Annotated in this window: 227 protein-coding genes, 1 tRNA gene and 1 pseudogene (1 of these 229 cut by a window edge); 87 read left to right on the top strand and 142 right to left on the bottom strand. The window is 64.6% G+C overall.

The features are described from left to right. Together pdxA and rsmA are read left to right on the top strand one after the other, a co-directional pair. Window positions 1-940: the 3' portion of a 4-hydroxythreonine-4-phosphate dehydrogenase PdxA gene (gene pdxA / locus J2Y63_RS05050; protein ID WP_435265203.1), read on the top strand. Its footprint begins 83 nt before the window's first position; only the last 940 of its 1,023 coding nucleotides appear in the window; its start codon lies off the left edge, out of view; the stop codon is at window positions 938-940. Then, entirely contained in the window at window positions 940-1,767 is an 828-nt protein-coding gene (gene rsmA, locus J2Y63_RS05045; protein ID WP_435265202.1) for a 16S rRNA (adenine(1518)-N(6)/adenine(1519)-N(6))-dimethyltransferase RsmA, read from the top strand. The genes pdxA and rsmA overlap by 1 nt, the downstream gene beginning before the upstream one ends. Before the next feature lie 173 nt (window positions 1,768-1,940). Here rsmA and gmk read toward each other — a convergent pair whose 3' ends face one another. From gmk to fabD, 7 genes are all read right to left on the bottom strand, one after another. Further along, window positions 1,941-2,600 (bottom strand): guanylate kinase, encoded by a 660-nt coding sequence (gene gmk, locus J2Y63_RS05040; RefSeq protein ID WP_256118848.1) that lies wholly within the window; start codon window positions 2,598-2,600, stop codon window positions 1,941-1,943. A 3-nt stretch (window positions 2,601-2,603) separates the two neighbouring features. Further along, entirely contained in the window at window positions 2,604-3,491 is an 888-nt protein-coding gene (locus J2Y63_RS05035) for a YicC/YloC family endoribonuclease (protein ID WP_435265201.1), read from the bottom strand. Window positions 3,492-3,772: 281 nt separating this feature from the next. Next, a complete protein-coding gene (gene mltG, locus J2Y63_RS05030) occupies window positions 3,773-4,954 on the bottom strand; it encodes an endolytic transglycosylase MltG (protein ID WP_435265200.1) in 1,182 nt (393 codons plus the stop codon). Window positions 4,955-5,174: 220 nt separating this feature from the next. Beyond that, window positions 5,175-6,434, bottom strand: coding sequence for a beta-ketoacyl-ACP synthase II (gene fabF / locus J2Y63_RS05025; RefSeq protein ID WP_435265199.1), 1,260 nt, complete (start codon window positions 6,432-6,434; stop codon window positions 5,175-5,177). 109 nt (window positions 6,435-6,543) lie between these two features. Next, entirely contained in the window at window positions 6,544-6,780 is a 237-nt protein-coding gene (locus J2Y63_RS05020; protein ID WP_018327362.1) for an acyl carrier protein, read from the bottom strand. A 282-nt stretch (window positions 6,781-7,062) separates the two neighbouring features. Next, window positions 7,063-7,800, bottom strand: a complete 738-nt coding sequence (gene fabG / locus J2Y63_RS05015; protein WP_435265198.1) for a 3-oxoacyl-[acyl-carrier-protein] reductase — start codon at window positions 7,798-7,800, stop codon at window positions 7,063-7,065. Window positions 7,801-7,823: 23 nt separating this feature from the next. Beyond that, window positions 7,824-8,768, bottom strand: coding sequence for an ACP S-malonyltransferase (gene fabD / locus J2Y63_RS05010; RefSeq protein ID WP_435265197.1), 945 nt, complete (start codon window positions 8,766-8,768; stop codon window positions 7,824-7,826). Between the two features lie 182 nt (window positions 8,769-8,950). Here fabD and J2Y63_RS05005 point away from each other — a divergent pair, with 182 nt between their 5' ends. Continuing rightward, window positions 8,951-9,994, top strand: a complete 1,044-nt coding sequence (locus J2Y63_RS05005; protein ID WP_435265196.1) for an aldo/keto reductase — start codon at window positions 8,951-8,953, stop codon at window positions 9,992-9,994. Window positions 9,995-10,032: 38 nt separating this feature from the next. Here the strand turns inward: J2Y63_RS05005 and J2Y63_RS05000 are convergent, their stop codons facing one another. Together J2Y63_RS05000 and J2Y63_RS04995 are read right to left on the bottom strand one after the other, a co-directional pair. After that, a complete protein-coding gene (locus J2Y63_RS05000) occupies window positions 10,033-11,421 on the bottom strand; it encodes a nucleobase:cation symporter-2 family protein (protein WP_256118841.1) in 1,389 nt (462 codons plus the stop codon). A gap of 288 nt (window positions 11,422-11,709) precedes the next feature. Next, window positions 11,710-12,024, bottom strand: a complete 315-nt coding sequence (locus J2Y63_RS04995; protein ID WP_256118840.1) for a hypothetical protein — start codon at window positions 12,022-12,024, stop codon at window positions 11,710-11,712. A 390-nt stretch (window positions 12,025-12,414) separates the two neighbouring features. On the opposite strand from J2Y63_RS04995, the gene rpsF reads away from it, so the two are divergent. The 6 genes from rpsF (at window position 12,415) to J2Y63_RS04965 (ending at window position 18,103) form a co-directional block, all read left to right on the top strand. Next, the gene (gene rpsF / locus J2Y63_RS04990; protein ID WP_256118839.1) at window positions 12,415-12,873 is read left to right on the top strand and encodes a 30S ribosomal protein S6; all 459 of its coding nucleotides are present in this window, start codon (window positions 12,415-12,417) and stop codon (window positions 12,871-12,873) included. Between the two features lie 25 nt (window positions 12,874-12,898). Beyond that, window positions 12,899-13,147 carry a 30S ribosomal protein S18 gene (gene rpsR, locus J2Y63_RS04985; protein ID WP_069059269.1) on the top strand — a complete coding sequence of 83 codons (249 nt, stop codon included), beginning with the start codon at window positions 12,899-12,901 and terminating at the stop codon, window positions 13,145-13,147. Window positions 13,148-13,358: 211 nt separating this feature from the next. Further along, on the top strand, window positions 13,359-14,333 hold the full coding sequence (locus tag J2Y63_RS04980; RefSeq protein ID WP_256118838.1) for a YybS family protein: 975 nt from the start codon (window positions 13,359-13,361) through the stop codon (window positions 14,331-14,333). A gap of 22 nt (window positions 14,334-14,355) precedes the next feature. Beyond that, on the top strand, window positions 14,356-14,931 hold the full coding sequence (gene rplI, locus J2Y63_RS04975; protein WP_256118837.1) for a 50S ribosomal protein L9: 576 nt from the start codon (window positions 14,356-14,358) through the stop codon (window positions 14,929-14,931). 198 nt (window positions 14,932-15,129) lie between these two features. After that, on the top strand, window positions 15,130-16,416 hold the full coding sequence (locus tag J2Y63_RS04970) for a class I SAM-dependent methyltransferase (protein ID WP_435265195.1): 1,287 nt from the start codon (window positions 15,130-15,132) through the stop codon (window positions 16,414-16,416). A 187-nt stretch (window positions 16,417-16,603) separates the two neighbouring features. Then, complete coding sequence (locus J2Y63_RS04965) at window positions 16,604-18,103, top strand: replicative DNA helicase (protein ID WP_256118835.1); 1,500 nt, start codon at window positions 16,604-16,606, stop codon at window positions 18,101-18,103. 155 nt (window positions 18,104-18,258) lie between these two features. Here J2Y63_RS04965 and J2Y63_RS04960 read toward each other — a convergent pair whose 3' ends face one another. Continuing rightward, a complete protein-coding gene (locus tag J2Y63_RS04960; protein ID WP_435265194.1) occupies window positions 18,259-18,861 on the bottom strand; it encodes a hypothetical protein in 603 nt (200 codons plus the stop codon). Window positions 18,862-18,978: 117 nt separating this feature from the next. Here J2Y63_RS04960 and alr point away from each other — a divergent pair, with 117 nt between their 5' ends. The 5 genes from alr (at window position 18,979) to J2Y63_RS04935 (ending at window position 24,859) form a co-directional block, all read left to right on the top strand. After that, window positions 18,979-20,148, top strand: coding sequence for an alanine racemase (alr, locus tag J2Y63_RS04955; protein ID WP_435265193.1), 1,170 nt, complete (start codon window positions 18,979-18,981; stop codon window positions 20,146-20,148). Window positions 20,149-20,216: 68 nt separating this feature from the next. Next, complete coding sequence (gene radA, locus J2Y63_RS04950) at window positions 20,217-21,620, top strand: DNA repair protein RadA (RefSeq protein ID WP_435265192.1); 1,404 nt, start codon at window positions 20,217-20,219, stop codon at window positions 21,618-21,620. Between the two features lie 145 nt (window positions 21,621-21,765). Further along, window positions 21,766-22,416 carry a CvpA family protein gene (locus tag J2Y63_RS04945; protein ID WP_435265191.1) on the top strand — a complete coding sequence of 217 codons (651 nt, stop codon included), beginning with the start codon at window positions 21,766-21,768 and terminating at the stop codon, window positions 22,414-22,416. A gap of 197 nt (window positions 22,417-22,613) precedes the next feature. Next, window positions 22,614-24,107 (top strand): amidophosphoribosyltransferase, encoded by a 1,494-nt coding sequence (gene purF / locus J2Y63_RS04940; RefSeq protein ID WP_256118830.1) that lies wholly within the window; start codon window positions 22,614-22,616, stop codon window positions 24,105-24,107. An 11-nt stretch (window positions 24,108-24,118) separates the two neighbouring features. Beyond that, window positions 24,119-24,859 (top strand): SDR family NAD(P)-dependent oxidoreductase, encoded by a 741-nt coding sequence (locus J2Y63_RS04935; protein WP_256118829.1) that lies wholly within the window; start codon window positions 24,119-24,121, stop codon window positions 24,857-24,859. A 280-nt stretch (window positions 24,860-25,139) separates the two neighbouring features. Here the strand turns inward: J2Y63_RS04935 and J2Y63_RS04930 are convergent, their stop codons facing one another. The 6 genes from J2Y63_RS04930 to J2Y63_RS04905 form a co-directional block, all read right to left on the bottom strand. After that, the gene (locus tag J2Y63_RS04930; RefSeq protein ID WP_256118828.1) at window positions 25,140-26,177 is read right to left on the bottom strand and encodes an HlyD family secretion protein; all 1,038 of its coding nucleotides are present in this window, start codon (window positions 26,175-26,177) and stop codon (window positions 25,140-25,142) included. A 5-nt stretch (window positions 26,178-26,182) separates the two neighbouring features. After that, window positions 26,183-27,757, bottom strand: coding sequence for an MFS transporter (locus J2Y63_RS04925; protein WP_435265514.1), 1,575 nt, complete (start codon window positions 27,755-27,757; stop codon window positions 26,183-26,185). A gap of 107 nt (window positions 27,758-27,864) precedes the next feature. Continuing rightward, window positions 27,865-28,320, bottom strand: a complete 456-nt coding sequence (locus J2Y63_RS04920; RefSeq protein ID WP_256118827.1) for a MarR family winged helix-turn-helix transcriptional regulator — start codon at window positions 28,318-28,320, stop codon at window positions 27,865-27,867. 134 nt (window positions 28,321-28,454) lie between these two features. Further along, window positions 28,455-29,306, bottom strand: coding sequence for a CDP-alcohol phosphatidyltransferase family protein (locus tag J2Y63_RS04915; protein WP_256118826.1), 852 nt, complete (start codon window positions 29,304-29,306; stop codon window positions 28,455-28,457). Between the two features lie 85 nt (window positions 29,307-29,391). After that, the gene (locus J2Y63_RS04910; RefSeq protein ID WP_435265190.1) at window positions 29,392-30,195 is read right to left on the bottom strand and encodes a phosphatidylserine decarboxylase; all 804 of its coding nucleotides are present in this window, start codon (window positions 30,193-30,195) and stop codon (window positions 29,392-29,394) included. Between the two features lies 1 nt (window position 30,196). Further along, complete coding sequence (locus J2Y63_RS04905) at window positions 30,197-30,706, bottom strand: hypothetical protein (RefSeq protein WP_435265189.1); 510 nt, start codon at window positions 30,704-30,706, stop codon at window positions 30,197-30,199. A gap of 154 nt (window positions 30,707-30,860) precedes the next feature. On the opposite strand from J2Y63_RS04905, the gene J2Y63_RS04900 reads away from it, so the two are divergent. Further along, window positions 30,861-31,508, top strand: coding sequence for a VOC family protein (locus J2Y63_RS04900; RefSeq protein WP_435265188.1), 648 nt, complete (start codon window positions 30,861-30,863; stop codon window positions 31,506-31,508). 4 nt (window positions 31,509-31,512) lie between these two features. On the opposite strand, the gene J2Y63_RS04895 is transcribed toward J2Y63_RS04900, so the two are convergent. Next, entirely contained in the window at window positions 31,513-33,405 is a 1,893-nt protein-coding gene (locus J2Y63_RS04895; protein ID WP_435265187.1) for an ABCB family ABC transporter ATP-binding protein/permease, read from the bottom strand. A 123-nt stretch (window positions 33,406-33,528) separates the two neighbouring features. Continuing rightward, the gene (locus tag J2Y63_RS04890; RefSeq protein WP_435265186.1) at window positions 33,529-35,943 is read right to left on the bottom strand and encodes a LysM peptidoglycan-binding domain-containing protein; all 2,415 of its coding nucleotides are present in this window, start codon (window positions 35,941-35,943) and stop codon (window positions 33,529-33,531) included. 160 nt (window positions 35,944-36,103) lie between these two features. On the opposite strand from J2Y63_RS04890, the gene J2Y63_RS04885 reads away from it, so the two are divergent. Next, complete coding sequence (locus J2Y63_RS04885) at window positions 36,104-36,724, top strand: TIGR00730 family Rossman fold protein (RefSeq protein ID WP_256118821.1); 621 nt, start codon at window positions 36,104-36,106, stop codon at window positions 36,722-36,724. A gap of 119 nt (window positions 36,725-36,843) precedes the next feature. Here the strand turns inward: J2Y63_RS04885 and rarD are convergent, their stop codons facing one another. The 9 genes from rarD to cysS form a co-directional block, all read right to left on the bottom strand. After that, window positions 36,844-37,788 carry an EamA family transporter RarD gene (gene rarD, locus J2Y63_RS04880; RefSeq protein WP_435265185.1) on the bottom strand — a complete coding sequence of 315 codons (945 nt, stop codon included), beginning with the start codon at window positions 37,786-37,788 and terminating at the stop codon, window positions 36,844-36,846. 109 nt (window positions 37,789-37,897) lie between these two features. Continuing rightward, window positions 37,898-39,514 carry a citramalate synthase gene (gene cimA, locus J2Y63_RS04875; RefSeq protein ID WP_435265184.1) on the bottom strand — a complete coding sequence of 539 codons (1,617 nt, stop codon included), beginning with the start codon at window positions 39,512-39,514 and terminating at the stop codon, window positions 37,898-37,900. A gap of 28 nt (window positions 39,515-39,542) precedes the next feature. Continuing rightward, complete coding sequence (gene pip, locus J2Y63_RS04870; RefSeq protein WP_256118818.1) at window positions 39,543-40,502, bottom strand: prolyl aminopeptidase; 960 nt, start codon at window positions 40,500-40,502, stop codon at window positions 39,543-39,545. After that, window positions 40,499-40,972, bottom strand: a complete 474-nt coding sequence (locus J2Y63_RS04865) for a GFA family protein (RefSeq protein ID WP_435265183.1) — start codon at window positions 40,970-40,972, stop codon at window positions 40,499-40,501. Before J2Y63_RS04865 ends, pip begins: the two co-directional genes overlap by 4 nt. Window positions 40,973-40,974: 2 nt before the next feature. Then, window positions 40,975-41,466 (bottom strand): GFA family protein, encoded by a 492-nt coding sequence (locus J2Y63_RS04860; protein ID WP_435265182.1) that lies wholly within the window; start codon window positions 41,464-41,466, stop codon window positions 40,975-40,977. Next, the gene (locus tag J2Y63_RS04855) at window positions 41,463-41,945 is read right to left on the bottom strand and encodes a GFA family protein (protein WP_435265181.1); all 483 of its coding nucleotides are present in this window, start codon (window positions 41,943-41,945) and stop codon (window positions 41,463-41,465) included. The genes J2Y63_RS04860 and J2Y63_RS04855 overlap by 4 nt, the downstream gene beginning before the upstream one ends. Beyond that, a complete protein-coding gene (locus tag J2Y63_RS04850; protein ID WP_256119078.1) occupies window positions 41,942-42,340 on the bottom strand; it encodes a type II toxin-antitoxin system VapC family toxin in 399 nt (132 codons plus the stop codon). Before J2Y63_RS04850 ends, J2Y63_RS04855 begins: the two co-directional genes overlap by 4 nt. Before the next feature lie 14 nt (window positions 42,341-42,354). Further along, a complete protein-coding gene (locus tag J2Y63_RS04845; protein WP_256118814.1) occupies window positions 42,355-42,627 on the bottom strand; it encodes an antitoxin in 273 nt (90 codons plus the stop codon). A 62-nt stretch (window positions 42,628-42,689) separates the two neighbouring features. Beyond that, a complete protein-coding gene (gene cysS / locus J2Y63_RS04840; protein ID WP_435265180.1) occupies window positions 42,690-44,123 on the bottom strand; it encodes a cysteine--tRNA ligase in 1,434 nt (477 codons plus the stop codon). Between the two features lie 295 nt (window positions 44,124-44,418). On the opposite strand from cysS, the gene J2Y63_RS04835 reads away from it, so the two are divergent. Both J2Y63_RS04835 and J2Y63_RS04830 read left to right on the top strand, forming a co-directional pair. Further along, on the top strand, window positions 44,419-44,562 hold the full coding sequence (locus tag J2Y63_RS04835) for a hypothetical protein (RefSeq protein ID WP_435265179.1): 144 nt from the start codon (window positions 44,419-44,421) through the stop codon (window positions 44,560-44,562). A gap of 176 nt (window positions 44,563-44,738) precedes the next feature. Further along, window positions 44,739-44,921 carry a hypothetical protein gene (locus J2Y63_RS04830; protein ID WP_256118811.1) on the top strand — a complete coding sequence of 61 codons (183 nt, stop codon included), beginning with the start codon at window positions 44,739-44,741 and terminating at the stop codon, window positions 44,919-44,921. A gap of 31 nt (window positions 44,922-44,952) precedes the next feature. Here the strand turns inward: J2Y63_RS04830 and J2Y63_RS04825 are convergent, their stop codons facing one another. Next, complete coding sequence (locus J2Y63_RS04825) at window positions 44,953-45,729, bottom strand: SOS response-associated peptidase (RefSeq protein ID WP_435265178.1); 777 nt, start codon at window positions 45,727-45,729, stop codon at window positions 44,953-44,955. 60 nt (window positions 45,730-45,789) lie between these two features. Between J2Y63_RS04825 and J2Y63_RS04820 the strand changes: the two genes are divergently transcribed. The 4 genes from J2Y63_RS04820 (at window position 45,790) to J2Y63_RS04805 (ending at window position 47,823) form a co-directional block, all read left to right on the top strand. Then, a complete protein-coding gene (locus J2Y63_RS04820; RefSeq protein WP_435265177.1) occupies window positions 45,790-46,224 on the top strand; it encodes an NUDIX hydrolase in 435 nt (144 codons plus the stop codon). Then, window positions 46,221-46,646: a TIGR02301 family protein gene (locus J2Y63_RS04815; protein ID WP_435265176.1), complete on the top strand. Its 426-nt coding sequence runs from the start codon at window positions 46,221-46,223 to the stop codon at window positions 46,644-46,646. Before J2Y63_RS04820 ends, J2Y63_RS04815 begins: the two co-directional genes overlap by 4 nt. Before the next feature lie 93 nt (window positions 46,647-46,739). Then, window positions 46,740-47,009, top strand: coding sequence for a hypothetical protein (locus J2Y63_RS04810; RefSeq protein ID WP_256118807.1), 270 nt, complete (start codon window positions 46,740-46,742; stop codon window positions 47,007-47,009). A gap of 16 nt (window positions 47,010-47,025) precedes the next feature. Further along, window positions 47,026-47,823 (top strand): hypothetical protein, encoded by a 798-nt coding sequence (locus J2Y63_RS04805; RefSeq protein ID WP_435265175.1) that lies wholly within the window; start codon window positions 47,026-47,028, stop codon window positions 47,821-47,823. Here J2Y63_RS04805 and J2Y63_RS04800 read toward each other — a convergent pair. Then, window positions 47,807-48,424: an amino acid transporter gene (locus J2Y63_RS04800; protein WP_435265174.1), complete on the bottom strand. Its 618-nt coding sequence runs from the start codon at window positions 48,422-48,424 to the stop codon at window positions 47,807-47,809. The two genes, J2Y63_RS04805 and J2Y63_RS04800, sit on opposite strands and share 17 nt — an antisense overlap. A gap of 168 nt (window positions 48,425-48,592) precedes the next feature. Between J2Y63_RS04800 and J2Y63_RS04795 the strand changes: the two genes are divergently transcribed. The 5 genes from J2Y63_RS04795 (at window position 48,593) to J2Y63_RS04775 (ending at window position 52,455) form a co-directional block, all read left to right on the top strand. Further along, complete coding sequence (locus tag J2Y63_RS04795; RefSeq protein WP_435265173.1) at window positions 48,593-49,438, top strand: YgfZ/GcvT domain-containing protein; 846 nt, start codon at window positions 48,593-48,595, stop codon at window positions 49,436-49,438. Beyond that, window positions 49,435-50,064 carry a YfbR-like 5'-deoxynucleotidase gene (locus J2Y63_RS04790; protein ID WP_435265172.1) on the top strand — a complete coding sequence of 210 codons (630 nt, stop codon included), beginning with the start codon at window positions 49,435-49,437 and terminating at the stop codon, window positions 50,062-50,064. Before J2Y63_RS04795 ends, J2Y63_RS04790 begins: the two co-directional genes overlap by 4 nt. Window positions 50,065-50,066: 2 nt before the next feature. After that, a complete protein-coding gene (locus J2Y63_RS04785) occupies window positions 50,067-50,600 on the top strand; it encodes a tyrosine phosphatase family protein (RefSeq protein WP_435265171.1) in 534 nt (177 codons plus the stop codon). Then, window positions 50,597-51,562, top strand: coding sequence for an NUDIX hydrolase (locus J2Y63_RS04780; RefSeq protein WP_256118801.1), 966 nt, complete (start codon window positions 50,597-50,599; stop codon window positions 51,560-51,562). Before J2Y63_RS04785 ends, J2Y63_RS04780 begins: the two co-directional genes overlap by 4 nt. A gap of 62 nt (window positions 51,563-51,624) precedes the next feature. Beyond that, window positions 51,625-52,455, top strand: a complete 831-nt coding sequence (locus tag J2Y63_RS04775; protein WP_435265170.1) for a mechanosensitive ion channel family protein — start codon at window positions 51,625-51,627, stop codon at window positions 52,453-52,455. 4 nt (window positions 52,456-52,459) lie between these two features. Here J2Y63_RS04775 and J2Y63_RS04770 read toward each other — a convergent pair whose 3' ends face one another. The 7 genes from J2Y63_RS04770 to J2Y63_RS04740 all read right to left on the bottom strand — a co-directional run bounded on the left by J2Y63_RS04770 (window position 52,460) and on the right by J2Y63_RS04740 (window position 58,792). Next, window positions 52,460-52,978, bottom strand: coding sequence for a superoxide dismutase family protein (locus J2Y63_RS04770; RefSeq protein ID WP_435265513.1), 519 nt, complete (start codon window positions 52,976-52,978; stop codon window positions 52,460-52,462). Window positions 52,979-53,046: 68 nt separating this feature from the next. Then, complete coding sequence (gene nadC / locus J2Y63_RS04765; RefSeq protein ID WP_435265169.1) at window positions 53,047-53,955, bottom strand: carboxylating nicotinate-nucleotide diphosphorylase; 909 nt, start codon at window positions 53,953-53,955, stop codon at window positions 53,047-53,049. Next, window positions 53,952-54,326: a type II toxin-antitoxin system RelE/ParE family toxin gene (locus J2Y63_RS04760; protein WP_435265168.1), complete on the bottom strand. Its 375-nt coding sequence runs from the start codon at window positions 54,324-54,326 to the stop codon at window positions 53,952-53,954. Before J2Y63_RS04760 ends, nadC begins: the two co-directional genes overlap by 4 nt. After that, window positions 54,323-54,580 (bottom strand): type II toxin-antitoxin system ParD family antitoxin, encoded by a 258-nt coding sequence (locus J2Y63_RS04755; protein WP_435265167.1) that lies wholly within the window; start codon window positions 54,578-54,580, stop codon window positions 54,323-54,325. Before J2Y63_RS04755 ends, J2Y63_RS04760 begins: the two co-directional genes overlap by 4 nt. 60 nt (window positions 54,581-54,640) lie before the next feature. Next, window positions 54,641-56,239 carry an L-aspartate oxidase gene (locus J2Y63_RS04750; RefSeq protein WP_435265166.1) on the bottom strand — a complete coding sequence of 533 codons (1,599 nt, stop codon included), beginning with the start codon at window positions 56,237-56,239 and terminating at the stop codon, window positions 54,641-54,643. Window positions 56,240-56,305: 66 nt separating this feature from the next. Next, on the bottom strand, window positions 56,306-57,385 hold the full coding sequence (gene nadA, locus J2Y63_RS04745) for a quinolinate synthase NadA (protein ID WP_435265165.1): 1,080 nt from the start codon (window positions 57,383-57,385) through the stop codon (window positions 56,306-56,308). 171 nt (window positions 57,386-57,556) lie between these two features. Further along, window positions 57,557-58,792 (bottom strand): MFS transporter, encoded by a 1,236-nt coding sequence (locus J2Y63_RS04740; RefSeq protein ID WP_435265164.1) that lies wholly within the window; start codon window positions 58,790-58,792, stop codon window positions 57,557-57,559. 299 nt (window positions 58,793-59,091) lie between these two features. On the opposite strand from J2Y63_RS04740, the gene J2Y63_RS04735 reads away from it, so the two are divergent. Beyond that, window positions 59,092-60,084, top strand: a complete 993-nt coding sequence (locus J2Y63_RS04735) for a magnesium transporter CorA family protein (protein WP_435265163.1) — start codon at window positions 59,092-59,094, stop codon at window positions 60,082-60,084. Between the two features lie 18 nt (window positions 60,085-60,102). On the opposite strand, the gene vapC (J2Y63_RS04730) is transcribed toward J2Y63_RS04735, so the two are convergent. The 7 genes from vapC (J2Y63_RS04730) to recO form a co-directional block, all read right to left on the bottom strand. Next, window positions 60,103-60,501: a type II toxin-antitoxin system tRNA(fMet)-specific endonuclease VapC gene (vapC, locus tag J2Y63_RS04730; RefSeq protein WP_435265162.1), complete on the bottom strand. Its 399-nt coding sequence runs from the start codon at window positions 60,499-60,501 to the stop codon at window positions 60,103-60,105. Next, a complete protein-coding gene (gene vapB / locus J2Y63_RS04725) occupies window positions 60,501-60,734 on the bottom strand; it encodes a type II toxin-antitoxin system VapB family antitoxin (protein ID WP_319311282.1) in 234 nt (77 codons plus the stop codon). The genes vapC (J2Y63_RS04730) and vapB overlap by 1 nt, the downstream gene beginning before the upstream one ends. 81 nt (window positions 60,735-60,815) lie before the next feature. Beyond that, a complete protein-coding gene (locus J2Y63_RS04720) occupies window positions 60,816-61,661 on the bottom strand; it encodes an MOSC domain-containing protein (RefSeq protein WP_435265161.1) in 846 nt (281 codons plus the stop codon). Window positions 61,662-61,740: 79 nt separating this feature from the next. Beyond that, a complete protein-coding gene (locus J2Y63_RS04715) occupies window positions 61,741-62,394 on the bottom strand; it encodes an HD domain-containing protein (protein ID WP_435265160.1) in 654 nt (217 codons plus the stop codon). Between the two features lie 36 nt (window positions 62,395-62,430). Then, window positions 62,431-65,271, bottom strand: a complete 2,841-nt coding sequence (locus tag J2Y63_RS04710) for a DUF2339 domain-containing protein (RefSeq protein ID WP_435265159.1) — start codon at window positions 65,269-65,271, stop codon at window positions 62,431-62,433. A gap of 97 nt (window positions 65,272-65,368) precedes the next feature. Continuing rightward, window positions 65,369-65,878 (bottom strand): PaaI family thioesterase, encoded by a 510-nt coding sequence (locus J2Y63_RS04705; protein ID WP_319311273.1) that lies wholly within the window; start codon window positions 65,876-65,878, stop codon window positions 65,369-65,371. Further along, window positions 65,875-66,636, bottom strand: a complete 762-nt coding sequence (gene recO, locus J2Y63_RS04700; RefSeq protein WP_435265158.1) for a DNA repair protein RecO — start codon at window positions 66,634-66,636, stop codon at window positions 65,875-65,877. The genes J2Y63_RS04705 and recO overlap by 4 nt, the downstream gene beginning before the upstream one ends. 353 nt (window positions 66,637-66,989) lie before the next feature. Between recO and J2Y63_RS04695 the strand changes: the two genes are divergently transcribed. Beyond that, on the top strand, window positions 66,990-67,703 hold the full coding sequence (locus J2Y63_RS04695) for a L,D-transpeptidase (RefSeq protein ID WP_435265157.1): 714 nt from the start codon (window positions 66,990-66,992) through the stop codon (window positions 67,701-67,703). A gap of 3 nt (window positions 67,704-67,706) precedes the next feature. Here J2Y63_RS04695 and J2Y63_RS04690 read toward each other — a convergent pair whose 3' ends face one another. Both J2Y63_RS04690 and J2Y63_RS04685 read right to left on the bottom strand, forming a co-directional pair. Next, entirely contained in the window at window positions 67,707-68,069 is a 363-nt protein-coding gene (locus J2Y63_RS04690; RefSeq protein WP_435265156.1) for a hypothetical protein, read from the bottom strand. 10 nt (window positions 68,070-68,079) lie between these two features. Continuing rightward, window positions 68,080-68,568: an SRPBCC domain-containing protein gene (locus J2Y63_RS04685; protein ID WP_435265155.1), complete on the bottom strand. Its 489-nt coding sequence runs from the start codon at window positions 68,566-68,568 to the stop codon at window positions 68,080-68,082. Between the two features lie 71 nt (window positions 68,569-68,639). On the opposite strand from J2Y63_RS04685, the gene J2Y63_RS04680 reads away from it, so the two are divergent. Beyond that, on the top strand, window positions 68,640-68,963 hold the full coding sequence (locus J2Y63_RS04680) for an ArsR/SmtB family transcription factor (protein WP_435265154.1): 324 nt from the start codon (window positions 68,640-68,642) through the stop codon (window positions 68,961-68,963). Between the two features lie 32 nt (window positions 68,964-68,995). On the opposite strand, the gene bla is transcribed toward J2Y63_RS04680, so the two are convergent. Beyond that, window positions 68,996-69,886: a BKC/GPC family carbapenem-hydrolyzing class A beta-lactamase gene (gene bla, locus J2Y63_RS04675; protein ID WP_435265153.1), complete on the bottom strand. Its 891-nt coding sequence runs from the start codon at window positions 69,884-69,886 to the stop codon at window positions 68,996-68,998. A 141-nt stretch (window positions 69,887-70,027) separates the two neighbouring features. Continuing rightward, window positions 70,028-72,337, bottom strand: coding sequence for a Tex family protein (locus J2Y63_RS04670; protein WP_435265152.1), 2,310 nt, complete (start codon window positions 72,335-72,337; stop codon window positions 70,028-70,030). Between the two features lie 229 nt (window positions 72,338-72,566). Between J2Y63_RS04670 and J2Y63_RS04665 the strand changes: the two genes are divergently transcribed. The 3 genes from J2Y63_RS04665 to J2Y63_RS04655 all read left to right on the top strand — a co-directional run bounded on the left by J2Y63_RS04665 (window position 72,567) and on the right by J2Y63_RS04655 (window position 77,005). After that, window positions 72,567-73,607 carry a polyamine ABC transporter substrate-binding protein gene (locus J2Y63_RS04665; RefSeq protein WP_256118780.1) on the top strand — a complete coding sequence of 347 codons (1,041 nt, stop codon included), beginning with the start codon at window positions 72,567-72,569 and terminating at the stop codon, window positions 73,605-73,607. Continuing rightward, window positions 73,604-75,967, top strand: a complete 2,364-nt coding sequence (locus tag J2Y63_RS04660) for a putative bifunctional diguanylate cyclase/phosphodiesterase (RefSeq protein ID WP_256118779.1) — start codon at window positions 73,604-73,606, stop codon at window positions 75,965-75,967. Before J2Y63_RS04665 ends, J2Y63_RS04660 begins: the two co-directional genes overlap by 4 nt. 69 nt (window positions 75,968-76,036) lie before the next feature. Further along, the gene (locus J2Y63_RS04655) at window positions 76,037-77,005 is read left to right on the top strand and encodes a glycerophosphodiester phosphodiesterase family protein (RefSeq protein WP_435265151.1); all 969 of its coding nucleotides are present in this window, start codon (window positions 76,037-76,039) and stop codon (window positions 77,003-77,005) included. A gap of 3 nt (window positions 77,006-77,008) precedes the next feature. Here the strand turns inward: J2Y63_RS04655 and era are convergent, their stop codons facing one another. The 8 genes from era to rpoZ all read right to left on the bottom strand — a co-directional run bounded on the left by era (window position 77,009) and on the right by rpoZ (window position 83,858). Beyond that, on the bottom strand, window positions 77,009-77,953 hold the full coding sequence (gene era, locus J2Y63_RS04650) for a GTPase Era (protein ID WP_435265150.1): 945 nt from the start codon (window positions 77,951-77,953) through the stop codon (window positions 77,009-77,011). A gap of 8 nt (window positions 77,954-77,961) precedes the next feature. Further along, window positions 77,962-78,681, bottom strand: coding sequence for a ribonuclease III (gene rnc, locus J2Y63_RS04645; protein ID WP_435265149.1), 720 nt, complete (start codon window positions 78,679-78,681; stop codon window positions 77,962-77,964). Beyond that, complete coding sequence (gene lepB, locus J2Y63_RS04640; RefSeq protein ID WP_256118775.1) at window positions 78,678-79,421, bottom strand: signal peptidase I; 744 nt, start codon at window positions 79,419-79,421, stop codon at window positions 78,678-78,680. The genes rnc and lepB overlap by 4 nt, the downstream gene beginning before the upstream one ends. A 252-nt stretch (window positions 79,422-79,673) precedes the next feature. Continuing rightward, on the bottom strand, window positions 79,674-80,084 hold the full coding sequence (gene acpS, locus J2Y63_RS04635) for a holo-ACP synthase (RefSeq protein ID WP_256118774.1): 411 nt from the start codon (window positions 80,082-80,084) through the stop codon (window positions 79,674-79,676). Next, window positions 80,081-80,674, bottom strand: a complete 594-nt coding sequence (locus J2Y63_RS04630; RefSeq protein WP_435265148.1) for a DUF2062 domain-containing protein — start codon at window positions 80,672-80,674, stop codon at window positions 80,081-80,083. The genes acpS and J2Y63_RS04630 overlap by 4 nt, the downstream gene beginning before the upstream one ends. A gap of 114 nt (window positions 80,675-80,788) precedes the next feature. Further along, the gene (locus J2Y63_RS04625; RefSeq protein WP_256118772.1) at window positions 80,789-80,941 is read right to left on the bottom strand and encodes a DUF3563 family protein; all 153 of its coding nucleotides are present in this window, start codon (window positions 80,939-80,941) and stop codon (window positions 80,789-80,791) included. A gap of 169 nt (window positions 80,942-81,110) precedes the next feature. Beyond that, window positions 81,111-83,342, bottom strand: a complete 2,232-nt coding sequence (locus J2Y63_RS04620) for a RelA/SpoT family protein (protein WP_435265147.1) — start codon at window positions 83,340-83,342, stop codon at window positions 81,111-81,113. A gap of 111 nt (window positions 83,343-83,453) precedes the next feature. After that, a complete protein-coding gene (rpoZ, locus tag J2Y63_RS04615; protein ID WP_256118770.1) occupies window positions 83,454-83,858 on the bottom strand; it encodes a DNA-directed RNA polymerase subunit omega in 405 nt (134 codons plus the stop codon). Between the two features lie 409 nt (window positions 83,859-84,267). On the opposite strand from rpoZ, the gene J2Y63_RS04610 reads away from it, so the two are divergent. After that, the gene (locus J2Y63_RS04610) at window positions 84,268-84,843 is read left to right on the top strand and encodes an NYN domain-containing protein (protein ID WP_256118769.1); all 576 of its coding nucleotides are present in this window, start codon (window positions 84,268-84,270) and stop codon (window positions 84,841-84,843) included. Window positions 84,844-85,047: 204 nt separating this feature from the next. Next, the gene (locus tag J2Y63_RS04605; protein WP_435265146.1) at window positions 85,048-85,497 is read left to right on the top strand and encodes a hypothetical protein; all 450 of its coding nucleotides are present in this window, start codon (window positions 85,048-85,050) and stop codon (window positions 85,495-85,497) included. A gap of 43 nt (window positions 85,498-85,540) precedes the next feature. Here the strand turns inward: J2Y63_RS04605 and smpB are convergent, their stop codons facing one another. The 3 genes from smpB to J2Y63_RS04590 are packed head-to-tail and all read right to left on the bottom strand — an operon-like array spanning window position 85,541 to window position 87,125. Then, on the bottom strand, window positions 85,541-86,050 hold the full coding sequence (gene smpB, locus J2Y63_RS04600; protein WP_256118767.1) for an SsrA-binding protein SmpB: 510 nt from the start codon (window positions 86,048-86,050) through the stop codon (window positions 85,541-85,543). A 1-nt stretch (window position 86,051) separates the two neighbouring features. Further along, the gene (dapA, locus tag J2Y63_RS04595; RefSeq protein WP_435265145.1) at window positions 86,052-86,936 is read right to left on the bottom strand and encodes a 4-hydroxy-tetrahydrodipicolinate synthase; all 885 of its coding nucleotides are present in this window, start codon (window positions 86,934-86,936) and stop codon (window positions 86,052-86,054) included. 33 nt (window positions 86,937-86,969) lie between these two features. After that, window positions 86,970-87,125 (bottom strand): hypothetical protein, encoded by a 156-nt coding sequence (locus tag J2Y63_RS04590; protein ID WP_256118765.1) that lies wholly within the window; start codon window positions 87,123-87,125, stop codon window positions 86,970-86,972. Window positions 87,126-87,258: 133 nt separating this feature from the next. Between J2Y63_RS04590 and J2Y63_RS04585 the strand changes: the two genes are divergently transcribed. Then, entirely contained in the window at window positions 87,259-89,328 is a 2,070-nt protein-coding gene (locus J2Y63_RS04585) for a transglycosylase SLT domain-containing protein (protein WP_435265144.1), read from the top strand. 105 nt (window positions 89,329-89,433) lie between these two features. Continuing rightward, window positions 89,434-90,306 carry an alpha/beta fold hydrolase gene (locus tag J2Y63_RS04580; RefSeq protein ID WP_435265143.1) on the top strand — a complete coding sequence of 291 codons (873 nt, stop codon included), beginning with the start codon at window positions 89,434-89,436 and terminating at the stop codon, window positions 90,304-90,306. A 150-nt stretch (window positions 90,307-90,456) separates the two neighbouring features. Here J2Y63_RS04580 and J2Y63_RS04575 read toward each other — a convergent pair whose 3' ends face one another. From J2Y63_RS04575 to J2Y63_RS04555, 5 genes are all read right to left on the bottom strand, one after another. Then, window positions 90,457-91,512, bottom strand: coding sequence for a porin (locus tag J2Y63_RS04575; protein WP_256118762.1), 1,056 nt, complete (start codon window positions 91,510-91,512; stop codon window positions 90,457-90,459). 720 nt (window positions 91,513-92,232) lie between these two features. Beyond that, window positions 92,233-92,565, bottom strand: coding sequence for a hypothetical protein (locus tag J2Y63_RS04570; RefSeq protein ID WP_435265142.1), 333 nt, complete (start codon window positions 92,563-92,565; stop codon window positions 92,233-92,235). Between the two features lie 185 nt (window positions 92,566-92,750). Further along, window positions 92,751-93,161 (bottom strand): hypothetical protein, encoded by a 411-nt coding sequence (locus tag J2Y63_RS04565; RefSeq protein ID WP_435265141.1) that lies wholly within the window; start codon window positions 93,159-93,161, stop codon window positions 92,751-92,753. 74 nt (window positions 93,162-93,235) lie between these two features. Next, a complete protein-coding gene (locus J2Y63_RS04560; protein WP_435265140.1) occupies window positions 93,236-93,559 on the bottom strand; it encodes a hypothetical protein in 324 nt (107 codons plus the stop codon). Between the two features lie 275 nt (window positions 93,560-93,834). Next, window positions 93,835-93,924: transfer RNA gene (locus J2Y63_RS04555), tRNA-Ser, on the bottom strand. Between the two features lie 258 nt (window positions 93,925-94,182). Between J2Y63_RS04555 and J2Y63_RS04550 the strand changes: the two genes are divergently transcribed. Continuing rightward, a complete protein-coding gene (locus tag J2Y63_RS04550; protein WP_435265139.1) occupies window positions 94,183-95,295 on the top strand; it encodes a calcium-binding protein in 1,113 nt (370 codons plus the stop codon). A gap of 85 nt (window positions 95,296-95,380) precedes the next feature. Here J2Y63_RS04550 and J2Y63_RS04545 read toward each other — a convergent pair whose 3' ends face one another. The 3 genes from J2Y63_RS04545 to J2Y63_RS04535 all read right to left on the bottom strand — a co-directional run bounded on the left by J2Y63_RS04545 (window position 95,381) and on the right by J2Y63_RS04535 (window position 101,008). Further along, a complete protein-coding gene (locus tag J2Y63_RS04545; RefSeq protein WP_435265138.1) occupies window positions 95,381-96,313 on the bottom strand; it encodes a MerR family transcriptional regulator in 933 nt (310 codons plus the stop codon). A 125-nt stretch (window positions 96,314-96,438) separates the two neighbouring features. Then, complete coding sequence (locus J2Y63_RS04540) at window positions 96,439-99,789, bottom strand: caspase family protein (RefSeq protein WP_435265137.1); 3,351 nt, start codon at window positions 99,787-99,789, stop codon at window positions 96,439-96,441. Window positions 99,790-99,886: 97 nt separating this feature from the next. Then, window positions 99,887-101,008: a Gfo/Idh/MocA family protein gene (locus J2Y63_RS04535; RefSeq protein ID WP_435265136.1), complete on the bottom strand. Its 1,122-nt coding sequence runs from the start codon at window positions 101,006-101,008 to the stop codon at window positions 99,887-99,889. A 133-nt stretch (window positions 101,009-101,141) separates the two neighbouring features. Here J2Y63_RS04535 and J2Y63_RS04530 point away from each other — a divergent pair, with 133 nt between their 5' ends. The 5 genes from J2Y63_RS04530 to iolB all read left to right on the top strand — a co-directional run bounded on the left by J2Y63_RS04530 (window position 101,142) and on the right by iolB (window position 107,797). After that, a complete protein-coding gene (locus tag J2Y63_RS04530; RefSeq protein ID WP_435265135.1) occupies window positions 101,142-102,047 on the top strand; it encodes a MurR/RpiR family transcriptional regulator in 906 nt (301 codons plus the stop codon). Between the two features lie 72 nt (window positions 102,048-102,119). Next, the gene (locus J2Y63_RS04525) at window positions 102,120-104,042 is read left to right on the top strand and encodes a bifunctional 5-dehydro-2-deoxygluconokinase/5-dehydro-2-deoxyphosphogluconate aldolase (RefSeq protein WP_435265134.1); all 1,923 of its coding nucleotides are present in this window, start codon (window positions 102,120-102,122) and stop codon (window positions 104,040-104,042) included. 23 nt (window positions 104,043-104,065) lie between these two features. Then, on the top strand, window positions 104,066-105,916 hold the full coding sequence (gene iolD / locus J2Y63_RS04520; RefSeq protein WP_435265133.1) for a 3D-(3,5/4)-trihydroxycyclohexane-1,2-dione acylhydrolase (decyclizing): 1,851 nt from the start codon (window positions 104,066-104,068) through the stop codon (window positions 105,914-105,916). 157 nt (window positions 105,917-106,073) lie between these two features. Next, window positions 106,074-106,991, top strand: coding sequence for a myo-inosose-2 dehydratase (iolE, locus tag J2Y63_RS04515; protein WP_435265132.1), 918 nt, complete (start codon window positions 106,074-106,076; stop codon window positions 106,989-106,991). Window positions 106,992-107,002: 11 nt separating this feature from the next. Beyond that, window positions 107,003-107,797 carry a 5-deoxy-glucuronate isomerase gene (iolB, locus tag J2Y63_RS04510; protein WP_435265131.1) on the top strand — a complete coding sequence of 265 codons (795 nt, stop codon included), beginning with the start codon at window positions 107,003-107,005 and terminating at the stop codon, window positions 107,795-107,797. A 7-nt stretch (window positions 107,798-107,804) separates the two neighbouring features. On the opposite strand, the gene J2Y63_RS04505 is transcribed toward iolB, so the two are convergent. After that, window positions 107,805-108,833, bottom strand: coding sequence for an extracellular catalytic domain type 1 short-chain-length polyhydroxyalkanoate depolymerase (locus J2Y63_RS04505; protein ID WP_435265130.1), 1,029 nt, complete (start codon window positions 108,831-108,833; stop codon window positions 107,805-107,807). Between the two features lie 229 nt (window positions 108,834-109,062). Here J2Y63_RS04505 and J2Y63_RS04500 point away from each other — a divergent pair, with 229 nt between their 5' ends. The 4 genes from J2Y63_RS04500 to J2Y63_RS04485 all read left to right on the top strand — a co-directional run bounded on the left by J2Y63_RS04500 (window position 109,063) and on the right by J2Y63_RS04485 (window position 112,691). Beyond that, entirely contained in the window at window positions 109,063-110,286 is a 1,224-nt protein-coding gene (locus J2Y63_RS04500) for an acyl-CoA dehydrogenase (protein ID WP_435265129.1), read from the top strand. Window positions 110,287-110,505: 219 nt separating this feature from the next. Next, window positions 110,506-110,862, top strand: a complete 357-nt coding sequence (locus J2Y63_RS04495; RefSeq protein WP_435265128.1) for a hypothetical protein — start codon at window positions 110,506-110,508, stop codon at window positions 110,860-110,862. Between the two features lie 132 nt (window positions 110,863-110,994). Continuing rightward, on the top strand, window positions 110,995-111,426 hold the full coding sequence (locus J2Y63_RS04490; protein WP_256120903.1) for a PilZ domain-containing protein: 432 nt from the start codon (window positions 110,995-110,997) through the stop codon (window positions 111,424-111,426). Between the two features lie 143 nt (window positions 111,427-111,569). Further along, on the top strand, window positions 111,570-112,691 hold the full coding sequence (locus J2Y63_RS04485; RefSeq protein ID WP_435265127.1) for a pyridoxal phosphate-dependent aminotransferase: 1,122 nt from the start codon (window positions 111,570-111,572) through the stop codon (window positions 112,689-112,691). Between the two features lie 82 nt (window positions 112,692-112,773). On the opposite strand, the gene J2Y63_RS04480 is transcribed toward J2Y63_RS04485, so the two are convergent. Next, window positions 112,774-113,043, bottom strand: coding sequence for an SEL1-like repeat protein (locus J2Y63_RS04480; protein ID WP_435265126.1), 270 nt, complete (start codon window positions 113,041-113,043; stop codon window positions 112,774-112,776). Window positions 113,044-113,499: 456 nt separating this feature from the next. Between J2Y63_RS04480 and J2Y63_RS04475 the strand changes: the two genes are divergently transcribed. The 7 genes from J2Y63_RS04475 to vapC (J2Y63_RS04445) all read left to right on the top strand — a co-directional run bounded on the left by J2Y63_RS04475 (window position 113,500) and on the right by vapC (J2Y63_RS04445) (window position 117,010). Further along, window positions 113,500-113,838: a DUF2147 domain-containing protein gene (locus J2Y63_RS04475; protein ID WP_435265125.1), complete on the top strand. Its 339-nt coding sequence runs from the start codon at window positions 113,500-113,502 to the stop codon at window positions 113,836-113,838. 170 nt (window positions 113,839-114,008) lie between these two features. Continuing rightward, on the top strand, window positions 114,009-114,173 hold the full coding sequence (locus tag J2Y63_RS04470) for a hypothetical protein (protein ID WP_256120899.1): 165 nt from the start codon (window positions 114,009-114,011) through the stop codon (window positions 114,171-114,173). Between the two features lie 31 nt (window positions 114,174-114,204). Then, complete coding sequence (locus tag J2Y63_RS04465; RefSeq protein ID WP_256120898.1) at window positions 114,205-114,381, top strand: hypothetical protein; 177 nt, start codon at window positions 114,205-114,207, stop codon at window positions 114,379-114,381. 69 nt (window positions 114,382-114,450) lie between these two features. Continuing rightward, window positions 114,451-114,771: a YnfA family protein gene (locus J2Y63_RS04460; protein ID WP_435265124.1), complete on the top strand. Its 321-nt coding sequence runs from the start codon at window positions 114,451-114,453 to the stop codon at window positions 114,769-114,771. A 60-nt stretch (window positions 114,772-114,831) separates the two neighbouring features. Further along, window positions 114,832-116,334 carry an AMP nucleosidase gene (locus tag J2Y63_RS04455; protein ID WP_435265123.1) on the top strand — a complete coding sequence of 501 codons (1,503 nt, stop codon included), beginning with the start codon at window positions 114,832-114,834 and terminating at the stop codon, window positions 116,332-116,334. 59 nt (window positions 116,335-116,393) lie between these two features. Further along, the gene (locus tag J2Y63_RS04450) at window positions 116,394-116,624 is read left to right on the top strand and encodes a type II toxin-antitoxin system VapB family antitoxin (RefSeq protein ID WP_256120895.1); all 231 of its coding nucleotides are present in this window, start codon (window positions 116,394-116,396) and stop codon (window positions 116,622-116,624) included. Further along, complete coding sequence (gene vapC, locus J2Y63_RS04445; protein WP_435265122.1) at window positions 116,621-117,010, top strand: type II toxin-antitoxin system VapC family toxin; 390 nt, start codon at window positions 116,621-116,623, stop codon at window positions 117,008-117,010. Before J2Y63_RS04450 ends, vapC (J2Y63_RS04445) begins: the two co-directional genes overlap by 4 nt. 7 nt (window positions 117,011-117,017) lie before the next feature. On the opposite strand, the gene J2Y63_RS04440 is transcribed toward vapC (J2Y63_RS04445), so the two are convergent. After that, the gene (locus tag J2Y63_RS04440; protein ID WP_435265121.1) at window positions 117,018-118,391 is read right to left on the bottom strand and encodes an aspartate aminotransferase family protein; all 1,374 of its coding nucleotides are present in this window, start codon (window positions 118,389-118,391) and stop codon (window positions 117,018-117,020) included. 148 nt (window positions 118,392-118,539) lie between these two features. Here J2Y63_RS04440 and J2Y63_RS04435 point away from each other — a divergent pair, with 148 nt between their 5' ends. Then, window positions 118,540-119,910, top strand: coding sequence for a glutamine synthetase family protein (locus tag J2Y63_RS04435; RefSeq protein ID WP_435265120.1), 1,371 nt, complete (start codon window positions 118,540-118,542; stop codon window positions 119,908-119,910). 207 nt (window positions 119,911-120,117) lie between these two features. Here the strand turns inward: J2Y63_RS04435 and J2Y63_RS04430 are convergent, their stop codons facing one another. Further along, window positions 120,118-121,056, bottom strand: coding sequence for a diacylglycerol/lipid kinase family protein (locus tag J2Y63_RS04430; protein WP_256120891.1), 939 nt, complete (start codon window positions 121,054-121,056; stop codon window positions 120,118-120,120). A gap of 352 nt (window positions 121,057-121,408) precedes the next feature. Between J2Y63_RS04430 and J2Y63_RS04425 the strand changes: the two genes are divergently transcribed. Beyond that, window positions 121,409-122,647 (top strand): MFS transporter, encoded by a 1,239-nt coding sequence (locus J2Y63_RS04425; RefSeq protein ID WP_435265119.1) that lies wholly within the window; start codon window positions 121,409-121,411, stop codon window positions 122,645-122,647. Between the two features lie 163 nt (window positions 122,648-122,810). Then, entirely contained in the window at window positions 122,811-123,227 is a 417-nt protein-coding gene (locus J2Y63_RS04420) for a DoxX family protein (RefSeq protein WP_327510496.1), read from the top strand. Between the two features lie 108 nt (window positions 123,228-123,335). Here the strand turns inward: J2Y63_RS04420 and J2Y63_RS04415 are convergent, their stop codons facing one another. Next, entirely contained in the window at window positions 123,336-123,806 is a 471-nt protein-coding gene (locus J2Y63_RS04415; RefSeq protein WP_023517247.1) for an Lrp/AsnC family transcriptional regulator, read from the bottom strand. Between the two features lie 140 nt (window positions 123,807-123,946). Here J2Y63_RS04415 and J2Y63_RS04410 point away from each other — a divergent pair, with 140 nt between their 5' ends. Then, window positions 123,947-124,855, top strand: coding sequence for a DMT family transporter (locus J2Y63_RS04410; protein ID WP_435265118.1), 909 nt, complete (start codon window positions 123,947-123,949; stop codon window positions 124,853-124,855). Between the two features lie 162 nt (window positions 124,856-125,017). Here J2Y63_RS04410 and J2Y63_RS04405 read toward each other — a convergent pair whose 3' ends face one another. The 5 genes from J2Y63_RS04405 to J2Y63_RS04385 all read right to left on the bottom strand — a co-directional run bounded on the left by J2Y63_RS04405 (window position 125,018) and on the right by J2Y63_RS04385 (window position 130,490). Next, on the bottom strand, window positions 125,018-125,905 hold the full coding sequence (locus J2Y63_RS04405) for an ABC transporter permease (protein WP_256120885.1): 888 nt from the start codon (window positions 125,903-125,905) through the stop codon (window positions 125,018-125,020). Between the two features lie 148 nt (window positions 125,906-126,053). Next, on the bottom strand, window positions 126,054-127,052 hold the full coding sequence (locus J2Y63_RS04400) for an ABC transporter substrate-binding protein (protein ID WP_435265117.1): 999 nt from the start codon (window positions 127,050-127,052) through the stop codon (window positions 126,054-126,056). A 348-nt stretch (window positions 127,053-127,400) separates the two neighbouring features. Next, window positions 127,401-128,030 carry a L,D-transpeptidase gene (locus J2Y63_RS04395; protein WP_435265116.1) on the bottom strand — a complete coding sequence of 210 codons (630 nt, stop codon included), beginning with the start codon at window positions 128,028-128,030 and terminating at the stop codon, window positions 127,401-127,403. Between the two features lie 145 nt (window positions 128,031-128,175). Then, window positions 128,176-128,739 carry a hypothetical protein gene (locus J2Y63_RS04390; RefSeq protein WP_435265115.1) on the bottom strand — a complete coding sequence of 188 codons (564 nt, stop codon included), beginning with the start codon at window positions 128,737-128,739 and terminating at the stop codon, window positions 128,176-128,178. Window positions 128,740-128,825: 86 nt separating this feature from the next. Continuing rightward, on the bottom strand, window positions 128,826-130,490 hold the full coding sequence (locus J2Y63_RS04385; RefSeq protein WP_435265114.1) for an electron transfer flavoprotein-ubiquinone oxidoreductase: 1,665 nt from the start codon (window positions 130,488-130,490) through the stop codon (window positions 128,826-128,828). A 278-nt stretch (window positions 130,491-130,768) separates the two neighbouring features. On the opposite strand from J2Y63_RS04385, the gene J2Y63_RS04380 reads away from it, so the two are divergent. The 7 genes from J2Y63_RS04380 to J2Y63_RS04350 all read left to right on the top strand — a co-directional run bounded on the left by J2Y63_RS04380 (window position 130,769) and on the right by J2Y63_RS04350 (window position 137,729). Next, complete coding sequence (locus tag J2Y63_RS04380; protein WP_435265113.1) at window positions 130,769-132,172, top strand: FAD-binding oxidoreductase; 1,404 nt, start codon at window positions 130,769-130,771, stop codon at window positions 132,170-132,172. 24 nt (window positions 132,173-132,196) lie between these two features. After that, on the top strand, window positions 132,197-132,985 hold the full coding sequence (locus J2Y63_RS04375) for an SDR family oxidoreductase (protein WP_435265112.1): 789 nt from the start codon (window positions 132,197-132,199) through the stop codon (window positions 132,983-132,985). 277 nt (window positions 132,986-133,262) lie between these two features. Further along, on the top strand, window positions 133,263-134,555 hold the full coding sequence (locus J2Y63_RS04370) for an Hsp70 family protein (RefSeq protein WP_435265111.1): 1,293 nt from the start codon (window positions 133,263-133,265) through the stop codon (window positions 134,553-134,555). 45 nt (window positions 134,556-134,600) lie between these two features. Next, entirely contained in the window at window positions 134,601-135,461 is an 861-nt protein-coding gene (locus J2Y63_RS04365) for a uracil-DNA glycosylase (protein WP_435265110.1), read from the top strand. Between the two features lie 210 nt (window positions 135,462-135,671). After that, window positions 135,672-135,851, top strand: a complete 180-nt coding sequence (locus tag J2Y63_RS04360) for a hypothetical protein (RefSeq protein ID WP_256120875.1) — start codon at window positions 135,672-135,674, stop codon at window positions 135,849-135,851. Window positions 135,852-135,909: 58 nt separating this feature from the next. Then, entirely contained in the window at window positions 135,910-136,053 is a 144-nt protein-coding gene (locus tag J2Y63_RS04355) for a hypothetical protein (RefSeq protein WP_256120874.1), read from the top strand. 389 nt (window positions 136,054-136,442) lie between these two features. Further along, entirely contained in the window at window positions 136,443-137,729 is a 1,287-nt protein-coding gene (locus J2Y63_RS04350) for an MFS transporter (RefSeq protein WP_435265109.1), read from the top strand. Here the strand turns inward: J2Y63_RS04350 and J2Y63_RS04345 are convergent. Continuing rightward, window positions 137,720-138,658: a DMT family transporter gene (locus J2Y63_RS04345; protein WP_435265108.1), complete on the bottom strand. Its 939-nt coding sequence runs from the start codon at window positions 138,656-138,658 to the stop codon at window positions 137,720-137,722. The genes J2Y63_RS04350 and J2Y63_RS04345 overlap by 10 nt on opposite strands. Window positions 138,659-138,990: 332 nt before the next feature. Here J2Y63_RS04345 and pepN point away from each other — a divergent pair, with 332 nt between their 5' ends. Beyond that, window positions 138,991-141,636, top strand: a complete 2,646-nt coding sequence (pepN, locus tag J2Y63_RS04340; RefSeq protein WP_435265107.1) for an aminopeptidase N — start codon at window positions 138,991-138,993, stop codon at window positions 141,634-141,636. 9 nt (window positions 141,637-141,645) lie between these two features. On the opposite strand, the gene J2Y63_RS04335 is transcribed toward pepN, so the two are convergent. After that, a complete protein-coding gene (locus tag J2Y63_RS04335) occupies window positions 141,646-142,014 on the bottom strand; it encodes a VOC family protein (RefSeq protein WP_256120870.1) in 369 nt (122 codons plus the stop codon). Between the two features lie 75 nt (window positions 142,015-142,089). Here J2Y63_RS04335 and J2Y63_RS04330 point away from each other — a divergent pair, with 75 nt between their 5' ends. Next, complete coding sequence (locus tag J2Y63_RS04330) at window positions 142,090-142,836, top strand: helix-turn-helix transcriptional regulator (RefSeq protein ID WP_435265106.1); 747 nt, start codon at window positions 142,090-142,092, stop codon at window positions 142,834-142,836. Window positions 142,837-142,953: 117 nt separating this feature from the next. Then, window positions 142,954-145,302: a PAS domain-containing sensor histidine kinase gene (locus tag J2Y63_RS04325; protein WP_435265105.1), complete on the top strand. Its 2,349-nt coding sequence runs from the start codon at window positions 142,954-142,956 to the stop codon at window positions 145,300-145,302. A 12-nt stretch (window positions 145,303-145,314) separates the two neighbouring features. On the opposite strand, the gene J2Y63_RS04320 is transcribed toward J2Y63_RS04325, so the two are convergent. The 33 genes from J2Y63_RS04320 to J2Y63_RS04160 form a co-directional block, all read right to left on the bottom strand. Further along, window positions 145,315-148,263 (bottom strand): bifunctional [glutamine synthetase] adenylyltransferase/[glutamine synthetase]-adenylyl-L-tyrosine phosphorylase, encoded by a 2,949-nt coding sequence (locus J2Y63_RS04320; RefSeq protein ID WP_435265104.1) that lies wholly within the window; start codon window positions 148,261-148,263, stop codon window positions 145,315-145,317. Between the two features lie 49 nt (window positions 148,264-148,312). Beyond that, window positions 148,313-149,728 (bottom strand): sensor histidine kinase, encoded by a 1,416-nt coding sequence (locus J2Y63_RS04315; protein WP_435265512.1) that lies wholly within the window; start codon window positions 149,726-149,728, stop codon window positions 148,313-148,315. Window positions 149,729-149,741: 13 nt separating this feature from the next. Beyond that, window positions 149,742-150,425, bottom strand: coding sequence for a response regulator transcription factor (locus tag J2Y63_RS04310; RefSeq protein WP_435265103.1), 684 nt, complete (start codon window positions 150,423-150,425; stop codon window positions 149,742-149,744). A gap of 116 nt (window positions 150,426-150,541) precedes the next feature. Further along, complete coding sequence (locus J2Y63_RS04305) at window positions 150,542-152,110, bottom strand: Do family serine endopeptidase (protein WP_256120865.1); 1,569 nt, start codon at window positions 152,108-152,110, stop codon at window positions 150,542-150,544. 226 nt (window positions 152,111-152,336) lie between these two features. Beyond that, window positions 152,337-152,795: a cytochrome c-type biogenesis protein gene (locus J2Y63_RS04300; RefSeq protein WP_435265102.1), complete on the bottom strand. Its 459-nt coding sequence runs from the start codon at window positions 152,793-152,795 to the stop codon at window positions 152,337-152,339. Beyond that, a complete protein-coding gene (locus J2Y63_RS04295; RefSeq protein WP_435265101.1) occupies window positions 152,792-154,777 on the bottom strand; it encodes a heme lyase CcmF/NrfE family subunit in 1,986 nt (661 codons plus the stop codon). The genes J2Y63_RS04300 and J2Y63_RS04295 overlap by 4 nt, the downstream gene beginning before the upstream one ends. After that, window positions 154,774-155,223 carry a cytochrome c maturation protein CcmE gene (ccmE, locus tag J2Y63_RS04290; protein ID WP_435265100.1) on the bottom strand — a complete coding sequence of 150 codons (450 nt, stop codon included), beginning with the start codon at window positions 155,221-155,223 and terminating at the stop codon, window positions 154,774-154,776. Before ccmE ends, J2Y63_RS04295 begins: the two co-directional genes overlap by 4 nt. Next, window positions 155,220-156,338 (bottom strand): c-type cytochrome biogenesis protein CcmI, encoded by a 1,119-nt coding sequence (gene ccmI / locus J2Y63_RS04285; RefSeq protein ID WP_435265099.1) that lies wholly within the window; start codon window positions 156,336-156,338, stop codon window positions 155,220-155,222. Before ccmI ends, ccmE begins: the two co-directional genes overlap by 4 nt. Before the next feature lie 94 nt (window positions 156,339-156,432). Continuing rightward, the gene (locus J2Y63_RS04280; protein ID WP_435265511.1) at window positions 156,433-156,858 is read right to left on the bottom strand and encodes a hypothetical protein; all 426 of its coding nucleotides are present in this window, start codon (window positions 156,856-156,858) and stop codon (window positions 156,433-156,435) included. 109 nt (window positions 156,859-156,967) lie between these two features. Next, window positions 156,968-158,386, bottom strand: coding sequence for an ATP-binding protein (locus tag J2Y63_RS04275; RefSeq protein ID WP_435265098.1), 1,419 nt, complete (start codon window positions 158,384-158,386; stop codon window positions 156,968-156,970). Continuing rightward, window positions 158,376-159,047 (bottom strand): response regulator transcription factor, encoded by a 672-nt coding sequence (locus J2Y63_RS04270; RefSeq protein WP_256120859.1) that lies wholly within the window; start codon window positions 159,045-159,047, stop codon window positions 158,376-158,378. The genes J2Y63_RS04275 and J2Y63_RS04270 overlap by 11 nt, the downstream gene beginning before the upstream one ends. A gap of 47 nt (window positions 159,048-159,094) precedes the next feature. Then, window positions 159,095-159,346 (bottom strand): hypothetical protein, encoded by a 252-nt coding sequence (locus J2Y63_RS04265; protein ID WP_256120858.1) that lies wholly within the window; start codon window positions 159,344-159,346, stop codon window positions 159,095-159,097. Between the two features lie 93 nt (window positions 159,347-159,439). Further along, window positions 159,440-159,649 carry a hypothetical protein gene (locus tag J2Y63_RS04260; RefSeq protein WP_435265097.1) on the bottom strand — a complete coding sequence of 70 codons (210 nt, stop codon included), beginning with the start codon at window positions 159,647-159,649 and terminating at the stop codon, window positions 159,440-159,442. Between the two features lie 16 nt (window positions 159,650-159,665). After that, window positions 159,666-163,505: a baseplate multidomain protein megatron gene (locus tag J2Y63_RS04255; RefSeq protein ID WP_435265096.1), complete on the bottom strand. Its 3,840-nt coding sequence runs from the start codon at window positions 163,503-163,505 to the stop codon at window positions 159,666-159,668. Window positions 163,506-163,508: 3 nt separating this feature from the next. Continuing rightward, window positions 163,509-163,949, bottom strand: coding sequence for an NlpC/P60 family protein (locus tag J2Y63_RS04250; RefSeq protein ID WP_435265095.1), 441 nt, complete (start codon window positions 163,947-163,949; stop codon window positions 163,509-163,511). After that, window positions 163,942-164,826, bottom strand: a complete 885-nt coding sequence (locus tag J2Y63_RS04245) for a DUF2163 domain-containing protein (protein ID WP_435265094.1) — start codon at window positions 164,824-164,826, stop codon at window positions 163,942-163,944. The genes J2Y63_RS04250 and J2Y63_RS04245 overlap by 8 nt, the downstream gene beginning before the upstream one ends. Next, the gene (locus tag J2Y63_RS04240; RefSeq protein ID WP_435265093.1) at window positions 164,823-165,458 is read right to left on the bottom strand and encodes a phage distal tail protein, Rcc01695 family; all 636 of its coding nucleotides are present in this window, start codon (window positions 165,456-165,458) and stop codon (window positions 164,823-164,825) included. Before J2Y63_RS04240 ends, J2Y63_RS04245 begins: the two co-directional genes overlap by 4 nt. 40 nt (window positions 165,459-165,498) lie before the next feature. Continuing rightward, on the bottom strand, window positions 165,499-166,029 hold the full coding sequence (locus tag J2Y63_RS04235; RefSeq protein ID WP_435265092.1) for a phage tail tape measure protein: 531 nt from the start codon (window positions 166,027-166,029) through the stop codon (window positions 165,499-165,501). A gap of 3 nt (window positions 166,030-166,032) precedes the next feature. Further along, window positions 166,033-166,236: a rcc01693 family protein gene (locus J2Y63_RS04230; protein ID WP_435265091.1), complete on the bottom strand. Its 204-nt coding sequence runs from the start codon at window positions 166,234-166,236 to the stop codon at window positions 166,033-166,035. Continuing rightward, on the bottom strand, window positions 166,233-166,583 hold the full coding sequence (locus J2Y63_RS04225; protein WP_435265090.1) for a gene transfer agent family protein: 351 nt from the start codon (window positions 166,581-166,583) through the stop codon (window positions 166,233-166,235). Before J2Y63_RS04225 ends, J2Y63_RS04230 begins: the two co-directional genes overlap by 4 nt. Next, entirely contained in the window at window positions 166,583-166,990 is a 408-nt protein-coding gene (locus tag J2Y63_RS04220) for a phage major tail protein, TP901-1 family (RefSeq protein WP_435265089.1), read from the bottom strand. The genes J2Y63_RS04225 and J2Y63_RS04220 overlap by 1 nt, the downstream gene beginning before the upstream one ends. Window positions 166,991-167,017: 27 nt before the next feature. Beyond that, window positions 167,018-167,425: a DUF3168 domain-containing protein gene (locus tag J2Y63_RS04215; RefSeq protein ID WP_435265088.1), complete on the bottom strand. Its 408-nt coding sequence runs from the start codon at window positions 167,423-167,425 to the stop codon at window positions 167,018-167,020. Continuing rightward, window positions 167,422-167,760 (bottom strand): phage head closure protein, encoded by a 339-nt coding sequence (locus J2Y63_RS04210; RefSeq protein ID WP_435265087.1) that lies wholly within the window; start codon window positions 167,758-167,760, stop codon window positions 167,422-167,424. The genes J2Y63_RS04215 and J2Y63_RS04210 overlap by 4 nt, the downstream gene beginning before the upstream one ends. Next, window positions 167,760-168,329, bottom strand: coding sequence for a head-tail connector protein (locus J2Y63_RS04205; RefSeq protein WP_435265086.1), 570 nt, complete (start codon window positions 168,327-168,329; stop codon window positions 167,760-167,762). The genes J2Y63_RS04210 and J2Y63_RS04205 overlap by 1 nt, the downstream gene beginning before the upstream one ends. A 251-nt stretch (window positions 168,330-168,580) precedes the next feature. Continuing rightward, entirely contained in the window at window positions 168,581-169,831 is a 1,251-nt protein-coding gene (locus tag J2Y63_RS04200; RefSeq protein WP_435265085.1) for a phage major capsid protein, read from the bottom strand. Between the two features lie 17 nt (window positions 169,832-169,848). After that, on the bottom strand, window positions 169,849-170,406 hold the full coding sequence (locus tag J2Y63_RS04195; protein WP_435265084.1) for an HK97 family phage prohead protease: 558 nt from the start codon (window positions 170,404-170,406) through the stop codon (window positions 169,849-169,851). Between the two features lie 120 nt (window positions 170,407-170,526). Then, the gene (locus tag J2Y63_RS04190; protein ID WP_435265083.1) at window positions 170,527-170,841 is read right to left on the bottom strand and encodes a DUF6107 family protein; all 315 of its coding nucleotides are present in this window, start codon (window positions 170,839-170,841) and stop codon (window positions 170,527-170,529) included. 414 nt (window positions 170,842-171,255) lie between these two features. Then, the gene (locus J2Y63_RS04185) at window positions 171,256-172,395 is read right to left on the bottom strand and encodes a phage portal protein (protein ID WP_435265082.1); all 1,140 of its coding nucleotides are present in this window, start codon (window positions 172,393-172,395) and stop codon (window positions 171,256-171,258) included. A 202-nt stretch (window positions 172,396-172,597) separates the two neighbouring features. Next, window positions 172,598-173,209: a glycoside hydrolase family 19 protein gene (locus J2Y63_RS04180; protein ID WP_435265081.1), complete on the bottom strand. Its 612-nt coding sequence runs from the start codon at window positions 173,207-173,209 to the stop codon at window positions 172,598-172,600. A gap of 1 nt (window position 173,210) precedes the next feature. After that, entirely contained in the window at window positions 173,211-174,464 is a 1,254-nt protein-coding gene (locus J2Y63_RS04175; protein WP_435265080.1) for a DNA-packaging protein, read from the bottom strand. A gap of 265 nt (window positions 174,465-174,729) precedes the next feature. Beyond that, complete coding sequence (locus J2Y63_RS04170; protein ID WP_435265079.1) at window positions 174,730-175,281, bottom strand: hypothetical protein; 552 nt, start codon at window positions 175,279-175,281, stop codon at window positions 174,730-174,732. Between the two features lie 211 nt (window positions 175,282-175,492). Beyond that, window positions 175,493-175,813 (bottom strand): BrnA antitoxin family protein, encoded by a 321-nt coding sequence (locus J2Y63_RS04165; protein WP_435265078.1) that lies wholly within the window; start codon window positions 175,811-175,813, stop codon window positions 175,493-175,495. Beyond that, on the bottom strand, window positions 175,785-176,054 hold the full coding sequence (locus J2Y63_RS04160; RefSeq protein ID WP_435265077.1) for a BrnT family toxin: 270 nt from the start codon (window positions 176,052-176,054) through the stop codon (window positions 175,785-175,787). Before J2Y63_RS04160 ends, J2Y63_RS04165 begins: the two co-directional genes overlap by 29 nt. A 110-nt stretch (window positions 176,055-176,164) precedes the next feature. Between J2Y63_RS04160 and J2Y63_RS04155 the strand changes: the two genes are divergently transcribed. Next, window positions 176,165-176,497 (top strand): MmcQ/YjbR family DNA-binding protein, encoded by a 333-nt coding sequence (locus J2Y63_RS04155; RefSeq protein WP_435265076.1) that lies wholly within the window; start codon window positions 176,165-176,167, stop codon window positions 176,495-176,497. Between the two features lie 4 nt (window positions 176,498-176,501). Here J2Y63_RS04155 and J2Y63_RS04150 read toward each other — a convergent pair whose 3' ends face one another. Beyond that, window positions 176,502-177,005, bottom strand: a complete 504-nt coding sequence (locus J2Y63_RS04150) for a YcgN family cysteine cluster protein (RefSeq protein WP_435265510.1) — start codon at window positions 177,003-177,005, stop codon at window positions 176,502-176,504. A gap of 190 nt (window positions 177,006-177,195) precedes the next feature. Here J2Y63_RS04150 and J2Y63_RS04145 point away from each other — a divergent pair, with 190 nt between their 5' ends. The 3 genes from J2Y63_RS04145 to J2Y63_RS04135 all read left to right on the top strand — a co-directional run bounded on the left by J2Y63_RS04145 (window position 177,196) and on the right by J2Y63_RS04135 (window position 180,594). Further along, window positions 177,196-179,367: a transglycosylase domain-containing protein gene (locus tag J2Y63_RS04145; protein ID WP_435265075.1), complete on the top strand. Its 2,172-nt coding sequence runs from the start codon at window positions 177,196-177,198 to the stop codon at window positions 179,365-179,367. Window positions 179,368-179,456: 89 nt separating this feature from the next. Then, entirely contained in the window at window positions 179,457-180,050 is a 594-nt protein-coding gene (locus tag J2Y63_RS04140) for a DUF1214 domain-containing protein (protein ID WP_256120836.1), read from the top strand. Then, window positions 180,043-180,594, top strand: a complete 552-nt coding sequence (locus J2Y63_RS04135; RefSeq protein ID WP_435265074.1) for a DUF1254 domain-containing protein — start codon at window positions 180,043-180,045, stop codon at window positions 180,592-180,594. Before J2Y63_RS04140 ends, J2Y63_RS04135 begins: the two co-directional genes overlap by 8 nt. Window positions 180,595-180,701: 107 nt before the next feature. Here the strand turns inward: J2Y63_RS04135 and J2Y63_RS04130 are convergent, their stop codons facing one another. The 3 genes from J2Y63_RS04130 to J2Y63_RS04120 all read right to left on the bottom strand — a co-directional run bounded on the left by J2Y63_RS04130 (window position 180,702) and on the right by J2Y63_RS04120 (window position 182,373). Beyond that, window positions 180,702-180,890, bottom strand: a complete 189-nt coding sequence (locus J2Y63_RS04130) for a hypothetical protein (protein ID WP_256120834.1) — start codon at window positions 180,888-180,890, stop codon at window positions 180,702-180,704. Between the two features lie 473 nt (window positions 180,891-181,363). Next, window positions 181,364-181,897 carry a hypothetical protein gene (locus J2Y63_RS04125; RefSeq protein ID WP_435265073.1) on the bottom strand — a complete coding sequence of 178 codons (534 nt, stop codon included), beginning with the start codon at window positions 181,895-181,897 and terminating at the stop codon, window positions 181,364-181,366. Window positions 181,898-181,968: 71 nt separating this feature from the next. After that, the gene (locus J2Y63_RS04120) at window positions 181,969-182,373 is read right to left on the bottom strand and encodes a YkgJ family cysteine cluster protein (protein ID WP_435265072.1); all 405 of its coding nucleotides are present in this window, start codon (window positions 182,371-182,373) and stop codon (window positions 181,969-181,971) included. A 284-nt stretch (window positions 182,374-182,657) separates the two neighbouring features. Here J2Y63_RS04120 and J2Y63_RS04115 point away from each other — a divergent pair, with 284 nt between their 5' ends. Continuing rightward, window positions 182,658-183,572 (top strand): DUF2336 domain-containing protein, encoded by a 915-nt coding sequence (locus J2Y63_RS04115; RefSeq protein ID WP_435265071.1) that lies wholly within the window; start codon window positions 182,658-182,660, stop codon window positions 183,570-183,572. A gap of 9 nt (window positions 183,573-183,581) precedes the next feature. Here J2Y63_RS04115 and J2Y63_RS04110 read toward each other — a convergent pair whose 3' ends face one another. The 6 genes from J2Y63_RS04110 to J2Y63_RS04085 form a co-directional block, all read right to left on the bottom strand. After that, window positions 183,582-183,713, bottom strand: a complete 132-nt coding sequence (locus J2Y63_RS04110; protein WP_435265070.1) for a hypothetical protein — start codon at window positions 183,711-183,713, stop codon at window positions 183,582-183,584. Between the two features lie 99 nt (window positions 183,714-183,812). Further along, the gene (locus tag J2Y63_RS04105; protein ID WP_435265069.1) at window positions 183,813-185,459 is read right to left on the bottom strand and encodes a hypothetical protein; all 1,647 of its coding nucleotides are present in this window, start codon (window positions 185,457-185,459) and stop codon (window positions 183,813-183,815) included. Window positions 185,460-185,560: 101 nt separating this feature from the next. Continuing rightward, window positions 185,561-185,932: a DUF1491 family protein gene (locus J2Y63_RS04100; RefSeq protein ID WP_435265068.1), complete on the bottom strand. Its 372-nt coding sequence runs from the start codon at window positions 185,930-185,932 to the stop codon at window positions 185,561-185,563. Window positions 185,933-185,976: 44 nt separating this feature from the next. Then, window positions 185,977-187,380, bottom strand: a complete 1,404-nt coding sequence (locus J2Y63_RS04095; protein ID WP_435265509.1) for a methyl-accepting chemotaxis protein — start codon at window positions 187,378-187,380, stop codon at window positions 185,977-185,979. Window positions 187,381-187,553: 173 nt separating this feature from the next. Continuing rightward, window positions 187,554-188,270: a peptidoglycan-binding domain-containing protein gene (locus J2Y63_RS04090; RefSeq protein WP_435265067.1), complete on the bottom strand. Its 717-nt coding sequence runs from the start codon at window positions 188,268-188,270 to the stop codon at window positions 187,554-187,556. After that, complete coding sequence (locus J2Y63_RS04085) at window positions 188,242-189,852, bottom strand: sensor histidine kinase (RefSeq protein ID WP_435265066.1); 1,611 nt, start codon at window positions 189,850-189,852, stop codon at window positions 188,242-188,244. The genes J2Y63_RS04090 and J2Y63_RS04085 overlap by 29 nt, the downstream gene beginning before the upstream one ends. A 430-nt stretch (window positions 189,853-190,282) precedes the next feature. Here J2Y63_RS04085 and J2Y63_RS04080 point away from each other — a divergent pair, with 430 nt between their 5' ends. Together J2Y63_RS04080 and J2Y63_RS04075 are read left to right on the top strand one after the other, a co-directional pair. Further along, entirely contained in the window at window positions 190,283-190,708 is a 426-nt protein-coding gene (locus J2Y63_RS04080; protein WP_256120825.1) for a DUF5330 domain-containing protein, read from the top strand. Window positions 190,709-190,924: 216 nt separating this feature from the next. Beyond that, window positions 190,925-191,344 (top strand): SufE family protein, encoded by a 420-nt coding sequence (locus J2Y63_RS04075; protein WP_435265065.1) that lies wholly within the window; start codon window positions 190,925-190,927, stop codon window positions 191,342-191,344. A 98-nt stretch (window positions 191,345-191,442) separates the two neighbouring features. Here the strand turns inward: J2Y63_RS04075 and J2Y63_RS04070 are convergent, their stop codons facing one another. From J2Y63_RS04070 to J2Y63_RS04015, 12 genes are all read right to left on the bottom strand, one after another. Beyond that, a complete protein-coding gene (locus J2Y63_RS04070) occupies window positions 191,443-192,240 on the bottom strand; it encodes a DUF6456 domain-containing protein (protein ID WP_435265064.1) in 798 nt (265 codons plus the stop codon). Further along, on the bottom strand, window positions 192,233-192,703 hold the full coding sequence (locus J2Y63_RS04065) for a helix-turn-helix domain-containing protein (RefSeq protein WP_435265063.1): 471 nt from the start codon (window positions 192,701-192,703) through the stop codon (window positions 192,233-192,235). Before J2Y63_RS04065 ends, J2Y63_RS04070 begins: the two co-directional genes overlap by 8 nt. Window positions 192,704-192,927: 224 nt before the next feature. Further along, window positions 192,928-193,362 carry a MucR family transcriptional regulator gene (locus J2Y63_RS04060; RefSeq protein ID WP_256120821.1) on the bottom strand — a complete coding sequence of 145 codons (435 nt, stop codon included), beginning with the start codon at window positions 193,360-193,362 and terminating at the stop codon, window positions 192,928-192,930. A gap of 414 nt (window positions 193,363-193,776) precedes the next feature. Further along, a complete protein-coding gene (mnhG, locus tag J2Y63_RS04055) occupies window positions 193,777-194,133 on the bottom strand; it encodes a monovalent cation/H(+) antiporter subunit G (protein ID WP_435265062.1) in 357 nt (118 codons plus the stop codon). Beyond that, a complete protein-coding gene (locus J2Y63_RS04050; RefSeq protein ID WP_435265061.1) occupies window positions 194,133-194,498 on the bottom strand; it encodes a cation:proton antiporter in 366 nt (121 codons plus the stop codon). The genes mnhG and J2Y63_RS04050 overlap by 1 nt, the downstream gene beginning before the upstream one ends. After that, complete coding sequence (locus tag J2Y63_RS04045; protein WP_256120818.1) at window positions 194,498-194,971, bottom strand: Na+/H+ antiporter subunit E; 474 nt, start codon at window positions 194,969-194,971, stop codon at window positions 194,498-194,500. The genes J2Y63_RS04050 and J2Y63_RS04045 overlap by 1 nt, the downstream gene beginning before the upstream one ends. After that, entirely contained in the window at window positions 194,972-196,513 is a 1,542-nt protein-coding gene (locus J2Y63_RS04040) for a Na+/H+ antiporter subunit D (RefSeq protein ID WP_435265060.1), read from the bottom strand. 17 nt (window positions 196,514-196,530) lie between these two features. Further along, window positions 196,531-196,908 (bottom strand): Na+/H+ antiporter subunit C, encoded by a 378-nt coding sequence (locus J2Y63_RS04035; protein WP_256120816.1) that lies wholly within the window; start codon window positions 196,906-196,908, stop codon window positions 196,531-196,533. Beyond that, on the bottom strand, window positions 196,908-197,327 hold the full coding sequence (locus tag J2Y63_RS04030) for a Na(+)/H(+) antiporter subunit B (protein ID WP_435265059.1): 420 nt from the start codon (window positions 197,325-197,327) through the stop codon (window positions 196,908-196,910). The genes J2Y63_RS04035 and J2Y63_RS04030 overlap by 1 nt, the downstream gene beginning before the upstream one ends. A 208-nt stretch (window positions 197,328-197,535) precedes the next feature. Further along, window positions 197,536-199,860, bottom strand: a complete 2,325-nt coding sequence (locus J2Y63_RS04025; RefSeq protein WP_435265058.1) for a putative monovalent cation/H+ antiporter subunit A — start codon at window positions 199,858-199,860, stop codon at window positions 197,536-197,538. A gap of 46 nt (window positions 199,861-199,906) precedes the next feature. Beyond that, window positions 199,907-200,302 carry a type II toxin-antitoxin system VapC family toxin gene (locus J2Y63_RS04020; protein ID WP_435265057.1) on the bottom strand — a complete coding sequence of 132 codons (396 nt, stop codon included), beginning with the start codon at window positions 200,300-200,302 and terminating at the stop codon, window positions 199,907-199,909. Further along, entirely contained in the window at window positions 200,299-200,550 is a 252-nt protein-coding gene (locus J2Y63_RS04015; protein ID WP_435265056.1) for a type II toxin-antitoxin system VapB family antitoxin, read from the bottom strand. Before J2Y63_RS04015 ends, J2Y63_RS04020 begins: the two co-directional genes overlap by 4 nt. Window positions 200,551-200,667: 117 nt before the next feature. Here J2Y63_RS04015 and msrB point away from each other — a divergent pair, with 117 nt between their 5' ends. Then, the gene (gene msrB / locus J2Y63_RS04010; protein WP_435265055.1) at window positions 200,668-201,075 is read left to right on the top strand and encodes a peptide-methionine (R)-S-oxide reductase MsrB; all 408 of its coding nucleotides are present in this window, start codon (window positions 200,668-200,670) and stop codon (window positions 201,073-201,075) included. Here msrB and J2Y63_RS04005 read toward each other — a convergent pair whose 3' ends face one another. After that, window positions 201,076-201,579 carry a GNAT family N-acetyltransferase gene (locus tag J2Y63_RS04005; protein ID WP_256120811.1) on the bottom strand — a complete coding sequence of 168 codons (504 nt, stop codon included), beginning with the start codon at window positions 201,577-201,579 and terminating at the stop codon, window positions 201,076-201,078. A 129-nt stretch (window positions 201,580-201,708) separates the two neighbouring features. Here J2Y63_RS04005 and J2Y63_RS04000 point away from each other — a divergent pair, with 129 nt between their 5' ends. Then, on the top strand, window positions 201,709-202,209 hold the full coding sequence (locus tag J2Y63_RS04000) for a hypothetical protein (RefSeq protein ID WP_435265054.1): 501 nt from the start codon (window positions 201,709-201,711) through the stop codon (window positions 202,207-202,209). Here the strand turns inward: J2Y63_RS04000 and trhA are convergent, their stop codons facing one another. Next, on the bottom strand, window positions 202,210-202,866 hold the full coding sequence (gene trhA, locus J2Y63_RS03995; protein WP_435265053.1) for a PAQR family membrane homeostasis protein TrhA: 657 nt from the start codon (window positions 202,864-202,866) through the stop codon (window positions 202,210-202,212). 117 nt (window positions 202,867-202,983) lie between these two features. Next, a complete protein-coding gene (locus J2Y63_RS03990; RefSeq protein ID WP_256120912.1) occupies window positions 202,984-203,304 on the bottom strand; it encodes a TraR/DksA family transcriptional regulator in 321 nt (106 codons plus the stop codon). A 305-nt stretch (window positions 203,305-203,609) separates the two neighbouring features. Here J2Y63_RS03990 and J2Y63_RS03985 point away from each other — a divergent pair, with 305 nt between their 5' ends. Continuing rightward, a complete protein-coding gene (locus tag J2Y63_RS03985) occupies window positions 203,610-204,479 on the top strand; it encodes a VOC family protein (protein WP_435265508.1) in 870 nt (289 codons plus the stop codon). A gap of 103 nt (window positions 204,480-204,582) precedes the next feature. Then, window positions 204,583-205,227 (top strand): glutathione S-transferase family protein, encoded by a 645-nt coding sequence (locus tag J2Y63_RS03980; protein ID WP_435265052.1) that lies wholly within the window; start codon window positions 204,583-204,585, stop codon window positions 205,225-205,227. On the opposite strand, the gene J2Y63_RS03975 is transcribed toward J2Y63_RS03980, so the two are convergent. After that, window positions 205,218-205,571: a DUF930 domain-containing protein gene (locus J2Y63_RS03975; protein ID WP_435265507.1), complete on the bottom strand. Its 354-nt coding sequence runs from the start codon at window positions 205,569-205,571 to the stop codon at window positions 205,218-205,220. The genes J2Y63_RS03980 and J2Y63_RS03975 overlap by 10 nt on opposite strands. Before the next feature lie 221 nt (window positions 205,572-205,792). Between J2Y63_RS03975 and J2Y63_RS03970 the strand changes: the two genes are divergently transcribed. Next, window positions 205,793-206,923, top strand: a complete 1,131-nt coding sequence (locus J2Y63_RS03970) for an AI-2E family transporter (protein ID WP_435265051.1) — start codon at window positions 205,793-205,795, stop codon at window positions 206,921-206,923. An 86-nt stretch (window positions 206,924-207,009) separates the two neighbouring features. Beyond that, a complete protein-coding gene (locus tag J2Y63_RS03965) occupies window positions 207,010-209,103 on the top strand; it encodes a S9 family peptidase (RefSeq protein ID WP_435265050.1) in 2,094 nt (697 codons plus the stop codon). Window positions 209,104-209,144: 41 nt separating this feature from the next. On the opposite strand, the gene J2Y63_RS03960 is transcribed toward J2Y63_RS03965, so the two are convergent. From J2Y63_RS03960 to J2Y63_RS03945, 4 genes are all read right to left on the bottom strand, one after another. Next, complete coding sequence (locus J2Y63_RS03960) at window positions 209,145-209,504, bottom strand: type II toxin-antitoxin system PemK/MazF family toxin (protein WP_435265049.1); 360 nt, start codon at window positions 209,502-209,504, stop codon at window positions 209,145-209,147. Next, on the bottom strand, window positions 209,504-209,767 hold the full coding sequence (locus J2Y63_RS03955; protein ID WP_435265048.1) for an AbrB/MazE/SpoVT family DNA-binding domain-containing protein: 264 nt from the start codon (window positions 209,765-209,767) through the stop codon (window positions 209,504-209,506). Before J2Y63_RS03955 ends, J2Y63_RS03960 begins: the two co-directional genes overlap by 1 nt. A 68-nt stretch (window positions 209,768-209,835) precedes the next feature. Then, the gene (locus J2Y63_RS03950) at window positions 209,836-211,905 is read right to left on the bottom strand and encodes a caspase family protein (RefSeq protein ID WP_435265047.1); all 2,070 of its coding nucleotides are present in this window, start codon (window positions 211,903-211,905) and stop codon (window positions 209,836-209,838) included. Between the two features lie 176 nt (window positions 211,906-212,081). Beyond that, a complete protein-coding gene (locus tag J2Y63_RS03945; RefSeq protein ID WP_435265046.1) occupies window positions 212,082-212,558 on the bottom strand; it encodes a hypothetical protein in 477 nt (158 codons plus the stop codon). Window positions 212,559-212,705: 147 nt separating this feature from the next. On the opposite strand from J2Y63_RS03945, the gene J2Y63_RS03940 reads away from it, so the two are divergent. The 6 genes from J2Y63_RS03940 to J2Y63_RS03915 all read left to right on the top strand — a co-directional run bounded on the left by J2Y63_RS03940 (window position 212,706) and on the right by J2Y63_RS03915 (window position 220,316). Then, window positions 212,706-214,211: a protein adenylyltransferase SelO gene (locus tag J2Y63_RS03940; protein WP_435265045.1), complete on the top strand. Its 1,506-nt coding sequence runs from the start codon at window positions 212,706-212,708 to the stop codon at window positions 214,209-214,211. 151 nt (window positions 214,212-214,362) lie between these two features. Then, complete coding sequence (locus J2Y63_RS03935) at window positions 214,363-216,696, top strand: glucose/quinate/shikimate family membrane-bound PQQ-dependent dehydrogenase (protein WP_435265044.1); 2,334 nt, start codon at window positions 214,363-214,365, stop codon at window positions 216,694-216,696. Window positions 216,697-216,773: 77 nt separating this feature from the next. Next, window positions 216,774-218,450 (top strand): ABC transporter ATP-binding protein, encoded by a 1,677-nt coding sequence (locus tag J2Y63_RS03930; RefSeq protein WP_435265043.1) that lies wholly within the window; start codon window positions 216,774-216,776, stop codon window positions 218,448-218,450. 68 nt (window positions 218,451-218,518) lie between these two features. After that, window positions 218,519-218,974, top strand: a complete 456-nt coding sequence (locus J2Y63_RS03925; RefSeq protein WP_435265042.1) for a hypothetical protein — start codon at window positions 218,519-218,521, stop codon at window positions 218,972-218,974. A 231-nt stretch (window positions 218,975-219,205) separates the two neighbouring features. After that, window positions 219,206-219,706 (top strand): GNAT family N-acetyltransferase, encoded by a 501-nt coding sequence (locus J2Y63_RS03920; RefSeq protein WP_256120799.1) that lies wholly within the window; start codon window positions 219,206-219,208, stop codon window positions 219,704-219,706. Window positions 219,707-219,731: 25 nt separating this feature from the next. After that, a complete protein-coding gene (locus J2Y63_RS03915) occupies window positions 219,732-220,316 on the top strand; it encodes a DJ-1/PfpI family protein (RefSeq protein WP_435265041.1) in 585 nt (194 codons plus the stop codon). 149 nt (window positions 220,317-220,465) lie between these two features. Here the strand turns inward: J2Y63_RS03915 and J2Y63_RS03910 are convergent. Continuing rightward, window positions 220,466-220,540 (bottom strand): annotated as a pseudogene (locus tag J2Y63_RS03910) (transposase); the annotation flags it as partial.

Here is a 220,540-nt window from a genome sequence, read left to right as displayed (position 1 = left end):
GTCGGCCCGCAAGACGCTTTCCCTGCCGCCCTTCCTGTTCATCGGCGATGCCCGCGTTCTGTGCGAGCGCGCCGCCTTGCTCGGCCTCGACGTCGCTATTGCTGCGGCGGAGCCGGAGACGGCAGCCGCCCTCTTCCCCGATGCCCTTCCGGTTCTTGCCTGTGACTGCGCCGCCGCCGTCGCGCCCGGTGCGCCCAGCTCACAGAATGCCGCCGCCATCACCGGCGCGATCGAGACGGCGGTCGCGCTCACATTTGCCGGGCGCACATCGGCCGTCGTGACGAACCCGATCGCCAAGGCCGTGCTCTACGATGCCGGCTTCGGTTTCCCCGGCCATACGGAATTCCTCGCCGACATCGCGGCCAAGGCCACCGGCAGGCCCGCCCTGCCCGTCATGCTGCTTGCCGGACCGAAGCTGCGCAGCGTGCCTGTGACGATCCACATTCCCCTGAAGGATGTTCCCGCCGCGCTGACGGAAGAGCTGATCGTCGAGACCGCCGTCATCACCGAACGGGACCTGCGCCAGCGTTTCGGCATTGCGCGCCCGCGCCTTGCCATTGCCGGCCTCAACCCGCATGCGGGCGAAGGCGGAGCGCTCGGCCTGGAGGACGACGCGATCGTGCGCCCGGCCGTGGAGCGGCTGAAGGCCGCCGGTATCGACGCCCTCGGGCCGCTGCCGGCTGACACGATGTTCCACGATGCCGCGCGGGCCACCTATGACGTGGCGCTCTGCATGTATCACGACCAGGCGCTCATCCCCGCCAAGGCGCTCGGCTTCGACGATTCCGTCAATGCGACGCTAGGCCTGCCCTTCATCCGCACCTCGCCGGACCATGGCACGGCCTTCGCCATCGCCGGCAAGGGCATCGCCAGGCCGGACAGCCTGCTGGCAGCGCTGCGGCTCGCCTACGACCTCGCCATGCACGAAAGGACCGCGTGATGGCGGCACTCGACGGACTGCCGCCGCTGCGCGACGTCATCCAGCGCCATGGGCTCGACGCCAAGAAGGCGCTCGGCCAGAATTTTCTGCTCGACCTCAATCTCACCCAGAAGATCGCCCGCACCGCCGGCCCCATCGAGGATCATACCGTGATCGAGGTCGGCCCGGGACCTGGCGGCCTGACGCGCGCCATCCTCGCGCTCGGCGCCAAGCGGGTGATCGCCATCGAGCGCGATGCGCGCTGCCTGCCGGCGTTGGCGGAAGTGTCCGATCATTATCCGGGCCGTCTGACGGTCATCGAAGGCGATGCGCTGAAGACGGATTTCGAGGCGCTGGCGCCCGGCGAGCCGGTGCGCATCATCGCCAACCTGCCCTACAATGTCGGCACGCAGCTGCTCGTCAACTGGCTCCTGCCGAAGGCCTGGCCGCCGTTTTGGGATTCGCTGACGCTGATGTTCCAGCGCGAGGTGGGCCTGCGCATCGTGGCGGATGAAAACGACGACCACTATGGCCGGCTCGGCGTGCTCTGCGGCTGGCGCACCGACGCCCGCATGGCCTTCGACGTGCCGCCCCAGGCCTTCACGCCGCCGCCGAAAGTGACCTCCACCGTCGTGCACCTGGAGCCCATCGCCAACCCGCTGCCCTGCGACGTCGCCAAGCTGGAACGCGTCACCCACGCCGCCTTCGGCCAGCGCCGCAAGATGCTGCGCCAGAGCGTCAAATCGCTCGGCGGCGAGGCGCTGCTGGCCCGCGCCGAGATCGACCCGCAACGGCGGGCGGAGACGTTGAGCGTGGAAGAGTTTGTGCGGCTGGCGAACGCGCTCTGAGTTGCCCCTCATCCGGCCTGCCGGCCACCTTCTCCCCGCAAGCGGGGCGAAGGGGATATGCCGCATCGGTTTCCCATACCCTCACCATCCCCTTGGGGCACGTCCCCTCTCCCCGCTTGCGGGGAGAGGGTTAGGGTGAGGGGCAATCTTGCCAAGACGGTATGGACGAGCGCCTAAAGAACCGGCTTCTCCGTCACCAGCTTCGTCACGAACTCGAACAGCCCATGCCGCCGGTCGCGGCGCAGGCGTTCGGCCTTCACGATGCTCTGCACCGCGTCGAAGGCGACGGAGAGGTCGTCGTTGAGGATGACGTAGTCGTATTCGCGCCAGTGCTCGATTTCCGCGCAGGAATTGGCAAGCCGCGTCTGGATGACCTCTTCGGTATCCTCGGCGCGGCGGTGCAGGCGCGATTGCAGTTCGGTCATCGAGGGCGGCAGGATGAAGATCGAGACGACGTCGGCCGGCATCTTTTCCTGGAGCTGCTGGGCGCCCTGCCAATCGATGTCGAACAGCATGTCGCGGCCGACGGACATCGCCTCTTCCACCGGCTCGCGCGGCGTGCCGTAGAAATTGCCGTGCACCTCGGCCCATTCGAGCAGCGCGTCGCTGTCGCGCAGGCGCTCGAATTCCTTGTGGTTGATGAAATGATAGTGCCGGCCGGCGATCTCGCTCGCGCGGCGCTGGCGCGTGGTGACGCTGACCGACAGGCTGAGACCCGGATCGGCCTCCAGCAGGTTGCGCGCAATCGTCGACTTGCCGGCGCCCGATGGCGAGGAGATGACGAGCATGAGCCCGCGGCGTTCGATTTGGATATGTTTCGACGGCTCGGCCATGGCCTACTCCAGATTCTGGACCTGTTCCCTGAACTGATCGATGACGACCTTTAGCTCGATACCTGCAGCCGTTACAGCAGCGGCGTTCGACTTGGAACAGATCGTATTCGATTCCCGGTTAAATTCCTGTGCGAGAAAATCGAGCTTGCGGCCGACCGGCCCGCCTTGCGCCAGAAGTTCGCGTGCCGCCGCGACATGCGCCTTCAGCCGATCGATCTCTTCGCGCAAATCCGCCTTGGTGGCGATGAGGGCGGCTTCCTGGTGCAGCCGGTCGCGATCGAGCGCCGTCGTGCCCTGCATGAGCAGCGCCACCTGCCCTGAAAGCCGCTCGGCAATCGCCGCGACGCTGCGCGACGGATCGGCCTCGACCACGGCAGTCAGCGCCTCGATGCGGGCGACCTGGCCGAGCAGCACGCCGGCAAGCGCCGTGCCCTCGCTAGCGCGCATGTCGGCAAGACAGCGGATCGCCTCGGCAAAGCCCGCGCGGATATCGCCGTCGCGCACCGTGCGCTCCGTCTCGCTCTCCTCGGCCTCGCGGAAATCGACGATGCCGCGCACTGCCAGCAGCGTGTCGAGCTTGAGGGGGGCGGGATCGACCATGCCGGCAAGCTGGTCGCGCAACGCGAGCACGGCGGAGAGCGCGCCCTGGTTCACCACCGCCTCGATCTGCGGCTCGCTGACGCTGACGGCAAGGCCGATCTGGAGATTGCCGCGCGAAAACGCCTCGCCGGCCACACGCCGCACATCGGCCTCCATGGCCTCGAAACCGGGCGGCATGCGGAGCCGGAGGTCGAGGCCCTTGCCGTTGACCGAGCGCAGCTCCCACGCCCAGCGGGTGCGCCCGCTGGTTCCCTCGACCCGCGCAAAGCCGGTCATCGATTGCAATGTCATGTCGTCCTCCCAGAGCGTTTCCGCTCTTCTTCGAAGTGCGAAAACGCTCTACCTCTTTATTTTTTCGCAATTCCGGACGCAAAACCGCGTGCCGCACTTTTGCTGGAATTGCTTTAGCGCCCGCCGGGGTTCGCCAACAGCTGCGCCGAAACCGCGCGAGGGGCCTCGCACGGAATCACGCGCTCAAAGTGAAGCAGTTTGCCGGGGTTGGAAACGGCCAAGCCGGCGGATCGCGCGGCGATCCACATCAAAGGCATCGCCCGGTCGCCCACCGGCCCCTTTTACTGGGAGCCGGCCGCTTCCGCCTCGTTCGCGGCCTCTGCCGCCTTCTCCGCTTCCAGCTTGCGCCAGCGGCGGACGTTCTGGTTATGCTCGTCGAGCGTCTCGGCGAAAACGTGGCCGCCGGTGCCGTCCGCGACGAAGTAGAGATCCGGGGTGCGCGACGGGTTTGCCACCGCTTCAAGCGCCGCGCGGCCGGGATTGGCGATCGGCGTCGGCGGCAGGCCCTTGATGATATAGGTGTTGAACGGCGTCTGCTTTTCGAGGTCCGACTGGAAGATTGGGCGGTCGGCCGGCTTACCGTCGCCGCCGAAGATGCCGTAGATGATCGTCGGGTCGGATTGCAGGCGCATGCCCTTTTCCAGCCGGTTCAGGAAGACCGAGGCGACGCGCGGGCGCTCGTCGGCCCTGCCCGTCTCCTTCTCGACGATCGAGGCGAGCGTGACGAATTCCTCGCGGGTGGCGACCGGCAGGTCGTCGTCGCGGCGCTCCCAGATCTGGTCGATCAAAGCCTTCTGCGCGTCCTGCATCTGGTGCAGGATATCGGCGCGCTTGGTGCCGCGCGAAAACTTGTAGGTATCGGGCATCAGCGAGCCTTCGGCCGGAAGCTCGGCCGGCAGATCGCCTTCGAGCACCGGATCGTCGGTCAGGCGCTTGAACACCTGCTTGACCGTAAGCCCCTCCGGCACGGAGACCGAATAGAGGATCGACTTGCCGGATTTCAAGAGTTCGACGATCTCGCGCATCGTGGCGCCGGCCTTGATCTCGTATTCGCCGGCCTTCAGCGTGTCACCGTCGAGATAGACGCGGGAGAGCACGCGGAAGACGCGGCTGTCGCTGATGACATTGTTGCGTTCGAGATTGGCCGCGATCTCGTTCGTGCCGGCGCCGGCGCGCACGATGAAGTTCGTGTTGGCGGTGAGCGGACCCGGTTCCTCGTAGCTCTTCACGCCGTAATAGAACACGCCGATGCCGATGATCGACGCGAAGACGACCACGGTCATGACAAAATTCAGGAAGATGACGATCTGGCTGCGGGCCTTGCGCGAGCGCTTGCGGCTCGGCGGCTGCGGCACCTGTTCCGGCCGAAGGGCCTCGCTGGCGGACTTGGGAATGATGCGCGGCTGGCCGGATGCCTCGCCGCGGCCAAACTGCGTCTCGCCGGAATCGTTCGTGTCGCTCACGGACTGTCCTCATGTTCGGGCATTGCCCCTGCATCATTCGCCAAATCCACGTCGATTTCACGAATCATGCAGAAATTTAAAAAATGCTACGGCGTGGTTTACGCATCATGACGGACGCGCGGCGCTGTAGACGTCTTCCAACAGAGCAATACGGCAAAAGCAGGATCGACCCCGCTCTTCGCATTCGGGTGTATGGCGTGCCGGGTTTTTATCCCCGGAATCAGGCGTATCGCTTCAAAACGATGGACGCATTCGTTCCGCCGAAGCCGAACGAGTTGGACAGCGCCACGTTGATCTCGCGCTTGCGCGCCTTGTGCGGCACCAGATCGATCGCCGTCTCGACGTCGGGATTGTCAAGGTTCAGCGTCGGCGGCGCGATGTTGTCGCGGATCGCCAGCGCCGTGAAGATCGCCTCAACTGCACCGGCGGCACCCAGCAGATGGCCGATCGCCGACTTGGTGGACGACATGGAGACGCGGGGGGCCGAATCGCCGACCAGGCGCTCGACGGCGCCGAGCTCGATCGTGTCGGCCATGGTGGAGGTGCCGTGCGCGTTGATGTAGTCGAGCTCGCTTGCCGGAATGCCGGCGCGCTTCAGCGCCATCTGCATGCAGCGATAGGCGCCGTCGCCGTCTTCGGCCGGTGCCGTGATGTGGAAGGCGTCGCCCGACAGGCCGTAGCCGACGACTTCGGCATAGATCTTCGCGCCGCGCGCCTTGGCGTGTTCCAGCTCTTCCAAGATGACGACGCCGGCGCCCTCGCCCATGACGAAGCCGTCACGGTCACGGTCATAGGGCCGCGAGGCTGCGGTCGGGTCGTCGTTGCGCTCGGTCGAGAGCGCCTTGCAGGCGGCAAAGCCCGCGAGCGCGATGCGGCAGATCGGCGATTCGGCGCCGCCCGCCACCATGACGTCGGCGTCGCCGAGCGCGATCAGGCGGCTGGCATCGCCGATGGCGTGCGCGCCGGTCGAACAGGCGGTCACGACGGAATGATTGGGGCCGCGCAGCTTGTGCTTGATCGAGACCTGGCCGGAGGCGAGGTTGATCAGGCGGCCGGGAATGAAGAAGGGCGAGACGCGGCGCGGACCCTTGTCGCGCAGCGTATAGCCGGCCTCAACGATGCCTTCGAGGCCGCCGATGCCGGAGCCGATGAGCACGCCGGTCGCGATCTGGTCTTCGTTGGTCTTGGGATGCCAGCCGGCGTCGGCAAGCGCCATGTCGGCGGCAGCGACGGCGTAGACGATGAAGGGATCGACCTTGCGGCGTTCCTTCTGCTCCATCCACTGGTCAGGATTGTAGGTGCCATCAGTGCCATCACCCAGCGGGATGGAACAGGCAATCTTTGCGGGAAGGTCCTCGACCTCGAAAGTGGTGACCCTGGCTGCGCCGCTACGGCCTTCAAGAAGCCTGGTCCAGCTGATTTCAGTGCCACAGCCGAGCGGGGATACCATGCCGGTCCCCGTGATAACGACACGCCTCATCGTTCGTGATCCACCCTACCTGCTTTTATCTTTATCGCCTCGACGAGGAGGTGCGGCCTCCCGTGGGAGACCGGGACGGGCCGCACAAAGCGGCCCGCCGGAAGTCAGATCAGGCCTGGGCCTTCTCGATGAACTTGACCGCGTCGCCGACCGTCAGGATCGAGTCAGCAGCATCGTCCGGGATCTCGACGCCGAATTCTTCTTCGAACGCCATGACCAGTTCGACGGTGTCGAGCGAGTCCGCGCCAAGATCATCGATGAAGCTTGCGCCTTCGCTGACCTTTTCGGCGTCAACACCCAGATGATCAATGACAATTTTCTTTACGCGTTCTGCTACGTCGCTCATGTCGGATTCCTCGACCTTTGTTTTTGATCGGCGCCTGTCACGGCACCGGACACTCAACACGCCCGATGTGCCTCAAGAACACATCCGGCAATCCCTTCAACCGGCAATGCGGCATTGGCGATACTGTTTTGTACCGCCTGAACGCGCAGGCATTTCACGGTCGACTGCTGACAGTCATGGCCCGATTAACACGGTTTATGTCTGTCGCAAAGTGCGAAAATGGCTGGGGCTCCGGCGGTCAACATGCAATTTCAGCTGGTTGACCGGGTGCTTTGCCCCTCGTCAGATCATCGCCATGCCGCCGTTCACATGCAGCGTCTGGCCCGTCATGTAGGAGGCTTCCGACGAGGCGAGGAAGGCGACGGCGGAGGCGACTTCCGCCCCGGTGCCCATGCGCTTCATGGGGATGGCGCCCATGATGGCGTCCTTCTGCTTGTCGTTCAGCTTGCCGGTCATCGCGCTTTCGATGAAGCCGGGGGCGACGCAGTTGACCGTCACGTTGCGGGTCGCGATCTCGGCGGCCAGCGACTTGGTGAAGCCGATCATGCCGGCCTTGGCGGCGCAATAGTTCGCCTGGCCCGGATTGCCGGTGACGCCGACGACCGACGTGATGTTGATGATGCGGCCATAACGGCGGCGCATCATCGGGTGGGTAAGTTCGCGCGTCAGACGGAAGACCGCCGTCAGGTTCACTTCGAGAACCGCATCCCAGTCGTCATCGCTCATGCGCACAAAAAGGCCGTCCTTGGTGATGCCGGCATTGTTGACGAGGATATCGACGCCGCCGAGCTCGGCTTCCGCCTTCTCGCCCAGCGCCTTCACCTCGGCGCGGTCGGAGAGGTTGGCCGGGAAGATATGCACGCGCTCGCCAAGTTGGTTGGCGAGCGTTTCGAGCTTCTCGACGCGCGTGCCGTGCAGGCCGACGATGGCGCCCTGGGCGTGGAGGATGCGGGCGATCTCTTCGCCGATGCCGCCGGACGCGCCGGTAACGAGGGCCTTGCGGCCGGTAAGATCAAGCATGGTTGCGCTCCTTTAAAGAGAGATCAGCCGATGAGCGCGGCGAGCGCGCTGTCGATATCGGCGGGGGTGTTGATGGCGATGCCGGTGACGGATTTGTCGATGCGGCGTGCGAGGCCGGTCAGGACCTTGCCCGAGCCCACTTCATAAAGCGTGGTGACGTCGTTCTTCGCGAACCATTCGACCGTCTCGCGCCAGCGCACCTGGCCGGTGACCTGCTCGACGAGCAGGCGAATGATCTCCTGCGGATCGCTGACCGGCGCTGCGCGGACATTGGCGACGACCGGCACGACCGGGGCCTTTGCCGAAACGCCGGCCAGCGCCTCGCGCATGGCGTCGGCGGCGGGCGCCATCAGGGACGAATGGAAGGGGGCGGAGACGGTGAGCATCAGCGCGCGCTTGGCGCCCTTCTCCGTCGCAAGCCGTGCCGCGACTTCGACCGCGGGCTTCGAGCCGGAGATGACGAGCTGGCCGCCGCCATTGTCATTGGCGATCTGGCAGCTACCGCCCTTGGAGGCTTCCTGGCAGACCGCTTCGACATCCGCCTGCTCCAGGCCGATGATCGCCGCCATGGCGCCCTCGCCCACCGGCACGGCCGACTGCATGGCATTGCCGCGGATACGCAGCAGGCGTGCCGTATCGGCCAGCGAGAAGGTGCCGGCGGCACAGAGCGCGGAATATTCGCCAAGCGAATGGCCGGCGACATAGGAAACCTGATCCTTCAGCGACAGGCCGCGCGCTTCGAGCACGCGCATCACGGCGATGGACACGGCCATCAGCGCCGGCTGGGCGTTCGCCGTCAGCGTCAGCGACTCTTCCGGTCCCTCGAACATGATGGCGGAAAGGTTCTGGCCGAGGGCCTCGTCGACTTCCGCGAAAACGGCGCGCGCTTCCGGAAAGGTTTCGGCGAGATCCTTGCCCATGCCGACGGCCTGGCTGCCCTGGCCGGGGAAGGTGAATGCTACGCTCATCGGGGGTCTCCCATCTTATGTTTTCTTTTCCATTCACATTCCGGAAGGCCGAGTCAAGGCGTCGGGCCAATCCCGCAAGCCGCGCGGCCGGCATTTCCAAGGGCTTCGCACAGACTTCCGGCTTGCACTTTGCGGCGACCGGCCTACATTCGCGCCGTTCCCACAACAGGATTTCTCCTCCCATGAAATATAATCCGCTCGGCAGGACCGGCATCAGCGTGTCGGAAATCTGCCTTGGCACGATGACCTGGGGTTCGCAGAACAGCGAGCAGGACGCGCACGACCAGCTCGACTACGCCTTCTCCCAGGGCGTGAACTTTATCGATACTGCCGAACTCTATCCGACCACGCCCCTCTCCCCCGAAACCTACGGCGATACCGAGCGCTTCATCGGCTCCTGGATGAAGGCGCGCGGCAACCGCGACAAGGTGGTGCTCGCCTCCAAGGTCGCCGGCCCCGGCCGTCCCTATATTCGCGGCGGCCAGCCGATGAGCCGCGCCGGCATTCTGGAGGCGATCGACAACAGCCTCTCCCGCCTCGGCACCGACTATCTCGACCTCTACCAGCTGCACTGGCCGAACCGCGGGCATTATCACTTCCGCAATGCCTGGAGCTACGACCCGTCCAAGCAGGACCGCGAGAAGGTCGCCGCCGAGCTTCTGGAAATCCACGAGACCATCGGCGATATCGTCAAGGCCGGCAAGGTGCGCGCCTTCGGCCTTTCCAACGATACGGCCTGGGGCACGATGCAGTTGCTGAAGCTTTCCGAGGAGAAGGGCCTGCCGCGCGTCGCCTCGATCCAGAACGAGTATAACCTGCTCTACCGGGCCTACGATCTCGACCTCGCCGAAGTTTCGCACCACGAGGATATCGGCCTGCTCGCCTATTCGCCGCTCGCCGCCGGGCTCTTGACCGGCAAATATCTCGACGGTGCCCGGCCGGAAGGCTCGCGCCTGACGAAGAACGGCGACCTCGGCGGCCGCTACCAGCCGCATCAGGAGCCGGCGGTGCGTGCCTATGTGGCGCTGGCGAAGGAATACGGGCTCGATCCCGCCCAGATGGCGCTCGCCTTCTGCCTGACGCGGCCCTTCATGGCCTCCGTCATCATCGGCGCGACGACGATGGAACAGGTGAAGACGGACATCGGGGCGAAGGACCTGGAGCTCTCGCCCGAAGTTCTGAACGGCATTCGCCGCATCCACCGGCTCTATCCGGCACCGATGTAAAAGACAGGCCGGGCGGCCTCGGCCGCCCGGACCGATGATCAGTGGATGGGCTTCGGCTCCTGCGTTTCCGGCAGCAGCCAGTTCAAGAGCACGGCGCAGAGGCCGCCGGTCGCAACGCCCGATTCCAGCACATCCTTCATGAAGCGCGGCATGTGCGAGACGAATTCCGGCACCTGCGAGACGCCAAGCCCGAGCGCCAGCGAGATGGCGATGATCAAGAGCGCGCGGCGATCGAGCTGCACGCCCGCCAGGATGTTGATGCCGGAGGCGGCGACCGCGCCGAACATCACGATGACCGCCCCGCCCAGCACCGGCTCCGGCACGGCCTGGATGACGCCGGCGATGGCCGGGAACAGCCCGAGGATGACAAGCACGCCTGCAATATAGACGCCGACATGGCGGCTGGCGACGCCGGTCAACTGGATGATGCCGTTGTTCTGCGCGAAGACCGAGCTTGGGAAGGTGTTGAAGATGCCGGCGAGGAAGGAGTTCGCGCCGTTGACCAGCACGCCGCCCTTCACGCGCTCCATCCAGACCGGGCCTTCGACCGGCTGACGCGAGATCTTGCTGGTGGCGGTAATGTCGCCGATCGCCTCAAGCGAGGTCACCAGGTAGATCACCACCATGGGCGCAAACAGCGTCCAGGAGAAATCCAGCCCGAAATGCAGCGGTGTGGGCACCTGGAACCAGGCGGCCTGGTGGATGCCGGCAAAATCGAGCCGGCCGAGCCAGGCGGCCAGCGCATAACCGACGCCGAGCGCGATGATGATGGCGCTGCTGCGGACCCATACGACCTGGATGCGGTTCAAGCCGATGATCAACGCCAGCACGGTGCCCGACAGCAGCAGGTTCTCGCCATTGGCAAACGTGCCCGATTTCATGGCGCCGAAACCGCCGCCCATGCTGATGAGGCCGACCTTGATGAGGGTCAGGCCGATCATCAGCACGACGATACCGGTGACGAGCGGCGTGATCAGCTTGCGGATGAAGGGAAGCACGCGCGAAAGCCCCATCTCGATGAAGGAGCCGGCGATCACCACGCCGAAGATCGAGGCCATGACCGCCTCGACGGGCGTGCCCGAATTGACCATCAGCACACCGCCGGCAATCAGCGGGCCGACGAAGTTGAAGCTGGTGCCCTGGACGATCAGCAGGCCGGCGCCGAGCGGACCGAACCGGCGGCACTGGACGAAGGTCGCGATGCCCGAAATGACCAGCGACATAGAGACGATCATGTTCGTGTCGCGCGCGGAAACGCCGAGCGCCTGACAGATCAGGAGCCCCGGCGTGACGATCGGCACGATGATGGCGAGCAGGTGCTGGATGGCGGCGAGAAGCGCGATCGGCGGCTTCGGCCGATCCTCCAGCGCGAAGACCAGTTCGCTCGACGGCGACGGCGGCAGGTCCGGATGCGTATGGGCGTTCATGCGCGGACCTCGCTCAAGATCGCGATTTTGCGCGCGGCTTTACTGCGTCGTGCTCGCGCACGATCGTTGCGGTAAGTCATGCCTTCTCCTCCCGGCTTGGTCGTTTTCGCCCCGAGGGCGCGCCCGAAACCTCCAGACTTCGGGCGGATCAGGCTAGCCGAGTTCGTCGAAAGCAATTCTTCAAAAAAACCGGAAAGAGTTTCGCGCAAATGGCCGGTTCGACCCCACAGACAAAAGAAACCCGCCGTTTCCGGCGGGTTTCTTCGTTTGCGCCCCTTTCGGGTGACGTTACGGGGTGGTCGTGGTTGCGCCACCACCTTCAGCCGGCTGGCCGCCACTCGGCTGGGTTTCCAGCGTCTGCGTGCCGCCAGTCTGGCCTTCGGTGGTCGTGCCACCCGCCGGTGCCGTATCGGTCGTGCCGATTGCCGAGGTATTGGCATTCGGGTCGACGCCGTCACCCGGCGTTCCGCTGCCGACGAAATAGAAGATGCCCACGGCGACGAGGACAGCCAGGATCACGGCGACGGCCCAGCCGCCGGTGCCGCTGCCGCGGCTCGTCTGGTTGACGACGGTCGGGCCACGGTCATCCACCGGACGCGTCAAGCGATCTTCCGGGGGACGATTGACAAGGTTCGGGTCTTGCATGTCGGTCACTCCATCTGGTTGGATCGGAAGGAAGAATGCGGCATTCGCGATTTGGTTCCCGCCCCTGTTGCAAAACGGGGCAAAGCTTTCGCCCGCCAGCCCTTGCGTTCGGCGCAAAAATCCGTATAAGCGCGCTGTTCAACACACCCGGTCAATCGGCTGGTGGCTGAACGGAGGGCCGGCTTTCCTTTTGGAACGCCGTTTGGAGCCAAGGGCTCCAGCCTCCCGTGTCTCCGCTCTCGACCGTCTGGATTAACGCTTTTCTTGCCCCGGGCCTCTGGCCCCATAAGAACTGTCGTTGAGGCTTGGCGCCGGTTTCGGGTGTAAACGCAAGAAAGGCAAAGCCACATGGCTCTCTACGAACATGTATTCCTGGCCCGCCAGGACGTGTCCGCCCAGCAGGTCGACGGTCTCGTCGAACAGTACAAGGGTGTGATCGAAGCACACGGCGGCAAGGTCGGCCGTATCGAAAACTGGGGCCTCAAGTCCCTGACCTACCGCATCAAGAAGAACCGCAAGGCACACTACGCCCTGATGGACATCGATGCCCCGGCTGCTGCGATCCACGAAATGGAACGCCAGATGCGCATCAACGAAGACGTTCTTCGTTACATGACCATCGCCGTGGAAGCCCATGAGGAAGGCCCGTCGGCCATGATGCAGAAGCGCGACCGCGACGACCGTCCGCGCCGCGATGGCGACGACCGTGGCCCGCGCCGCGACTTCGGCGACCGTCCGCCGCGCCGTGACTTCGGCGATCGTCCGGACCGTGGTGGCGAACGCCGCCCGCGCGAAGACCGCGCGTAATCGAAGCTGAAGGAGAATTAAGACAATGGCTGATACTTCCTCCGCTCCGGCACGCCGTCCGTTCCACCGCCGCCGCAAGACCTGCCCCTTCTCGGGCGCAAACGCTCCGAAGATCGACTACAAGGACGTCCGTCTTCTGTCGCGTTACATCTCCGAGCGCGGCAAGATCGTTCCGTCCCGCATCACGGCCGTTTCCCAGAAGAAGCAGCGCGAACTCGCCAAGGCGATCAAGCGCGCCCGCTTCCTCGGCCTGCTGCCCTACGTCGTAGCGTAATGACGTGACTCTGCGGCCTGACTCGACGTCGGGCCGAGGCACATGACTCCGGGGAAGACGGTTTGCGCCGCCTTCCCCATTTCCCTTCCGCGTTGGGCGCGGATCGGAGCCGCCGGCTTTTTTAAGAGCCAAAACCCATGTTGGGGAGACGGTCCTGAATCAGTTTGTCAGGAAACTCCTCTAACTGTCTGACCAGACAGGACAGCGAACCGTGAAGAACCTGACGCCGACATCGATTGCGACCGGCCTGATTGCCGGTGTGACCGCCGCTCTGCTTTCGCTGAGCGCGAACGCGCAGTCGTCGTTTGCGATCGTGCTTTACGCCGCGTCCGCCCTTCCCATTCTCATTGCCGGCCTTGGCTGGGGCAATGCCAGCGCCTTGATCGCGGTCGTCGCCGGCGGCGCCATCGCATCGGCCCTCGTCTCCTCCTATTTCGCGCTGTTGATCGTCATCATCACGCTGATCCCGGCCGGTTGGCTGTCCAACCTCGCGAACCTCGCCCGCCCGGCCTCCGAGCTCGGCGGCCCGGACAACGCGCTCGCCTGGTATCCGCTGTCGAACATCCTCGTGCATCTCGCCATCATGGTGACGCTCGGCATGATAGCCGTCGGCGCGATCGTCGGCTACGACAGCGCCATGGCGAGCCAGCTCGTCGATATCGTCATCCAGACGCTGAAGGCGCAGGAGCCGCTCTACAATCCGGATGCGACGGCCATCGCGCAGCTCAAGGCCGTGTTCGCGCTGGCGCTGCCGCTGGTGCAGGGCGCGCTCTGGGTCTTCCTGCTGTTTGCGGCCTACTATATCGCCAGCTTCATCGTGCGTGTTTCCGGCAAGGGTCTTCGCCCGCGCGAGGACATGCCCTCGACGCTGCGCATGCACCGCAACGCAATCTTCTTCTTCCTCGCCGGTCTCCTCGTCGCCTTCTTCGGCGGCGTACCGGCGATCATCGGCGCGCTCGTCTGCGGCACCTTCGGGGCCGGTTTCGTGCTCGCCGGCTTCGCGAGCCTGCATTTCAGGACGCGCGGCAAGTCCTGGCGGCTTCCCGTGCTGTGGCTCGTCTATCTCTCGGTATTGCTCTTCACGATACCGGTCTTCGTCATCCTCATTCTGGGCCTGATGGACACGCGGCGCACCATAGCGCTGACGCCCACCGGCCCGGCGGAAAAGAAAAACCAGAACACCTGAACGTCACGAAAGGAACTCTAAAATGGACGTCATTCTCCTCGAACGCATCGCCAAGCTCGGCCAGATGGGCGAAACCGTAAAGGTTCGCGACGGCTTTGCCCGCAACTACCTGCTGCCGCTCGGCAAGGCGCTGCGCGCCAACGAAGCCAACAAGAAGCGCTTCGAATCCGAGCGTTCGACGCTCGAAGCCCGCAACCTCGAGCGCAAGTCGGAAGCCCAGTCGGTTGCCGAAAAGCTCGACGGCAAGTCCTTCATCGTCGTGCGCTCCGCCGGCGAAACCGGCCAGATGTACGGCTCGGTCGCTGCCCGCGACATCGTTGAAGTGCTCGCTGCCGAAGGCTTCAACATCGGCCGCAACCAGGTCGAACTCAACACCCCGATCAAGGCGATCGGCCTGCACAAGGTCGTCCTGCACCTGCACGCCGAAGTCGAGATCACCATCGAGCTGAACGTTGCCCGCTCCGCCGACGAAGCCGAGCGCCAGGCCAAGGGCGAAAGCCTCACCTCGGCCGACGCCATCTACGGCATCGACGAAGACGCCCTGAAGCCGGAAGATTTCTTCGATCCGGAAGCTGACGGCGAAGACGAAGACGCTTGATCGTCAGGCATTTTCCAGAACGGGCCGGCTCTGCCGGCCCGTTTTCGTTTCAAGGGCCAAAAAGCACGGCTTGAAATCCGGCTTCCCGCATCAATATTTATACTTCGTTAGACTGGATTGGCGGTCGGGCCGCTTCCCAGGCCGGTTTCCGACCCAGACCCGTCCCGCCACGTTTTTAAGCGCGACGGAGTTTAGCGAATGAAATTCATTGTACAGGCTCTCGTTTCCCGCCTCGTCGAGACCGGAAACCTGACGATCACCTACCCGGACGGAACCCGCCAGGTCTTCGGCGACGGCACGGGCAACCCGGTCCACATGCGTCTCAACAGCAGGAAGGCCGTGTGGGGCATCGCCCTCGATCCCGCCTACTATCTCGGCCATCACTACGGCACCGGTGATGTCGACATCATCGAAGGCGACATATACGGCCTGCTCAAGGCCGTGTTCACCGGCAGTCCCGATTTCAAATATTACGACACATTCTGGAGCCGCGTGCTGGAGCGCGGGCGCTACCTCCTGCGCTGGGCGCGCGAGAAGAACAGCATCGTGCGCTCGCGCCGCAACGTCCAGCACCACTACGACCTGACCGGCGCGCTCTACGACCTGTTCCTCGACCAGGACCGGCAATATTCCTGCGCCTATTTCGAGCGGCCGGACCAGACGCTCGACGAGGCGCAGCTTGCCAAGAAGCGCCACATCGCGGCCAAGCTCAACATCAACCGGCCTGGCCAGAGCGTGCTCGACATCGGCAGCGGCTGGGGCGGCATGGCGCTCTACCTTGCCCGCCAGCTCGGCGCCAAGGTGACCGGCGTGACGCTCTCCGACGAGCAGCACGCGCTCTCCGTGAAGCGGGCGAACGAGGCCGGGCTTGCTGGCGACATCGAATTCCTGCTGCAGGACTACCGCAACACGGAAGGCCCCTTCGACCGCATCGTCTCCGTCGGCATGTTCGAGCATGTCGGCCGGCCGAATTACCTGACCTTCTTCAAGAAGAGCGCGTCGTTGTTGAAACGCGACGGCGTCATGCTGCTGCACACGATCGGCCGCACGGACCGGCCCTCCGCCAACAACCCGTTCATCGAGAAGTACATCTTCCCGGGCGGCTACATCCCTGCCCTTTCCGAGGTGATGCAGGCTGTGGAAAAGAGCGGGCTTGCGGTCACCGACGTGGAAATCCTGCGGCTGCACTATGCCGAGACGCTGCGCCACTGGCGGGAGCGTTTCCTGGCGCGGCGCGACGAGGCGAAGGCACTCTATGACGAAAAATTCTGCCGGATCTGGGAGTTCTACCTGGCAGCCTCCGAAAGCGCCTTCCGCTGGCAGAACCTCGTCGTCTTCCAGCTCCAGCTCGCGCATGACCAGGAGGCCGTGCCGCTGACGCGCGAATATATCGGGCGCGGCGAGGATTGCCTCAAGGCGCACGAGGGCAATCCGAAGGGCGACCGGCGCGGCGCGCGGCAGTTCCCGCAGGAGGCCTCGCTCTGAGATTCGGCATACGAGTCAATCGAAAGCCAGCAGGCCCGGCGCAATCCGGACTTGCTGTGTCCCCGCCGCCTGTGGAAAAGTCTAACAACGGGCTTAAACGGCGAGAGCCTGCGGAAGCGCTTGACCCCTTCCGGCAAAGCGAAGAAACCAGCGGGCTTCGGAAACAGGGACGGGGAGATTCGGGACGATGAACGACGCTGCGCGAAAGCTCAACCAGCAAAATCGCGACAATGCGGAGCTGCATCACCGCGAGTCGCCGAACAACATCGAGGCCGAACAGGCGCTGCTCGGTGCCATCATCCTCAACAACGACGCCTATTACCGCGTTTCGGATTTCTTGAAGCCCGTGCATTTCCACGAGCCGCTGCACCGCAAGATCTACGAGGTCGCCGGCGACATGATCCGCATGGGCAAGATCGCCACGACGATCACGCTCAAGACGCACCTGCCGACGGATGTGAAGGTCGGCGAGCATACGGTCTCGCAATACCTGGCCGCCCTCGTCGGCGGCGCCGTGACGATCATCAACGCGGAAGACTATGGCCGCGCGATCTATGATCTCGCGCTGCGCCGCTCGCTGATCAATATCGGCGAGGACATGGTCAACATCGCCTATGACGCGCCGCTCGACATGCCGCCGCAGACCCAGATCGAGGATGCCGAACGGCGCCTGTTCGAGCTCGCCGAGACCGGCCGCTACGACGGCGGCTTCCAGTCGTTCAACGACGCGGTCGCCCAGGCGATCGACATGGCGGGGGCGGCCTTCGAGCGCGACGGCTCGCTCTCCGGCATCTCCACCGGCATCCACTCGCTCGATGCCCGCATGGGCGGCCTCCAGCGCTCGGACTTGATCGTGCTCGCCGGACGCCCCGGCATGGGCAAGACCTCGCTTGCCACCAACATCGCCTACAACATCGCCGCGACCTATGAGCCGGAAGTGCAGGCGGACGGGTCGTTCAAGCCGAAGAACGGCGGCGTCGTCGGCTTCTACTCGCTCGAAATGTCGTCCGAACAGCTCGCCACCCGTATCATCTCCGAGCAGACGGAAGTCTCCTCCTCGAAAATCCGCCGCGGCGACATTTCCGAGGCCGATTTCGAAAAGCTCGTTGCCTGCTCCCAGATGATGCAGAAGGTGCCGCTCTATATCGACCAGACGGGTGGTATTTCCATCGCCCAGCTTTCCGCCCGCGCGCGCCGCCTGAAGCGCCAGCGCGGCCTCGATTGCCTGGTGGTGGACTATATCCAGCTCATGACCGGCTCCGGCAAGTCGAGCGACAACCGCGTGCAGGAAATCACCCAGATCACCACGGGCCTCAAGGCGCTCGGCAAGGAACTGAACGTACCGATCATCGCGCTCTCCCAGCTTTCCCGTCAGGTGGAAAGCCGCGAGGACAAGCGCCCGCAGCTCTCCGACCTTCGCGAATCGGGCTCGATCGAACAGGACGCCGACGTGGTGCTCTTCGTGTTCCGCGAAGAATATTACGTGAAGAACATGGAGCCGCGCGACGAGTTCGACCCGAAATACGAAGAGTGGAAGATGAAGTTCGAGGCCGTGAAGGGCACCGCCGACGTCATCATCGCCAAGCAGCGTCACGGACCGACCGGCACGGTAAAACTCGCCTTCCAGTCGGAGTATACCCGCTTCACCGACCTCGCCGACCCGTCCTTCAGCCAATACGAACACTGAGGCGGACCGCTCCAAAATTCGCCACACCTCCTCCTCCGTTATCCTCGGGCTCGACCCGAAGATTCAGGCCGCGGGTGTGGCGTGGATGGTCGGGTCAAGCCCGACCATGACGAAAAGAAAGGTCGTGCGGATAGTCTAGGTGCCGCTTCCCGCCCTCACTTCTTACCGAAAGCCGGGGCCTTGCAGAAATCCGCGACGATGGCGAGCGCGCGTTTGGCGCGTGCCTTCTGCTCCTCGTCCATCATCGGCAGGTCGAGCCGGTCGGCGCACATGTCGTCCGGGGCGCCGCTTTCGCCGGAGAGCGACATGCGGCTGGTGCAGAGCAGCCCCTTCCCCGTCAGGACGATCTGCTGCGCCTCCGGCGCATCGAAGGCGACGGGGTTTCCTTCCGCGATCATGTCGTCGACCGAGGCATAGGCCGTGACGGCGGTGACGCGGCTGAGATCCACGATGCCGAGCGTCAGGCTCGCCCATTGATCGGGAAATTGCAGGGCGGACGTGGTGCGTGCGCGGCAGGGCGCGCCGGAAACTTCGAGCCGCGTCACCAGCCGCGGCGCATTCGGGTTGTCGACGATCGAATAGTAGATGTCCGCGCTGTCGTCGCGCTCCGGCTCGGCGCCGTCCTGCGCAAGGCCGAGCAGCACCGCATGCGCCTCGCGCATCTCGGCATCCGTCGGCGCATCCTGCGCGGCGGCCGGCGCGAAGCAGGCTGCGGCCAGCGCCACGCCCAAAACGATCGTCCGTGTCCGCGCCTGCATGTGCTTCCCCGTTTACTTCCCGGCTTTTTGGGCCGCACCATAGAGGCGCCCTTTCGCCCCGGCAATGCGGCCTGCGGGCGTATTGCCGCCATGATCCACAGGCTGTATCTCAAAACCATGAGCACGCATCACACGCCCGCCCGTTCCACCCTTCCCGTCGCCGGCGAGGACCATGCCCGCCTGACGATCGACCTCTCCGCGCTCTTCGACAACTGGCGCGCCATGGCGCGACGCTCGGGCGCGGCGCGCACCGCCGCGGTCATGAAGGCCGACGCCTATGGCATCGGGCTGGAGCCGGCGGCAAAGACCTTCCACCAGGCGGGTGCGCGCGATTTCTTCGTCGCAACCCCGGCGGAAGGCGCCGCGCTTCGCACCCTGCTCCCGGATGTCCGCATCTATGTTCTGTCCGGCATGTGGGCCGGCTCGGAGCGGCTGTTCTTCGAATTCGACCTCGTGCCCGTCATCGTCTCGGAGGAGCAGCTCGTCACCTTCATGGCGGCGATCTCCGATGGCGGCGACCTGCCCTGCGTGCTGCATGTCGATACCGGCATGAGCCGGCTCGGCCTCCGGGTCGAGGATGCGCTGGCGCTGGCGGGCGACGTCGCGCGCCCGGCGAGTTTTTCGCCGATCATGCTGCTCAGCCACCTCGCCTGCGCCGACGATCCGAGCCACCCGCTCAACCGGCAGCAGCTCCAGCGTTTTCGCAGCGCCATCGAGGCCTTCGACGGCATCGATGCGACGCTCGCCAATTCTGCCGGCATCTTTCTCGGCGAGGACTACCATTTCACCCTCACCCGCCCGGGCATCGCGCTTTACGGCGGCGCTGCCGTCAACGACGTGCCGAACCCGATGAAGCCCGTCGTCACCGCCGAGGCGCGCATCCTGCAGGTGCGTGAGGCGAAGGCCGGCGAGAGCGTCAGCTACGGCGCGTCGATGGTGTTCACCCGCGACACCCGCATCGCCGTCGCCGCCGTCGGTTATGCGGACGGGTACATGCGCAGCCTCTCCGGCTCCGGCGTGCCGCTGCGCACGGCCAACATCGCGGGCGCCAGCGGCGTGCTGCATGGCCGCACCGTGCCGCTGATCGGCCGCGTCACCATGGACCTCACCCATTTCGACGTGACGGACCTTCCGCCCGGCAGCGTGCGCGCCGGCGACTTCATCGAGCTCTTCGGCCGCCACATGCCCATCCAGGACGTGGCGCGCGCCGGCGGCACCATCGACTACGAACTCCTGACCGGCCTCGGCCGCCGCTACGAGCGGCGCTACGAGGCGGTGAAAAAATAGGACATGTTCCCGTTTTGTGCTAGAGGCTTCCGGATCGATTCCCAAACCCTTCCGGAGAGCGCGATTTAATGGTGAAAGCCCGCACCCAATTCATCTGCCAGAACTGCGGCACCGCGCATTCCCGCTGGGTGGGCAAATGCGAGGGCTGCGGCGAGTGGAACACCGTCGTCGAGGAAGACCCGATGGGCGGCATCGGCTCCGGCCCCGGCAAGGTGCCGAAGAAGGGCCGGCCGGTGGCGCTGACGGCGCTATCGGGCGAAATCGAGGAAGCGCCGCGCATCCACACCGGCATTGCCGAACTCGACCGCGCGACCGGCGGCGGCTTCGTGCGCGGCTCCGCCGTGCTGATCGGCGGCGATCCCGGCATCGGCAAGTCGACGCTGCTGATGCAGGCCGCCGCCGCCCTCTCCCGCCGCGGCCACCGCATCATCTACGTGTCGGGCGAAGAGGCCGTCGCGCAAGTGCGCCTGCGCGCGCAGCGCCTGCATGCGGCCGAGACCGACGTGCTGCTTGCCGCCGAAACCAATGTCGAGGACATCCTCGCCACCGTTGGCGAAGGCAAAAGGCCGGACCTCGTCATCATCGATTCGATCCAGACGCTGTGGAGCGACACGGCGGACGCGGCCCCCGGCACCGTCACGCAGGTGCGCACCGGCGTGCAGGCGATGATCCGCTTCGCCAAGCAGACGGGCGCCGCCATGGTGCTGGTCGGCCATGTCACCAAGGAAGGCCAGATCGCGGGTCCGCGTGTCGTCGAGCACATGGTGGATGCCGTGCTCTATTTCGAGGGCGACCGCGGCCATCACTACCGCATCCTGCGCACGGTCAAGAATCGCTTCGGCCCGACGGACGAGATCGGCGTCTTCGAAATGTCCGACAAGGGCCTTCGCGAGGTCAACAATCCCTCCGAACTCTTCCTCGGCGAGCGCAATGAAAAATCGCCGGGCGCCGCCGTCTTCGCGGGCATGGAAGGCACGCGGCCAGTGCTGGTCGAGGTGCAGGCGCTCGTCGCCCCCACATCGCTCGGCACGCCGCGCCGCGCCATCGTCGGCTGGGATTCGGCGAGGCTCTCGATGATCCTCGCGGTGCTGGAGGCGCATTGCGGCGTCCGCCTCGGGCAACACGATGTTTACCTCAATGTGGCGGGCGGTTATCGCATTTCGGAGCCGGCGGCCGACCTTGCCGTCGCGTCTGCGCTGGTTTCGTCGCTCGCCGGACTTGCCCTTCCCGCAGATTGCGTCTATTTCGGCGAAGTCAGCCTGTCGGGCGCCATTCGCCCGGTGGCGCACACCGCCCAGCGCCTCAAGGAGGCGGAAAAACTGGGGTTTTCGCAGGCCGTGCTCCCCGCCGGTTCCGCCGATCTGCCGAAAGGCACGGGCGGCCGCTGGAGCGAGATCGACAGCCTGCCGGATCTGGTGGCGCGCATTGCCGGATCGAAGGCCGCCCTCAAGCGGGAGGACGAGGACGTTTGACGCCCTGTGGCGCGCGGCAAAGGCCTGTGGGAAACATCGGCGGTCGGCGTGCCGAAGCGGGACGACGGATAGGCCTTGCGTTAAGGTGCCCCCGGCTTTAGGCGACGTGGGCCCGGCGACATTTCGGGTTTGGAGTAGGACGAATATGCCCATCACAATTCTCGACGGTATCGTCATCGGCGTCGCGCTGTTCTCCGCCGTGCTGGCGATGGTGCGCGGTTTCTCGCGCGAGGTGCTCTCCGTCGCAAGCTGGGTGGGTGCCGCGGCAGCCGCCTACTTCCTCTATCCGGTCCTCCTGCCCTATGCGAAGGACTATACGACGAGCGACACGGTCGCGATGGTCGGCTCCGCCGCCGCCGTCTTCCTCGTCGCGCTCATCGTGATCTCCTTCATCACCATGCGCATCGCCGATTTCATCATCGACAGCCGCATCGGCGCGCTCGACCGCACGCTCGGCTTCCTGTTCGGGGCCGCCCGCGGCATCCTGCTCGTCGTCGTCGCCATGCTGTTCTTCAACTGGCTGGTCGCACCGCAGCAGCAGCCGTCCTGGGTCACCACCGCGAAGTCGAAGCCGCTGCTCGACAATCTCGGCTCGCGCCTCGTGGCGCTGCTGCCGGAAGATGCCGACGCGACGATCCTCGACCGCCTGCGCGGCAAGCCCGTGGAAGGCCAGCCGACCGACGGCGAAGGCGGCGCGGAAGACCCGGATGCGGCCACCGGCACGGGTCAGGGTACTACGGGCCAAGGCACGACGGGCCAGACGCCCGCCGAAGAGGTTCCGGCCACGAACGGATAAGTGATCAGGGGCGCCGCCACTCGCGATAATTGACGAAGGCGGGCGCCCCGATTTTTTGATAGGATGAGACGATCGCCACTGATGCTTCCGGGCCTCGGTGGCAAATGCTTTAGGCCATACCCATATGGGCGTGGCCAGGACGCAACGAAGACCAGACCCGTGCAACCTCCTACGGTCCCGAGCAAAGGCTTGCAGCAATGAGCGATTTCAAGTTCCCCGGCCGCCACGATGACGATCTCGACGGCGACACGCTTCACGAAGAGTGCGGCGTCTTCGGCATTCTCGGCCATCCGGAAGCAGCCACCCTCACGGCGCTCGGCCTGCATGCGCTCCAGCATCGCGGCCAGGAGGCGGCCGGCATCGTCTCCTTCGACGGCAAGCAGTTCCACACCGAAAAGCACATGGGCCTCGTCGGCGACCACTACACCAACCCGGTGACGATCGCCAAGCTGCCCGGTACCATGGCGATCGGCCACACGCGCTATTCCACCACTGGCGAAGTGGCGCTGCGCAACGTGCAGCCGCTTTTCGCGGAACTGGAAGTCGGCGGCATCGCAGTCGCCCATAACGGCAACTTCACCAACGGCCTGACGCTGCGCCGCCAGCTCATCGCCGGTGGCGCCATCTGTCAGTCGACGTCGGATACCGAAGTCGTGCTCCATCTCATCGCCCGCTCGCGCTACACCTCCACGACCGACCGCTTCATCGACGCGATCCGCCAGATGGAAGGCGGCTATTCGATGCTCGGCATCACCCGCACCAAGCTGATCGCCGCGCGCGACCCCACCGGCATCCGCCCGCTCGTCATGGGCGAGCTCGATGGCAAGCCGATCTTCTGCTCGGAAACCTGCGCGCTCGACATCATCGGCGCGAAATACATCCGCGACGTGGAGAATGGCGAAATCATCGTCTGCGAGATCCAGCCGGACGGCTCGATCTCCATCGAGGCGAAGAAGGCGGGCAATGTGCAGCCGGAACGGCTCTGCCTGTTCGAATATGTCTATTTCGCCCGTCCCGACTCGGTCGTCGGCGGCCGCAGCGTCTATGTCGCGCGCAAGAACATGGGCATCAACCTCGCCAAGGAACATCCGGTCGAGGGCGACGTGGTCGTGCCGGTGCCGGATGGCGGCACGCCGGCGGCACTCGGCTACGCACAGGAAAGCGGCATTCCGTTCGAATACGGCATCATCCGCAACCACTATGTCGGGCGCACCTTCATCGAGCCGACGCAGCAGATCCGCGCCTTCGGCGTCAAGCTGAAGCATTCTGCCAACCGCGCGATGATCGACGGCAAGCGCGTCATCCTCGTCGACGATTCGATCGTGCGCGGCACGACGTCGCTGAAGATCGTGCAGATGATCCGCGATGCGGGCGCCAAGGAAGTGCATGTGCGCGTCGCAAGCCCGATGATCTTCTACCCGGACTTCTACGGCATCGACACGCCGGACCGCGACAAGCTGCTCGCCAATCAGTACAACGACGTCAAGGCGATGGCGAAGTACATCGGGGCGGATTCGCTGGAGTTCATCTCCATCGACGGGCTCTACCGCGCCGTCGGCGGCGAGGACCGCAACCCGGCCCGCCCGCAGTTCACCGACCATTACTTCACCGGCGACTATCCGACGCGCCTCCTTGACAAGGAAGGCGAGACGATGGGACGGAAGATCTCGGTAATGGCAAGCAACGGATAATTGACAGCAGCATGAGCATCGACCTGAAAGACCGCATCGCGCTGGTCACCGGCGCGTCGCGCGGTATCGGCTATTTCACCGCCCTCGAACTCGCAAAAGCCGGCGCCCATGTCATCGCATGCGCGCGCACCGTCGGCGGGCTGGAAGAGCTGGACGATGCGATCAAGGCCGTCGGCGGCAGTGCGACCCTCGTGCCCTTCGACCTCACCGACATGCCGGCGATTGACAAGCTCGGCGGCTCGATCTTCGAGCGCTGGGGCAAGCTCGACATCCTCGTGGCGAATGCCGGCATTCTCGGCGTGATCTCGCCGATCGGACATGTCGAGGCCAAGGTTTTCGAAAAGGTCATGGCGATCAACGTCACTTCGACCTGGCGCCTCATCCGCTCGGTCGAGCCGTTGCTCTTGAAGTCGGATGCCGGCCGCGCCGTCGTCCTGTCGTCGAGCGCCGCGCACAAGTGCAAGCCCTTCTGGGGCCCCTACTCCGCCTCCAAGGCCGCCGTCGAGGCGCTGGCACGCACCTGGGCCGCCGAGACGCAGCGCACGGCGCTACGCATCACCTCCTTCGACCCCGGCGGCACCCGCACCGCCATGCGCGCCCAGGCGATCCCGGGCGAAGACCCGATGACGGTGCAGCACCCGTCGGAAGTGGCGAAGGCCATCCTGCCGTTGGTGGCTCGGGACTTTGCGGAGACGGGCAAGCTATTCGACATGCGCCAGGGGCGGTTGCTGGATTATCGTTTACCGGAGTGATCGGGCTGGTTCTTGTGGTCAGGCCGTTTCAACCAACCACGTCGCGCGTGCCGTGTGGATCCTCGGGTCAAGCCCGAGGATGACGGAGGGTGGGGTGACGGTCGGAAGGTGAACCACGAGCGTGTGTTGGCGGATAAGCCATTGGCGTTTGCGAGCGCGGGAGCCGTTGATGTTTATTGGCTGAGCGGCACGTATCTAGAGATTGCCCGCCAACCTCTCCTCCGTCATCCTCGGGCTTGACCCGAGGATCCACGCCACACCCGAAAACAGCGCCTTTCGCCTATTCCCCCACCACCGTCTTCACCACCACCGACAACCCCGGAGCCAGGTGCTTCGCCAGCTCCTGCCCCTCGTCGATCGCGATGCGCACCGGCACGCGCTGGGCGACCTTGGTGAAGTTACCGGTGGCGTTGTCCGGCTTTATGACGCTGAATTCCGAGCCGGCGGCGGGAGAGAAGCGCTCGACGTGGCCCGTCAGCGTGGCATGCTTCAGCGCATCGACGCTGACCTCGACCTTCTGGCCGGGCTGGATATAGGCGAGTTGGGTTTCCTTGAAATTGGCGATGACCCAGGTGTCGTGCGGCACGACGGCCATGAGCTGCGTGCCGGCGGCGACATACTGGCCGAGCTTGACGCCCACCTCGCCCACCACGCCGTCGCGCGGCGCCGTGATGCTGGTGTTGGACAGGTCGATCTTGGCAAGCTCCACCGAGGCCTCGGCGCCCGCCACGGCGGCCCGCAGCGAATCCCGGCTTACGATGATCGTCTGAAGGTCCTGCTTGGAGACTTCCAGATTCGCCTCGGCCTGCGAGACGGAGGCGTTCGCCTGGTCGAGCGTGGTGCGGCTCTGCTCGCGGTCGCTCTGGGTGGCGATGCCTTTGTTGGACAGTTCCTCGATGCGGTTCCAGTTTTCCTCCGCCCGGCGCTTGGCGAAGCGCGCGCTGTCAAGGGCGGCGTCGCTGGCGCCGATGCGCGCCTTGGCGGCGTTTTCCTGCTGAACGGAATTGGCAAGCGCCGCCTTCTGGGTGGCAAGCGTCGCATTGGCCTGCTCGACCTTCTGGCGGTAGATGCGGTCGTCGAGGCGGGCGAGCACGGCGCCGGCCTTGACGGTCTCGTAGTCCTTGACCGGCACATCCGTGACATAGCCGCTCAATTGCGGGCTGATCAGCGTCACGTAGCCGCGCACATAGGCATTGTCCGTCGTCTGGACCTCGCTCGAAAAGGGCGGCAGGTGCCAGGCGTAGAGCACGGCGACGAGGCCGGCGATGCCGAGAAGCACGGCGAGTGCTGTGGCTGTGTGGCGGATGTAAGTCTTCATGTCGGTCAACCTTCAACGGCCGCTTGCTCGCGGTTGCGCGCAATGGCCTCTCTGATACGAACGGTAAGCAGGTGGATGGCAAGGGCGGCCGCAGCCCCCACGGCCAAGAGCGCGATGACGAAGAACGCATCGTTGTGGGCGAGCACATTGGCCTCGCGCGTCACCTGCTGGCTGAGCAGCGCCACGCCTTCCGCCTTCAGCACCGCGCTATCGACGATCGTGCGGCCATAGGCGGCGGAAAGCTGCGAGACGCGGGCGGCGACCAGCGGATCGGCCAGCGTCATCGCCTGGGCGAGGATGTTCGAGTGGAATTTCTCGCGCAGCGTGATGAAGGAGCCGAAGAGCGCGGAGCCGGCAAGGCCGCCGAGGCTCTGCGTCACCAGGAAGACGACGATGAAGCTCAGGATATATTGCGGCCCCTTGCGCAGCGCCAGCGTGAAGCCGGAGGCGATGGCGGGCGGCAGGAACAGGCTGCCGCCCGCCGCGATCATCGCCTGGCTCCAGTACATCTGCTCGGGCCGCGTCAGGTTCGTCGCATGGCTGTCCAGATAGGCACCGACGCCGATCAACATCAGGGCGACCATGTGCAGGCCCGGCTCCCGGCCGGGTTTCAGGACGGCCGCGCAGACGAGGCCGCCGGCGATGGTGGCGAGCGTCACCGTGGTATAGAGGCCTATAAGCTGGTCGTTCAGGAGCCCGGTGATCTGGAAGAAGTTTCCGGCGACCGCCGTCTGTTCGGCGAGCATCAGCCGGAAGAGGATCAGCACGCCGGCGAAATGCAGGATCTCGCGGCTGAACAGCCAGCGCAGGTCGATGAGCGGCGTCTTGCGGTTGAGCTCGATCACCGCGGCGATGGTGAGTGCGACGACCATCACCACCAGCAGTTCGCCGATCCACTGCGCCTCCAGCCACCAGTAAGTGCGCCCGGTGACGAGCACGACGGCGCCCGCGCCAAACCCGATGGCGATGAACAGGTAGCTGACGATATCGAGCTTCTCGATGACCTTCACCCGCGGCGGCGCGGTCAGCGGCAGGAGGTAGATGGCGGCGAAGGACAGCATGGCCAGCGCCACCTCGAACTGCAAGAGCGCCCGCACCCCGCCGAGATCGATGAGTGCCGGCGAAATCAGCCGGGTCAGCGGTGCGGCCAGCCCGATATTGGTGAGCGCCAGCGAGATGCCGACCGTCAGCTTGCGCGCCGGCGAGAAGGCTTCCAGCATGTAGAGGAAGCCGAGCGAGGACAGCGGCGCAGCCGCGATGCCGGCGAAAAAGCGCAGCACGATGGCGGATTGCAAATCCGTGATGAAGATGTGCAGCACGGAGACAACAAGGAAGACGGCGATGCCGAGCTCGGCGAAGGGCCGCAGGCCGTATTGGTTGCGGATCTTGATCAGCGCCAGCGACAGCGAGGCGTTGGGCGCCATATAGGCCGCGATCAGCCAGACCGCTTCCGTGCTCGTGGCGCCGAGCGGCCCCTGGAGCTGGGGGATGTTGGCGGCGACGAGGTTCAGGCCGAAACCCTGGGTCATGGCCAGCAGCGTCGAGGCGGCCATGTAGGCGGCCGCACGCGGCGGGGCCATGGGTGCTGGCGCCGGCGGCGGGGCTGGCGCCGCCTCGACGAGTTGCTCCTCGACTGACTCCTGCGGCTCGTCCTCGGTCCCGCGCGCCTCGGTGGCGGGAACGCTGCTCATGCCTCGACGCTTTCCCGACAGCTCTTGGCGATGTTTTCCGACATGGCGGCAAAGACCTTGACGGTTGTCGACATCTCGCTGGCGGAAATGCTCTTCAGCACGTCGGCGCGAAGCGAGCGGGCAAGATCCAGCACCTCTTCAGCAACCTTGGCGCCGTGGGGCGTCATGGCGATCTGCTTGGCGCGGCGGTCGCCCTCGACCGACTGGCGTTCGATGAAACCCTGCTTTTCCATGCCGTCGAGCAGGCGCACCAGCGTCGGCGTCTCGATGTCGAGCTCGTCGGCCAGTTCACGCTGGTTGAGGTTCACACCGCGGCCGAGGATGAGGAGCGCACGGGCGCGCGGCAGCGTCAGCCCCCTCTCCTTCACCCGGGCGTCGAACAGGGCACGCATCTTGCGCTGCACGCGGGACAGGTCGTCGAGGAGGCGTTCGCGAGGATCGGTAGCGTTCATCTTGCTAGTCCAACTACTATTAGCTTGCTATCTATTTGTTTGCTAGTTAGTCGACTTGCAACAAAAAATCAAGCCCTGTCCACAAGCTGTAGACAGGGCTTTCATCGGGTTCACGCGGATGTGATGACGAGGGTTTAGTGGCCGTCCGTTTCTTCCGGGAATTCGCTGGCGCCATGGGTGGTGGGCGCCGACCAGCCGCCGTATTTGCGCTTCCACGAGCGCGCGCCGAAGGGCAAGGTCGCCAGATAGCCGACGACGGTCACCACCATGGTTTCCCAGGTGAAGCTCATGAGGGTCGCGACATAGAGCACGACGAGCAGGATCGCCGGCAGCACGAGATCGCGGCGGATGCGGCTGCCCTCCGACTTGCCCGACCAGACCGGCAGGCGGCTCACCAGCAGGAAGCCGATCAGCACGGTATAACCGGACGCAAGAAAACCGAAGAGCGGGCTCGGCGCAATGCCGAGGAAGCCGAGATAGACCGGCAGCAGCACCAGCATGGCGCCCGCCGGCGCCGGCACGCCGACGAAATATTCCGTCTGCCACTTCGCCTTGGTCTCGCGCTCGGCCATGACGTTGAAGCGCGCAAGGCGCAGGCCCGCGGCGATGGCGTAGATCAGCGCGGCGATCCAGCCGAAGGAACGCGCCTGGTCGAGGATGAAGACGTAGAGCACGAGGGCCGGCGCCACGCCGAAATTGACGATGTCGGCCAGCGAATCCATCTGGCCGCCGAATTTCGAGGTGGCCTTCAGGAGGCGGGCGATGCGCCCGTCGATGCCATCGAGGAAAGCGGCGAGCAGCACCATGCCGACGGCGAGTTCGTAGCGGTTCTCGAAGGCGAGCCGGATGCCCGTCAGGCCGGCGCAGATGGCGAGAACCGTAATGACGTTCGGGATGATGATGCGCAGCGGAATTTCGCGCAGGCGCGGGCCGCGGGCCTCGTCGTTCGGGCCATTCGGCTCATAGGGCGGAAAGGGTGTGTCCATCTCTTTTCGCTTCGTTCTCTCTCGTCTGCGGGCGGCTGTCACAGTGCTAGATAAGCCACAACTGCCAATGGTCAATCGCGCGGTCTCAACCGCGGCGGCTGATCACCGGCCCCTTTGCCGAACCGAATTCCGCCAGCACTGTCTCGCCGGCGATGGCCATCTGGCCGACGCTGACGCGCGGCTCGGCGCCTGCCGGCAGGAAGACGTCGAGGCGCGAGCCGAAGCGGATGAGGCCGAAACGTTCGCCGGCCTCCAGGCTGTCGTTCATCACGGTCCAGCACAGGATGCGCCGCGCTACGAGGCCGGCGATCTGCACCACGCCGATCTGGCCGTGCGCCGTTTCGATGACGAGGCCGTTGCGCTCGTTCTCCTGGCTCGCCTTGTCGAGGTCGGCATTGAGGAATTTACCGGCGCGATAGGCGACGCGCGAGACGCGGCCGCGCATGGGCGCGCGGTTCACATGGCAGTTGAAGACGTTCATGAAGACGGAGATTCGCATCATCGGCTGGTCGCCGAGCTCCAGCTCGGAGGGCGGCGTCACCATGGCGACCGCCGAGACGCGGCCGTCCGCCGGGCTGATGACGAGGTCGTCGTCCTGCGGCGTCATGCGCTCGGGGTCGCGGAAGAAATAGGCGCACCAGGCGGTCAGGATGAAGCCGATCCACATCAGCGGCTCCCAGGCGGCACCCAGCAGCAGCGAGGCGACGAAGAAGCCGGCCACGAACTTCCAGCCCTCCCGGTGGATCGGGACCAGGGTGCTGCGTATCGTATCGACCAAACTCATCTTCCGACATCTCCTGCTGTTTTCACGCCATGGACCTAGCGTGAAACGAGGGCGGGAGCAATGCGGCGTGGCGAATAGCCCCCAGCCGCTCCGCGCCTGCCTCACGTCAATCCCGCTGGGGTTTCAAAGGTTCCGTGGCGGCAAACGCCGTTTCGATGCGCTTCAGCAACCGCTCGGCGGCGGCGCGCGTGCGAAATTCGCGCGTCTCGAAACGCCGGCCATCCGCGGCGCTCAGGATGACGGCCCAGGTCGAATCCCCTTCCATCGCCTCCACCTCGACCACCTCCAGATGCATGTCGTCGTTCTCGCCGAAGGTATCGCGCCGAAGCTTCAGGAACGGCCGCTTGCGCTCAATGGTGATGCGGCCCGGCCCGACGATCCACAGCCCGGCCGCGCCATTCAGCCCGGCCCAGGCCACCGGCCCGCCGACCGACCAGGCACCCAGAATGAGAAAGAAGAAGAAGGGGCTGGTGATGTTGGGTGGCCAGACGCCGGGATGCAGCTCCCAGGTCGCGACCGTGACGACGAAAAGGCCGGCGAGGACAAGAAACAGGCGCAGCGCGAAGGGCACCGGAACGGGGTGCCGGAACAGGCCGTCTTCGCCGATCGTGTCCATCATCGACCTCCGCAATCCATCATGCGCCTCACCTTCTAACTTGGTGTTGACAAGCTTTGATCAACAGGGGCAAAATTTTCGCGTTGCTGTAGGGCGCATCGGCAAGGGCCGAAGGGGCAATGCCCACCTGCGAACCGAAACCGTAGCTGCGCCCATGCCCAACCTCGAAAACCTCAAGAAGCAGGCCAAGCAATATCTGCGCTGGCATCGCGAAGGGCACTATCCGGTGGCCGCGGCCATCCGCGCCGCCCTGCCCCGCTTCCGGCCCCTCACCGATCGTGAGGTGCTGGATGCGCCGTTCTCGCTTGCCGATGCGCAGGAGCTTATCGCCCGCCAGAATGGGTTTGAAGGATGGCAGGCGCTCAGGACAGGAGCCCTCGCCATGAGCGACACGACCGGAAAGAAACCCGAACAGCCATTCCTCAGCGGTGCGGAGCCGGTGCTTTACGTCGCCGATTTTCCCGCCTCGCTTGCCTTCTTCACGGAAAAACTCGGCTTTGCCGTCGATTTCACCTATGGCGACCCGCCCTTCTACGGCGTGGTCCAGCGCGACCGGGCGCGGCTCTGCCTGCGCTTCGTCGACGAGCCCGTCTTCGTCGGGGACATCCGCCGCCGGGAGGAGCTGCTGTCGGCCTCGATCACGCTCGACAGTGCGGCCGCGATCAAGCAGCTTTTCCTCGACTACCAGGCGGCCGGCGTCACCTTCCACCTGCCGCTGAAGACACAGCCCTGGGGTGCGCGCAACTTCATCCTGCTCGATCCGGACGGCAACCTGATCCTGTTTGCCGGCCCGGGAGATTGATGGGTCAGCTCGCCGCGGGATGGCGCACGACGATGCCGAGATCGTCGCTCTCGCGCACCTGCTTCAAGCGTTCCTCAGCCTGCACCGCCTCGCGCTGGCGGTTCCACATGGAGGCGTAAAGGCCGTCGTCGCGCTGCATCAGTTCGCCATGGGTGCCGCGCTCGGCGATCACGCCGTCCTTCAGCACGATGATCTCGTCGGCCGAAATGACGGTGGAAAGGCGGTGCGCGATGACGAGCGTGGTGCGGTTCTTCGACACGACGTCGAGTGCCGCCTGGATTTCCTGTTCCGTGCGGGTATCGAGCGCCGAGGTCGCCTCGTCGAGGATGAGGATCGGCGGGCTTTTCAGGATGGTGCGGGCAATCGCCACGCGCTGCTTCTCGCCACCCGAAAGCTTCAGCCCGCGCTCGCCGACCATCGCCCTAAACCCTTCCGGCAGGTGGCGGATGAAGGGGCCGATCTGCGCGGCCTCGGCGGCGGCGGAAACCTCCACGTCGCTGGCGCCCGGCCGGCCGTAGCGGATGTTGTAGGCGATGGTGTCGTTGAACAGCACCGTATCCTGCGGCACCATGCCGATCACCGAGCGCAGGCTTTTTTGCGTGACGTCTCGCACATCCTGCCCGTCGACGGTGATCGTGCCCTGCTGCACGTCGTAGAAGCGGTAGAGCAGCCGGGAGAGCGTCGACTTGCCGGCACCCGAGGGACCAACGACGGCCACAGTCTTACCTGCCGGCACATCGAAGGAAATGCCCTTGAGGATCGGGCGCGCCGGGTCATAGGCGAAGAACACGTCCTTGAAGGAGATCGCGCCCTCGGTCACGACGAGGTCGATGGCGCCCGGCTTGTCCTGCACCTCCTGTTCGACTTCCAGCAGGTCGAACATCTGCTCGATATCCGTCAGGCCCTGGCGGATTTCGCGGTAGACGAAACCGATGAAGTTGAGCGGGATGGCGAGCTGGATCAGCATCGCATTGATGAAGACGAAGTCGCCGACCGTCTGTTCGCCGCGCTGCACGGCCATCGCCGACAGCGCCATCATGACCGCCATGCCGACGCCGAAGATCAGCGCCTGGCCGAAGTTAAGCCAGCCGAGCGAGGTCCAGACCTGGGTGGCCGCCTTCTCGTAGCGCTCCATCGACTGGTCGAAGCGGCGCGCCTCCATCTCCTCGTTGCCGAAATATTTGACCGTCTCGAAGTTCAGGAGCGAGTCGATCGCCTTGGTGTTGGCTTCCGTGTCGCTGTCGTTCATCGAGCGGCGGATGGAAATGCGCCAGTCGCTCGCCCGCACGGTGAACCAGATGTAGAGACAGACGGTGATGGCGGTGACGACCAGGTAATCGAAGCCGTAGCCCCACCAGAAGATGGCGGCGGTCAGAAGGAATTCGATGAAGGTCGGGATGCTGTTGAGGATCGTGAAGCGCACGATCGTCTCGATACCCTTGGTGCCGCGCTCGATGACGCGCGACAGGCCGCCGGTGCGCCGCTCCAGATGGAAGCGCAGCGAGAGGCGATGCAGGTGCACGAAGGTGCGATAGGCGAGCTGGCGCACGGCATATTGCCCGACGCTGGCAAACAGCGCGTCGCGCAGCTGGTTGAGGCCGGCTTGCAGGATGCGCGCACCATTATAGGCGAGCACCAGCATGACGGCGCCGAGCAGGAATGTCGGCAGCAGGTTGACCGCGTCCGCCTTGCCGTTCAGCGCATCGGTCGCCCATTTGAAGAAATAGGGCACGAGCAGCAGCACGACCTTGGACAAGAGCAGGAAGACCGACGCCCAGACGACGCGCATCTTCAGGTCCGGCCGGTCGGACGGCCACATATAGGGCCAGAGGTTCACCAGCGTGTGGAAAGGATTGCTGCTGTCGGCCGAAACCGTCTTCTTCGTCGTAGTTGCCACGCTGGCCTCCGCCGGACCGCCGTGATGATCCGGGAATCGCTCGAATGAAAATGCGGCGCCCCGTGGAGCGCCGCATCGTGCAGATAGGTCCTTGCCGGCTGCTTCGCAACAGTCCGCGGGAAATCAATTCCCCCGCACGCGCTTGCGATGCAGTTCCTCGGCCTCGGCGTCGCTCTCCGCCGTCTTGTCCGGCACGCCGAACACCTGGCCGGGGATGATGCGGTCCGGATTGGTGATCTGGTCCTCGTTGGCGAGGTAGATCGTCGTGTAGCGGACGCCCTTGCCGTAGATGCGGCGGGAAATCTGCCACAGCGTATCGCCGCGCCGGATGATGACCGAGGTCTTGCTCGCCTGCAGCGGCGCCTGCTCCACCGTTTCCGGCTCCTCGGCCACCGCCTGCTCGCTGCCCGTTGCCGTGCCGCCAGCGGTGGTACCGCTCTCGGTCGAAGCGGCCGTGCCGCTCGCCGTCGTGGTGTCCTCCGCCGGGGTGGTGGTTTCGGCAACCGGTGCGCCGCCGACGCCTTCGCTGCCGGAGGCCACGGCATTGGCCGCTGCCGTCAGCGACGGCATGCCTTCGAGTGCTGCGAGCGCCTGCTGGTAGGCTTCCTTGCCGGCGCCGGCCGGAACAGCGGCGAGGCGGTCGAGCGCCGTCGAGGCCCAGCCCTTCAGCCGCTCGATGGCCGCGGTGACGTCTGCGGCCGTGCCGGCGGGCGGGGCGAAGCCGGTGATGCTCTTCAGTGCGGTTTCAAGCGCCGAACGGGCGGTCTGGATTTCCGCCGTGGTCGCGTTGCGGCCGTCGGAGAACAGGCTCACGAACTGCTGCTGGAGGGCGGTCGCCTGGTCCGCGAGCGCCTCGATCGAGCGGTCCGCCGCGGCAGAGGCCGCACCGACCACCGCCTCGGCCTTCTCGATTGCCGGTGCCAACGCTTCGGCGACAGCGGTCTCGATGGAGCCGAGCGCTGCGCCGACCGCAGCCGCATCCTTCGGAAGCGACTGGAGGCTGGCAAGGGCGGAGGCTGCCGCGGCGGAGGCCCTGGCGGCCATGTCGCGGGCGGCCTCGCCTTCCTCAGCACCGGGCCGGAATTCGGCCAGCGAGCGCAGTGCGATCTCGGTCGCCGAGCGTGCAGCCGCCAGTTCCTCGGCCGTGGGCACGCGGCCGTTGGCATAGAGGCCCTTCAGGAGCGCGATCGCCTTGTCAGCCTCGCTGCGCAGCTTGTCGAAGGTGCCGCCGCCGATGAGGCCGAGCGCCGGGCCGGTATCGCCCGTGGCGCTGTCCTGCGCCACCACGGCAACCTGCTCGCCTTCCGGCCGGTCGAACGGAACGGAGGCGCGGAACTCCACCTTGCCGCCGTCGGGGCTCATCACGTCGGCGCGCACGGTGTGGCGGCCGACAGACAGGTCGATCGTGCCGTCTGCAACGTAACGGCCGGCCTCGTCGGCCTTCGCCTCGCCGACGAGCTTGTCGTCGGCATAGATGCGCACCAGCGCACCGGGCTTTGCCGTGCCGGCGATGAACATGCGCTCGCCTTCCAGCTCGACCGCCGAAACGCGGGCCTGTGCCTTGGACGTGGCTTCCGTCGCGGTGACGCCCGCAGCGCCTTCAGCCGTGGCGGCGCTTTCCGTCGCGGCACTCTGCGTGTCGGCCCCCTGCGTGTCGGCGCTGGCGGTTGCGGTCTCGCCCGATGCGGCGGCGGTGCCTTCGTCGGTCGCCTTGGCCGTCTCGGTGGCAGGCTTTTCGACGGCCGTCGTTCCGGCGTCGGTCGCCGTGGCGGTCTCGCCGGCCGGCTGGTCAAGCGTCTTTTCCGCCGTCGCCGTGGCATCGGCCGCCGCTTTTTCGGCCGCTTCCGGCACCGTGATCAGGCGGCTCGCCTCACCGGGCTTGGAGACCATGGCGAGAAGCTCGCCGGCGGTGTCCTTGGGTACGGAGACGGTCGCGACCTCTTCCGAGGTCTTCGTCGCGCCCTTGTCGTCCTTGGTGTTGAGGGTGAGCTGGTAGTCGCCGGCCGCAAGCGGCTGGTCGAAGACGGCGGCGAAATCGCCGGACGGGCCGATATCGGCCGTCGCGACCACCGTCTCGCCGTTCTTGATTTCCAGCTTGGTATTGGGCTGGCCGCGGCCGGCGATCACCGTGGAGCCATCCGGCTCGACACGCAGCAGATCGAAGGCGGGCGTGACCCAGGCGGCGGTCGCATCGGCCGGCGTCGTCTCGGCCTTGGCGACCTCCTGCGTCGCGGTCTCGGTGGATGCCGCCTCGCCGGTCGTGGCGTCCGCTGCCGGCTTCTCGGCTTCCGCGGTGGCATCGCTTCCAGTGGCGGGTTCGGTCGTCGTCGCTGTGCCGGTCTCGGTCTTCGGACGGGCCTGTTTTCCGTCCGCCGTCGTGGTCTCGCCGCCCCCTTCCGTCACCTTGTTGGTGAGGTTGGCGACGGGCGTTTCCGCCGGCGTTTCCTTGTTCATGTTGGGCAGCACGAGGAAAACCATGAGCAGCGTTGCCACCGCCAGCACGATCAAGGCCACCAGACCGGTCTTGTTGTTCATCATCAACTCTCTTTCTATCCCGGTTTCGCGGGCGTCCCCTCCTGAAATTGCTACCGATTCCCAAGGTTTTGCACAAGGTTCCCGAGACGTTCCAGGCCCTTGGCCCCGTGCTTTTTCCGTCATTATCCTTGACGAGGCTCCTGCCGGGTGGCTGAATCCCGTCATGAGTGAACAAACCCTGCCGATTCGATCCGTCTGCGTCTACTGCGGCTCCCAGCCAGGCCGTGATTCTGCCTATATCGCTGCAGGCCGGCGGCTGGGTCAGGCCATGGCCGAAAACCATCTCCGCCTCGTCTACGGCGGCGGCACGAAAGGCATCATGGGGGCGGTCGCCAGCGGCGTGCTCTCGCATGGCGGCCGCGTCACCGGCATCATACCTCAATTCCTCGTCGATATGGAGGCCACGCGCCATTCGCTGGGGCAATTGAGCGAATTGATCATCACGCCCGACATGCACGAGCGAAAGCACAAGATGTTCGACCGCGCCGACGCCTTCGTGGCGCTGCCGGGCGGCATCGGCACGCTGGAGGAAATCGTCGAGGTGATGACCTGGGCGCAGCTCGGCCGCCATCGCAAGCCGATGGTCTTCGCCAATATCGGCGGCTTCTGGGATCCGATGCTGAAGCTCATCCGTCACATGGCGGACGAAGGCTTCATCCACACCGCCCATCTCGTGCAGCCGATGGTCATCGACGAACCGGAAGAGATCGTCTCCGCCCTCGTCGAGCACTGGGCCGGCCAGGTGGACCGCGACGGCGAAGCGGACATCATCGCGCGGCTTTGAGGCGTATCAGCCGAAAACCTCTCCTCCGTCATGGTCGGGCCTGACCCGACCATCCACGCCCTACGTGCCGCATGGATCCTCGGGTCGAGCCCGAGGATGACGTCGCGGGTGGGCGAGGTTCATTCCGCCGGCTTGAGTTCCGTGGCGGCGATGCGGCGTGCCCGCGCCGTGCGCAGCATGGAGCCGGAATAGATGACCAGCGCCACCCAGATCAGGATGAAGGCGATCAGCTTGGCCGTGCCAAAGGGCTCGCCGAAGACGAAGACGGCGATGATGAAGATCATCGTCGGCGCGATGTACTGCATGATGCCGATGGTCGAGAGGCGCAGCAGCTTCGCTCCGTTGGCATAGATCATCAGCGGAATGGCGGTGACGATGCCGCAGGCGAGCAGCCACAGCACGTCCGCCATGCCGGTATCGCCGAAATGCCCCTCGCCCGAGGCTTCGAGCCAGACGATGTAGCCGAGCGCCGGCACGCTGAGCAGCAGCACTTCCAGGAAGAAGCCCTGGTTCGGGCCGATGGGCAGCGTCTTGCGGAAGAAGGCGTAGAAGCCCCAGGACAGGCAGAGGCCGATCGACACCCAGGGCAGGCCGCCGGCATCGAAGGCGAGCACGCCGACGGCGACGGCGGCAAGCGCGATCGCCACCATCTGTGCCCGGTCGGGCATTTCCTTCAGGAGGACCGCGCCGAGGAAGATCGAGAAGAGCGGGTTGATATAGTAGCCGAGCGCCGTCTCGATCGCCCGGCCCGCGCCGATCGCCCAGACGTAGATGCCCCAGTTGATGGTGATCAGCACCGCCGTCAGCGTCGCCATGCCGAGCATGCGCGGCGAGCGCAGCGCCGCCTTGATATCACCCGTGCGCCCGAGCCAGACCAGCACGAGGCCGGCAAGCGGCACCGACCAGACGATGCGGTGCGCCACCACCTCGGAGGCGGGGATATGCGCCACGGCCTTCATGAAGAAGGGCAGGAAGCCCCAGAGCAGGTAGGCCGTCAGGGCGAAGGCAAAACCGCGCGGCGAATCGCCGGTTTGGGGGCCGCTGGTGGAATTCGCGTCGGCCATGGTGTCATTTCCCGTCGATTTATGGATTTTCCGACGTCGTACTCCAACCAACGCAAATGCACCAATTCATTCCGGTGAAGGGATGATGAGCGGCGCTGAACCTATCCCTTTATTCTGCAGCCACCCGGCCGGCCTCGCCGCGGTTCTTCAGGAGCTTGTAGACGATCGAATCCATCAGCGCCTGGAAGGAGGCGTCGATGATGTTGTCGGAGACGCCGACCGTCCACCAGCGCGCGCCGCTGCCGTCGGTCGATTCGATCAGCACGCGCGTGATCGCCTCGGTGCCGCCATTGAGGATGCGCACCTTGTAGTCCGCCAGTTCCAGATCGGCGATCTCGGCCTGGTATTTGCCGAGGTCCTTGCGCAGCGCCAGGTCCAGCGCGTTGACCGGGCCGTGGCCCTCGGCCACCGACATCATCGTCTCGCCATCGACGATGACCCGCACCACCGCTTCCGACACGGTCTTGAGCTGGCCGTTGGCATCATAGCGTCGCTCGACCATCACGCGAAAACTCTCGACGTGGAAGAAATCCGGCACCGTGCCGAGCGTGCGGTAGGCGAGCAGCGCGAAGCTCGCATCGGCGCCTTCGTAGGCATATCCGGTCGCCTCGCGTTCCTTGACGATCTGGATGAGGCGGTCGAGTTTCGGATCGTCCTTGCCGACCGTGATGCCGCGCAGTTTCAGCGCGTTGATGAAGTTCGCCTTGCCGCCCTGGTCCGACACCATCACCTTGCGCAGGTTGCCCACGCTTTCCGGCGTAACGTGCTCGTAGGTGCGCGGGTCCTTGAGCAGCGCCGAGGCGTGGATGCCGGCCTTGGTGGCGAAGGCGGAGGCGCCGACATAGGGGGCCTGATGGTCGGGCGAGCGGTTCAGCAGTTCATCGAACGTGTGGGCCAGCTTGGTGAGGCCGGTGAGCTTTTCCGCGTCGATGCCGATCTCGAAGCGCCCGGTATAGGCTTCCTTCAGCGCCAGCGTCGGGATCAGCGTCACCAGATTGGCATTGCCGCAGCGCTCGCCGATGCCGTTCAGCGTGCCCTGGATCTGGCGCACGCCCGCCTCGACGGCGGCGAGCGAATTGGCGACGGCCTGGCCGGTATCATTGTGGGCGTGGATGCCGAGGTTTTCGCCCGGCACGCCGGCAGCGACCACCGCCTTGACGATCGCCTGGATTTCCGACGGCTGCGCGCCGCCATTGGTGTCACAGAGCACGACCCAGCGCGCGCCGGCGGCAAAGGCCGTGGTGGCGCAAGCCAGCGCATAATCCGGGTTGGCCTTGTAGCCGTCGAAGAAATGCTCGCAATCGACCATGGATTCGCGGCCGGAGGCGACGACCGCCTTCACCGATTCCGAGATGCTTTCGAGGTTCTCCTCGTTCGAACAGCCGAGCGCCACGCGCACATGATAGTCCCAGCTCTTGGCGACAAGACAGATCGCGTCGCTCTTCGAGCCCAGCAATGCGGCAAGTCCCGGATCGTTGGAGGCGGAAACGCCGGCGCGCTTCGTCATGCCGAAGGCGACGAACTTGGCGCGGCCGGTGCGTTTCTTCGCGAAGAAAGCCGTATCCGTGGGGTTGGCGCCCGGATAGCCGCCCTCGACATAGTCCAGGCCGAACGCGTCCAGCATGCCGGCAATCGCAATCTTATCCTCGACGGAAAAGTCGATGCCGGGCGTCTGCTGGCCATCGCGCAGCGTGGTGTCGAAGAGGTGGATACGGTCTTTTTTCATCGGTTCCCTCCCTGGGAACGGTCTTGTCTTACTGCTTGCCCGCGAACTTGTCGGTCGCGTAGATCAGCCGGTCGAGGATGCCCGGCTCGGAATAGGCGTGCCCTGCCCCTTCCACAATGTAGAATTCCGCTTCCGGCCAGGCCTTGTGCAGCCCCCAGGCATATTTCGCCGGGCATGGCATGTCGTAGCGGCCGTGCACGATGAGACCCGGAATGCCCTTCAGCTTGTGGGCATCACGCAAGAGCTGCCCTTCCTCCAGCCAGCCGGCATTGACGAAGAAATGGTTCTCGATGCGGGCGAAGGCGTGGGCGTATTCTTCCTCGGCGAAGGGATCGCTGGTCGCGGGCTCCGGCAAAAGCGTGATGGTCTCGCCTTCCCAAAGGCTCCAGGCCTTGGCGGCGGCGATGCGGGTCGCCTTGTCGTCGCTGGTAAGGCGGCGATGGTAGGCGTGCATCATCTCGTGGCGCTCTTCCGGCGGGATGGGCGCGATGAAGCGCTCCCACTTGTCCGGGAACATTTCCGAGACGCCGAACTGGTAGTACCAGTCGAGTTCGCCCTTGGTCAGCGTGTAGATGCCGCGCACGACGAGTTCGGAGACGCGCTCCGGGTATTTTTCCGCATAGGCGAGCGCCAGCGTCGAGCCCCAGGAGCCACCGAAGACCAGCCATTTTTCCGCGCCCGCCATCTCGCGCAGCCGCTCGATATCGGCAACGAGGTGCCAGGTCGTGTTGGCCTCCAGTTCCGCATGCGGCGTGGACTTGCCGCAGCCGCGCTGGTCGAACAGCGTCACGTCGTAGAGCGCCGGGTCGAACAAGCGGCGGTGGTTCGGGCCGATCGTGCCGCCGGGGCCGCCATGCAGGAAGACGGCGGGCTTGGCGCCGGGCGTGCCGACGCGCTCCCAATAGATGCTGTGCCCGTCGCCGACGTCGAGATGGCCGGAGGCGTAGGGTTCGATTTCGGGGTAGAGGGTGCGCAAGGTCTCGCTCATAATTTCAATCCGTGGGCAGGCCAGTTTTCGGTGTCGTGATCGGGGTGCTGGAAGGAGATGATGCTCTCCTGCTGGCTGTAATAGTCCGGGTCTTCATGGACCGGCTGGTCGAAGATCGTCGTGACCCAGGGGTTGCGCGATCCGTAGTTGACCTGGATCTGCGGCGCGAGGTCGCTTCGGTCGTCGAAGGCGCCGATGGCGATTTCCAGCCCGCCGGGATGCTTGTAGGTCAGCGGCGTGCCGCATTGCTTGCAGAAGCCGCGGGCGATGTTGATGGAGGACTGGAAGTAGCTCGGCTCGTCGCGCGTCCATTCCGTCTCGCCCTTTACGGTGACGAGCGGGCCGAAAAAGCCGCCGAACTGCTTCTGGCACATGCGGCAATGGCAGATCGACGGGCGGCCGAGTTCGCCCCTGATGCGGAAGCGGACGGCGCCGCACTGGCAGCCTCCGGTACGAACGGTCTCTGTCATGTCTAGTCCTCCGGCGGCCAATGATCGGTGTCGTAGTCGGGATGCTGGCGGTTCGAGTCGCGAATTTTTGCGTGACGCGCCTCGCCACCCTCCCCCTCGTTGCTCTCGCTTTCGGCAAGCTTGGGCAATTGCGCAAACCAGACGAGCCGCGATTCGAAGCCGGACTGGGCGATCGGCCGCACGTCGTCCGGGTCGTCGAGCGAACCGAGCGTGACGTTGATATGCGCGGATGCGAGGCCGTCATAGAACAGTGGCGTGCCGCAATCCCGGCAGAAGCCGCGGCGCACGATCTCGGACGACTGGAACCATCCGGGCTCGCCGCGCGTCACCGAAAAGCGCGCGCGCGGCGCATTGGCGAGCGGCAGGAAATAGTTGCCCGCCGCCTTCTGGCACATGCGGCAATGACACAGATGCGGATCGCCGAGCGTGCCCTCCACGCGGTAACGCACCGCGCCGCACTGACAGCCGCCGGTATAGATGCGCGAGATGCTCATCGTTTCCGCTCCGGCGGCCAATCGTCGGTGTCGTGGTCGGGGTGCTGGTAGGAGACGAGATCGGCCAGAAACGACGCCGCGTCCTGGTCCGCCATCGTATCCTCGCCCGGCAGGTCGTGGATACTATCGACATAGGGCAGCTTCGCCTCGATGCCCCATTGGATGCGCGGCGCGATCCCGGCCGGATCGTCGAAGGCGGCGATGGTGAGCGCCACCCCGTCCGGCGCCTCATAGGTCAGCGGCGTGCCGCAATCGCCGCAGAAGCCGCGATAACCATGGTTCGAGGATTGGAACCGCTTGGGCTCGCCCCGCGTCCAGGTGAGCTTTGCCTCGCGCACGGAAACGAGCGGCAGATAGAAATTCCCGCTCGCCTTCTGGCACATGCGGCAATGGCAGACCGACGCATCACCCAAAGCGCCCTCGACATGGAAACGCACGGCGCCACACTGGCAGCCGCCGGTGTAGAAGGGGGTGCTCATGGCGCGGCCTCCAGCCAGTTTTCGACCTTCAGGCCTTCCACGCGGGAAAATTCGCGGATGTTGGCGGTGACGAGTGTCAAGTCGAGCGAGAGGGCATGGGCGGCGATCAGCATGTCGTAAGGGCCGATCGGGGTTCCCTTGCGTTCGAGCTCATAGCGTATCTCAGCAAAACGCTCGCTCGCGTCCGATTCCAGTGGCACGGCCGGAACGGCCAATAGAAATGTCTCCACGCGATTGCGAAGAGCTTCCGAGCCCTTCTTTTTGACGCCAAAGCGCAATTCGCAGACGGTGACAGCGCTGAGACACAGGCGGCCTTTGCCCGCAACCCTGCTTCGTACCACGGCAGCGCCTTCCGGATTGCGCACCATATCCGACACGATATTGGTATCGAGCATGTAGCGGTGATCGCTCACAAGTCGACATCCCTTGGCGGCAGCAACCCTTCATCGATATCCGGGAAGTCTTCCTCCAGCGGCTCGAGCGTGGCAAGCCATTCGAACAGGTCGAGCTTCTTGAGCTTCGGCTCGATGATAAGTCGGTCGCCCTCCTTGCGCATCACCGCCTCATTGCCGGGAAGTTCAAACTCCACGGGAATGCGGACCGCCTGGTTGCGGCCATTGCGGAAAAGCTTGACGTCGCGTTCCGGCGACGGTTCGGGCAATTCTTTCGGTCTCGCATTCATGGCGGCCTCCATCGATTACGACATATGCCTAAGCATATGCCTTTGCCTCTTCTAGCACAACATCACCGCTTCACCTCCCAAGTCGTCACCCGCTCGCCCGTTTCCGGGTCCTTGCCGTCCTTGAGCTGGACACCCTTGGCGGCGAGGTCGTCGCGGATCTTGTCGGCTTCGGTAAAATTCTTCGCCTTCAGCATTTCGAGGCGGAGCTGGATGATCGTGTCGATGCTGTCCTCCAGCGCCTTGGAGACCTCCGCCTTCCTCGGTACGACGCCGAGGAGTTCGGCGCTGGCGGCGAAGACGGGGAGCATCAGCGGGTCGCCGTTGGCGCATTGGGCGAGCGCGTGCAGCGCCTGGATGGCGGCAACCGTGTTCAGGTCGTCGCGCAAGGGGGCGAGCACGCTTTCGTCGACGCGGCCTTCCGCGGCTTTGCCCTCGGCCGGCCATTTGGCGAGGAGGCGCTCGGCCTCCTCCAGGCGCTTGACGCTGAAGTCGATCGGCTCTCGATAATGCGTCATCAGCATGGCGAGGCGCAGCACCTCGCCCGGCCATTTGCGGCCGCCGAATTTCTCTTCCTCCAGCAGTTCCGAGATCGTGTAGAAATTGCCCTCGGACTTCGACATCTTGCGGCCCTCGACCTGCAGGAAGCCGTTGTGCATCCAGACATTCGACATGACCTTGGTGCCATGCGCGCAACGCGACTGGGCGATCTCGTTTTCGTGGTGCGGGAAGATGAGATCGAGGCCGCCGCCGTGGATGTCGAAGGTCTCGCCCAGATAGGCGGCCGACATGGCGGAGCACTCGATATGCCAGCCCGGACGGCCGCGGCCCCAGGGGCTTTCCCAGCCGGGCTCTTCCAGCGAGGAAAGCTTCCACAGCACGAAATCGCCGGGGTTCTTCTTGTGCAGGTCGACGGCGACGCGGGCGCCAGCCTGCTGTTCGTCGAGGTTGCGCTTCGAAAGATCGCCGTAGTCGGCCATGGAGCGCGTGTCGAACAGCACTTCGCCGTTCGCTTCATAGGCATGGCCGCGTTCGATGAGACGTTGAATCAACGTAATCATGTCCACCTTGCCATCGTCGCGCGGCTGCACGAATTCGGTGGCGCGCGGCTCGTGCGTCGGCTGCATCGCGCCAAGGGCGGCGATGTCGGAATGGAACTGGTTTGCCGTCTTCTCCGTCACGCGACGGATCGCCTCGTTCAGCGGGAGCGTGCCGTTCTCGATCTCGCTCCCGAAATCGCGCAGCGCCCGGGCGTTGATCTTGTCGTCGACGTCCGTGATGTTGCGGGCATAGGTGACGTGGCTTTCGCCATAGACATGGCGCAGCAGACGGAACAGCACGTCGAAGACGATGACAGGCCGCGCATTGCCGATATGGGCGAAGTCATAGACCGTCGGGCCGCAGACATACATGCGCACATTGTCGGGATCGATGGGCTGGAAGGGCTCCTTCGACCGCGTGAGCGTGTTGTACAGCGTCAGGACCGGCGTGTCGGCCATAAGAATCTCCCCAAAAGGCGTAAACCCGGCTGGCCGGGTCGTTGTCATCCGGGGATTTTGAGGGACGAAAACGGCCGGGCCAGCGCGTGCGCTAGCGAATAATGCTCCGGCGAATGCAGAGTACCGTTTTCATGGCCTGCTTTATCGCGCCGTCGCGGCGTCCGGTCAAGCGGCCCCAAAGCGAAAATCGCGCCGCCGGCGCCCTGTTCCCGCGGTGACACGATCGTGCGCTCCCCCATGCGAGAAAGGAGACACAAGACCGGCGAAGGCCGCCGGCAAACGAAGGGACAGCATAATGACTATCCGAAAGACTGGGACCACCCAGAAGACCGGCACCCGCCCCGCGAGCGATCTCGCCACCCGATACAATCCGATCGGCATTCGCGCCGTCGCCGCCGCAGCCTTGCAGGTCAAGGTAAAGCACTTTCCCGGAAAATGAATGTAAGTGGCGGTTATAATTGTTGATCGCAGAAACCCGCAATTTGGGGTCTTCGCCTCTAAGCGATCAAAGTTTGAGCAGAATTTGGCCGAATGGGTCGCGTAAATGCATAGCTCATTGGGGGTAGCAACCGGGGACATCATACGGGGCTACCTGCTCACTTCAGGAGAATGACAATGTCGACCGTAAGGAAGCAACCGCTGCAGAAGACCGCAGCAAACGAAAATCTTCAGGAGCGCTACAAGCCGCTCGGCCTGCGTGCCGTCGTCGCGGCCACGCAGTGCAAGCCTGAGACGAAGTCCGAGGACAAGCGCAAGAAGCGCGACATTCCGGCCGTGCTTCAGCCGCTCTACGACTGAGCCGCTTCGAGGCAATTTGCCGGGAATGATTTCAGAACAGCGAAAGCTGATCGGACAGCGGGGGCGCTTGTGCGCCCTTTTTCTTTTCCGGTAGCGCCTCGTCCGCGCGCTCTTCCACCGGCTCCAGAATATCCGGTCCCATATTGGCAACCTTGCCCACCTTGTCGGATACCGGGATCGCCTCGAAGAAGCCCTCGTCGATCGGCTTCATCAGATCGACCACGTCGCGCGGCTCCTGCGTCTTGCAGTCCAGCCAGCGCGAAAAATCCTCCGGGCGGATGACCACCGGCATGCGGTCGTGAACGCGGCTGATGTCGTTGTTGGCCGCCGTCGTCAGGATCGCGCCGGTATCGACCTCCGAACCATCCGCCGAAGACCAGGTCTCCATGAGGCCGGCAAAGGCGACGATCTCGCCCTTTTTCGGGCGGATCCAGTAGGCCTGCGCCTTGGCGCCCTTCTCCTCCGGCCGGCGCCATTCGAAGAAGCCGGAGGCCGGCACGAGAATGCGGCGGTGGCGCATGGCGGCCTTGAAGGATGCCTTGCCGATCGCCGTTTCGGCGCGCGCATTGATCAGCAGCGGAAAGTCGCGCGGGTCCTTCACCCAGCCGGGCATGAAACCCCAGCGCACCAGCATGGCCTTGCGCTCCGGCAGGTTGCTGCCGGGCTCCTGCCTCTCGCCCGCAATCACGATCAGGATCGGCTGCGTCGGCGCGATGTTGTAGCGCTCGGGCGTATCCTCGATGTTCAGGACATTGAGGAATTCGCGCATAAGATCGGCTTTGGCCAGCAATGCAAATCGTCCACACATGGCGTCGTCATCGCACTTTGCCTATAAGGGGTCAATCGAGCGCAACCGAACCGGATCGCGATGAAGAAGTCGAAGAAACCACAGCCCGCCTCCTCCGCCATCATCGAGCGCGACGGGCGTTATCTGCTCGTGCTGCGCAGCAATCCGCCGTCCGCCGACATGTATGCCTTTCCCGGCGGGCGGGGCGAGGATCGCGAGACGCCGGCCGAGACGGCGCTGCGCGAACTCTTCGAGGAAACCGGCATTCGCGGCGAAAAGCCGCTGCTTTTCGCCACCTACGACCTGCCCGGCCGCCTGGACGCGCCTGACAGTCCCTCCTTCTTCCTCTCCGTGTTCAAGGTGCGGGCAGACGAGGACGCCATCGCCGTCGCCTCAGACGATGCCGCAAGCGTCGGCTGGTATTCGGCAGAGGAAATCGCAAACCTGCCGGCGCCCGACAGCGTGCGCGAATGCATCGCGCGGCTGGAAGCCGAACGGGCGAGACGCAGCGCATGACGGTGATTCGCCTTGCCCTTCTCGCAAGTCTCCTCCTCGCAGGTCCCGCCTTCGCCCAGCAGGCGAGCGGCGACAAGGCGGCCGAGACGCCGGACGCCGCCGTGGTGGAGGAAAAATCGGCACCCTATGACGAGCGGCTGGAGCGGCTCTCCGAGATCATCGGCGCGGTGCACTATCTGCGCAATCTCTGCACGGACAAGGCAGAGGACGGCTGGCGGGCGTCGATGCAGCGGCTGATCGAGATGGAAGCGGGCAATGAACCGAAGCGGCAGGAAAAGCTGACGGCTGCATTCAACCGTGGATACCGCTCTTTTGCGGCCATCTATACCGCTTGCACCGACTCGGCGGTTGTCGCAGAACAGAGATACCGTAACGAAGGTGCAACACTTGCCACAGAAATTACCGCGCGATTCGGAAATTAGCGGTTAATTAACCTCTTTCTTCACGAGCCAGTGCCGTTTTGGGAAAAGGCTGCTAAGGTCGTTAACAGTCGAGTAAGAACTGAAATGCCTCGCATGGACCGATTGATGGAACCTACTCTCAACGATATCGACGAGATGATCGTGCACGAGAAGATGCAGGCCGCTCTGGAATACCAGAACGAGGCCTGGGCCGACGGCATGGCTGATGGCATCGAACCGGAAATCATCGCCGATGCCGCGATCGCACTCGCCATGCGCGAGACGATCCGCATCCATGGCGAACGGGGCGCGGAAGCGATGCTCGAATCGCTGCGCGAGCGTATGCTGGCTGGAGAATTCTCCCCCGAGCGCATCCTGCAATAGGCTGGAAAGACAAGTCATGCAGACGTCGCCTGACGGCAAAATGCTGTTTCGCAGCAGCCTTATCGCCTTGTCGGTGCTTTTCGCGACAACCGCGCTGGTGGCGCCGGTGCGCCCCGCCTTTGCGCTCAGCGAATTGAAGAACGAACAGGGCCAGGTGCAGCAGAAGCCGGCCGAGGGCGGCGAAACGCCGACCGTCGAGGAAGAGGAGCCGCAGGAGGAGGAGCAGCAGACCACCCCCCTCGAACTGCCGCTGCCCGACCCGCTGATTCGCCGCGGCGACACCGTGACCGAGCCGACCGAAGACGCGCCCGTCACCGACGACAAGTCCGACGACGAGCCGCAGGCGCCCGTCGAGGTGCTCTACGATATCGGCAAGGCGCCCGAAGCGGTGCGCCGCATGCGCGAACTGATTGTGGAGGCCGCCGCCTCCGGCGATATCGAGCGCCTGCGCCCGCTGCTCGGCAAGGGCGTCACCGAGACGCAGGTCTCCATCGTCGAGACAGACGAAGGCCCGGTCGAAACGCTGAAGGGCCAGTCCGGCGACAGCGAGGGCATCGAGGTGCTCGCCATCCTGCTCGACGTGCTGGCGACCGGCTTCGTGCATGTCGGAAAGGGCACGCCGGACGAAATGTATGTCTGGCCCTATTTCGCCGAAAAGCCGCTTGCGACGCTGACGCCACCGGAAAAGGTGGAGCTTCTGCGCATCGTGACCGCCGGCGACTTTGCCGACATGCAGGAATTCGGCAGCTATAATTTCTACCGCATCGGGATTACGCCGGACGGCCAGTGGAAATTCTTCATAACGGGCGATTGAGCTGCTTTAGCCACGCATGATCCGGGTGGGCCGCCTCGATGCCGGCCGCCAGCCAGCGCCGTTGCGCCGCGTCGAGTTTCGGCAGGGCCTTTTCGAAATCGGCCTCGTCCTTGTCGCGCCGGTATTTTGCCTTGAAGAGCAGGATCGCCTCCGGCGCAAGATAGGGAATGCCCTCGGCGCTCACCCGCACCACTTCTTCGCGCGGCCGGCGGATCGACGGGTCACGCTTGTAGATCCAGGTCTCCGGCGTGCCTTCCTCCAGCATCATATCGACACGCCAACAGCGCGCCGCCACATCCTCGCACCACACCTGCGCGATCTCGGCGGGCGGCGCTTCGTCCGGTGCAAGCGGCTCGACATGGCCGTCGCCAACCGCATGGAAGCGCAGGCCTGACTGGGCATCGCGGAAGAGTGTGAAATCGCCGCGCAGCACGGTGAATTCGAGATCCTCGTGCGGACGCGTCTCGAAGCCATGCCAGAGATCGAGCGCCCAGCCGCCGACGACGCACCACGGCTGAGCGATGCCGGCAAGCCGGCGGGCAAGCTCGCGCGGATGCCAGGCGGACCACGTATCATGGGGAAGTGTCGGCTGAGCGTTCATCGGTGCCTCGTCATCATTCGAGCGCCCTTCTGGCCCAACGCGGGCACGCGGACAAGACAGCACGACCTTGCGAAAGCCGCCCGGGCGTTCTACTTCTGTTTCAACAGGTGCGATGGTGCACCGCCCGCGGCCCGCATGTTGCCGGCGCGCGAAAAACTGGATCGAATCATGCCTTCCGTCACGCTTTCCGGCCGCGCCTTTCTCCGCCTTTCCGGCAAGGATGCCGAGACCTTCCTGCAATCGCTGATCACCACCAACCTGCCGGACCTGCCGGCCGGCGAAATCCGCCCCGGCGCGCTGCTGACGCCGCAGGGCAAGATCCTGTTCGACTTCCTCATCCGCCGCGACGGCGTCGAGGCCTTCCTGATCGAGACGACGGAAGACCAACGCGATTCGCTGCTCAAGCGGCTCACCATGTACAAGCTGCGCGCCGCAGTCGATCTCGCGATTATCGAAGGCGACGCGGTGACGATCGCCTGGGACGCTCCCGAGGCCGATGCGGCGCGCGACGCGCGCTTCGCCAAGGCCGGCCTCGCCGTCTCCCGCCGCCCCGGCGCCGGCGGCAGCGACGACCCGGCGCTCTACGATGCGCTGCGCGTCGGCGCCGGCATCCCGGAAGCCGGCCGTGACTACACGCTTTCCGACGCCTTCCCGCACGACATCATCCTCGATCTCACCGGCGGGCTTTCCTTCCGCAAGGGATGTTACGTCGGGCAGGAGGTGGTCTCGCGCATGCAGCACCGCGGCACCGCACGCCGCCGCCCGGTCATCGTCACGGGCGAGGCCGCCCTTCCCGCGACCGGCACCGAGCTTCTCGCCGGCGGCAAGCCGATCGGCGCGCTCGGCAGCGTCTCCGGCGCCCTCGGCCTTGCCATCGTGCGCATCGACCGCGCGGCCGACGCGATCAACAGCGGCACGCCGATCACCGCCGACGGCGCCCCCGTCACCGTCGAGCTCGCCCCATGGACCGGCCTCGCCTTCCCCCAGGACGCCTCCGAGGTGCCGGCGCAATGAGCGGAGCGACGCGCGCGAAGACGGAGCCGCGCGCCTGGCAGCGCATGCTGTCCGGCCGCCGTCTCGACCTGCTCAATCCCTCGCCGCTCGATATCGAGCTTTCCGACATCGCCCATGGCCTTGCCCGCGTCGCGCGCTGGAACGGCCAGACGAACGGCGACCATGCCTTTTCGGTGGCGCAGCATTCGCTCGTCGTCGAGGCGATCTTTCGCCAGCAGAACCGCTGCGATGCGCACGAATGCCTGATGGCCCTGCTGCACGACGCGCCGGAATATGTGATCGGCGACATGATCTCGCCTTTCAAGGCGGTGGTCGGCGGCGGCTACAAGACGGTGGAAAAGCGGCTGGAGGCCGCAGTGCACCTGCGCTTCGGCCTGCCGCCGGCAACCCCCGCCGGCCTGAAAGCCAAGATCAAGAAGGCCGACCAGGTCGCCGCCTTCTTCGAGGCGACAGAGCTTGCCGGCTTCTCGCATGCCGAGGCGATCAAGTTCTTCGGCGCGCCGCGCGGTATCACGCTGGAGATGATCGAGATCGCGCCGCTTCCCGCCATCGACGCGCAGCAGCGTTTTGCCGACCGGTTCACGGCGCTTGAAGGGGAGCGCGGCGCGGCCGCCGCGGCGGTGTGAGCATGGGCACGATCGTCGTCGCCCCGCTGGGAAAGATCGCGGAACTCGCCGTGCGCCACCGCTGTCGCGAGATGCTGAGCCTCGTTGCGCCGAAACAGGGTTTTCACCGGCCCGCCGTCATAGACGCCGCGCGCCACATGATCATCGGCGTCAACGACATCGCCTTTGCCGGCACCGGAAAGCTCGTCGCGCCCGGCGAGGAGCATGTCGCCGCGATCATCGGCTTTGCCCGCGGCTGGGACCGGCAGGCGCCCTTGCTGGTGCATTGCATGATGGGCGTCTCCCGCTCGCCCGCCGCCGCCCTCCTCGCGGCCCTGGCCGTGGAACCGGACCAGGACGAACACGACCTGGCGAAACGCCTGCGCCGCGCCTCCGTGCAGGCAACGCCGAATGCCCGGCTGATCGAGATCGGCGACCATGTGCTGTCGCGGGGCGGCCGGCTGGTCGCCGCCGTCAATGCGATCGGCCGCGGCGCGGACTATGTCGGCGACAGCCCCTTCGTCTTTTCCGCCATGCCGGAAACGGTGCAGCCATGACGGAGCACCCTGCCCGCCCGCCGGTCGAAATCGGCCTCAATGCCGCAGTCGTCGCGATTTCCGAGCGCAACCCCTGCATCCTGGCGATCGGCGGCGAGGGTGCGCGGGCACGCGACGCGCTGCCCTTCGGCCCCTTCGACCCGCAGCAGCACCGCACCTTCGAGACGAGCCTGCGCGCCAGCGTGGAAGCGCAGACGGCGCTGAAACTCGGCTATATCGAGCAGCTCTACACCTTCGGTGATCGCGGCCGCCAGAAACTGCCGGACGAAGCAGGCACGCACATGGTCTCTGTCGGCTATCTCGCGCTCACCCGCACCGATGCCGAGGCGAACGAGCAACTGGCGGAAGCGGGCGCGGCCTGGCGCGACTGGTACACCTACCTCCCCTGGGAGGACTGGCGGCAGGGCCGGCCGGCGCTGATCGACCAGCTCATCCTGCCGGCGCTGAAGGCCTGGGCGGCCGAGGTGGTGCAAGCGGAGCGCACCACGCCGCGCACCCGCATCCGCCTCGCCTTCGGCCTCGACGATTTCCCCTGGGACGAGGAGCGCGTGCTGGAGCGCTACGAGCTGCTTTATGAGGCGGGTCTCGCCGAAGAGGCGGTGACGGATGGCCGCGCCCGGCCCGGCCAAGTCTCGCCCGGCGTCGCGATGCGGCACGATCATCGCCGAATCCTCGCGACCGCCATGGCGCGGCTGCGCGGCAAGCTCAAATATCGCCCGGTGATCTTCGAGCTGATGGCGCCGGAATTCACGCTGACTGAATTGCAGGCGACGGTGGAGGCGATCTCCGGCCGTCATCTGCACAAGCAGAATTTCCGCCGCCTCGTGGAGGGCGCCGAACTCGTCGAACCGACGGGAAGCTCGACCTCCGCCACCGGCGGGCGCCCCGCCGCCCTGTTCCGCTTCCGCCGCCGCATTCTGGAAGAACGCCCGGCGCCTGGCCTCAAGGTCGGCATGCGCTAGCCGGAACTTATCGGCCATCGTGCCATTCCCCTCAACGATATCAACGACCGGGGAAAGGTTTCATGGAACAACAGGCAACAGACATCATCGTTGCGACGCGGGCCGCGCTGGCGCAGGCAAGCGCGCTCGCCGTGCAATATTCCTTCTCGATTATGGGCGCGCTGGTGCTGCTGGTGCTCGGCTGGTTTCTCTCGCGAATCCTGCATCGCTGGGCGCTGACCGGGCTTTCGCATGTGCGCGGCATCGATGCGACGCTCGCGCATTTCTTCGCGAACATCCTGCGCTATGCCGTGCTGATCCTGGTCTTCGTGACGGTGCTCGGCCAGTTCGGCGTGCAGACCGCCTCGATCATCGCCGCCCTCGGCGCCGCCGGCCTGGCCATCGGTCTGGCCCTCCAGGGCACGCTGCAGAATATCGCCGCCGGCATCATGCTGCTCGTTCTCAGGCCTTTCCGGGTCGGCGAATATATCGAGACGAAGGACGTTTCCGGCACGATCACCGAGGTCGGGCTCTTTGCCACCGAACTCAAGACCAGCGACGGCCTCTATCGCCTGGCGCCGAATTCCACGCTGTGGAACACGCCCGTCACCAATTTCAGCCGCGAGCGTACCCGCAAGCATGATCTCAAGGTGAAAGTGGCAAACGACCGCGACATCGACGACGAGATCGACCGCCTGCTGACGATCGCCCGGCAGGATTCGACGATCGAATCCGTGCCGGCGCCGCAGGTCTTCGTCGATAGTCTGGAGGAAAGTTCGGCCATTCTGACGCTGCGCTACTGGGTCTCGACGCCGCAATGGTTCAAGACGACGCGGGAGATGAACCGCCGCGTGCGCATCGCCTTCGGCCAGAAGCTGGCCGGGCCGGAGCCTGATGCGGCCCCGGCCGAATAGGCTCTTATTCGATCACGGCGCAGGCGAGACGATCGCCCGCGCCGCCGGTCGGGTCGGTGCGGTAGTCGTCCGAGCCGGCATGCACGATCAGAGCGCGGCCGCGAATGCCGCGTTCGGCATCGTCGAGCCGCACCATGGTGGAATAGACCTGCGCGCGCAGCACGCCGTCATCCGCCACATACTGGTTCGGCAGGTCGCCGGCATGCGGGCCATTGGCCGCCGCAAAACCATGTTCCTTGCCGTCCGGATTGAAATGGCCGCCAGCGGAGTCATGGCCGCCGGCATGGTCGCAGGTGCCGGTTTCATGGATATGCAGCGCCACCCATTTGCGCGGCTCCAGGCCCGAGACTTCCACCTCGAAGAGGACGCCGTCGTTTCCGGCGGTGATCTGCGCCCGGCCGGTTTCCTTGCCGGAGCGATCGACGAAATTGGCCTGCGCCGTATCCTTGGCCTGTTGCGCGAAAACGGGGCTGGCGAGTCCTGCAAGCGTGCCCGCCGCCGCCGCGAGTGCCATGATCTTCAACATGATGCGTCCTTCCGATTGTGATTGCTCATGAAACCGGAACGCATCGCCGTCGGGGGTGTTCCAGGCTAGCCGCTCACGACAACGTCAAGGCCGATGTCGAGCGTCGGCGCAGCCATGGTGATCTTGGAGGTCGAAATATAGTCGACGCCGGTCTCGGCGATGGCGCGGATCGTCTTGAGGTTGACGTTGCCGGAGGCTTCGAGTTTCACGCGGCGCGGATCGGTCGCATAGGTCGCATCCGTCAGGCCGGCGCAATCGCGGTTGATCTCGACGGCGCGGCGCAGCAGTTCCGGCCCCATATTGTCGAGCAGGATGACATCGGGCTGCGCCTCCAGCGCCTCCTCCAACTCCTCCAGCGTCGTCACCTCCACCTCGACCTTCACCAGATGACCGGCGAAGGCGCGCGCCGCGCGGATGGCGCCCGCCACCCCGCCGGCAACTGCAATATGATTGTCCTTGATGAGGATCGCGTCATCCAGCCCGTAGCGATGCGAAGAACCGCCGCCCATGCGCACCGCATATTTTTCCAGCGCCCTGAGCCCCGGAATAGTCTTGCGCGTGCAGCAGACCTTTGCCGCCGTATGGGCAATCTCGTCGGCAAACCGCGCGGTGTGGGTCGCGACGCCGCACAGATGCATGAGGAAATTGAGCGCCACCCGCTCGGCCGAAAGAACCGCGCGCGCCGGCCCGGACACTTTCGCGATCACCGTGCCGGGCGCGAGCTTGTCGCCATCCTTCACGAAGGCCTCGAAGCGGATCGCCGGGTCCGTCAGCCGGAACGCTGCGCGGGCAAGCTCAAGCCCGGCGACGACGCCGTCCTCGCGCGCATTCAGCTCCGCCGCCGCCGCCATCTCCGGCGCGATCGTCGCCTGGCTGGTGATGTCGCCTGCCCGCCCGAGATCCTCCGACAAGGCCGCGCGCACCTGTTCCTCCACCATCAGGGGCGAGAGGACGGGGAGATAGGGGGTGGTCATGGCTGTTGATCCTTTTCAGGGCTATTGGCGTCGACGAGCCGCTTCAGCGGCTCCATGCGTTCATGCAGGACGCGGAGTATGACGATATCCTGCGCGCCCTCCGCTCCGGCCACAAGATGGTAATAGAGAACATGCGAGGCGGCATGACGCCGGCCGGCGGCGCGCGAGAGATGCAGGGAGCGCACGCCGGGGCGCAGTTCGTCGCGGTCGCGCGAGGCAGGCCGGCCGGGGTCCTCCGCCAGAAGGTCGAGGGCGTGCTCGATCAGCGAGGCGTAGCGCATCGCCTGCTCGGCGCCGAACGTCGCCACGGTGTAGCGGGCGATTTCGGCGAGATCCCGTTCGGCCTCCCGAGTCAGCCGGACACGGCTCATCGCTCGGCGACGGCCGCGGAAAAGATGTGGCTGACGGATCGCTCGGCAAATTCGCCACGCTCGGATTGCGCCAGTCCGGCATCGACCGCCTTGCGCAGCATCGCGAGTTTTGCCGCCTCGCTTTCCTGCTCCTGGCGCATCAGGCGCAGCGCGTCGCGCACGACCTCGCTTGCCGAGACATAGGAGCCGCTTGCGACGGCATCCTCGATGAAGTCGGTGAATTCCGGTGTCAGGCTTACGTTCAGTGTCGGCATGGCGCGATCCTCTCGCCCGATTCTAGCGCTGGAAAGGCAATTGTCAATTTTTGCCAATCCTCACGCCGCCGCCGTTTCCGCCACGTCCGCCACTACCTTTTCCGCTTCCGAAAGCGTGAGGAAGGTGCGGTGTTTCCAGTTGGCCTTCTGCTCGGGGAAATCGGAGCGGTAGTGGCCGCCGCGGCTTTCTTCGCGCAGATACGCGCCGGTGGCGATGAGCTTTGCCGTGGTGACGATGTTGTGGAAGCGCATGCGGCTGTTTTCGCGTTCCAGCGCGGCAATCTCGCGGATTGCGGCCTTTAGGCCGTCGCGGGTGCGGATGACGCCGACGTGGTCGCTCATGATGCGGCGCAGCCGCGTCAAGGCCGGGCTGTCCTCGATGGTCACGAGGTCGTCGCTCTCGCCGGCATTCTTGCCCCAGTCGTTGGTCTTCGGCTCCGGCAGCATGCCCTTGATGTTTTCCGCGATGCGAGCGGCGAACACGACGGCTTCGAGCAAGGAGTTCGAGGCCAGGCGGTTGGCGCCGTGCACACCGGTGGAGGTGACCTCGCCGGCGGCCCACAGGCCGTCGATCGAGGTGCGGCCTTCCGCATCCGTCAGCACGCCGCCCATGTGGTAATGCACGGCAGGCACGACAGGGATCGGCTGCGTCACCGGGTCGATGCCGGCGGCCTTGCAGGAGGCGTAGACCGTCGGGAACATGTCGGGGAAATGGGCGCCCACCGCCTTGGTACAATCGAGGAAAGCGCCGCGGCCGGCCTGCACTTCGGCGAAGACACCGCGCGAGACGATGTCGCGGGGTGCGAGTTCCGCGTCCTCGTGGATATCCAGCATGAAGCGGTGGCCGGTGGAATTGATGAGATGCGCGCCGTCGCCGCGCAAGGCTTCGGTGGCGAGCGGTGCGGGATCGCGGCCGATATTGATGGCAGTCGGGTGGAACTGCACGAATTCCGGATCGGCGATGATGGCGCCGGCGCGCGCGGCCATGCCGACGCCCTGACCGCAGGCCTGCCACGGATTGGTGGTGACGGCAAAAAGATGGCCGACGCCGCCCGAGCACAGCACCACGGCGCGGGCCGGGAAATGCACGCGGTTCTTCGCCTGGCCGGCATCCGGCCGCGCGACAACGCCGGAAATGAAGCGGCCTTCGCGCACCAACTCCTCGACGACATAACCTTCGAGAACGCGGATCGACGGCGTTTTCCTTACGGCGGCGATGAGCGCTTCCATGATGGCCTTGCCGGCCATGTCGCCCTTGACGCGCACGATGCGGCGCTCGGAATGGGCGGCCTCGCGCGACAGCAGCAGCTTGCCTTCTAGGTCACGGTCGAAGGGCACGCCGTATTCCAGCAGGTCGTGGATGCGTGCAGGGCCTTTGGAGACCATGAAGCGCGCCATCTTCTCGTCGACGATGCCGGCGCCGGCCTCCAGCGTGTCGGCGACGTGTTTGTCGAAAGTGTCGCCGGGGCTCATCGCCGCCGCGATGCCGCCCTGCGCCCAGGCAGACGACGCGCCCTGGCCGATGGGGGCGGCCGCGAGGATCGTGACGGGTCGCGGCGCGAGTTTCAGCGCGCAGAAGAGGCCGGCAAGGCCGCCGCCGACGATGACGATATCGTCGATACCGTTCCAAGATTGCGGGCGAAAACTATCAATGGGCATGTCTCACTCCTCCGACGCGCCGCTAGCCGAGGGGCATTGCCCCTTCCCTCGAGGCTGGAGGGCGGCCTACTGCTTCAGGTTCACCATCCGCTCGACGGCGAGGCGGGCGCGATCGGCAATCGCCGGATCGACCAGCACCTCGTCCGTCATGGTCACCAGGCTGTCGAGGATCTTCGGCAGCGTGATGCGCTTCATGTGCGGACAGAGATTGCACGGCTTGACGAAATCGACGCCCGGCAGCTCCGCCTGGATGTTGGAGGCCATCGAGCATTCGGTGACGAGCAGCACGCGCGAGGGACGGTTGTCCTTGACGTAGTTGATCATGCCCGAGGTGGAGCCGGCGAAATCGCAGACGGCGATGACGTCCGGATGGCATTCCGGGTGCCCGATGATCTCGATGCCGGGATGGGACTCCTTGTAGGACAGCAGCTCCGCCGCCGTGAAGCGCTCATGCACCTCGCAATGGCCCTTCCAGGTCAGGATCTTCTTGTTGGTCTGCTTGGCGACGTTCATCGCGAGATACTCGTCGGGAATGCAGAGCACGGTGTCGCTCTCCAGGCTCTCCACGACGGCGAGCACGTTCGACGAGGTGCAGCAGATGTCCGTCTCCGCCTTCACGTCGGCCGACGTGTTGACGTAGGTCACAACCGGCACGCCCGGATAACGCTGCTTCAGGAGGCGCACGTCCTCGCCGGTGATCGATTCCGACAGCGAGCAGCCGGCGCGCGAATCCGGGATGAGCACGGTTTTTTCCGGGTTCAGCAGTTTCGACGTTTCCGCCATGAAGTGCACGCCGCACTGGATGATGATCTCGGCATCCACCTTGGTGGCGTCGCGGGCGAGCTGCAGCGAATCGCCCACGATATCGGCGACGCAGTGGAAGATTTCCGGCGTCTGGTAATTGTGCGCGAGGATGACGGCGCCGCGCTCCTTCTTCAGCCGATTAATAGCGGCGACATAGGGCGCATAGACCGGCCATTCGAAGGCGGGGATGAACTGCTTCACCTTCTCGTAGAGGTGCTCGGTCTCGCGCGCGATCTCGGGCGTGAAGGAAAGGTCGGGCTTTTCGAGCACGCCGAAGCGCTCCGCGGCGGTGAGCGGACGCGCTGCGCCGGCGGCTGCCGCATGCTGGGCCAGAACGGTCATGGAACCCTCCTTTTCCTCCGCCCCTTTCGGCGGAATGCTATTTTGCTCACTTTGAGCATAATAGCTTCAAAACAAAACCGGCATGGGCCGGTGATTCAGATTTAGAAACTTTTGTGACGGTTTGCAAGGAGCGCCGCCTGAAATCATTTCGGGCGGCGCAAGCATTTGGCATCAGGCGATCGCCGGGCGCAGGACGGCCTTTTCCTGGATCGGCCAGTGCACGATCGCCGCGAAGATGCCGAGCGCCACGCCGAGCCACCACACCGGATCATAGGTGCCGAACTGGTCGTAGAGATAGCCGCCCATCCACACGCCGAGGAACGAGCCGACCTGGTGCGACAGGAAGACGATGCCGCCCAGCAGGCCGAGATGCTTCGTGCCGAACATGATGGCGACGAGCGCATTGGTCGGCGGCACGGTGGAGAGCCAGAGCAGGCCCATGAGGATGGCGAAGATGATGACCGAGGCCGGCGATTTCGGCAGCAGGATGAAGGCCGACACCACCACGGAGCGGGCGATGTAGATATAGGCGAGGAAATACGGCTTCGAATACCGCTGGCCGATGACGCCGGCGGCGAGCGAGCCGATGATGTTGAAGAAGCCGATCAGCGCCAGCGCGATCACCGCATAACGCGCATCGATACCCAGATCGCCGAGATAGGCCGGGAAATGCGCGGTGATGAACGCCACCTGGTAGCCGCAGACGAAGAAGCCGGCGACGAGCAGCAGGTAGCTGCGGTGGCCGAGCGCTTCCTTCAGCGCCTCGCCGATCGTCTGCTTGTAATCGCTCGCGGCCGTGATGCCGGAGGAGGAATTGCCGCGCAGCGGAATGGCGATCAGCGGCACGAGGAGCATCAATATGCCGAGATAGACGAGGCTGTCCGACCAGCCATAGGCGCTGATCAGCCCTTGCGACAGCGGGGCGAACAGGAACATGCCGGCAGAGCCCGCCGCCGTGCAGATGCCGAAGGCCATGGAGCGCTGCTCCGGCGTGACATTGCGGGCAAAGGCGGAAAGCAGAATGCCGAAGGAGCCGGACCCGACGCCGAGCCCCACCAGCACGCCGCCGCCGATATGCAGCCAGAGTGGCGAGGTGCCGAGCGACATGAGGAACAGGCCGAGCGCATAAAGAAGGCCCGACATCAGCAGCACGCGCCAGGTGCCGAACTTGTCGGCGATGGCGCCGAAGAACGGCTGGCTGACGCCCCAGGCAAGGTTCTGGAACGCCATGGCAAGCCCGAAGGTCGTGCGGTCCCAGCCGGTATCCTGCAGCATGGGAAGCTGGAAAAAGCCCATCGCCGAGCGCGGGCCGAAGGTGAGCACGGCGATCAGCGAACCGGCGATGATGATGAGCCAGGGCATGGGCCGGCTCGCGGCGCGGGCCGCAACGATGGATGGGGCGGACATGGGCATCTCCGAAATCTGAGAGGGAAACCTATCGCCGGGCATGCATTAACAAAAGCGAATTTAATTGACCGAGCGATCAGCCGGATTGATGAAACAAACCGGTCCCGCCGTCGGCCGGATGTGCTTGACGCCGCTGCATTTTAGGCGCATGTGCCACGCAGGCGTCACAGGACGCCAACCAAACCCGGATAAGATCAATGGACCCCGACAGTCGACTATCGAGAGCGATCGCGCGACCATTCCGGTAAGAGGCTTCGGCTTCGCTCCGGATGGCGAGAATGCCCTCCAAGGAGCGAAACATGCTGCAGATCTATGCCCGCAAGGCTGACCGCTTTTGCCTGCGCGAAATTTCCAACCCCGCCATCGAGCAGGCGATCAACCCTGCCCTCTGGTATGACCTTCTGAACCCGACGACCGAGGAAGTGACGGACGTCGAGGCGGCCTTGCACATCACCATGCCGACGCGCGAGGAGATGGAGGACATCGAGCTGTCCGCCCGCCTCTATCAGGAGGACGGGGCCGCCTTCATGACCATGACGGCGCTCACCAATCTCGACGGCGACGAGCCGGCCAAGATGCCGGTGACCTTCATCCTGCGCGGGCCGACGCTGGTGACGGTGCGCCATGCCGAGGCAAAACCCTTCGTCACCTTCTGCAACCGGGCGCTGCGCGGCAACGGCCACAGCTACGAGACCGGCGAGGACGTCATGCTCGGCGTCATCGAGGCGGTGATCGACCGCATGGCGGATGTGCTGGAGCGGCTCGGCAACGAGATCGACGGTATTTCGCGCGAGGTGTTCCGCAGCAAGAAAGGCCCCTCCCGCAAGAAGACGCGCGACCTCGAAGCGCTGATCGAGCAGCTCGGCCGCAAGGGCGATTTCCTGAGCGGCGTGCGCGAAAGCCTCGTCAGCATCTCGCGCCTCGTCGCCTACCACGCGGCGCTGGAAAGCCCGTCACGCCGGCCCTCGAAGGAAATCCGCCAGCTCGTCAAGCTCGTGCAGCGCGATGCCGCCTCGCTCGGCGACCATGCCGCCTTCCTGTCGGGCAAGATCAACTTCCTGCTCGACGCGACGCTCGGCCTGATCAATCTGGAGCAGAATCAGATCATCAAGATCTTCACCGTCGCCTCGGTCGTCTTCCTGCCGCCGACACTGGTCGCCTCGGCCTATGGCATGAATTTCGAACTGATGCCGGAGCTGCAATGGACGCTCGGCTACCCCTTCGCGATCGGCCTGATGATTTTTTCGGCCCTGATGCCGTTTTTGTATTTCAAGCGGCGCGGGTGGGTTTGAGAACATCTCAAGGGCCGATTACAGCCAGTTTTCGGCCCTTAGGCCCGGCATGCGGGCAAACTCCCGGAGATTGTTGGTGACGACGATCAACCCCTCGCTGCGGGCGTGGCCGCCGATCTGCATGTCGTGGGGGCCGCAGGGCGTGCCCGCCCGCTCCAGCTCCGCACGGACCTGCCCATAATGCGCCGCCGCCTTGTCGCCAAAGGCCAGGACGTCCAGCCGCGCCACGAAATGCTCGATCGCCATCAGGTTTTCCGCACGCCGCGCCGATTTCTCCGCGCCGTAGTGCAACTCGCCGAGCGTGATGCTTGATATGCAGAGCTGCTCGGCCAGCGCGTTGAATTTTTCGCGCACGGCCGGCGGATAGGTCTTCATCACATAGATGCAGATATTGGTGTCGAGCATATAGGTCAGCATCAGAAAGACTCGCGCGCTTCGGCGGCCGGCTGCTCCCTTTCGTTCATGAAATCGTCGCTGACCCGCGGCCCGTTCGCGAAGAGATCGTCCCATCTCTGGCCCTGCGGGACGATGACGCGGCTGCGGCCGATCTTCAGAACATCGACCTGATGCACATGCTCCGGAAAGGCGAGTGCCTTGGGAAGGCGAACAGCCTGGCTGCGATTGCTGGTGAAAACGGTCGAACTGGCCATGCTTCGCCCCTTTGTGATATCCCGTTGGGATATACATAAGGCGCAGAGCCGAAAAATGCAAGAATGGGCGTCCGCCGCAGGCTAGGCCCGAATCTTCATCGGCCACCGCTCAGCGCGCGTCTTCGTCACGCGCACCTCGTCGCCGAGGCGGATTTCGCCTTCGCCGCGCGGCACCGCGTTCCAGCCGAAGAGCACGCCGGGCACGCGGCGGTCGGCGGACATGCGTTTTTCGGCGAGCCCCTGGATGGGATTTCCGCCGATGCGTTCGCCGGTCATCTGGTCCTGCGTGGTCATGATGCAGCGGGCGCAGGGTTTGACGAAATCGAGGACGATGCCGTTGATCTCGATCGCCTCCCAGAAATCCTCGGCCCAGGGGTCGTCGCAGGTGACGAGGATGTTGGTGCGGAAGCGGTCCATGCCGACGGGCTCCTGGCCCTTGGCGGCAAGTGTGCGGTTGAGATCGGCAAGCGAGCCCGTCGTCGTGACGAGAACGGGGAAACCGTCGGCAAAACCGACGGGCGCCGGGCTGCCGGCCCAGTCCTCGCCCTCGGCGCGCACGGCCAGCGCATCCATGTGCACGAGTTTGACGGGACGCGCGAACCAGTCGGAAAGCGTCTCGTTGACGGCCTCGTCGGCGACGGCGGCGTTGACCGGGCTGTCCCAGATGGTCACGTCGATGCGGTCTTCCGGCTCGAAGCTCGCGAAGAGCTGGCGGCCTTCCATTTCGAGGTGGAGGCTTTCGCCGACCGCCGTCGCCTCGACACGGGCGAGCGCCTGCAACTCGCGCTGGGTGATGAAGCGGCCGTCCGGCTCGACGATCATGAAGCGGCGGTCGCCCGCAAGCCCATCGAGGCGCACGGTCGCGCTTTCGACGGGGATGGCCCGGCCGCTCTTCAGCGGGTGAATGTTCAGACCTTCAATCTTCATGGCGGCGTCGTTTCCTGAGGTTTTGAGTCAACGCTTTGGCGAACCGATTCAATCCGGTGTCACAAAAGCATGTTTTTCTTCAGATTTCATCCAGAAGCATGTCGCGGATCGTGCGCAGGCGCGCCGTGCGCTCGCCGGCCATGCGCGCGCCTGCCGCCGTCTGGAAACCGTTCGCCAGCTTGAAGAGCTTGACCTCGAAATGATCGATGGCGAAGGCCTTGTCGTCCAGCGGGCGGTGTTCGGCGAGCGGGTCCAGGGGATCGTAGAGGCCGCTGCCCATGCGCCCGGCAATGTAGAAGCAGCGCGCCGCACCCACCATGCCGATCGCATCGAGCCGGTCGGCATCCTGCACTATCTTCGCCTCCAGCGTTTCCGGCGCGATATTGGCGGAAAAGCTGTGCGTGAGGATGGCGTGGCCGACCGCCGCCACGTCGCCGGCATCCCAGCCCTCGGCGGCAAGCAGGGCGGAGGCCTTTTCGGCGGCAAGGCGGGATGCCTGCGTGCGCAGCGGCGAGTTCTTCTCCACGGCCACGCAATCGTGCAGCAGCACTGCGGCCGCCAGAAGCCGCAGGTCGCCGCCCTCCTCCGCCTGGATGCGCCGTGCGTTCTTCCACACGCGGATCAAGTGCGCGGCATCGTGCGAGCCGTCATCGGCGACGAAGGCCTGCGGCAGCAGGCGCTCGGCGAGGTCGCCGAGGGGTGAAAAGGCGGCGGCGAGGCAGGTGAAGGACATGGGCGATCCGGTTTCGATTGCCCGAGACCTAGCCTGTCACGCCTCGACGTTCAATTCCGCCTTTTCGCTGGTCCCGGACTTTCCGGAGAGGATTTTCTGGTAGAACAGCCCGATGCCGATCAGCACCGCGCCGAGCCCGATGAAGGAGAGCGCGCGCAGGATGCCTTCAAGGTTGGCCATGTCGATCAGGAAGACCTTGACCACGGCGATCAGCACGAGGCCGGCCGAGGCGAGGCGTATGCTCTTCGAATCGAACTTCGAGCCGACGACGAGGAGTGCCACGCCGAGGAGCAGCCAGACGACGGAATAGGTGTAGGTCTCCGGCTGGAGGAAACCCTTCCAGTCCGCAATGCCCTCGCCATGCCAGTAGCGGCGCACCGAGAGCGTGACCCAGGCGAAGGCGAGCGCCACGCCGGCCAGCGCCAGCATGATGACATAGGGCATCGGCCGCCGGCCGCGCGCATACCAGGCAAGGCCGCCATAGGCGATGCCGGGCAGCAGGTAGCCCACGAGCAGCAGGTCGACGAACGGCCATTTGCCGAGCAGTTCCCCGGTGAAATAGGGGTTGAGGCCGATGAAATGGGCGCTCGCGATGGAGAGCACCGAGAGCACGCCGACGGCCATGGAGCCATAACGGAAGACCGGGCTTGGCGACTTGAGATCGAGCGACATCATGATCGCCGAAGCGCCGATGACCAAGAGCGTGTAGGTCGCCTGCTCGCCAAGCGTCGGCACGGAACTGTCGAGCACGCCGCCGTTCATGCCATGGCGCACGAGGATTGCGGCGGTCAGAAGCAGGAAGAGGCTCGCCAGCGCCTGGAGGAGGTTACGGATGCGCTCGCCCGGCCAGCGGCGCAGCTCGAAGGCGGAGAGTGCGAGAAGTGCCGCCGGAATACCATAGCCGGCGAGAAGCTGGTTGAAGACCGGCGTCTTCGAAAGGTTTGCAGCACCCACGATGGTCGGTTCCCAGGCGATGCGGCCGACGACGACCGCGGCGGCACCCGCCATCAGCCATGGCAGCACGGGCCAAGCACGGGCGCGTGTCGCGAAGACGGCCGCGGTGCCGAGAGCCGCCACGCCGAGCGTCGTGAAAAGGCCGTCCGTCAGGGCGTGCAGCGCCAGAACGAGGAAAGCGAAGCCGCCGGCGGCAAGCGTCCATTGCGGGATGAACAGGCCGCCCTCCTCCGTCCGCTCACGGGAGAAGGTTTCCGCCGCGGCGAAGAAGACGAGGCCGAGCAGCACGGCGAGGAGGCCGTGTTTCGCATCGAACGAGAGATTGCCGAAATTGAGGAAGCTGACGGCGAGCACCGCGAAGGGTACGGCGGGCGCCAGCAGGCTCCAGAGCGCCCCGAAATGGGGCGAGCCCGCGATACGCAGGCGCACCGCCGCGAGACCGACGGCGGCATAGGCCACCGCGAGGACCAGCAGCAGGTTGACGGGTGCAGCACCCAGGACCGGGATAGGCGTGGTGCCTTCCAGCGTCGGGGGTGCCAGCGCGCCGAACGTATCGATCAGCGCGCCGCCCGGCAGCGCGACCATGGTGGTGACGCCGACGACGGCACCGATTGCGGAGAAGATGGCGGGATAGATCGCCCAGCCGCGCAGGGCACCGAGCACCGCCAGCGCCATCACCAGGATGACGAAGCCGTAATCCGCATGGGTGATCGTCGGCACCCGGCTTGCGAGCACCAGCGCCGGGAAGACGACGGCGAGCGCGCCGGTCAGCGACACCGCGACGGCGGGCGGGGCGAGCAGTTTGTCGAACGGATCGGCGGGCGTGGCACCGGCTGGCGCCGGCGTGTCGTCGAGCGCGATAGCGCCCGGCCAGATTAGGCCATGGCCGAAGACGACCACCAGCAGGGCTGCGAGCACCGGCACGACATCGACAGTTTCGGCCCCGGCCAGGTAGAGCAAGGCCCAGAGCGCCATGCCGCCATTGGCGAGCGCCGGCACGACCTGCCAGCCGCGGATGCGCGAGGCGGCGAAGGTGGCGAGCCAGGCGACGGAGAGGAAGCCGAAGAGGCTCCAGGCACTCGGCTCGTCGGTCGAGACCAGTGCGGGCGTCAGCATGGAGGCGAGCAGGCCGAGGCCGGCCAGCGCCTGGCCGTGCAGCAGCGACAGGCCGATCGTCGCGAAGGAGACGGCGGCAAGCAGCACGAAGGCCGCGACCGGGCCGACATAGCCGTAGAACTCGTAGGAGACATAGGTGACGGCGAAAAGCGTGATGGCGCCGGCCGCCGTCAGCACGCCGGGGATCATGGCGTTCTGGAAGGCATTGGCGATGAGCGGCTGGGTGCGGCGGCGCACGAACTCGCCGATCGCCATCAGCACGAGGCCGAAGACCGCGGCAAGCGACAGGCGTACCGCCGGGCTGAGCAGCCCCGCCTCGATCGAATATTTGACCATGAAGATGCCGCCGAGCGCCAGCGCGATGCCGCCCACCCAGACGGCCCAGCGCGCACCGATGCGGCTTTCGAAGCTCTCCTTCGGCTTGACCGCGGCCGCGACGGGCGGCGCGGCAACGGCTTCCTCCGCCGTCTCGCTGGCGGCTGCCGCGTCAGCCGGCGCGCCGCCGAAGATGGCGCGGCCTTTTTCGACTTCGTCCGCCGTGACGGGCTTCGGGCCGGCCCAAGGGCCTGCGAACGGGGTCTCTGCCGGTTCTTCCGTCGGCGCCTCGCGCGCGGCTTCCGCCACATCCACGGAGGCCGCCTCGCCCGTCCCTTCCGCTGCCGGCACCGCCACCCCGCCGGCCTTCAGCGACTCGACCTCGCGCTTCAACCGCATCACCTCGTCGCCGATCTTCTGGGCGGAGTTGCGGGAGGCGTTGAGGGTGTAGAGCGCCAGGCCGATGGCGACCAAGGATAGGATTTCCAGCATTGCAACTCCAGCACGGCACACTTCAGGGTGGCGACACTACCCGGTTTTTTCCAAACGCCAAACGGGGTTACGTTTCAGCGCGTTGATCTCTTCGCCGTCAGCGCGTCAAATTCTCGATCGGGAAGATGGCGCAGGTTTCCGTGCCATGGGCGAGCAGCTTGCCCTTGCCGTCGCGCAGCCACGCTTCGGAGGTGGCGATGGTGCGGCCGCGGTGGATGATTTTTCCCTCGCAGAACACTTCGCCCATGCCGGGCAGCACGGGGCGCACGAGGTTCAGCTTGAACTCGATCGTCGTATAAGCTTCGCCCGGCTTGATGACCGAGAAGACGGCGCAGCCCAGTGCGGAATCCATCACCGTCGCCGTCCAGCCGCCATGCACGGTGCCGAGCGGGTTGAGGTGATCGGCCGACGGCATGCCGGAGAAGACGACGCGGCCTTCCTCCACTTCGGTCATGCTGAAGGCGAGCGTCTTGGCCATGGGCGGCGCCGGCAGGTCGCCGGCGAGCATGGCCTGCAACACCTTCAAGCCACCGTCGCGTTTCACCACGTCGAAAGGCAGCGTGCCGACGCTGCCGACCGTCAGCCCCGGATAGATCTCGACCGTCATGCACTGGCCTCTTTCGGTTGTTCGTGTTTCGGCGTCAGCGCCTTCAGCGCCGCCTGCACGAAGCCCTCGCGGGCGTCGGCAAGCTCCAGCCCGCGCGGTTCGCAGACATGCCGGTTGAGGAAATAGGCCGTCAGGCGGAAGCCGTCGGCAAGCGCCGTCACATCGGCCGCATGCCGGCTCTCGTCGCCGAGAAAGGCGGGCAGCGCCAGCATCTTGGCCGCCCAGGGCGCACCCGCGTCCCGCGAGACGGCGCGGCCGGATTTCGGCGAGACGTAGCAGAGCTCGTCGCGCGTGCCGGTCGCCGCGCATTCGAGCAGATCGAGACCGAAGCCGAGGTCGTTCAGGACGGCCAATTCGAAGCGCACGAAAAGCTCGCCGGCATCAGCCGGTTCGTGCAGGTGATCGAGGATGACGGAGAGCGCCTCGTAGAGATGGGGATGCGGATCGCGCTCCGGCAGGAAGCGCAGCAGCGCCGCCATGGCCTGCACGCCATAGACGGCGGTCGCCGTCTCCATCAGCCGCCCGGCGCGCAGTTCCAGCGGCTCGATGCGGAACTCGCCGAGATGTTCGTCGAGCCGCGCCCGCCAGGTCACCTCGACGGAATTGCCCGGCTGGAGCACCGGCTGCATGGTCCGCGACCGCCCGCCGCGCACCATGCCGAGATGGCGCCCGCGCTCACGCGTCATCACCTCGACGATCACCGACGTCTCGCCATGGCGCCGAACGCCCAGAACGATGGCCTCATCACTCCATTGCATGCGCCAAGCCTTACGCCCTCGACCGGTTGGGGGCAAGCGGGAGCCCGCGGTTGCCCCTCACCCTAACCCTCTCCCCGCAAGCGGGGAGAGGGGACGTGCCCGGAGAGACGTCTATGGCTTGGGAAAACAGAGCGGCATATCTCCTTCTCCCCGCTTGCGGGAAGAAGGTGGCCGGCAGGCCGGATGAGGGGCGGCTCTTTCTGCGGCGGAACGACGCGTGGCCTCGACGCCACACCTAAGCCATTGCCACAGTTTCGCTTTCTTCTCGCCCTGCCGATGCCGGCTTTGGCTTCAAAGAACCGCGGCAAGGCCTGCAGGCCAGCTTCGGAATCAAAAAGACAGGTGCCCAACTCATGTGTGTGTCCCCCCTCCGCGCCCTCGCCCTCCTGGCCCTTGCCGCCACGCTCGCCGGCTGCGCCACCACCGCCAAGCCGGTGAAAAAGGGGCCGGACCCGCTGCATGTGGCGATGTACGGGCCGCAGCCGGAGGAACGTTTCCCGCTGCCGGGCATGGATATCAGCCGGGTGAACCCGAAATATTTCCGCCAGCTCGTCGCCTATCAGACGGCGGAGCCGGCCGGCACCATCGTCATCGATACGCAGGACCGCTTCCTCTACCTCGTGCAGGATGGCGGCATGGCGCTGCGCTACGGCATCGGCGTCGGCAAGGCCGGCCTGGAATTCGAGGGCGGCGCGCGCATCGGCCGCAAGGCGGAATGGCCACGCTGGACGCCGACGCAGAACATGATCGCGCGCGAGCCGGAACGGAACCTGAAATGGGCGGGCGGCATGGAGCCGGGCCTCACCAATCCGCTCGGTCCGCGCGCGCTTTATCTTCACAAGGACGGCAAGGACACGCTCTTCCGCATCCACGGCACGTCCGAGCCGTGGTCGATCGGCAAGGCGGTGTCGAGCGGCTGCATCCGGCTGTTCAACCAGGATATCATCGACCTCTATGGCCGCGTGCCGACCGGAAGCCGCGTCGTGGTGCTCCAGCATCACTCGCCTGTGGACGAGGCCATGCCGATGGCGGCCGCCGACGGTTTGACGCCGCCGGCCGCGATATAAGAATTACCAGGCGTCGGGCTCGCGAACCATGTGCACGACATTGGCCGGGTTCATGACCCAGCCGCCGCGAAAGCCCTCACCCAGATCCTCGATGGCGTCGCATCGCACGGCGCCGTTCTTCTCCAGATGGCCGAGCGCCACCTTGTGGTCCGGCGTGAAGAGTTCGAGCCAGACTTCCGCCTGGCTGAAGGTCGGCGCTTCGTCGATCCACAGCCGGTTCGGGCCGAGATGGAAGCCCGTAGCGGGTGCCTTGTCGTCGAAAGGTTCGAGGCCGACGACATCGCGGTAGAAGGCGATCGTCGCCTCGTATTGATGCGACGGCACCTTCATGGCGATGTTGATGCCGCCCTTGATGTTTGCAGTCATGGTCTTCTCCTCAGGTGTAATCCTGCTGCTCGGAAGCGACGACGCCCTTGAGCTCGCTCGGGTAATAACCCTCGCGCAGGTTGATGCCGTATTCGACATAGGCCTTCATGCAGGCGAGCATCTGCGACCAGCCCTCGCAATTCATGTAGGACGATTTCTGGCCGCGCTCGTTCTCGCGCCAGCCCGTCTCGGCGATGGTCACCATCGTGCCGCCGTCGTCGAGCGCCTTGAAGCGCATCTCGACGCGCGTCTTGTAGGGGGCCTCCCCCTCGTCCACCATGGCATCCCAGCGGAAGACGATGAGCGCGTTCTCCTCGACCTTGTCGACGATGACGGGAGCCATGCCCCACCAGGTGACCGTCGTGCCTTCGACGAGCGGCGCGCTCGCGCCGCCGATGGTGGTGAAATAGCCGCTCAGCTTTTGCGGGTTGACCACGGCGTCGAAGACGTCGGCGACCGGCTTTCCGATCCGCCCGTTCACGCGAAATTCCAGCGTCATGCCGTCCTCCTTCGGGGCGAAAGCGCCCTCCTCTGCTTGTCTCAGGTCAAAATATGTTATAAAAACATAACATGTCAAGCGAATCGAAAGAGGATGCCGTTTTCAAGGCGCTCGCCAACGGCAAACGGCGGCAGATGCTGGATGCGATCAAACACGCGCCGCTGACGACGGGCGCGCTGTGCGAAAAGTTTCCGGAAATGGACCGGTGCACGGTCATGCAGCACCTGAAGGTGCTGGAAGAGGCGGATCTCGTGCTGCCGCGCCGCGAGGGCCGCGAGCGCTGGAATCACCTCAATGCCCTGCCGATCCAGGCGATTCACGACCGCTGGATCAGCCAATATGCCGGCCACGCGATGAACGTGCTGTCGGCCTTGAAGAGCGAACTGGAGGGCTGAGGCGCCGCCGTTTGACAGCGCCTGCCTAAAAATCAAACTTCGACGGCGATGCGGCCGATCTCGGCGATGAGGGCGTTGCGCTCGTCGCCGGAGATGCCGGGGATTTCGCAAAACGCGCTGACGACGATGGCGCCGCGGTCCGGCGACCAGGCGACGGCCACGTCGTTGGCATTGCCGGCCTTGTCGCCGTTCGTGCCGGTCTTGTCTCCGGTCGTCCAGTCGGCCGGGAAGCCGGCGCGCAGCCGTGTGTCGCCCGTCTTGTTCATGACGAGCCAAGCGGCGAGCTGCGCCTTCGAGCGCGGCGAAAGGACGTCGCCGAAGATCAGCTTGCGCAGCGTCTCGACCATGGCGACCGGGGTCGTCGTGTCGCGCTCGTCGTCCGGCGTTTCGCGATAGTTGAGCGTCGGCTCCGTGCGATCGAGGCGGGTGATGTCGTCGCCGAACCCGCGCAGGAACTGCGTCACCGCCTTCGGCCCGCCGGAACCGGCCAGCAAGATGTTTGCAGCCGCATTGTCGCTGAGCGTGATGGTCGCCTCGCAGAGCTCCGCAACGGAGATGCTGCCGCCGACGCGCTTTTCCACCACCGGCGCATAGTCCACAAGGTCCGCCTTCTTGACGGTGATGCGCCGGTCGAGAGTCTCTTCTTCGCGATCGACGCGGGCCAGGATATGCCCGGCCAGCAGCGCCTTGAAGGTGCTGCACATCAGGAAGCGCTCGTCCGTGCGATGGCCGAGCCGCGCGCCCGTCGCGAGATTAAGTATGGCAACGCCGATGCGGCCGCCATGGCGCGCTTCCAGCGCGGCAAGCCGCTTTTCCAGGCTGTCGCCGGTCGCGGCGCCGGCTGTACCCGCCAGCGCGGACACTGCGGGAACGGCAAAGAGAGCGCCGGCAATCGCCTGCCGGCGTGAAAGGATGATCGTCATGTTTCTGTCCTGTCTGTCGGCGCCGGGAGCGTGGTTACGCCCGCCCGGCCCGTTTGAGCCCGCCCATGCCGCGACTATGCGAAAGCGGGCGGGTCAAAACAAACGACGATTTCTGCCGGCAGCCATTAGGAAAATTTGGGCTTATTTCCGCTTCATCGCTTCGGCAAGCGCTGCGCCGAATGCACCCTGTGACGGTGCCTGCTGCTTCGGCGCCGCCTGGGCGAATTTCGGCTTCATCTGCGCATTTTTATCGTTGCGGGACGCGTTGTCGCGTGGTGCTGGCTCGCCGCCCTCCTTGCGCATGGTCAGGCCGATGCGCTTGCGCGGCACGTCCACCTCGGTGACGCGCACCTTCACCACGTCGCCCGCCTTCACCACCTCGTGCGGATCCTTGACGAAGCGATCCGCCAGTTGCGAGACGTGCACGAGGCCGTCCTGGTGCACACCGATATCGACGAAGGCGCCGAAGGCGGCGACGTTGGTCACGGTGCCTTCCAGCAGCATGCCGGGCTTCAGGTCCTTGATGTCGTCGATGCCATCGGCAAAGGTCGCGGTCTTGAATTCCGGGCGCGGGTCGCGGCCGGGCTTTTCCAGTTCCGCCAGAATGTCCTTCACGGTGGGCAGGCCGAAGCGCTCATCGACGAAGACTTTCGGGTCGAGCTGCTTGAGGGCGGCACTGTCGCCCATCAGCGTGCGCACGTCCCGCCCGCAGGCGGCGACGATCTTTTTCGCGACGCCATAGGCTTCCGGGTGCACGGAGGAGGCATCGAGCGGCTCCTTGCCGTTCGGGATGCGGAGGAACCCGGCCGCCTGTTCGAAGGTGCGGGCACCGAGGCGCGGGACCTTCATCAGCTCCTTGCGGCTTCCGAACGGGCCGTTGGCGTCACGATGCGCGACGATCGCCTCCGCCGACGACTTGCCGAGACCGGAAACGCGGGCGAGCAGCGGGGCCGACGCCGTGTTGAGATCGACGCCGACGGCGTTCACCGCGTCTTCCACCACGGCATCGAGCGAGCGCGACAGCTTGCCCTGGTCGACATCGTGCTGGTATTGGCCGACGCCGATCGATTTCGGCTCGATCTTCACGAGTTCGGCGAGCGGATCCTGCAAACGCCGCGCGATGGAGACGGCACCGCGCAGCGAGACGTCGAGATTGGGGAATTCGGCCGCCGCCGTTTCCGAGGCGGAATAGACCGAGGCGCCGGCTTCCGAGACGATGACCTTGGTGGGTTTTGGCGCCGACAATTGCGCCAACAGGTCGGCGACGAGTTTTTCGGTCTCGCGGCTGCCGGTGCCGTTGCCGATCGAGATCAGCTCCACCTTGTGCTTGCGGATGAGCGAGGCGATTTCGGCCTGGGTGCCGCGCACGTCGTTTTTCGGCGGGAACGGATAGACGGTCGTCGTCTCCACCACCTTGCCGGTATTGTCGACGACGGCCACCTTCACACCCGTGCGGATGCCCGGGTCAAGGCCCATCGTGGCGCGGGTGCCGGCGGGGGCGGCAAGGAGCAGGTCCTTGAGATTGCGGGCGAAAACGCGGATCGCCTCTTCTTCCGAGCGCTCGCGCATTTCGCGCATCAGGTCGAGCGACAGCGACATGGAGAGTTTCACGCGCCAGGTCCAGCCGATGACTTCGGCTAGCCACTTGTCGCCCGGCTTCGTGCCGATGGCATAGAAGGAGGCGATGATGCGCTCGACGGGTTTGACCGGTTCGGTGTTGTCCTGGTCGACGACGATATCGACCGACAAAAACTCCTCGTTCCAGCCGCGCAGCATGGCGAGCGCGCGATGGCCCGGCACCGTCGCCCAGCGTTCGGTATGGTCGAAATAATCGGAAAACTTCGCGCCGGCCTCCTGCTTGCCCTCGACGACGCGGGCGCGCAGGAACGCGTTGCTCTTCATATATTCGCGCAGCCGCTTCAGCAGGTCGGCATTTTCGGTCAGTTGCTCGGCGACGATGTCGCGCGCGCCTTCCAGCGCCGTCTTGACGTCCGGCACCTCGGCCGAGAGGAATTTCGCCGCCAGTTCCGCCGGCACCAGCGCGCGGTCTGCCAGAATCTGTTCGGCGAGCGGACCGAGGCCTCGTTCGCGGGCGATTTCCGCCTTGGTGCGGCGCTTCGGCTTGTAGGGCAGGTAGATGTCTTCGAGTTCGGCCTTGGTGGTGACGGCGGCGATCTTGGCGGTCAGCTCGTCCGTCAGCTTGCCCTGCCCCGAGATCGATTCGAGGATCGAGGCGCGGCGGGCTTCCAGTTCGCGGAGATAGGTCAGGCGCTCGGCGAGCGTGCGCAGCTGCGTGTCGTCGAGGCCGCCGGTCACTTCCTTGCGGTAGCGCGCGATGAAGGGCACGGTGGCCCCCTCGTCGAGCAGCCCCACGGCGGCGGAAACCTGCGCGGAGGTCGCCTTGATCTCGGCGGCGATCAGGTTCGCGATCTTGAGCGGTGTCGGGGCCATGGGAAACTCCTCTGGGTGGCGCGGGCGGCGACCATAGTGCGCCGGCCCCCGGCAGGCCACCGAAAGGCCCCGGACCGGCGGCCACGTCCACAATATATATCACGGAAGGCGGCGCATGGCAGAACTGTGCCAGGGTTGAACGACCGGCAACATAGGCTTACTGGTTGTAACCCTTCATAAAGTCTTGCCGACTATCCTGCCCGCACGCAACTGCAACGGGGCCATCGGCATGCGCGCAACAGTTCTTGCAGCAGTTTCACTGGCGGCCCTGGCCGCGGCAGGGCCCGCGCATGCGGCGTCGCTCAACCTGCTCATCTGGGAATCCTATATCGACGAGCAGATCCTCGCCGACTGGGCGGCCGAGACGGGTATCGAGGTGCGCCAGACCTTCTACGACAGCGGGGACGCGCGCGACGAAATCCTCGCCGACCCGAACAGCAATGTCGACGTGGTCGTGACCAACGAGAACGGCGCCAAGCTCTATGGCAACCGCGGCGTCATCATGGCGCTCGACGCGGAAAACGTGCCGGCGCTGAAGGATTACGCACAAGACTGGTCGAAGCGCTGCGGCGGCTACGGCGTGCCCTATCTCTGGGGCACGATGGGCATTCTCTACCGCTCCGACAAGATCACCACGCCGCCGACCTCCTGGGCGGACATCATGCGCCCGGCCGAAAGCCTGCGCGGCCATATCGCCATGTATGACGACCACAACGAGGCCTTCGTCGGCCCGCTGGTGCTGCTCGGCAAATCGGTGAACGCCAACGACAACGAAACGCTGAAGGCGGCTTACGAGCTGATGAAGGCACAGGCCCCCTTCGTGCTCACCTACGACTATGTCATCACCTCGATCCAGAGCGCCGACAAGGGCCCGAACATCCACATGGCGCTCGGCTATAGCGGCGACCAGTACACGCTGAACGACAAGGTCTCCTCGCCCGGCCTCTGGCGCTACGTCGTGCCGAAGGAAGGCACGCTCTCCTGGCTCGACTGCATCTCCGTCAGCGCCCGCTCGAACAACAAGGACCTCGCGCTGAAGCTGGTCGACTATATCAGCAATGCCAAGAACGGCGCGCGCAACGCCGTCAAGCTCAACATGCCGACCGCAAGCACGGCCGCACTCGCCCTGCTGCCGGAAGACATGCGATCCAATCCCGAAATCTATGCGGCACCGGAAATCCTGGCGAAGAGCCAGCTTCAGGAGGAACTGACCGTTCAATCGGTCCAGGCCCGCCGCCGCATCATCAGCAGTCTGGCCCAGAATCAGTGACGCTCGGAAAACGCGCCCTCTCCCTCATCTTCCCGGTCGTGCTGGCAGGTTACGTGCTCGCCGGCGCACTGATCTATTACGTGCAGGGTTCGTCGATCCTCGCGCTCGAGCGCGCGCGCCTGTGGCAGCAGATGGGCCTGCTCACCGCCGTCTTCCAGAACGAGGTGACGCAGAACCGCAGCTTCATCTATTCGCTGGTCGAAGGCGGCGCCGTGCGCCTCTTCGTCAACGAGCCGGATGCCGCATATCGCAACACTGCGCTCGGCGTGCGGCTGCAGCAGAGCATCACCTCGCTCACCGACGACCGCAAGCGCTTCATCTCGGTCGCGATCATCCGTCCGCCGCTGACGGTAGATTATTATTTCGAGGATAGCGACGACCCGTTCGCCGAAATCACGCCGCAGCAGATCGCGCATGCGCAGCAGGTCATCGACAGCCCCCGGCTCTCCTCCTGGTCCTACCTCAACACGGCCGGCCTGGAACCGCTGATCGTGCATTCGGAATTCATCGACCCGCTGACCTTCAACCGCCCGGTCGCCAGCGCCAAAAGCAGCGCGATCCTGGTGCAGACGGCGGTCCGGCCAAAGCTCTTCCTCGACATGAAGCGGGCGCTGGAAAAGGAATATGGCGCGACGATCGACATCGGGCAGCACCAGCTTCTGGCGCAGGGCTCGCTTTCGGCGACCGCCACGCTCAGCCCCTCGCTCTTCGCGCGCCTGACGCCGGACCCGTCCTATCTTGAAAACCGGCTCTGGACGCTGAAATCGCTTCTGGCGCTCGGCGCCATAGCACTCAGCCTCTGCACGATCATCCTCGTGCTCGGCCTGGTGCGCCGCTATATCACCAACCCGATCGCCAGCCTCGACCGCCAGCTCACCGACGTCATGACCGGCAACCGCAGCGCGCTGCCCGAGATGAACGAACCCGGCGAAATCGGCCGCCTTTCGGCAAACGTCAAGCGGCTGCACGACCATTCGATGAAATCCTTCGATCTCGTGCGCAACGCCTCCTGGACCGACACGCTGACCGGCATTTCCAACCGGGAATATTTCAACATCCGCTCGACGCAGATCCTCGAAGAGGCGGAGGCCGAAGATATCGGCTGTACCCTGCTCTTCATCGACGTGGACAATTTCAAGTTCGTCAACGACAAACACGGCCACAAGATCGGCGACGAGCTTCTGAAGACGCTGGCCGACCGCATCTCCGACATCGTGGAGCGCGTCGTTGGCGAGCGCGGCCTGCCGAACGGCCTGTTCGCCCGGCTTTCCGGCGACGAATTCGCCATCATGCTGCGCTGCCAGCCGGGCAGCGGCACGATCACGGAAATCTCCAACGCCATCCTGGCGCTGTTCGGCGAAGGTTTCGAAGTGCTGGACAAGGCCTATCCGGTCACGGCCAGCATCGGCATCGCGGTCTATCCGGAAGATGCCCGCACCCTGCCGGAACTGGTGGCGCATGCCGACGCGGCGATGTACCAGGCGAAATCCCAGGGCAAGAACGGCTCGGCCCGTTATTCCCGCTCGCTGCACGAAAAGCGCAACCGCCAGCGCCGTATCGAGGAGGAACTGCGCGTCCTCGAACCGGACCGGGAATTCCACCTCGTCTACATGCCGATCGTCGACGGCCATGGCAAGGTGACGGGATGCGAGGCGCTCCTGCGCTGGACCTCGCCGGTGCTCGGCCGCGTTACGCCGGACGAATTCATTCCGATTGCCGAGACGACCGGCCTGTTCAGCAAGATCGACTGGTGGGTTATCGACCGGGCGATGTCGGAACACAGCCATATCCGCAAGCTTTTCGGCCCCGAGACGATCCTCTGCATCAATATCTCGTCGGCCGAACTCTATACCAAGTCGATCAGCGACCATTTCTGCGAATGCGCCGACCGCCACGGCGTCGATGCACGCATGATCGAGATCGAGCTCACCGAAACCTTCGCGGTGAAACTCGGCGACCAGTCCCGCCGCAACATCGAGATCCTTCGCGCCCGCGGCTTCCGCATCTCGATCGACGATTTCGGCGCCGGCTATACCTCGGTGCAGCAGATCATCGAGTACCCGGCCGAGACCATCAAGCTCGACCGCGAGCTGGTCGAGAGCCTGACGCGCTCCGCCGCACTGCCGACGCTGCGCGCCCTCGTCGCGCTCTGCCATGCGCAGGACATGTCGGTGATCGCCGAGGGCGTCGACACGACGGAGAAGATGGCGCTGCTCGCCGCCGCCGGCTGCGACCTCTACCAGGGCTATCTCATCAGCCGCCCCCTGACGCTGGAAGAGATAGGCATCTGGGCGATGCAGCGGCTCGTCGAAAAGGCCCGCGAGGCCGCGCAGACCCCGGAGCGGCGCGCCAGCGCCTGACCATTTTCCGCGACTTGCAGTGCCTCCAGCGAGCCCCTATCCCTGTGACGGGGCCGCTGGAGGAACTTCATGACAAACACGCCGATCTTCTTGCTGGGCCTCGCGCTTCTCGTCTGGTCCTTCAACAGTTCGCTGATCGCCAGCGCACCGGAGGGCGAGACGAAGCTTCTGGCGCATCGCGGCGTCCACCAGACCTATGGCCGTGAAGAGCTCGACAACGACACCTGCACGGCGACGCTGATCGATCCGCCGACACACGATTATCTGGAAAATACGGTTGCCGGCATGCAGGCCGCCGTTGCGGCGGGTGCCGCGGTCGTCGAGATCGACGTGCACCTGACGCCCGACAAGAAATTCGCGGTCTTCCACGACTGGACGCTCGATTGCCGCACGAACGGCCAGGGCGTGACCGAGGAGACCGACAGCGCAGTGCTGAAGACGCTCGACATCGGCTACGGCTATACGGCGGATGGCGGCAAGACCTATCCGTTCCGCGGCAAGGGCGTCGGGCAGATGCCGATGCTGGAGGATATCTTCGCCGCCAATCCGGCAGGCCCGTTGCTGATCAATTTCAAGAGCCGGCGGGCGGAGGAAGGCGAGGCGCTCGCGGCATTGCTGAACGCCAACCCGGCCTGGCGCGAAAAAGTCTTCGGCGTCTATGGCGGGGGCGAGCCGACGGATGCGGCGCTTGCCGCCCTGCCCGGCCTCAAGGGGTATACCCGCACGTCGGCCAAGGATTGCCTGCTGCACTACCTCGCCAGCGGCTGGATCGGCTATGTGCCGGAGGCCTGCCGCAACACGCTGGTGCCGGTGCCGAGCAACTATGCCTGGCTGCTCTGGGGCTGGCCGAACCGCTTCATGACCCGCATGCGCGACGCTGGCAGCGACGTCATCCTCGTCGGCCCCTATTCCGGCGGCGGTGGCTCGGCCGGCATCGACACGGCCGAACAGGTGCAAGACCTGCCGGAACAATTCCCCGGCTATATCTGGACGAACCGCATCCTGGAGATCGGCCCCGCCATCAAGGCGCGGCCGTAACCGTCACGACGTCGGGAAATCGAGGCCCATCTCGCGGAAGCGGGCCGGGTCGTCGCCCCAGTTCTCGCGCACCTTCACGAAGAGGAAGAGGTGCACGGGCTGTTCGAGGATTTCCGACAGTTCCTTGCGGGACGCCATCGAGATCGCCTTGATCGCATCGCCGTTCTTGCCGAGCGCGATCTTCTTCTGGCTGTCGCGCTCGACATAGATGACCTGCTCGATGCGCACCGAGCCGTCCTTGCGCTCTTCCCAGTTTTCCGTCTCGACATGCGAGGAATAGGGAAGCTCCTGGTGCAGGCGCAGGAAGAGTTTTTCACGGGTGATCTCGGCTGCGAGCTGGCGCATCGGCAGGTCGGAGATCTGGTCTTCCGGATAGTACCACGGGCCTTCCGGCAGGGCGGCGGCGAGGTAGTCCATGACGTCGTCGCAGCCCGAGCCGGTCAGCGCCGACACCATGAAGGTGCGCTCGAAGGACACGACCTCGTTCACCGCGGCCGTGAGCTTCAGGAGGTCCTCCGGGTTCACCCGGTCGACCTTGTTCAGCACGAGGATTTTTGGCTGGTGGACCTCTTTCAGACCCTCCAGGATCTTCTCCGCATCACCCTTCAGGCCCCGCTCGCTGTCGATCAGGAACATGATGAAGTCGGCATCCTTGGCGCCGCCCCAGGCGGTCGTCACCATGGCGCGGTCGAGCCGGCGGCGCGGCTTGAAGATGCCGGGCGTGTCCATGAAGACGATCTGCGCATTGTTGTGGATCGCGATGCCGCGCACGATGGCGCGCGTCGTCTGCACCTTGTGGCTGACGATCGACACCTTGGCGCCGACGAGGCGGTTGACCAGCGTGGACTTGCCGGCATTGGTCGCACCGATCAGGGCGACGAAGCCCGAATGGGTCGGGCCCTCGCCGTTCGTGCTGCTCTCGGCGGGGTTTGTGTTTTCTTCGGTCATATTTTCCGTCAATCCGCGGTTTGGCTCTTCGGCCAGACGCCTTCGCGTTCCAAAATCTTCGTCGCGGCCGCCTGTTCGGCGGCCCGTTTCGAGCGGTCGATGCCGGTTTCCGGCTTCACGCCCTTGACCTCCACCGTCACGGTGAAGCGGGGATCATGATCCGGGCCGGAGCGCTCGTCCACCCGGTAGTGCGGCGTCACGCCGAACCTGGCATGCGCCCATTCCTGCAATTCGGTCTTGGCGTCGCGCCGCGCGCCTTCGGCGCGTTCCGCCCTGCCCTGCCAGTTGCGCAGGATGAAACCCCGCGCCGCTTCCAGCCCGCCGTCGAGGTAGATCGCGGCGATCAGCGACTCTACCACATCGGCGCGCACATTCAGCATGGCTTTTCCGGTGAGTTTTTTCACATCCGCCCCGGTGCGGATGAAGCGATGCAGTTCGAGATCGTCGGAGACCGCGGCACAGCTTTCGGCGCTGACCAGCTGGTTCAGGCGCACGGAAAGCTCGCCCTCCTTCGCATCGCGGAAGGTGCGAAACAGCATCTCGGCGATGCACAGCCCGAGTACGCGGTCGCCCAGGAACTCCAGCCGCTCGTAATTGCTGCCCTTGCCCGACTGGGCGCTGGCATGGGTGATCGCGCGGTCGAGACGGTCCTTGTCGGTGAAAACGTAGCCGATCAAGTCTTCGAGAACCTTGCGGTTCGCGTCGTTCAGCGGGATGGCGCCCTTCATTCAACAACCTTGAAGAGGCGGTCCCAGCGCAGATTCGTCGGCCACTTCCAGATTTCGCTGAAGGACGTGTCGTTGCCGAGCGAGAAGAAGATCAGGCTCGCGCGGCCGATCAGGTTCTCCGCCGGAACGAAGCCGACGTCGAAGCGGCTGTCGGCCGAGTTGTCGCGGTTGTCGCCCATCATGAAATAATGGCCTTCCGGCACGATGAATTCGCGCGTGTTGTCGCCGACGGTGCCGGGGCGCGTATCCAGGGTGTCGTAGGTCGTGCCCGTGTCGAGCGTCTCGCGGAACACCGGCACGTCCTCGCCGGTATCGTACTGGTCGTCGGCGCGGAAGAAGCCGTCCTGCTCGCGCTTCACCGCCACGCCGTTGATGTAGAGCTCGCTGTCGCGCACCTGGACGCGGTCGCCCGGCAGGCCGACGAGGCGCTTGATATAGTCGATGTCCGGGTTCGGCGGGAAGCGGAAGACGACGATGTCGCCGCGCGCCGGTTCGCTCGCGAAGATGCGGCCGGAGAACAGGTTCGGCGAGAACGGCAGCGAATATTTCGAATAGCCGTAGGAGAACTTGTTGACGAAGAGATAGTCGCCGACGAGCAACGTCGGCATCATCGAGCCCGACGGGATGGTGAAGGGCTGGAAAAGCACCGTGCGGATCACCACGGCAAGCAGCAGCGCCTGAATGATGACCTTGACGTTTTCCCACAGGCCGCTCTGGGCCTTCTCAGTCTTCTCTGCCACGCCGGATCTGTCCTTATCTGCAAACATGGGGCCCTCTATAGAGGAAAGGTTGCGTGTTGGAAATCGTGTCGGTCAAAAAGACGCGGGGTGCCGGTTATCCGGGCGCGAACTGCTGGCAAAGCCCGCCAACCCCTCCTCCGTCATGGTCGGGCTTGACCCGACCATCCACTGCCGCGGGTGCCGCGTGGATCCTCGGGTCAAGCCCGAGGATGACGTCAGTGGGTGGGGCAAGGTTCGTCAGCAAACCACACCCTATCCGGGCGTTCCGGCCGGCAGCGCCTCGATGATCACGAAAGCTTGTGCCAGCGGAAAGTCATCCGTGATGGTGATGTGGATGCGCGGCTCGTGGCCCTCGGGCATCATCGCATTCAGCCGTTCGAGCGCGCCGCCGGTGAGCTTCATCGTCGGCTTGCCGCCCGGCAGGTTGACCACGCCCATGTCCTTCCAGAACACGCCCTGCGCCAGGCCCGTACCAAGCGCCTTTGAACAGGCCTCCTTGGCGGCAAAGCGCTTGGCATAGGAGGCCGCGCGGTTCTTGCGGCGGTCGGATTTCGTCCGCTCGATCTCGGTGAAGCAGCGCTGGGTGAAGCGCTCGCCGAACCGCTCCAGCGACTTCTCCACCCGGCGGATGTCGATGAGGTCGCTGCCGATGCCGATGATCATAGGGGTTTTTCTCCGCGGGAAAGGACGGGATGGGCGGATACCAGGCCGGCGCGCTCCAGGAGCCGCGCGTGGCGCCGCGCCTTGAAGGAGCGCACGGCAAAACGCGTCGCGCCATAGGCAAGCGCTGCTGCCGTGATGCCGAGAAGGCCCGCACCGGCCAGCATCGGCTTCAGCACGGGCTGCCACAGCTCGGAAAGCTGGAGATGCTCCAGCCGATGGAACAGTTCGGCCGCCGTGACCGCTTCGGCGGACTGGATGCCGAGCAGTACCTCGCCGAGCCGGAAGGTCGCGAGCGCGATCAAGGGAATGGTAACTGGGTTGGCGATGGTCGTCGCGAGGGCCGCCGCCAACAGGTTGCCGGCGAAAAGATAGGCCAGCGCCAGCGCCAGAATGACGTGAAAGCCGAGAAGCGGCGTAAACGCGGAGAAAGTGCCGGCCGCAACCCCCGCGGCAACCGCGTGCGGCGACGCGGACAGACGCAGGATTCGCTTGGCGAGGTAGCGCGCGGGACGCGTCAACCCCTTGCGCGGCCAGAAGAATTCGCGCAATCGGTCGGGCCAGGTGGCCTTCTTTCGGCGTCTGAACAACATTGCCCAGACATAACCGATCCGTTAGTGGCATTTCAATGGCGCCTGGATGACACCGCGTAGACGCCAGCGGTCACGGTGGCGCAAGCAGGCTGCGCCACATGATCCGGTCAGATATTAGTAGTTCTTGCGGAAGAGGCCGCGGTCGATCTGACGCTGGCGGTATTCCAGGTCGATCCGGTCGATTGCGCCGTTGAGATAGGCGGTTTCGCGCTCTTCGCTCGAAGGGATGCGCAGGGCGCGGGTAAAGTTCTTGAACTGCTTCAGCATGGTAAACCTCGTATCGGTTGACCTCCCGAGACAGAAGATAGTTTATCGCGCCAAAGTTACCAGCGACACTATTCCATTGCAGCCATGCGAACGGCGCATAACGGCTGGTCAAAACTTGGGCAAACCTGCCTCAAACGAGGCAGGTTGCCACAAATTTGCATAGAAACCGTCATGTAAAGACCCGGCTGATCGTCGAGACGCACTGAAGTTCCTTGAGCTGGCCCATCAGCTGGTTGAGCTGGCGGAGATCCCAGACCTCCAGGTCGATATGGACCTCGGTAAAGTCGGCCGCCACCCGCGTCATCGACATGGAGCGGATGTTGACGTCGCTGGTGGCGATCGTCTGGGTGACTTCGGCGAGCGTGCCCGGCTCGTTCAGCGCATTGATCATGATGCGCGCCATGAAGCGGGTGTTGTTGGCCTCGTCGAGGTCCCAGCGCACGTCAATCCAGCGCTCCGGCTCGTCGTCGAACTTTTGCAGCGCCGGTGACTGGATCGGGTAGATGGTTATGCCCTTGTCCTTCTCCATGATGCCGACGATGCGATCGCCCGGCACGGCGCCGCCGGCGGAGAAATGCACCTCGGCATTGCCGGAAAGGCCGCGGATCGGCAGCGCCTCGGGGCCGGTCTCGGTCGCAGCCTCCGCCAGCGCCGCCTTGGTCTTGCCGGGCAGCTTGAAGACCATGCCGGCAGCGCTGCGCATATTGAACCAGCCGTCGCCGGAGCTCGGCTTCACCGTCACGCGCTCGTCCTGGTAATCCGGGAAGACCGCACGCAGCACGTCGAGCGAGGACAGTTCGCCACGCCCGACGGCGGCGATGGCGTCCTCGACGTCCTTGTGGCCGAGCCGGTGCAGCACCGGCTTCAGCCCGTCGCGCGAGAAGGATTTTCCCGCACGGTCGAAGGTGCGCTCCAGAATGCGGTAGCCGAGGCCGGAATATTGCTTGCGCACGGCGGCGCGCGTGGCGCGGCGGATGGCGGCGCGCGCCTTGCCGGTGACGACGATCTCTTCCCAGGCCGGCGGCGGCACCTGGATGCCGGAGCGGATGATTTCCACCTCGTCACCGTTGTTGAGGCGGGTGACGAGCGGCATGATGCGGCCGTTGATCTTGGCGCCGACGCAGGTGTCGCCGATATTGGTGTGCACCGCATAGGCGAAATCGATGGGTGTGGCGCCGCGCGGCAGCGTGATGAGCTGGCCCTTCGGCGTGAAGGTGAAGACCTGGTCCTGGAAGAGTTCGAGCTTGGTGTGCTCGAGGAATTCTTCCGGATTGTCGCCTTCCGCCAGCGATTCGATCGTCCGGCGTAGCATGGCGTAGGCGTTGGAGCGCGGCGAGCGGGTCTTCTCCTCGCCGTTCGTGCTGTCCTTGTCCTTGTAGAGCGAATGGGCGGCGATGCCGTATTCGGCGATCTCGTGCATGCGCTTGGTGCGGATCTGCAGCTCGATGCGCTGGCGCGACGGGCCGACGATGGTCGTGTGGATCGACTGGTAGTCGTTCTGCTTCGGCGTCGAGATATAATCCTTGAACCGGCCCGGCACGACCCGCCAGCGCGTGTGCACGATGCCGAGGGCGGCGTAACAGCCGGGAATGTCGTCGACGAGGATGCGGAAGGCGTAGACGTCGGAAAGCTGCTCGAAGGACAGCGACTTCGACTGCATCTTGCGGAACACCGAATAGGGCGTCTTCTGCCGGCCCTTGACCAGCGCATCCGAGAGACCGTTGGTGACGAGCAGCTCGCGCAATTCGTCCTCGATCTTGCGGATCAGGCCCTCGTTGCGCTGGGAGAGTTCCTCCAGCTTGCGCGTGACGGTCTCGAAGGCTTCCGGGTTGATGTGGCGGAAGGAGAGATTTTCCAGCTCCTCGCGCATGTCCTGCATGCCCATGCGGCCGGCGAGCGGCGCATAGATATCCATCGTCTCTTCGGAAATGCGGGCGCGCTTTTCCGGCGTCATGTGGTCCAGCGTGCGCATGTTGTGCAGCCGGTCGGCGAGTTTGACGAGAAGCACGCGCACGTCGTCGGAGATCGCCAGCAGCAGCTTGCGCAGGTTTTCCGCCTGCTTGGCCTTCTTGGAGACGAGGTCGAGCTTCTTGATCTTGGTGAGGCCTTCGACCAGCGCGCCGATATCCTCGCCGAACAGTTCGTCGATTTCCGCGCGGGTCGCGCTGGTATCCTCGATCGTGTCGTGCAGGAGCGCGACTGCGATCGTCGATTCGTCGAGGCGCATGTCGGTCAGGATGGCGGCGACTTCGAGGGGATGCGAAATGTAGGGATCACCGCTCGCGCGCTTCTGCTGGCCATGTTTCTGCATCGCATAAACATAGGCCTTGTTCAGCAGCGCCTCGTTGGCTTCCGGCTTGTACTTCTGAACCCGTTCGACGAGTTCATATTGACGCATCATTCTCGGTCGGCTCCTTCCCGGTCCAGCGCCGGGCAAAAAAAAGTGCGCCCCGACCTTAAGAGGGGCGCACCGACATTCGCAATATCAACGGCTTCGGTAAAGTGACCGAAATCAGTAGTCGTCGCTCTTTTCCGGCGGCACGAGGCCTTCGATGCCGGCCAGCAGCTCTTCTTCCGACATGCGGTCGAAGGCGATGGTTTCCGGCTGGTCCTCGTCCTCGTCGGCGCTGGCCGTCGTGGTTTCGGTGTCGGCGGCAAGGCTTGCCGGATCGGGCTCGGGCTCGTCCACTTCGACATGCTTCTGCAGCGAGTGGATCAGGTCTTCCTTGAGGTCGTCCGGCGAAAGGCGCTCGTCGGCGATTTCGCGCAGCGCCACGACGGGGTTCTTGTCGTTGTCGCGGTCGATGGTGATGGCGGCGCCCTGCGAAATGAGGCGGGCGCGATGGCTTGCAAGGAGAACCAGCTCGAAGCGGTTGTCTACCTTGTCAATGCAATCTTCAACGGTGACACGGGCCATTGCCTGTCCTTTGTGATCGAGAATTTCAGGGGTTTGCATGCCCGATACAGCCAATGGACGGAAAATTCAAGTTTTTCCTTATCCCGCCCCGTTTTGGCGTGTCGTAAGGCAGCCCATGTAACTTGTGATTGATGCCTCACCTAACGGTAGGTGAAAAGCCCAAATATCCGACAAATAGGGTAAGGCGCGGGAACTATTTTCCAATTCGACACGTCTCGATTTTACTGAAACGATACCGCACGGAAAAATGACAGCCGCAACCTAGATTTGCTTGGAAAGCAAGCCGCACTGCCCTAAATGAAGATTATATGAAAAAGAGTTAATTCAACCGGGTAGTGCATCCGGACAGGCTGATACTTGGCCTGGGCTCAATCGTTTACCCCAACGTCTACTTAAAGGATTGCCCAATATGTTCGACCCCCGCGAGAAAATCGCCCTCTTCATCGACGGTGCAAATCTCTATGCGGCGTCCAGAACTCTCGGCTTCGACATCGATTACAGAAAACTTCTGAAGGCCTTCCAGAAACGCGGCTACCTGCTGCGCGCCTATTACTACACGGCGCTGATCGAAGACCAGGAATATTCCTCCATCCGCCCGCTGATCGACTGGCTCGACTATAACGGCTACAAGGTCGTCACCAAGCCCGCCAAGGAATTCACCGACTCGCTCGGCCGCCGCAAGATCAAGGGCAACATGGACATCGAGCTCGCCATCGATGCGATGGAGCAGTCCGAGACGGTGGACCACCTCGTCATCTTCTCCGGCGACGGCGATTTCACCACGCTCGTCGAGGCGTTGCAGCGCCGGGGCCGCAAGGTCTCCGTCGTCTCCACCATGCAGACCCAGCCGCCGATGATCGCCGACGACCTGCGCCGCCAGGCCGACTATTTCATCGACCTCGGATCGCTGAGAGCCGAGATCGGCCGCGACCCCTCCGAGCGCCCGCAGCGCAATGTGGAACCCGCGGAAAACGTCGTCGAATAAGCTGACGCTCAGGAACGGAACAGAAAACCCCGGCCGCACGCGACCGGGGTTTTCTTTTTGGACCTGCGGAAACCCCCGAAAACCGGGGGTTTCAAGGCTTCGTTAAACATTGAATCAAATAGGCCCACCGGCCATTAAGCTTCCTCAAGACTCCCCTGATATTCCCAATACCGGACAGTCATTTCGCATTGGAACATCGGGGCAATGGTGGACGCAGTATCGCTTTCGGCAAACAGCTATCGGGCAGTCTCGACCGCGCTCGAGACCCGTCCGGCCGTCGCAGCCCTTGCCGCGCTCGCCGCGCCGCAGCCGGTCACCCAGGTTTCGACGCCCTCGGAGGCAGCCGAAGACATCGGCGATCTCAGCTTTCTCTATGCGCCGAGCGGCCTGCCGGGCATTTCCGCCCTGCCCGCCTATGCCGTGCCGCCTGCCCAGGCGACGACCGACGAGCGCGTCAGCAACGGCCGCAACCCGACCGCGCGCCTTGCGATCGAAAGCACCGACCTCAACAGCCTGATGTCGTCGTTCCTGACGCCGCGCACGCCAAGCGCCAACCCGGCCGCCTCGCCGGACGTGCCGCCGGAGGTCAACAACGAACAGCTCGCCCGCACAGCGCGCCAGTCCGTCATTGCGCAGCTCTACAGCCAGTTCTAAGCAATTCCGGCAAAAGTGTATCTAAGGGAAAACGAAGGACGCCTTAGCCGCGATCGCGCAGAAGGCGGCCCTTCTGGCGATTCCAGTCGCGTTCCTTCTCCGTCTCGCGCTTGTCGTGCAGCTTCTTGCCCTTGGCGAGCGCGAGTTCGAGTTTCGCCCGGCCGACATCGTTGAAGTAGACCTTCAGCGGCACAAGCGTCATGCCTTCCCGGTTGATCGCGATGCGCAGGCGATTGATCTCGCGCTTGGAGAGCAGGAGCTTGCGGCGCCGGCGCGTCTCGTGGTTGAAGCGGTTCGCCTGGAGATATTCCGGCAGGTAGGAATTGATCAGCCAGATCTCGCCGCCCTCGTCCGACGCGTAGGATTCCGCGATGTTCGCCTTGCCTTCGCGCAGCGATTTGACCTCCGTGCCGGTCAGCACGATGCCGGCCTCGTAGGTATCGATGATCTCGTAGTTGAAGCGGGCCTTGCGGTTCTCCGCCACGATCTTCTTGATCGTCGATGGCTTCCTGGGCGTCGTTTTGGGCGTTACTGGACGGGGTTTTGTTATCATATCAATTCAATAGGCCGGCATGGCGAAGCGCTGCGTCGATCGCTGCCTCCGTCGCCGGCTCCAGGGTCGGGATGAGCGGCGAGCGCACGAAGCGGCTCAGGCCGCGGGTGCGGTTCAGCGCATATTTCGCGCCGCAAAGACCCGGCTCGATGAAGATCGCCTTGTGCAGCGGCATCAGCTTGTCCTGGTATTCGAGCGCCGCGGCATAATCGCCGGCCAGCGTCGCCTCCTGGAATTCGGCACAGAGCCGCGGCGCGACATTGGCCGTCACCGAGATACAGCCGACGCCGCCATGGGCGTTGAAGCCGAGCGCGGTGGCGTCTTCGCCGGAAAGCTGGACGAAACCCTTGCCGCAGGTGATGCGCTGCTCGGAAACGCGCTCGATCTTGCCCGTCGCATCCTTGACGCCGACGATCGACGGATGCGCCTTATGCAGTGCACCCATCGTCTCCGGCGACATGTCGACCACCGAGCGGCCGGGAATGTTGTAGATGATGATCGGCAGCTTCACGCTTTGGGCAATCGCCGCGTAATGGGCGAAAAGGCCCTTCTGCGTTGGCTTGTTGTAATAGGGCGTGACCACGAGGACCGCATCCGAGCCCGCCTTTTCGGCGTGCTGGGCAAGGTCGATCGCTTCCTTGGTGTTGTTCGAGCCGGCACCGGCGATGACCGGCACGCGGCCGGCAGCCACCTTGATGCAGAGTTCCACCACCCGTTTGTGCTCGTCATGCGACAGCGTCGGCGATTCGCCGGTGGTGCCGACCGGCACGAGGCCGTGGCTGCCTTCGCTGATCTGCCATTCGACATGCGCGGCAAAGGCGTCTTCGTCGACGGCGCCGGCATCGGTGAACGGGGTGACGAGAGCGGGAATGGATCCCTTGAACATCGAGAACTCCTGAGACCAGAGCCGCCCGGAGGCTTACATGCTTTGGCCGTATTCCGTGGTTAAAAACTGCCGCACAATAATCATGTGACAGTCATGCGGCAAGCGGCGCGAGGGGCGTTTTTCATGCATGATCAAGGCGAAAGGATGCGCAACGAAGAATATTCGTGCCGCGTGATCCGTCGCCTGCATGTCAGCCGCCTTCACGGCTTAGTGAGCGCGGCCGGTAAGGCTTCGTTAAGGCAATAAAGGGTTAATGATTGTCAAAGATCAGGCGGGAAGAGACGCTTCTGATGTGCCGCCTGTCAGGCATCCGGGATGTGACATGATCTCGAGAAACAGTTTTGCCCTTTGCGCCTTGCTTCTTGCCGGAGTAACAGGCCTTGCGCTGCGCTCCTCGCCCGTCGAGGCGGACAACACCACGACCTCGTCGATAAAGCCGCTCGGCTTTGCCGCCGACATGCCGTCGAAGGACATCATCACCAACGCCATTCCGCGCGCCGACAGCGTGCAGGCGGTGAGCGCGGAATTGCGCGAAGGGCTCGACGCGCTTTCTAACCGCGATGCGGCCGCCGCCATCGTTGCACGCAACCGCCTTTCCTCCGACAGTCTCGACCGGCATATCCTGACGTGGGCGATCGCTGTCTCCGGCCAGCGCGGCGTGCCCTCCTGGGAAATCGCCAACGCCCAGCGCGAATTGAAGGGCTGGCCGGGGCTGAAGGCGCTGCGCGCCAATTCCGAGCGCGCGCTTGCCCGCGAAAATCCGGCGAGCGCCGATGTGCTCGCCGCCTTCGGCACGACGCGGCCGGAAACGCCGGAAGGCGCCCTCGTGCTCTGCCGCGCGCTCGTCGCGACGGGTGATGCGGCGCGCGCCGCGGACATCCTGCGGTCCTTCTGGCAGAAGGAGCCGCTTTCCAAGGAGCTGGAAAGCAAGGCGCTCGAAGAATTCGGCACGCTGCTGACCGCCACCGACCACAAGATGCGCATGGAAATGCTGCTCTATCGCGACCGCACCGACCAAGCGCAGCGCTTTGGCGATCTCGGCAAGGCTCAATCGCTCTATCGCGCCTGGGCGGCCGTCATCCGCAAGAACAAAACGGCCGGCACGCTGATCAAGGCCGTCGATGCCGGCTGGCAGAAGGACCCGGCCTATACGTTCCTGCGCATTCGGCACCTGCGCAACCAGGAAGAATATCGCGCGGCGGCAAAACTCTTCGCCGCCATGCCGGAGGACCCGGCGCGCCTGATCAATCCCGGCGCCTGGTGGAACGAGCAGCGTATCGTCAGCCGCGGCCTTGCCGATCTGGGCGACTACAAGGATGCCTACCGTGTCGCCGCACGCCACGGGGCGGACGATCCGACGGACATCGTCGAGGCGGAATTCCACGCCGGCTGGTATGCGCTGCGCGATCTCGGTGATGCGAAGACCGCCGCGAGCCATTTCCAGCGCATCCTGCAAGCCTCGGATCGCCCGCTTTCCGTATCGCGTGCCTGGTACTGGCTGGGACGGGCGGCGGAAAAGGGCAACCCGGCCGAGGCGAAGGACTATTTTGCCAAGGCGGCGAATTTTCCCGGCACCTTCTATGGCCAGCTCGCCGGCGCAAGGCTCGGCCGCACGGCGCTGAACGTCGCCTATCCGACGCCGACCACGGAAGAGCGCACGCGTTTCCAGCAGCGCGAAGCCGTGCAGGCGATTGCCCGCTTGCAGGCGGCCGGCCACGGATGGCGCGGCGAAAGCCTTTATCGCGCGCTGGCCGGCGAGTTGATGAGCCCGGGCGAGCTCGCGCTTCTGGCGGCACAGGCGGAAAAGGGCAGCAACCACCAGCTTTCCCTGCAGATCGGCAAGATTGCCTTCGGGCGCGGCATCGATGTCGCCGCACTCGCCTTTCCGATTGGCGTCATTCCGGACGGCGCCAACATTTCAGGCTCCGGCAAGGCGCTCGCCTATGCGATCGCGCGCCAGGAAAGCGCCTTCAACCCGGCCGCCGTCTCGCCCGCCAATGCGCAGGGCCTCCTACAACTGATGCCCGGCACCGCGCAGGGTGTAGCGAAACGTTATGGTCTGGCCTATTCCAAGGAGCGGCTGACGACGGACGCCGCCTATAACGCGACGCTCGGCGCCCATTATCTCGGCGAGCAGATTAGCGATTTCGGCGGCTCCTATGTGCTCACCTTCATCGCCTACAATGCCGGCCCGCGCCGCGTGCCGCAGTGGATCGCACGTTATGGCGACCCACGCGGAAAGCCGATCGACGAGGTCGTCGACTGGATCGAGCGCATCCCCTTCTCCGAAACACGCGGCTATGTGCAGCGGGTCATGGAGAATTACCAGGTCTACAAGACCCGGCTCGGCCAGAAGGCCGATATCGTGCACGACCTGAGCGTCGGCCGGTAAGCGAGCGGCGGGCCGCGTCTTGCCCTCGGCAAGCGGTCCCTCTAGGCTAGCCTTCTCGGATGTCCGGCAGGACACCTTCCCCCTCGGTCAGGCGGATGCAGCTACATGAATGAATTCGAAAGCCGTTTCTTCCCAGCTGAAGACGGATTGATGCTTCATGCGCGCGACTACGCGGCAAAAGCAGAGACCCGGCGCGTGCCGCTCGTCTGCCTGCCCGGCCTCAGCCGCAACGTGCGGGATTTCCACCAGCTTGCTCTGCTCGTCTCGCAGGATCCCGTCGCACCCCGCCGGGTGATCGCGCTCGACTATCGCGGCCGCGGCCTTTCCGGCTATGACGAGACCGCTGCAAACTACAATGTCGCCATCGAATGCCGGGATGTCATCACCGTCTGCACAGCGCTCGGCCTGGAGCACTGCCTTTTCGCAGGCACGTCACGCGGCGGGCTGATCCTGCATATCATGGCCGCGGTGAAGCCGGACCTCATTGCCGGTGCTGTTCTCAACGATATCGGCCCGGAAATCGAGGCGGACGGTCTCAGGGAAATTCGCGACTATCTCTCCGGGCGCTCCGTTCTGGAGAATCTTGATGCAGCCGCCGACCTGCTCCGCGATATCCATGGCGCGTCTTTCTCTGCCCTTTCCCCCGCCGATTGGCGCGACATGGCAGAGGCGATCTACGCGGAAAAGGAAGGCCGGCTCGTTCCCGACTATGATCCGAAGTTGACGGACCAGTTGCAGGCCATCGATTTCTCAAAACCCCTGCCGACGCTCTGGCCGCAATTCGAGCTTCTGGCGAAAAAGCCGCTGCTTGTCGTGCGCGGGGAACATTCCCGTCTCTTCACCGAACAGTCGCTCGCCCGGATGGCCGCTCAGGCCGAAACGGTCAAAACCGTGGTCGCACCGGGTCAGGGCCACGCCCCTCACCTGCACTACGCCGCCGTCTTCCCATCGGTCCACGCGTTCCTCGCCGGATTCTGACGGGTCAACAAGACTGTAATTCCAAGTCTCATCGTGCACCGCCAGCTAACGCTGGAAAAGGTCGTGCGCGTCCAGCCGATACCATGCCGAAAACGAAAAAGACCCGGCTCGAAAGCCGGGTCTCCCATCACTGACAGAAGTCAGATCAGATTAGAACGAACGCTGCAGACGGACGAAGCCCGACCACTGGTCGCCACCGGCGCCCTTGTTGCCAACGCCGTTGTCAACATCCGTGTACTGGAGGCTGATCTTGGTGGTCAGGTCCGTGACGATCGTGTAGTCGAGCGTCAGGCCAGCGCGCCAAGCGTCGCGGCTACCGCGGTAGTCGCCGGAGGCGTCGTAATCAAGCGTGCCCCAGTACTGGAAGCCGGGGGTGATTGCCAGCTTTTCAGAGAGGTTAGCCTTGTACGATGCAGCAACCGACCACTCGGAAGCATCCCAGTAACGGCTTGCGCCCGAAGACCAGACAGCAGCAGCCTGCAGGGTGCCCGGACCGACGTCAGCGGAAACGAGGCCGCGGATGGCGCCGTTTTCAGCGTCGAAGTCGTACGAACCGAGCAAGTCAGCGCTTACGGCGCCGAACGAACCGGTGACAACACCCGAGATGCCGAGGCCGTCTTCGAATTCAACAAAGCCGTTCTTGGCGTTGCTGAAGGATTCGAGAGCAACGGTAGCAGCGAAAGCGCCGCCTTCGTACTTGTAGGATACAGCATTCAGCAGCGTGTCGCCGCCGATGATGTTGAAGATCGTGCCGTCGAGAACGTCGGTCTCGCCGTTGATGCCCTTATCCCATTCCGTGTAGAAGTAACCAGCCTTGAAGCCGCCGAGCTGGATCCATGCGCCGTCAAGGAAGACGTCCTGGTGGGAGTCAGCCTGAAGGTCGATGTGACCGGTCAGCGTGCCGAGCTCGGTGTCGCTCTTGGCGTCAAGCGAGAGGTAACCACGGGTACGAGCGCGGTAGCCCCAGTCGTCGCCGTTCGGGCCAGCCGAATCTTCAGCGAAGTCTACCTGGAAACGGACGTAGCCGCTGATCTGCAGGCAGGTTTCGGTACCCGGGATGTAGAAGTAACCCGTGCCGAATGCGTCGCAAACGCGAACGTATTCCATCGGCTCCGGCTCGGCAGCAACGATAGCGTCGGCAGCCTGGGCGCCGGATACTGCTGCGAGTGCAGCAGCGGAGCCGATAAGAAGGCTCTTGATGTTCATTTCTGACCTCCAGTCAAAAAGTTTCAAACGGGTCTGGGTTTTTTGCTGAAGGACAGCGTTCCCTGCCCCATCCCCAAGTTCAGGAAGCGGACGATCAACCGCCCCTGCTTCCGAACCTGAAAATACAAGACGCGCTTCCGTAAGCAATCTCCAAACTGAAAGGAGGCGGGGTTTGTGTCAGCCTTCGCCACGCGCTGTTGCGCAAAGGACACAAAATGGCGGACCGGATCGCTAAAAGTTTATGGATCCTTAACAAAAATCCTTATGAAGCGGGCACTTAGCCTAGCTCGCCGGCTGTATAACCCTGCCTTAGACCGGGCGAAATAAGGGCAAAGGCCGCGCTTTGAGGTGGCGGAGACGCATTTTCCCGCGTCCGCTTGTTTATCACAGTTAGACCGGCATGACCGAAAGCAGGAATCGGTAGCGGTGGTTTTCGCGGTCGATTCGGGTGATTCACGCAACGGAATTTTGAGTCGGCGATCAAAGGGTCTTCAGCGCACATGAAGAAACCGACCACCTCAGCAGCAAGCAGCCTCCCGCTCTTCCTTATATATAACGCTGACAACGCCCACCGTCCGCAGCGCCATCGTCGGCGGGCAGGTGATCGTCATCCCATAGAATGAAGGATTCTCTATTCTTGATTTTGGCCAGCGACTTTGTCGCGAAGGACAATGCTTGCCACCGGACACACAATTGTCAGCCGCGGCGCCTGCCGTTTGGTTACCGAGCCCTGGAATAAATCATAATGGCGAAGCCCACGCCCATGCCGATATAGCAAATCCATGTCAGAACCTCCTGCCAGCGCTTAGGGGTCAAACGGTGGACTTCCTCGTCGCCTGGCCCGCCGTTGCGCGTCTGAAGCCCGAACAGGCCGAGCGTGCGGTGGGTGGCCTCGTGGTCGATCCTCGTATCCTTTATCGTTCCGCCGATGATGCGCCCCAGCAGATAGCGCTTCATGCCGGCGATGAACGCCCCCAGAAAGAACGTGTTGAGCGTGAAAGAGAACGCAAGCAGGATGGCGAGCCCGATGAAGAACAAAGTCCAGTCGTTCATGTGCTCGCTCGCCCCCGGCTTACCATCGTTGTAGGGACACGGCCGATCTCACCGATGTATTCGAATGGCGCCGGACTTTTTAACGCGGTCTTTTAAGGTGTGGCGGCGATCCCAGGCACTACCGGTGCAACTTGGAAGACGGGCGCACCGATTGGAAACGCATAGTTGGCTGCAACTCTACCCTATCACTGTTGGACCACATGCCACGCCTCATGAGGCAAGTGTCGCTCTTGCCCAGGCGCGATAAAGATATTGCTTCCCTGGGCGTACGCGTGCGCTTGGAGCTGAGCAGGCTGGCTGGCTCCCGAAAGAGTGTCCGTGAGGCCAGCGGCGGATCCGGGCTTTGTAGAGGGGACGCTCAAAAGTGCGGCGGCTGCGACCTGCTCCGGCGACGGGGGGCCTGCGTAGCGAATGGTGCGAATTGTGCCGTCTTTGTACTTGCAGGCTTTGATATAGCCCGCCGCTTTGTCCGCAACGTGCCTGTCGGCCGCATAAATGTCGATGGAGTCTAAACTTGAAGCGGTGCGGAGCTGCGCTTCAAGTTGGTTTTCGATCGCGTAGTTGCTGGTGCTACGGTCCACAACGATGATGATCATATCAAATCCCCTATCCTCGTTGTCGAGATCCAACCACCGAAGGATTAGGATAATGGAAATGGAAGCGTTTGCCGTTAAGTGCTGAAGCCGGTTATGCTCGGGCGGGCAATGACTTGAGGCGATTCCGGAGACATCGTCGTGTCCTGAGGAGGCTCAGGAATGACTTCTGGCGCGGCGGGATATCGCGGACGATCTACCCTATACCCGAAGGCCTCGATCTCGGCGTCTGAGAAGCGCCCTTGATTGCGAAGCTCTTTCATCGTCATCGCGATCAGTTCGCTATCGCTGGCGTGGCGGCCGTCCTGTCCGAGAAGATTCGCGCCATTAAGGGGTATAACGGCCAGCAGCTCGTGGCCACCGCCACCGGCTTTATAGACTCGGACGACAATTTCTCTCATGCCTGTCTCCATATAGGTGAGTAGCATTAGAGACGGCACGTTCTGGCCAACCAATCTATTCTGCTTCGAATGGACAATTTGGGACGGGGTAAAGGCAGCGGCGCATAGCCCGAAACGAATCAGGCGCTGTGTGGCGGAAATTCGACCAGAACGAGGAAACACAGGCCTGCGCGGCGGCGCTAGCCATGCAAATGCGAACAACAGGTATATGAAGTTGGGAAGCGCCTTAGCCATCCGTAATCAGATAGCAAAATCCATACGCTAAGGAGAATGACTGGCGGAGAAGAAGGGATTCGAACCCTCGATACCGTTTCCGGTATACTCCCTTAGCAGGGGAGCGCCTTCGACCACTCGGCCACCTCTCCGCTCGCGGTCCTGATAGGGCCAAAGCCCTCACGGATCAAGAGCTTTTTCGATTTTTCACGCAATCGGGCGCTTTATACATATGGCGGCTTCCCGCGGGCCGGAACGGCTTGGAATCGGCATGACCGGCCCTCACCCTCACAAATTTTCCCCCGGCGGCCTCGAAAATGCCTTCTGTCTCCCCACTTTGTTCAAGAGCGGTTCAGCTTGCCGGCGCTAAAAGTCGGACAACAGCAGATGAATGAGAAAGGAACGAGGACATGGCGTTTGTATATAAGGGCACGAACGGCGATGATTACGTCGTCCAGAACTCGCGCACCGAGGTTGAAATCTACACCTATGGCGGCGATGACGAGATTGTTCTGAATCGGACCGACAGCCGTGGCGGCCTCAACTATGTGGAAGCCGGCAGCGGCGACGACCTGGTGCGCAACAGCTTCGAAGGCGGCAACGACATCTTCCTCGGCTCCGGCAACGACATCTACAAACACAGCGGCGCGGCCAAGGCGAGCGGTGAATATGACGTCGTCAGCGGCGGCGATGGCAATGACCGGTTCGAAGTGAAGACGCTCGCCAGCGACTACAAGGGCGACGCCGGCAACGACACCTTCTATTCCGTCGGCTACCGCAATTCGTTCAATGGCGGCTCCGGCACCGACACGGTCAACTATTCGCTGCAGGATTCGAGCAGCGAAGAAGGCCGCGGCATCTATGTCGACCTCGATGAGGGTTTTGCCCGCGCCGTCAGCGGCCGCAACGAGGAGCTCCGGAGCATCGAGAATGCGACCGGCACCAACTCTAACGACACGCTGATCGGCACCGGCGGCAACAACATTCTGCGCGGCGGCAACGGCAACGACCAGCTCGAAGGCCTTGGCGGCAATGACCGGCTCTATGGCGGTGCCGGCAAGGACGTCATCTACGGCGACAGCGGCAATGACGACCTCTATGGCGACAGCGGCAACGACCGTCTCTACGGCGGCTCGGGCAATGATGACCTGGTCGGCGGTTCCGGCAACGACCTGCTGGTCGGTGACAGCGGCAACGACTTTCTCGTTGGCGGCTCCGGCGCCGATACGTTCCGCTTCCTGCGCACCTCCGACAGCAAGGTCGGCTCGCAGCGCGACGTCATCGACGACTTCAAGCCGGACAGCCAGGACGACGTGATCGACCTGCGTGACATCGACGCCAGGACCGACAGAAGCGGCAACAACTCCTTCACCTTCATCGGCAAGGACGCGTTTTCCGGCACGTCGGGCGAATTGCGCTACTCCGGCACGATCATCTCCGGCGACGTCAATGGCGATGGCCGGGCGGATTTCGAGATTGACGCGGGCCTGACGCGCTACTATTCGAACGACTTCCTGCTCTAAGCTCCGCCCCCGGCACAGGGGGCGCTCCCGAGCTTGTCATGCCGCACGCGCCAGCAACGCGTGCGGCATTTCTCATTTCAGGGCCTTACTTTAGCGGCACCGGCAAGGCGCGCAGCGCATCGTTCAGCCAGGTCCAGATCCTGTCCGGTTCGACCGAATCATCCTCCCCACGCAGAATCGCCAGCAGCTGGCGGTAGCGGCCCATGCGGCTGGATTGTTTTTCGTATTGGGCGAACTGCCAATCGAGGAAGGTGCGATCCGGCTCGCGGCCCATCGCACGCGCCGAATCGTCGAGCCAGGGAGCGGCGATGACCTGTGCTTCCGCCGCTTGCGGCGATATCCCTTTCGCGATGGCCGCCTGGGCGGCCTCATAGGTTCTCAGCGCGGCGTCGCGGTAGGCGGCCGGGTCGAAGGCGCCGGTCCAGAAGGCGGCCATCTCCGTCTTGAGCTCGCGGGCGAAATCCTCGTCCTCCAGCATGTCGGCGAGTTCCGTCCAAGCGGCGATCTGGTCCGGCGTGGGGTCGTCCGGCAGGTCGGGAACGCTCGTCTCGATCATCCGGTGGCGCCAGTCTTCGTCCATCGCGGCCCCTTCGGCGATCCGTTCGACGAAACGTTCGACGAGGGCATGCATGTCTTTGTTGCTTCGGTTTGCCATCGTCCAAAACCTCCTCAGGTCAGCATCGGCAGGGTTCGGGAGGCGAAGCGTTGCACGCAGCACGGCGGCCATCCGGCGCCTTGCCGCTATTTCCGTTTCGAGAATCGCAAGCCGGGCCTGCAATACCTCGGCAAGACTCAGCCGGCGGCCGATCAGCTTGCCGATAGCGGCAAGGCCGACGCCCGCCTCGCGCAGCGCGCGGATGAGGTCCAGTCTCGCCGCATCCGTCTCGCTGTAGATGCGGTAGTTTCCCGCCGAGCGGTCGCTCGGCAGCAGGCCCTTGTCGGAATAATAGCGGATGCGTCGGACGGATTGCCCCGAAAGCCGCGCCAATTCGCCGATCGTGTAAAACTTCGCTCCCATGGCATCCCCACTACGGCCTCCACCCGGTGGAGGGTCAAGGACCGATTCGCGCGGATTTTCGCCGGCCAAACGAAAACCGCCAGCGACGGTGGTCGCTGGCGGTTTCTTGCGGATGCTGATCCGTGTCAGGTGCGGGCGGCGAGACGGTCGATGGCGTTCTGCGTCGATGCGCCGAAATCGCCGTCGATCGGGCCGTTGTAGTAGCCGCGCTGCTTGAGGATCGACTGGAACTCCTTGCGGAACTGCGGCGTGAAGTTTGCCGGAGAACCCTTGAGCTCCTGGAGCTTGCCCTGGTCGCCGCCTTCGACGCTGGCAGCGGCCCAGCGGGCGGCTTCCTTGGCGTTGGCGCGCGTGCCGAGACCGTGGTCGAAGAGACGCGAGAGGTTGCCCATGGCGTAGGTGTTGCCACCGTTTGCGGCCTTCTCGTACCAGTCGCGGGCCTGGGCATAGTCCTGCGTCACGCCGTTGCCGACGTCGTAGAGCCAGCCGATCGAGGCCATCGAATAGTAGTCGTTGAAGCCGGCTGCCTTCTCGTACCACTTGCGGGCTTCGACATAGTCCACCGCGACGCCGAGGCCGGACTGGTAGGCATAGCCGACGGAGGACATCGCATTGACGTCGCCGCCTTCCGCGCCCTTCATGTACCAGTCGAGCGAGACGGTATAGTCGCGCGTCGTGCCAAGGCCTTCACGGTAGAACCAGCCCATCGTGGCCTGCGCATTGGCATAACCCTGTTCGGCGCCCTTGCGATACCACTTGATGGCCTCGTCATAGTCCTTGCGCGTGCCGTTATAGCCTTCGCGGTAGAGCCAGCCGAGGGAGGCCTGGGCATAGGGGTTGCCGGCGTTCGAGGCCTGCTCGAACATGCGGGTGCCCTTTGCCATGTCGACCGGGCCATCCGTGCCGTAGATCGAATACCAGGCAAGGTTGGTTAGGGCGTAGAGGTTCCCCTCGTCGGCTGCCTTCTGGTAGTGCTCACGCGCCTTGGAGAAGTTCTTTGCGGCGTCGTGGGCACGGCCCAGCATGTTGCGGATCGAGTTGTCCGACGGATTGGCATTGAGCGCCGCTTCGCAGACCGGGATCGCGCGGCCATAGTCGATCTGCGCGAAGAGCTTTCCGAGGAAGCCCGGGCGCAGGTTCGGTTCGCCGGCAAGTTCGTAGCACTGGTCGGCATCCGAACCGGAGAGCGTGACCGTCGACTGGCTGTTGTCGGTGGTGGTGGTCGTCGTCGACGACAGCGACGCGCTGTCGTTGCGGCCGGCGGCCAGCTTGTCGATCGCGGCGAGCGTTGCCGCGCCGAATTCGCCATCGGAAGAACCGCTGTAATAACCGCGTTCCCTCAGAAGGTTCTGCATTTCCTTGCGGAAGGCGACGGTGAAGTTGCCGGGGGTTTCCTTGAGCTCCTTCAGCTTGGCCTGATCGCCGCTTTCGACGCTGCCGGCTGCCCAACGGACGGCTTCCTTGGCGTCTGCCGGCGTGCCGAGACCCTGGTCGTAGAGGCGCGACAGGTTGCCCATGGCGTAGGCGCTGCCGGCGTTTGCGGCCTTTTCGTACCAGTAGCGGGCTTCGACATAGTCCTGCTTCACGCCGTTGCCGACGTCATAGAGCCAGGCGAGCGAGGCCATCGAGTAGGAATCGCCGATATTGGCGGCCTTCTCGTACCAGACCTTCGCTTCCGCATAGTCCTGCGCCGTGCCGAGGCCGTTCTGGTAGGCCCAGCCGAGCGAGGACATGGCGTTGGCGTCGCCGGCGTCTGCTGCCTTGCGATACCAGGTCAGCGACTGAACGTAGTCCTGCGAGACGCCGAGGCCCTCGCGGTAGAACCAGCCCATGGTCGCCATGGCATTGGCATAACCCTGGTTGGCCGACTGCTGATACCACTTCACCGCTTCGTTATAGTCCTGGCGCGTGCCGCCATAACCTTCGCGGTAGAGCCAGCCGAGCGATGCCTGGGCGTAGGAGTTGCCGGCGATCGAGGCCTTCTCGAACATCGACAGGCCCTTCGGCACGTCGATCGGGCCATCCGTGCCGTAGACCGAGAACCAGGCAAGGTTGGTGAGCGCATACATGTTGCCGAGGTCGATCGCCTTTTCGTAATTGCGACGGGCTTCGACATAGTTGCGGTCGGAATCGTGCGCGCGGCCGAGCAGGTTGACCAGCATGCCGTCGGACGGGTTCTCGTTGACGGCCTGCGCGCAGGCGGAAAGCGCCCGTTTGGCGTCGATCTTCAGGAAGTTGACCCCCATGAAGCCCGGAAGCGACTGCGGTTCGCCGGCGAGCAGGAAGCAATCCCGCGAGGCCGGCGTCTCCTTGGAGGTGGAGAGCTCGACGCTGAGGCCCTTCTTCGGCTCAAGGGCGGCAATCAGCTGTTCGGCGCTGCTGCGATGCGTGCTGTCGGGATAACGCTCGATGAAGCGCTGGAGCGCGGCCGCATCGGTCGATTCCTTCAGAGCGTCCCAGGCTATGCTCGCGGCATCCTGGCCGTCGTTCTGCGTCGCCTCCTGGAGGCTGGCGAGCTTCTTTTCCGCCAGCATCTTGTAGACCGGATCCTTGCCGTGCTTCGCGATGAAGGCGGCGATCAGGTCCTCGTCGGCGAGGTCGCGGATGTTCTGCCAGTCGGCAGCCGCTTCGGACTGGCCGTTCGGCGAGACCTCCTGCGTGTTGCCGCTGTTGGTGACGTTGATGTTGACTTCCTTGATGTTCAGGAAGATCTGCGCGCCACCGAGGGAGCCGTAGACGAAGGGCTCCTGCTCGCGATTTGTGGCTTCCACCACCTCGTCGCGCACCTTGCCGAGCGCGATGCGCACGTCGAGGCCGGGCTCCGTCAGATATTTCGAGAGTGCCGTGGCAAACGGGCTGTTCTTGCCCTCGCCATCGAGCGCCACCGTGCCCGCCTTCGAGGCGAAGGCGATCAGCGTATCGGCCGATTCGGGTTCGACGCGGGCGAGGCCGCGGGTCACGGCACGGGTGCCGATCGAACGCGTCATCGACTGCGAGAACGGATTGTTGCGGCAAGCATCGAGGATGAAGAGCTTCAGCTTCTTGGCGCCTTCGAGCGAGCGCTGCACGCGATCGATCGCCACGCTCTCGTCCTCGACGTCACGGTCGCTCTTCAGCGCCGCATCGACGGGGATGAGGTAGTTGACCCCGTTCATCTCCATGGCATGGCCGGAATAATAGACCACTGCCATATCCGCATCGGCAGACTCATCCTCAAACTCGCGCAGCGCCTTCACCATGGCGCCGCGGTCGAGATCGAGCACAGTCTTGACGGAATCGAAACCCGCTGCCTCGAACGAGGCGCGCATAAGCTCCACATCGTTCGCGGGGTTGTTGAGCTGAGCCGTCTCTTCGTATTTCTGATTGCCTATCAGCAGTGCAACGCGTTTCGCCTCTGCGGCGCCCACATTGAACACGACGACAGCAATCGAGACGAAGAGGACCGGCGCCCAGCGTCTCTGCATTTGCTTTAACATGCCCATCCCTCCGGCATTATTGCCGAGAGTATTACGTATGGCCCTCGCCGTTTCAATGAGGAGGCGACCGGATTTTTTTGGCCCGGTCGCCAGAAATTCATTCTGTGGCAATTTCCACCCAGCGGGCCTCGCGGAAAGATTGTGCCATGGCGTGCACGGATTTCTCGATGCGCAGGCCATGGTTGAAATCGATGGAATGCGACGCCATGCCCGCAATCGCAGCGATCAGTTCGCGGCATTCGATGACTTTCAGGTCGTTGAAGCCGAGGCCGTGTCCGGGGGCTGGAATGAACCGGTCATAGGGCTTGTGGTGCGGCGCCGTCAGGACTGTGGAAAAGCCCTGCTCGCTCGCCCTGCCCTCGGTCGTGTAGAGTTGGAATTCGTTCATGCGCTCCTGGTCGAAAAGGATCGTGCCCTTCGAGCCATAGACCTGCAGCGCGATGCGGCCCTTGCGGCCCCAGGCGGAGCGGTTGGCCATCAGCACGCCGGAAATGCCGCCGGGAAGGCGCATCAGGACGCTGGCGATATCGTGGTTCTCGACCGCGCGGCGGCCGCCGTCCTTCAGCGGGCGGTCGGCATAGGGTTTTGCCAGCGACGCGATCACCGCCTCGACATGGCCGAACAGGCTCCACAGCAGCGAGAGCGGGTGCACGGCGAAATCGTCGAGCGCGCCATAGCCGGAGGACGCCTCGCTCTTCCAGTAGAAGGCGGCTTCCGGATCGGCCATGAAGTCCTCGTCCATCTCGACGCGCACATGGTTCACCGTGCCGATGACGCCCTCGTCCAGCAGGGAGCGGATGTGCCGCATCACCGGGTTCTGGATGTAATTGTAGCCCATGACGGCAACCTTGCCGGAGGAGCGCTGGGCGGCGAGCATGCGCTCGGCATCGGCAAAGGCCGGCGCCATCGGCTTTTCGCACCAGACATGTTTTCCCGCTTCCAGTGCCGCGATCGCCATGTCGGCGTGGAACTGGTTCGGCGTCGTGACGGAGATCACGTCAACCTCCGGATCGGCCAGCAGGTCGCGCCAGTTGGCGGTCGATTTGGCAAAGCCGAATTCGCGGGCACGGCTTGCCGCAAGATCGGCATTGGCTTCGGCGAGGTGCACGAGGCGCGGCCGGTCGACATCGCCGAAGACCGTGCTGACATTGTTCCAGGCGAGCGCATGGCACTTGCCCATGTAACCCGTACCGATCAGTCCTATACCGAGGGCCTTCATGACGTCTCCTCCATCCGCTATATCGTTTGACACTATGTTTAGCCGGAAAGATTTGGAACGAAAACTATCTTTTCCGAGAATATGGAATATTTATTTCATTCGTAGCAGAATGGCCGCCTGAGGAGACAGATCCATGAGCAACAGCGAAGCGGCCCTGACGCGCGTACCCCGCGATTTCGACAGCCTGCGCAGCGTCATCATCGAACGCAAGGCGACCATGCCGAAACGGCTGGCGCAGGTGGCGGCCTATGCGCTGTCCAACCCGGACGACATGGCCTTCGGCACCGCGGCGAGCATTGCGACGGCGGCCGACGTGCAACCCTCCACGCTGGTGCGCCTTGCCCATCACCTCGGGTATGAAGGCTTTTCCGACCTCCAGAACGTTTTTCGCGCCCGGTTGCGCGATCGCACGCTGTCCTACGAGGAGCGGCTGCTGTCGCTGGAGGCCGCGCCTACCGCCAACACGGACACCGAACTGCTCTCCGGCTTCCTGACCGCGGCAAGCCAGTCCGTCGCGCGGCTGGCGAGCACCATCGACGGCGAGATCTTTTCCAAATCCGTCGAGCTGCTGGCACAGGCCGAGACCATCTATCTCGTCGCCAAGCGGCGCTCCTATCCGCTGACCGCCCACATCGCCTATGCCTTCGGCAAGCTCGGTATCCGCCACCAGATCCTCGCTTCGCCCAATGGCATCGATCCGGAAATCGCGCAGTTCGCCACCGCCAAGGACGCGGTGATCGCGGCAAGTTTCGCCCCCTACGCCGCCGACAGCCTTGCGCAGGCGCAGGAACTGGCGAGCCGCGGCGTGCCGATCGTCGCCATTACCGACTCGGTGTTTTCGCCGCTCGCCACCTCCGCCACCCATTGGTTCGAGGTCTCGGAGGCCGATTTTGCCGGCTTCCGTTCGCTTTCCGCCTCCATGGCGCTGGCAATGGCGCTTCCCGTCGCGATTGCCGAAAAACGCCGCAGCCAGCGACGAAGCACCAAACGAAATGGTGCGGAATGGAAACGGAATGAATATTCCGAATTGACAGAATAATGGAATTCATGTTTCATTTTCCCGACATACCGCCGCAGTGAGATGGCGGCGCCGCGAGACCGGGAGGAAGACATGCCGCACCTTGACCAGGACAGGACGCTCGACGTCATTACGATCGGCCGCTCGTCCGTCGATCTGTACGGCCAGCAGCTCGGCACGCGCCTGGAAGACACCGCCTCGTTCGCCAAGTCCGTCGGCGGCTGCCCGGCGAATATCGCGATCGGCACCGCCCGCCTCGGGCTCAAATCCGCGCTCATCACCCGCGTTGGCGACGAGCAGATGGGCCGTTTCATCCGCGAACAGTCCGCCCGTGAAGGGGTGAATGTCGAGGGCATCCGGACCGACAAGGACCGCCTCACCGCGCTCGTTCTGCTCGCCATCGAATCCGAAGGCGTCTCGCCGATGATCTTCGTGCGCACCGACTGTGCCGACATGGCGCTCGACGAGGGCGACGTGGACGAGGCCTTCGTGCGCTCTTCGCGCGCCGTGCTGGTTTCCGGCACGCATTTTTCCCGGCCCAACACGGAGGCCGCGCAACGCAAGGCGATCCGCATCGCCAAGGAATCGCGCGGCAAGGTCATTTTCGATATCGACTATCGCCCGAACCTCTGGGGCCTTGCCGGCCATGCGGAAGGTTTCGAGCGCTATGTGAAGTCCGACCGCGTCTCCGCCATTCTGAAATCCGTGCTGCCGGATTGCGACCTGATCGTCGGCACCGAAGAGGAGATCATGATCGCATCGGGCGCCGACGATGTGCTGTCCTCGTTGAAAGCCATCCGTGCCGTTTCCCCGGCCACCATCGTGCTGAAACGCGGCGCCATGGGCTGCATCGTCTATGACGGGCCGATTTCGGACGACCTGGAAGACGGCGTGGTCGGTGATGGCTTCCCGATCGAGGTTTATAATGTGCTGGGCGCGGGCGACGCCTTCATGTCCGGCTTCCTGCGCGGCTGGCTGAAGGGCGAGGACCACAAGACCTCCGCCACCTGGGCCAATGCCTGCGGCGCCTTCGCCGTCTCCCGCCTGCTCTGCTCGCCGGAATATCCGAGCTGGGAAGAGCTCACCTTCTTCCTGAAGAATGGCAGCAAGCATCGGGCGCTGCGCAAGGACGAGGCGATCAACCACATCCATTGGGCGACCAACCGCAAGCAGGGCGATATCCCCCTCCTCATGGCGCTCGCCTGCGACCACCGCATGCAGCTCGTCGACGTCGCCGATGAACTGAAGGTGCCGCACGAAAAAATTTCCGAGTTCAAGCGGCTGACCGTCAAGGCCGCCGCGCGCGTCGCCGATGGCCGGCCGGGTTACGGCATGCTGATCGACGAACGCTTCGGTCGCGATGCCTTCTTCGATGCCGCGACGCAGAATTTCTCTTGGCTCGGCCGCCCGGTCGAGCTACCGGGCTCCAAGCCGCTGCGCTTCGAGTTCAGCCAGGATATCGGCTCGCAGCTCGTCGAATGGCCGCTCGACCATTGCATCAAGTGCCTGTGTTTCTACCATCCGGACGATCCGGCGGCCCTCAAGAAGGAGCAGCAGGAGAAGCTGCGCACGCTTTTCGAGGCCGCGCGCCGCGTCGGGCGCGAACTGTTGATCGAGATCATCGCCGGCAAGAACGGGCCGCTCAAGGATGACACCGTGTCGACGGCGCTTCAGGAACTCTACGATCTCGGTATCAAGCCGGACTGGTGGAAGCTGGAGCCGCAGGCGTCTGCCGGCGCATGGCGGAACATCGAGGCGGTGATCGCCAAAAATGATGCTTATTGCCGTGGTATCGTGCTGCTCGGCCTGGAAGCGCCGACCGAGGACCTGGTCAAGGCCTTCGAGGCGACGAAAGTGGCACCGTCCGTGAAGGGTTTTGCCGTCGGCCGCACGATCTTCGTCGATGCCGCCCGCGCCTGGATGAGCGGCAAGATGGATGACGAGGCAGCGATCGCCCAGATGGCTGGCCGCTTCCGCGAGCTGACCGACGCCTGGCTTCGCACGCGCGGTCTGTGAATAAAGAATACGGGAGGAATATCATGTCAAAGACGATCCGGCTGACGATGGCGCAGGCCGTCGCGCATTTCCTGAAGGCACAGATGACGGTCGTCGACGGCAAGAAACAGCCGATCTTCGCGGGCGTCTGGGGCATTTTCGGCCACGGCAACGTCGCGGGCATGGGGGAAGCGCTCTACCAGGTGCGCAATGAATTGCCGACGCTGCGCGCCCATAACGAACAGGGCATGGCGCACGCCGCCGTCGCTTTCGCGAAAGCCAGCTTCCGCCAGCGCTTCATGGCCTGCACGACCTCGATCGGTCCCGGCGCGCTGAACATGATCACCGCCGCAGGCGTCGCGCATGTCAACCGCCTGCCCGTGCTGTTCCTGCCCGGCGACGTCTTCGCCAACCGCATTCCCGACCCTGTTCTCCAGCAGATCGAGAATTTCGGCGACGGCACCGTCTCGGTGAACGATGCCTTCCGCTGCGTCTCGCGCTATTTCGACCGCATCACGCGGCCCGAGCAGATCATCCCGGCGCTGAAGCGCACCATGCAGGTGCTGACCGACCCGGTCGATTGCGGCCCGGTGACGCTGTCGCTCTGCCAGGACGTGCAGGCGGAGGCCTACGACTATCCGGCCAACCTGTTCGAAGAAAAGGTCTGGACGCACCGCCGCCCTCGCCCCGACACGGACGAGCTCGCCACGGCCATCGCCACGCTGCGCAAGGCGGAGCGGCCGCTGATCATTGCCGGCGGCGGCGTGCTGTATTCGCAGGCGACGGCCGAATTGAAGGCCTTTGCCGGCATGCATGGCATTCCGGTCGCCGTCACCCAGGCCGGCAAATCGGCGCTACCGGACGATCATCCGCTCTGCATGGGCTCGATTGGCGTCACCGGCACGTCTGCCGCCAATGCCTTTGCCGAGGAGGCGGATGTCATCCTCGCCGTCGGCACCCGCATGCAGGATTTCACCACCGGCTCCTGGGCGTTGTTCAAGGGCGACGGCGTCAAGATGATCGGGCTCAACACCGTCGCCTTCGATGCCGCCAAGCACGACAGCCAGCCGCTCGTCGCCGATGCGCGCGAGGGGCTGACGCTGCTCTCCGAAGCGCTCGGCGGCTGGAAGGCCTCCGCCTCGGTGGAGGCGGCCGCCAAGAGCCGCAAGCAGGAATGGATGGCGGCCGTGAAGAAGGCGACCGCCGCCACCAATGCGGACCTGCCCTCCGATGCGCAGGTCATCGGCGCGGTGCAGCGCTCGATCGGCGGCGACAATTCGGTTCTCGTCTGCGCCGCCGGCGGTCTGCCAGGCGAGTTGCACAAGCTGTGGCAGGCGCACAAGCCGGGCGGCTACCACATGGAATACGGCTTTTCCTGCATGGGCTACGAGATTGCCGGCGGCCTCGGCGTCAAGCTCGCGCGGCCGGAGGCGGATGTCGTCGTCATGGTCGGCGACGGCTCCTACATGATGATGAATTCCGAACTCTCGACCTCCATCATGCTCGGCCAGAAGCTGACGATCGTTGTGCTCGACAATCGCGGCTATGGCTGCATCAACCGGCTGCAGATGGCAACCGGCGGCGCCAACTTCAACAACCTCCTGAAGGACTCGATGATCGAGATGATGCCCGACATCGATTTCCGCGCGCATGCCGAGAGCATGGGGGCGGTCGCCGTGAAGGTCTCGTCCATCGCCGACCTCGAAACGGCCATCCAGAGTAGCAAGGGCAACGACCGCACCTCGGTGATCGTCATCGACACGGACCCGCTCATCACGACGCAGGAAGGTGGCCATTGGTGGGATGTGGCGGTGCCTGAAGTCAGCCCTCGCACGGAGGTCAACAAGGCGCGCGAAGCCTATGAGAAGGCGCGCGCGGCACAGACCGTCGGCTAGGACAGAACCCCTCCTCCCCCTCCGTCATCCTCGGGCTTGACCCGAGGATCCATGCCGCGGGATGTGGATCCTCGGGTCAAGCCCGAGGATGACGGAGGAGAAGAAGGCAGAAACAATGACAAGGGAGGCCGCTGCCTCCGCCCAAGGAGATTTTGAGATGAAAGCCAAACTCGGCATGTCGCCCATCGCCTGGTGGAACGACGACCTTCCGGAACTCAGCGACGACGTGTCCCTGGAGGAGTGCCTGCGCCAATCGCGCAGCGCAGGCTTCACCGGCATGGAAAAGGGCCGCCGCTTTCCCGAAGATCCCGCCGTCATGCTGCCCATCCTGCGCGCGGCCGACGTGACGCTGTGCGGCGGCTGGTTCTCCGGCACGCTGGTCGACGAGGAGCTGGCCGCCAACAAGGACCGCATCGCGCCAATGATCGCGCTGTTCAAGGCGGTCAACGCGCCCTGTATCGTCTATGGCGAAGTCGGCCGGTCCATCCAGGGCGACCGCTCCAAGCCGCTCGCCACCAAGCCGCGCCTTTCCGATGACGAGATGAAGGCCTATGGCCGCCGTCTCACGGAATTCGGCGAATGGTGCGCTGAACAGGGCATGCCGCTCTCCTATCACCACCACATGGCCGCCGTGGTGGAGACCGAGCCGGAACTCGACGCCTTCATGCGCGCATCCGGCGAAGGCATTCCGCTGCTGCTCGATGCCGGGCACCTGGCCTTTGCCGGCGGCGACGTGCTGCGCGCCATCGACAACCACCACACCCGCATCAACCACGTCCACGTAAAGGATATCCGCCAGGGCGTGGTCGATGGGCTCGATCGCAGCAAACAGTCCTTCCTCGACGCGGTGGCGCTCGGCGCCTTCACCGTGCCGGGCGACGGCTCGCTCGATTTCGGCGCGATCGTCCAGCGGCTGGCGGACCATGGCTATGAAGGCTGGTTCGTCGTGGAAGCCGAACAGGACCCGCGCAAGGCACCGCCGCAGAAAATGGCCGAGGTCGGCTATGCGGAACTGATGCGCGTGATGACCGCCGCGGGTTATACCGTGGAGACGGAAGGTTTTCCGAAAGGATAAGGAACAAGCCCATGCCGAACCTGCTCGTAAAACCGGAAGGCGCGCATGGCCGCGTCAGCCATGTGACGCCGGAAAGCGCCGGCTGGACCTATGTCGGCTTCGATATGCACCACATGCGGCCGGGCGAGATTCTCTCGGCCGAGACGGGGAGCCGCGAGGTCTGCCTCGTCTGGATTTCCGGCAAGGGCAAGGCGACGGCCAGCGGCCGGGATTTCGGCGTGCTGGGCGAGCGCATGAGCCCGTTCGAGGGCGCGCCGCATGCACTTTATATACCGGCCGGTTCCAACTGGTCGGTGACGGCGGAGACCGATCTGGAACTCGCCGTCTGCTCGGCCCCGGGCGGCGGCGATTTCAAGGCCAAGGCCATTCCGCCGGGAACGCATCCGAAGGTCAGCCGCGGCAAGGGCTCGAATGTCCGCCACGTCTACAACATTATGCCGGAAAACGACGATTCGGCGCATTCGCTGCTCGTCGTGGAAGTCATCACGCCGAGCGGCAACACCTCGTCCTACCCCTCGCACAAACACGACCAGGACGACCTGCCGAACGAAAGCTTTCTGGAAGAGACCTACTACCACCGCCTCAACCCGCCGCAGGGTTTCGCCTTCCAGCGGGTCTATACGGACGACCGCTCGCTCGACGAGGCGATGGCGGTGGAGGATCGCGACGTGACGCTGGTGCCAAAGGGCTACCACCCCTGCGCCACCATCCACGGCTATGATCTCTATTACCTCAACGTGATGGCGGGGCCGAAGCGGGTGTGGAAGTTCCACAACGCCAAAGAGCATGAGTGGCTGCTCGCCTGAGCGGCCACTAGCGCTTCCATTTGCGCGTCAGCCCCCATTCCTTGGCGATGTCCAACGTCGAGGAGAAGCCGGCTTCCAGCATGAAGGGCTCGGCGGAGGTGGCGTAACCGCCGCCCTCGCCGCGCGCGACCGGCGTGCCGTGGCCCATGCCGTCGATCTCATGCAGGGTGACGAGCGGCTTGCCGTCCTTGTCCGGCCAGATGCGCGTGCGGCGGCCTTTCATGCGCTTTTCGACGAAGGCTTCCTTGGGCAGGCGGTAGAGATCGCGCCATTGCTCGACCAGCGCATATCCGTTCGACAGCGCCACCGTCTCGTCCGCCGTGCCGTGCCAGATGGAAATGACCGGCTTGCGGGCGATGCTTGGCGAAACCGTGCGCACCAGATCGCTCCATTCGTCGGCCGTGCGATCCGGCGCCTCGGCCATGGCGTCGAAGGCACGGGTGGCGTCGCGTGCGGCACCGAAGGGCAGGCCGGCGATGATCGCGCCGCCGGCAAAGACCTCCGGGTAGTTGGCGAGCATGGCGGCGGTCATGGCGCCGCCGGCGGAAAGGCCGGTGATGAAGGTGCGCTCCGGGTCGCTTGCCGCCCGCTCGGCGGCATGTGCCAGCATCTGGCGGATCGACATCAGCTCGCCGCGGTCGCGCGTCACTTCGCTCGGCCGGAACCAGGTGAAACAGAGACCCGGATTGTTCGCCTCGCGCTGCTGGGCGTAGACGACGGCAAAGCCGCGCTCCTCGGCAAGCGAGGCCCAGCCGGCGGCGCGGTCATAACTCTCGGCGCTCTGCTGGCAGCCGTGCAGCACCAGCACGAGCGGGCGCCCGGCGGGCAGGCCGTCCGGAATATGCTCGAACATGCGCAGGCCGCCGGGATTGCTGCCGAAACCCACCACTTCGGTGAGCGTGGAAGATCCTGCCGGCCGCCGTCGGGCTGCGGGTGCCTTGCGTTCCGGTTCGCGGGAAAACGGCCAGAACAGATCGCTCAGCCGGGCTTCGGTCGGCACCAGCCGCTCGACCGATCGCTTGAAACGGTCTCGCATGCTTGGCCTCCTCGTGGGGGAATTGCTCATTGTCAGATTACTTGCTCATGCGAAGGGGCAGGATCAAGGCGGAAATGGAGAAATACATGGAAAGCTCATTCTCCAGGCTCATGAGGGCATTCATAAATAGCCAAAGCGTCGGCCTGCCCATTTCGTTCCCGGCCTTTCGGAGACGGACCACCTGATGTAGCACTTCTGCAACGACAAAACCGCGACAGGATGGAAGCACATGAGCGAGCACCACAGCGCCACTCCGGAACAGGCCCGCGCCAAGATGGCGCCCTTCGACTGGGCCGACCCCTTCCTGCTCGAAGACCAGCTGACCGACGAAGAGCGCATGATCCGCGATACGGCACGCGCCTATTGCCAGGACAAGCTCGCCTCGCGCGTCACCGAGGCGAACCGCCACGAGATCTTCCACCGCGAGATCATGAGCGAGATGGGCGAACTCGGCCTGCTCGGCCCGACCGTGCCGGAGGAATATGGCGGCGTAGGTGCCAACTACGTTTCCTACGGCCTCGTCGCCCGCGAAGTCGAGCGTGTCGATTCCGGTTATCGCTCCGCGATGTCCGTGCAGTCCTCGCTCGTCATGCACCCGATCTTCGCCTATGGCACGGAAGAGACCCGCCAGAAGTATCTGCCGAAGCTCGCTTCCGGCGAATGGGTCGGCTGTTTCGGCCTGACGGAGCCGGACCATGGCTCGGACCCCTCCTCCATGATCACCCGCGCCAAGAAGGTCGACGGCGGTTACCTCGTCTCCGGCGCCAAGAACTGGATCACCAATTCGCCGATCGCCGATGTCGCCGTCATCTGGGCGAAGTCCGATGCGCATGACAACAAGATCAAGGGCTTCGTGCTGGAACGCGGCATGAAGGGTTTCGAGACGCCGAAGATCGAGGGCAAGTTCTCGCTGCGCGCCTCCGTCACCGGCATGATCATGATGCAGGACGTCTTCGTTCCCGATGAAAACCTGCTGCCGGAAGTTTCGGGCCTTGCCGGTCCGTTCGGCTGCCTCAACCGCGCCCGCTACGGCATCGCCTGGGGCGCCATGGGTGCGGCCGAATTCTGCTGGCACGCCGCGCGCCAGTACACGCTCGACCGCAAGCAGTTCGGCAAGCCGCTCGCTGCCACCCAGCTCATCCAGAAGAAGCTCGCCGACATGGAGACCGAAATCTCGCTCGGCCTGCAGGGCGCGCTCCGCCTCGGCCGCCTGTTCGACGAACACCGGGCACCCGCCGAACTCATCTCGCTGATGAAGCGCAACAATTGCGGCAAGGCGCTCGACATCGCCCGCGTGTCGCGCGACATGCACGGCGGCAACGGCGTTTCCGACGAATATGGCGTCATCCGCCACGTCATGAACCTCGAAGCGGTCAACACCTACGAGGGCACGCACGACATCCACGCGCTGATCCTCGGCCGCGCCCAGACGGGCCTCCAGGCTTTCCAGTAAGACCGCCTCCCCACCAACGTCATCCTCGGGCTTGACCCGAGGATCCACGCAGCGTCGTGGCATGGATGGTCGGGTCAAGCCCGACCATGACGGAGGAGAGGTTTCAAGACAGGATCGAAATTCCCGCGGCTGCTCGTTCAAATACGAGCGGCCGCGTTCACGTTTTATCCATCCCGTTTCGGTACAGTTGAAACCCGGAAACAGAAGCGGGAGGGCGCCATGCCCCTCGACAGCATGCACGAGCAGCTTCACCTGCGTCACCCCAAGCGCAGCTTCGTCCAGTATCGCATCGACAAGCCCGGTTTCATCACCCCGATCGGCCACCATCTCAGCACGGCGATGCGCTACACCTGCCTCATCCGCAGCATTTCCAGCGCCGGCGCGGTACTTTCCATCAACAAGGCGCTGGAGCTGCCGGAGAATTTCTACCTGGAGATCCACGCCATCCGCGACGAGATCCCCTGCACGGAATTCAAGCGCGACGGCGAGGAACTGGTGGTGCGCTTCAACATGTTCCTCGATACCGATTTCCTCGATCTCGTGCTCGGCCGCCACACGGAAAAGCATGACGCCTGAGGGCGGCAGGCGCCAAAAAACCGGACGATTAAACTTTTAAGTTTTTGTTTTAACGAAACAAAATACTCGCCTGCGACACTCCTGCCATCTCTGTCGGACATGACGTCCACCCCCTTTGGGAGAAAAGCGGCAATGAGTGACGACGACAAGAAGCGCTCCAGCGGGGGCCTTTACGAGCGGAAGTGGGAGCGTTTCGCGGTCAACCGGCAGGGCATGCTGATGACCGTCGGCTTCGACCTGATGGCGCCGAAGACGCGTAGCTGCAAGCTCGTGGACATTTCGGTCGGCGGTGCGAGCTTTACCGTGAACACCACGATCGGCCTGCCGCTGCACTACTATCTCTCCATCGTCGGCGTCACGTCACGCATCGGCTGCGCAGAGGTCTACCGCAACGACAACCGCATCGGCGTGCAGTTCATCAAGGAGATCGACGAGGAACTGCTGCGCCTGATCGTGCGCTCCGACTATTTCACCGGCGGCATCACCGGCAAGTCGAAGCAACCGGAGCGGCGCTACATGGTTGGCGTCGAGAAGAAGAGCGGCGTCGGCTCGGCCATCGGCTGATTGGGTCGGCCCTCGGCTGATCGTTTCGTCTTCACGCATTATTGGCTAGGGTGCCCGCGGGAGAATCGATTCCGGCGGGCATTTTTTGTGAGACCGGCCGGCAGCGGAAATCCCGACCGTTCCATCGATCCCAGGCGCTCTTCATGTCCGCATTTTCCCGCTTCACCGCCCTCGCCCAGACCTTGCCCTCCACGGTTCCCTTCGTCGGACCGGAAGCCATCGAACGCAACCGCGGCCTTGCCGTGCGCGCCCGTATCGGCGCGAACGAAAGCGGCTTCGGCCCCGCCCCCTCCGTGCTGGAGGCAATGCGGAAAGCGGCCGAAACGACCTGGATGTATAGCGATCCGGAGAATTTCGAGCTGCGCGAGGCGCTTGCCCTGCACCATGGCATTTCGCGCGACAATATCGCGGTCGGCGGCGGCATCGACGGCTTGCTCGGCGAGATCGTGCGGCTGGTCATCGAGCCAGGCGCGGCGGTGGTGACGTCGCTCGGCGGCTATCCCACCTTCAATTATCATGTGAACGGTTTTGGTGGCCGGCTCGTCACCGTGCCCTATGTCGCCGACCGGGAGGATCTCGACAGCCTGCTTGCCGCCGTGCGCCGGGAAAATGCGCCGCTCGTCTATTTCGCCAATCCGGACAATCCGATGGGAAGCTGGTGGGATGCCGACAATGTCGTCTCCTTCGCGCGCGCGCTGCCGGAAACGACCCTGCTCATCCTCGACGAGGCTTATGGCGAGACGGCGCCGGCGGGCACCATTCCGTCGATCGATGCGCTGATCGGCCAGCCGAACGTGCTGCGCATGCGCACCTTCTCGAAGGCCTACGGCCTTGCCGGCGCGCGGATCGGCTATGCGATCGGCACGCTCGGCAATGCGCAGGCCTTCGACAAGATCCGAAATCATTTCGGCATGGCCCGGGTTTCGGTCCAGGCGGCGCTCGCCGCGCTTGAAGACCAGGCCTATCTGACGGACGTCATCGCCCGCATTGCCGCATCCCGCGAGCGCATCTCGCAGATCGCGTTTTCCAACGGCTTGTCTCCGCTCGCCTCCGCCACCAATTTCGTCACCATCGATTGCGGCCGCGACGGCACCCACGCCCGCGCGATCGTCGATGGGTTGATGGAACATGGCGTCTTCATCCGCATGCCGGGCGTCGCCCCCCTCAACCGATGCATCCGCATCAGCGTCGGGCCGCAGGACGATATGGCGTTGCTCGAGGAAGCTTTGCCGGTTGTTTTGAAGCGAATAGCGAATAGCGAATAGCGAGTTGGGGAAAGGTGCCGCTTCGACGGTCTTCTTTTACTTTTCCCTATTCGCTATTCCCTACTCGCTATTCGCTCCTCATTCAGTGAACCGTCATCCACTCGCGGGCGGCGCGCAGCGCCAAAGCGAGGTCGGTCTTGCTCATCGTCGCTGCGAGGTCGGCGCGCAGTTCTGCGGCGCGTTCACAACCTTTGATCGCAGCGATGTTGAGCCACTTGTGGGCCTGCACCACGTCGATGTCGCAGCCGCGACCCGTGGCATACATCAGGCCCATGTCGCAGAAGGTTTCAGCGCGGCTCTCGCCGCCCGTCATGGCGGCCGTTTCGGTATTCTGAAAGTCAAAGCGTGCCATTTCGATTGTCCCTGTCTAACTGGTTTACTGCTTGTAGTGTCCTGTTTTACCTGCCCTTTCGGGCCTCCTCGGGCGCCTGCCGTCTTGTGCGGCCTTGGTCTTCCTTCAGAGTTTTGCCGGCCGGTTTTTCCGTGCTCGTCTTATGGCTCCACTATGCCGGCGGGGCTTCAAAATGCGCTTAAAATGCATGCTTAATTTGAGACAAACAAAGTCCAAACGCTTGGTAAATTTGGGTTTTCGTTAAACATCGGAACCGCTGGAAACCGGCGCATTCGTCTAAAAATTTACGGATTGTTCAACCGGCGATTTCAACCTTTTGATAACCACGCAAAACGGTCGGGTTTTTGGAGCAGGCAATTTTCGCCGGTTTCCGGCCCCGGAATCCGGCTCCCGACCATATTTACCTTTACGTCCGCGTAAGATATCTTCCGGCTCTCGTTCTGGAGGAGGAAGAGAATGAAATTGAAGACATGGATCGCCGCCGCCCTGTTCGTTGTTCCGGGGGCCGCACTTGCGGCCGAGCCGATCGAAGGCAACTGGAAGACCACCAGCGGCGAGACCGCGGCAATTGCCAAGTGCGGCGGCAGTTTCTGCATCACGCTGAAGACCGGCAAACATGCCGGCAAGCGCATCGGCAAGCTGGACGGTTCCGGCGCCGACTATACTGGCTCGATCACCGACCCGGCGGCGGACAAGACCTATAGCGGCTCCGGTGCCGTCAGCGGCAATTCGCTGAAGATGAAGGGCTGCGTGCTGAAGGTGCTGTGCAAGTCGCAGACCTGGTCCAGGCTCTGAACGAAGACGCTTGAAACCAAAAGCCGGCGCGTGCAAGCGCCGGCTTTTTTGTTTTCGGAAAGGTGCATTCACAGTCTTCCTGAACAGGAGATGAACCGACCTCTCAGGGAGCGTTCAGTCCCGCGGTGCAAAAAGGGTCACACCGAAACATTTGAATGAGGGACACACCAATGGACATCCTCGCACGCCGCCTCACGATCATCACCCTGCTGATGGCCATTTTCGCGATCATGCTCGCCGCCGCCGTCGAGACCGACTACCGCCGCAGCACGCACAACACCACCGGCAAGCTGGTGGCCTGCTCTGCCCCGCAGATGTGCCGCGCCTCGCTCTGATCCCGACTTCTTCGACGCCTGGAAACCCGCAATGATCCCCGCCCTCCTCCATACTTCAGCCACCGCGCTGCGCATCCTTGCCCTCTCGGCGATGATGATCGCTCCGGTCGGTGCGCTTGCCTGGAGCAATGCGGGCGGTCTCGGCATCGAAAAGCAGGGCGCAGGCCTCGTGCTTTTCGTGACACTCCAGCGCCAGTCGATGAGCTGAGACTGCACTTCCCGCCCCATGAATCCGTGCTAAACCGAGCAGGCTTTCGCCAATAGCCCGGAGCACCGGATGAAATCGCTTCTCGTCTTTTCCGTCGCCGCATTTGCCGAAATCGCCGGCTGCTTCGCCTTCTGGGCCTGGTGGCGGCTCGACAAATCCGTGCTCTGGCTCGTGCCCGGCATGGCCTCGCTTGCGCTTTTCGGCTGGCTTCTCACCCAGGTCGACAGCGCCTTTGCCGGCCGCGCCTACGCTGCCTATGGCGGGGTCTATATCGCGGCCTCCCTCCTCTGGCTGTGGTTTGCCGAGGGCATGCGGCCCGACCGCTTCGATGTTGCGGGCGCGGCCCTTGCGCTTGTCGGCGCCGGGATCATTCTCGCGGCACCGCGATAGGGCCTGTGGGCGTCTCCAAGTTGTCGTTTGCTTGTAAAAAACAACGCACTATAATCGCGCATGAGCAAACGAATCTTCTCGCAAAAACCCCTTTCCTTCGCCACGCCGGACCCATATGAGCCCCGATCCTTCGGCGATCCGGTGGCCGCGGTCGATGCCCTGCAGGCGCTTTACGACCGCAACACGACCTTCCTGACCGACGCCTTCGTGGCGCTCGGCAAGGCCGGCACGCCGGACAAGCGGTTCCGCGCCTGCTACCCGCAGGTCTCAATCGAGACGACCAGCTTCGGCCATGTCGATTCCCGCCTCTCCTACGGCTATGTCGCCTCCCCCGGCGTCTACACGACGACGATCACCCGGCCAAAGCTCTTCCGGCATTATCTCAAGGAACAGCTCGGCCTGTTGATGCGCAACCACGGCATCAGCGTCATCGTGTCGGAATCGACGACGCCGATCCCGCTGCACTTTGCCTTCGGCGAGGGCGCCTATGTGGAAGCGGAGATCGCGGAGGGCATCGAGCTGCCGCTGCGCGACCTTTTTGACGCGCCCGATCTTACCACCACGGATGACGAGATCGCCAACGGCGCCTATGAGCCGGGCCCCGGCGAGCCCTCGCCGCTCGGGCCGTTCACCGCGCAGCGCATCGATTATTCGCTCGCCCGCCTCAGCCATTACACGGCGACGAACGCCCAGCATTTCCAGAATTTCGTGCTCTTCACGAACTACCAGTTCTATGTCGACGAATTCTGCGCCTGGGCGCGCCAGCAGATGGCCGAGGGCGGCAATGGTTACACGGCCTTCGTCGAACCCGGCAACATCATCACGCCCGCCGGCGCCGACAAGCCGGAGACCGACATCACGCTCGCCCGCCTGCCGCAGATGCCGGCCTATCACATCAAGAAGAAGGGCCATGGCGGCATCACGCTGGTCAATATCGGCGTCGGCCCCTCGAACGCCAAGACGATCACCGACCATATCGCCGTGCTGCGCCCGCATGCCTGGCTGATGCTCGGCCATTGCGCGGGCCTGCGCAACAGCCAGACGCTCGGCGACTACGTGCTCGCCCACGCCTATGTGCGCGAGGACCATGTGCTGGACGACGACCTGCCCGTCTGGGTGCCGATCCCGGCGCTGGCCGAAGTGCAGGTGGCGTTGGAAAGCGCCGTCGAAGAGGTGACGGGCCTCGAAGGCTACGACCTCAAGCGCATCATGCGCACCGGCACCGTGGCGACGATCGACAACCGCAACTGGGAACTGCGCGACCAGCGCGGCCCCGTAAAACGCCTCTCCCAGTCCCGCGCCATCGCGCTCGACATGGAATCCGCCACCATCGCCGCCAACGGTTTCCGCTTCCGCGTGCCCTACGGCACCCTGCTCTGCGTGTCCGACAAGCCGCTGCACGGCGAATTGAAGCTGCCCGGCATGGCGACGGCGTTTTACCGGACGCAGGTGAACCAGCATCTGCGGATCGGGATCCGGGCGCTGGAAAAGCTCGCGGGCATGCCGACGGAGAAGCTGCATTCACGCAAGCTCAGGAGCTTCTTCGAGACGGCGTTTCAGTGATGTTGTGAGCGATTGCGTCTTGGTGTATAATCGTTCGTCTTTATACACACGAGGTTACCATGCGCACGAACATCGATCTTGATGACGACTTGATCGCCAAGGCGATGGAGCTATCCGGCTTGCCGACGAAAAAAGCGACCGTCGAGCTCGCGCTTCGCCAATTCGTGGAAAACGGCTACCGCCGGCAGGCGTTGGACGAGTTGTGGGGAATTGGATGGGAAGGCGACCTCGACGCGATGCGTGAAAGCTGGGGGCCGCCCGATCATCTTCGTGAAGACGCCGCGGAATGATCCTTGTCGATAGCTCGGTCTGGATTGCGTCCTTCCGCGGCGCCTTAACCAGGGAAACGGCGCGCCTGAAAGCAATCACGGATCCTTCCGAGATCATCCTCGGCGACATTGTGATGCTGGAAATTCTGCAAGGCGCGGTAAGCGATTCGAACGCCGCAAACATTCAGAAGCGGCTGGCGATGTTCGGCGTGGTTGCGTTGCTTTCCCCCGAGATCGCGGTCAAGGCGGCAACCAACTTCAGAAAGCTGCGTTCAAAAGGCATCACCATCCGCAAGACCGCCGACCTCATCATCGGCACCTATTGCATGGAGCATGGCCATAGCCTGCTCCATGCCGACAGGGATTTTAATCCGATGGCCGAGCATCTCGGCCTTCGGATCGCTTAAGACCTTCTCAGGCCGTCATCACCTTCCACGCATGTTCCAGGCCCTTGCGCGTGATGTCGATCATCTGGTCGACTTCCGCATGGCTGATGACGAGCGGCGGGGAGAACAGCATGCGGTCGCCGGTGGCGCGCAGCACCAGGCCGTTTTCCAGGCAATGGTTGCGCACGGTGACGCCGGCCTTTTCCTTGTCCTCGAAGCGCTTGCGGCTCGATTTGTCCTCGGCAAGCTGGACGGCGGCCATCAAGCCGACCTGCTGCACCTCGCCGACGATCGGCAGATCTTCCAGCGATTTCAGGCCGGCGGCGAGATAGGGGCCGATGTCGTCGTGCACGCGCTCGACGAGCTTTTCATCCTCGATGATGCGCAGGTTTTCGAGTGCGGCGGCGGCGCAGACGGGGTGGCCGGAATAGGTGAAGCCGTGGTTGAAATCACCGACCTCTTCCACCAGAACATTGCCGACGCGGTCGGAGACCATGACGCCGCCAATCGGCAGGTAGCCGGAGGACAGGCCCTTGGCGATGGGCGCCAGATCCGGCTCGACGCCGAAATGCTGGTGGCCGAACCAGTGGCCGGTGCGGCCGAAGCCGCAGATCACTTCGTCGGCGACGAGCAGGATATTGCGCGCCTTGCAGATGCGGGCGATTTCCGGCCAGTAGGTGGCCGGCGGCACGATGACGCCGCCCGCGCCCTGGATCGGCTCGGCGACGAAGGCGGCGACATTGTCTTCGCCGAGTTCGTCGATCTTTTCTTCGAGCTGGCGGGCCATCTTCAGGCCGAACTCGTCCGACGAGAGGTCGCCGCCCTCGGCATACCAGAAGGGCTGGTCGATGTGGTGGATGCCGGCGATCGGGAGATCCCCCTGCTCATGCATCCACTTCATGCCGCCGAGCGAGGCGCCGGCGACGGTGGAGCCGTGATAGCCGTTCTTGCGGGCGATGATCGCCTTCTTGGTCGGCTTGCCGACGGCGCCCCAATAAACGCGGGCCATGCGGAACCAGGTGTCGTTTGCTTCCGAGCCGGAGCCAGTGAAGAACACGCGGTTGATGTTCGGACCGGCATGCGAGGTGATCTTCTGCGCGAGCAGCACGGCCGGCGGCGTCGTCGTGCCGAAGAACGTGTTGTAATAGGGCAGCTCGTTCATCTGGCGCACGACGGCGTCGGAAATCTCCTTGCGGCCATAGCCGATATTCACGCACCAGAGGCCGGCGAAACCGTCGAGATAACGCTTGCCGTGGTTGTCGAAGATGTAGCAACCCTCGCCGCGCTCGATGATGCGCGTGCCGGTCGCGTTCAGTTTCTTCATGTCCGAGAAGGGATGAAGGTGATGGGCGGCATCGAGGGCACCGAGGTTGGATACGGCTGCTGCACTGCTGTTCGACATTTGAATACATCCTTAGGGGTAGGTCCCGCCTTATTGAACGGCGGGACAGAATGAGTTACGAAAATGCCCATACAACAGGCATTTGGCAAGAGATCGAGCGAAAGCAAAATTTCCTGTCGAAGCCTCCCGCCAAACCAAAGCAGGCACCATGACAAACGACACCAAGGCAGCCGGTTCGCCGCCCGCCAACTCGCCCATCAATTCCCCGGCCCGCATCGAAATCCTCCTCGTCGGCATGAATGGCGACCTGCGCGGCAAGCAGGTTCCGCTCGAAGGCGAGAAGAAAATCTGGGACGGTTCGGTGCGCCTGCCCTCCTCCACCCAGTCGCTCGATATCTGGGGCGACGACAATGACGATATCACGGGCCTCTCCCTTTCCGTCGGCGATCCCGATGGCGTGTGCATTCCCGACCGCCGCTCGCTTGCCGCCATGCCCTGGGCGCCGGAAGGCTCGCGCCAGGTGCTCGCCACCATGCATGAATTCGACGGCACCGCCTCCTTCATGGACCCGCGCGCCATTCTTGCGCGCATGGTGAAGCGTTTTGAAGACCGTGGTTTGACACCGGTCGTCGCGACGGAACTCGAATTCTACCTGGTCGAGGACGATTTTCGCGCGACCGGCAAGCCGCGCCCGCCGGCAGCGCTGATGTACCGCGACGAGCCGAACGGTTTCCAGCTTTACGACATGCGCGCCACCGACGCGCTCGACGACTACCTCCAGACCGTGCGCGCCTGGGCAAGGGACATGGAGCTGCCGGCGGATGCCACCACGGCGGAATTCGGCCCCGGCCAGTTCGAGATCAACCTGCTGCATCGCCCGGATGCGCTGGCTGCCGCCGACGACTGCATCTACCTGAAGCGCATTGCCGAACAGGCGGCGCGCCGCTTCGGGCTCAAATCCACCTGCATGGCAAAGCCGTACGCTGAGCATGCCGGCTCGGGTCTGCACGTGCATTGCAGCGTCATCGACAAGGACGGCAAGAACATCCTGGACGCCAAGGGCGGCGATCCGGCGAAGCTGCGGTCAGTCTGCGCCGGCATGCTGCAGACGATGCGCGATGCGCAGCTCGTCTTCGCACCTTTCGCCAATTCCTACCGCCGCTTCCAGCCCGGCTCCTTTGCGCCGGTGGACCTCACCTGGGGCTTCGGCCACCGCGGCACCGCCATCCGCATTCCGGACAAGGACGGCCCGGCGGCGCGTGTCGAGCACCGCGTTGCGGGGGCGGACGTCAATCCATACCTGCTGCTGACCGCCATCCTCGGCGGCATCCTGCTTGGCCTCGACGAAGAGCTCGATCCAGGCCCGGTGACGGAGCCCGGCAAGGACGCGCCGGATGCCAAGCGCCTAACGCACGACTTCCTGACGGCCGTGGAAGAGTTTTCCGCCTCGCCCTTCATCAAGGACGCCTTTGGCGCGGAATACCAGAAGCTCTATGGCGATACGAAGCGCAAGGAAGCGATCGTCTACCTGCGCACGGTCTCGGATTTCGATTACCAGACGTATCTGCCGCGGATTTAACCCTGGCTGTAGGGCATGGCGTCGCCGCAACTCCCTTCTCCCCTCGGGGAGAAGGTGGCCCAAAGGGTCGGATGAGGGGGCTATGTGAGCGGAGACGTTGGTTTTCCTTGCCTTCGGCGTCCCCCTCATCCGCCTGCCGGCACCTTCTCCCCGCCGGGGAGAAGGGGACAAGCGGCAAATGGATCATTCCAATACAATGGTCCACGCTCAAGCCGCAGCCGGCTCCGTCGTCGCCACCTTGTTGACCGCCACCTTCGGCACCATCACCTTCAACTCACCCGGATGCAGCCGGATCGAGACTTCGCGGTCCATCGGCAGCAGTTCGCCGTCGATGACGCAGTTGATCGCGCGGTCGACCTTGGGGAAATGCAGGTCGACTTCCGTGCCGGTCATTTCGGTGACGTCGGCATTTTCGCGCAACTTGCCGCGCAGGATGTCGAAGGCGAGTTTGGCGACGCCGGCGGGCTTCAGCGGCTTGGTGGTGTAAAAGCCGAGATGGCCGCCGGTGAGGTCGTCGGCATAGAGCAGGCCGTTCTGGCCGAAACGATTGTTCGAAACGTTGATGGCGGAGACCCTGCGGCTCTCCTCGACGCCATCGACATTGAACTCCACCTCGAATTCCGGCGGGTCGAGGATCACGCCGAAGGCGGCGCGGGTGTTGGCCGCGATCTTGCCGAGGCGCGAGCTGTAGGTCATGGCGTTGCGCAGCCGCACCATGCGGGCATGCAGGCCGGCGGAAAACTGGTGCACGAAGGCGCGGTCGTCCGCCGTGCCGATGTCGGCGGCGGCAATGTCGCCATCCGCCAGCGCATCGATCGCCTGCCAGATGTCGAGCGGAATGTTCAGCGAGCGGGCAAACAGGTTCATCGTGCCGGCCGGGACGATGCCGAGCGGCATCTTGCTCTGCCAGGCAAGGCCGGCAGCCGCCGAAACCGTGCCGTCGCCGCCGCCGGCGAGCATCGCATCGAGATCCGTGCGATCCGAACAGCGCCGCAGCGCCATCTCGATATCGGCCCCCTCGACGATATCGCAATCGAGATGGTGCCCCGCATCCGAGAAGACCTTTTCCGCGTGGCGGGCATAGGCCTCCATGTCGGTGGTGCGAAACGTGCCCCCGTCCTTGTTGAATATCGCCTGCACTCTCATTCGCATACTCCGCATCTCGGCCGAGAAACGCCCAAGGGTGATTTTCGATCCATTAGATAGTCGAGAAAGCGGCGATTAACAGGCGATCGTGCAACAGAGTGCAATAAATCGTGAGCGGCGGCCCCTCCGGCCAAATGCGGGAGGGTGAAAATTCGCAGTAGGCAGCGCGGCTTGGTCTGATATATTGCGAACTGGTCGCCTGCGTCGGGAGTACGCCTGCCGGCTGGACGATACCTTCCCCATCGTGGCCTTTCGGGCCGGACCATACCGCATCAGCAGCCAGGAGGAGTGGCCGCCCTTGCAGGGTCTGTCGCCGATTTGCCGCGCCTGAGCAATTCCTGCGGAGCGACCCGTGTCCGAACATCCCCTGCCCCTTGCCGCCCTCTCCTCCGGGCAGCCGCCGCTTTCCAGCCTCACCGTCACCCTGATCATCCTGGCGCTCGCCGTCGGCAGTTTCGGCATCGGCACCGGCGAATTCGCCATCATGGGCCTTCTGCCGGATGTCGCCGGCACGTTCGGCGTCACGACCGCCGAGGCGGGCTACGTCATCAGCGCCTATGCGCTTGGCGTCGTCGTCGGCGCACCGGTCATCGCGGTCATCGGCGCGCGCTTCCGCCGTCGTGACCTGCTGCTGGTTCTGATGGGGCTCTTCGCCGCCGGCAATCTTGCCAGCGCCGTCGCGCCGACCTTCGAGAGCTTCATGCTGTTCCGCTTCCTCTCCGGCCTGCCACACGGCGCCTATTTCGGCGTGGCAGCGCTCGTCGCCGCCTCCATGGTGCCGGTCAACAAGCGCACGCAGGCGGTCGGCAAGGTCATGCTCGGCCTCACGCTCGCAACGCTGATCGGCACGCCGCTCGCCGCCTATTTCGGCCAGCTGCTCGACTGGCAGTACATGTTCGTCGCCGTCGGCATTACCGGGCTTTTGACGGTCGCGCTGATTGCCCTCTTCCTGCCGCGCGACAAGCGGCCGAAGGGCATCAACGCGCTGACGGAACTCGGCGCCCTGAAGCGCAAGCAGGTCTGGCTGACGCTCGGCATCGCCGCCACCGGCTTCTGCGGCATGTTCGCGGTCTTCACCTATATCTCACCCATTGTCACCGAGGTCGCAGGCCTCAACGTCAACATGGTGCCGGTCATCATGGCGATCTTCGGCTGCGGCATGATCGTCGGCAACATCTTCGGCGCCAAGCTCGCCGATATTTCGCTGATGCGCACCATCGGCTGCTCGCTGGCGCTTTATTTCTTCGTGTTGATCGCCCTCTCGCTGACGGCCGAAAATCCGATCCTGCTCGGCGTCTGCTGTTTCCTCATCGGTTGCAGCTTCGTCGTCGGCCCGGCGCTCCAGACGCGCCTGATGGACGTCGCGGGTGACGCGCAGACGCTCGCCGCCGCCCTCAACCACTCGGCCTTCAACGTCGCCAATGCGCTCGGCGCGCTGCTCGGTGGCCTGGCGATCAGCGGCGGTTACGGCTACGGCTCGATGGGTTTTGTCGGCGCCGCCACCGCCGTCATCGGCTTCGGCGTCTTCCTCGTCTCGCTGACGCTGGAAAAGATCGATCGCGAAGTAACCCCGGTCTGCCCGGCGGAGTGATTCGGCTAGATTGAAACCACCAGGCGGCGCCCCATCGGGCGCCGTTTTCGTTTGTGCAGGCCTGTTACCAAGGTGACAAAACCGCGCCTGAACTCTGCTAGATATGGGTCATCGCAGCCCGCAGATTCCCCTGCAAGCCCATGAATTCCATCGGAGCCACAGAATGTCCGCCCTCATCGAAAACATCACCGGCAGCCGAGTCTTCGGCTTCCTCGCCCGCACGATCCTCACCTCAATGTTCTGGCTCTCCGGCATCGCGAAACTCGCCGATTTCAACGCCGGCGTTGCCGAGATGGCGCATTTCGGCCTGGAGCCGGCGACGGGTTTCAACATCGCCGTCGCCATCACCCAGCTTGTCGGCTCGGCGCTGATCATCGCCAACCGCTGGACCTGGCTCGGTGCCGGCATGCTCGCCGTCTTCACGGCGCTGACCATCCCGATCGCGCATAATTTCTGGACCATGCAGGAGCCGATACGCACGATCGAATTCTACGTGGTGATGGAGCACATCACCGTCATCGGCGCGCTCATGGTCGTCGCCTGGAAATCCGCGAAAGCGCCTGTCGCCTCTGCGCATTGACGACAGGTCGGACGTCGCCCCTCTCTCCGGGGGTGACGTCCCCGGACGGCCCCGCCTCTCCGGCCGTCCCAACCGCCCCGACGCCTCTCGTCGGGGCGGTTTTCCGCGTCAGAGCGACGGCAGCTTCAGGGGGCCGCCGGTCTTGATGCTGCGGATCGCGAAATTGGAGCGGATGTCGGTGACGCCGGGCATGGCGAGCAGCGTCTCGGTCAGGAGCCGCTCGTAGGCCGAGAGGTCCTCGACCACCACCTCCGCCAGGAAATCGGCATTGCCGGAAATCAGGAAGCAGGACACCACTTCGGGAATGGCGAGCAGCGCCTCCTGCTGGGCCATGGCGTTTTCCTTGCTGTGCCGTCCCACCTTGATCTCGACGAAGACGGTGAGGCCGAGGCCGACCTCCTTGCGGTCGATATCGGCGCGGTAGCCGCGCAGCACGCCGGATTTTTCCAGATTGCGGATGCGGCGCAGGCATGGCGACGGCGAAAGGTTCACCCGCTCGGCGATTTCGACGTTGGTCGCGCGCGCATCCTCCTGAAGCACCTTCAGGATGGCGATATCGAATTTATCGAGATTTGGCATTTTCCAAAACTTTCTTGGCCTATTTTGGCATGATCCTGCGCATTGTACCTTCCAAGAGGCATAAGTCGCAAGGACATGCTTCGACCTCCGGCGCTAGAGTCTCACCATGAATTGCGCCAACGCCGGGAAGGAACGTCGCCATGGCCATGATCTCGCTTTCGTCCGAAGGGAAATCCAATCCGCAGGTCGCCGGTTATGCCGGCGCGGTCGTCACGGTGCTGATCTGGGCGACCTGGGTGCTGGCGACGCGCCACACCGCGGCAACGCCGCTCGGCACCGTCGATATCGGCCTCATTCGCTACGGCGTGCCGGCCATCCTGCTGGCACCGATCTGGCTGAAGACCGGGCTGCTGCCGAAGGGCGTGCCGCTGAAACTCGTCGTCGTCATGGTGGCGGGGGCCGGCGCGCTGTTCTTCCAGGTCACGGCGGCGGCCCTGCATGTGACGCCCGCCGCACCCGGCGGCATCCTGCTCGGCGGCTCCATGCCGCTGGCGACCGCCGTCATCGGCATCGTGCTCTTCGGCGAGCGACCGGATCGCATGCGCCTTGCCGGCCTTGCCGCCATCGTTGCCGGCGTCGTCATCCTGCTCGCCGCCAGCCTGCAGAAGAGCGGCATGACGATGACCGGCTTCCTGCTGCTGCCGCTCGGCGCCGTGCTCTGGGCCGGCTTCACCCATGCCTTCCGCCGCTCGGGCCTGAGCGCGCTGGAGGGTGCCGCGCTCATCGCCATCTGGTCGTTCCTGATCCATCTCGCGCTCGCCGCCATCTACGGCACGCATCTCGGCCAGGCCTCGCTCTCCGACCTCGCGCTCCAGGTCACCAGCCAGGGCATCCTCTCCGGCCTCATCGCCACCTTCGCCTATGGCACCGCCATTCGCGCGCTCGGCGGCAGTCAGGCCGCCGCCTTCACCGCCATCACGCCGGTGCTGGCGACGCTCGGCGGCGCGGTCTTCCTCGGCGAAAGCTTTGGTGCGGCGGAAATAACCGCGGCGCTGGTGGTCGGCGCGGGCGTGGTGCTTTCGACCGGCTTGTTCTCGCGCAAGCACTGAGGCCAAAGAATACGTGTCCTTGGCGTGACACCTCCTCCGTCATGGTCGGGCCTGACCCGACCATCCATGCCCCGGGCGCCAGTGGATCCTCGGCTCAAGGCCGAGGATGACGGAGAGTGTGGGATAGGCCTCTATGGCAAAAACAAAGGGCGTCCGCGCGAATCAGCCGTGGATGATCTCGCGGTGTTTTTGCAGGCGCTTGCCGAAGGCCTGGCTGACGCGGTCGAAGATGATCGCGATGCCGACGATGGCGAGGCCGTTGAAGATGCCGAGGGTGAAGTACTGGTTGGAGATCGCCTTCAGCACCGGCTGGCCGAGGCCCTGCACGCCGATCATCGAGGCGATGACCACCATGGCGAGCGCCATCATGATCGTCTGGTTGATGCCGGCCATGATGGTGGGTAGCGCCAGCGGCATCTGCACGTTCTTCAGCTTCTGCCAGTTCGAGGAGCCGAAGGCGTCGGCGGCCTCCAGCACGTCCTTGTCGACCAGGCGGATGCCGAGATTGGTCAGGCGGATCATCGGCGGGATGGCGTAGATGACCACCGCGATGAGGCCCGGCACCTTGCCGATGCCGAGCAGCATGACGACCGGGATGAGGTAGACGAAGCTCGGCATGGTTTGCATGACGTCGAGGATCGGGTTGACCACGTTCTGCACCCGATTGGAGCGCGACATCAGGATGCCGATCGGTATGCCGATGACGATGGAGAGTACCGTGCAGACGAAGATCATCGAGATGGTCTTCATCGTGTCGTCCCACATGTCGAAATAGCCGATGAGGAGCAGCGTGCCGACGGCGCCGGCAACGATCTTCCAGTTGCGGCTGGCGAACCAGGCGACGAGCGCGATCAGGAGAAGGATGATCGGCCAGGGCGTGCGCGTCATGAAGCGCTCGGACCAGATGAGAAAGTGTTGCAGCGGCTCGAAGATCGATTCGATGCCGTCGCCATAGGCGCGGGTGAAGCCGCGAAAACCCTCATCGATCAGCTTCTTGAGGTCGCGAAGGGTGTCCGCGTCCATCGTGGGAAATTTCGTGAACCATTCCATATCGAACCCCTTCCGGCTTTGACCAATCTGTGCCGGTCTTTAAGCCAACCCTGATGCATGTCGCCGGGATGTGCGCATCGATTTGCGCCAACGGCATGCGCTAAAACGAAGGGCGGCGCGCCCGAGGACGCGCCGCCCGATGGCGTGATCAGAGAGCAGCCTTGATCTTTTCGGCGGCGTCCGGCGAGACCCAGTCCTTCCAGAGGGCTTCGTTCTCTTCCAGGAAGTGCTTGGCGCCATCGTCGCCGCTCGCCTGGTTGTCGGTCATCCAGGCCATCAGCTTGTTGACCGTGTCGTTGCTCCACGAACGCTTGTTCAGGTAGCCCATGACATCGGCGCCGGCGCGCTCGGAGAAGGTCTTCGTCACCAGCGTCTGGACCTTGTCCTTCGGCCAGTCGTTCTTCTTCGGGTCTGCGCAATCGGCGACCGTGTTGCAGCGCTTCCACTCGGCGGCGTCGTAGGGAACGCCGTGTTCGAGCTTCACCATCTCGTACTTGCCGAGAAGGGCCGTCGGCGCCCAGTAATAGCCGACCCAGCCTTCCTTGCGCTCGTAGGCCTTGGCGATCGAGCCGTCGAGGCCGGCAGCCGAACCCGTGTCGACCAGCGTGAAGTTCGCGCCTTCGCCGCCATAGGCCTTGTAGAGCTGGCCGGTCACGACCGTACCGCCCCAGCCCTGCGGGCCGTTGTGCACGGAACCCTTGGCCTTGTCTTCCGGATCCGGGAACAGTTCCGGATGCTTCAGCGCGTCCTCGATCGTCTTGATCTCCGGGTTGGCGTCGACGATGTATTTCGGCACCCACCAGCCCTGCACGGCGCCATCGGACAGCGCGGTCGCCGCGCCGATCAGCTTGCCTTCCTCGATGCCGCGGTTGACGACGTCCGGCAGCAGGTCGACCCAGCCTTCCGGCGCCAGGTCCGGCTCGCCCTTCTCGATCATCGAGGTGATGGTCGGCACGGTGTCGCCGACGATGACTTCGGCGTTGCAGCCGTAACCTTCGGTGAGGATGAACTTGTCGAGTGCGGCGAGAACCTCGGCGCTCTGCCAGTTCATGCTGGCGATTGTCACGTCGCCGCATTCGGCGCGCGCCGCACCCGTCATGGCAAGCAGGCCAGCGACGAGGCAGGTGGAAGCAAGAAGATGTTTCATATCCGTTCCCTCATTTTCGGCGGTGTCATTGTGCCGACAAGGGCCCGCTGCACCGCCGGCGCCGGGCCCGTGATCTTCTGCGGGCTATCGTGGACAGGCCGGCCGAAAGCCCTGCATGTTCACGATACCGCATCCTCGACTTTTGCAGCTACGCGGTCGAATGCCGGTACGAATGCGTCTGCCATTGACCTCTATGCGTCATGGAGGGGTCAATTCTTCGAGACCCGCCCGACTTTGTCCGGGTCGGGGATCACGCGGGCAATGGTATGATACAATTCAGCTTTTTCAAACCGCAAAACGAAAAGGCCGGCATGTGCCGGCCTGCTCCAGTTGCGACATGGGGCAAGATCAGGCCTCGCGGCGACCCTGGATCACATGCACGCGGCCGCCGACCGCCACGCGCTGGTAAAGATCGATCACGTCATGGTTGAGCATGCGCACGCAACCGCTCGACATGGCCTGGCCGATCGACCATGGCTGGTTGGTGCCATGGATGCGGAACATGGTGTCGTTGCCGCCCTGGTAGAGGTAGATGGCGCGCGCGCCGAGCGGGTTGTTGAGGCCGCCGGGCACGCCGCCGGCATATTTGCGGTTCTTGCCGGGATCGCGGCGGATCATGTTCGGCGTCGGCGTCCAGGTCGGCCATTCCGCCTTGCGGCCAATGATGGCGCCACCGGCAAGCGAATAGCCCTGGCGTCCGACGCCGATGCCGTAGCGCATCGCGCGGCCATTACCGAGCACGTAATAGAGCCGGCGTTCCGGCGTATCGACGACGATGGTGCCGGCCGCATGACGGGTGTCATAGGCGACTTCCTGGCGGCGGAGTTCCGGCTTGATCTTGTCGAGCGGCATCGCCTTCAGCGGGTGCTGCTCGTCCAGCCGGTCGCCGTAATTGGCGCGGTCGCTGGTGCCGTTCGTCGCGCAGCCGGCGAGCAATGCGGATGCGCCGAGCAAAAATCCGCGGCGGGAAATCGACATGGTTAAAGCCCCTTGAATATATGATCCTCGGGGCTGAGAATTATGCGGTTATGGTTAATCGACGGTTAAGCGGCGCGCTGCGGTTGCAGGCGATGTTAAGGTGCGTGGCAAGAAAAGGGCAGGCGCTCCATTGGCGCTTAAGCAGTCAATCCCCTACTCGCGCGAGATATTCATCGCGTGAAAAATCGGCAAAACCCTCGGAGGGAAAGCGGTCTTCGCGAGGATGAGCCGTTGAGCGTATGCCGAAGAAGCCATCTGACAGAACATCACGGCTCCTGGTGAGGACGGCGTCAGACATACCGGCTTCTACTTGCTTTTCAAATGCGTCCTCCCCTACCGTCGACATGCACCAAACAAGACGGACCTTCGTGGTGCAGATGTCGATAACAGGGTAGGAGCTAACAGGCTCGCACACACCGATGGAGATATGTTCGCTCGATTGCCATATCGGTCTGCGCAGAAAATCGGACAAGCGCATTCCCCCGGCAAAACCATCCGCAGAAACGGCAATCTTTCCAGCACGAAAATATGAGGCGCCATTTGGTGGCAGTGCCGCCAGCTTTATCGATACGACTTCATATGGCTGCGCTGGATTGAAAAGCACTTCCAGATAACGGCCATATCCCCACAGGAGAGGAACGTGCGCATCATCGCTCCCTCCTTCCATCCACCAAGTGGGAGGTCCCAAGAGATTGGAGACCGCCATCATGCTGAGGCCAAGCTTGAGAGGCCCCAACTCCCCGGTCCGGAGTAGACCAAGCAGGGAGGCCCGTTGGCTTTTGGCTCGCGTCCGCATCACATATTGGGATAGACCGGCCCCTCACCGCCCTGCGGCGGCACCCAGTTGATGTTCTGGTTGGGGTCCTTGATGTCGCAGGTCTTGCAGTGCACGCAGTTCTGCGCGTTGATGACGAACACGTCCTTGCCGTCCTTCTCCACCCATTCATAGACCCCGGCGGGACAGTAGCGGGTGGACGGGCCGGCATAGACGTCGAGCTCGGAGGTCTTCTGCAGTTCCGGGTTCTTCACCTGCAGGTGGACCGGCTGGTCTTCCTCGTGGTTGGTGTTCGACAGGAACACCGAGGAGAGACGGTCGAAGGTGAGGACACCGTCGGGCTTCGGATAGTCGATGCGCTTGTGTTTTGCCGCCGGTTCGAGCGACTGCGCGTCCGTCTTTCCGTGTTTCAGCGTGCCGAAGATCGAACCGCCGAACAGCGTGTTCGTCCACATGTCGAGGCCGCCGAGTGCGACGCCGAGCGCCGTGCCGAGCTTCGACCACAGCGGCTTGACGTTCCTGACCTTGCGCAGGTCCGAGCCGATGGCGCTGTCGCGCCAGCCCTGCTCGATCTCGATCGGCTCGTCATTGGCGCGGCCATGGGCGATGGCATCCGCAAGCTTTTCGGCGGCGAGGATACCCGACAGCACCGCATTGTGGCTGCCCTTGATGCGCGGCACGTTGACGAAGCCGGCCGAGCAGCCGATCAGCGCGCCGCCGGGGAAGGACAGCTTCGGCACCGACTGGTAGCCGCCCTCGGTGATGGCGCGTGCGCCATAGGAGAGCCGCTTGCCGCCCTCGAAGGTGCCGCGAATGGCCGGATGCGTCTTGAAGCGCTGGAATTCCTCGAAGGGGAAGAGATAGGGGTTCTTGTAGTTGAGGTGCACCACGAAGCCGACGGCGACGAGGTTGTCTTCCAGGTGATAGAGGAAGGACCCGCCGCCGGTCTTCATGCCGAGCGGCCAGCCGAAAGAGTGCTGCACTAGGCCGGGCCTATGGTTCTCCGGCTTGACCTGCCAGAGTTCCTTCAGGCCGATGCCGAATTTCTGGGGTTCACGATCCTTCTGGAGATCGAATTTGGAAATGAGCTGCTTGGCGAGCGAGCCGCGCACGCCTTCGCCGATCAGCGTATATTTGCCGAGCAGCTCCATGCCGCGGGTAAAGTTCGGGCCGGGCTCGCCATTGCGCTCGATGCCCATGTCGCCGGTGGCCACACCGATCACCGCGCCCTGGTCATTGTAGAGCACTTCGGTGGCGGCAAAGCCGGGATAAATCTCGACGCCGAGCTCTTCCGCCTTCGTCGCCAGCCACCGACAGACATTGCCGAGCGAGACGATGTAATTGCCGTGGTTGTTCATCAGCGGCGGCATGGCGAAGTTCGGCAAGCGCACGGAGCCGGCCGGGCCGAGCAGCAGGAAATGGTCGTCCGTCACTTCGGTCTTGAAGGGATGGCTGTCATCGGCGCGCCAATCGGGCAGCAGGCGGTCGATGCCGATCGGATCGACGACGGCGCCGGAAAGAATATGCGCGCCGACTTCAGAGCCCTTTTCGAGCACGACGACGGTGAGGTCAGGATTGACCTGCTTCAGCCGGATCGCGGCCGCCAGGCCCGCCGGGCCTGCGCCGACGATCACCACGTCGAATTCCATGCTCTCGCGTTCGGGGAGTTCCATTTCTTCGCTCATCCGTCTTCTCCACCCCGCAACCCATCAAAAGCCACGGTATTCCCTCGGGTCGGCCTCATGTCGGCACCTGTCATGGCAAATGACGCAAGCCTTGTCGAGCCGTTCTGCGACAGACTTTCCCTGCATTTGCGCATGACCTCATGACAGGGCCGGAAGTTTATTGACTTTAACGTAAACGTCAATCGATTGTCGCTCCCGCATCCCCTTGCTCGCTTGATTCCGGATCACCATCCGACTAGGCATTTGCGGCCAGCCACCAGGCCAGAGGGACCCTTGCCATGACCGAGATTATCCGATCGCTGCAACGCGACTTGAACGATTTCGGCGAGGATCTTCACCTTGTCGGAAGCGAGCGGCTGGCAAACCGGCATCCCGGCGAACATCGCGACAATTTTGGTGCCGGCGCCCTGGCGGAACCGGCAACGCCCGAGGCCGCAGCCGCGGTGGTGCGCTGGTGCCTCGAAAACGACGTTCCGATCGTGCCGCAGGGCGGCCGAACCGGTCTTGTCGGCGGCGGCATCAGCGGGCCGGGCGAACTGATTCTCTCCACCGCGCGGCTCAACCGCATCGAGGCGATCGATCCCCTCGCCCGCACCGTGACCGTCGGCGCCGGCGTCACCTTGCAGGCGCTTCAGGAGGCGACAGCGGAGGTGGGCCTCATTCCCGGCATCGACCTTGCGGCGCGCGGCAGCGCCACGATCGGCGGCATGATCGCCACCAATGCCGGCGGCATCCTCGCCTTCCGCAACGGCGTCATGCGCCACCAAGTGCTTGGCATTGAGGCCGTCATGCCGGACGGCACCCTGTTCAGCGACCTGACGCGCGTGCTGAAGGTGAGCGCCGGGCCGGATATCAAGCAGCTCCTCATCGGCTCGGAAGGTGCCTACGGCTTCGTCACCCGCGCCGTGCTGAAGCTCGAAAGCTTCAACCCGATGCGCGCCACGGCGCTCGTCGGCCTGCGTGATGCGAATTCCGCGCTTGCCCTCATCGCGCATTTCCGCGCCCAGCCCGCCTTGCAGCTCGAAGGCGCCGAGTTGATGTGGAAGCGCTACCTGCGCGACAGCGCGGGCGACAAGGGTTTCGATCTCGGCTGGCTGGAGGACGAGACGCCGGCAATCCTGCTGATGGAGGTTTCCGCCGAAAGCGAAGAGCAGGCGCGCGAGGCGCTGGAAGAGGGTCTTGCGGGCCTCTGGGAGGAGCACGGACTGACAAGCGGCATCGTCGCCGCCTCGCTCGACCAGGCGCGCCGCTTCTGGGCGCTGCGCGAGGACGGCGACTTCATGTACCGGCATTTTCCCGCCGCCCCCTCCTACGATGTCTCCGTGCCGCCCGGCTCGCTCGACGATTATGTCGCGGGCCTGCGGGCGCGACTGAGGGCCATCGACCCCGGCTTCGACGCCTACGTCTACGGCCATATCGCCGACGGCAACCTGCACCTTTCCGTCATCGGCGAGGGCGTCGCGGCTCCGGCGCTGAAGGCGCCGATCGAGGACGCGGTCTATACCGGCGTTGCGGAATTCGGCGGCAGTTTTTCCGCAGAACACGGGGTGGGAACAGAGAAGCGCCGTGCCTATCTGACCTACGGCAACCCCGCCCGCCGCGCGGTGGCGCAGGCGATCAAGGCGGCGCTCGACCCGAAAAACCTGTTCAATCCGGGCAAGGTGCCCTACCGCGCCGACTGAGCCCCAGCACTAGGAGACATCGCCATGGACCTCGGCATCGCCGGCAAACGCGCCCTCATCCTCGCTTCCTCCCGCGGCCTCGGCAAAGGCATCGCGGTGGCGCTCGCCCGCGAGGGTGCACATGTGCTGCTCTGCGGCCGCAGCGCCGAGACGCTCCAGGCCAATTGCGACGCGATCAATGCGGAAGGTTTTGGCCGCGCAGACTGGGTGCAGGCGGATCTGAGCGACGAGGGCTTTGTCGAGACCATCGTGAAGGGCGTTGCCGACAAGCTCGGCGGTGTCGATATCCTCATCAACAATTCCGGCGGACCGACGCCGGGCTCGACCGAAGACATGAGCGAGGAAATGCTCGCCACCTACTTCAATTCCATGGTGCTGAGGATCATCACCCTCACCAACCGGCTGCTGCCCGGCATGAAGCAGCAAGGCTGGGGCCGCATCCTGACGGTCGCCTCCTCCGGCGTGATCGAGCCGATCTCCGGCCTCGCGCTGTCCAACACGCTACGCCCCGCGCTTGCCGGCTGGTCGAAGACGCTGGCGAGCGAAGTCGCGCAATACGGCATCACCAGCAACATGCTGCTACCCGGCAGCATCATGACCGACCGGCTGAAGAGCCTGGACGCCGCGGCCGCCGAACGCAGCGGCAAGAGCGTGGACGATGTGCGCGCGGCCTCGGAAAAGGCCATTCCCGCCCGGCGCTACGGCACGGTGGAGGAGTTCGCCGCCACCGCCGCCTTCCTGTGCAGCGCGCCGGCAAGCTACGTCACCGGCAGCCTCGTGCGCTGCGACGGCGGAGCGGCGCGCTCGGTCTAGGACCAATCGCCATTCAGTTCAGGCCGTGCCGAAAATGGTGAGTTTCCGTGATCCGGAGCGCAGCGTACTTTCGGTACGTGAGCACCGGAAGCGCGGAAGATCGCCATTTGCAGGCCGGCATGGACTGAATGGCGATTGGTCCTAGGCGCTTGCCATCGGCGCCGGCCTGTGCCATCTGGCGCCCTCTCCCAATTCCGGGCGCGCGCTGACGCGCCCTTTTCGCGCGCGGGCTTCACACCTCGCTTCAAGACAATTCGACGATCATAGGGGCACGGCGATGGCACGGGCACTCGGGCTTGATTTCGGCACCACGAACACGGTCATGGCGCTTTCGACGGGCGGCAGCGACACGCAGTCCATGACCTTCACCAGCAGCGTCGGCATCACCGACACGATGCGCACGGCGCTCTCCTTCATGAAGGACCCGGTGGTCGGCGCGCAGGCGCTGAAGGTCGAGGCGGGCCAGGCGGCGATCCGCCAGTTCATCGACAATCCCGGCGATTGCCGCTTCCTGCAATCGATCAAGACTTTTGCGGCGAGCGCGCTGTTCCAGGGCACGCTGATCTTCGCGCGCCGGCATGCCTTCGACGACTTGATGGAAATCTTCCTGCGCCGGCTGAAAACCTATGCGGGCGACGAATGGCCGGGGGACGTGTCGCGTGTGATTGCCGGGCGGCCGGTACAGTTCGCCGGCGCAAGCCCCGACCCGGCGCTGGCGCTCGAACGCTACAATGCGGCGCTGACGCGGCTCGGCTTTCCGGAAATCCACTATGTCTACGAGCCCGTCGCGGCCGCCTATTATTTCGCGCAGACGCTGAAGAGCGATGCGACGGTGCTGGTCGCCGACTTCGGCGGCGGCACGACGGACTATTCGCTGATCCGCTTCGAGCGCAAGGCTGGCCAGTTGTCGGCAACGCCGATCGGCCATTCGGGCGTCGGCATTGCGGGCGACCATTTCGATTCGCGCATGATCAGCCATCTCGTGGCGCCGGAAATCGGCAAGGGCACCTATTTCAAGAGCTTCGACAAGCTGCTGGAAGTGCCCTCCGGCTACTACGCCAACTTCGCCCGCTGGAACCAGCTGTCGATCTTCAAGACGACGCGGGAGTTCACCGATCTCAAGTCACTGGTCCGCTCGGCGATCGAGCCGGAAAAGCTGGAGCTCTTCATCGACCTTGTCGAGCATGACGAGGGCTATCCGCTCTACCAGGCGATTTCGGCGACCAAGATGGCGCTTTCCGGCGCGGACGAGGCGGAATTCCATTTCCCGCCGCTCGGCAGCGCCGGCCACAAGACGGTCAGGCGCACCGATTTCGAAGAGTGGATCGCGCCGGACCTCGCCCGCATCGAAGGCGCGCTCGACGAGGTGCTGGAGAAGACCAACACGGCGCCTGATGCCATCGACAAGGTGTTTTTGACCGGCGGCACCTCCTTCGTGCCGGCTGTACGGCGCATCTTCACGCGCCGCTTTGATGAAACCAAGATCGAGAGCGGCGGCGAACTGCTGTCCATCGCCCATGGCCTGGCGCTGATCGGCGAAAGCGACGACGTCGGCGAATGGGCGGCGTGAGCGCGGCGCTTTCCTCGCCGGGTTCGCTTCGCTAAGGTGCAGGGCATGAACACCGCGCGCGACCTCAACCCCGACCAGCTTCGATCGCTCCTGCATTTCTATGCGGATGCGGGCGTGGAATGGCTGCTGGAAGAAGAGGCGGTCGACCGTATCGCCGAGTTCGAGGCGATGCGCGCGGCGCGCGGCGTAGTCCCGCAGCGGGAGGCAGCGCCTGTGCCCCAAGCGCCGGCCCGACAGGCGCCCACCCGGCAGGAGCAGCCGCGCGCTGCGGCCGCCGCTCCCCTGCCGAATGTCGCGATCCCGGACGGCCAGGCGGTGGCGGAAGCGGAGCTTGCCGCCAGCAGCGCGCGCTCGCTCGACGAACTGCGCACCGCGATGGAGGCCTTTAACGGCTGCAACCTCAAGACCAGCGCCCGCTGCCTCGTCTTCGCTGAGGGCAAGGCCAAACCCGCCGTCATGGTGATCGGCGCCATGCCGAATGCCGAGGACGACCGCGACGGTCTGCCCTTCTCCGGCCGGCAGGGCGCGATGCTCGACCGCATGCTCGGCGGCATCGGGCTTGCGCGCGCCGATCTGCTCATCACCAATGTCGTGCCCTGGCGGCCGCCGGGCAACCGGCCGCCGTCGCAGCGCGAGGCGGATATCTGCCGCCCCTTCATCGAGCGGCAGATCGCACTTGCCGAGCCGAATCACCTGCTCGTACTCGGCAATTTTGCCGCGCGATTCCTGTTCCGATCGAACGATACGATCCACCAATTGCGCGGCGAATGGCGGGAGATCACGATTTCCGGCCAGAAAATTCCGGCTTTTGCGACTTTGCACCCGCAGGATCTGGCGACGGCGCCGATCAGCAAGCGCCTTGCCTGGCAGGATCTGCTCGCTTTTCGTGCAGGGCTCAGCGGCTAGGCGACCGGCCTCCCTCAGTCTTTTCAATGGCTTGGCGCTCGACGCTTGCGCGTCGTCCCACAATGAGTCGCTATTCTGCCTCAGGCATGAACAAATTGTTTCAGCAGCCATGCGAATTGCACATATCTGCCGGGCAGAATGTCGCATTGCAAAACTCATGTTGCGGCGCAATATAAGAGTACGGGAGGACAGGATTTAAGGAACAGACCCATGACCGCCGCCCGCTTTCGGCCCATCCATTCGAGCTTCGAGACGCTCCGCCACTCCGGTCTTCGCGCCGGCCATGGTTTCGGCGGCATCGCTGCCCCGGCCAACGAGCAGCTCACGGCCACCGGCTTCGCCCGCATCAACCGCCCCGTTCAGCTCTTCTCCGAGTTCATCCAGCGCTGATACGCGGGTGCTGCGCCACACGGCGCCGCCCGATGCAACCCGAACCCAGGAGCAGACCATGGCCGCCTTTCGCAAATTGATGTCCGATATTGCCGACATCCGCGCCGCCGTGAATGCCGCCCGGGAATATTCCGTGCTGGCCTCGCTGCCGCGCGATGCGGCGCAGCGCCGCGACCCACTCAAGGCCTTCCTGCCAAACTGACGGCCGGCCGTGGCTTTGAAAGCCGCGGGCACTGTGGTAATGTTTCCCTCGTGAGGAGGTGAGACGACTTTCCTCCGGTGGAGACCGGGCCGAAGCCCGATCTCCGTTTTCTTAGCTGATGGCCAGGGTGAAGCGCCAACCTCTGAACCTGATCGTCAGCGTAAGCCGGATTTTCAATCGTCTCACCTCTTTTCATTGCGCCGAGGCTTTCGCCTCGACAATTCCCTTTAGCACAACCGTGCCGGGAATTCGCTCACCTCCTGAACCCTCCCGACAATCTTCCTGTTTTTTACGTCAGCCGCTGTCGCAGTGGACAGCGCAACGCGTCCGCAATAGAGCGACACTCGCACACTGAACGCGCCGCGCGGCGCCACTCCTGCGGAGCCCCCATGCTGGCGAGCCTCGTCTCCATTCTCAGCCTGATGCTGTCCACCCTGCTGATGATGGTGGCCTTCGGGCTGCAAAGTTATGTCGTGCCGGTGCGCGCGGTCGCGGAGGGATGGTCGACGCAGACGATCTCGATGATCGCCACCGGCTACACGATCGGTTTCACGCTCTCCTGCATCGTCACGCCGAAATTCGTGCTGCTTGTCGGCCATGTGCGCGTTTTCGTGGCGCTGATCACACTGCTCGCCATCGGCATCCTGCTCTGCGCCCTCGTCGTCGACTGGCGCGCCTGGATGCTGTTTCGTGCCATGTCGGGTTTTGCCATTTCCGGCAGCTATCTCATCATCGAGAGCTGGCTGAACGAGCGCGTGACCAATGAGAACCGCGGCTCAATCTTTTCCGTCTATCTGATCACCACCATGGTCGGCACGATCGGCGGGCAATATCTGGTGCCGCTCGGCGACCCGTCCAACACCTCGCTCTTCATTCTCTGCGGCATCATCTTCTCCGTCGCGCTGCTGCCGACGGCGCTCACCTCTTCGCCGCTGCCGGCACCGCCGACGCAGGCGCGGTTCGACGTGGCAAAACTCTACCGGCGCTCGCCCGTCGCCGTCGTCGGCGCGTTTCTTGCCGGCGCGCTCTCGGGCGCGTGGCTGAACCTTGGCGGCGTGTTCACACAGCGCATCGGCCTTTCGACGGCCGAGGGCGCCACGCTGCTCGCCTGCGTGCTGCTCGGCAGCGCCATCGCGCAGATCCCGATCGGCCGCGCCTCGGACCGCATGGACCGCCGCCTCGTCATGGTCGCCTGCGGCCTCGTCGGCACGCTGTCCTGCCTTGCCATGGCTTTCGTCGCCGGCGGGTCGCCGGTACTGCTCTACATCGTCGCCGCCTTCGTCGGATCGGTCATTTTCCCGATCTATGCGCTGAACGTCGCGCACGCGAACGACCGCGCGCAGCCGGACGAATATGTCGAGGTCTCTTCCGGCATGATGATCGTCTATGGTGTCGGCACGATTTCCGGACCGCTGATGGTCGGGCCGATTATGGACCGCTTCGGGCCTGGCTCCCTCTTCGTCGTGCTGGCGGTCTATTTCCTGCTCTATTGCGCCTATGCCGCCTGGCGCATCAGCCGGCGCGAGGCGAATGACGGTCTGGTCGCCAAGACGGATTTCCAGGCGATGACCGCGCAGCCGCTGGGTGCGGATGCCGCAGCGGGCGCTCTCCAGCCGGATGCGGTGACGGAGGAGCGCCTGGAGGACACGACCACGCCGGACTGGCGTCAGCCCTGAGGGGTCTGGTGCTTCAGCGCCGCGCGGCGCTTCAGGTCGAGCTGGTGCTCGCGCAGGATCACGAAGATGCCGGCGACGACGACGATGGCGGTGCCCGTCAGCATCGTGCCGGTCGGCACGTCGCCGAACAGGAAATAGCCGATGATCAGGCCGAGCACGATCGAGGTATATTCGAACGGCGCAATGGTGGAGACATCCGCATAACGATAGCTCTGCGTCAGCATGATCTGCGCGATCCCGCCGCAGAAGCCGGCAAGCGCCATCAGGCCGAGCGCCTGCCAGCTCAGCTCGGCCCAGCCGAATGGCAGCGTGCCGAGCGAGAAGATCGACGCGAACAGCGAGAAATAGAGCACGATGGTCGGCGTTCGTTCGGTCTGCACGAGCTTTCGCACCAGAACCATGGCAATGGAGCCGAGCACAGCGAAGGCCAGCATGGCGAGCGCGCCCATCGCCTCCGACGAGCCGAAGCCGCCATCGCGAAACAGCGTCAGGCGCGGCCAGCTGATGATGGCCACACCCACCAGCCCTACGAGAACGGCTGACCAGCGATAGATGCCGACCTTCTCCTTGAGGAAGACGGCGGCGATGACCACGGTGACGAGCGGCAGCGCATAACCGAGCGCGATCGATTCCGGCAGCGGCAGGTGCACGAGGCCGTAGAAGCCGAAGCCCATGGAGAGGATGCCGATGATGCCGCGCTTGAAATGACCGAAAATGTCGTTGGTGCGAAACGCTCCACGCAACTGGCCCTGCGCTGCCAGGAAGACGATGATCGGCACCATGGCGAAGGCGGAGCGCAGGAAGGTGATCTGCCCGGCCGGAAGATCCTTGCCGGCCGCCTTGATGAGCGTGGACATGCAGAGGAAGATCACCACGGAGGTAACCTTGAGGAAAATGCCCCGCATGGGGTTCGGGTATGGCATGTCCATAGGGAACTCGTCACGACCGGCTGGCCGTGGCATCAGGCGTTGAGAGAGACCGGAGAACCGATACAGAGGATTGCAAGTCTAGCGGGATTGGCCGCCGGATGGGATCAATTCTGGTGATGCGTCGCGGATATTTTTGATCGGAACCCAGCGATCCGGCGCAAGCCGGACCTTCTGTGCCAACAAGGCACAAAATTGTGAATGGGGGTCGGCTGGAAATGAGATGTTAAGCGAATAAGCATATCTATCCATGGAACTGGGGGCAGACCGTCCTTGTAGTCCGTAGCGTTGTACAGAACGATTCGGGCCGGACGGCAAAAATGCAGGACATATCCATGCGGACAGAGAACGGCCGGATCATTCATCTGGCAGATTATCGCCAGACCGACTTTGTTCTCGAGCGCGTCGATTTGACCTTCGAACTGGATCCGACGGAGACCAAGGTCGAGGCGCGGCTGATCTTCCATCGCCGCGAAGGCGCCGATCTTGCGGCACCGCTGGTTCTCGACGGCGACGAGCTCGTCATGACCGGCCTGCTGTTCGACCAGATGGAGCTGGATGCCGCGCGCTACGACGCGACGCCGGATAGCCTGACCATCCGCGACCTGCCGGCGACGGAACCCTTCGAGATCACCATCACCACGATGATCAATCCGGAGGCCAACACCCAGCTGATGGGCCTCTACCGCACGAACGGCGTCTACTGCACCCAGTGCGAGGCGGAAGGTTTCCGCCGCATCACCTATTTCCCCGACCGGCCGGACGTGCTGGCGGTCTATACGGTCAACATCATCGCCGACAAGGCGAGCTGCCCGCTGCTCTTGTCTAACGGCAACTTTTTGGGCGGTGCCGGTTACGGCGAAGGCAAACATTTCGCCGCCTGGTTCGATCCGCATCCCAAGCCTTCGTACCTATTCGCGCTGGTCGCCGGCGATCTCGGCGTCGTGGAAGACACGTTCACCACGCTGTCCGGCCGTGAGGTGACGCTGAAGATCTATGTCGAGCATGGCAAGGAGCCGCGCGCGGCCTATGCCATGGACGCGCTGAAGCGCTCGATGAAGTGGGACGAGGAGGTGTTCGGCCGCGAATACGACCTCGACATCTTCATGATCGTCGCCGTCTCCGACTTCAACATGGGCGCCATGGAGAACAAGGGGCTCAACGTCTTCAACGACAAATACGTGCTTGCCGACCCGGAAATCGCGACCGACCAAGACTATGCGAATATCGAGGCGATCATCGCGCACGAATATTTCCACAACTGGACCGGCAACCGCGTCACCTGCCGCGACTGGTTCCAGCTGTGCCTGAAGGAAGGCCTGACGGTCTATCGCGACCACGAATTCTCCGCCGACCAGCGTTCGCGCGCGGTCAAGCGCATCGCGGAAGTGAGGCACCTGAAGTCGGAGCAGTTCCCCGAGGATGCCGGCCCCCTCGCCCATCCGGTGCGCCCGACGAAATACCGCGAAATCAACAACTTCTATACGACGACCGTCTACGAAAAGGGCTCCGAGGTGACGCGCATGATCGCGACCATCGTCGGCCGGGACGGCTTCAAGAAGGGCATGGACCTCTATTTCGAACGTCATGACGGCGATGCCGCGACGATCGAGGATTTCGTCAAATGCTTCGAGGAGGCGAACGGCGTCGACCTCACGCAGTTCTCGCTCTGGTACCATCAGGCCGGCACGCCGCTGGTCAGCATCTCGTCGAGCTACGACCAGGGCAAGGGCGAATTCACGCTGTCGCTGGAACAGATGATCCCGCCGACGCCGGGCCAGAGCACGAAGGAGCCGATGCACATTCCGCTGCGCTTCGGCCTGATCTCCGCCGATGGCTCGGAGGTGACGCCCGCCACCAGCGGCGCCGAGGTGACCGGCGACGTGCTGCACCTCAAGGAACGCCGCCAAACGGTGACCTTCTCCGGCGTTACCTCGCGTCCGGTCGTTTCGCTCAACCGCAGTTTTTCGGCGCCGATCAACCTGCATTTCGAGCAGGCGCCCGCCGACCTCGCCCATATCGCGCGCCATGACAGCGATCTCTTCGCCCGCTGGCAGGCGCTGAACGACCTGGCGCTTCCGAACCTCGTGGACGCGGCACGCAAGGCGCGCGCCGGCACGTCGGTCGAGACGAACCCGGTTCTTGCCGACACGTTGATTGCCATTGCTGGCGACGAGACGCTGGAGCCCGCCTTCCGGGCGCAGGCGCTCGCGCTACCGTCCGAATCCGACATCGCGCGCGAGCTCGGCAGCAACAATGATCCGGACGCCATCCGCTCCGGCCGCGAGGCCGTGCTCGCCTTCGTGGCGAACCGCGATCCCGCCGTCTTCGCCGACCTCTTCGAGCGCCACCGCATCGAAGGTGCCTTCATGCCGGATGCGGAAGGCGCCGGCCACCGGGCGCTGCGCAATGCCGCTCTCGCCTATCTCGCCGTCGCCGACGGCACGCCGGCCCGCGCCGTGGAAGCTTTCGCGGCGGCCGACAACATGACGGACCTCAGCGCAGCCCTTACCGTGCTCGCCCACCGCTTCCCGGATGCGTCGGAGACGGCGGCAGCGCTCGAAACCTTCCGCGCGCGCTTTGCCGACAACGCTCTGGTCATCGACAAGTGGTTCTCCATCCAGTCGACCATTCCGGGCGATGGTGCGCTGGAGCGCGTCAAGGCGCTGATGGAAAGCCCGCTTTTCAACAAGACGAACCCGAACCGCATGCGCGCGCTTGTCGGCACCTTCGCCTTCTCCAACCCCACCGGCTTCAACCGGGCGGACGGCGCCGGCTACCGGTTCCTCGCCGAGCAGATCCTGGAAATCGACCCGAAGAACCCGCAGCTCGCCGCCCGCATTCTCACCTCCATGCGCTCCTGGCGCGCGCTGGAGGAAGTGCGCTCCGACCACGCCCGCAACGCGCTGCGCAGCATTGCCGCAGGCGAAAAGCTGTCGTCAGACGTCTCGGACATCGTGGAGCGCATGCTGAAGGGTTAATCTCCTCGGTTAATTGGCCGGCGGGCAGACGCGGATGCGGTGACCATCCGGATCGAGCGCGACGAAGGTGCGGCCGAAGACCGCATTGAACGGCGGCTGCTCGATCGCGACATCGGCCGCGCGCCATTCGTCGTGAAGCCGGTCGATGGACGCATTGTCCTCCGCGACGATGGCGATTTCGCTGCGGTGTCCGGTGCCCGAGGAAACGAATTCCGAGGAACTGGTTGACCACAGGCCGAGGCCAAGGCCGTTCTCGAACCGGAATGCGACAAAGCCCGGGGACTGCGCCACCGGCGCATGGGCAAACAGCTTTTCGTAAAACAGGCCGCTTGCTGCTGCGTCTTCGACGTAGAGGATGAGGAGATTGGGAGCCGTCATGGGGATCGTCCTTTGTTTGCGTTGACGGGATAATCTTTAGGCGACACCGCTGCCAAAAACTGGCAGTATGTTGCCATGGCCCGATCCGAAAGACTGCTCGCTCTCCTCCAGGTCCTAAGACGCCACCGCCATGCGGTGAGCGGTGCCACGCTTGCCGGAGAACTCGGCATCAGCATCCGGACGCTCTACCGCGACATCGCCTCGCTCCAGGCGCAGGGTGCCGATATCGAGGGAGAACCCGGTGTCGGCTACATCCTGCGCCCCGGCTTCATGCTCCCGCCCCTGATGTTCTCGCAGGGCGAACTGGAAGCCTTGATGCTCGGTTTCCGCTGGGTGCAAAAATTCGCCGACGCCCCCGTGACGAAGGCCGCGACGGACGCGCTTGCCAAGATTTCCGCGGTGCTGCCGGCGGAATTGCGCGAGGAGCTGGAGAATACGGCGCTGCTGGTCGGGCCGCGGCGCATCGTCGACAGCGAAATCGTCGATCTTGCCCTGATCCGCACGGCGATCCGGCGGGAGCGGAAGCTGCGGCTCTCCTATGCCGACAGTGTCGGCGCGCTTTCGGAGCGGACCATCTGGCCGGTGGCGCTCGGCTATTTCGAGGACACGCGGATGCTGGTTGCCTGGTGCGAATCGCGGCAGGGCTACCGGCATTTTCGCACGGAGCGGATGCTGGCGCTCGCCATGCTGGAGGAGCGCTTTCCGCGCAGGCGCGCGGCGATGCTGAAGGAATGGCGGGAGACGGAGGCCGGTCCGCGCCGGACAATCGCCGCCGAACCCGGCACGGACACTCCTTCGGCAAATGCAAAATCCCAACCATAAGAAATGGTTAAAAAACTTTAACCCTTTCCTCTGGACAAGCGGAATCACAATTGATTCATTAGGGTAGATTCGGGCGAGCGGCGCGCCGAATCACGAAAAGGTACAAGGTTTAAGACTATGGCGGACGCGCAACGAGGACGCGCAGCCGGCGGGTGGACTCGTCTCAAATTTCCGGGAATGGCGGCCTGGGAAGATGAACTGACGGGGCAGGCGAAGATATTCGCCGGACCTGCCGCACGGCATCTGACACGGGCCGAGCCCGTGCTGAAGCGGTCGATACCGATCCTGATCATCGCCTTCCTGTTCGTGGTGGCCATCTCGCGCATGGTCGGCATCCTGGTCGAGCACGACCGGATGGACACGAGCGTACGCGACACGACCTCGCTGACGGCCCTGGCCGTCGGCGCCGTCTTCTCCGGCCGCATGGCCGACAGCCTCGCAAAGTCCGACCGCATGGCGGTCGAGGCGGCGCTCACCCTCAACCTGCCGCAGGATCGCATGCAGCCGGGCGGGCTGGTGCTGTTCGTCGAAGAGAAGGGCCATGTCTTCGGCGCCTCGCTTGCGGCGGCGCAGTATGTGGGTCAGTCGCTCGCGCGCTTCTCGCCCGAGCTTGCGGCGAGCCAGTATTTCGGCGAGCAGGCCGGCGTCTTCCGCGCCCGCATCGGCGGCGACGAATATTACGCCTCGCTCGTGCAGATGCCCAAGAAGGGCGGCTTCATCATCGTCGCCAATCCGCTGGGGCAGCTCGCGGTGTTCTGGCGCGACGAGGTGGCGCTGAACGTCACGCTGTTCTCCGGCATTTCGGCGATCCTGCTCGTCATCCTCTACGCCTATTACATCCAGGCGAAGCGCGCCCGCGATGCGGATGCGATCTTCGCGGAATCCAACCTGCGCGTCGAGACTGCGCTTGCCCGCGGCCGCTGCGGCCTGTGGGATTTCGACCTCACCAGCCGACGGCTGTTCTGGTCGCGCTCCATGTATGAAATGCTCGGCATGCCGGCGCGCGACAGCGTGCTGTCCTTCGGCGATGCTGCGCGCCTGATGCATCCCGACGACGACGGCATTTACCAGGTCGCGCGTGCGGTCGCCCGTGGCGAGGCCAAGCAGGTCGATCAGGTGTTTCGCATGCGTCATGCCGAGGGGCATTACGTTTGGCTGCGCGCCCGCGCCCAGCTCATCCGCATGGCCTCCGGCCGCATGCACATGATCGGCATCGCCATGGACGTGACCGAGCAGCATCGCCTCGCCCAGCGTTATCAGGAAGCCGACCAGCGGCTGGCCGACGCCATCGAATGCACGTCCGAAGCCTTCGTTCTGTGGGACAAGAGCGACCGGCTCGTCATGTGCAATGCGCATTACCAGCAGGCCTACGGCCTTCCCGACGACGTGCTGGTGCCCGGCACCGAGCGCGCGGCGGTGCATGCTGCTGCCGCCCGCCCGGTCATCGAGCGGCGCATCGCCGATGCGGATGGCACCGGCGCCTCGCAGACCAGCGAAGTGCAGCTTGCCGACGAGCGTTGGCTGCAGATCAACGAGCGGCGCACGCGCGACGGCGGCCTCGTCTCCGTCGGCACCGATATTACCATGATGAAGCGCCACCAGGTGCGCCTGCGCGAATCCGAGCGCCGGCTGATGGCGACCATCGGCGACCTTTCGGCCTCCCGCGCCAAGCTGGAGCGGCAGAAGTCGGAGCTCTCCGTCGCCAACGCCAATTACCAGGCGGAAAAGGAACGCGCCGAGGCGGCGAACCGCGCCAAATCCGAATTCCTCGCCAACATGTCGCATGAGCTGCGCACGCCGCTCAACGCCATCCTCGGCTTTTCCGAAATCCTGCAAAACCAGATGTTCGGCCCGATCGGCTCGGACAAGTACCGCGAATATTCCCGCGACATCCACGAAAGCGGCAAACACCTCCTGAACGTCATCAGCGATATCCTCGACATGTCGAAGATCGAGGCCGGCCATATGCGCGTGAGCTGCGAGACGATCGACCTGGCGCCCTTGATCGAGGAGACCCTGCGCCTCACCATGTTGCAGGCGGAGAAGAAGCAGATCCAGGTGCGCCAGGCCTATCCGGACAACCTGCTGACGGTCGCCGATCGGCGCGCCATGAAACAGATCCTGCTGAACCTCCTGTCGAACGCCATGAAGTTCACCAATGCCGGCGGCGAGGTGGAAGTGCGGGCGCGCCGGGTGGATGGCGCGGTGACGCTCACCATCGCGGATACCGGCATCGGCATCCCGAAATCCGCGCTCCAGAAGATCGGCCAGCCCTTCGAGCAGGTGCAGAGCCAGTACGCCAAGAGCAAGGGCGGCTCCGGCCTCGGCCTCGCCATCTCCCGCTCCCTTGCCCACCTGCATGGCGGCGCCATGCGCATCCGCTCGCTGGAAGGCAAGGGCACGATCATCTCCGTGCGCATCCCCGACCGGGAACGCCTGGCGGCGCTGCATCTCGTGGCGGCTTGAAGACCGCGGCGGTCAGCCCTTGACCGTCGCCTGGAAGATCTTGCGCACCGCCTTGGACAGCCGGCGGATTTCGGCTTCCAGCGTGCGCAGGTCCGGGCAGTCGCCGGCGCGGCAGACGAGGTCGATGAGGCCGGCGGGGGCTTCCTTGGGGTCGAAGCCGCCGTCGATGCAGAGACGCACGATCTGCGAGATCTCCGTATAGAGTGTCAGCGCCTTTTGCACCGTGTCGAGGTCGTTGGGGTCCATCATTTCGGCACCTAGCAGCGCCAGCGCATCGGCCGTCGGCAGCACCTTGTCCGGCTGGGTCGCGCCCTTCGCCGGCGCGACGAGCGCCAGGAACTGGGCGATGAACTCGATGTCGATCAGCCCGCCCGCGATGAGCTTCAAGTCCCAGATGTCCTTCGGCGGCTTTTCCTGGTCGATGAGCGTGCGCATTTCGGCGACGTCCTTGGCGATCTTTCCGACCTCGCGCTTGCGCCCGAGCACGGAGGCGAAAATCGCCTGCGCCTCCGCCGCAAGGCTCTCGTCGCCTGAGAGCACGCGGGCGCGGGTCAGCGCCATGTGCTCCCAGGTCCAGGCCTCCTCCATCTGGTATTTGGCAAAGGAGGTGATGCGGGTCGCGACCGGGCCTTTGTTGCCGGAGGGGCGCAGCCGCATGTCGACCTCATAGAGCACGCCTTCTGCCGTCGGGGCAGAGAGCGCCGCGATCAGCCGCTGTGTGATGCGGGTAAAATATTTGATGTTGTCGAGCGGCTTGGCGCCGTCCGATTCGAAGGCGTCGCCGTCGTGGTCGTAGAGCAGGATGAGGTCGATGTCGGAGCCGGCGGTCAGCTCGAAACTGCCGAGCTTGCCCATGCCGACCAGCGCCACGCGCCCGCCGGGGAATTTGCCATGCGCCGCCTCGATTTCCTCCAGCACGGCCTTCAGCGCGGCGGCGACGATGAGGTCCGCGACATGGGTCAAGGCGCGGGCGGCCTGCCTGCCGGTGATCGCCCCGGTCAGGAGCCGGATGCCAATCAGGAAGCGCTGTTCGGCGGCGATGATGCGCAGGCGGTCGAGGATTTCCTCATAGTGCCGGGCGCCGGAGACGAAACCATCGATGCGCTCGGACAGGTAGGCGCGCGTCGGCAGTTCGGCGAGCAGGCTCGGGTCGAGCATGCCGTCGAAGACATGGGGTTTTGCCGCGATCACCTCGGCAAGCCGTGGCGCCGACGACATGATGTTGACGATGAGGGAAAGCAGCGCCGGATTGTTGCCGAGCAGCGAGAAGAGCTGGATGCCCGCGGGCAGGCCGGAGATGAAACTGTCGAAGCGCAGCAGCGCCTCGTCCGCCCGCTTGCTCTCGCCGAAGACGCTGAGCAGCTGCGGCGTCAGCTCCGTCAGCCGCTCGCGCGCCTCGACGGACTGGGTGGCGCGGTATCGGCCGTAGTGCCAGGTGCGGATGGTGCGGGAAATGTCGGCGGGGCGCTCGAAGCCGAGACGCTTCAGCGTCTCCAGCGTATCCGGATCGTCCTTCTGGCCGGTGAAGACGAGATTGCCGGTCTCCGACGAGAGTTTCGCCTCCTGCTCGAACAGCGCCGCATAACGCCGCTCGACGGTCTTCAGCACCGAAACGAGTTTTGCGGAAAAGCCGGCCGTGTCCTCGAACCCCAGCATGAAGGCGATGCGCTTCAGCTCGGCTTCCGTTTCCGGCAGGAGATGCGTCTGCTCGTCGCGGACCATCTGGATGCGATGCTCGACATCGCGCAGGAACCAGTAGGCTTCGGTCAGTTCCCCGGCCGTCGCCTCGTCGATCCAGTTGGCCTTCGCCAGTTCCGAAAGCATCGGCTCGGTGGCGCGCAGCCTGAGCGCCGGCACGCGGCCGCCGGCGATCAGCTGCTGGGTCTGCACGAAAAACTCGATCTCGCGGATGCCGCCGCGGCCGAGCTTGACGTTGTGGCCCTTCACCGCGATCTCGCCATGGCCCTTGTGCACATGGATCTGCCGCTTGATCGAATGGATGTCGGCAATCGCCGCGTAGTCGAGATATTTGCGGAAGACGAAGGGCACGAGGTCCTTGAGGAAGGCCTCGCCGGCCTTGATGTCGCCGGCGATCGGCCGCGCCTTGATGAAGGCGGCGCGCTCCCAGTTCTGCCCCCTGCCCTCGTAATAGAGCATGGCCGAATCGACCGAGATGGCAAGCGGCGTCGCGCCCGGATCGGGCCGGAGGCGCAGGTCGGTGCGGAAGACGTAACCGTCGCCGGTGCGCTCCTGCATGATGCGGATCAGCCGGCGCACGAGGCGGGAAAAGGTCTCGACGGCTTCGTTCGCATCGACCGCGATCTGCGCCATCGGATCGAAGAAGATGACGAGGTCGATATCGGAGGAATAGTTGAGTTCCGAGGCACCGAGCTTGCCCATGCCGAGCACGATGAGGCCCGATCTTTCGCTCGGATGCGCGGGATCGGGCAGCTTCAGCTTGCCGCTGTCATGCGCCGACAGGAGGAGATGGTCGATGGCGGCGGAGGTTGCCGCGGTCGCAAGGTCGGTCAGCAGCGCAGTCGTCCGGCGCGCGTCGAAAATGCGGGCAAGGTCGGCGAGCGCGGTGAGGAAGGCGACCTCGCGCTTGGCGACGCGCAGCCGGGTCATCAGCACGGCTTCCGTCACCTCGCCGGCCGGCTGCCAGGCGTTTCGCGCACGATCGATCGCGGCGTCGATGGCGGGCAGGATCGGATCTTCGAGCGCGCGGACGAGCAGGCCGGGGTCGATGCGCGCGGTGTCGCGCAGATAGGGCGAGAGGGAAAAGGCCGCGATGATGAAGTCCTTGAGCGGCCCGTCCTCACCGAGGAGCTTGGCGATGGCGGCGTGGTCCCTGCCCCAATCCTTGAGATCGGAGAGCACCGACTTGACCTCCGCCTGGCTCAAAGGCCGAATCGGGCTGGTCGAAAGATCGGAAAACCGCGTCGTTTCCGTTGCGCTCATGATGTCTCCTCAGCAAGAGCTTTTGCTCGCTCGTTGCCGAAGAGCTGTATCAGTCCATAACGACGGGGAAAACCATGCGGACCGTCAGCCCCCGATTGTTTTCCCGCTCTGGATGGGTGGAATCGAGCTCCAGCCTACCGTGATGCATCTCCATGACGGCGACGGCGAGCGACAGGCCGAGGCCGGTGCCGGGCTTCGAGCGGCTGGCATCGAGGCGCACGAAGCGCTTCACCACATCGTCGCGCTTCTCCTCCGGCACGCCAGGGCCACTGTCGGAAACCGAGAGCACGACGTCGCCCTCCCGCAGCGCAAGCGAAATGCGGATTTCCGGCTCGCCGCCGCTGCCCTCGGCATATTTCACCGCATTGTCGATGAGGTTGCCGAGCGCCTGGCCGACGAGTTCGCGATTGCCCTTGATCTCGATACCGTCGGCAATCTCCGTCACGAGCTTCAACCCGCAATCCTCGGCCACCGGCTCGTAGAGTTCGGCGCTGTCGTGCGCGATGCCGCTGATGTCGATGGCGCTCATTTCCGCCGGCGCCTGGCCGGCCTCGACGCGGGAGATCATCAAGAGCGCATTGAAGGTGCGGATGAGCTGGTCGGATTCGGTGATCATCTCCTCCAGCGCCGTGCGGTGATCGGTCTTCTCGCCGCCGGCAAGCGCCGCCTCCGCCTTGTTGCGCAGCCGCGTCAGCGGCGTCTTCAGGTCGTGCGCGATATTGTCGGAAACCTGCTTCAGGCCCTCGTTCAGCTTCTCGATGCGGCCGAGCATGGTGTTGAGCGATTCGGACAGGCGGTCAAACTCGTCGCCGGAACCGCTCGTCGGCAAGCGCTGCGAGAGGTCGCCCGCCATGATGCGCTGGCTGGCGCCGGACATGCGGTCCATGCGCTTCAGCGCATTGCGGCCGATGAGATACCAGATGGCGAGCGCGCCGACGCCCATGACGCCGAGCGCCACCATCAGCGCCTGGCGCACAAGGTTGCGGAAATTCTCCGGCTCGCCGAGGTCGCGGCCGACGAGCACGCGAAGCCCGTTGGACAGCACGCTCACCTGCGCATAGGCCATGGGGCGGTTGTTGCCGCGCGCCTCCTCCTGATAGCGCTGATAGCGGAACGGCGTCTCCGTCCAGCCCTCGGTGTCCAGCACGCCCGGTTGCAGCGAAGCCACGTTGCCGGCCAGCACCTCGCCCGTCGGGCTGGCGATGACGTAGAGATTGGCGCCCGGCTGGCGGGAGCGCCGCTCCAGCGTGCGCAGCAGGCCGTTCATGCCATTGTTGTCGAAGACGCGCTCGATCTGTTCGGTCTCCTGCGCCACCGCCTCGCGCATCTGCTGCTGCAGCAGGTTTTCCGACATGGAGGAGACGTAGAAGACGAGGAAGGCCGCGCAGGTGGCAAACAGCAGCAGATATACCGCGGAAAGGCGCACCGCCGTGGTTCGGTAGAGAGCGGTCAGCCGGCCGAGCATCCGATGCATGAGGTCAGCCCGCCGCCTCGTCCTTCATCATGTATCCGGCGCCGCGCACCGTGCGCAGCAACGGCTGGTCGAAATCCTTCTCGATCTTCGAGCGCAGCCGCGAGACATGAACGTCGATGACATTGGTCTGCGGGTCGAAATGATAGTCCCAGACATTTTCCAGCAGCATGGTGCGCGTCACCACCTGGCCGGCATTCTTCATCAGATATTCGAGCAAACGGAATTCGCGCGGCTGGAGCAGGATCTCCTTGCCGGCGCGCTTGACGGTGTGGGAGAGCCGGTCGAGCTCCAGGTCGCCGACGCGGTACACCATGTCCTGCTCCGGCGTGCCCTTGCGGCGGCCGAGCACTTCGACACGGGCGAGAAGCTCGCTGAAGGCATAGGGTTTCGGCAGGTAATCGTCGCCGCCGGCGCGAAGCCCGGTCACCCGGTCGTCGACCTGGCCAAGCGCCGAGAGGATCAGCACGGGCGTGTGGATGTTGCGGCGGCGCAGCTCGGAGATGACCGAAAGGCCGTCACGGCGCGGCAGCATACGGTCGATGACCAGCACGTCATAGCCGTTTTCGGTGGCGAGGAAGAGGCCGCTCTCGCCGTCGCTCGCATGGTCGAGCACGATGCCCGCCTCGCGGAAGGCCTTCGAGAGATAGGCGGCCGCCTCCAGATCGTCTTCCACAATCAATATCTTCATCGTCCGGACCTTACAGCATGTTCAGCGGGACTTGGCTAGACGCGCGAAACCCCGATGCGGCAGCGCCGCGAAACCTTGCGATTTCGCGGCGCCGTGGATCGCGTTGACGGAGCCGTTCAGCCCTGGTCGATCGGCAGCGCCAGGAAGCGGCTGCCGTCATTGGTCTCGACCTGGAACAGCGCCTTGGAGCGGCCATCCTTGCGGGCGTTGTTGATGACCTTCACCACGTCGTCGGCAGACTTCACGGCCTGGTTGTTGACGGAGGTGATGCGGTCGCCTTCCTTCAGGCCGCGGTCGCTGGCGTCGGAGTCCGGGTCGACGGCGGAGACCGTCAGGCCCTTGTCGTCCGGGGTGACCGTGATGCCGAGATCGGCAAGCGCCTGCTCGCTGGCAGGGGCTTCCGGTTCGGCTTCCTCGGTGGTGCCGGTCGCGGCCTGGATCTGCTCGCCGGCAAGCGTGCCGATCTCGACCGAGACGTTCTGCGCCTTGCCATCACGCCAGACCGAAACGTCGACCTTGGTACCGGGCGACATGTCGGCGACACGGCGGGCGAGGTCACGCGGGTCCTTGACCGGCTCGCCGTCGAGCGCCGTGATCACGTCGCCCTTCTGGATGCCGGCCTTGGCGCCGGGCGAGTCCGTCTGCGGCTCGACGACGAGGGCACCGGCGGCGTCCGCGAGGCCGAGCGAGTCGGCGATGTCGCGGCTCACCGGCTGGATCTGCACGCCGAGCCAGCCGCGGTCGACCTTGCCGTCCTTCATCAGGTCGGCGACGACGCCCTTGGCGACCGAAGCCGGAATGGCGAAGGCGATGCCGACATTGCCGCCCGACGGCGAGAAGATCGCGGTGTTGATGCCGACGACCTGGCCGTTGAGGTTGAAGGTCGGGCCGCCCGAATTGCCGCGGTTCACGGCGGCGTCTACCTGGAGGTAGTCGTCATAGGGGCCAGAGCCGATATCGCGGCCGCGGGCCGAGATGATGCCGGCCGTTACCGTGCCGCCGAGGCCGAACGGGTTGCCGACAGCGACGACCCAGTCGCCGACGCGGATCTGGCTGTCATCGGCGAAGCTCACATAGGTGAACTTGCGCTTGTCCTTGTCGTCGACCTTCAGCACGGCGAGGTCAGTGCGGCTGTCCTTGCCGATCAGCTTGGCATCGAGTTCGGTGCCGTCGTTCATGACGACGGTGAAGGCCGAACCGTCATTGACGACGTGGTTGTTGGTGACGATATAGCCGTCTTCGGAGATGAAGAAGCCGGAACCCTGCGAGGTCGGGCGCAGGTGCGGCTTGCGGTCACGACGATCGCCGAAGCGGCGATCCGGGCCGCGGTCGCCGCGGAAGCCGTCCTGGCCGCCGAACTCGCGGAAGAAGCGCTTCAGCGGGTGGTTGTCCGGCAGCTCGTCGAGATCGCGACCGCCGAAATTGAAGCTAAAGTTGTTGCCGCCCTCATCGGAAGCCGGCTTGATATCTGACTGGACGCGAACGGAAACCACGGCCGGCGAGACGGCCTGGACGACGTCGGCGAAGCTCGCGACCTGCGGCGCCTGCACGGAAACAGCCTCGGCAAAACTCTCGGTAACGCGGGCGGGAATGCCGGTCGCGAGCATCACGGCCGCAAGTCCGGCGACGGTGGTCGTCTTCAGTACGGTCTTGAGGTTGGGACGGAATGCTGAAATCTTGGACATTCTTTGCACCTTTTCTCTCACTTCATGGCCGCGTTCGGCAGCCGATGGAGAAGAGATAGGCTCGCGCACATTACGGCGCACTATCCGCAGCATGAATTTTTCGTAATGTTGGAGAATTCCGGGTCAAAGCAATTCCAGCAAAAGTGCGGAACGCGGTTTTGCGTCCGGAATTGCGCGAAAAAAAGAGGTAGGGCGTTTTCGCGATTCGAAGAAAAGCGGAAATGCTCTAGTCGCGCTTAAGTGCGCGTTCGAGCTCGGCCTTTTCCGCCTCGGAAAGCGGCGTGCCCGTCGGCTTGCCGCCGCGCTTGCGCACGAACAGCACCATCGCCGCCGCCCCCGCGATGAACAGCACGATCGGCGCGCCCCAGAGCAGCAGCGTTTCGCCACGCAGGCGCGGGTTCAAAAGCACGAATTCGCCATAGCGCGAAACGACATAGTTGATCACCGCCTCGTCGCTGTCGCCGTCCTTCAGCCGCTCGCGCACGAGGAGGCGCAGGTCGCGGGCGAGCTCGGCATTCGAATCGTCGATCGACTGGTTCTGGCAGACCATGCAGCGCAGCTGAGAAGACAACGCACGCGCACGCGCCTCCAGCGCCGGATCGGGAAGCACCTCGTCCGGATTGACGGCAAAAGCTGGGAATGCCGCAAGCAGGAACGCTGCGGCAAGCAGCAGGCGGCGCATCATTCCGCCGCCTCCAGCGCCGGCTTCACCTTGCGCACCTTCTGCGGCGCACCGACGCGCAGGCGCCGGTCGCAGAGCGAAACGACGCCGCCCACCATCATGATCAGCGCGCCGAGCCAGATGCACAGGATCATCGGCTTCCACCAGACGCGCACGACGATGCCGCCGTCCGCCATCGCATCGCCGAGCGACACATAGAGCTGGCTGAAGCCGAAGGTGCGGATGCCCGCCTCCGTCGTCGGCATGCGGCGCGCGGTATAGAGGCGCTTGGAGGACCAGACGTCGGTCACCGTCACGCCGCCGCGCGCCACCGTGAAGTGGCCCGATTCTTCGGAATAGTTCGGCCCCTGCCCGCGGCGCATGCCGTCGAAGGTCAGCACATAGCCGCCCGCCTCGACCTGCATGCCGGGCTTCATCTCCACGACATGTTCGGTCTCGAAGGCCGTCACCGCGATGACGCCGATCACCATGACGCCGACACCCATATGGGCGAGTGCGGCCCCGAAGGCCGAGCCCGGCAGGCCGATGAAACGGCGGAAGGCGACATTGCGCGCCACCTTGCCGAGACCGGCGCGCAGCCAAAGATCGGTGATCGCCCCGGCGATCATGTAGAAGCCGATGGCAAGCCCGAAATAGGCCAGTACCGGCCCGCCATTCTGCGCATAGACCACCGCCGCCGCCAGCAGCAGCCCGACGCCGACCGCCGCAAACAGCCGTTGGCCTGCCGCAAGCACATCACCGCGCTTCCACGCGAGCAGCGGCCCGAACGGCACCGCCAGCAGCAGCGGCAGCATCAAGAGGCCGAAGGTCAGGTTGAAGAAGGGTGGGCCGACGGAGATTTTCTCGCCCGTCAGCGCTTCCAGCACCAGCGGATAGAGCGTGCCGGTCAAAACGGTTGCCGCCGCGGTCGTGAGGATCAGGTTGTTGAGGACAAGCGCGCCCTCGCGCGAAATCGGCGCGAAAAGCCCGCCGGCCTTCAACGTCGCGGCCCGGAAGGCGAAAAGCGACAGCGCGCCGCCAATGAAGAAGACGAGGATCGCCAGGATGAAAACGCCGCGCGTCGGGTCCGTCGCGAAAGCATGCACCGAGGTGAGCACGCCGGAGCGCACGAGGAAGGTGCCGAGCAGCGACATGGAGAAGGTAAGGATGGCGAGCAGCACCGTCCAGATCTTCAGCGCCTCGCGCTTTTCCATGACGAGCGCGGAGTGCAGCAGCGCGGTGCCGGCAAGCCAGGGAATGAACGATGCATTCTCCACCGGATCCCAGAACCACCAGCCGCCCCAGCCGAGTTCATAATAGGCCCAGTAGGAGCCCATCGCGATGCCCGCCGTCAGGAAGCTCCAGGCGGCGAGCGTCCACGGCCGCACCCAGCGCGCCCAGGCGGCATCGATCCGCCCGTCGATCAGCGCCGCGATGGCGAAGGAGAAACAGACGGAGAAGCCGACATAACCGAGATAGAGCAGCGGCGGATGGATCGCGAGGCCGATATCCTGCAGCACCGGATTCAGGTCCTTCCCCTCGGCCGGCGCGGGGGAAAGCCGCAGAAAAGGATTGGACGTCAGAAGAATGAACAGCGCGAAAGCAGTCGAAATCAGGCCCTGCACCGCCAAGACATTGGCGCGCAGCCGCTCCGGCAGGTTGGCGCCGAAGGTGGCGACCAGCGCGCTGAAGAAGACGAGGATGAGCAGCCAGAGCAGCATCGAGCCCTCATGGTTCCCCCACACACCGGAGATCTTGTAGATCATCGGCTTCAGCGAATGCGAATTCTCCCAGACATTCGCCACCGAAAAATCGGAGACGACATAGGCGAAGGTCAGCACCGAGAAGGAGAAGAGCACCAGCAGGAAACCGGCAAGGGCCGCGGCGGGCGCCACCGCCATCAGCGAACGGTCGCCCCGGATGGTGCCGATCAGCGGCAGAACCGACTGGACGATCACCGTCGCCAGCGCCAGAACCAGGGCATAGTGTCCAAGCTCGATGATCATTTGATCGTTTCCTTGCCGGAGAGTTCCACGCCCTGCGCCTTCAGGCGGTCCGCCACGTCCTTGGGCATATAGGTCTCGTCATGCTTGGCGAGCACCGTATCGGCGACGAACAGCCCGTTCGCGCCGAAGGCGCCTTCCGCCACCACGCCCTGCCCCTCGCGAAACAGGTCGGGCAGGATGCCGGTATAGGTCACCGGCACCGTGGAGAGCGTGTCCGTCACCGTGAAGGTGATGGTCGAGCCCTCGCCGCGCTTCACCGTGCCGTTCTCGACGAGGCCGCCGAGCCGGATGCGCGTGCCGGGCGGCACATTGGCCTTGGCGAGATCGCCCGGCACATAGAAATAGGCGATCGACTGGCTGAAGGCGAACATGACGAGCAGCACCGCCGCGACCAGGAAGGCCACCCCGCCGCCGATCACCGCCAAGCGTTTCTGTTTGCGTGTCATTGTCCGCCGCCCTCAGCCGAAATCGATAGGTCCTTGGCCAGCGCCAGAAGCTGTTTGCCGTTCTCGCTCGCCGCCGGGAAGGTTTTCAGCGCCGTCTGTAGAGCAGCCTCGGCCTTCGGCCTTTGATCCAGCACAACATAGGAACGGATGATGCGCATCCATCCTTCGAAATTGTCGGGATTTTCCTGAAGTTTCGACGCAAGGCTTTCGACCATGCCGGCAATCATCTGCTGCCGGTCGCCCGTCGCCATGCCCTCCGCCGCCGCGACGTCGTCCGCCGTCGGATTGCCAAGCTGGTTTTCCCCCAGGGATGCGATATGCCGGTTGACCAGCGGCAGCCAGGGCGCATCCGCCGGCGCTTCCTTCGCCAGAGCCTCGAAGGCGGCGCGGGCTTCCGGCTTCTTGCCTTCCTGCTCCAGCGCCAGCGCGAGGTAATATTTTGCGCGCGGATTGTCCGCCTTCAGCTTCAGCGATTGTTCGAGCTGCACGCGCGCCTCGGCGGTCACAATGCCGTTCGCAAGCGCAATCAGCGTTTCCGCGTGACCGTCCAGCCGCTCCGGGCTGGCGCCAAGCAGGCGGATCGACTGGGAGAAGGCGTTCGCCGCATCCTCCATGCGCCCGCCGCGATAGTAGATCGGCGCCAGCAGGTCCCACCCCGCCCCATCCTGCGGGTTGCGCGCCAGATGGTTTTCGGCGCGCGCGATCAGCATGTTGATGTCGTTGCCGGGGTTTGCCAGGCGCTCTGCGAGCGGCTGGGCCGGAAGATCCGGCCGCCCGCCCGCGATGTAAAGACAGAGCCCGATGGCCGGTAGCATCACGATCACGAAGACCTGCGCCATCAGGTTGCGGCGCTCGGCCGGGCTTGCCCGGTCCTTCGCTTCGGCCTTGCTGGCGGCGATCAGCCGACGCGCCACTTCCGCCCGCGCAAGCTCCGCCTCGGTCGCGCCGATCAGGCCCGTCGCCTGGTCGCGCTTCAATTCTTCCAGCTGGTCGCGATAGACTTCCACGTCATGGCTGTCGTCGCCCGCAGCCGCCACGGGGCGGCGCAGCAGGGGAAGGAGCAGGACGGCGGCGACCGCGGCCGTCAGGATGGCGACAAGAATCCAGAAAAGCATGACAGATCAAATACTGGAACGCGCCGGCGTTTCCAATTCCCCAGGGAACAATGACGCAAATTTGAGGCGTTTCGCCGCAACCGTCAAAGCGTTATCAGGAAAGCGGCGTCCAGGCCCCGTCCGCATTGCGGCAGGCCGCCCCGCGCGTCGCGGTGTCGCGGCCGTCGACGGTCAGCGTGTGGCTGTACTGCCGGCAGTTCTGCGAGCCGACCTGGTAGGGCGCTGCCGCCACCACCGATCCGCTGACGCCCTTGCCCTGCCAGACGACCGGCTGTCCGCCGGGTGCGGCTTCAAGCGCGCGGTATTCAGCTTCGAGCGCCCGCTGCATGTCGGCCTTGGAAAGTCCGGCTGCGGCATTGCGGCTGACGAGCCCGCCCTGCAGCGCGGTGATGTACACGCCCGCGCCCGCCGGCACCGTGCCGCCGGTCTGCGTCTTGCCACCCGATGTGGTCGTGCATCCCGAAACCGTCGCTGCTGCCAGAAGGAAAGGGAAAAAGGCGCCGCGCAAACCCGTCTTCATCCGCTGGAACCGTCTCTCTTCACGCATGGGGCGGCACGCCGCCCGGCAATTCGTCCATCCCGCGATCCTCATATTCGCGAGCCCCTCCCTTGTTGCATTGTCCGCCGTCTCAGGCAACATCCTTTGTGACAGCCGGCAACACCAGGCGCGCCAGCAAACCGCCGCCGGAACCCCGCGAAAGCCCGAAGGTTCCCTGGTACTCCGACGCAATCTCGCTGACGATCGAAAGGCCGAGCCCGGTGCCCGGCTTGCTTTCGTCGAGCCGCTTGCCGCGCTTCATCGCCTCGCGGATCTCGCCCGGCTCCAGCCCCGGCCCGTCATCCTCGACCTCGATGACGATCCAGCTCTTGCGCGCGTCGTCGCTGCCACGCACCTCCGCCGGCGCGACGAAGGCCCGGATCTCCACGGTGGTGCGGGCATAACGCGCGGCGTTTTCGAGCAGGTTGCCGACGGTTTCCTCGACGTCCTGCTGCTCCATCGCCAGCACCAGATTGGGCGGATCGACGCCGAGCGGAAACTGCTTGTCGACATTGAGACGCCGCATCACGCGCACCAGCCGTTCCAGCACCGGCAGCGTCTCGGTGCGGGCGAGCACGGATTCACGCTGTGCGGCAATGCGCGCCCGGTTGAGATAGGATTGCACCTGGCTCTGCATGGCTTCCGCCTGCGTGCGCACGAGATCGCCCTGCGGGGCCGCCAGCAGGCGCGCTTCGTTGAGCAGCACGGCAATCGGCGTCTTCAGCGAATGGGCTAGGTTGCCGACCTGCATGCGCGCCCGCTCGACGATACGCCGGTTGCTGTCGATCAGCGCATTCACTTCGCTCGCCAAGGGCAGGATTTCACGGGGAAAATCACCGTCGAGCTGTTCGCTCTCGCCGGCCCGGATCTTCTCAAGCGCCTTGCGCGCCCGGTCGAGCGGTTTGAGGCCGATGAGGATCGCCGCCGCGTTGAGGAGCAGGCTGCCGAAACCGAAACCGGCAAGCGCCAGGTAGAGGCTGCCGGAAAAGTCGTCGATATCGGCCTCCAGCACATCGCGGTTGCCGACGACGCGAAAGCGTGCCGTGCGCCCCTCGCCGTCCAGCACCACTTCCGTCTCCCCCACTTCCACCTCGTTCCCGAAGGAATCGATGGTCGTGTAAAAACGCTCGTAGCGCGTATCGAAGGGAATGCTGTCCGTATCGGGGATCGGGATGCTGCCGATTCCGAGCGAGGAAGAGGTCAACGTCTCCGTCGCCAGCGCGCCACCGATCGGCTCAACGATCCAGTACCAGCCCGATTGCGGCTGGAAGAAGCGAAGGTCGCCGAGCTGCGGCGCGCCGGAAAGCCGGGTATTCTCGTCCGTCGAAACGGAATTGATGACGTTGTAGAGCTGCGCGCGCAAAAGATCGCGAAAACTCTTCTCCGCGCTCTGGCGGTAGAGCGTCGAGATGACGACGGCAATGACGATGAGGGCGACCGCCGCCCAGAGCGAGGCGAGAAGCAGAACGCGGAAGGTGAGCGAGCGGGAGCGCCTGGCGTTATTTGCCATTGGCGGGGGCTTGCATCCGGTAGCCGAGGCCGCGCACGGTCTCGATCAGGTCGACGCCGATCTTCTTGCGCAGGCGCCCGACGAAAACCTCGATCGTGTTGGAATCACGATCGAAATCCTGGTCGTACATGTGCTCGACCAGCTCCGTGCGAGACACCACCTCGCCCATATGGTGCATGAGGTAGGAGAGCAGCCGGTATTCATGCGAGGTCAGCTTCAGCGTCTCGCCGTTGACCGTCGCCTTGGAGCCCTTGGTGTCGAGCCGCACCGGCCCGCAGACGATGTCCGGGCTCGCATGCCCCGCGGCACGACGAATGAGCGCCCGAATTCGGGCCAAAACTTCCTCTACATGGAAGGGTTTAGCCACATAGTCGTCGGCGCCCGCATCGATGCCAGAGACCTTGTCGCTCCAGCGGTCGCGGGCGGTGAGGATGAGGACGGGCATGGTTTTCCCGTCGGCACGCCATTTTTCGAGGACGGTGATGCCGTCCATCTCCGGCAGGCCGATATCGAGGATGATGGCGTCATAGGGCTCGGTATCGCCGAGATAGTGGCCTTCCTCGCCATCGAAGGCTTGGTCCACCACGTAGCCGGATTCCTTCAGGGCTTCGCTGAGCTGCCGGCTCAGGTTGACGTCGTCCTCGACCACCAGGATGCGCATTCGGCCTCTTTCCTATCTCATTCCATCGCGAAAGGCTTTTGGAGGCCTTACATCGGTACGCGCACGGTCACCTTGCGCGGGCGGGCATTGCCCTTGCCGGGCACGAGCACCGTCACCACGCAGGTGTCGCCCTTCGGCTGCGCCGAGAGAAGCTCGCCTCCGGTCTGCTCCACCACCTGCGCCGCCGCGGCGCTGCAATCGCCGGCCACCGCGACGACATCCCGCGCGGTTCCCGTCTCGACGGGCCCCGGAAGGAGCAGGCTGGCCGCAAGCGCGGTTATGAGAAGTGGCGATGCCATGAACATACTTTCAGGTGCGGATCATTGTGATGCAAGCAATAAACGATCCTCGCTGAATGGCAAATGAATGCCCTGTGGACGATCCGGCCGCCATCACCGCACCCGCCGGCGCGCCGAAATCCGCCCGTAGAGCGCGATCAGGCCACCGATCGTGCCCACCGCCGACACCACGAGATCGGCCAATTCCCCCTCGTCGCCCGCCGTCACCTCAAGGCCCGCGGCGTTGGCCAGCGACGCGATTATCGCGATCAGCGCACCCCAGACGGTACGCGACTGATACCAGGCCTTCAGATCGTCGTTCATCGCTTTTTCCTTTCGTTCAAAGGGTGATGGTGGCGCGCGCCGGAAGGCCGAGCGGCACCGCGCGCCCAAGCTGGCGCACGCGAATGCTCAGGGTCGTCTGCGGCGCGCCGAAATCGGTAAGTTCCGTGACGGCGGCGTAGGTGAAGGCAGGACCCGCGGTCTCGACGCGGCGCACCACTGTCTCGCCGGAGAGGATATCGAGGCGATAGGCCTCGCTCGGCTCGTCGAGCGGTATCTCGGCGGCAAGCCAGGTATCCGAATCGATCCGCCCGCGCCGGACCCAGGACAGCCGCACCACGCCGTCCGCCCCGCGCCGACCGCGAAGATGCACAGGCGCCAGCGGCGTCAGTGCCCGCTCGCCCCCGGCAAAGGCAAAAGGCCCCGCCTGCCCGCCCGAACCACCGACCGCCTCGACAAGCCAGTTGGAAAGCCGCCCCACCTCCTCGACATCCAGCCCAAGCGGCCGGACCGCATCGTCCAGCACCACGACCACGGCCCCGGCCGCATGGCCGGAGGCCATGGCGTCATCGGTGCCATGAAGTGCGCGCAACAGGCCGGTCAAACGCCAGCGCCCCGGCGCAATCTCACTCGCCCCGGTAAAACCGATGATTTCCCAAGCCCCGTTCCCGCCGCGAACCGCAATGCGGTTGGCGCCGTTCAACATGGCAAGCGTCTCCGCCGAGGCCAGCCCGCCGCCCGCAAGATCCAGCACCACCACTCGGTCCGGATCGAACCGCCCGACGACGCCCACGGCGAGCGGATCGACCAGCCGCCCGATCCGCGCCGGCCGCTCCAGCCGCACACGGCTGCGAAACCCTTCGCTGCCCTCGGAACTCGACACGACCATGGAGCGCCAGGGCTGCGCATAGGCGGCAACGCGCGCAAAATCCTGCGCCGTCCCGGAGCCGAGGATCGGCAAATCGAGGAACACGACCTCCGGCGTAAACGCATCCCCCGGCCCCGCCCCGCTCGACGGGCGGCTTGCGCCCTCGATGAGCAGCGGCGCCGGGCTTTCCCCCGCCGCGATCGCCCGCGCCTCCACCTCACGCACCAGCCCATCGGTAATACCCGTGATGAGAAAGCGTCCGTCCGGCCCGTCGGCGAGCCGCACGATATCGCCCGGCGTCACGGCAAGCGCCGTCGGCGGCAGGCGAAATGTCACCCGCCGCTGCCCCGCCCGCTGGTCGCGCAGCGCCGTCTCGACGCTTGCCGCAGCAGCTCCCGCATGCAGCACCGCCGGCAGCGCCAGCCGCAGCACGCGATCGTTTCCGCCCGCCATGCGGCGCGAGCGCGCCGTCACCCGCGAATAGCTGCCCGCCCCATCGAAATGGTCGAGGATCGCCTCGCCCGCAAAATCGCTGATATGCCCGCGGCTCTCCTCGAACAGCGCCTCATCGGGCCGCTCGGCAAGGATCTCGATCTCCGCCGGCAGCAGCGCCGATTTCAGCCTTGAACGGAACACGAGCTTGCCGTTCGCCTCCAGCGCATCGATCTGGAAGGCCTCCATCAGCGGCTCGATCAGCCCGCGCGCCGACGTCTGGTCCGCCTGCACGAAGCCCGAGAGATCGCCCGCGACACCCGAGACGTCGAAATCCGTAAATCCGTGATCCTTCAGCACGGCGGCAATCACATCCGCAATCGTGCCCGCCCCCAGCCGCGCGTTCAGCCAGTGCCCGCGCTGCCAGTTGAGCCCGTCCGACCACAGCGCCGTATCCTCCGGAAAGGCCGGATAGGGCCGCGCGTCCCAGGTCCAGATGAAGATATGGTCGGGATCGACCATGCCCGCCTCCGGCCCGCTGCCCTGCCACCAGCCATGGTGCGCATCGAGGAAGCGGCGCTGCACCGCATCGTTGCGCGCGCCGCCGGAATGATAGGGCAGCGCGTTCTCCGAGCTTTTCGGGTCGACGAAGACATTCGGCTGGTTCGCCCCCTTGTCGGTGGCCGGGCAGCCGAGTTCGGTGAACCAGATCGGCTTGGAGCGCGGCACCCAGGCCGTATGGCCCGGCAGTTCCGCGCCGCCGGGGCTGCGCTCGTAATGCCGGTTGCCCCACCAGTTTTCGAGGTCCTTGTAGCGGAACACCCAGGGCTTTCCCGCCATGCCGTCCGAAATCGGCGCCCGCTCGCGCGCCCGGCGCGCGTCCATATCGGGGTAGTACCAGTCGAACCCCTCGCCGGAAGCGATCATCGCCCGCATCGCCGCCATGTCCTCAGAATGGCGAAACCCGTCCGGATTGCCGGCCAGCGTATCGGCATCCTGCCAATCGGAAAGCGGCATGTAATTGTCGATGCCGACAGCATCGATGGCCGACGAGGCCCAGAGCGGATCGAGATGATACCGCACCTCGCCGCTGCCATCGCCCGGCTGGTGCCCGAAATATTCGCTCCAGTCCGCCGCATAGGTGATCTTCGTGCCACTACCGACGATCGCCCGCACATCGCTCGCCAGGTCGACCAGCGCCTCGACGAAGGGAAAATCCCCGCTGCCATCGCGCAGCCAGCTTAGGCCCCGCATTTCCGAGCCGATCAGGAACCCGTCCACCCCGCCGGCCGCTTCCGCCAGCAGTGCATAGTGCAGCACCAGCCGCCGAAACCCCTCGTCGCCGAGCGGCCCGGTGATCTCCTCGCCCGAAACGGCAAAGTCGCCGGCATCGGCATTGCCCACAAAGGCCTCGACCTGCGCGCGCGCCGACGCCGTCTTGTTGGTGGACGGCGGATGGCAGGTGATGCGCCCGCGCCAGGGATAGGGCGCCTGCTGCGCCTCGCCATAGGGATCGGGCAGGTCGTTGTCGATCGGCACGTCCATCATCAGGAACGGATAGAGATAGACCTCGATGCCGCGCGCCTTCAGGTCCCGGATCGCCGCGATCACGCTCGCATCCGACGGCGTGCCGCCATAGGCCGGCCGGTCGTTGACGCGCGTGACGACGTAGGCATCCTCACGCGCAATGCCGGAAACCACCCAAGGCCGGCTCTCGTCCTGCCGCGTGGAAACCTCCACGCCCGGCACGATGCGGCACTGCCCGGCCCTCAGTTCCGTGCCGAACCACGCGACCACCAGCCCGACCCGCTCAAGGTTGGGGCAAAGCGCCTGCAACTCGTCGATCGACGCCACCCAGTCGGTCGCCGCGACCAGCGTGTTGCGGTTGATGTTGCGCCCCTTGCCGGACGCGATCTTCTCCGTCACCAGCCGCGGATCGTAGCCATGCTCGCTCGACCCCGGAATGACCGTCACCGCCCGGATCTTGCTTTCCAGCGAGCCCACCGGCCGCAGCACCTCGAACTGCAGGATCGGAATGCGGTTGCCGAACATATCGAGCGGCAGCCGCTCGAAGACGACATAGGCGAGCCCCCGATAGGCCGGCGTGTTGCCCACCCCCTGCTTGGCCTCGATCAACGGATCGGGCGCCTGGTTTGCCGTGCCGCGATGCACGCGCATCTCGATGCCCGTCAGGTCGATCTCCCGCCCGTCCGCAAACACACGCCGGATGCCGGCAATCGGCCCCTCGCACACCCCAACGGCGAAATTCGCAAAGTAACTATAGGTCTCGACCCGCGGCCCCGTCGCCTTGCCCCCGGTGCGCTCGACGGAAACCTCTTCCTCGAACCGCGTCGCCCAGAGCAGCGTGCCGCCGACACGCGCCGTGCCATAGACGCGGCTCATCGCCGTGCCCTCTTCAGCGCCCGGCACGCGCCCGTCGTTCAGCCGCGCGCCGGAAATCGTCGTCATGCCGTTGATCAGCGACCGGTCGACCGCCGATCCCGCAAGCGCGCCCACTGCCCGCCCAAGGATTGCCCCGAACGGGCCGAAAATCCCGCCAAGCGCGGCCCCCGCCGCCTGGAAAAGAAGTGTCGCCATGGCTCAGCCAATCTCTGGAAAGCGGAAGACGCCGGCAATGCGCCGCCGCCAGGAAGGCACGAGCGGCGAAGAGATCACCGCCCCCTGCTCGTAGGCATGGATGAAACGCTCGTCGGGCGCCGCGATGCCGGCATGTTTCGCCGCCACCCCCGCCCGCCAGCGAAAGATGAGAAGATCCCCCGGCCGAAGCGCCGAAACCGGAAGCACGCCGCCACAATGTCGCGCCGCCGCGGCAAGCAGCCGCTCCTCCCCCGCCCGCTCCGCCCAGTCCGCCGCATAAGGCCCCGGCACCTCCGGCTCCGCCCCATAAAGCTCCCGCCACACGCCGCGAACCAGCCCCAGGCAATCGCACCCGACACCTTTCAGCGATCCCTGATGGCGATACGGCGTGCCGATAAAGCCCCGCGCCACGGCAACGACGCGTTCTGCGAAAGCCTCACTCATAAAGCGGCCTCCCGTCATGCACAGTTTCGCCATCCGCATAGCCATAGGTGAAGTCGCTGCCCGGCATATGCGGAAAGCCGCGAAAATTCAGCGCATTGGCGAACTTCGCCTTGCAGGTGGAAAAGCGCTTATCGCACCCCGCCGTCACCAACATCGTATCGCCGACCGCGACGCCCGCCGGCACCGGCTGCCAGAAGGTCAGCTCCCCGCCCGCCTTTCGCTGGTCCTCGATATCCGCCGTCAGCCCCTCGGCCGCGCCGCTGGTAAACGTCAGCACGCCATAGCGAAAGAACCGGTCGGCAAAGCCCGAAAGCCCGCTCACCCGCACCCGCATGTCATCCAGCACCGCGATCACAGTCGCGGTCGCCCGGAATGCCGAGGTCGAAACATCCTTGCCGCAGCGGCTGTCGCCCAGCACCGCATCGCAGCGATGCCCGTAGATGCGCCCATGCACCTGATCCAGCCGATGCGTCAGCCGCCGCAGTTCCACGCGAAAAAGCCCGCCCTCGCGCCGCACCTCGCCCAGCTCCGCCGTGCGCAGCAGCAACCGCTGCGACGGATCCTGCCAGTTGACCGTATAGACCTCGACCTTCGCCCCGTCATACCGCCCCGCAGAAAGGTCCTCCGCGCGAACCGCGTCGGCCGAAAACCCGCCCGAAACATCGCCGCCCTCGGCCGAAAGCCCGTTGCCGTCCTCCGCCTCGCTCGCCTCGAAACCGCTCGCCGCCAGATAGTCCAGTCCGCCGAACGAAAGATCGCGGTCGTGATCGGTAAAGCCCATCACCACGCCGTCGCGGCGCGTCACCCGCCAGGCATGGCAGAGCGTCGTCACCTCCCCGTCGAGATGGGCCTGAAGCCCGCTCGGGATCGTCCTCATGGCTTGATCTCCAGAAGCGGAATGGAAGGAATGCGCCCGGCATTGAACTGCGCGAGATCGATATCGATGCGGTCCGTATCGAACCGCACCGGCACGTCGAATTCGTAGCCGGCCCGGATGACGCCAGAAGCCGGAATTTTCCCAGGCTTGAAGGTCACGACCCCCGTCGCGGAATTCACCGTATAATCGCCCGCCGGCCGAACACCGCCCGCAACGGAAACCACCACCGTGCCCGCCACCGGCTTGTCGATGGTCCGCACCGTCTCGCCACCGGCGTCCGCATAGCGCTTCACCAGCTGAAACGCCGCCGTCGCCCCATCGCCGGTGCCGATTTGCTGGTCGCTCGCGCCAATCGTTCCACCCGGCGCACAGGACTTATGATCCACCGGATCATGAAACCGAAACCCGTAAAACTGCCCCGCCCGCGCCTCGAAGAAGGCGAGCACCGCATAAAGATCCTCGACCGAGCGCACGCCCGATCCCGCATCATAACGCCGCCGCGCATCCTGCCAGCGCCGGTTGCGGTTCTCCCGCCCGTTGGACAGGCTGACGATATCCGTCCGCCGCACCGGCCCGCCGCTGGTACCCAGCGCCACCCGCAACGGAAACCGCACCTCATGAAATCCTGCCATGTCTCTATCCTCGCCTGCGGGGCCTGCCCCTCATTTTCACTCACAAACTCCGCTGCCCCCGCCCCACCGCACGCGTCAGCATCGCCGCGATCTGCCCTTCCGACTTGCGGAAACTCGCCGCATCCTGTGCCGTCACGTTGAAGACGATCCGCGCGCCACCGCCGCCCTCGGTCGCAACACCCAGCGCCCCGTCCGGCCCGCGCTTCAGCGGCAGGATCGCCTCCGCCCCCGCCTCGCCCATCAGCCCCAGGCCGCCGCCGCTGCCGAAATAGGTGGGCGCGGCCACCACGCCGCCCTTGGCAAAGGGCGTTGCCCCGCCAAGCAGGCCGGAAAGCCCGGAGGACAACAGCCCCTCCAGCGGCTTCAGGCCGACGGAAAGCGCGATATCGCTCATGCGCAGCGCCAGTCCGCGCAGCACGCTTTCCAGCCCCTTGCCGTCCACGACCGCGCCCTTCAGCGCGCTGGTCAGCGCCGATCCGAAGGAGCGCGAGCGTGCCTCCAGGTCTTCGAAGATCGTCGAAAGCTCACCGGCATCGTCCAGCGTGCCGGAGAGAGGATTGTCGTCCGCCATGGTTCACTCCTTGTTGTCGGGAAAGGCCTGCATCAGCGCCGCAAGCGCCTGGCGCCCCGGCACCGCCGGCAAGGGCCGCAGCACGCCCAGCGCAAAGCCGAGCTCGCGCGGCGTCATCGCCCAAAAGTCCCTTGCGGAAAGCCGCATGCGGCAGAGCCCGGCATGAAGCACCGCCTCCCAGGGGAAGGCGGCCCTCTCGCCGCTCACGCCGGATGCGGCCCGGGAGGGTTTTCGGCACCTGCTCCAAATGTCGCCTGCAGCAGTTCGGCGGCAATACGCGCAAAACCCGCAAGCCCGTCCGCCACCGCCATCGACGCCACATCCTCGTCGCTGAAGAGATTGCCACCGCCGCGCAGCCCGGCTGCGATGATGCGGATCAGGTCATCCGCCTTCAGCCGGCCGGAGGAAAAACGCTCGGCCAGCCCCGTCAGGCTGTCGACGGCAAAGGCCGTCTCCAGCTCGGCCAGCGCCCCCAGCGTCAGGCACAGCACCCGCCGCTCGCCGTTGAAAACGGCCTCGATCTCGCCGCGATGCCGGTTCGCCCGCGCGCCCATCAGAGCGCCCCGAAGGTCAGCACACCGGCCGATTCCAGCGCGATTTCGAAGACGATCTCGCCATCATGCGCCCCGGAATATTCCAGCGCCGCGATCTGGAACGGCCCCTCGACGGTCCCGAAGTCCGGAATGACCACCTGCCAGTGGACGATCGTGCTGCCGAAGAACAGCGAGCGCACCGTCGCATCCGACGTCTGGTCCTTGAAAATCCCGCTGCCGGAGACGGCGGCGCGCTGCACGCCGGCACCGCCCAGAAGCTCGCGCCAGCGCCCCGCCGATTCCGCGTCCGTCACGTCGACGAGCTGCGCATTGAACGACAAACGTTTGGAGCGCAGCCCCGCAACCGTCGCAAAACCCGCGCCGTTATCGATCTTGAGCAGCAGGTCCCGCCCCTTCTGTGCCACCATGGCAAGGTTCCTCTTCGAAAAATGGGGTTAAGCGTCCGGTTCCGTCACCGCCCGGAAGCGCATTTCCGCACGGTGAAAGCGGGATTTGCCGTCGCGCCTGAGCCGCGTGTCGCGATGAAACAGCAAGACGAGGTGATGCCCGGTAAGCGTGAGCGCCGCATCGTCGAGCGCCGCGCGCGCCGCCGCCGCGATCGCCTGCACCTGCCGGTGCCCCGCCGCTTCCGACCAGGCCTCGAGCGTCACCGTGTGCTCCTCGCCCGTCTCGCTCGCCGTCGAATGGTCCGCGCTGTCGATGCCGGCGATCACCACCAGTGGCGAGGCCGGCTCGGCAAGCCGCCGGTCCGTGATACCGTTCGCGCCGACCAGCGCCGTCAGCGCCGTGTCGCCCGAAAGCCGGGCAAAAATCGCCTTCTGCAGGGCCGATGCCGCGCTCATGGCTTGATCTCCTCGCAGTCGACAAGCGTGTAGCGGCCGGTCTCATCCGGATCGCGGAAGGCGCGGATGGCAAACAGCCGCGCGCCCTTGCGCAGCCGCATGCCGCCCGCCAGGTTTTCGCGGCGCCGCATCCAGATGCGGTGCGTCACCGTCACCGGCAGCGTTCCCGCCGCCTCGTCCGCCTTCGCGACGGTCGGCTCGATGCGTGCCCAGAGCGTCGCGAGCGCCGAAAACGTGCGCTCCACGCCCCCTTGCCCATCCGGCGTTTCCACCGGCTGTTCCAGCACCAGCCGCGCCGTGAAGGCGCCGGGATCGATGGTTCCGTCGAAGGCCATCAGAGCCTCCGCATGGCATAGGGCGCGACAAGCCGGTCGTAGCCTTGCGGCACCGCGCCCGGCTGGTCGTCCAGCGAAAGCACGCCGCGCAGCTCGTACATCGCCGCGACATGCAGCAGCAGCGCCCGCTTCAGCGTGTCCGGCACCTCCGCGCCGTTCTCGCCGAAACCGGCGGTAAAATCGATCTCGATGCCGTTCAGCGCCCGTTCCGTCGCAGGCCGCGCGGGCAGCACCAGCCGCGCCGGCCGCGCCGTGCCGTCGAGCACATAGCCCGTCGCATCGACCTCGACCGGCGCACCGGAAGCGTCATAAACCGTCACCGTTTCAATGGTTTGCACCGGCCCCCTGGCAATCTGAATCACCCGGGCCTCCGGCCAGTCGTCGAGATAGAGGCGAAAGGTGCGGGCGATCAGCACCAGCCCCGTCTGCCCCTCCAGGTGTTCCCGCGCAGCCCGCATCAGGCCCGCTAGCAGGGTGTCTTCATCGGAGGCATCGAGGCGCAGATGCGCCTTCACCTCGGCAAGCGTAATCGGCTCCGCGGCCGGCGGCATCAGTTCGGCAATGGTCATGGGGTCCTGTCCGGTCTGGAGGAACGGCGGGCGCAGCCGGGAGGAAACCGCGCCCGCCAGCACCGGCGTCAGGGGACGACCGCCGGTGCGAGAAGAATGGAGGAAGACAGAGCGGCACGGTCCCTTCTCCCCGCCTGCGGGGAGAAGGTGGCGGCAGCCGGATGAGGGGCAAACACAAGCACGGCCTTGCCGCGGGGTTGCCCCTCACCCCAGCCCTCTCCCCGCAAGCGGGGAGAGGGAGAGGACAGGCCTCAGCTCGCCGCGAACTTCACCAGCTTGATCGCCTCGAAGTTCTGCACCCCGCCGCCGACGCGCCTGGTCGTGTAGAACAGCACGTAGGGCTTGGCCGAATAGGGATCACGCAGCACGCGAACCCCCGTGCGGTCGACGACGAGATAGCCGGAGCGGAAGTCGCCGAAGGCGATGGAGAAGCTGTCGGCCGCCACATCCGGCATGTCCTCGGCCTCCGCGATGGCGAAGCCCAGCAGCGAGGCCGCCTGGCCGGCGGAGGCCGGCGGGCGCCAGAGATAGTTGCCGTCCGTATCCTTGAACTTGCGGATCGTGCCTTGCGTCTTGCGGTTCATCACGAAGGTGCCGTTCTGCCGGTGCCCCGCCTTCAGCGAATAGACCGTGTCGAACAGCGTGTCGGAGGGATTGCTCGCCTTGAAGGCGCCCGCCGCGCCCGTCGCGATATAGCCGATATTGCCCCAGCTCCAGCTCGCATCGGCGACGTTGGTATAGCTCAGTAAACCCTTCGGCTTGTTGGTGCCGTCGCCGGAGACGAAGGCGGTGCCTTCCTGCTCGGCGAAGACGATGTCGACCTCTGAGGCGATCCAGCCTTCGACATCCACCGCCGCATCGTCGAGCAGCGCCGCCGTCGCCGCCGGCATGGCGTAGAGTTCCATGGTCGGGAAGGAGAGTTCGGCGAGCTGCGCATTGCCGGTCTGGGGCCGCGCGGCCGTCTCCGCCACCCAGCCGGCCGCCATGCCGGAGGTGGCAAACGGCTTCTTCAGCACCGAACCCGAGACCTGGCGCACGGTCGCCAGCGCGCGGATCGGCGAGGCGGCGGAAAGCCGGCGGCCGATTTCCGTATCCGTTTCCGGCGGCACGAGATAACCACCATCGGCCGCCGAGCCGACCGACATGGCCTTGCCCTCCAGCGCCCTGAGCGCATTCTCGTCGCCCCGGCGCATATAGGCGGAAAAGGCCGCCTTGTGCTCGGCCGCTTCCAGGCTGCCCTCGCCGCTGCCGCCGAGTGCCGGACGCGCCTTCTTCAGCGCGAGGTGGTCGAGCACGCGCTTCTGCTCGTCCATGGCGCGGTTGATGCGGTCCACCTTGTCGCGCGTCACCACGTCGGCCGTCAGTTTCTGCTCGATCTCGCCGAGCCGGCGGTCGTTGGTCTCCTTGAAGGCCTCGAAGGCCTCCATGAAGTCGTCGAAGGCGGCGGTCATCGTTTCCGGCACGGCCTTGATTTCCGGCGCGGTCTTGTGGATCTCCGTCATGTCTACCTCTTCAGTTGTTAGCGTTTCATCATCCGGGCCGCCCGGCGCATGATGCGTACGAGCTCCGTTTCCCTGTCGCGGAACCACCGCGCATTCTTCACGTTCGACACCCGCGCCGAAGGCAGCATGGGAAAGGTGACGATCGAGATTTCCCAAAGATCCGCCTCCAGGATGCGGCGCACGCCGCTTGCCCGGTCGGTCTTCGAGCGCACCGTCTGGAAGCCGATGGAAAGCCCATCCAGCGCCCCGGATTTCATGAGGTTCAGCACCTCGCGGGCGCGGGCCACGCCGGGCGAAAGCACGCCCTCGACATAGAGCCCGCGCGCATCCTCGCGGATGGTGCGCCAGCGCCCGAGCGGCTCGGCCGGATCATGCTGAAACAGCATGCGCACGCCCGCAGGCCCGCGTTTCTCCAGCGAGCGCACGAAGGCGCCGGGCGCAATAGCGTCCTTACCCAGGTCCACCTCGCCAAACAGGCTCGCATAGCCGGAAAACACCCCGTCACTGGCGACGCCGGCAAGCGTCAGATCCGCATATTTCTTCGTCCGCCAGACCGGCAGGTCTTCGGTGATCATGATTTGCTCCGATGATTTGGAAATCGAATGGAGGCGAATAGCGAATAGGGAGTAGCGAATAGAAAGGGCGGCCGTTTCGGTGACGAATGGCGCCATTCCCAATTCGCTCTTCGCTATTCCCTATTCGCCGCCCCTCATCCGCTCCGCCACGCGCGCCAGCACGCCGAGCCCCCACCAGGCCGAAAGGCTCGCCGCCGCCGACCCGGTCAGCAGCACCTCCGCCGGCCCGAGATAGGTCGCGATGCCAAGCCGCACCGCGATCCAAAGCCCCGCCGGCCCGCCGAAGACGAGCCCGCAGGCAAGCCCGGTGAAAAACCGGCAAGCCGCCTCGCGACGGCTCTTCGGCAGCAAATAAATGAGCGAAACAGCAGCACCCGCCGAAGCCCCAACCAGACGAGCCGTCCACAGCCCGCCATCGTTTCCGATGTCAGCCATTGTTAAGCCTTTCAGATTATTATGAAATTCAAGCGGCCCGGCCACAGGCGGCCGCAAGCGTCCTGCCTCGCGCAGAGTCAGGCGATGGAAAACGCTGAGTCTTTTGAATCGCTTGCAGCGCTTTGTTTGGAAGCCGATTCAACGCCTTTACGGTGTGAATCCAGTCGTCGGCACGGAGATTCATCGTCCCGCGACAAGCCGTTGTTTTTGTTCTCAGAACAGGTAGGAAGCGGCATGTGCCCCCCTCTGCCCTGCCGGGCATCTCCCCCTCAAGGGGGGAGATTGAATCGCGGCTACGTTCCACCCATCGCTACCGTCGCAAATTAAGCAATGCGCGTGCGTCCAGCGGATCTCCCCCCTTGAGGGGGAGATGCCCGGCAGGGCAGAGGGGGGAAGCGGCAACCACCCACCCCCTCAATACCCCACAGCCCGCCGCTTCTCCTCGTCCGTCAAAAACGCCGCCGCCCCAACCCGTGCCCACAATTCCGAGCGCTCCGCCGCAAGCCCGCTCACCTGGTCGAGATCCGGCACCAGCCGCAGCGCCGTCTCCCCATCCTCGGAGAACCAGGCCGCAAAGGACGCCGCGGTCCGCTGCACCAGGGGCAGTACCGTCAGCCGCCAGAAGGCGCGGTTGGCCTCCTGGTAGTTGGCATAGGTCGCATCCCCCGGGATGCCGACCAGCATGGGCGGCACGCCGAAGGCGAGCGCGATGTCGCGCGCGGCCCCGTTTTTCGCTTCCACGAAATCCATCTCGCGCGGCGAGAGCCCCATCGCCTTCCAGTCGAGCCCGCCTTCCAGCAACATCGGCCGCCCTGCGCGCGCCGGGCCGGAATAGCCCTCCTCCAGCTCGCTCTTCAGCCGGTCATACTGGTCGGGCGTCAGGTTCCCGCCCTCCTTCGGCTGGTAGACGAGGGCGCCGGAAGGCCGCGCGGAATTGTCGAGCAGCGCCTTGTTCCAGATCGCCGCCGCATTGGAGAGGTCGAGCGCCATGGAGGCCGCCTCCAGCGGCGCAAACCCCACCTGGTCGTCGAGCGGATGAAACAGCCTGAGATGCAGGATCGCCTGCCCCTCGCCGGCCGCATGCCGGCGCACATGGCTGCCCGCCCGGTATTCATAGGCCTCCGGCCAACCATCCCGCCCCTCGATCACACGCATCCGGTCCGGCCGCAGCAGATGCAGTTCGCGCAGCTCCTCACCCACCCGCACACCCTCGACGAAGGCATTGCCGGAGAGCATCAGGTGCCCATAGAGCGTCTCGAAGAAATCCGTGCCCGCCATGCGCCCGTTCGGTCGGGCGATGAGCGCCAGCAGTGGCTCATCCGGCCGCTCCACCTCGCCCGCATAGGCAAGCCAGGGCACCGAGGCCGCCGCCTCCGCGATCATCCGCACCGCCCGATGCGCCACCGGGTTCTTCATGAACCCCTCGCGCGACAGCGACGCATAGCTGCGGCTCGACCAATACGCCCGGCCCTCGGCCGTCAGCGCGAAAAAGCCCGACGCCTTGGTCTCCGCCGCCGCCCTTGGCCGCCGCGAAAGGAAGGATGGTAGCTTCATGATGCCCTCGGTTGTTTGAATTTGCCAATGATGCTGTGGGTGCGGCCGTGGATCCTCGGGTCGAGCCCGAGGATGACGAAAGAAGAGAGCGCGCATCGTCATCGCCAGGGTTCGACATGCCGCACCGTTCTTGGAGGCAGAGGCCTCTCCTCCCCTCCGTCATCCTCGGGCTCGACCCGAGGATCCACACGGCACCGCCGCGCTACCCACCCAGCGCCACAAAAAACGCCTGCCCATACCCCGCCACCCGCTCGGCCCGGTCGAGCCCGTTGATGATGCGCCGCGCGCCCACCCAGTCGGCCCGCCCGGCGGCAAAATGATCTGCCAGCCGCCGCCCCGTGAAGGCGCCGCGCAGCATGCCGACGAAGAGGATTTCGACGGACGTCGCCATCTCCATCGCCCGCTCCGGCCGCGCAACGAGGTCGATGCCGGTCAGTTCCGCCAGGCGCTCATAGTTGCGCCGGTGCGTGATCTGCACGAGCCCGCGCCCGAGCCAGCTTTTCCCGTCCGCATCCCGCCGCCAGTACGGCGCGGAGACCTGCGGCAGCCGCCCGGCCGCAAAGGCCCGGTCGAGCACGCCGATCGCCGCGGCGTCCGTCGCGGCAAAAGTCTCACGCACCGGCTGCAGGCGCCCGCCCGTCTCGTGATGCGCGGTCGCCAGCATATAGGCGAGGAACCGCCGGTCGCGCGTCTCGCCGCCCTGCTCGAACCGGTCGAGCAGCGCCGTCAAACCCGCGACCTGCCCCTGCCCCAGCCGGTCGCCATAAAGCGGCCCACGCACATGGTCGAAAAACGCCTTGCGATCGATCACCATCTCAAATCCCTCGCACCCGCGGTTCGCCCAGCCGGTCGAACACCAGCGCCGTCAGCGCCCAGACGAGCGCATCCAGCCGGTCCGGCGAGCGGCCGGCGGACAGCCCATCCGGCCCGAAATCACACATCTGGTCTTCCAGCTCCGCAAAAGCACCCGCATGCGCCACCCGCCCCTGCTCGTAGAGCGCCGCCACCGGCTCCGCCCGCAAAAACTTGCCGCGCGTCGCCCGCACCGTCGCGACCGGCAGGTTGGCGTCGACGCTGCGCAGCATCGCCGTCACCATGTCGCCGCCCTGGTTGATTTCCGCGACCACCCGGTCCGCATCGAAGCGTCGAAAGGCGCGCACCACCGCGCTCGCCCAGCCAGCCGGGCTGGCACCCGTCACCGAACAATCCGCCAGCACCACCGCCCGCCCGCTGCTGTCCAGCCCCGCCACGACGATACCGCAGACCGAAGCCGCGGAAGCCGTCGCCGGCGGATCGACCGCCACGACGATGCGCGACAGCGGCCCCGGATTGCGCAACCGGATCGCCTCCAGCCGCGCCCGGCTCCACAGCGCATCCGCGCGGTCGGTGATCAGCTCGCCATCCAGCTCCTGCCGCCCGAGCCGCGTGCCGCCGTAGCGATCCGCCATGGCGTCGAGAAAGCGCGGCGAAAGGTTTTTGGCATTGTCTTCCGTGCGAATACGCCGGACCGCCGTCTTCTGATCAGCCGCCAGCGCCCGCAAAAGCGGCACCGGCCGCGGCGTCGTCGTCACCAGCATGCGCGGATCGTCGCCGAGGCGCAGGCCGAATTGCAGCATGTCCCAGGTTTCCTGCGCATGTTTCCATTTGCCGAGCTCGTCGCACCAGGCGAGATGAAACTGCGGTCCGCGCAGGCTTTCCGGGTCCTCGGAGGAAAAGATCTGCCCGATCGACCCGTTCGGCCAGACGAGCCGCCGGCGCGAGGCCTCGAATTCCGGCCGCGACCGCCCCGCGATCCGGCAGATGCCGGAGACCCCGTCGATCATCACCTCGCGCGCATCGCCGAGCGTTTCGGCCACCAGCGCGATGCGGCTGTCCGGCCGCGCCAGCGCCATCGCATGCACCCATTCCGCACCCGCCCGCGTCTTGCCCGAGCCGCGCCCGCCCATCAGCAGCCAGACCCGCCAGTCGCCCTTGGGCGGCATCTGGGCCAGACGCGATTGAAAATGCCACCGTCGCGACTCCTCCCGGCTGCGAAACCGGGGCTGGCGATCGCCATCCGGCCCGCCCACATCCCTATCAGGAGCAGCTTGGAAACGAGACGCTTCCGCGCGCCCCTTCTCCCCGCCTGCGGGGAGAAGGTCCCGGCAGGGGGATGAGGGGCAACTCACAGTCTCGACCGTCTCACCCCGCCGCCCAAGCCCCGCCTCCAGCCCATCGGCAGCAATCCGAAAAGCCGTCCGCGCCCGTTCATCCTCGATCATCCGCAAGCCCGCTGCCGCCGCCGTCATATCCGCATCGATCTTCCGCCCGGCCGCCCGAAGGGCGAGCCGATCCCTACGGCCCGCTTTCCGCCCGCGCGGCAGCATCGCCGCCAGGCCCGTTTTCCCGCATCCACTCTTCCCTTGCGGCATTCAACCGGTCCTTCACGCGCTCTTCCACCAGCCGGTCGAACTCCGCCGCCAGCGCCTCGCCGTCATCCGGCTCGCCCAGCGCGGCTTCCGCCTCGGCCCGCTCGTTGATCAGCGTGCGCTGCAGGCTGTCGATCTTTTCCAGCGTGCGCACGATCAGCGACACCGCCTCGATCGCCGCCTTGGCGTCCGTCTGCGCCAGCTTGCGCGAGGCCTCATCCTCGGCGGCATCGGCATCCCGCTCGGCAAAGGCCTGCTGGCTCTGGAAGCGCTGGAACCGCTCGCGCAGCTCCTTCGTCATTTCCAGAAGCATCGCCTGCATGTCGAGAAACGGATCGAGCGGCGCTTCCGCCTTGATATCGAGCACCGGCGCCGCGCCGCCCGCAAGATCCGCCCGCCGCCCCGCCAGCCCGTCATAAACCGCCATCTCCGGCGAGATGCCGAAAAGCCCGAGATCCACCGTCAAACCGCTGTCCATCGCCACACCCGAAAATGAAAAGGCGCCCGGTCCAGAGGAACGAGCGCCTGTCAATAAATTCCCATCAAGCCGGCCGCGGGCGAAAACCGCCAAACCATCCAGCCTCCGAAAAGCCCGGCGAGCTCTCCGCCCGCACCTTTCCGACTATGCCATAACCCTATCAAATCACCGTGACGCCGTCAAGGACTATTTTCCTATTTTTTCCTTTTCACTAGAGGCCTGCCGCCTTGCGCAGGTCGTCGTTCATCCGCGATTGCCAGCCCTTCCCGGTCGCCTTGTAGTGCCGGATAAGATCAGGATCGAGCCGCACGGAAATCTGCTGTTTCGGGCTGTCGACCGTTGGCCGGCCGCGCTTGGCCTTCGCCCGGTCGATCGCCGCCGCTAGCTCAGGCAAGGCATCCCGGAACGATTTTGCCTTGCGGAAATCCTCTTCTGTCCATTCGGTATTGTCCGGATCATCGGCAATACCCTGCTGGATGCGGGTCTCCTCTTCCGAGGAAATTTCACGGGGACGTCTGGCGGTAGTGCTCATAGAGCTTCCTTTCATTCCTGCTCGCGGCGCGCATGGAAATCAGCGAGATGGCTTCGCTTCCCAGCGTCGCGAAGACCACGGCAAGCGTGCCGTCTCGAAACATGCCGATCGCTTTCCAACGCCCGGAATGGGCCGGAGCGACCAGCGCTTCCTCGAAGAAATCCATATCGAGCGCAGCGAAGTCATGGCCGTGCTTCGCAATATTGCCCAGCCGCTTCGCTTCGTCATAGGTGATTTCCATGGATTTTTTGTATCACATTTAATACGTGAATGCAGCTTAAAAGTGATACATAAACTCTGTGCATCGCCGCAAACTTTCAGCCCATCAGGAATAATGCTACCCTCCTCCCCATGACATCCGACGATCTCATCGCGATCGCGCTCGGCATGCCGGAGGCGCGGGAGAGTGCTCATTTCGGGAAGCGGGACTTCCGGGTGGGCGAGAAGATCTTCATGTCGCTGCCGCAGGCCGGCCGGGCCGTGCTGAAGTTGACGCCGGGCCAGCAGGCGATGGTGGTCGAGACCGATCCGGGGCTTTGCGCGCCGGTGCCGGGCGGCTGGGGGCTCAAGGGCTGGACCTCGGTCTATTTCGACGGCGCGGATGACGAGCGGGTGCGCGACTTGATCGGCACCGCCTGGCGCAACGTGGCGCCGAAGAAGCTGGTGGCCGCGAGCCTGAACTGAGAGACTAGTTCCCCCTGCCCACTTCCAACGGCCAGGTCACGAGGTAATCCTCATAGTCCTCGACATCGAGGCCCTCCTCGCTCACCGTGCGGCCGCGGGCGGAAATGCCGGCCTGGTGCACGGTTTCGGGATCGCCGGAGACCAGCGGGTGCCACCAGTAGAGGTCCTCGCCGTCGCGCACGAGGCGATAGCCGCAGGTCGGCGGCAGCCAGGAGATTTCCGAGACGCTCTCCACCGTCAGGCGGATGCAGTCGGGCACGGTCGCCTGCCGGTTCTCGTAGTCCGAGCAGCGACAGCTTTCGCCATCGAGCAGCACGCAGCGGATCGAGGTCCAGGCGATCTCGGCCGTCTCCCAGTCTTCCAGCTTGTTGAGACAACAGAGGCCGCAGCCGTCGCAGAGGCTTTCCCACTCCACGTCGTTCATTTCGGCGAGCGTCTTCGTCTTCCAGAACGGCAGCACGTCCGCGCTTCCGGCCTCGGCCGGCGCGGCGGCGCCCCTGTGCTTCATCTTCGTCATGCCCGACCCCTGAACCCCTTGGCGCCAAAGGTCAAGAGCGCGGCTGCTAACCCTTTCGCGCAAATCCCGTTCTGCTCGTCTCAAAAGACTGCTATCGTGCCTGAATAAACCGGTGGTCACAGGACGTTAACCAGAGGCGGGCAGGCTGCGGCCCGAATCCGCTGGCAAAGGTAAGCGAAACGTGGAAGACGACAGCCAGAAGCCCGTAAAACCGCGACGCCGCAAGCGGCACTTCTTCCTGCGCCTCGATTCCTGGATCGATTCCACGGTCTGGAATGCCGGTTTTCGCCTCGCGGAAATCTGGGAGGAGATCACCATCTTCTCCCGCCGCTTCCATGCCAAGGGCTGGAAGAAGGCGATCTTCGAGATCGCCGGGGAAGGCATGAACCTCGGCACGGCCGGCTTCGTGCTGCTGCTCGCCCTGGCGCTGCCCGCCTTCGAAGAGACGACGGGCAACTGGCGCGCGCAGAGCGACTTCGCCGTCACCTTCCTCGACCGCTACGGCAACGAAATCGGCCATCGCGGCATCATCCACGAGGACTCCGTGCCGATCGACGAACTGCCGGACCACCTGATCAAGGCGGTGCTGGCGACGGAAGACCGCCGCTTCTTCAGCCATTTCGGCATCGATTTCCTGGGCCTCGCCCGCGCCATGAACGAGAATGCGCGCGCCGGCGGCGTCGTGCAGGGCGGTTCCACGCTCACCCAGCAGCTCGCGAAAAACCTGTTCCTCTCGAACGAGCGCACCATCGAGCGCAAGATCAAGGAGGCCTTCCTCGCGCTGTGGCTCGAAGCCAATCTCTCCAAGAAGGAAATCCTGCGCCTCTATCTCGACCGCGCCTATATGGGCGGCGGCACCTTTGGCGCGGCCGCGGCGGCGCAGTTCTATTTCGGCAAGAACGTCACCGACGTGAACCTCGCCGAATCCGCCATGCTCGCTGGCCTGTTCAAGGCGCCGGCCCGCTACGCCCCGCATATCAATCTGCCCGCCGCCCGTGCGCGCGCCAACGAGGTGCTGACCAACCTCGTGCAGGGCGGGCTGATGACCGAGGGCCAGGTGATCGCCGCCCGGCGCAACCCCGCCACCATCATAGACCGCAACGAGAAGACGGCGCCCGATTTCTTCCTCGACTGGGCCTTCGAGGAGGTGCAGCGCATCGCAAAACCCTTCGCCCAGCATTCGCTGATCGTGCGCACCACCATCGACATGGGCCTGCAGGCCGCCGCCGAAGAGGCCGTGGAAAGCGGGCTGCGCCAGTACGGCGAGAGCTACCGCGTCAAGCAGGGCGCCATGGTGATGATCGAGAACGGCGGCGCCGTGCGCGCCATGGTCGGCGGCCGGGACTATGGCGAAAGCCAGTTCAACCGCGCCACGAGGGCACTGCGCCAGCCGGGCTCCTCCTTCAAGGCCTATACTTACGCCGCCGCGATGGAATCCGGCATGACGCCCGAGACGACCATCGTCGACGCGCCGATCAGCTGGGGCGGCTGGTCGCCCCAGAATTACGGCCGCTCGTACGCTGGCCGCATGACACTGATGACGGCGATGGCGAAGTCCATCAACACCGTGCCGGTCCGCCTCGCCAAGGACAAGCTCGGCACCAAGCGCATCGCGGAAATGGCAAAGGCAATGGGCGTCGAGACGCCGATCCGGACCGACAAGACCATGCCGCTCGGCACCTCCGAAGTCACCGTACTCGACCAGGCGACGGCCTATGCGGTCTTCCCGGCCGGCGGCCTCCAGTCGCGCCGCCACGGCATCAGCCAGATGATCAATTACGACGGCGACATCCTCTACGATTTCGGCCGCGATGAACCGCCGGCAAAACACGTTCTCTCCGAACAGGCGGATTCGTCGATGAACCGCATCCTCGTCACCATTCCGGTGAGCGGCACGGCGCGGCGCGGCGCGCTCGACCGCGGCATCGTCTCGGGCGGCAAGACCGGCACGACGCAGGCCTATCGCGACGCCTGGTATGTCGGCTTCACCGGCAATTACACGACCGCCGTCTGGTTCGGCAACGACGACTATACGTCGACCAACAACATGACCGGTGGCTCGCTTCCCGCCATGACCTTCAAGCGCCTGATGGACTATGCCCACCAGGGCATCGAGCTGCGGCCCATCCCCGGCATCGAGAACCCGCTGCCGGATGGCAAGAAGGCGAGCGAAGTCGCCGCCACTTCGACCGATGAGAGCGCGCTTCCCGCCCTCGTTCGCCCGCGTTCGCTCTCGGCCGACGTCACAAAGCTCCTGAAGGATGTCGCCCGCCAGTTCAACGAGGCCAAGCCCCTGAAGGCCGATGGCCGCGTGGCCGCGCTTGACGGCACCGGCGCCAACCGGACAGAGTAACGGATAGAGCGTTTCCGCGTTTCTCCGAATCGCAAAAACGCTCTATCTCTTCGTTTCGACGCAATTCCGGACGCAAAGCCGCTTCGCCCTTGTTCCGCACGCCCCTCGTCATCGCCACAGCGCTCGCCGTCGCCTTCGGGCTTGGCATCCTGAGTTCGATCTACGCGCTGCGCGCGACCGTCGGCTTCGGCGCCATCGCGCTCGGGCCGTGGACGGCCTTCCCGACCGCCCAGACGGTCGATGCCGACCCCTATGCCAAGGCCCACCGTGCGCGCGACGGCAAGCTGCTGCTCGGCGGTGCCGAGGGCCTCACCTTCACCGCCGCCACCGATAGCGGCGGGCGCACGCTGGTCGAAAACTGCCGCTACGAAATAGAGGGCATCACGCCGCCTGCCCGCCTGTGGACGCTGCATGCGGCCGATACCAACGGCAACCCGCTCGCCGGCAGCCGCCCCGGCCTGCCGGTCGGCATCAATGCCTGGTCGGTGCTGCGAACGCCGGACAGCAGTTTTGCCATCCGCATCGCCTCCGCCGCCACGCCCGGCAACTGGCTGGCGGTGCCGGAGGGCAAGGCGCCGTTCCTCTTGGTCATGACGCTGCTCGACACGCCGACCGCCGGCAGCTCCGGCGTCATCGACCTCGCCATGCCGGGCATCACCCGGCTGGACTGCGCCGATGCGTAGTTTCGTCTATGCCATCGCCATCGGCCTGGTGGGTGCTGCGCTACTGCACATCGTCATCATCCTCTCGCTGCCGAGTTTCACCGGCCGCGATGCCTATACGCGCGTGCAGACTTTTGGGGAGGCGAACCGCTTCTTCCCGCTGGCGAATTCCGGCGACACGCTGGCGCCGATCAACGACGATCCGGCGATGAAGACCGCCGTCTGCGCCTTTTCCGTCGAAAACGGTCCCATCCGGCTGTTTGCCGATGGCGACGTGCCCTTCTGGTCGCTCGCGGTCTATGACGGCGCGTCCAACGAGGTGTTCAGCATGAACGACCGCACCTCGGTCTCGGGCGCGCTCGACACGCTGATCGCCACCCCCATCCAGCTCATCGCCATCCGCAAGGCCGTGCCGGCCGAGCTGGAACAGTCGATCCTGGTGGAAATGCGCGGCGAGGAAGGTTACGCCGTACTGCGCATCTTCGTGCCCACCGAAAGCCGGCAGGAAGCGGCGACCGACTTCCTCGCGGATGCAAGCTGCGAACCCTTCACGGCGGAACAATAGGAAAGCGCGCTCGACGACGAGCGACGGGACGCGGTTTACCCGCGATAGACAATGCGCTGCGGCCGCACGCGCACGCCTGTCGCCGCTCCAGCGGCGACGGGAAAGGTTTAGGGCCGGCGGGCCGTGTCCGGGGCGCCGTGTTTACCCGCCTTGCTGCGCGCAGCCAGCATGGCCGGTGTCAGGCGCTCATAACGCACGCCGGTAAAAAGCAGTATCTGGGCCGGAGCCTCACGGCGAATGGTGTCGCGTCTTGGTGTTCGCGCGAGCCATTCCTTCAATCGTACTACGTCTGCCATTCTCGCCTCCAAAAAGAAGAACCGAGACGGATGAAGCACTTCTACATTCTCACCCTGCCCGTTTTACGGGCCGGTGCATCCGGTTCCGTCACCCCGGCTGCGACATGAGTCGATGTCGTCCCTGTCGCTTACGGGAAGAAAACGGCGATACGGGTCCAGAAGTTTCCCATTCACGGGAATTTGTCTGGTGACCGCCCGGTATCCGGACCATCGCACCTTTCCCTCGCGGAACGGTGGCACCGTCAGGGTATCCACCGTTCACATGATCGAATCATAACACGTCCATCGCAATAGACGAGCCGATCCATGTCCCTAAAACTAGCGACTATCGGGTTAACATGCTGTTAATCCTATGCCATCGCCCTGCATCGTGCTGTTCCGCATGGAACAGGGTCGCCCCTGTTCCCAAATCGGCCGGTCTCGTCGTAAAAAACCGGCTGCACCTGTGAAGAGAAACGGTCGGGCGGACCTGCTTATTCGATAATCTGCGAAAGCGCCGTCGCCGAGGTGGCATGGCGGGCGTTGTAGCCCTTGATAATGGCGGCGGTCAGGATGGCCTGATCGACATCCTCGTTCCTGCGCGGGGACTGCGCACCCGGCGAACTTTCATAATCATAAACAATGACATCCAGGTCGAGCGCGTTTTTCAGCCGCCGCCCCTGCAACAGGCTGACCAGCCCCGCCGCGATCGCCGGATAGGGCGTGTATTCCGCATTGGCCAGCCATTCCCGCAACTGGCTCTCCGGCACGCTATAGGTGATGTTCATCGATAGAAGCCGTGACAGCATCTCGTCGACCGTGCGGGGCATCTCAGCCGCGTCCACCGTTTTCACGCCGGCTTCGGGCAAAGCACTGCCGGTCGGCGGGCTGCCTCCGGGCGTGCGGTTCTTGTGCAAATTGTCGACCGGCGCCGTATCGGCCTGGGCCAATTCCCACGCTTCGGCCATGCATGGCTGCGGGGACCATGCGAACAGGGTCGAAAACATCGCGCATTGCCAGATCTTCATAGCGCCAGCCCATCGTCGCCGAGGTGCGGACGATACCATGTCCATGCCCGATATCGAATGGAATCTCGCCGTCAGATCTTGTGCACTTCATCGCGCCAGAACACGATGACGTAGCCGCCCGCCGGCGCCATTCCCCCCGCCCATGCCTTCAGTTGCCCATGATAGGGCTCGTGCCGCCAAAGGTCCGGCTGGTCGGGATCGGCAAGCACCGTGATCTGCGGCCCCTGCCCGTAGATCATCAGGTGGGAGCGCGCCGGCTCCCATTCCGCGCCGAGGTCCTCCCTCGTCATCCACAGACAGAGAAAATCCCGGCAGACCGAGGGTCGCGCGGCATAGATCGAACAGCCCTGCCCCGCGACGCAATGTTTGCACCAGGCATCCGCCGGCTTGTCGAATTCGTCGATCTCCGGCAGGCGGCAACAGAGCGTGCAGGTTCCGCAGGATCGGCCGGCGACGATTGGCGAAGAGGTGGTCATGGCGGAGCGATAGCACGCCGCCGGCCAGACCAGAAGGGCGCGTCCCGATCCGGCACGCAAACCTTGCGGCACCCACGGCAACCCAGACGGCAGTCTCTTGTAAACATTGCGGTTTCCGCGCGAGCAAGGTTAACGCGTTGCTAACGCTTTTCCTCTACTTTTCATGAACGATTGTGGAGACGGCAAGGGGCTGCCGTTCCGGGGACTTTAGCAGGTGTTTTGTGGCGGACAGGTTTCGCGAACTGGAGAGACCGCAGGCAGGGCGGCCGAAGGACATCGTTCTGATGGCCACGGTTTCCAGCTTCGAGAGCCTGCGTTTTCCGTCGCGCTCCGATCTGCACCAGTTCGGCGAGTTGTTCGAGCCGCTCTATAATGCCTCCACCGAGGAGGCGCGCCGCCAGGCCGTCGCCGCCCTTTCGCGCTGCCCGCAGATCCCCGACGAGACCGCCCTCTTCATCGCCTCGCAGCCGATCGGCGTCGCGGCGATCTTCCTCATGGGCGCAAAAGCCATTCCCGACGTCACGCTGATGCGCATCCTGCGCGCGACCGGCCCGGAACATGCCCGCGCCATCGGCCGGCGCGACAATCTCTCGCCCGTCATGATCGAGGCGCTGGTCGGAAGCCACCAGGACTATGCCAGCCGCCGCACCGGCGAAGACCGCGAGGCCTCGCTGGAAGAGGCCGCAAGGCTGGGACGGGAAGAGCGGATCCGGGAAGAGTTGCGCGCCCTCGTGCGCGCCGCGACGCCCGCGGTCGAGGCGCCCGCCCGGCTTGAGCCGGCAAGCGAGGTGCACCAGGCGCTTCTCGTGCGTTTTGCCCGCGCCGGCGAGGTCGGCATGCTGGCCGTGACGCTCGCCGACGCGCTCGGCTCCAGCCAGTGGCTGTCCGAGCGCATCCTTCTCGATGTGTCGGGGCGGCAGCTTGCCGAAACGCTGGTGGCGCTAGACATGCCCAGCGCGGATACCGTTTTCGTGCTCACGCGCATTTACCCGCACCTGGCGAGCGGCAGTGCCGAACTGATGCTCTGGGCGCTAGATCCGGCCGAGGCGACCCTCCGGGTCGAGAGCTGGCAGCGGGCGGACAGCTATACGAATGGCGATGGCGTGCCGAAGGCGGCCAACGCTGACGACGCGCAGTCGAACGGGCAGGATCACCATGACAGGTCCTCCGAAACCGGTCGGCAGCGCGCCGCCGGCTAGTTAGGTTTCTCAGAATATACGGCGCTTGGCCGGCACACGGACCGCAGCACTTTCGTTGCGCTCGGCGGAGAGGGCGGCCAGCGTGGTCGCGACGAACATTCCCGAAATCAGCAGTGCAAGGGCAGGCAGCACGATAAACATGGGGCGTTCCTCCTGAGGGGGTTCGGCACAGGCCGCTGCCTGTGTGCCTCCCTTTTCCCATGATGGAGCCGCGCGCGATGTTCCCGCGGGAACAGGATCTCAGAACAGGAAATCGCCCTTGTGGAGATCCGAGAGATCGACATGTTTCAGCACCATAACGTCGCTGCCCGCGCGGATCAGCACGTCGTCGCCGCTCTGCACGGCATGGCTCTTCATCAGGTCGGAAAAGCCGGTAATGGCGGACACATCCGAGAGATCGACCCGGTCGGTGCCCGGCTTGAAATCCGTCACCGTGTCGCGACCCTTGGAGAAGATGAAGACATCCGCCCCGGAACCGCCGGTCAGCGCGTCATTGCCCTTGCCGCCGTCGAGGATGTCGTTGCCGGCGCCACCGGAGAGCGTATTGCCGCCGCTGTTGCCGATGATGACGTTCGATAAAGCGTTGCCCGTACCGCTGATGCCCGCCGTGCCGAGCAGGATGAGCTTTTCGAGATTGGCGCCCAGCGTGTAGCTCACGGTGGATTGCACCGTGTCCGTGCCCCCGCCCACCTTCTCGACGAGCTTCAGCTTGGCATCGGCTACGAGATAGGTGTCGTTGCCCTTGCCGCCCGCAACCGTGCCAAAAACCTTGCCGCCACGCGTATCAAACGTGTCGTTGCCCGCGCCGAGATCGACATCGCCGCGGATCGTGCCGTTGTTGATGACAACCTCGATGCCATTGCCGCCCTTCAGCGCGACATCCGCCGCCTTCAGCGTGCCGTTGTTGCCGAAAGTGTTCGTGCCTTTGCCGAGAAGTGCTACCGCAATCCCGGTGGTCGCCGTCACCGAGCCATTGTTCGTCAGCGTCGCGCCGGCGCCATCGATGTGGATACCCGAGGCACCCTTCAGCGTGCCGTTGTTCATCACCTGCGCATAAGCGCCGCTGACATCGATGGCGTCGCCCAAGGTCGAGGTGATCGCCTTGTGATTGGCGAAATTGACCTTCGCGCCATCCAGCCGCACGCCATCCTTGACGGCCGAGATCGTGCCATTGTTCGCCATCACGGCGCCCGAACCGGTGATCACCACGCCCTCGTCGGCACGCGAGACGATCTTGCCGTTGTTGGTCACGACCCCGCCGGCACCCGTCACGGTCACCGCATCGAGCCTGGCATCGATGGTGCCGCTGTTGGTGACGATCGCCGTCGCGCCAATGCTCCTGATCCCGTCATCCGCCGTCGACTGGATGAAACCGTAATTGGTGATGATCGCCTTGGTGCCGGAAACGATCACCGCATCGCCCGCACTCTTCACCGTGCCATGGTTGGTGACGAGCGCATCGCTGCCGGTCGCCTTGATACCCGTGCCGCGGGAGGACAGCACCGAGCCGCGATTGGTGAGGTTGAGCCCCGCCCCGCTGAAGACACCCGCCGCCGTGCCGCCCGAAAGCGTACCCTGGTTGGAAAAGACGAACCCGCCGCCGGCCGCATTTAACCCGACGAGCGCCGCCGAGATCACCCCATCCGCCTTGATCGCCACGGTGCCGGCATTGGCGCCAAGCGCGGCCGCACCAAACACCACCGCATTGCCCGCAGAAGAATTCACCGTGCCATCGACCACCAGCGTGCGCCCGGCAAAGGCCCCGCCGGCATCGACTGCCGTGGCAGTCGTGGAAATCGAAACGCCGGGCGCAACGATCCACTGGCTGTTGGCCTCGCGGGCGGTGAGCGCCGACGTCATGTCGACCAGAATGTCGTGTTTGCTCATGGCAATCAGGCGTCCATCATTGACGTGGTCTCGTCCTAGCGCCTCTTCGGCGAAAAATCCGTTTAAAACAGGGCAATTGCGCGCGTCCCATGGCCACAGGGTTAACGCCGGAAGAACCCGTCATCCTTCGGCACGGCCGCCGCAAAATCGATCAGGTCGCCAAGCGTGTCCGTCTCGACCGAAATCACCCAAAGATCGCCATCGAAACGCCGCTCCCGCGCAATCGCCTCGGCCACCATCTGCGCCTCGACCCGCGCCAGCCGCGTCTCGAACATCCGCAGTCCCGTCTCGTCAGCCTCGAAGAAACTCTGTGGCGCCGGCGCATACAGGCTTTCCCGCCCGTCGCGAAACATCTGCCGCACGAACACCGCCCCCGCCTCCTCCGCCCCCTTCACCTCGACAGCCGCAAAACCACCGCGGGCAAAGACGCGGCGCATCAGGGCGGAAACGAAGATGTCGGAGCGAAGACGCATGGTGGCGGCTTACACGGCGCGAAGCCGCGGGGCAATCGCGAGATCTAGACCCGGATCGCCAACCGCAACCCGCCCCAGTGCCGTCCATTGACCGTGATGGGCGCGGAAATGTCCTTCATCAGCACGAACTGCCCGCCGCCCATGTCGCGTCGATAGGTCTGCACGAGGAAGGGTTCCTTGTTGCGGCCGGCGGCGAGGCCGACGCGGTCGTTGAAGATGCGGCGGTTGCGGCAGTTGGCGGTGTTCCAGGCGGGGTCGCCCGGGCGCTGCGGCTCGGAGAATTTGCGGTTGTGCGTCGGCAGGTAGCCGTGGTCGTCGATCGCCGCGCAGAAGGCGATGCGTTCGTCCGTCGCCACCGCGGGTTCCTGGATGGCCGGCAGCACGCGATCGGTGAAATCGGTAAAGCGCGTCATCATCTGCACCGGATCGCTGCCGGCAATCGGCCTATACTGCCGGTCGAACAGCGCCTCCATGCCGATCTCGCCGCTCAGCACGGCCGCGGAAAAGCGCGCGGAGACCTCGTCGGCAAGCGCCTGGACGAGGTTGATATAGGGACTGTCCGGCGTCTCGATGCCGGCACTCGCCGTCGCCTGGATGATGCGCTCGGAGATCGTCACCACCTCGCCGACCTTGCCGGAGGCGCCCTGCAGCACCGTGTTGGAGCGGATGATCTCCGCCGAGGCCGCCCCGATCGACCGGGCGAACTCGCTGCATTCCTTGTCCACCGCCTCCGTCGTCGCGGCAAGCGACGAAGCGCTGTCGAGGATTTTCGACATCACCTCTTCCACGCCGGCAAACGAGCCCTGCACGTCGGAGGCTGTCGCCTTGACGCCCTCGGCGGAAATGCGCGCGCCCTCGCCCGCCGCTTCCAGCCGGTCGATGCGGGCACGCAGTTCCTGCAATGTCTTCTGGATTGAGGCGGTGGTGTTGGAGGTTTCCAGCGACAGCGCCCGTACCTCCGCAGCGACCACGGCAAAACCCTTGCCGGCATCGCCCGCCCGCGCCGCCTCGATGGCCGCATTGAGCGCCAAAAGGTTCGTCTGCCGCGCAATCGTGCCGATCGCATCCGCCAGCCGCCCGACATCGGCGAGCGCCACGGCAAAGGCGGAAATCTCCGTGCCGATCTCGTTGGAGGCCGTCACCATATGGTCGATGGCGGCAATCGAGCCGTCGAGCTGCACCGCTTGCTCGCCCAGCACCTTTCGCGCGCTCGCAGCCAGTTGGTCCGTCTCGCCCAGCGCGCGGGCGATGCCGCCATTGGCGCTGGCGATCGCCGTTGCCGATTGCGTCAGCCGCGTGAAGAGCGTCGCGTGTTCACGCGATTGCGTAGCCGTGTCCTGGATGGAGCCGGCAATATCGACGAGGTGCAGGCCGAGATCCGACGCCTCGGCGGCCAGCGCGCCCACCACGCGGCGCAGCACCGCGGCATCCGCCTGCGGCTCCGGCATGTCCTCTTCCAAGTTATGCGCAGTCTCACGCAGGGCAGCGTTGGACATGGCTCGACGATCCTCCAGATTATCGAAGGATCATCCGGCAGACATGGTTAATGGATGCTTTACGGAAAAGCCTGTCGTAGGCGTACGACTTTGGTCGCATTCCCGCATTGCTAAAACAAGAAAGCTCAGAGCGCGCCGATATCCTTGAGCTTGGCGAGCACCTGCTCGTTCGGCTCGCCGGTCACCGGCAGTCGGTAGTGCTTCTCGAAGTGGCGGATGGCGGTGCGCGTCTTCTCGCCGATCAGCCCGTCGACGGCGATATCCGTATAGGCGATGTTGCTCAGACCCTTCTGGATCTTCATCACCAGCTCGCTCGGTACCGGCTTTGCCACAGCGGAGGTGACGCCCGGATCGGCTTCCGCCTCCATGATGGCGGCGGCGACCGGGTCGACCTCTTCCTCGGCCTGCGTGCGCGCAGGCTTGTTCTCGATGACCTTCGCCACCTCATCGAACGGCCGCTCGGCCGGTGTGACGTCGGTCACCTCCGGCAGGTCCTGCTCTTCGCCCTCGCGCTCGATGACGAAGGTCGTCACGTCGTGCGGTTCCGGCTTTGTGGCGGTGAAGCCCAGCGAATTGTCGGCGGAGCGCATCTTCAGGAAGGGTGCGGGATGGCCGCCCGGCTGATACCACAGCGCATTGGCCGCCACGAAGGAGAAGACGACCAGGAAGGCGCAGGTGCCGCCGACGGTGCTGGGATGGCGCGCGGCAAGGCCGCCGAGCGCGACCAGCCCGGTGATGACGATATTGGGCCTGCGCTGCGGCTCGGCGCGGGTGCCGGATCGGCCCTTGCGGGCCTGGCCTTGCGGCCGCCGCTCAGGCTGTCTTCTGACGTGCGCGTTCATCGTTCGTGTCCTTGCCATCCAGCGACGGCTCGTAAACGGTCTCAATGGCAGCCGCAAGGCGCGGCGGGAAATCGACGGTGGATGCCGTGGTCGGCCGCGGGTCGCCTTCGCGCGCCACGCCGGAGCCGTCCGCCGGCACGCGGATGGTGATGACCGTACCCTCGCCCGGCCGGCTCTGGATGACGAAGCTGCCGCCATGCAGCGCGACCAGACCCTTGACCAGCGACAGGCCGAGGCCGGTGCCCTCGTATTTGCGGGTATATTCGTTCTGCACCTGCATGAAGGGCTGGCCGATCAGCGCCAGCTTGTCGGCCGGAATGCCGATGCCGGTATCGCTGACGGCCAGGAGCAGGTCCTTGCCCTCGCGCGCCGCATCGATGGTGACGACGCCGCCGCGATCGGTGAACTTGATCGCATTGCCGACGAGGTTGATGAGGATCTGCTGGATCGCCCGCTGGTCGGCGACCGCCTCGCCGATGGCGCGCGGCACGCGGCTCGTCAGCTTGATGCCCTTTTCGCGCGCCTGGAGGCCGAGCATCTGCTCGCAGGCCTTGACGCTGTCGGCGACGATAAAGGGTTCGGTCAGCAGCTCGTAGCGGCCGGCCTCGATCTTCGAGACGTCCAGCATGGTGTTGACCACCGACAGCAGGTGCGAGCCCGACTGGTGGATCAGTGCCACATATTCGCGCTGGCGGTCGTTTTCCAGCTTGCCGAAATATTCGCCAGTCAGGATGTCGGAGAAGCCGAGGATGGCGTTGAGCGGCGTGCGCAACTCATGGCTGACGGCCGCCAGGAAACGGGTCTTGGCGTCATTGGCCGATTCGGCCTGCGCCGTCTTGCGCGCGCTTTCGGTGCGCAGCACGGCCTCGTCGGACACATCGCGCGACTGGGCGACGACGGCGGCCAGCGCGCCATCCGCGCCGCACAGCGCCGTCATTTCCACGCGCATATGCGTGAACTGCTCGGCATCCGCCTGCATGCGCGGGCGGTCGATGCGCACGTCCACCGTCTCGCGCACGCCGCCCTGGCGCAGGCGGTCGATGGCGGCGATGAAGCCGAGGCGGTCGGAAACGTGGATCTGGTCGAGATAGCCGCGGCCCATCGGGTCGCGCATCCAGGCCAGCATGTCGGCGCGGTCGCGGCCATGCACGGCGGTGACGAAACCGCGCGCGTCATGCAACGTCACGAGGCCGGCGAAGAGATCATAAGGAGAGGTCGGCGCCGGCTCTGTAACAGGCGCGTCGTCAATCTGCGCTACCTTGGGCTGAACCGGCTTCACCGGCCAGGCGGAGGTCGCGGCGGCGGCGAGCAGCGCACCGGCACCCACCAGCGCCACACCGGCCGGCAGCGCCGTGGACGCGGGCATGACGGCGGAGAAGGCGAGCGGCAGGCCTGGCGCGGCGGCCAGAAGGGCGAGCGTCGTCGCGCGCAGAGATGCGGACGGGCGTTCATCGGCGGCATGTGCGCCAGCAACGCCCGCAACGGCGCCCAGGCGGGCGGCCATTCTGTCAGCGATGGTGGTCAATTGGCGCAATGCAAAACCCTGCCGTTTATGTTCTTTTGTGTGAGCCCAAAATCGCATCGGCGACTTAAGGAAAGAATAAACGACAGGGGCCTGAAAGGGTCCGAAAAGCCCGAAAAGTCCCATTTCGGGGCAATCCACCGGCCATTCGTCCGGCGTGGTTAACGGGGCGTAAGCGCCTCATTTTGCGGCATTTTTCTGTTCGTATTAACCTCTGGGGCAACATCGCAGAACGCCCCTTCCCGGCATTCCGGGGCGCACCGCCAGTGCGCTCCGCCATCATCCTTAACGGCAATCGCTAAAATCTGCCTCAAATGCCGGTAAAGGTCCCGATAGGTCGCATTTTACTTAAATCTGGGCAAAACCTGAGTGATTCCTGAAAAGGGGAATTTCCTTCCGGCCCCTATTCTCGCATCAACGGTTCGCCAAGGACCAACACGAAAGCCGAAGGCCGCAAAGAGCCGAGGCCCTATAACAAGGATGGCAAGCGATGTGGTTTCTGATCAAGGGAACGTTCTGGTTCTCCATGGTTCTCGTCCTGCTCCCCTTCATCGACGCGGAATCCTCCGCGAAGCTGGAGAAGGGTCCGAGCGTCGAGATCGGCGATACCTTCAATGCCGCAAGCGAGGCGCTGCACTACGTCACCGCCATGTGCCTGGAGAAGCCGGACGTCTGCGAGAAGGGTGCTGAAACCTTCGTCGCCCTCGGCCACCGGGCCCGCGAAGGCGCCCGCATCGCCTACCAGTTCCTCGATACCCAGTTTGCCGAAGAGGGCACCGCGACCGCCAAGGCCGATCCGGTCGCCAAGGAAGCGCTCGACCAGCCGCTCCCGGATGTCGCCGCCATCGACGCCGACGACGAGGTGATCACCGGCACCATCGCCATCCCGACGCGCCGCCCTGACCACAAGAGCTAAGCTGATCGCCCTTCTGTTTCACGCAATTCCGAACGCAAAACCGCACGACACTTTTGCTGGAATTGCTCTTTAAAATTTCTGCCTGCCTGACTCGTTGCCCCTGCAACCGCCGTATGGATCCGTTCCATACGGCGTTTCTTTTTGTGGATACGGATTCCGGTTCAAATTCCGGGCTTCCTCCCCTATATGAAAGCCAAAGCCGCAGACGGAACCGACATGGCCACGCTTCAACAGATCATCGACGACTTCGCCTACCTTGAGGAATGGGAAGACCGCTACCGCTATGTCATCGAGCTCGGCAAGGCATTGCCGGACATTTCCGAAGACAAGCGCACGGCCGCCAACAAGGTGCAGGGCTGCGCCAGCCAGGTCTGGCTGGTCAGCCATACGGACGATGGCGCGGACCCGGTGATGACCTTCGAGGGCGATTCGGACGCCCATATCGTGCGCGGCCTCGTTGCCATCGTGCTCGCCATCTATTCCGGCAAACACGCCTCGGAGATCGCGGCGCTGGATGCGATCGATACGTTCAACGAGATCGGGCTGGTGGAACACCTGTCGTCGCAGCGGGCCAATGGGCTGCGGTCGATGGTGAAGCGCATCCGCGAAGAGGCGGCGGTGCGGGTGGCGGCTTAACGGCCTTCATCTTCGAAACGGCGCGGCAAGCTCCCACTGATCTCCCCCACAAGGGGGAGATTGAATTGCTGGAACGTCTCATTCCCCAATAGATACCCTCACCCCGAAATCTCCGGCCGATACCCCTCCGCCCCCCACATATGCGCCCGCCGCGCAGCGGGTGCCGCAGGCGCATAATGCCGCGCAAGCGCCATCAGCGAAGCCCGCAGCATCAGCTTGGCCGAGCGGGCCGGCCATTGCCGCTCGCGCTCCACCATCTCCAGCCCCTTCATGAAGCAGCAGACATCCAGCGCCACGCCGGAAAGCTCCGGACCGATCGCCTCGATGGCGCGCGCGACGCGCAGGCGGGCGGCGAGCGCCGTGTCGGTCAGTTCGCGCCCGGCGCCCGCCTCGCCCTTCTGGCGGCTGGCGACGCGGGGCTCCCAGGACATGGTCAAACGCGGCTGGAGGCCGCCGCGGGTGAAATCGGCGTGCAGCCGCTCGCCGGCGGCAATGGCATTTTCCGGCAGGTAGGCGTCGCCGGTCTTCTCCTTCAGCCGGGCCAGCGCCGCCAGCGGTGATTCGAGCCGGTTGGCAAAGGCCTTCTCCCGCGTGCCATCGCGCATCACCACCACCGCCTCCATGTCGCGGTGCTGGCCGGCAAACGGTGTCTCCGCATCGCAAAGCCGGCGCTTCAGGTGGGCACGCGCCTCTGGCATCGCCGTAAGCTTGTCGCCGGTAAGGCTGACGAGGCCGAGCCGCAGCGCTTGCGCCAGCACGTTCGGCGACAGCGGCTGCCTGCGCCCGTCGCCGGCTACGAGCAGATCGCCATCGGCAACGCTCACCTCGCGCGCCGCCAGCACGAAGCGGAGGAGCCTCGCGAGATCATCGGCAAGCTTCTGTCCCCCCTCACTCATGGCTGCCGATCCCCGCCGGACCGAAGACCGAGAGCACAACGCGCTCGATCGCCGAGACGAAGGCGTCGAAAGCCATATCGTCGCGGCGATCCTCCACCACGTTGCAGGCATGGCCGACCGTCGTGCGGTCGCGGCCATAGGCGGCGCCGATATCGGAGAGCGAGAGGCTGAGCACGACGTGGCAGACATACATGGCGATCTGGCGCACATGGCAGGTTGAGCGCCGGCTGTCGCGGCGCCAGAGCGGCCGGTCGCTGGCAACCGCGGTCATCTCCAGCACCAGCTGGCGCACGATCCGGCAGGCGATGTCTGGCGGCACGGCGGGAACCGCCGGCTCGCACAAGGCCTTGCGCGCGCGCGGCACCCCCTGCCCAGCGCCCGCACTCTTGTTTTCCGGTGCCGGACCGGGGCAGGATGGCGCCTCGGGAGACGGGCGCCGCTGGGGAACGATGAACTGGTGCATGACTGGCCACTCCTGTTTATAGGAATTTATTCATACACCCTAGAGGACGGACGGGGATGAATGAAGCCTTAAGCCACAACCATGCATTGAATTTCTTAATAAATTTGCGACATACATCCCCGATCTAGGGATTTATTCCTCCGCGATGAGACGGCGACGCTCCAAAACGCAAAAAGCCGGGGCCTTGCGGCTCCGGCTTTGCAATCTCATCGACAATGCGGTGCTTATTTGCCCTTGCGGCGCTGGCCGAGGCCCATTTCCTTGGCGAGGCGCGAGCGCGCTTCGGCATAGGCCGGGGCGACCATCGGGTAATCGGCCGGCAGGTCCCACTTTTCACGGTATTCTTCCGGGGTCATGCCGTAGTGGGTCATCAGGTGGCGCTTCAGCGACTTGAACTTCTGGCCGTCTTCCAGGCAGATGATGTAGTCGTTCTGCACGGACTTGCGCACCGGCACCGGCGGCTTCGGCTTTTCGGCGACCACAGGCGCTTCGACGGCGGCAACCGGCTGCGTCGTGTTGTTGAGCGCGGCATGCACGTCGGCGATCAGGCCCGGCAGCTCGGAAACCGGCACGACATGGTTGCCGACATAGGCGGCGACGATATCGGCAGTCAGTTCCACGAGCAGATTGGAGCCGGCGCCAAGGGTTGTTTCGGTCATTTCTTTCTCCTGTCGGACAAAACGAAGGTCGATGGCCCTATCCATCGGCCTGGACATCAAATTTGCGGCAAAGCGTGCTTGTCGGGCGATCATATGGCAGAATAATGCTCACCCCGCCGAAAACGGGATATTTCCGTCAATATAACTTTCTACTACGGCGGCCATCCATCACGCAGAAGCTCTTGCCGGCGCATATACCGAATCGGCATGAATACCGCACGAACTCAACCTAGACAGGAAAACCATGCGCAAGCTAAATCAACCCGAATACTTTACTTGGTCTGAGATACCATTCTTCAATTCAATGTCCAGTATTATTTTGCAGAAATAAAACGAGAGCTTTTAATATAGAAATCACCCCCAAGAAAATTAGCAGATACTACAAATTTTAAGGGTCGTCCTTTCAACCGTTTGTCAACGATTCTTTCCCGCCCGCGCGCGTGCGTCGCGCATTTCATCGATCACTGTATGACGTGTCAGGCTATAGCCTGCGCCATGCGCTGCTTTCGCGACGAGATGGGCGGCGACCGGCGCCGTCAGCACGAAGAACACGAAGCCCGCCAGCGCCCGCGTGAAGATCGCCACATCGAGCGAATGCATGCCGGCCGCGAGCAGCATGAGCCCCGAGCCGACGGTGCCCGCCTTCGAGGCGGCGTGCATGCGCGTGTAGACATCCGGCAGACGCACGAGGCCGAGGGCCGCCAGGAAGGTGAAGATACCGCCGGCGACCAGCATGACGGCGACGATGAGGGCGAGAACGAGATCCAGCATCAGCGCGCCCTCCTCGCCTTGCCGGGCTTGGCGTGCCGCAAGCCCTTGCGCGAAACCTCGCCATCCGGTGAGCCCGCCTCGCCCGGCTGCATGCCCTGGCTCAGGATGAAGCGCGCGAAGGCGACGGTGGCGAGAAAACCGACGAGGCCGAGCGCGATGGCGATGTCGATATAAAGGTTGAAGCCGGTGCGGATGGCGATGACGGCGATGAAGCCGATGGCGATCGCCACCAGCATGTCGAGCGCGATGATCCGATCCGGCAGCGTCGGCCCCTTGATGATGCGCCAGGCGGTCAGGAAGAAGGCGGCGCACATCAGGAAGAGCGCGATCGTCGAGGCGACGGAGATGACGGTTTGAGCAGCCATCAGCGGAAGGCCTCCATGATCTTCTTCTCGAAGCCGTTGGCAATATCGCGCCGCGTGCCGACCGGATCGGAGCAATCGAGCGCATGCACATAGAGCACGCGCCGGTCCTCTGAAACATCGACGGACAGCGTGCCCGGCGTCAGCGTGATGAGGTTGGCGAGCAGCGTGATCTCGAAATCCCGGTCCACCGTCAGCGGAAAGGCGAAGATGCCGGGCTTCAGCGCCATCTTCGGGCTGGCCACCAAGATGGCGACCTTCCAGGCGGACAGCGCCAATTCCTTGATGAACAGCACCAGCAGCGACAGGACTTTCAAGGGCCGGAGACGCCGGCCTTCGGAGCGGGCGCGGCCGCGTATGAGCACCAGCGAGAGCGCGCTGGCGGCGATGCCGAGCAACAGGTTCGGGATGGTGAAACTGCCGGAAACGGCGAGCCAGAAGGCGGTGAACACGGCAATGATGACAGCGGGCCGCATCTAGTTCACTCCCGGAAAGACGGAACCGATATAGGCGCGCGGATCGGCAAGGCCCTGGGCGGCGTGCTGGATGGTCGCGAGCAGCGCGTTCGGGAACAGGCCGAAGCCCACCGTCAGCGCCGTAAGCGCCACGAGCGGCAGCAGCGCGCTGGCCGGAATAGCCGCGTCCGGCGGCGCCTCGCCCGCGGGGCGCCAATAGGCGAGCGCGAAGACACGGCCGAGCGCGATGGTGGTCAGGAAGCCGGTGAGGAAGACCGCGGCCACCAGCCACCAGGCACCAATATCCATGGCCGCCTTCGCCACCATGACCTTCGGCCAGAAACCGGAAAACGGCGGCAGGCCGGAGACGGCGAAGAACAGCACCAGCGACAGCGAGGAAAACAATGCCGAGCGGGTATGAAGCCCCCCGAGGCGGTTGAGATCGAACGTGCCGGCAAGGCGCCCGGCAAGGCCCGCCACCATGTAGAGCGCTGTCATCACCACCATGGAATGCAGGGCGTAGAAGATCGCGCCGCCGACGCCGCCGGGGCTGCCGAGCGAAAGCCCCACCAGCATGACGCCGATGCCGGAAATAACGACGTAACCGAGCAGCCGGCGGATATCGCTCTGGCCGAGGGCGCCGAGCGCGCCGACAAGCATGGTCGCGACACCGGCAAGCGCGATGACGAAGCTCAGCTCCTCGCGCTCGATGGGAAACAGCATGATCAGCGTGCGCAGAAGCGCATAGATGCCGACCTTGGTCAAAAGACCGGCAAACAGCGCCGACACCACGACGCGCGGCGTGTGATAGGAGGCCGGCAGCCAGAAATTCACCGGGAAGGCGGCGGCCTTCATGCCGAAGGCGACGAGGTAGAGGGTCGCGAGCGTCATCAGCGGCAGGTCGGCACGGCCGGCGGCGGCTTTCACGGCGATATCGGCCATGTTGAGCGTGCCGAAGATGCCGTAGAGATAGCCGGTGGCGATGAGGAACAGCGTCGTCGCGACGAGGTTGAGGAAGGCGTATTTGATCGCGCCGTCGATCTGGCGGGCTTCCGAGCCGAGCACGATGAGGCCGAAGGACGAGATCAGCAGCACCTCGAACCAGACGTAGAGGTTGAAGATATCGCCCGTCAGGAACGCGCCGGAGACGCCCGCCATCAGCAGGAGCAGGAACGGGTAGAAGCCGTAGCGCCGGCCCGTGCCGTCGATATCGGAGAGCGCGTGCACGCTGCCGGCCAGCGCCACGACGGCACCAGCCAACGCGAAGAGCACGCCCGTCAGATCTGCGGTGAACGCGATGCCGAAGGGCGGCAGCCAGCGGCCCATCACCATGGTGACGGGACCGTTCTGCGAGACATGCACCAGCAGCAGCGCATCGACAAGGACCAGAATGGCGAGTGCCGGAATGGCGATCGCCGCCTGCAGGCGAATGGATTTGCGCAGCATCAAGAGCACGGCGCCGGCCAGGATGCACCAGGCGGACGGCAGCACGACCAGCCAGTCGGCGGGCGCGACCGGGGTCATGACAAGGGCTGCGGAGAGATCGGCGGGGCTTACGGCCATTGGCGGGGCGGTTCCTGTCAGTAGCCGGCAGGCGGGAGGGGATCGTTTTCCGGCTCGGCGACACGCATCTCGTTGGCGTTGTCCGTGCCGAGATCCTGATAGGCGCGGTAGACGAGCACCAGCAGGAAAGCGAAGAAGGAGAATGAAATGACGATCGCCGTCAGGATGAGCGCCTGCGGCAGCGGATTGGCGGTGAGCGTCGCCGGCACGTCGTGGCCAGCCGGAATGATCGGCGGCACGTCGCGCAGGATACGGCCATTGGTGAAGAGCGAGAGGTTGACGGCATTGCCGAGCAGCACGACGCCGAGCAGCACGCGCACCAGGAATTTCGACAGCATCAGATAGACCGCGGCGGCGAAGAACAGGCCGATCAGGATGACGAACAGGAGCTCCATCAGACACCATCCTCCGCTTCAAGCGCCAGCGCGATCGAGGTGATCGAGCCGACCACGACGAGGTAAACACCGGCATCGAATAGCATGACGCTGGACAGCGGGATCTCGACGCCGAGGATCGTCGGATAGACCCAAAGCCCGGTCATGAAGGGCACGGCGAAGACGAAGGACAGCAGGCCGGCGATGCAGGCGATGAACAGCCCGAAGGCCGCAATCGCCATCGGATGGAACCACAGCGCCTGGCGCACCGCCGCGACACCGTTGGCGATGCCGTAGATCGCGAAGGCCGACACCGCGATCAGCCCGCCAATGAAGCCGCCGCCCGGCTCGTTGTGACCGCGCAAGAGCACGAAGAGCGAGAAGAGCACCATGAGGGCGGTGAGGAAGGGGGCGACGGTGCGGAAGATGAGGGTGTTCATGGGCATCGCTCCGCAATGGGCGCCGAAGGGCTGTATACCCCCCTCTGGCCTGCCGGCCATCTCCCCCTCAAGGGGGGAGATCGATGGAGCGCCGTCCCGCCAAGCACAAGCGTTTGGATAGGAGCAATGTCCGTTCCGCTTGCCGATCTCCCCCCTTGAGGGGGAGATGGCCAGCAGGCCAGAGGGGGGTGGCCACACTCTCCCAACATCATGCCCTCCCTTTGCGAATGCGCACGATCGAAAGGATCGCCAGCCCCGTCACCATCACGACAGCGATCTCGCCCAGCGTATCCGTGCCGCGGAAATCGACGATGATGACGTTCACCACATTGGCACCGTGCGCGATCGTCTTGGAATAGAGGTTGAAGAAATCGGTGAGCGCGGTGTCGAAACGACCCTGCGTGACCTTCAAAAGATAGAGCGAGAAGCCGAGGCCGCAGGCGATGGCGATCACGGCATCCGGGATTTTTTCGCGGAGCGGCCGGTGGTCGCGCGGCGTCAGCTTCAACCGGGTCATGACCAGCGCGAGGATGACGACCGACAGTGTCTCGATCATGAACTGGGTGAAGGCGAGGTCCGGCGCGCCGAAGAGCAGGAAGAGCACGGCGACGCAAAAGCCCTGGATGCCGAGCGCGACGATGGCCGTCAGGCGGTTTTCCGCCGCCAGCACCGCGCCGATGCCGACGACCGCGAGCACCATGACGGCCAGTTCATGGAAGGGGACATTGGCCGGCCAGACCGGCAGGCGCGGCCATTCGCCATAGACGAACGGCGGCACGAGCAGTGCGAGCGCGATGACGATGAAGGTCGCCGTCATGTAGATTTCCATGAGCCCAGGCTGGGTCAGGCGGCTGACGGCGGACGACAGGCGCACGAGGCCGCGCATCGCCTGGTCGAAGCCTTTGTCCGGCCCCCAGCCGATATCCTCGACGAGCCCGTCCACCGCCGTTCGCACCTTGTCCAACGAGAGGAAGACCAGGACACCGACCGCGATAGTGGCGAGCGACAGCACGAAGGCCACGCCGAAATGCGGCATGGCGGAGATCGTGATCGTCTCTGGCTTGCCGGCGATGGCGGAGGCAAGCGGCGAGGTCAGCAGCACATGGGTGGTGGCCGAGAAGAGGCCGATGACCAGCCCTTTGACCGCCAGCAGCATCGGGCCGATCCATAGCAGCACCGGTCCCTCATGGGCGTGTTTCGGCGTCTCGACGGGCGGCCCGAGGAATGGTTTCAGCGCCACCGCGAAGGCGATGGCGAACATCAGGCCGTTGCCGATGATGGCGGCGGCCGTGTAGGCGATCGCCCGGATATTGCCGCCGGCGAGCGCGGCATAGACTTCCTCCTTGGCGAGGAAGCCGAAGAACGGTGGCAGGCCGCCCATCGAGAGCGCTGCCAGCACGGCCGCAAGGAAGGTGACGGGCATGGCGCGTCGCAGACCGCCGAGCTTGGTGATGTCGCGCGTGCCGGTCTCGTGGTCGACCAGGCCGGCGACCATGAAGAGAGCGCCCTTGAACAGCGAATGCGCCACAAGATAGAGCGCGGCAGCGGCCACCGCATGCTCAGAGCCGAAACCGGTCAGCATGACCAGCAGGCCGAGCGAGGCGACCGTCGTATAGGCGAGCATCAGCTTGAGGTCTGTCTGGCGGATGGCGAGCACGGCGCCGACCAGCAGGGTGAGCCCGCCGAAAGCCGGCAGGATCGTCTCCCAGGCGGCGGTATCGCCCATGACGGGATTGAGCCGCATCAGGAGATAGACGCCGGCCTTCACCATGGTGGCGGAATGCAGGTAGGCGGAGACCGGGGTCGGCGCCTCCATGGCGTTCGGCAGCCAGAAATGGAACGGGAACTGCGCCGACTTCGTGAAGGCGCCTCCAAGAATGAGGAACAGGATCGACAGGTAGAACGGGCTCGCCCGCACCTCAGCGCCGAAGGACATCAGCAGCGAGAGCTGCGTCACATCGGTGACGTTCCAGATGAGCAGCAGCCCCGCCAGCAGGAACAGCCCGCCGCCGCCCGTCACGATCAGCGCCTGCAAGGCGGCGCGGCGCGAGGCCTCGCGCGCATGATCGAAGCCGATCAGCAGGAAGGAGGTGATCGAGGTCAGCTCCCAGAAGATGAAGAGCATCAGGAAGCTGTCGGAGGCGACGAGGCCGAGCATCGAGCCCATGAACATCAAGATGAAGGAGAAGAACCGGCCCTGGTGTCTATGGCCCTTCAGATAACCGCCGGAATAGAGCACGATCAGCGTGCCGATGCCGGAGATCAACAGCAGGAAGGCGAGCGACAGGCCGTCGATCAGCCAGGAGAAGCTGACATTGTAGGCCGGCACCCAGGCATAACCGCCGGTCACCACCTCTCCGCGCGCGACCTCCACATTGAAGCCGAGGAAATGGAAGAATATGGCGAGCGGGATGAGCGCCAGCGGCCAGGCGGCATTGTGGCCGAGCACCCTTGTCAGGGCCGGCGCGACGAGCGCGCCGAGAAACGGCAGACAGAAGGCAAAGAAGGTCAGGCCCATCGTGTCTGGTGTCATCCCCCGTCCTTCCTGCGCGGGCTTCGCCCGTCGTTATCAAAATATGTCACAGCGCCGTTTCTACGTCGGTATGGCCGAAATCACCACCCTTGAACAGCAAGGGCGCGGCGTTTTCACGCGCCAACGCATAGGAAAAGCAATCACCATAGTTCAGGTGCGCGGCATGGCCGGTGCCGCGACCGAAGCGCCGAAACGCATCGAAGGCAAGCTCAGCCTGTTGCGCCGTGACCGGCTCGATGCGCACGCCGGCGCGCAGCAGGAAGGCGTCGAGTGCATTGGCACCGCTGGCGCCATAGCGGGCGAACAGCACCATTTTGGCTTCGAGCAGCGTTGCGGCGCTCATGATGCGGGCGGATGCGCTCTCGATCGCCTCGTTGAAGGCCCGCCGCTCCGGTTCGTCGTTCAGGATGGCGACCAGCGCCGAGGTATCCAGAACGATCATCGCGGCAGGCCGCTTTCATCGTAGCCCAGGATTTCGTCCGGCGTGCGCCGGTCGAGCAACGGCAGGCTTGCGCAGTCGAGCGCGATTCGGTCGAGCTGGTCGGCCAGCCGCGGGAGGTTGAGATGGCGCACACGCGCCAACCGTTCCTCAAGGGAGGTCTTGACCGCCTGTGTCAGGCTTTCACCCGTCGCTTCGGCGAGCTTGCGGGCGAGTGCATGCGCCTCCTCGTCCTTGATATTCAAAGGCATATTTTCCTCCATTCCTTTTGAAAAGGAGGATAGGAGGAAAGCCGATCTGACTCAAGTGGCGTCCCCAATTGTCTTGCCGCAATTCGCGTCCTATCTATGGGGCAACAGGAGGACGCCATGAGCGACACGACGACATTGAAGGTCAACAAGACGAAGGAAGAGTGGCGGCAGATCCTGACGCCGGAACAGTTCCGCATCACGCGCGAACATGGCACGGAGCGGGCCTTTTCCAGCCCCGATTTCGACCTGTCGAAGAAGGGCACCTATCGCTGCATCTGCTGCAACAGGGCGCTCTACCGGTCGGAAACGAAATACAATTCCGGCACCGGCTGGCCGAGCTTCTACCAGCCGATCGAGCCCGGCGCGGTCAGCGACCATTCAGACCATTCCTATGGCATGACGCGCACGGAAATCCGCTGCACGGATTGCGACGCCCATCTCGGCCACGTCTTCCCCGACGGTCCGCCGCCGACAGGGCTGCGCTATTGCATGAACGGCGTGGCGCTCAGCTTCGATCCCGACTGATCAACGCTTGGGGACTTTCAGTTCCATACAGGTCAGGTCCAGCCAGCGGCCGAACTTGATGCCGACCTCGCTGAAGCGCCCGACGGTGCGGAAACCGAGCTTTTCGTGCAGTTTGATCGAGGCGGCGTTCTCCGCCTCGATACATCCCACCATGACATGGATGCCGTTGAAGCTCGCCCGGTCGACCAGCGCCTTCATCAGACGTTTTCCGGTGCCCGTGCCGCGTGCGTCGCCGCGCACATAGACGGAATGTTCGACCGTGTGGCGGAAGCCGTCGAAGGCGCGCCAGTCGCCGTAGGAGGCGTAGCCGACGACCTGCCGGCCGCGCACGGCGACGAGGATCGGGAAGCCCTGCTCGCGCCGCGCGGCAAACCACGCCTTGCGATTGGCGAGGTCGACCTCGGCCTCGTTCCAGATCGCCGTGGTGTTGGCGACGGCATCGTTGTAGATATCCAGAATGCCGGGGAGGTCAGCCTCCGCGGCGTCGCGTATCGTAATGTCCATAGTCCCCCCGGCTTTGCCTGCATGGCTTACAGGAGGAGCGGGAAACCTGTCCAGCCTGATTGCCGGCTCGGCGATGAAACGCCCGCCTTTGTCCGTTATGCTTATCACGTCCACAGCGAGTAATCGAACGTGCAACGCTTCCTCTTTCTCTTCCTTCTGCTCCTTCCCGCCTCCGCCCTTGCCGCGGAATGGCAGCCCTATGTCAATGCACGCTATGGCTTCGCGGTCGAAATCCCGCCGGGCTTCACCCTTGTCCAGGAGGCCGACAATGGCGATGGGCGGACCTACAAGAATGGCGCGGCGGAGCTGCGCGTCTGGGCGCATTACCTGACGGCCGGCCCCTTCGAGGAGGAGGTCGCCGACCGGCGCACCACCTACCAGCAGGAGGGCTGGGACATCAGCTACGACCGGCAGACGGCCGGCTGGGCAAGCCTGTCCGGCACGCTGGTCGATTCCATCCTCTACCACCGGGTCATCGCGCTGTGCGACGACGCGGTCGCCACCTTCGTGCTGGACTATCCGCAGTCGATGAAGGCGGAGATTTCGCCCCTCGTCGGCCGGCTGGTGAAATCGCTGCATCCGGCGGAAGGCTGCACCAATGCGCAAGGGGCGGCCCCCGCGGCGCAGTGATCAGATGCCGGAGACGACGCTGGTGACGACGGCCGAATAGTGCACGGCGGCAGCGGCCACGACGAAGCCGTGCCAGATGGCGTTCTGGAAGCGCAGCTTCTCCCAGACGTGGAAGACGACGCCGACCGAATAGAGCACGCCGCCGACGACGATCAGGATCAGCGTGGCGGCGGAGAGGTGCGTCGTGAGCGGACCGGCGGCGAAGACGCCGCTCCAGCCCATGCCGAGATAGATGAGGATCGCCAGCCGGTCGTAGCGGCCGGGAAAGAAGAATTTCAGCACCACGCCCGCCACCGCCATCACCCACATGAAGACCAGCATGCCGGCGAGGAAAGGTTCGTCGATGCCGCGCTGGAGGAAGGGCGTATAGGTGGCGGCGATCAGCACGAAGATCGCCGAATGATCGAAGCGGCGCAGGTGCCATTTCACCTTCGAGACCGGCCAGAGATTGTAGGCGAAGGAGGTGGCGAGCGCCAGCACGAGGCCCACGCCATAGACCCAGGCTGCTGCAAGTTGCCCGCTGGACGCCCAGACGGTCGCATAGAAGATCAGGGCCGTCACGCCGATCAGCGCGAAGACCACGCCGACACCATGCACGATGCCGTCGGCGATCACCTCGTACCGGTCATAGTTCCACTTGACGCCCTTGATTTCCACTGCGGCTGGTCCTGCATTCATCCTCCGCCATGGTGGCGGGTTTGGCACGGACGGGCAAGCGCCTGCGGATCACAAAAATTTGCCGCGTGACTTTGCCGCGTGACGGAGAGGCCCTTTTCACCGCTCGGCGATGCAGGCCTCGCACAGCGCCGCATGCGGCACCGCCGCCAGGCGCGCGGGCGAAATCGGCGCGCCGCATTTGGCGCAGGTGCCGAACGTGCCGGCGGCAAAGCGGTCGAGCGCCGCGTCGATCGCCCCGATCTCCCTGAGGCCGTTCGTGCCGAATTCCTCCAGCACCTCGTCGTTCTCGCGTTCGATGGCGCGGTCGGCGCTGTCACCGCTCTTCAGCGTGTCGAGGTCCTTCTCGATCCTGTCGAGCCGGCCCTGGAGCTCGCGCTTGCGGGTGAGAAGAATGTCCTTGTACTGCGCCAGGTCCATCACGATACCGGTCTCCCTTGGTTTCAACAGGTGCCGAAATTGGCATCGCGCCGGGGAAACGGCATTGATCGGAATCAAGTTCCCCGAACACCATCGTCAACACCATGTTGACAGTAAATCGCCGAACCGCCAGCTTTCGTGAACGGCGTCCTTCCGTCATAGTCCGCTCCAACAGAACGGTTTCCAGGGGAAACCGAAACGGGAAACAGACCATGACGGACCTCGACAGACGGACATTCCTCGGCGCTGCCGCCGCGGGCATCGCCGCAAGCAAGGCCGGCCCCATTCGCGCGGAGACCGCCACCATGACCGACACCACCACCCAGCCGAACCACGCCGTCGCCATGCCGGCCTTCGTCGACCATTCGCACCTGACGGTCATCGACCTGCCGATGGTGTCGGCCTTCTACCAGCAGGCGATGGGCCTGACGGTTCTCGAAACATCCGCCTCGGGCGAAACGCTCGGCGTTGCCGGCCGGCCGCTCCTGACGCTGACGACCGGCAGCAATGCCGCCCGCGCGCCGCGCAATGCGCCGGGCCTCTTCCACACCGCCTTTCTCGTGCCGAACCGCAAGGAGCTCGGCCGTTGGCTGGCGCATGCCGCGCAAAACAACGTGCCGCTCACCGGCGCCTCGGACCACCTCGTCAGCGAGGCGATCTATCTCGACGATCCCGAAGGCAACGGCATCGAGATTTATCGCGACCGCGACCGCACCGAATGGACCTACATTGCCGACGGCACGGTGAAGATGGCGACGCACCGGCTCGATTTGCAGGCGCTCTACGACGAGGCGCCGAAGGATGGCTGGACGGGCCAGGAAAACGGCACGGTGATCGGCCATATCCACCTCCAGGTCTCAAACATCCCAGAAGCCAACGCCTTCTTCCACGACGTGCTCGGCCTCGACATCATGACGACCTATCCGGGGGCGAGCTTCTTCGCCACCGGCAAGTACCACCATCACGTCGCGGCGAATGTCTGGAATTCGAGCGGCCAGCCGAAGCGCCAGGCGGGCATGACCGGCCTTGCCGACTACACGATCCGCTTCAACGAGCCGGCGAAACTGGCCGGTGCCCTAAAGAAGCTCGACGACCTGGCGATCGCCACCACGCGCTCCGGCGATACGGTCTCGCTCGTCGATCCCTGGGGCATCGGCCTCAAGCTCTCGGCCTGAACGACAGCATAGCCTTGCCTTTCCGGAACCAGATGGGTGAAAACGGTGTTTTGCTTGAAACGCCGTTTTCGTCGATTTTGGGCGTAAGCCAGAGAGAGGCAGCATGACCGAGCCATTGACGATCTGGACATATGACTGGGTGCCGGGCGGCCAATCCGGTCCGCGTGGTTATGTCCGCGACCTCCGGCTGCGCTGGGCCTGCGAAGAAGCGGGGCTGGATTATGACGTCCGCTCCGTCTCGTTTCACCACCGCGGCGCGGAGCATTTTGCCCGCCAGCCCTTTGGCCAGGTGCCGTTTCTGGAGGACGGCGATATCGATGTGTTCGAAAGCGGCGCCTGTCTTCTCTATCTCGCCCGAAAAAGCGAAACGCTTATGCCGCGCGACCCCAAGGGCGAGGCGGAAACGCTGGAATGGACGATTGCCGCGCTCAATTCCATCGAGATGGTGACGGTGCCCTGGTGGTTCATCGGCCTGTCCAAGGTCGCGGACAACCCGCTCGAAGGCTGGGTGCTCCAGCGCCTGACCCATCTGGAGGCGGTGCTGGCGGAGCGCGAATGGCTTGCTGCCGGCCGGTTTACCGTCGCCGATCTGCTGATGGCGGACGTGCTTCGCGTGCCCAAGGTCAAGGCGGCCGGTGAATTCCCGGCGCTACGAGCCTATGTCGAGCGGATCTGCGCGCGCCCTGCCTTCAAGCGCGCCCATGACGGCCAGATGGCGCATTTCGCGCAGGCCGACCCTCAGTCGTAGAGATAATGCGCCGCCCAGTCCTCGTGCGGCACCACGTTGCCGACCTTGTACTTGAAGGCGTGGACCTCCAGCCGGTCGGCGCTCGCCTCGCATTTGTAGGACAGCCGATACCACTCACCCTTGCTGCGGAACACCGCGCCGCGCGTCTTGATGGTGGTGCCGTCGAGCTTCGGGTCGCCGAACGCGTAAGCGATCACCTTGTCCGGGCGAAAGCCGCCCTTCCCGTCGCCGATCTGGTCCATCGCCTCCATGTCGCAGCGCTGTTCCAGCCGCTCTTCCGGCGTCAGCTTTTCGAGCTGGCTGCGCAGCCGGGCATCGATCGCCAAAGCCGGCGATGCCGCCATCGGCGCAAAAACCAGGGTGCAAAGGGCGATTTGAAGCCCGATTGCCTGCCGTTTCACCTGTCTGCCTCCTCTTGGTCTCGTCATTCGCGACGCTTCAATTCGGGGTCGGCGGGCAATATGGCCATTTCACGACACATGACAACCCACCAGCGGTTTCAAGCGACCTCTTATGGAACTTCCACCTTGCCCGGGCGTTTCAGGCGCGGATCGGGGAACGCACCATGCACGAAATTCTAGGAAAACCGGCTGAACGGCGGCTCTTGCGGGGCAGCATCGATCTCGAAAAGAACCTTCGGGAAGACGCCCCGCGCCGTTACGGCCTCGACATTGCCGCCGCATGGGCGGCGATCGGCATCTTCGCGATCATGGCGATGGCCGTCGTCTATCTGATGGCGCCGATCCTCATTCCGCTTTGTCTTGCAGTGGTGACTGGTCTCATCTTCGGCGTCGCCGCCGAGAAGTTGAACGAGTTCGGCATCCCGCCGCTGCCGACGGCGCTGCTGCTCGCCGGCCTGTTCGGGCTCGGCCTGTTCTTCCTCGCCGGCCTGCTTGCCGAGCCGATCACCCAGCTCGCTGCCAATGCGCCGGATCTGGTGCGCGGCGCCTATGATCGCATCACGCCGCTGTTCTCGCGCCTCGGCTGGCTGAACATCAGCCAGGAGACGTTCCAGAGCAGCGGCATTACGATGGAGAAGGTGCTGGAAAACACCGGCAGCATTCTCGGCATCCTGTCCTCAAGCCTCACCCCCGCCCTCCTTCAGGGCATGATTTTCTTTGCCGCCCTCGTGCTCTTCCTCTCGGCACGGTTGAAGCTCCGGCAGATGATCATCATGGCCTTCCCGCGCCGCGGCCAGCGGCTCACCACCATCCGCATCATGAACGCCATCGACAGTGCGCTCGGCTATTACTTCGCGACCGCCGCCCTGGTCTACGGCGCCCTCGGCGTCGTCACCGCCCTCATCACCTGGGGCGGCGGGCTTGCCATGCCGGCGCTCTGGGGGCTCTTCGCCTTCCTCTCGTCCTTCGTGCCCTTCCTCGGCGTGACGCTGATGACCATCGCGCTCGCCACGGCCGGCGTGCTGACGCACGAGACGCTGATGATGGGCCTGATGCCGGCGCTCGCCTTCTTCCTCGTGCACCTTGCCATGGAAAACCTCGTCATGCCGGCGGTGATGGGCAAGCGGCTGGAGGTCAACGCCTTCATCATCTTCACCGCCATCATCTTCTGGACCTGGATGTGGGGTGCCGCCGGCGCCATGCTGGCACTGCCGCTGTCGATCATCGGCATGACCATCGCCGACGAACTGCGCCCCGCCAAGCGCAAGGCCAACAAGCGCAACCTGCCGGGTTGACCAGAAAGTTCCGCCACCCGCATTGATGCCGGCGCCGGGGGTCTCTATCTGTTTGGTCCCGCCTAGCGATTTGCCGGAGTGAAAACTTGTCCGTCTTCCAAAACCTGCCCGCCGCCCCCGTCGCCGCCAAGAAGCCGCTCTCCGACACCCGTCACGGCATCACCCGCACCGACGATTATGCCTGGTTCCGCGACGAGAACTGGCAGGCGATGTTCAAGGATCCCTCGATCCTCCAGCCGGAAATCCGCACCCATCTGGAGGCGGAGAACGCCTATATGACGGCGGCGATGGCCGACACGGAAGCGCTGCAAAAGGTGCTGTTTGCCGAGATGCGCGGCCGCATCAAGGAGGACGACAGTTCCGTGCCGATGAAGGACGGTCCCTTTGCCTATGGCACGTCCTATGTCACCGGCGGCGAGCAGCCGCGCTACTTCCGCGAACCGCGCGAGGGCGGCGACCGCAAGCTCCTGCTCGACGGCGACAAGGAGGCCTCCGGCAAGGACTATTTCCGGCTTGCCGGCATCAGCCATTCGACCGACCATTCACTCGGCATCTGGGGTTATGACGACAAGGGCTCGGAATATTTCACGCTGCGCGTGCGCGATCTTGCGACCGGCGAGGACCGTTCCGACACGCTCGACAATACCGGCGGCGACGGCGTCTGGGCGCCGGATGCAAAGAGCTTCTTCTACACCGCCCTCGACGAAAACCACCGCCCGTCGAAAATCTTCCACCACATCCTCGGCGAGCGCCAGGAGAACGACCGGCTGGTCTACGAGGAGAAGGATGCAGGCTTCTTCATGTCGGTCGGCGGCTCGCTGATCGACGATTACATCTATATCGACATCCACGATCACGAGACGAGCGAATACCGCCTGCTCTCGACCAAGGATCTGCTCGCGACGCCCGTCATCGTGACGCCGCGCCAGACCGGGCTCGAATATTCGATGACGGAGGGCGGTGACGTCTTCTACATCCTGACCAATGCCGACGGCGCCAAGGACTTCAAGATCATGCAGACGCCGGTGACGGCGCCGGGCCGCGAGAACTGGAGCGAGGTCGTGCCGCATCGCGCCGGCACGCTGATCCTCAACCACATGGCCTATGCCCGCCACCTCATCTGGCTGGAGCGTCACGAAGGCCTGCCGCGCATCGTCGTGCGCGACCGTAAGACCGGCGAGGAACACGCCATCGCCTTTGCGGAGGAAGCCTATTCGCTCGGCCTCTCGGGCGCTGCGGAATATGACACGGACGTCATCCGCTTCTCCTATTCCTCGATGACGACGCCCTCGCAGCTCTTCGACTACAACATGGCGACGCGCGAGCGCACGCTGCTGAAGACCCAGGAAGTGCCCTCCGGCCACAACCCGGACGACTATGTCACGCGCCGCGTCTTCGCCCCCGCCTTCGACGGCGAGCAGGTGCCCGTCACCCTGCTCTACCGCAAGGATACGCCGCTCGACGGCTCCGCGCCCTGCCTGCTCTATGGCTACGGCGCCTACGGCATCACCATCCCGGCGTCCTTCAACACCAATTGCCTGTCGCTGGTCGACCGCGGCTTCGTCTATGCCATCGCCCATATCCGCGGCGGCAAGGACAAGGGTTTCGCCTGGTACGAAAACGGCAAGATGGACAGGAAGACCAATACGTTCAAGGACTTCATCGCCGCTGCCGACTATCTGAATCAAGAGAAGTTCACGTCCTACGCGAAGACCGTCGCTGAGGGCGGCTCGGCCGGCGGCATGCTGATGGGGGCCATCGCCAACATGGCGCCGGAGAAATTCGGCGGCATCATCGCCGCCGTGCCCTTCGTCGACGTGCTCAACACCATGCTCGACGACACCCTGCCGCTGACGCCGCCGGAATGGCCTGAGTGGGGCAACCCGATCGACAGCAAGGATTTCTACCAGCTGATGTCCAGCTACTCGCCCTACGACAATGTCGAGGCGAAACCCTACCCCGCCATCCTCGCGCTCTCCGGCCTCACCGACCCCCGCGTCACCTATTGGGAGCCCACCAAGTGGGTCGCCAAGTTGCGCGAAAAGACGACCGGCAGCGAACCCATCCTCCTCAAGACCAACATGGGCGCCGGCCACGGCGGCGCGTCAGGGCGGTTCCAGCGGCTGGAGGAGATCGCGTTCGAATACGCGTTTGCGATCAAGGTTGCGGGGAAAATGTAGGATTTGGCATCGCGGGAGGGACCAGTCCCTCCCGCTGCATGTTATGCGGGATCGATCATGCTGACCACGCGGGCGGCGATCTCATCCGTCGTGTAGCTGTCCAGCGTTTCGATGAAGCGGGCGGTCTTGTTTTTCACCCGTTCGACGATATCCAGTCCCCGCACCTGGTTGCAAAGTGCTACGCCCGTCGTCTTGTGGCCTGAAATGTTGACAGCCAGCCCGGCGCGGCGGGCAAAGGCGCCTCCCGTCGTGATAGGCACGACAAGGCAGATGCCGACGGCATTGATCTCGCGCGGGGTTATTACGACGCAGCGGTGTTCATCCTTCATCTCGTTGCCCACGACGGGGTTGAGATCGACGATGAACACGTCGCCGCGCTTCGGAATATTGCTGCGAACCATCAAAATGCTTCGTTGCCGACGCGCGGACCGCCCTGCCATGCGGCGGCCTGCTTGTTCAGGTCGGCCATCTCGTCAGCCCCTTCCAGAAGCTGCGCCAGCGTGTATCTCTTCTTCGGCTGCGCGGGTGTTGCGACAAGCGATCCGTTATCGACGGTCAGGGTCAGTTCCGTACCGACTTCCGCGCCCAACATCTTCAGCAGCGCTGGCGGAATGCTAAAGACCGTCGCGCCGCCCTGGCGGCGAATCTTCGCTGTATTGCTCATGCGGACATCTCCAAATATGTGCTACGAAAATAGCACATATTTGGGCTGCCGCAAGGGTGAGAGACTGCCTACCGGAACGCCCCCACGCATTCCTGCAAGTCGTTCAGCATCGCGCTCGAACCCTTGAGGCTCGTCTCCACGTCCCCGATCCGGATGTGGTTGCCGCGTTTCAGGGCGTCGATGACCGAGCGGTCCTTGCCAAGGTCGTAGGCGATTTCGCGTTGGCCGTAGGATTTGCCGCTGACGTCGTAGCCCTGGCCGTCGTCGATCCAGTATTTCGCGTCCTTCGTGTAGTCGTCGGCATAATCGTAGGACGTGTCCTGGAAGCCGAAGGTGACGTGGCCGTCGTCGTACCAGCGGAAAGCGGCGTAGCGGTCGTCGCCGCTGCGGCGGATGGCGCGGCAGTTCAGGAAGCGGCGGTCGTCAGAGAAGTCCGCGACGATGTCCCAGCCGCCGACCGAGCGCGACGACCGGTACGGGTCGGCATCCGAACCGTAGCCGTCGTCATGGCTCGACGAAGAGCTTTCGCCATAGGCGTCCGTCTTCGTCTCGTGGCTTGAGGCGCTGTCGTAGCTGTCCGTCTTAGTGTCGTGGCTAACACTGTCGTTCGACGCGTGTTCGTCGTGCGGGAAGTCGCGCAGCGCATCGCGGTACTTGTCGTAGAAGCCGAGGCGGCGCACGTCGACAAATTCGAACTCGTAGTCCTCCAGCGAGCGCACGCTGTTGTCGCGGAAGCGCACGAGGCCGCGGAAGCGCAGGCAACCGTCGCCGCATTCCACCTCGTCGACATATTCGCGGGCATTGTCGTCCGGCGTCTTCACCGCAATACCGAGCCCGTGGCGGCGCTCCTCGTTGATCGCGCGGAACATCAGCGACTGCGAATAGCCGCGGCGGTCCTCGTCGAAATAGTCGTAGATCGCGCGTTCCTCGCTGGGGCTCAGATCATCCTCGGTCGCCACATAGATCTGGCGCTCGGGAATGCTGGCCGAGGTGATGATGTTGCGCAGGCGCTCATGCGAATAGACGGTGGAGAAATAGGAGAGGTAGTCGCACTTTTCCGGCGGATACCAGAAGCTGAAATCGATCAGCACGAGCTGGCCGTCCTTGTAGACGTCGGACAGGCGGCGGTCGCGCTGGTTGCCGCCGAATTCGAGCCGGCCGCAGGGATCGTGCCGGTCGTTGGACACCGAGAGAATGGGCATCTCGCCGGTATCCTCGTGGTCACCCTCGAAGCGGCGGCCGAGAAGATCGATCTTGCGCTGGGCGATATAGGCGAAGACGCCTTCCGGATAGCGGCTGAGATAGCGGTCATAGGCCTCGCGGTTGTCGGCCAGCGAGGCGAATTCGTAGAAGGCGATTTCCGCCTCATCGACCTTGGCGTCCTTGGCGCTCAGCGCGAACTTGCCGTAGTCGGCGTCGCTCTGCCAGGTCTCCTGCTTGCCCTTGCTGCGCTCCTTGACGATCTCGCCGACCTTGCGGAAGGCGTCTTCCAGCACGATGCCGGGAATGCTGATCGCATCCACGAAGGCGGAGGCGAAGGGGCTGATCGGCGTGCCCTCGTAGTCGTAGGTCGTGCCGGGCGCCGACGCATAGGCATAGTGGATGCCGTCGGCATTCTTCGGCTCGGCAAGGCCGTCCTGAATATCGCGCAGCAGCACGAAGGGGTTGTCATGCGCGGCGTCGAACAGCACGACCTTGAGGCCGGTGCCAAGCTTGCGCAGCGTCGCGGTGACCTCGGAGACGGCGAGCGAGCGGTTGCGCAGGCCCGTCAGCGTGCGGCCGGAGGCGTCGGTCGGCAGCAGGTAGTTGTCGCCGTCGATCTGAACGGCATAACCGGAGAAATAGACGAAGAGCACCGGGTTCTCGACCTTTTCGGCCACCCGCGTGAAGTTGTTGAGCGCCGAGAGCATGCCGAGATGGTCGGCATCGGTGACACGCGTCACGGAGAAATCCGCCCGCTCCAGCGCCTCGCCGACGAGGTCGACGTCGTTCAGCGGGTTTTCCAGCGGCTCGGCATCCTCGTATTCCGCATTGCCGATGATGAGCGCGTAGCGTTCGGCGGCGAAGGCCGCGGGCGCTGCGAGGAGAAAGAGACAGGCGGCAAGCGCCCCGATCAACCGATGGATAGTCCGCTGCACGATACCCTCCCTGAGGACATGACCGAGGCGGCCGGTACGCCGGCAACCGGAAATTCGCTCACCCATTACATGCTGAAGAAAGGGACGGACGACACCGCCTGCTTATTCAGTGGGTTATGAAATTCGATCTTCGCTTGGCCCGCAAGGGCCTGGCGGGACAAAACGGGGATCTACCGTCAGGAGCCGGTGCAGGCGGCCACCAGCGTGTCGATCGCCGCCTTCGATCCCTTGAGCGGGAAATCGACTGGCGGCAGTTTCGTTTCGGGATAGGCGATTGTGAGCGTCTTGCCGGCCTTGAGGCGCTCGACGAGCGGCCCCTTGATCGGGAAATCGCTGACCATCGCGTTGTCCATCGCCTCATGGTGCGCCGGCCGATCGAAGGCCTCGCCATCGACGGTGAGGCGCAGCGGGCTTAAAAACTCCGGCCCGTCGCCCGGCGGAAAATCTGCCGCCTGCACGAGGAAGCGCATGGAAAGCTCGCCTTCCGCGCCGCATTTCAGGAAGAGATCATAGGTCTCGCCGCCGGCCGCCTGGCAGACGGAGGCCATCATGATGCGCCCCTCTTCCTCTTCCGACATGCCGGCGCTCCAGGGGTCGCAGCTTTGGGCGAAGGCGAGCGACGGGAAGAGGAAAACGAGGGCGAGATAACGCATCCTGTCAAAACCCCCAAATTGGCGGACGGGCAAATTCCACCCGAGACGGTAGCACCCCGCCCAAAGGGCGACAAGCGGACAGACCCTTTCATTCCTGTCGCCAGTCGCTACCTATAGAAGACGAGAAATAAGCCGGACGAGGACGTGATGAACGAGGCAAGCAACCCGAAGCCCATGGGCGAGGCATTCGCCTTCGACAACAGCTATGCGCGCCTGCCGGACATCTTTTTCGCGCCCGTCGATCCGACGCCGGTGGAGGCGCCGCGGGTGATCAAGTTCAACCGGGCGCTGGCGCAGGAACTCGGCCTCGACGCCGATGCGCTGGAGCGGCATGGTGCGGGCTATTTCTCCGGCAACGTGGCGCTGCCCGGCGGGCTGCCGCTCGCCATGGCCTATGCCGGTCACCAGTTCGGCCAGTTCGTGCCGCGGCTCGGAGATGGCCGCGCCATCCTGCTTGCCGAGGTGATCGACCGCAACGGCAAGCGCCGCGACATCCAGCTGAAGGGCGCCGGCCAGACGCCCTATTCGCGCCGCGGCGACGGGCGAGCGGCGCTCGGGCCGGTGCTGCGCGAATATATCATCAGCGAGGCCATGCATGCGCTCGGCATCCCGACGACGCGGGCGCTCGCCGCCGTCGCCACCGGCCAGGCGGTCTATCGCGACCGGGTGCTGCCGGGCGCCGTCTTCACCCGCGTCGCCGCCAGCCATATCCGCGTCGGCACCTTCCAGTTCTTTGCGGCGCGCGGCGAGACCGAGAACGTGCGCGTGCTCGCCGACCATGTCATCGACCGGCACTATCCGGACCTCAAGGGCGCGGAAAAACCCTATCTCGCGCTGCTCGATGCGGTGGCCGACCGGCAGGCGGCGCTGATCGCCAAATGGCTCGGCGTCGGCTTCATCCATGGCGTGATGAACACCGACAACATGACGATTTCGGGCGAGACGATCGACTTCGGCCCCTGCGCCTTCATGGACCGCTACGACCCGCGCACCGTCTATTCCTCGATCGACCAGCACGGGCGCTACGCCTTCGGCAACCAGCCGGCCATCGGCCAGTGGAACATCGCACGGCTTGCCGAGGCGATGCTGGCGATCCTCGACGAGAACGAGGACAAGGCGCTGGAAGCGGCGAACGCCGCCGTCACCCGCTTCATGGAGCGGTTCCAGGAGCACTGGAAGGTTGTGATCCGTGCCAAGACCGGCCTCGGCGACGAGGAGCAGGAGATCGACCAGGCGCTGATCCGCGACCTTCTCGTCATCCTCTACGAGCAGAAGGCCGACTATACGCTCGCCTTCCGGCGCCTCGCCGATGCCGCCGAAGACAGCGCGGCGGATGCCGCACTCGGTAGCTTGCTTGAGGATCCGAATGCACTGACGCCGTGGCTTGCCGCCTGGCGCGACCGGTTGTCGCAGGAGGACGTGTCGCCCGAGGCGCGGGCGGCGGCGATGCGCAAGGTCAACCCGGCCTTTATCCCGCGCAATCATAAGGTCGAAGAAGCGCTGAATGCGGCGATCGACCATGGCGATTTCTCGCTGTTCGAGGCGCTGAACGACCTGCTCTCCAGGCCCTACGAGGACCAGCCGGCCTTCGCCGCCTATGCCGAGCCGCCAAGGCCCGGCGAGGAGATCACGGCAACCTTCTGCGGAACGTGAGGCGCTTTACAAGTAGAGGTTGCGCAAAAACTAGAAATGCGGCAGCATTGAAGCATCCCGGCTCCGCCCTAATTTCTCCCACGTCCCTCCTTGAGCCGGACGTCATGTCGGCCCCCTCCTCCCCCGGCCGGCATCGCTAACGGAGACTGCCATGTTGCTCACGCTGACCGCCGCCCTCTTCGCCATCATCGGATTGGTGCTGACGGGCGGAGGCGGGTGGCTGCTGTCGCTCGGCGGCAGCCCCTATTACCTCGTCACCGGCATTGCCTTCATCGTCACTGCCATCCTGCTTCTGCGCCGCTCCAGTGCGGCGCTGTGGCTCTATGCGCTGATCATTCTCGGCTCGCTCGGCTGGGGCATCTGGGAAGTCGGCTTCGACTGGTGGCAGCTCGGGCCGCGCGGCGGCGTCATCGTGCTGCTCGGCCTGTGGCTGATGCTGCCCGCCATCCGCCGGCCGCTCGGTTTTGCAAGCCCCACCGGCACGAGCTATGCCGCCTCCGCCCTGCCGCTTGCTGTCGCCGTGCTCGTCGCGATCGGCGTTGCCGGTTTTTCGCTGACGCAGGACCCGCATGACATGGCCGGCGACCTGCCGACCGATATCGTCAACGCCACGCCCGCACTCGGCGGCAACGTGCCCGCCGGCGAGTGGCACCAGTATGGCCGCACGCAATATGGCCAGCGCTATTCGCCGCTCGACCAGATCAACACGGACAACGTTTCGACGCTGAAGGTCGCCTGGCAATACCAGACCGGCGACGTGAAGCTGCCCGACGACGTCGGCGAGACCACCTACCAGGTGACGCCGCTGAAGGTGGGCGACACGCTCTACATGTGCACGCCGCACAATTGGGCAATCGCGCTCGATGCGGCGACCGGCAAGGAGAAGTGGAAATACGATTCCAACTCCGGCATGAACCCGGACCGCCAGCACCAGACCTGCCGCGGCGTGACCTATTATGCCGACCCCGCCGCCACCGCCGGCACGACCTGCGCCACGCGTGTCTACCTGCCCACCTCGGACGCCCGCCTGATCGCGCTCGACGCGGCCACCGGCGACGTCTGCACCAGCTTCGCCCAGAACGGCGTGCTGCAGCTCGAACAGGGCATGCCTTTCAACCCTGCCGGCTACTACTATTCCACCTCGCCGCCGGTCATCACCGACGGCAAGATCATCATCGGCGGCGCGGTCAACGACAACTATTCGACCCAGTCGCAATCGGGCGTCATCCGCGCCTTCGACGTCAATTCCGGCGTACTCGTCTGGAACTGGGATTCCGGCAATCCGGACGTCACGACGCCGCTGCCGGAAGGCCAGGTCTATACCGTCAACTCGCCGAATTCCTGGTCGGTCTTCAGCTACGACGAGGCGCTCGGCCTGGTCTATATCCCGCTCGGCAACCGCGTGCCCGACCAGCTCGGCATGGGCCGCAGCGAGCATGTCGAGAAATATTCGTCCTCCATCGTCGCGCTCGACATCAAGAGCGGTGCCGTGCGCTGGGTGCGCCAGACGGTGCACCACGACCTCTGGGACATGGACGTGCCGGCGCAGCCGGCGCTGATCGACATCACCCGCGAGGGCGCCACGATCCCCGCCCTCGTCGGCCCGACCAAGCAGGGCGACATCTACGTGCTCGACCGGCGCACCGGCGAGCCGATCATCGGGGTCAAGGAAATACCGGCGCCCACCGGCGCGATCCCGGAGGATTTCACCGCGCCGACCCAGCCGATCTCCGACCTCACCTTCTCGCCCCCGCCGCTGACCGAGAAGAACATGTGGGGCATCACAATGTTCGACCAGCTCGCCTGCCGCATCGACTTCCTGTCGATGAAATACGAGGGCCGCTACACGCCGCCGTCGCTGGAAGGCACGATCGTCTATCCCGGCAATTTCGGCACGTTCAACTGGGGCTCCGTCGCGGTGGATCCGGAGCGGCAGGTGATGTTCGGCATGCCGACCTACCTCGCCTTCACCTCCCGCCTCGTGCCGCGTGACCAGATCCCGCCGAAGGGCCAGGACGAGAAGGGCTCCGAACAGGGCCTCAACCGCAATGACGGCGCGCCCTACGGCGTCTTCATGGGGCCGTTCCTCGGGCCGCTCGGCATTCCCTGCCAGGCGCCGCCATGGGGCTATGTCGCGGGTGCCGACCTTGCCACCGGCAAGATCGCCTACAAGCACAAGAACGGCACGGTCATGGACATGACGCCGCTGCCGCTGCCCTTCAAGGTCGGCGTGCCCGGCATCGGCGGCCCGATCATCACCAAGGGCGGCCTCGCTTTCCTCGGTGCCGCCGTCGACGATTATCTGCGCGCCTATGACGTGACGAGCGGCAACCAGCTCTGGGAAGCCCGGCTTCCCGCCGGCGGCCAAGCCACGCCGATGACCTACACGGTCGGCCAGAAGCAGTACGTGCTGATCGTCGCCGGCGGCCACGGCTCCGTCGGCACCAAGCCCGGCGACTACGTCATCGCTTATACGCTGCCGTAACAACCTGTCGGTCTGCTTCAGCCGGCGCGGGTTGCCTCCCCGCGCCGGCCTTTCTACGCTCCCCTGGAGGTTCGCCCATGACGGACGACTGGCGGCTGATCGCCGCGCCGGTGAAACATGTTCTCGTCAATTACTGGCGCTCCTCGCGCGGTCTGCTGGCGCTTGTCGCGGCGATCGTCTTCCTCTCGGCGATTTCCTCTGTCGCCGCGCCCTATCTGTTCTCCCGCCTCGTCGACACCTTGACGGCCGACCGTTTCGCCGAGGTGCTGGCGGCGGGGTTCGTGCTCTATGCCTTGCTGATTGGCGCGTCCGCCGCGCTTCAGAACATGGTGCAGTACCTCTCCTTCATGAGCGCGCAGAACCTCAGCTTCATCGCCAGCACCAGCCTCTTCGAACGGCTGCTGAAGAAGAGCGCCGCCTTCTTCACCGAGCACAATCCCGCCGAGATCGAAAGCGCCGGGCAGCGCGGCGAAGGCGCGATGATGACGCTCGTGCAGCTCGCCCTCATCGTGTTCATTCCCGGCGCCACCCAGATCGCGCTCGCCCTCGTCATGCTCGGCGCGACGATCAATCTCGAAATCGTGCTGATCGTTCTTGCCTATGGCTGCGCCTTCATCACGCTCACCGCCGTCGCCAACCACCGCACGCGCAAATATCTCGACGATGCTATCAAGGCCGGCCAGGAGAACGCGAAATTCGTCGGCAATGCCATGACGGCGATGGAGACGCTGCGCCATTTCGGCAGCCATGGCTGGATGCGGGCGCGGTTTTCCGAAAAGGCCGGAGAGGAGCGCGACAACTGGATCACCTTCTGCCGCCGCCGCATCGGCTACTCGTCGCTGATGGGCGCGGGGCTTGCCGTGCAGTTCGTCGTCACCTTCCTGTTGCTCCTGCCGCGCTACCGGGCGGGCGAGTTCAGCGTCGGCGATGTCGTGCTGTTCAACACGCTGCTTTTGCAGCTCAACCAGCCCTTCGAGATGATCGGCCATGCGATCGACGACGTGGTGCGCGCCCGCGCAAACCTGCTGCCGCTCGCCCGCATCTGGGCAGCACCCGAGGAGCCGGATGCGGCGACCACCGGCGGCTTCTCGTCCGGCGAGGGCCGGCTCGCCTTCGAGAAGGTCTCCTACGCCCATGAAAACGGCCGGGGTGTCGAGAATATCAGCTTTGCCGCCGAGCGCGGCCGCATCACCTATCTCGTCGGCGAGACCGGCTCCGGCAAATCGACGCTGCTGCGCCTCGTGCTGAAATCGATCCGCCCCGCGAGCGGCCGCATCACCGTGGATGGCGTCGATCTCGACAGCGTTTCGCAGCGCGACTGGTATAGCGCCGTCGGCATCGTGCCGCAGGAGGCGGTGTTGCTCAACGATACGCTCGCCGTCAACATCGTGCTCGGCCGTGAAATGGACACGACGCGGCTGAAGCGCGCCGCCGAAAAAGCGGCGATTCTCACCTTCATCGAGGGACTGCCGGAGGGTTTTGCGACGATGGTCGGCGAGCGCGGCATGAAGCTTTCGGGCGGCGAGCGGCAGCGCATCGCCATTGCCCGCGCGCTCTATGCCGATCCGGAATTCCTGTTCCTAGACGAGGCGAGTTCCGCGCTGGACGAGGCGACGGAGGCAGGAATCATGCAGCATATCCGGGGCCTTGCCGGCGACGTCACCATCCTTGCCGTCACCCACCGCAAAAGCGTCATCGCGCCTGCCGATCATGTCGTGCGCCTCGGCGCGGGCCGCGTCGAGAGTGAGGTGTAAGGACCGGCAAGTCTCGCAAAAGCTGCAACCGCTAGGGTTCCCTAAAGTTGTTTCAGGGAACCATTTGCATGAAGATCGACGGCAGCATGCTTTCCGCCTACACGCTCGGCAAGCCGCGCACCCCGACCAGCGACGACAGCCTCTACAGCGGCATGGGCGGCGGCGGTTCATCGGCCCGCAACATCCCCACCGTCAGCCCCACCGCGCCGATTTCTTCCGGCTTTGCCAATGCCCTGTGGCTGACGCAGGCGAAGCTCGACAAAGCCGAGGACGGCAGCGACAGCCTTGTCGCCGAATTCATGGAGCTTTCCAAGATGACGCCGGCCGAGCGCCTGCGCAAGGAAATGCTGGAGGAGATGGGCCTGACGGAAGAGAGCCTCGCGGCCCTTCCGCCGGAAGCGCGCGACGCGATCGAGGAAGAGATCCGCCGCGCCATGAAGCAACAGCTCGGCATCGACGAGAACCCGCAGGCAGGCACGGCGGCAGGGCAAGCCGCCGCCGGCACGGAGGAAGCGGAGGCCTGACCAGTCTCCGCTTTCATCCCCATTTTGTCCTGCACCTTTCTTGCAGTGGACCAATTGACAAACGGCGCGAAACGGAGAATATCGCGTCCATGATCAAGAGCACGCACATCGTCGCAACGTATTTTTGGCTGTTCCGATAAGGAGCGGCTGATTGATCATGTCAACAAGCCGCCGTCAGGCGGCTTTGTTGTTTCTAAGGCACCTGATGGCAGAAAACCGAAGGAGCCCGAAATGCACAATACCGTCATCAAGCTTGAACCGAACGCCCTCGAACGCCCGCCGATGCTGACCATCCGCGCCGCGCGCCCGGGCGACCTGCAGCAGATCCTCGACATGATCGCGCTGCATGCCGAATGCCACGGCGACACCGCCAGGATTTCCGCTGCTGATCTCGACCGCGACCTGTTCGGCAACAATCCCTGGGTTACGGCGCTTGTGGCGGAAGCCGGCGGGCGGCTGATCGGCTACGCCTTGCTCGTTCCGCTCTACCGCGCGCTCGAAGGCCTGCGCGGCATGGAGCTGCACCAGATCTTCGTGCGCAAGGACAATCGCGGCCACGGCATCGGCCGCCACCTCGTTTCCCGCGCCCGCGAGCACGCCCGCATTGCCGGCTGCGGCTACCTTTCCGTGAGTGCCGCGACCGGCAATTTCGGCGCGCACCGCTTCTACGAGCAGATGAATTTCCGCGCCGGCCCGGTCACCGGCATGCGCTACGTACAGGCGCTGGGCTGAAGCGCCGAAACAAGAGGAGGCCATCATGGCGAAGCGACTGGCAATCGTTCTGACGGAGGGTTACGCCGACTGGGAATGCGGGCTGCTGATGGCGACGGCGCGCGGCGACGGCGGGGCGGAGACCGTGGTGCTGACGCCCGGCGCCGCCGGCGTCACCTCGCTCGGCGGCGTCTCCATCACGTCGGCCGGTGCAGTGGAAACGGTTTCGCCCGACGCTTTCGACGTGCTGGTGCTCTGCGGCGGCACGATCTGGCAATCAGATGCCGCGCCCGACCTATCGGCTCCGGTCCGGCGTTTCATGGCCGCCGGCAAGCCCGTCGCCGGGATCTGCGATGCCACCTTGGAACTCGCCCGCCTGGGCCTCCTCGACGAGCGCGCCCATACCGGCAATTTCGCCGGGCAGATGAAACAGGTCGGCCCCGCCTATCGCGGCGAAGCGCTCTACCGCAACCAGCCGCAGGCCGTGCGCGACCGCGGCGTCATCACCGCCTCGGGCGCCGCACCCGTCAGCTTTGCCCGAGAAGTCCTCGACGCCATCGGCCTCGGCTCGGACGAACTGTTCGGCTATCTCGGCATGTACGGCGACGAGCATCGCGAGGCGCCCGCCTGAAGAATTTCAGTATCAAAATTATTCATTAGAGCGATACACGGGCCGTGATGGATTTCACGGCTCAGGGGCAATAGTCTGATCGCGACAAAGTCCGCCGCAAGACCTCAGCAGGAAGCTACTTCGGCATGGCTAGGCTCAGGACTCATTGATTAAAGCCAGAAGATGACGGTTGCTGCGATGCAGATGGCTGAGAAGAAAGTATGCGCGCACCGGTCGTATCGGGT

The sequence above is a fragment of the Shinella sp. BE166 genome (assembly GCF_051201095.1).
GTDB classification, from domain to species: Bacteria; Pseudomonadota; Alphaproteobacteria; order Rhizobiales; family Rhizobiaceae; genus Shinella; species Shinella lacus.
This window is presented reverse-complemented; position numbering and strand designations above follow the sequence as displayed.

Excerpts from the sequence above, each read along its gene's own strand:
- rsmA (WP_435265202.1), top strand. The coding sequence starts at position 940 with ATGGCGGCACTCGACGGACTGCCGCCGCTGCGCGACGTCATCCAGCGC.
- gmk (WP_256118848.1), bottom strand. The coding sequence starts at position 2,600 with ATGGCCGAGCCGTCGAAACATATCCAAATCGAACGCCGCGGGCTCATG.
- J2Y63_RS05035 (WP_435265201.1), bottom strand. The coding sequence starts at position 3,491 with ATGACATTGCAATCGATGACCGGCTTTGCGCGGGTCGAGGGAACCAGC.
- fabF (WP_435265199.1), bottom strand. The coding sequence starts at position 6,434 with ATGAGGCGTGTCGTTATCACGGGGACCGGCATGGTATCCCCGCTCGGC.
- J2Y63_RS05020 (WP_018327362.1), bottom strand. The coding sequence starts at position 6,780 with ATGAGCGACGTAGCAGAACGCGTAAAGAAAATTGTCATTGATCATCTG.
- fabG (WP_435265198.1), bottom strand. The coding sequence starts at position 7,800 with ATGCTTGATCTTACCGGCCGCAAGGCCCTCGTTACCGGCGCGTCCGGC.
- fabD (WP_435265197.1), bottom strand. The coding sequence starts at position 8,768 with ATGAGCGTAGCATTCACCTTCCCCGGCCAGGGCAGCCAGGCCGTCGGC.
- J2Y63_RS05005 (WP_435265196.1), top strand. The coding sequence starts at position 8,951 with ATGAAATATAATCCGCTCGGCAGGACCGGCATCAGCGTGTCGGAAATC.
- J2Y63_RS05000 (WP_256118841.1), bottom strand. The coding sequence starts at position 11,421 with ATGAACGCCCATACGCATCCGGACCTGCCGCCGTCGCCGTCGAGCGAA.
- rpsF (WP_256118839.1), top strand. The coding sequence starts at position 12,415 with ATGGCTCTCTACGAACATGTATTCCTGGCCCGCCAGGACGTGTCCGCC.
- rpsR (WP_069059269.1), top strand. The coding sequence starts at position 12,899 with ATGGCTGATACTTCCTCCGCTCCGGCACGCCGTCCGTTCCACCGCCGC.
- rplI (WP_256118837.1), top strand. The coding sequence starts at position 14,356 with ATGGACGTCATTCTCCTCGAACGCATCGCCAAGCTCGGCCAGATGGGC.
- J2Y63_RS04970 (WP_435265195.1), top strand. The coding sequence starts at position 15,130 with ATGAAATTCATTGTACAGGCTCTCGTTTCCCGCCTCGTCGAGACCGGA.
- J2Y63_RS04965 (WP_256118835.1), top strand. The coding sequence starts at position 16,604 with ATGAACGACGCTGCGCGAAAGCTCAACCAGCAAAATCGCGACAATGCG.
- J2Y63_RS04960 (WP_435265194.1), bottom strand. The coding sequence starts at position 18,861 with ATGCAGGCGCGGACACGGACGATCGTTTTGGGCGTGGCGCTGGCCGCA.
- alr (WP_435265193.1), top strand. The coding sequence starts at position 18,979 with ATGAGCACGCATCACACGCCCGCCCGTTCCACCCTTCCCGTCGCCGGC.
- radA (WP_435265192.1), top strand. The coding sequence starts at position 20,217 with ATGGTGAAAGCCCGCACCCAATTCATCTGCCAGAACTGCGGCACCGCG.
- J2Y63_RS04945 (WP_435265191.1), top strand. The coding sequence starts at position 21,766 with ATGCCCATCACAATTCTCGACGGTATCGTCATCGGCGTCGCGCTGTTC.
- purF (WP_256118830.1), top strand. The coding sequence starts at position 22,614 with ATGAGCGATTTCAAGTTCCCCGGCCGCCACGATGACGATCTCGACGGC.
- J2Y63_RS04935 (WP_256118829.1), top strand. The coding sequence starts at position 24,119 with ATGAGCATCGACCTGAAAGACCGCATCGCGCTGGTCACCGGCGCGTCG.
- J2Y63_RS04930 (WP_256118828.1), bottom strand. The coding sequence starts at position 26,177 with ATGAAGACTTACATCCGCCACACAGCCACAGCACTCGCCGTGCTTCTC.
- J2Y63_RS04925 (WP_435265514.1), bottom strand. The coding sequence starts at position 27,757 with ATGGCCCCGCCGCGTGCGGCCGCCTACATGGCCGCCTCGACGCTGCTG.
- J2Y63_RS04920 (WP_256118827.1), bottom strand. The coding sequence starts at position 28,320 with ATGAACGCTACCGATCCTCGCGAACGCCTCCTCGACGACCTGTCCCGC.
- J2Y63_RS04915 (WP_256118826.1), bottom strand. The coding sequence starts at position 29,306 with ATGGACACACCCTTTCCGCCCTATGAGCCGAATGGCCCGAACGACGAG.
- J2Y63_RS04905 (WP_435265189.1), bottom strand. The coding sequence starts at position 30,706 with ATGGACACGATCGGCGAAGACGGCCTGTTCCGGCACCCCGTTCCGGTG.
- J2Y63_RS04900 (WP_435265188.1), top strand. The coding sequence starts at position 30,861 with ATGCCCAACCTCGAAAACCTCAAGAAGCAGGCCAAGCAATATCTGCGC.
- J2Y63_RS04890 (WP_435265186.1), bottom strand. The coding sequence starts at position 35,943 with ATGATGAACAACAAGACCGGTCTGGTGGCCTTGATCGTGCTGGCGGTG.
- J2Y63_RS04885 (WP_256118821.1), top strand. The coding sequence starts at position 36,104 with ATGAGTGAACAAACCCTGCCGATTCGATCCGTCTGCGTCTACTGCGGC.
- rarD (WP_435265185.1), bottom strand. The coding sequence starts at position 37,788 with ATGGCCGACGCGAATTCCACCAGCGGCCCCCAAACCGGCGATTCGCCG.
- cimA (WP_435265184.1), bottom strand. The coding sequence starts at position 39,514 with ATGAAAAAAGACCGTATCCACCTCTTCGACACCACGCTGCGCGATGGC.
- pip (WP_256118818.1), bottom strand. The coding sequence starts at position 40,502 with ATGAGCGAGACCTTGCGCACCCTCTACCCCGAAATCGAACCCTACGCC.
- J2Y63_RS04865 (WP_435265183.1), bottom strand. The coding sequence starts at position 40,972 with ATGACAGAGACCGTTCGTACCGGAGGCTGCCAGTGCGGCGCCGTCCGC.
- J2Y63_RS04860 (WP_435265182.1), bottom strand. The coding sequence starts at position 41,466 with ATGAGCATCTCGCGCATCTATACCGGCGGCTGTCAGTGCGGCGCGGTG.
- J2Y63_RS04855 (WP_435265181.1), bottom strand. The coding sequence starts at position 41,945 with ATGAGCACCCCCTTCTACACCGGCGGCTGCCAGTGTGGCGCCGTGCGT.
- J2Y63_RS04850 (WP_256119078.1), bottom strand. The coding sequence starts at position 42,340 with ATGCTCGATACCAATATCGTGTCGGATATGGTGCGCAATCCGGAAGGC.
- J2Y63_RS04845 (WP_256118814.1), bottom strand. The coding sequence starts at position 42,627 with ATGAATGCGAGACCGAAAGAATTGCCCGAACCGTCGCCGGAACGCGAC.
- cysS (WP_435265180.1), bottom strand. The coding sequence starts at position 44,123 with ATGGCCGACACGCCGGTCCTGACGCTGTACAACACGCTCACGCGGTCG.
- J2Y63_RS04835 (WP_435265179.1), top strand. The coding sequence starts at position 44,419 with ATGACTATCCGAAAGACTGGGACCACCCAGAAGACCGGCACCCGCCCC.
- J2Y63_RS04830 (WP_256118811.1), top strand. The coding sequence starts at position 44,739 with ATGTCGACCGTAAGGAAGCAACCGCTGCAGAAGACCGCAGCAAACGAA.
- J2Y63_RS04825 (WP_435265178.1), bottom strand. The coding sequence starts at position 45,729 with ATGTGTGGACGATTTGCATTGCTGGCCAAAGCCGATCTTATGCGCGAA.
- J2Y63_RS04820 (WP_435265177.1), top strand. The coding sequence starts at position 45,790 with ATGAAGAAGTCGAAGAAACCACAGCCCGCCTCCTCCGCCATCATCGAG.
- J2Y63_RS04815 (WP_435265176.1), top strand. The coding sequence starts at position 46,221 with ATGACGGTGATTCGCCTTGCCCTTCTCGCAAGTCTCCTCCTCGCAGGT.
- J2Y63_RS04810 (WP_256118807.1), top strand. The coding sequence starts at position 46,740 with ATGGACCGATTGATGGAACCTACTCTCAACGATATCGACGAGATGATC.
- J2Y63_RS04805 (WP_435265175.1), top strand. The coding sequence starts at position 47,026 with ATGCAGACGTCGCCTGACGGCAAAATGCTGTTTCGCAGCAGCCTTATC.
- J2Y63_RS04800 (WP_435265174.1), bottom strand. The coding sequence starts at position 48,424 with ATGAACGCTCAGCCGACACTTCCCCATGATACGTGGTCCGCCTGGCAT.
- J2Y63_RS04795 (WP_435265173.1), top strand. The coding sequence starts at position 48,593 with ATGCCTTCCGTCACGCTTTCCGGCCGCGCCTTTCTCCGCCTTTCCGGC.
- J2Y63_RS04790 (WP_435265172.1), top strand. The coding sequence starts at position 49,435 with ATGAGCGGAGCGACGCGCGCGAAGACGGAGCCGCGCGCCTGGCAGCGC.
- J2Y63_RS04785 (WP_435265171.1), top strand. The coding sequence starts at position 50,067 with ATGGGCACGATCGTCGTCGCCCCGCTGGGAAAGATCGCGGAACTCGCC.
- J2Y63_RS04780 (WP_256118801.1), top strand. The coding sequence starts at position 50,597 with ATGACGGAGCACCCTGCCCGCCCGCCGGTCGAAATCGGCCTCAATGCC.
- J2Y63_RS04775 (WP_435265170.1), top strand. The coding sequence starts at position 51,625 with ATGGAACAACAGGCAACAGACATCATCGTTGCGACGCGGGCCGCGCTG.
- nadC (WP_435265169.1), bottom strand. The coding sequence starts at position 53,955 with ATGACCACCCCCTATCTCCCCGTCCTCTCGCCCCTGATGGTGGAGGAA.
- J2Y63_RS04760 (WP_435265168.1), bottom strand. The coding sequence starts at position 54,326 with ATGAGCCGTGTCCGGCTGACTCGGGAGGCCGAACGGGATCTCGCCGAA.
- J2Y63_RS04755 (WP_435265167.1), bottom strand. The coding sequence starts at position 54,580 with ATGCCGACACTGAACGTAAGCCTGACACCGGAATTCACCGACTTCATC.
- J2Y63_RS04750 (WP_435265166.1), bottom strand. The coding sequence starts at position 56,239 with ATGCCCATTGATAGTTTTCGCCCGCAATCTTGGAACGGTATCGACGAT.
- nadA (WP_435265165.1), bottom strand. The coding sequence starts at position 57,385 with ATGACCGTTCTGGCCCAGCATGCGGCAGCCGCCGGCGCAGCGCGTCCG.
- J2Y63_RS04740 (WP_435265164.1), bottom strand. The coding sequence starts at position 58,792 with ATGTCCGCCCCATCCATCGTTGCGGCCCGCGCCGCGAGCCGGCCCATG.
- J2Y63_RS04735 (WP_435265163.1), top strand. The coding sequence starts at position 59,092 with ATGCTGCAGATCTATGCCCGCAAGGCTGACCGCTTTTGCCTGCGCGAA.
- vapC (WP_435265162.1), bottom strand. The coding sequence starts at position 60,501 with ATGCTGACCTATATGCTCGACACCAATATCTGCATCTATGTGATGAAG.
- vapB (WP_319311282.1), bottom strand. The coding sequence starts at position 60,734 with ATGGCCAGTTCGACCGTTTTCACCAGCAATCGCAGCCAGGCTGTTCGC.
- J2Y63_RS04720 (WP_435265161.1), bottom strand. The coding sequence starts at position 61,661 with ATGAAGATTGAAGGTCTGAACATTCACCCGCTGAAGAGCGGCCGGGCC.
- J2Y63_RS04715 (WP_435265160.1), bottom strand. The coding sequence starts at position 62,394 with ATGTCCTTCACCTGCCTCGCCGCCGCCTTTTCACCCCTCGGCGACCTC.
- J2Y63_RS04710 (WP_435265159.1), bottom strand. The coding sequence starts at position 65,271 with ATGCTGGAAATCCTATCCTTGGTCGCCATCGGCCTGGCGCTCTACACC.
- J2Y63_RS04705 (WP_319311273.1), bottom strand. The coding sequence starts at position 65,878 with ATGACGGTCGAGATCTATCCGGGGCTGACGGTCGGCAGCGTCGGCACG.
- recO (WP_435265158.1), bottom strand. The coding sequence starts at position 66,636 with ATGCAATGGAGTGATGAGGCCATCGTTCTGGGCGTTCGGCGCCATGGC.
- J2Y63_RS04695 (WP_435265157.1), top strand. The coding sequence starts at position 66,990 with ATGTGTGTGTCCCCCCTCCGCGCCCTCGCCCTCCTGGCCCTTGCCGCC.
- J2Y63_RS04690 (WP_435265156.1), bottom strand. The coding sequence starts at position 68,069 with ATGACTGCAAACATCAAGGGCGGCATCAACATCGCCATGAAGGTGCCG.
- J2Y63_RS04685 (WP_435265155.1), bottom strand. The coding sequence starts at position 68,568 with ATGACGCTGGAATTTCGCGTGAACGGGCGGATCGGAAAGCCGGTCGCC.
- J2Y63_RS04680 (WP_435265154.1), top strand. The coding sequence starts at position 68,640 with ATGTCAAGCGAATCGAAAGAGGATGCCGTTTTCAAGGCGCTCGCCAAC.
- bla (WP_435265153.1), bottom strand. The coding sequence starts at position 69,886 with ATGACGATCATCCTTTCACGCCGGCAGGCGATTGCCGGCGCTCTCTTT.
- J2Y63_RS04670 (WP_435265152.1), bottom strand. The coding sequence starts at position 72,337 with ATGGCCCCGACACCGCTCAAGATCGCGAACCTGATCGCCGCCGAGATC.
- J2Y63_RS04665 (WP_256118780.1), top strand. The coding sequence starts at position 72,567 with ATGCGCGCAACAGTTCTTGCAGCAGTTTCACTGGCGGCCCTGGCCGCG.
- J2Y63_RS04655 (WP_435265151.1), top strand. The coding sequence starts at position 76,037 with ATGACAAACACGCCGATCTTCTTGCTGGGCCTCGCGCTTCTCGTCTGG.
- era (WP_435265150.1), bottom strand. The coding sequence starts at position 77,953 with ATGACCGAAGAAAACACAAACCCCGCCGAGAGCAGCACGAACGGCGAG.
- rnc (WP_435265149.1), bottom strand. The coding sequence starts at position 78,681 with ATGAAGGGCGCCATCCCGCTGAACGACGCGAACCGCAAGGTTCTCGAA.
- acpS (WP_256118774.1), bottom strand. The coding sequence starts at position 80,084 with ATGATCATCGGCATCGGCAGCGACCTCATCGACATCCGCCGGGTGGAG.
- J2Y63_RS04630 (WP_435265148.1), bottom strand. The coding sequence starts at position 80,674 with ATGTTGTTCAGACGCCGAAAGAAGGCCACCTGGCCCGACCGATTGCGC.
- J2Y63_RS04625 (WP_256118772.1), bottom strand. The coding sequence starts at position 80,941 with ATGCTGAAGCAGTTCAAGAACTTTACCCGCGCCCTGCGCATCCCTTCG.
- J2Y63_RS04620 (WP_435265147.1), bottom strand. The coding sequence starts at position 83,342 with ATGATGCGTCAATATGAACTCGTCGAACGGGTTCAGAAGTACAAGCCG.
- rpoZ (WP_256118770.1), bottom strand. The coding sequence starts at position 83,858 with ATGGCCCGTGTCACCGTTGAAGATTGCATTGACAAGGTAGACAACCGC.
- J2Y63_RS04610 (WP_256118769.1), top strand. The coding sequence starts at position 84,268 with ATGTTCGACCCCCGCGAGAAAATCGCCCTCTTCATCGACGGTGCAAAT.
- J2Y63_RS04605 (WP_435265146.1), top strand. The coding sequence starts at position 85,048 with ATGGTGGACGCAGTATCGCTTTCGGCAAACAGCTATCGGGCAGTCTCG.
- smpB (WP_256118767.1), bottom strand. The coding sequence starts at position 86,050 with ATGATAACAAAACCCCGTCCAGTAACGCCCAAAACGACGCCCAGGAAG.
- dapA (WP_435265145.1), bottom strand. The coding sequence starts at position 86,936 with ATGTTCAAGGGATCCATTCCCGCTCTCGTCACCCCGTTCACCGATGCC.
- J2Y63_RS04590 (WP_256118765.1), bottom strand. The coding sequence starts at position 87,125 with ATGCAGGCGACGGATCACGCGGCACGAATATTCTTCGTTGCGCATCCT.
- J2Y63_RS04585 (WP_435265144.1), top strand. The coding sequence starts at position 87,259 with ATGATCTCGAGAAACAGTTTTGCCCTTTGCGCCTTGCTTCTTGCCGGA.
- J2Y63_RS04580 (WP_435265143.1), top strand. The coding sequence starts at position 89,434 with ATGAATGAATTCGAAAGCCGTTTCTTCCCAGCTGAAGACGGATTGATG.
- J2Y63_RS04575 (WP_256118762.1), bottom strand. The coding sequence starts at position 91,512 with ATGAACATCAAGAGCCTTCTTATCGGCTCCGCTGCTGCACTCGCAGCA.
- J2Y63_RS04570 (WP_435265142.1), bottom strand. The coding sequence starts at position 92,565 with ATGAACGACTGGACTTTGTTCTTCATCGGGCTCGCCATCCTGCTTGCG.
- J2Y63_RS04565 (WP_435265141.1), bottom strand. The coding sequence starts at position 93,161 with ATGATCATCATCGTTGTGGACCGTAGCACCAGCAACTACGCGATCGAA.
- J2Y63_RS04560 (WP_435265140.1), bottom strand. The coding sequence starts at position 93,559 with ATGAGAGAAATTGTCGTCCGAGTCTATAAAGCCGGTGGCGGTGGCCAC.
- J2Y63_RS04550 (WP_435265139.1), top strand. The coding sequence starts at position 94,183 with ATGGCGTTTGTATATAAGGGCACGAACGGCGATGATTACGTCGTCCAG.
- J2Y63_RS04545 (WP_435265138.1), bottom strand. The coding sequence starts at position 96,313 with ATGGGAGCGAAGTTTTACACGATCGGCGAATTGGCGCGGCTTTCGGGG.
- J2Y63_RS04540 (WP_435265137.1), bottom strand. The coding sequence starts at position 99,789 with ATGTTAAAGCAAATGCAGAGACGCTGGGCGCCGGTCCTCTTCGTCTCG.
- J2Y63_RS04535 (WP_435265136.1), bottom strand. The coding sequence starts at position 101,008 with ATGAAGGCCCTCGGTATAGGACTGATCGGTACGGGTTACATGGGCAAG.
- J2Y63_RS04530 (WP_435265135.1), top strand. The coding sequence starts at position 101,142 with ATGAGCAACAGCGAAGCGGCCCTGACGCGCGTACCCCGCGATTTCGAC.
- J2Y63_RS04525 (WP_435265134.1), top strand. The coding sequence starts at position 102,120 with ATGCCGCACCTTGACCAGGACAGGACGCTCGACGTCATTACGATCGGC.
- iolD (WP_435265133.1), top strand. The coding sequence starts at position 104,066 with ATGTCAAAGACGATCCGGCTGACGATGGCGCAGGCCGTCGCGCATTTC.
- iolE (WP_435265132.1), top strand. The coding sequence starts at position 106,074 with ATGAAAGCCAAACTCGGCATGTCGCCCATCGCCTGGTGGAACGACGAC.
- iolB (WP_435265131.1), top strand. The coding sequence starts at position 107,003 with ATGCCGAACCTGCTCGTAAAACCGGAAGGCGCGCATGGCCGCGTCAGC.
- J2Y63_RS04505 (WP_435265130.1), bottom strand. The coding sequence starts at position 108,833 with ATGCGAGACCGTTTCAAGCGATCGGTCGAGCGGCTGGTGCCGACCGAA.
- J2Y63_RS04500 (WP_435265129.1), top strand. The coding sequence starts at position 109,063 with ATGAGCGAGCACCACAGCGCCACTCCGGAACAGGCCCGCGCCAAGATG.
- J2Y63_RS04495 (WP_435265128.1), top strand. The coding sequence starts at position 110,506 with ATGCCCCTCGACAGCATGCACGAGCAGCTTCACCTGCGTCACCCCAAG.
- J2Y63_RS04490 (WP_256120903.1), top strand. The coding sequence starts at position 110,995 with ATGAGTGACGACGACAAGAAGCGCTCCAGCGGGGGCCTTTACGAGCGG.
- J2Y63_RS04485 (WP_435265127.1), top strand. The coding sequence starts at position 111,570 with ATGTCCGCATTTTCCCGCTTCACCGCCCTCGCCCAGACCTTGCCCTCC.
- J2Y63_RS04480 (WP_435265126.1), bottom strand. The coding sequence starts at position 113,043 with ATGGCACGCTTTGACTTTCAGAATACCGAAACGGCCGCCATGACGGGC.
- J2Y63_RS04475 (WP_435265125.1), top strand. The coding sequence starts at position 113,500 with ATGAAATTGAAGACATGGATCGCCGCCGCCCTGTTCGTTGTTCCGGGG.
- J2Y63_RS04470 (WP_256120899.1), top strand. The coding sequence starts at position 114,009 with ATGGACATCCTCGCACGCCGCCTCACGATCATCACCCTGCTGATGGCC.
- J2Y63_RS04465 (WP_256120898.1), top strand. The coding sequence starts at position 114,205 with ATGATCCCCGCCCTCCTCCATACTTCAGCCACCGCGCTGCGCATCCTT.
- J2Y63_RS04460 (WP_435265124.1), top strand. The coding sequence starts at position 114,451 with ATGAAATCGCTTCTCGTCTTTTCCGTCGCCGCATTTGCCGAAATCGCC.
- J2Y63_RS04455 (WP_435265123.1), top strand. The coding sequence starts at position 114,832 with ATGAGCAAACGAATCTTCTCGCAAAAACCCCTTTCCTTCGCCACGCCG.
- J2Y63_RS04450 (WP_256120895.1), top strand. The coding sequence starts at position 116,394 with ATGCGCACGAACATCGATCTTGATGACGACTTGATCGCCAAGGCGATG.
- vapC (WP_435265122.1), top strand. The coding sequence starts at position 116,621 with ATGATCCTTGTCGATAGCTCGGTCTGGATTGCGTCCTTCCGCGGCGCC.
- J2Y63_RS04440 (WP_435265121.1), bottom strand. The coding sequence starts at position 118,391 with ATGTCGAACAGCAGTGCAGCAGCCGTATCCAACCTCGGTGCCCTCGAT.
- J2Y63_RS04435 (WP_435265120.1), top strand. The coding sequence starts at position 118,540 with ATGACAAACGACACCAAGGCAGCCGGTTCGCCGCCCGCCAACTCGCCC.
- J2Y63_RS04430 (WP_256120891.1), bottom strand. The coding sequence starts at position 121,056 with ATGAGAGTGCAGGCGATATTCAACAAGGACGGGGGCACGTTTCGCACC.
- J2Y63_RS04420 (WP_327510496.1), top strand. The coding sequence starts at position 122,811 with ATGTCCGCCCTCATCGAAAACATCACCGGCAGCCGAGTCTTCGGCTTC.
- J2Y63_RS04415 (WP_023517247.1), bottom strand. The coding sequence starts at position 123,806 with ATGCCAAATCTCGATAAATTCGATATCGCCATCCTGAAGGTGCTTCAG.
- J2Y63_RS04410 (WP_435265118.1), top strand. The coding sequence starts at position 123,947 with ATGGCCATGATCTCGCTTTCGTCCGAAGGGAAATCCAATCCGCAGGTC.
- J2Y63_RS04405 (WP_256120885.1), bottom strand. The coding sequence starts at position 125,905 with ATGGAATGGTTCACGAAATTTCCCACGATGGACGCGGACACCCTTCGC.
- J2Y63_RS04400 (WP_435265117.1), bottom strand. The coding sequence starts at position 127,052 with ATGAAACATCTTCTTGCTTCCACCTGCCTCGTCGCTGGCCTGCTTGCC.
- J2Y63_RS04395 (WP_435265116.1), bottom strand. The coding sequence starts at position 128,030 with ATGTCGATTTCCCGCCGCGGATTTTTGCTCGGCGCATCCGCATTGCTC.
- J2Y63_RS04390 (WP_435265115.1), bottom strand. The coding sequence starts at position 128,739 with ATGATGGCGGTCTCCAATCTCTTGGGACCTCCCACTTGGTGGATGGAA.
- J2Y63_RS04385 (WP_435265114.1), bottom strand. The coding sequence starts at position 130,490 with ATGAGCGAAGAAATGGAACTCCCCGAACGCGAGAGCATGGAATTCGAC.
- J2Y63_RS04380 (WP_435265113.1), top strand. The coding sequence starts at position 130,769 with ATGACCGAGATTATCCGATCGCTGCAACGCGACTTGAACGATTTCGGC.
- J2Y63_RS04375 (WP_435265112.1), top strand. The coding sequence starts at position 132,197 with ATGGACCTCGGCATCGCCGGCAAACGCGCCCTCATCCTCGCTTCCTCC.
- J2Y63_RS04370 (WP_435265111.1), top strand. The coding sequence starts at position 133,263 with ATGGCACGGGCACTCGGGCTTGATTTCGGCACCACGAACACGGTCATG.
- J2Y63_RS04365 (WP_435265110.1), top strand. The coding sequence starts at position 134,601 with ATGAACACCGCGCGCGACCTCAACCCCGACCAGCTTCGATCGCTCCTG.
- J2Y63_RS04360 (WP_256120875.1), top strand. The coding sequence starts at position 135,672 with ATGACCGCCGCCCGCTTTCGGCCCATCCATTCGAGCTTCGAGACGCTC.
- J2Y63_RS04355 (WP_256120874.1), top strand. The coding sequence starts at position 135,910 with ATGGCCGCCTTTCGCAAATTGATGTCCGATATTGCCGACATCCGCGCC.
- J2Y63_RS04350 (WP_435265109.1), top strand. The coding sequence starts at position 136,443 with ATGCTGGCGAGCCTCGTCTCCATTCTCAGCCTGATGCTGTCCACCCTG.
- J2Y63_RS04345 (WP_435265108.1), bottom strand. The coding sequence starts at position 138,658 with ATGGACATGCCATACCCGAACCCCATGCGGGGCATTTTCCTCAAGGTT.
- pepN (WP_435265107.1), top strand. The coding sequence starts at position 138,991 with ATGCGGACAGAGAACGGCCGGATCATTCATCTGGCAGATTATCGCCAG.
- J2Y63_RS04335 (WP_256120870.1), bottom strand. The coding sequence starts at position 142,014 with ATGACGGCTCCCAATCTCCTCATCCTCTACGTCGAAGACGCAGCAGCA.
- J2Y63_RS04330 (WP_435265106.1), top strand. The coding sequence starts at position 142,090 with ATGGCCCGATCCGAAAGACTGCTCGCTCTCCTCCAGGTCCTAAGACGC.
- J2Y63_RS04325 (WP_435265105.1), top strand. The coding sequence starts at position 142,954 with ATGGCGGACGCGCAACGAGGACGCGCAGCCGGCGGGTGGACTCGTCTC.
- J2Y63_RS04320 (WP_435265104.1), bottom strand. The coding sequence starts at position 148,263 with ATGAGCGCAACGGAAACGACGCGGTTTTCCGATCTTTCGACCAGCCCG.
- J2Y63_RS04315 (WP_435265512.1), bottom strand. The coding sequence starts at position 149,728 with ATGCTCGGCCGGCTGACCGCTCTCTACCGAACCACGGCGGTGCGCCTT.
- J2Y63_RS04310 (WP_435265103.1), bottom strand. The coding sequence starts at position 150,425 with ATGAAGATATTGATTGTGGAAGACGATCTGGAGGCGGCCGCCTATCTC.
- J2Y63_RS04305 (WP_256120865.1), bottom strand. The coding sequence starts at position 152,110 with ATGTCCAAGATTTCAGCATTCCGTCCCAACCTCAAGACCGTACTGAAG.
- J2Y63_RS04300 (WP_435265102.1), bottom strand. The coding sequence starts at position 152,795 with ATGATGCGCCGCCTGCTGCTTGCCGCAGCGTTCCTGCTTGCGGCATTC.
- J2Y63_RS04295 (WP_435265101.1), bottom strand. The coding sequence starts at position 154,777 with ATGATCATCGAGCTTGGACACTATGCCCTGGTTCTGGCGCTGGCGACG.
- ccmE (WP_435265100.1), bottom strand. The coding sequence starts at position 155,223 with ATGACACGCAAACAGAAACGCTTGGCGGTGATCGGCGGCGGGGTGGCC.
- ccmI (WP_435265099.1), bottom strand. The coding sequence starts at position 156,338 with ATGCTTTTCTGGATTCTTGTCGCCATCCTGACGGCCGCGGTCGCCGCC.
- J2Y63_RS04280 (WP_435265511.1), bottom strand. The coding sequence starts at position 156,858 with ATGAAGACGGGTTTGCGCGGCGCCTTTTTCCCTTTCCTTCTGGCAGCA.
- J2Y63_RS04275 (WP_435265098.1), bottom strand. The coding sequence starts at position 158,386 with ATGGCAAATAACGCCAGGCGCTCCCGCTCGCTCACCTTCCGCGTTCTG.
- J2Y63_RS04270 (WP_256120859.1), bottom strand. The coding sequence starts at position 159,047 with ATGCGCATCCTGGTGGTCGAGGACGACGTCAACCTGAGCCGGCAGCTC.
- J2Y63_RS04265 (WP_256120858.1), bottom strand. The coding sequence starts at position 159,346 with ATGGCATCGCCACTTCTCATAACCGCGCTTGCGGCCAGCCTGCTCCTT.
- J2Y63_RS04260 (WP_435265097.1), bottom strand. The coding sequence starts at position 159,649 with ATGAACGACGATCTGAAGGCCTGGTATCAGTCGCGTACCGTCTGGGGT.
- J2Y63_RS04255 (WP_435265096.1), bottom strand. The coding sequence starts at position 163,505 with ATGGCGACACTTCTTTTCCAGGCGGCGGGGGCCGCGCTTGGCGGGATT.
- J2Y63_RS04250 (WP_435265095.1), bottom strand. The coding sequence starts at position 163,949 with ATGAGTGAGGCTTTCGCAGAACGCGTCGTTGCCGTGGCGCGGGGCTTT.
- J2Y63_RS04245 (WP_435265094.1), bottom strand. The coding sequence starts at position 164,826 with ATGAGGACGATCCCGAGCGGGCTTCAGGCCCATCTCGACGGGGAGGTG.
- J2Y63_RS04240 (WP_435265093.1), bottom strand. The coding sequence starts at position 165,458 with ATGGCAGGATTTCATGAGGTGCGGTTTCCGTTGCGGGTGGCGCTGGGT.
- J2Y63_RS04235 (WP_435265092.1), bottom strand. The coding sequence starts at position 166,029 with ATGGCGGACGACAATCCTCTCTCCGGCACGCTGGACGATGCCGGTGAG.
- J2Y63_RS04225 (WP_435265090.1), bottom strand. The coding sequence starts at position 166,583 with ATGGGCGCGCGGGCGAACCGGCATCGCGGCGAGATCGAGGCCGTTTTC.
- J2Y63_RS04220 (WP_435265089.1), bottom strand. The coding sequence starts at position 166,990 with ATGGTGGCACAGAAGGGGCGGGACCTGCTGCTCAAGATCGATAACGGC.
- J2Y63_RS04215 (WP_435265088.1), bottom strand. The coding sequence starts at position 167,425 with ATGAGCGCGGCATCGGCCCTGCAGAAGGCGATTTTTGCCCGGCTTTCG.
- J2Y63_RS04210 (WP_435265087.1), bottom strand. The coding sequence starts at position 167,760 with ATGGCCTTCGACGGAACCATCGATCCCGGCGCCTTCACGGCGCGGCTG.
- J2Y63_RS04205 (WP_435265086.1), bottom strand. The coding sequence starts at position 168,329 with ATGACCATTGCCGAACTGATGCCGCCGGCCGCGGAGCCGATTACGCTT.
- J2Y63_RS04200 (WP_435265085.1), bottom strand. The coding sequence starts at position 169,831 with ATGACGGAGATCCACAAGACCGCGCCGGAAATCAAGGCCGTGCCGGAA.
- J2Y63_RS04195 (WP_435265084.1), bottom strand. The coding sequence starts at position 170,406 with ATGATCACCGAAGACCTGCCGGTCTGGCGGACGAAGAAATATGCGGAT.
- J2Y63_RS04190 (WP_435265083.1), bottom strand. The coding sequence starts at position 170,841 with ATGGCTGACATCGGAAACGATGGCGGGCTGTGGACGGCTCGTCTGGTT.
- J2Y63_RS04185 (WP_435265082.1), bottom strand. The coding sequence starts at position 172,395 with ATGAAGCTACCATCCTTCCTTTCGCGGCGGCCAAGGGCGGCGGCGGAG.
- J2Y63_RS04180 (WP_435265081.1), bottom strand. The coding sequence starts at position 173,209 with ATGGTGATCGATCGCAAGGCGTTTTTCGACCATGTGCGTGGGCCGCTT.
- J2Y63_RS04170 (WP_435265079.1), bottom strand. The coding sequence starts at position 175,281 with ATGGACAGCGGTTTGACGGTGGATCTCGGGCTTTTCGGCATCTCGCCG.
- J2Y63_RS04165 (WP_435265078.1), bottom strand. The coding sequence starts at position 175,813 with ATGAGCACTACCGCCAGACGTCCCCGTGAAATTTCCTCGGAAGAGGAG.
- J2Y63_RS04160 (WP_435265077.1), bottom strand. The coding sequence starts at position 176,054 with ATGGAAATCACCTATGACGAAGCGAAGCGGCTGGGCAATATTGCGAAG.
- J2Y63_RS04155 (WP_435265076.1), top strand. The coding sequence starts at position 176,165 with ATGACATCCGACGATCTCATCGCGATCGCGCTCGGCATGCCGGAGGCG.
- J2Y63_RS04150 (WP_435265510.1), bottom strand. The coding sequence starts at position 177,005 with ATGAAGCACAGGGGCGCCGCCGCGCCGGCCGAGGCCGGAAGCGCGGAC.
- J2Y63_RS04135 (WP_435265074.1), top strand. The coding sequence starts at position 180,043 with ATGCGTAGTTTCGTCTATGCCATCGCCATCGGCCTGGTGGGTGCTGCG.
- J2Y63_RS04130 (WP_256120834.1), bottom strand. The coding sequence starts at position 180,890 with ATGGCAGACGTAGTACGATTGAAGGAATGGCTCGCGCGAACACCAAGA.
- J2Y63_RS04125 (WP_435265073.1), bottom strand. The coding sequence starts at position 181,897 with ATGAAGATCTGGCAATGCGCGATGTTTTCGACCCTGTTCGCATGGTCC.
- J2Y63_RS04120 (WP_435265072.1), bottom strand. The coding sequence starts at position 182,373 with ATGACCACCTCTTCGCCAATCGTCGCCGGCCGATCCTGCGGAACCTGC.
- J2Y63_RS04115 (WP_435265071.1), top strand. The coding sequence starts at position 182,658 with ATGGCCACGGTTTCCAGCTTCGAGAGCCTGCGTTTTCCGTCGCGCTCC.
- J2Y63_RS04110 (WP_435265070.1), bottom strand. The coding sequence starts at position 183,713 with ATGTTTATCGTGCTGCCTGCCCTTGCACTGCTGATTTCGGGAATGTTC.
- J2Y63_RS04105 (WP_435265069.1), bottom strand. The coding sequence starts at position 185,459 with ATGAGCAAACACGACATTCTGGTCGACATGACGTCGGCGCTCACCGCC.
- J2Y63_RS04100 (WP_435265068.1), bottom strand. The coding sequence starts at position 185,932 with ATGCGTCTTCGCTCCGACATCTTCGTTTCCGCCCTGATGCGCCGCGTC.
- J2Y63_RS04095 (WP_435265509.1), bottom strand. The coding sequence starts at position 187,380 with ATGCCGGAGCCGCAGGCGGATGCCGCGGTGCTGCGCCGCGTGGTGGGC.
- J2Y63_RS04090 (WP_435265067.1), bottom strand. The coding sequence starts at position 188,270 with ATGAACGCGCACGTCAGAAGACAGCCTGAGCGGCGGCCGCAAGGCCAG.
- J2Y63_RS04085 (WP_435265066.1), bottom strand. The coding sequence starts at position 189,852 with ATGCGATTTTGGGCTCACACAAAAGAACATAAACGGCAGGGTTTTGCA.
- J2Y63_RS04080 (WP_256120825.1), top strand. The coding sequence starts at position 190,283 with ATGTGGTTTCTGATCAAGGGAACGTTCTGGTTCTCCATGGTTCTCGTC.
- J2Y63_RS04075 (WP_435265065.1), top strand. The coding sequence starts at position 190,925 with ATGGCCACGCTTCAACAGATCATCGACGACTTCGCCTACCTTGAGGAA.
- J2Y63_RS04070 (WP_435265064.1), bottom strand. The coding sequence starts at position 192,240 with ATGAGTGAGGGGGGACAGAAGCTTGCCGATGATCTCGCGAGGCTCCTC.
- J2Y63_RS04065 (WP_435265063.1), bottom strand. The coding sequence starts at position 192,703 with ATGCACCAGTTCATCGTTCCCCAGCGGCGCCCGTCTCCCGAGGCGCCA.
- J2Y63_RS04060 (WP_256120821.1), bottom strand. The coding sequence starts at position 193,362 with ATGACCGAAACAACCCTTGGCGCCGGCTCCAATCTGCTCGTGGAACTG.
- mnhG (WP_435265062.1), bottom strand. The coding sequence starts at position 194,133 with ATGCTGGATCTCGTTCTCGCCCTCATCGTCGCCGTCATGCTGGTCGCC.
- J2Y63_RS04050 (WP_435265061.1), bottom strand. The coding sequence starts at position 194,498 with ATGGCTGCTCAAACCGTCATCTCCGTCGCCTCGACGATCGCGCTCTTC.
- J2Y63_RS04045 (WP_256120818.1), bottom strand. The coding sequence starts at position 194,971 with ATGCGGCCCGCTGTCATCATTGCCGTGTTCACCGCCTTCTGGCTCGCC.
- J2Y63_RS04040 (WP_435265060.1), bottom strand. The coding sequence starts at position 196,513 with ATGGCCGTAAGCCCCGCCGATCTCTCCGCAGCCCTTGTCATGACCCCG.
- J2Y63_RS04035 (WP_256120816.1), bottom strand. The coding sequence starts at position 196,908 with ATGGAGCTCCTGTTCGTCATCCTGATCGGCCTGTTCTTCGCCGCCGCG.
- J2Y63_RS04030 (WP_435265059.1), bottom strand. The coding sequence starts at position 197,327 with ATGAACACCCTCATCTTCCGCACCGTCGCCCCCTTCCTCACCGCCCTC.
- J2Y63_RS04025 (WP_435265058.1), bottom strand. The coding sequence starts at position 199,860 with ATGACACCAGACACGATGGGCCTGACCTTCTTTGCCTTCTGTCTGCCG.
- J2Y63_RS04020 (WP_435265057.1), bottom strand. The coding sequence starts at position 200,302 with ATGATCGTTCTGGATACCTCGGCGCTGGTCGCCATCCTGAACGACGAA.
- J2Y63_RS04015 (WP_435265056.1), bottom strand. The coding sequence starts at position 200,550 with ATGCCTTTGAATATCAAGGACGAGGAGGCGCATGCACTCGCCCGCAAG.
- msrB (WP_435265055.1), top strand. The coding sequence starts at position 200,668 with ATGAGCGACACGACGACATTGAAGGTCAACAAGACGAAGGAAGAGTGG.
- J2Y63_RS04005 (WP_256120811.1), bottom strand. The coding sequence starts at position 201,579 with ATGGACATTACGATACGCGACGCCGCGGAGGCTGACCTCCCCGGCATT.
- J2Y63_RS03990 (WP_256120912.1), bottom strand. The coding sequence starts at position 203,304 with ATGGACCTGGCGCAGTACAAGGACATTCTTCTCACCCGCAAGCGCGAG.
- J2Y63_RS03985 (WP_435265508.1), top strand. The coding sequence starts at position 203,610 with ATGACCGACACCACCACCCAGCCGAACCACGCCGTCGCCATGCCGGCC.
- J2Y63_RS03980 (WP_435265052.1), top strand. The coding sequence starts at position 204,583 with ATGACCGAGCCATTGACGATCTGGACATATGACTGGGTGCCGGGCGGC.
- J2Y63_RS03975 (WP_435265507.1), bottom strand. The coding sequence starts at position 205,571 with ATGGCGGCATCGCCGGCTTTGGCGATCGATGCCCGGCTGCGCAGCCAG.
- J2Y63_RS03970 (WP_435265051.1), top strand. The coding sequence starts at position 205,793 with ATGCACGAAATTCTAGGAAAACCGGCTGAACGGCGGCTCTTGCGGGGC.
- J2Y63_RS03960 (WP_435265049.1), bottom strand. The coding sequence starts at position 209,504 with ATGGTTCGCAGCAATATTCCGAAGCGCGGCGACGTGTTCATCGTCGAT.
- J2Y63_RS03955 (WP_435265048.1), bottom strand. The coding sequence starts at position 209,767 with ATGAGCAATACAGCGAAGATTCGCCGCCAGGGCGGCGCGACGGTCTTT.
- J2Y63_RS03945 (WP_435265046.1), bottom strand. The coding sequence starts at position 212,558 with ATGCGTTATCTCGCCCTCGTTTTCCTCTTCCCGTCGCTCGCCTTCGCC.
- J2Y63_RS03940 (WP_435265045.1), top strand. The coding sequence starts at position 212,706 with ATGAACGAGGCAAGCAACCCGAAGCCCATGGGCGAGGCATTCGCCTTC.
- J2Y63_RS03935 (WP_435265044.1), top strand. The coding sequence starts at position 214,363 with ATGTTGCTCACGCTGACCGCCGCCCTCTTCGCCATCATCGGATTGGTG.
- J2Y63_RS03930 (WP_435265043.1), top strand. The coding sequence starts at position 216,774 with ATGACGGACGACTGGCGGCTGATCGCCGCGCCGGTGAAACATGTTCTC.
- J2Y63_RS03925 (WP_435265042.1), top strand. The coding sequence starts at position 218,519 with ATGAAGATCGACGGCAGCATGCTTTCCGCCTACACGCTCGGCAAGCCG.
- J2Y63_RS03920 (WP_256120799.1), top strand. The coding sequence starts at position 219,206 with ATGCACAATACCGTCATCAAGCTTGAACCGAACGCCCTCGAACGCCCG.
- J2Y63_RS03915 (WP_435265041.1), top strand. The coding sequence starts at position 219,732 with ATGGCGAAGCGACTGGCAATCGTTCTGACGGAGGGTTACGCCGACTGG.